Source organism: Clostridiales bacterium, from assembly GCA_017569285.1.
Taxonomy (GTDB): domain Bacteria; phylum Bacillota; class Clostridia; order Christensenellales; family Aristaeellaceae; genus Aristaeella.
In genome coordinates, this window is sequence record CP069419.1 from 402,468 (window position 1) to 633,153 (window position 230,686).

At 56.0% G+C, this 230,686-nt stretch carries 192 protein-coding genes, 2 tRNA genes, 3 rRNA genes and 1 pseudogene (2 of these 198 only partly in view); 58 read left to right on the plus strand and 140 right to left on the minus strand.

Annotation, left to right across the window (positions count from 1 at the left end; all coding sequences use genetic code 11):
- From dnaJ to JNO48_01890, 10 genes are all read right to left on the minus strand, one after another.
- Nucleotides 1–401, minus strand: partial view of a molecular chaperone DnaJ gene (dnaJ, locus tag JNO48_01845; GenBank protein QTE68678.1) — the 5' end (the start) only. Its footprint begins 718 nt before the window's first position; only the first 401 of its 1,119 coding nucleotides appear in the window; the start codon lies at nucleotides 399–401; its stop codon lies off the left edge, out of view.
- A gap of 78 nt (nucleotides 402–479) precedes the next feature.
- A complete protein-coding gene (dnaK, locus tag JNO48_01850; protein ID QTE68679.1) occupies nucleotides 480–2,309 on the minus strand; it encodes a molecular chaperone DnaK in 1,830 nt (609 codons plus the stop codon).
- A gap of 42 nt (nucleotides 2,310–2,351) precedes the next feature.
- Nucleotides 2,352–2,927, minus strand: a complete 576-nt coding sequence (gene grpE / locus JNO48_01855) for a nucleotide exchange factor GrpE (protein ID QTE68680.1) — start codon at nucleotides 2,925–2,927, stop codon at nucleotides 2,352–2,354.
- Between the two features lie 17 nt (nucleotides 2,928–2,944).
- Nucleotides 2,945–3,979: a heat-inducible transcription repressor HrcA gene (gene hrcA, locus JNO48_01860; protein ID QTE68681.1), complete on the minus strand. Its 1,035-nt coding sequence runs from the start codon at nucleotides 3,977–3,979 to the stop codon at nucleotides 2,945–2,947.
- 219 nt (nucleotides 3,980–4,198) lie between these two features.
- Entirely contained in the window at nucleotides 4,199–4,804 is a 606-nt protein-coding gene (locus JNO48_01865; GenBank protein QTE68682.1) for a hypothetical protein, read from the minus strand.
- The gene (locus tag JNO48_01870) at nucleotides 4,801–6,834 is read right to left on the minus strand and encodes a hypothetical protein (protein QTE68683.1); all 2,034 of its coding nucleotides are present in this window, start codon (nucleotides 6,832–6,834) and stop codon (nucleotides 4,801–4,803) included. The genes JNO48_01865 and JNO48_01870 overlap by 4 nt, the downstream gene beginning before the upstream one ends.
- 20 nt (nucleotides 6,835–6,854) lie before the next feature.
- A complete protein-coding gene (locus JNO48_01875; protein ID QTE68684.1) occupies nucleotides 6,855–7,826 on the minus strand; it encodes a prolipoprotein diacylglyceryl transferase in 972 nt (323 codons plus the stop codon).
- A gap of 16 nt (nucleotides 7,827–7,842) precedes the next feature.
- Nucleotides 7,843–8,988 carry a phosphodiester glycosidase family protein gene (locus JNO48_01880; protein QTE68685.1) on the minus strand — a complete coding sequence of 382 codons (1,146 nt, stop codon included), beginning with the start codon at nucleotides 8,986–8,988 and terminating at the stop codon, nucleotides 7,843–7,845.
- A 3-nt stretch (nucleotides 8,989–8,991) separates the two neighbouring features.
- Nucleotides 8,992–9,312 (minus strand): DUF1292 domain-containing protein, encoded by a 321-nt coding sequence (locus tag JNO48_01885; GenBank protein ID QTE68686.1) that lies wholly within the window; start codon nucleotides 9,310–9,312, stop codon nucleotides 8,992–8,994.
- Nucleotides 9,313–9,401: 89 nt separating this feature from the next.
- Entirely contained in the window at nucleotides 9,402–9,620 is a 219-nt protein-coding gene (locus JNO48_01890) for a DUF896 domain-containing protein (GenBank protein ID QTE68687.1), read from the minus strand.
- Nucleotides 9,621–9,662: 42 nt separating this feature from the next.
- Here JNO48_01890 and JNO48_01895 point away from each other — a divergent pair, with 42 nt between their 5' ends.
- Entirely contained in the window at nucleotides 9,663–10,109 is a 447-nt protein-coding gene (locus tag JNO48_01895; protein ID QTE68688.1) for a GNAT family N-acetyltransferase, read from the plus strand.
- Between the two features lies 1 nt (nucleotide 10,110).
- On the opposite strand, the gene JNO48_01900 is transcribed toward JNO48_01895, so the two are convergent.
- From JNO48_01900 to JNO48_01965, 14 genes are all read right to left on the minus strand, one after another.
- Nucleotides 10,111–10,821 carry a hypothetical protein gene (locus JNO48_01900; protein QTE68689.1) on the minus strand — a complete coding sequence of 237 codons (711 nt, stop codon included), beginning with the start codon at nucleotides 10,819–10,821 and terminating at the stop codon, nucleotides 10,111–10,113.
- A 1-nt stretch (nucleotide 10,822) separates the two neighbouring features.
- Nucleotides 10,823–11,920, minus strand: coding sequence for a bifunctional glycosyltransferase family 2/GtrA family protein (locus tag JNO48_01905; GenBank protein ID QTE68690.1), 1,098 nt, complete (start codon nucleotides 11,918–11,920; stop codon nucleotides 10,823–10,825).
- A 19-nt stretch (nucleotides 11,921–11,939) separates the two neighbouring features.
- Nucleotides 11,940–12,677 (minus strand): hypothetical protein, encoded by a 738-nt coding sequence (locus JNO48_01910; GenBank protein QTE68691.1) that lies wholly within the window; start codon nucleotides 12,675–12,677, stop codon nucleotides 11,940–11,942.
- Nucleotides 12,674–13,330, minus strand: a complete 657-nt coding sequence (locus JNO48_01915; protein ID QTE68692.1) for a DUF1643 domain-containing protein — start codon at nucleotides 13,328–13,330, stop codon at nucleotides 12,674–12,676. Before JNO48_01915 ends, JNO48_01910 begins: the two co-directional genes overlap by 4 nt.
- Nucleotides 13,331–13,334: 4 nt before the next feature.
- Nucleotides 13,335–14,081, minus strand: a complete 747-nt coding sequence (locus JNO48_01920; protein ID QTE68693.1) for a F420-0--gamma-glutamyl ligase — start codon at nucleotides 14,079–14,081, stop codon at nucleotides 13,335–13,337.
- Nucleotides 14,082–14,229: 148 nt separating this feature from the next.
- The gene (locus JNO48_01925) at nucleotides 14,230–14,889 is read right to left on the minus strand and encodes a hemolysin III family protein (protein ID QTE68694.2); all 660 of its coding nucleotides are present in this window, start codon (nucleotides 14,887–14,889) and stop codon (nucleotides 14,230–14,232) included.
- Complete coding sequence (lysS, locus tag JNO48_01930) at nucleotides 14,876–16,399, minus strand: lysine--tRNA ligase (protein QTE68695.1); 1,524 nt, start codon at nucleotides 16,397–16,399, stop codon at nucleotides 14,876–14,878. Before lysS ends, JNO48_01925 begins: the two co-directional genes overlap by 14 nt.
- Nucleotides 16,400–16,418: 19 nt before the next feature.
- Complete coding sequence (greA, locus tag JNO48_01935; GenBank protein QTE68696.1) at nucleotides 16,419–16,901, minus strand: transcription elongation factor GreA; 483 nt, start codon at nucleotides 16,899–16,901, stop codon at nucleotides 16,419–16,421.
- Between the two features lie 135 nt (nucleotides 16,902–17,036).
- The gene (locus tag JNO48_01940; GenBank protein ID QTE68697.1) at nucleotides 17,037–17,195 is read right to left on the minus strand and encodes a hypothetical protein; all 159 of its coding nucleotides are present in this window, start codon (nucleotides 17,193–17,195) and stop codon (nucleotides 17,037–17,039) included.
- A complete protein-coding gene (locus JNO48_01945) occupies nucleotides 17,192–17,923 on the minus strand; it encodes a metallophosphoesterase (protein QTE68698.1) in 732 nt (243 codons plus the stop codon). The genes JNO48_01940 and JNO48_01945 overlap by 4 nt, the downstream gene beginning before the upstream one ends.
- Nucleotides 17,874–18,818, minus strand: a complete 945-nt coding sequence (locus JNO48_01950) for a hypothetical protein (protein QTE68699.1) — start codon at nucleotides 18,816–18,818, stop codon at nucleotides 17,874–17,876. The genes JNO48_01945 and JNO48_01950 overlap by 50 nt, the downstream gene beginning before the upstream one ends.
- On the minus strand, nucleotides 18,815–18,976 hold the full coding sequence (locus JNO48_01955; GenBank protein ID QTE68700.1) for a hypothetical protein: 162 nt from the start codon (nucleotides 18,974–18,976) through the stop codon (nucleotides 18,815–18,817). Before JNO48_01955 ends, JNO48_01950 begins: the two co-directional genes overlap by 4 nt.
- Nucleotides 18,966–20,987 carry an excinuclease ABC subunit UvrB gene (gene uvrB, locus JNO48_01960; protein ID QTE68701.1) on the minus strand — a complete coding sequence of 674 codons (2,022 nt, stop codon included), beginning with the start codon at nucleotides 20,985–20,987 and terminating at the stop codon, nucleotides 18,966–18,968. The genes JNO48_01955 and uvrB overlap by 11 nt, the downstream gene beginning before the upstream one ends.
- Nucleotides 20,969–21,910: a ribonuclease Z gene (locus JNO48_01965; protein ID QTE68702.1), complete on the minus strand. Its 942-nt coding sequence runs from the start codon at nucleotides 21,908–21,910 to the stop codon at nucleotides 20,969–20,971. Before JNO48_01965 ends, uvrB begins: the two co-directional genes overlap by 19 nt.
- Before the next feature lie 257 nt (nucleotides 21,911–22,167).
- Here JNO48_01965 and JNO48_01970 point away from each other — a divergent pair, with 257 nt between their 5' ends.
- From JNO48_01970 to carB, 8 genes are all read left to right on the plus strand, one after another.
- The gene (locus JNO48_01970; protein ID QTE68703.1) at nucleotides 22,168–23,394 is read left to right on the plus strand and encodes an argininosuccinate synthase; all 1,227 of its coding nucleotides are present in this window, start codon (nucleotides 22,168–22,170) and stop codon (nucleotides 23,392–23,394) included.
- A gap of 87 nt (nucleotides 23,395–23,481) precedes the next feature.
- A complete protein-coding gene (argC, locus tag JNO48_01975) occupies nucleotides 23,482–24,405 on the plus strand; it encodes an N-acetyl-gamma-glutamyl-phosphate reductase (protein ID QTE68704.1) in 924 nt (307 codons plus the stop codon).
- Between the two features lie 3 nt (nucleotides 24,406–24,408).
- Nucleotides 24,409–24,876 carry a GNAT family N-acetyltransferase gene (locus tag JNO48_01980; GenBank protein ID QTE68705.1) on the plus strand — a complete coding sequence of 156 codons (468 nt, stop codon included), beginning with the start codon at nucleotides 24,409–24,411 and terminating at the stop codon, nucleotides 24,874–24,876.
- Nucleotides 24,873–26,117, plus strand: coding sequence for a bifunctional glutamate N-acetyltransferase/amino-acid acetyltransferase ArgJ (gene argJ, locus JNO48_01985; protein ID QTE68706.1), 1,245 nt, complete (start codon nucleotides 24,873–24,875; stop codon nucleotides 26,115–26,117). Before JNO48_01980 ends, argJ begins: the two co-directional genes overlap by 4 nt.
- Before the next feature lie 11 nt (nucleotides 26,118–26,128).
- Entirely contained in the window at nucleotides 26,129–27,028 is a 900-nt protein-coding gene (gene argB, locus JNO48_01990) for an acetylglutamate kinase (GenBank protein ID QTE68707.1), read from the plus strand.
- Nucleotides 27,029–27,070: 42 nt separating this feature from the next.
- Nucleotides 27,071–28,231, plus strand: a complete 1,161-nt coding sequence (locus tag JNO48_01995; GenBank protein ID QTE68708.1) for an acetylornithine/succinylornithine family transaminase — start codon at nucleotides 27,071–27,073, stop codon at nucleotides 28,229–28,231.
- Nucleotides 28,232–28,310: 79 nt separating this feature from the next.
- Complete coding sequence (locus tag JNO48_02000) at nucleotides 28,311–29,369, plus strand: carbamoyl phosphate synthase small subunit (protein ID QTE68709.1); 1,059 nt, start codon at nucleotides 28,311–28,313, stop codon at nucleotides 29,367–29,369.
- Entirely contained in the window at nucleotides 29,362–32,553 is a 3,192-nt protein-coding gene (carB, locus tag JNO48_02005; GenBank protein QTE68710.1) for a carbamoyl-phosphate synthase large subunit, read from the plus strand. Before JNO48_02000 ends, carB begins: the two co-directional genes overlap by 8 nt.
- Before the next feature lie 73 nt (nucleotides 32,554–32,626).
- Here carB and JNO48_02010 read toward each other — a convergent pair whose 3' ends face one another.
- Nucleotides 32,627–33,784, minus strand: coding sequence for an FprA family A-type flavoprotein (locus JNO48_02010; GenBank protein QTE68711.1), 1,158 nt, complete (start codon nucleotides 33,782–33,784; stop codon nucleotides 32,627–32,629).
- A gap of 156 nt (nucleotides 33,785–33,940) precedes the next feature.
- Here JNO48_02010 and JNO48_02015 point away from each other — a divergent pair, with 156 nt between their 5' ends.
- Both JNO48_02015 and JNO48_02020 read left to right on the plus strand, forming a co-directional pair.
- Nucleotides 33,941–34,888: a hydroxyacid dehydrogenase gene (locus tag JNO48_02015; protein ID QTE68712.1), complete on the plus strand. Its 948-nt coding sequence runs from the start codon at nucleotides 33,941–33,943 to the stop codon at nucleotides 34,886–34,888.
- Between the two features lie 41 nt (nucleotides 34,889–34,929).
- The gene (locus JNO48_02020; GenBank protein QTE68713.1) at nucleotides 34,930–36,147 is read left to right on the plus strand and encodes an MFS transporter; all 1,218 of its coding nucleotides are present in this window, start codon (nucleotides 34,930–34,932) and stop codon (nucleotides 36,145–36,147) included.
- A 47-nt stretch (nucleotides 36,148–36,194) separates the two neighbouring features.
- Here JNO48_02020 and JNO48_02025 read toward each other — a convergent pair whose 3' ends face one another.
- The 14 genes and pseudogenes from JNO48_02025 to dnaA form a co-directional block, all read right to left on the minus strand.
- On the minus strand, nucleotides 36,195–37,502 hold the full coding sequence (locus JNO48_02025; GenBank protein ID QTE68714.1) for a cation:proton antiporter: 1,308 nt from the start codon (nucleotides 37,500–37,502) through the stop codon (nucleotides 36,195–36,197).
- A 353-nt stretch (nucleotides 37,503–37,855) separates the two neighbouring features.
- Nucleotides 37,856–38,242 (minus strand): annotated as a pseudogene (tnpA, locus tag JNO48_02030) (IS200/IS605 family transposase).
- A gap of 197 nt (nucleotides 38,243–38,439) precedes the next feature.
- Nucleotides 38,440–39,915, minus strand: a complete 1,476-nt coding sequence (locus JNO48_02035) for a hypothetical protein (protein ID QTE68715.1) — start codon at nucleotides 39,913–39,915, stop codon at nucleotides 38,440–38,442.
- Nucleotides 39,916–40,087: 172 nt separating this feature from the next.
- The gene (locus tag JNO48_02040) at nucleotides 40,088–41,098 is read right to left on the minus strand and encodes a carbohydrate ABC transporter permease (protein ID QTE68716.1); all 1,011 of its coding nucleotides are present in this window, start codon (nucleotides 41,096–41,098) and stop codon (nucleotides 40,088–40,090) included.
- Complete coding sequence (locus tag JNO48_02045) at nucleotides 41,091–42,014, minus strand: sugar ABC transporter permease (protein ID QTE69656.1); 924 nt, start codon at nucleotides 42,012–42,014, stop codon at nucleotides 41,091–41,093. The genes JNO48_02040 and JNO48_02045 overlap by 8 nt, the downstream gene beginning before the upstream one ends.
- A 59-nt stretch (nucleotides 42,015–42,073) precedes the next feature.
- Entirely contained in the window at nucleotides 42,074–44,656 is a 2,583-nt protein-coding gene (locus JNO48_02050) for a hypothetical protein (GenBank protein ID QTE68717.1), read from the minus strand.
- Between the two features lie 15 nt (nucleotides 44,657–44,671).
- On the minus strand, nucleotides 44,672–45,367 hold the full coding sequence (locus JNO48_02055) for a YIP1 family protein (GenBank protein ID QTE68718.1): 696 nt from the start codon (nucleotides 45,365–45,367) through the stop codon (nucleotides 44,672–44,674).
- Nucleotides 45,342–46,880 carry an NHL repeat-containing protein gene (locus JNO48_02060; GenBank protein QTE68719.1) on the minus strand — a complete coding sequence of 513 codons (1,539 nt, stop codon included), beginning with the start codon at nucleotides 46,878–46,880 and terminating at the stop codon, nucleotides 45,342–45,344. The genes JNO48_02055 and JNO48_02060 overlap by 26 nt, the downstream gene beginning before the upstream one ends.
- Nucleotides 46,881–46,929: 49 nt before the next feature.
- A complete protein-coding gene (locus tag JNO48_02065) occupies nucleotides 46,930–47,859 on the minus strand; it encodes a carbohydrate ABC transporter permease (protein QTE69657.1) in 930 nt (309 codons plus the stop codon).
- Between the two features lie 298 nt (nucleotides 47,860–48,157).
- Nucleotides 48,158–49,105, minus strand: a complete 948-nt coding sequence (locus tag JNO48_02070) for a sugar ABC transporter permease (GenBank protein ID QTE68720.1) — start codon at nucleotides 49,103–49,105, stop codon at nucleotides 48,158–48,160.
- A gap of 24 nt (nucleotides 49,106–49,129) precedes the next feature.
- The gene (locus JNO48_02075) at nucleotides 49,130–52,015 is read right to left on the minus strand and encodes an extracellular solute-binding protein (protein QTE68721.1); all 2,886 of its coding nucleotides are present in this window, start codon (nucleotides 52,013–52,015) and stop codon (nucleotides 49,130–49,132) included.
- Between the two features lie 269 nt (nucleotides 52,016–52,284).
- The gene (locus tag JNO48_02080) at nucleotides 52,285–54,693 is read right to left on the minus strand and encodes a phenylalanine--tRNA ligase subunit beta (GenBank protein QTE68722.1); all 2,409 of its coding nucleotides are present in this window, start codon (nucleotides 54,691–54,693) and stop codon (nucleotides 52,285–52,287) included.
- A gap of 18 nt (nucleotides 54,694–54,711) precedes the next feature.
- Nucleotides 54,712–55,734, minus strand: a complete 1,023-nt coding sequence (gene pheS, locus JNO48_02085) for a phenylalanine--tRNA ligase subunit alpha (GenBank protein ID QTE68723.1) — start codon at nucleotides 55,732–55,734, stop codon at nucleotides 54,712–54,714.
- 114 nt (nucleotides 55,735–55,848) lie between these two features.
- The gene (dnaA, locus tag JNO48_02090; GenBank protein QTE68724.1) at nucleotides 55,849–57,174 is read right to left on the minus strand and encodes a chromosomal replication initiator protein DnaA; all 1,326 of its coding nucleotides are present in this window, start codon (nucleotides 57,172–57,174) and stop codon (nucleotides 55,849–55,851) included.
- A 407-nt stretch (nucleotides 57,175–57,581) separates the two neighbouring features.
- Between dnaA and JNO48_02095 the strand changes: the two genes are divergently transcribed.
- From JNO48_02095 to JNO48_02120, 6 genes are read left to right on the plus strand one after another with little or no spacing between them, the layout of a single operon-like run.
- Nucleotides 57,582–58,070, plus strand: a complete 489-nt coding sequence (locus tag JNO48_02095) for a hypothetical protein (protein QTE68725.1) — start codon at nucleotides 57,582–57,584, stop codon at nucleotides 58,068–58,070.
- Nucleotides 58,071–58,098: 28 nt separating this feature from the next.
- On the plus strand, nucleotides 58,099–58,830 hold the full coding sequence (locus tag JNO48_02100; GenBank protein ID QTE68726.1) for a hypothetical protein: 732 nt from the start codon (nucleotides 58,099–58,101) through the stop codon (nucleotides 58,828–58,830).
- Nucleotides 58,827–59,981, plus strand: coding sequence for an FtsW/RodA/SpoVE family cell cycle protein (locus JNO48_02105; protein QTE68727.1), 1,155 nt, complete (start codon nucleotides 58,827–58,829; stop codon nucleotides 59,979–59,981). The genes JNO48_02100 and JNO48_02105 overlap by 4 nt, the downstream gene beginning before the upstream one ends.
- Nucleotides 59,978–60,259 carry a hypothetical protein gene (locus tag JNO48_02110; protein ID QTE68728.1) on the plus strand — a complete coding sequence of 94 codons (282 nt, stop codon included), beginning with the start codon at nucleotides 59,978–59,980 and terminating at the stop codon, nucleotides 60,257–60,259. The genes JNO48_02105 and JNO48_02110 overlap by 4 nt, the downstream gene beginning before the upstream one ends.
- A gap of 26 nt (nucleotides 60,260–60,285) precedes the next feature.
- Nucleotides 60,286–61,146 carry a CHAP domain-containing protein gene (locus JNO48_02115; GenBank protein QTE68729.1) on the plus strand — a complete coding sequence of 287 codons (861 nt, stop codon included), beginning with the start codon at nucleotides 60,286–60,288 and terminating at the stop codon, nucleotides 61,144–61,146.
- Nucleotides 61,147–61,163: 17 nt separating this feature from the next.
- On the plus strand, nucleotides 61,164–61,799 hold the full coding sequence (locus tag JNO48_02120) for a lysoplasmalogenase (protein QTE68730.1): 636 nt from the start codon (nucleotides 61,164–61,166) through the stop codon (nucleotides 61,797–61,799).
- A gap of 733 nt (nucleotides 61,800–62,532) precedes the next feature.
- Here JNO48_02120 and rrf read toward each other — a convergent pair.
- From rrf to JNO48_02150, 6 genes are all read right to left on the minus strand, one after another.
- Nucleotides 62,533–62,649 (minus strand): 5S ribosomal RNA (rrf, locus tag JNO48_02125).
- A 90-nt stretch (nucleotides 62,650–62,739) separates the two neighbouring features.
- Nucleotides 62,740–65,635, minus strand: a 23S ribosomal RNA gene (locus tag JNO48_02130).
- Nucleotides 65,636–66,000: 365 nt separating this feature from the next.
- Nucleotides 66,001–67,545: ribosomal RNA gene (locus tag JNO48_02135) — 16S ribosomal RNA — on the minus strand.
- Together the 16S, 23S and 5S rRNA genes form the textbook arrangement of a ribosomal RNA operon.
- A gap of 274 nt (nucleotides 67,546–67,819) precedes the next feature.
- Entirely contained in the window at nucleotides 67,820–68,317 is a 498-nt protein-coding gene (locus JNO48_02140; protein ID QTE68731.1) for a DUF308 domain-containing protein, read from the minus strand.
- 145 nt (nucleotides 68,318–68,462) lie between these two features.
- Entirely contained in the window at nucleotides 68,463–68,993 is a 531-nt protein-coding gene (locus JNO48_02145; protein QTE68732.1) for a hypothetical protein, read from the minus strand.
- 16 nt (nucleotides 68,994–69,009) lie between these two features.
- Nucleotides 69,010–70,005, minus strand: a complete 996-nt coding sequence (locus JNO48_02150) for an NYN domain-containing protein (protein QTE68733.1) — start codon at nucleotides 70,003–70,005, stop codon at nucleotides 69,010–69,012.
- A gap of 211 nt (nucleotides 70,006–70,216) precedes the next feature.
- Here JNO48_02150 and JNO48_02155 point away from each other — a divergent pair, with 211 nt between their 5' ends.
- The 3 genes from JNO48_02155 to rpmB all read left to right on the plus strand — a co-directional run bounded on the left by JNO48_02155 (nucleotide 70,217) and on the right by rpmB (nucleotide 72,226).
- Nucleotides 70,217–70,987, plus strand: a complete 771-nt coding sequence (locus JNO48_02155) for a glycosyltransferase family 2 protein (protein ID QTE68734.1) — start codon at nucleotides 70,217–70,219, stop codon at nucleotides 70,985–70,987.
- On the plus strand, nucleotides 70,984–71,916 hold the full coding sequence (locus JNO48_02160) for a glycosyltransferase (protein ID QTE68735.1): 933 nt from the start codon (nucleotides 70,984–70,986) through the stop codon (nucleotides 71,914–71,916). Before JNO48_02155 ends, JNO48_02160 begins: the two co-directional genes overlap by 4 nt.
- Nucleotides 71,917–72,013: 97 nt before the next feature.
- Nucleotides 72,014–72,226: a 50S ribosomal protein L28 gene (rpmB, locus tag JNO48_02165; protein QTE68736.1), complete on the plus strand. Its 213-nt coding sequence runs from the start codon at nucleotides 72,014–72,016 to the stop codon at nucleotides 72,224–72,226.
- A gap of 74 nt (nucleotides 72,227–72,300) precedes the next feature.
- Here the strand turns inward: rpmB and JNO48_02170 are convergent, their stop codons facing one another.
- From JNO48_02170 to JNO48_02180, 3 genes are read right to left on the minus strand one after another with little or no spacing between them, the layout of a single operon-like run.
- Nucleotides 72,301–73,344, minus strand: coding sequence for a polysaccharide pyruvyl transferase family protein (locus JNO48_02170; protein QTE68737.1), 1,044 nt, complete (start codon nucleotides 73,342–73,344; stop codon nucleotides 72,301–72,303).
- Nucleotides 73,345–73,361: 17 nt separating this feature from the next.
- Nucleotides 73,362–74,486: a UDP-N-acetylglucosamine 2-epimerase (non-hydrolyzing) gene (gene wecB / locus JNO48_02175; GenBank protein ID QTE68738.1), complete on the minus strand. Its 1,125-nt coding sequence runs from the start codon at nucleotides 74,484–74,486 to the stop codon at nucleotides 73,362–73,364.
- Between the two features lie 16 nt (nucleotides 74,487–74,502).
- Entirely contained in the window at nucleotides 74,503–76,674 is a 2,172-nt protein-coding gene (locus tag JNO48_02180) for a DNA topoisomerase 3 (protein QTE68739.1), read from the minus strand.
- Nucleotides 76,675–76,851: 177 nt separating this feature from the next.
- Here JNO48_02180 and JNO48_02185 point away from each other — a divergent pair, with 177 nt between their 5' ends.
- The 15 genes from JNO48_02185 (at nucleotide 76,852) to JNO48_02255 (ending at nucleotide 89,325) form a co-directional block, all read left to right on the plus strand.
- Complete coding sequence (locus JNO48_02185; protein ID QTE68740.1) at nucleotides 76,852–78,075, plus strand: peptidoglycan-binding protein; 1,224 nt, start codon at nucleotides 76,852–76,854, stop codon at nucleotides 78,073–78,075.
- Between the two features lie 87 nt (nucleotides 78,076–78,162).
- Nucleotides 78,163–78,522 carry a DNA-binding protein gene (locus tag JNO48_02190; GenBank protein ID QTE68741.1) on the plus strand — a complete coding sequence of 120 codons (360 nt, stop codon included), beginning with the start codon at nucleotides 78,163–78,165 and terminating at the stop codon, nucleotides 78,520–78,522.
- Entirely contained in the window at nucleotides 78,512–79,834 is a 1,323-nt protein-coding gene (gene ffh / locus JNO48_02195; protein QTE68742.1) for a signal recognition particle protein, read from the plus strand. The genes JNO48_02190 and ffh overlap by 11 nt, the downstream gene beginning before the upstream one ends.
- An 86-nt stretch (nucleotides 79,835–79,920) precedes the next feature.
- Nucleotides 79,921–80,172, plus strand: coding sequence for a 30S ribosomal protein S16 (gene rpsP, locus JNO48_02200; protein ID QTE68743.1), 252 nt, complete (start codon nucleotides 79,921–79,923; stop codon nucleotides 80,170–80,172).
- A gap of 77 nt (nucleotides 80,173–80,249) precedes the next feature.
- Nucleotides 80,250–80,477, plus strand: a complete 228-nt coding sequence (locus JNO48_02205; protein QTE68744.1) for a KH domain-containing protein — start codon at nucleotides 80,250–80,252, stop codon at nucleotides 80,475–80,477.
- 63 nt (nucleotides 80,478–80,540) lie between these two features.
- Nucleotides 80,541–81,062, plus strand: coding sequence for a 16S rRNA processing protein RimM (gene rimM / locus JNO48_02210; protein ID QTE68745.1), 522 nt, complete (start codon nucleotides 80,541–80,543; stop codon nucleotides 81,060–81,062).
- Nucleotides 81,052–81,795: a tRNA (guanosine(37)-N1)-methyltransferase TrmD gene (trmD, locus tag JNO48_02215; GenBank protein QTE68746.1), complete on the plus strand. Its 744-nt coding sequence runs from the start codon at nucleotides 81,052–81,054 to the stop codon at nucleotides 81,793–81,795. The genes rimM and trmD overlap by 11 nt, the downstream gene beginning before the upstream one ends.
- A complete protein-coding gene (locus JNO48_02220; protein ID QTE68747.1) occupies nucleotides 81,777–82,169 on the plus strand; it encodes a hypothetical protein in 393 nt (130 codons plus the stop codon). Before trmD ends, JNO48_02220 begins: the two co-directional genes overlap by 19 nt.
- 20 nt (nucleotides 82,170–82,189) lie before the next feature.
- Entirely contained in the window at nucleotides 82,190–82,438 is a 249-nt protein-coding gene (locus tag JNO48_02225; GenBank protein QTE68748.1) for a barstar family protein, read from the plus strand.
- 4 nt (nucleotides 82,439–82,442) lie between these two features.
- Complete coding sequence (locus JNO48_02230; GenBank protein ID QTE68749.1) at nucleotides 82,443–83,174, plus strand: MBL fold metallo-hydrolase; 732 nt, start codon at nucleotides 82,443–82,445, stop codon at nucleotides 83,172–83,174.
- Complete coding sequence (locus JNO48_02235; GenBank protein QTE68750.1) at nucleotides 83,171–85,471, plus strand: DNA internalization-related competence protein ComEC/Rec2; 2,301 nt, start codon at nucleotides 83,171–83,173, stop codon at nucleotides 85,469–85,471. Before JNO48_02230 ends, JNO48_02235 begins: the two co-directional genes overlap by 4 nt.
- A gap of 21 nt (nucleotides 85,472–85,492) precedes the next feature.
- Nucleotides 85,493–86,503 (plus strand): DNA polymerase III subunit delta, encoded by a 1,011-nt coding sequence (holA, locus tag JNO48_02240; GenBank protein QTE68751.1) that lies wholly within the window; start codon nucleotides 85,493–85,495, stop codon nucleotides 86,501–86,503.
- A 284-nt stretch (nucleotides 86,504–86,787) separates the two neighbouring features.
- Nucleotides 86,788–87,861 (plus strand): hypothetical protein, encoded by a 1,074-nt coding sequence (locus JNO48_02245; protein QTE68752.1) that lies wholly within the window; start codon nucleotides 86,788–86,790, stop codon nucleotides 87,859–87,861.
- A gap of 34 nt (nucleotides 87,862–87,895) precedes the next feature.
- On the plus strand, nucleotides 87,896–88,429 hold the full coding sequence (locus tag JNO48_02250) for a helix-turn-helix domain-containing protein (protein QTE68753.1): 534 nt from the start codon (nucleotides 87,896–87,898) through the stop codon (nucleotides 88,427–88,429).
- Entirely contained in the window at nucleotides 88,426–89,325 is a 900-nt protein-coding gene (locus JNO48_02255) for an IS3 family transposase (GenBank protein QTE68754.1), read from the plus strand. The genes JNO48_02250 and JNO48_02255 overlap by 4 nt, the downstream gene beginning before the upstream one ends.
- Before the next feature lie 87 nt (nucleotides 89,326–89,412).
- Here the strand turns inward: JNO48_02255 and JNO48_02260 are convergent, their stop codons facing one another.
- From JNO48_02260 to JNO48_02280, 5 genes are all read right to left on the minus strand, one after another.
- The gene (locus JNO48_02260; protein ID QTE68755.1) at nucleotides 89,413–89,661 is read right to left on the minus strand and encodes a hypothetical protein; all 249 of its coding nucleotides are present in this window, start codon (nucleotides 89,659–89,661) and stop codon (nucleotides 89,413–89,415) included.
- A 27-nt stretch (nucleotides 89,662–89,688) separates the two neighbouring features.
- The gene (locus tag JNO48_02265; GenBank protein ID QTE68756.1) at nucleotides 89,689–90,438 is read right to left on the minus strand and encodes a LexA family transcriptional regulator; all 750 of its coding nucleotides are present in this window, start codon (nucleotides 90,436–90,438) and stop codon (nucleotides 89,689–89,691) included.
- A gap of 157 nt (nucleotides 90,439–90,595) precedes the next feature.
- A complete protein-coding gene (locus JNO48_02270) occupies nucleotides 90,596–91,792 on the minus strand; it encodes a BMP family ABC transporter substrate-binding protein (GenBank protein QTE68757.1) in 1,197 nt (398 codons plus the stop codon).
- A gap of 4 nt (nucleotides 91,793–91,796) precedes the next feature.
- A complete protein-coding gene (locus JNO48_02275) occupies nucleotides 91,797–95,423 on the minus strand; it encodes an HD domain-containing protein (protein ID QTE68758.1) in 3,627 nt (1,208 codons plus the stop codon).
- A 15-nt stretch (nucleotides 95,424–95,438) separates the two neighbouring features.
- Entirely contained in the window at nucleotides 95,439–96,365 is a 927-nt protein-coding gene (locus JNO48_02280; protein ID QTE68759.1) for an amino acid ABC transporter substrate-binding protein, read from the minus strand.
- Nucleotides 96,366–96,687: 322 nt separating this feature from the next.
- Here JNO48_02280 and JNO48_02285 point away from each other — a divergent pair, with 322 nt between their 5' ends.
- The gene (locus JNO48_02285; GenBank protein ID QTE68760.1) at nucleotides 96,688–97,134 is read left to right on the plus strand and encodes a hypothetical protein; all 447 of its coding nucleotides are present in this window, start codon (nucleotides 96,688–96,690) and stop codon (nucleotides 97,132–97,134) included.
- Nucleotides 97,135–97,185: 51 nt separating this feature from the next.
- Here JNO48_02285 and JNO48_02290 read toward each other — a convergent pair whose 3' ends face one another.
- Entirely contained in the window at nucleotides 97,186–97,713 is a 528-nt protein-coding gene (locus JNO48_02290) for an adenine phosphoribosyltransferase (GenBank protein QTE68761.1), read from the minus strand.
- Nucleotides 97,714–97,898: 185 nt separating this feature from the next.
- Between JNO48_02290 and JNO48_02295 the strand changes: the two genes are divergently transcribed.
- Nucleotides 97,899–98,459, plus strand: a complete 561-nt coding sequence (locus JNO48_02295; GenBank protein ID QTE68762.1) for a thymidine kinase — start codon at nucleotides 97,899–97,901, stop codon at nucleotides 98,457–98,459.
- Nucleotides 98,460–98,538: 79 nt separating this feature from the next.
- Here JNO48_02295 and JNO48_02300 read toward each other — a convergent pair whose 3' ends face one another.
- The 4 genes from JNO48_02300 to JNO48_02315 form a co-directional block, all read right to left on the minus strand.
- The gene (locus JNO48_02300) at nucleotides 98,539–100,539 is read right to left on the minus strand and encodes a glycoside hydrolase family 31 protein (GenBank protein QTE68763.1); all 2,001 of its coding nucleotides are present in this window, start codon (nucleotides 100,537–100,539) and stop codon (nucleotides 98,539–98,541) included.
- Between the two features lie 3 nt (nucleotides 100,540–100,542).
- On the minus strand, nucleotides 100,543–102,570 hold the full coding sequence (locus JNO48_02305; GenBank protein QTE68764.1) for an alpha amylase C-terminal domain-containing protein: 2,028 nt from the start codon (nucleotides 102,568–102,570) through the stop codon (nucleotides 100,543–100,545).
- A 17-nt stretch (nucleotides 102,571–102,587) separates the two neighbouring features.
- Nucleotides 102,588–103,787, minus strand: coding sequence for a hypothetical protein (locus JNO48_02310; protein QTE68765.1), 1,200 nt, complete (start codon nucleotides 103,785–103,787; stop codon nucleotides 102,588–102,590).
- A gap of 80 nt (nucleotides 103,788–103,867) precedes the next feature.
- Nucleotides 103,868–106,258, minus strand: a complete 2,391-nt coding sequence (locus JNO48_02315) for an HAD-IC family P-type ATPase (protein QTE68766.1) — start codon at nucleotides 106,256–106,258, stop codon at nucleotides 103,868–103,870.
- A 150-nt stretch (nucleotides 106,259–106,408) separates the two neighbouring features.
- Here JNO48_02315 and JNO48_02320 point away from each other — a divergent pair.
- Nucleotides 106,409–106,484 (plus strand) — tRNA-Thr (locus JNO48_02320).
- A 141-nt stretch (nucleotides 106,485–106,625) separates the two neighbouring features.
- Here JNO48_02320 and JNO48_02325 read toward each other — a convergent pair.
- The 33 genes from JNO48_02325 to JNO48_02485 form a co-directional block, all read right to left on the minus strand.
- On the minus strand, nucleotides 106,626–111,701 hold the full coding sequence (locus JNO48_02325; GenBank protein QTE68767.1) for a hypothetical protein: 5,076 nt from the start codon (nucleotides 111,699–111,701) through the stop codon (nucleotides 106,626–106,628).
- Between the two features lie 44 nt (nucleotides 111,702–111,745).
- Nucleotides 111,746–112,351 carry a response regulator transcription factor gene (locus tag JNO48_02330; GenBank protein QTE69658.1) on the minus strand — a complete coding sequence of 202 codons (606 nt, stop codon included), beginning with the start codon at nucleotides 112,349–112,351 and terminating at the stop codon, nucleotides 111,746–111,748.
- Between the two features lie 236 nt (nucleotides 112,352–112,587).
- Nucleotides 112,588–113,871 carry a hypothetical protein gene (locus JNO48_02335; protein ID QTE68768.1) on the minus strand — a complete coding sequence of 428 codons (1,284 nt, stop codon included), beginning with the start codon at nucleotides 113,869–113,871 and terminating at the stop codon, nucleotides 112,588–112,590.
- The gene (locus JNO48_02340) at nucleotides 113,868–115,457 is read right to left on the minus strand and encodes a hypothetical protein (protein ID QTE68769.2); all 1,590 of its coding nucleotides are present in this window, start codon (nucleotides 115,455–115,457) and stop codon (nucleotides 113,868–113,870) included. Before JNO48_02340 ends, JNO48_02335 begins: the two co-directional genes overlap by 4 nt.
- Nucleotides 115,458–115,548: 91 nt before the next feature.
- Nucleotides 115,549–115,821, minus strand: a complete 273-nt coding sequence (locus JNO48_02345; protein ID QTE69659.1) for an acylphosphatase — start codon at nucleotides 115,819–115,821, stop codon at nucleotides 115,549–115,551.
- Between the two features lie 50 nt (nucleotides 115,822–115,871).
- Nucleotides 115,872–117,671, minus strand: coding sequence for an Ig domain-containing protein (locus JNO48_02350; GenBank protein QTE68770.1), 1,800 nt, complete (start codon nucleotides 117,669–117,671; stop codon nucleotides 115,872–115,874).
- Between the two features lie 20 nt (nucleotides 117,672–117,691).
- A complete protein-coding gene (locus tag JNO48_02355) occupies nucleotides 117,692–118,207 on the minus strand; it encodes a hypothetical protein (GenBank protein ID QTE68771.1) in 516 nt (171 codons plus the stop codon).
- 20 nt (nucleotides 118,208–118,227) lie between these two features.
- Nucleotides 118,228–118,458 (minus strand): hypothetical protein, encoded by a 231-nt coding sequence (locus JNO48_02360; protein ID QTE68772.1) that lies wholly within the window; start codon nucleotides 118,456–118,458, stop codon nucleotides 118,228–118,230.
- Nucleotides 118,459–118,712: 254 nt separating this feature from the next.
- Entirely contained in the window at nucleotides 118,713–120,209 is a 1,497-nt protein-coding gene (locus tag JNO48_02365) for an oligosaccharide flippase family protein (protein ID QTE68773.1), read from the minus strand.
- Nucleotides 120,210–120,213: 4 nt separating this feature from the next.
- On the minus strand, nucleotides 120,214–121,512 hold the full coding sequence (locus JNO48_02370; GenBank protein QTE68774.1) for a glycosyltransferase family 4 protein: 1,299 nt from the start codon (nucleotides 121,510–121,512) through the stop codon (nucleotides 120,214–120,216).
- 21 nt (nucleotides 121,513–121,533) lie between these two features.
- Nucleotides 121,534–122,517: an acyltransferase gene (locus JNO48_02375; GenBank protein QTE68775.1), complete on the minus strand. Its 984-nt coding sequence runs from the start codon at nucleotides 122,515–122,517 to the stop codon at nucleotides 121,534–121,536.
- A 23-nt stretch (nucleotides 122,518–122,540) separates the two neighbouring features.
- Complete coding sequence (locus JNO48_02380; GenBank protein QTE68776.1) at nucleotides 122,541–123,725, minus strand: O-antigen ligase family protein; 1,185 nt, start codon at nucleotides 123,723–123,725, stop codon at nucleotides 122,541–122,543.
- Nucleotides 123,726–123,729: 4 nt separating this feature from the next.
- The gene (locus JNO48_02385; protein QTE68777.1) at nucleotides 123,730–124,620 is read right to left on the minus strand and encodes a glycosyltransferase family 2 protein; all 891 of its coding nucleotides are present in this window, start codon (nucleotides 124,618–124,620) and stop codon (nucleotides 123,730–123,732) included.
- Nucleotides 124,621–124,625: 5 nt separating this feature from the next.
- Nucleotides 124,626–125,192 carry a serine acetyltransferase gene (locus tag JNO48_02390; GenBank protein QTE68778.1) on the minus strand — a complete coding sequence of 189 codons (567 nt, stop codon included), beginning with the start codon at nucleotides 125,190–125,192 and terminating at the stop codon, nucleotides 124,626–124,628.
- A gap of 1 nt (nucleotide 125,193) precedes the next feature.
- Nucleotides 125,194–126,315 (minus strand): glycosyltransferase family 1 protein, encoded by a 1,122-nt coding sequence (locus JNO48_02395; protein ID QTE68779.1) that lies wholly within the window; start codon nucleotides 126,313–126,315, stop codon nucleotides 125,194–125,196.
- 367 nt (nucleotides 126,316–126,682) lie between these two features.
- Nucleotides 126,683–127,768, minus strand: a complete 1,086-nt coding sequence (locus JNO48_02400; GenBank protein QTE68780.1) for a glycosyltransferase family 4 protein — start codon at nucleotides 127,766–127,768, stop codon at nucleotides 126,683–126,685.
- An 18-nt stretch (nucleotides 127,769–127,786) separates the two neighbouring features.
- On the minus strand, nucleotides 127,787–128,326 hold the full coding sequence (locus tag JNO48_02405; protein ID QTE68781.1) for a GNAT family N-acetyltransferase: 540 nt from the start codon (nucleotides 128,324–128,326) through the stop codon (nucleotides 127,787–127,789).
- Nucleotides 128,327–128,331: 5 nt separating this feature from the next.
- The gene (locus JNO48_02410) at nucleotides 128,332–129,297 is read right to left on the minus strand and encodes an ATP-grasp domain-containing protein (GenBank protein ID QTE68782.1); all 966 of its coding nucleotides are present in this window, start codon (nucleotides 129,295–129,297) and stop codon (nucleotides 128,332–128,334) included.
- Nucleotides 129,294–130,034 carry a sugar transferase gene (locus JNO48_02415; protein ID QTE68783.1) on the minus strand — a complete coding sequence of 247 codons (741 nt, stop codon included), beginning with the start codon at nucleotides 130,032–130,034 and terminating at the stop codon, nucleotides 129,294–129,296. The genes JNO48_02410 and JNO48_02415 overlap by 4 nt, the downstream gene beginning before the upstream one ends.
- On the minus strand, nucleotides 130,031–130,417 hold the full coding sequence (locus JNO48_02420; GenBank protein ID QTE68784.1) for a VanZ family protein: 387 nt from the start codon (nucleotides 130,415–130,417) through the stop codon (nucleotides 130,031–130,033). Before JNO48_02420 ends, JNO48_02415 begins: the two co-directional genes overlap by 4 nt.
- Nucleotides 130,418–130,822: 405 nt before the next feature.
- Complete coding sequence (locus JNO48_02425) at nucleotides 130,823–132,118, minus strand: DegT/DnrJ/EryC1/StrS family aminotransferase (protein ID QTE68785.1); 1,296 nt, start codon at nucleotides 132,116–132,118, stop codon at nucleotides 130,823–130,825.
- Between the two features lie 100 nt (nucleotides 132,119–132,218).
- Nucleotides 132,219–132,944 (minus strand): nucleotidyltransferase family protein, encoded by a 726-nt coding sequence (locus JNO48_02430; protein ID QTE68786.1) that lies wholly within the window; start codon nucleotides 132,942–132,944, stop codon nucleotides 132,219–132,221.
- The gene (locus JNO48_02435; GenBank protein QTE68787.1) at nucleotides 132,941–134,116 is read right to left on the minus strand and encodes a GHMP kinase; all 1,176 of its coding nucleotides are present in this window, start codon (nucleotides 134,114–134,116) and stop codon (nucleotides 132,941–132,943) included. Before JNO48_02435 ends, JNO48_02430 begins: the two co-directional genes overlap by 4 nt.
- Nucleotides 134,117–134,184: 68 nt before the next feature.
- On the minus strand, nucleotides 134,185–135,213 hold the full coding sequence (locus JNO48_02440; GenBank protein QTE68788.1) for a hypothetical protein: 1,029 nt from the start codon (nucleotides 135,211–135,213) through the stop codon (nucleotides 134,185–134,187).
- A gap of 53 nt (nucleotides 135,214–135,266) precedes the next feature.
- Nucleotides 135,267–135,851, minus strand: coding sequence for a VanZ family protein (locus JNO48_02445; protein QTE68789.1), 585 nt, complete (start codon nucleotides 135,849–135,851; stop codon nucleotides 135,267–135,269).
- Entirely contained in the window at nucleotides 135,851–137,983 is a 2,133-nt protein-coding gene (locus JNO48_02450) for a polysaccharide biosynthesis protein (protein ID QTE69660.1), read from the minus strand. The genes JNO48_02445 and JNO48_02450 overlap by 1 nt, the downstream gene beginning before the upstream one ends.
- Before the next feature lie 21 nt (nucleotides 137,984–138,004).
- A complete protein-coding gene (locus JNO48_02455; protein ID QTE68790.1) occupies nucleotides 138,005–139,645 on the minus strand; it encodes a hypothetical protein in 1,641 nt (546 codons plus the stop codon).
- 135 nt (nucleotides 139,646–139,780) lie between these two features.
- A complete protein-coding gene (locus JNO48_02460; protein QTE68791.1) occupies nucleotides 139,781–140,302 on the minus strand; it encodes a hypothetical protein in 522 nt (173 codons plus the stop codon).
- A 122-nt stretch (nucleotides 140,303–140,424) separates the two neighbouring features.
- Complete coding sequence (locus JNO48_02465; protein ID QTE68792.1) at nucleotides 140,425–141,132, minus strand: hypothetical protein; 708 nt, start codon at nucleotides 141,130–141,132, stop codon at nucleotides 140,425–140,427.
- Nucleotides 141,133–141,161: 29 nt separating this feature from the next.
- On the minus strand, nucleotides 141,162–142,163 hold the full coding sequence (locus tag JNO48_02470; GenBank protein ID QTE68793.1) for an LCP family protein: 1,002 nt from the start codon (nucleotides 142,161–142,163) through the stop codon (nucleotides 141,162–141,164).
- Nucleotides 142,164–142,211: 48 nt separating this feature from the next.
- Nucleotides 142,212–142,973 (minus strand): CpsD/CapB family tyrosine-protein kinase, encoded by a 762-nt coding sequence (locus JNO48_02475; protein ID QTE68794.1) that lies wholly within the window; start codon nucleotides 142,971–142,973, stop codon nucleotides 142,212–142,214.
- Between the two features lie 3 nt (nucleotides 142,974–142,976).
- Nucleotides 142,977–143,795, minus strand: coding sequence for a chain-length determining protein (locus JNO48_02480; protein ID QTE68795.1), 819 nt, complete (start codon nucleotides 143,793–143,795; stop codon nucleotides 142,977–142,979).
- A complete protein-coding gene (locus JNO48_02485; protein QTE68796.1) occupies nucleotides 143,768–144,331 on the minus strand; it encodes a hypothetical protein in 564 nt (187 codons plus the stop codon). Before JNO48_02485 ends, JNO48_02480 begins: the two co-directional genes overlap by 28 nt.
- Before the next feature lie 467 nt (nucleotides 144,332–144,798).
- On the opposite strand from JNO48_02485, the gene JNO48_02490 reads away from it, so the two are divergent.
- Complete coding sequence (locus JNO48_02490; protein ID QTE68797.1) at nucleotides 144,799–145,767, plus strand: Gfo/Idh/MocA family oxidoreductase; 969 nt, start codon at nucleotides 144,799–144,801, stop codon at nucleotides 145,765–145,767.
- Between the two features lie 62 nt (nucleotides 145,768–145,829).
- On the opposite strand, the gene JNO48_02495 is transcribed toward JNO48_02490, so the two are convergent.
- The 7 genes from JNO48_02495 to JNO48_02525 all read right to left on the minus strand — a co-directional run bounded on the left by JNO48_02495 (nucleotide 145,830) and on the right by JNO48_02525 (nucleotide 157,557).
- A complete protein-coding gene (locus JNO48_02495) occupies nucleotides 145,830–146,498 on the minus strand; it encodes a hypothetical protein (protein QTE68798.1) in 669 nt (222 codons plus the stop codon).
- Entirely contained in the window at nucleotides 146,498–148,384 is a 1,887-nt protein-coding gene (locus JNO48_02500) for an AAA family ATPase (protein ID QTE68799.1), read from the minus strand. Before JNO48_02500 ends, JNO48_02495 begins: the two co-directional genes overlap by 1 nt.
- Before the next feature lie 16 nt (nucleotides 148,385–148,400).
- On the minus strand, nucleotides 148,401–149,582 hold the full coding sequence (locus JNO48_02505; GenBank protein QTE68800.1) for a CapA family protein: 1,182 nt from the start codon (nucleotides 149,580–149,582) through the stop codon (nucleotides 148,401–148,403).
- 21 nt (nucleotides 149,583–149,603) lie between these two features.
- Entirely contained in the window at nucleotides 149,604–150,317 is a 714-nt protein-coding gene (locus tag JNO48_02510) for a polyphosphate polymerase domain-containing protein (GenBank protein QTE68801.1), read from the minus strand.
- Between the two features lie 51 nt (nucleotides 150,318–150,368).
- The gene (locus JNO48_02515; protein ID QTE68802.1) at nucleotides 150,369–151,076 is read right to left on the minus strand and encodes a DUF4956 domain-containing protein; all 708 of its coding nucleotides are present in this window, start codon (nucleotides 151,074–151,076) and stop codon (nucleotides 150,369–150,371) included.
- A gap of 51 nt (nucleotides 151,077–151,127) precedes the next feature.
- Entirely contained in the window at nucleotides 151,128–154,325 is a 3,198-nt protein-coding gene (locus JNO48_02520) for a lamin tail domain-containing protein (GenBank protein ID QTE68803.1), read from the minus strand.
- A gap of 88 nt (nucleotides 154,326–154,413) precedes the next feature.
- Nucleotides 154,414–157,557: a DEAD/DEAH box helicase gene (locus JNO48_02525; protein QTE68804.1), complete on the minus strand. Its 3,144-nt coding sequence runs from the start codon at nucleotides 157,555–157,557 to the stop codon at nucleotides 154,414–154,416.
- Between the two features lie 363 nt (nucleotides 157,558–157,920).
- On the opposite strand from JNO48_02525, the gene JNO48_02530 reads away from it, so the two are divergent.
- The 4 genes from JNO48_02530 (at nucleotide 157,921) to JNO48_02545 (ending at nucleotide 162,393) form a co-directional block, all read left to right on the plus strand.
- Nucleotides 157,921–158,682 (plus strand): transporter substrate-binding domain-containing protein, encoded by a 762-nt coding sequence (locus tag JNO48_02530; GenBank protein ID QTE68805.1) that lies wholly within the window; start codon nucleotides 157,921–157,923, stop codon nucleotides 158,680–158,682.
- 173 nt (nucleotides 158,683–158,855) lie between these two features.
- Nucleotides 158,856–159,560 (plus strand): amino acid ABC transporter permease, encoded by a 705-nt coding sequence (locus JNO48_02535; GenBank protein QTE69662.1) that lies wholly within the window; start codon nucleotides 158,856–158,858, stop codon nucleotides 159,558–159,560.
- A gap of 10 nt (nucleotides 159,561–159,570) precedes the next feature.
- The gene (locus JNO48_02540; GenBank protein QTE69661.1) at nucleotides 159,571–160,299 is read left to right on the plus strand and encodes an amino acid ABC transporter ATP-binding protein; all 729 of its coding nucleotides are present in this window, start codon (nucleotides 159,571–159,573) and stop codon (nucleotides 160,297–160,299) included.
- Between the two features lie 159 nt (nucleotides 160,300–160,458).
- Complete coding sequence (locus JNO48_02545) at nucleotides 160,459–162,393, plus strand: GGDEF domain-containing protein (GenBank protein ID QTE68806.1); 1,935 nt, start codon at nucleotides 160,459–160,461, stop codon at nucleotides 162,391–162,393.
- A 63-nt stretch (nucleotides 162,394–162,456) separates the two neighbouring features.
- Here JNO48_02545 and rplA read toward each other — a convergent pair whose 3' ends face one another.
- From rplA to JNO48_02600, 11 genes are all read right to left on the minus strand, one after another.
- Complete coding sequence (gene rplA, locus JNO48_02550) at nucleotides 162,457–163,146, minus strand: 50S ribosomal protein L1 (protein QTE68807.1); 690 nt, start codon at nucleotides 163,144–163,146, stop codon at nucleotides 162,457–162,459.
- Nucleotides 163,147–163,220: 74 nt separating this feature from the next.
- A complete protein-coding gene (rplK, locus tag JNO48_02555; protein ID QTE68808.1) occupies nucleotides 163,221–163,646 on the minus strand; it encodes a 50S ribosomal protein L11 in 426 nt (141 codons plus the stop codon).
- A 129-nt stretch (nucleotides 163,647–163,775) separates the two neighbouring features.
- Complete coding sequence (nusG, locus tag JNO48_02560) at nucleotides 163,776–164,312, minus strand: transcription termination/antitermination factor NusG (GenBank protein QTE68809.1); 537 nt, start codon at nucleotides 164,310–164,312, stop codon at nucleotides 163,776–163,778.
- An 18-nt stretch (nucleotides 164,313–164,330) separates the two neighbouring features.
- Nucleotides 164,331–164,600 (minus strand): preprotein translocase subunit SecE, encoded by a 270-nt coding sequence (secE, locus tag JNO48_02565; GenBank protein QTE69663.1) that lies wholly within the window; start codon nucleotides 164,598–164,600, stop codon nucleotides 164,331–164,333.
- 78 nt (nucleotides 164,601–164,678) lie between these two features.
- Complete coding sequence (gene rpmG / locus JNO48_02570; GenBank protein QTE68810.1) at nucleotides 164,679–164,840, minus strand: 50S ribosomal protein L33; 162 nt, start codon at nucleotides 164,838–164,840, stop codon at nucleotides 164,679–164,681.
- A gap of 24 nt (nucleotides 164,841–164,864) precedes the next feature.
- Nucleotides 164,865–166,079, minus strand: coding sequence for an elongation factor Tu (gene tuf / locus JNO48_02575; GenBank protein ID QTE68811.1), 1,215 nt, complete (start codon nucleotides 166,077–166,079; stop codon nucleotides 164,865–164,867).
- A gap of 26 nt (nucleotides 166,080–166,105) precedes the next feature.
- On the minus strand, nucleotides 166,106–168,217 hold the full coding sequence (gene fusA / locus JNO48_02580; GenBank protein QTE68812.1) for an elongation factor G: 2,112 nt from the start codon (nucleotides 168,215–168,217) through the stop codon (nucleotides 166,106–166,108).
- A 57-nt stretch (nucleotides 168,218–168,274) separates the two neighbouring features.
- The gene (rpsG, locus tag JNO48_02585) at nucleotides 168,275–168,745 is read right to left on the minus strand and encodes a 30S ribosomal protein S7 (GenBank protein QTE68813.1); all 471 of its coding nucleotides are present in this window, start codon (nucleotides 168,743–168,745) and stop codon (nucleotides 168,275–168,277) included.
- A 208-nt stretch (nucleotides 168,746–168,953) separates the two neighbouring features.
- Nucleotides 168,954–169,328 carry a 30S ribosomal protein S12 gene (gene rpsL, locus JNO48_02590; protein QTE68814.1) on the minus strand — a complete coding sequence of 125 codons (375 nt, stop codon included), beginning with the start codon at nucleotides 169,326–169,328 and terminating at the stop codon, nucleotides 168,954–168,956.
- A 101-nt stretch (nucleotides 169,329–169,429) separates the two neighbouring features.
- Nucleotides 169,430–169,672 (minus strand): ribosomal L7Ae/L30e/S12e/Gadd45 family protein, encoded by a 243-nt coding sequence (locus JNO48_02595; protein ID QTE68815.1) that lies wholly within the window; start codon nucleotides 169,670–169,672, stop codon nucleotides 169,430–169,432.
- Between the two features lie 183 nt (nucleotides 169,673–169,855).
- A complete protein-coding gene (locus JNO48_02600) occupies nucleotides 169,856–170,842 on the minus strand; it encodes an MBL fold metallo-hydrolase (protein QTE68816.1) in 987 nt (328 codons plus the stop codon).
- Between the two features lie 279 nt (nucleotides 170,843–171,121).
- Here JNO48_02600 and rpoB point away from each other — a divergent pair, with 279 nt between their 5' ends.
- On the plus strand, nucleotides 171,122–175,006 hold the full coding sequence (gene rpoB, locus JNO48_02605) for a DNA-directed RNA polymerase subunit beta (GenBank protein ID QTE68817.1): 3,885 nt from the start codon (nucleotides 171,122–171,124) through the stop codon (nucleotides 175,004–175,006).
- A 28-nt stretch (nucleotides 175,007–175,034) separates the two neighbouring features.
- The gene (gene rpoC / locus JNO48_02610; GenBank protein QTE68818.1) at nucleotides 175,035–178,604 is read left to right on the plus strand and encodes a DNA-directed RNA polymerase subunit beta'; all 3,570 of its coding nucleotides are present in this window, start codon (nucleotides 175,035–175,037) and stop codon (nucleotides 178,602–178,604) included.
- Nucleotides 178,605–178,716: 112 nt separating this feature from the next.
- Here the strand turns inward: rpoC and JNO48_02615 are convergent, their stop codons facing one another.
- The 4 genes from JNO48_02615 to JNO48_02630 all read right to left on the minus strand — a co-directional run bounded on the left by JNO48_02615 (nucleotide 178,717) and on the right by JNO48_02630 (nucleotide 184,165).
- Nucleotides 178,717–179,889, minus strand: a complete 1,173-nt coding sequence (locus tag JNO48_02615) for a 3-phosphoglycerate dehydrogenase (protein ID QTE68819.1) — start codon at nucleotides 179,887–179,889, stop codon at nucleotides 178,717–178,719.
- Entirely contained in the window at nucleotides 179,889–180,965 is a 1,077-nt protein-coding gene (serC, locus tag JNO48_02620) for a 3-phosphoserine/phosphohydroxythreonine transaminase (protein QTE68820.1), read from the minus strand. The genes JNO48_02615 and serC overlap by 1 nt, the downstream gene beginning before the upstream one ends.
- Nucleotides 180,966–181,102: 137 nt before the next feature.
- Complete coding sequence (tsaA, locus tag JNO48_02625) at nucleotides 181,103–181,771, minus strand: tRNA (N6-threonylcarbamoyladenosine(37)-N6)-methyltransferase TrmO (GenBank protein QTE68821.1); 669 nt, start codon at nucleotides 181,769–181,771, stop codon at nucleotides 181,103–181,105.
- A 6-nt stretch (nucleotides 181,772–181,777) separates the two neighbouring features.
- Nucleotides 181,778–184,165, minus strand: a complete 2,388-nt coding sequence (locus tag JNO48_02630) for a N,N'-diacetylchitobiose phosphorylase (GenBank protein QTE68822.1) — start codon at nucleotides 184,163–184,165, stop codon at nucleotides 181,778–181,780.
- Between the two features lie 183 nt (nucleotides 184,166–184,348).
- On the opposite strand from JNO48_02630, the gene JNO48_02635 reads away from it, so the two are divergent.
- Nucleotides 184,349–185,299: a glycoside hydrolase family 5 protein gene (locus JNO48_02635; protein QTE68823.1), complete on the plus strand. Its 951-nt coding sequence runs from the start codon at nucleotides 184,349–184,351 to the stop codon at nucleotides 185,297–185,299.
- 62 nt (nucleotides 185,300–185,361) lie between these two features.
- The gene (locus JNO48_02640; protein ID QTE69664.1) at nucleotides 185,362–186,687 is read left to right on the plus strand and encodes an MATE family efflux transporter; all 1,326 of its coding nucleotides are present in this window, start codon (nucleotides 185,362–185,364) and stop codon (nucleotides 186,685–186,687) included.
- Between the two features lie 8 nt (nucleotides 186,688–186,695).
- Here the strand turns inward: JNO48_02640 and JNO48_02645 are convergent, their stop codons facing one another.
- Together JNO48_02645 and JNO48_02650 are read right to left on the minus strand one after the other, a co-directional pair.
- A complete protein-coding gene (locus JNO48_02645) occupies nucleotides 186,696–187,367 on the minus strand; it encodes a metallophosphoesterase family protein (protein ID QTE68824.1) in 672 nt (223 codons plus the stop codon).
- 37 nt (nucleotides 187,368–187,404) lie between these two features.
- Nucleotides 187,405–188,331: a mechanosensitive ion channel family protein gene (locus JNO48_02650; GenBank protein QTE68825.1), complete on the minus strand. Its 927-nt coding sequence runs from the start codon at nucleotides 188,329–188,331 to the stop codon at nucleotides 187,405–187,407.
- A 339-nt stretch (nucleotides 188,332–188,670) separates the two neighbouring features.
- On the opposite strand from JNO48_02650, the gene JNO48_02655 reads away from it, so the two are divergent.
- The 3 genes from JNO48_02655 to JNO48_02665 all read left to right on the plus strand — a co-directional run bounded on the left by JNO48_02655 (nucleotide 188,671) and on the right by JNO48_02665 (nucleotide 191,660).
- A complete protein-coding gene (locus JNO48_02655) occupies nucleotides 188,671–190,227 on the plus strand; it encodes a hypothetical protein (GenBank protein ID QTE68826.1) in 1,557 nt (518 codons plus the stop codon).
- A 134-nt stretch (nucleotides 190,228–190,361) separates the two neighbouring features.
- Nucleotides 190,362–191,114 carry a class I SAM-dependent methyltransferase gene (locus tag JNO48_02660; protein QTE68827.1) on the plus strand — a complete coding sequence of 251 codons (753 nt, stop codon included), beginning with the start codon at nucleotides 190,362–190,364 and terminating at the stop codon, nucleotides 191,112–191,114.
- A gap of 18 nt (nucleotides 191,115–191,132) precedes the next feature.
- A complete protein-coding gene (locus JNO48_02665) occupies nucleotides 191,133–191,660 on the plus strand; it encodes an NUDIX domain-containing protein (GenBank protein QTE68828.1) in 528 nt (175 codons plus the stop codon).
- Nucleotides 191,661–192,037: 377 nt separating this feature from the next.
- Here the strand turns inward: JNO48_02665 and JNO48_02670 are convergent.
- Together JNO48_02670 and JNO48_02675 are read right to left on the minus strand one after the other, a co-directional pair.
- Nucleotides 192,038–192,114: transfer RNA gene (locus JNO48_02670), tRNA-Val, on the minus strand.
- A gap of 67 nt (nucleotides 192,115–192,181) precedes the next feature.
- Nucleotides 192,182–193,135: a helix-turn-helix domain-containing protein gene (locus JNO48_02675; GenBank protein QTE68829.1), complete on the minus strand. Its 954-nt coding sequence runs from the start codon at nucleotides 193,133–193,135 to the stop codon at nucleotides 192,182–192,184.
- 394 nt (nucleotides 193,136–193,529) lie between these two features.
- Here JNO48_02675 and JNO48_02680 point away from each other — a divergent pair, with 394 nt between their 5' ends.
- The 6 genes from JNO48_02680 (at nucleotide 193,530) to JNO48_02705 (ending at nucleotide 199,565) form a co-directional block, all read left to right on the plus strand.
- The gene (locus JNO48_02680; GenBank protein QTE68830.1) at nucleotides 193,530–194,063 is read left to right on the plus strand and encodes a helix-turn-helix transcriptional regulator; all 534 of its coding nucleotides are present in this window, start codon (nucleotides 193,530–193,532) and stop codon (nucleotides 194,061–194,063) included.
- An 18-nt stretch (nucleotides 194,064–194,081) separates the two neighbouring features.
- A complete protein-coding gene (locus JNO48_02685; protein ID QTE68831.1) occupies nucleotides 194,082–195,662 on the plus strand; it encodes an ABC transporter ATP-binding protein in 1,581 nt (526 codons plus the stop codon).
- Nucleotides 195,659–196,441 (plus strand): ABC transporter permease, encoded by a 783-nt coding sequence (locus tag JNO48_02690; GenBank protein ID QTE68832.1) that lies wholly within the window; start codon nucleotides 195,659–195,661, stop codon nucleotides 196,439–196,441. Before JNO48_02685 ends, JNO48_02690 begins: the two co-directional genes overlap by 4 nt.
- Before the next feature lie 4 nt (nucleotides 196,442–196,445).
- The gene (locus tag JNO48_02695; GenBank protein ID QTE68833.1) at nucleotides 196,446–197,246 is read left to right on the plus strand and encodes an ABC transporter permease; all 801 of its coding nucleotides are present in this window, start codon (nucleotides 196,446–196,448) and stop codon (nucleotides 197,244–197,246) included.
- 2 nt (nucleotides 197,247–197,248) lie between these two features.
- Nucleotides 197,249–198,391, plus strand: a complete 1,143-nt coding sequence (locus tag JNO48_02700) for an ABC transporter substrate-binding protein (protein QTE68834.1) — start codon at nucleotides 197,249–197,251, stop codon at nucleotides 198,389–198,391.
- A gap of 166 nt (nucleotides 198,392–198,557) precedes the next feature.
- Nucleotides 198,558–199,565: a sel1 repeat family protein gene (locus JNO48_02705; protein ID QTE68835.1), complete on the plus strand. Its 1,008-nt coding sequence runs from the start codon at nucleotides 198,558–198,560 to the stop codon at nucleotides 199,563–199,565.
- A gap of 62 nt (nucleotides 199,566–199,627) precedes the next feature.
- Here the strand turns inward: JNO48_02705 and JNO48_02710 are convergent, their stop codons facing one another.
- The 12 genes from JNO48_02710 to JNO48_02765 form a co-directional block, all read right to left on the minus strand.
- Entirely contained in the window at nucleotides 199,628–201,415 is a 1,788-nt protein-coding gene (locus tag JNO48_02710) for a peptidoglycan-binding protein (protein ID QTE68836.1), read from the minus strand.
- 24 nt (nucleotides 201,416–201,439) lie between these two features.
- On the minus strand, nucleotides 201,440–205,171 hold the full coding sequence (locus JNO48_02715; protein ID QTE68837.1) for a hypothetical protein: 3,732 nt from the start codon (nucleotides 205,169–205,171) through the stop codon (nucleotides 201,440–201,442).
- Between the two features lie 89 nt (nucleotides 205,172–205,260).
- Complete coding sequence (locus JNO48_02720; protein ID QTE68838.1) at nucleotides 205,261–206,085, minus strand: hypothetical protein; 825 nt, start codon at nucleotides 206,083–206,085, stop codon at nucleotides 205,261–205,263.
- A 22-nt stretch (nucleotides 206,086–206,107) separates the two neighbouring features.
- Nucleotides 206,108–207,067, minus strand: coding sequence for a CMP-binding protein (locus JNO48_02725; protein ID QTE68839.1), 960 nt, complete (start codon nucleotides 207,065–207,067; stop codon nucleotides 206,108–206,110).
- A gap of 22 nt (nucleotides 207,068–207,089) precedes the next feature.
- Nucleotides 207,090–208,457, minus strand: a complete 1,368-nt coding sequence (gene dnaB / locus JNO48_02730; GenBank protein ID QTE68840.1) for a replicative DNA helicase — start codon at nucleotides 208,455–208,457, stop codon at nucleotides 207,090–207,092.
- Between the two features lie 27 nt (nucleotides 208,458–208,484).
- Complete coding sequence (rplI, locus tag JNO48_02735; GenBank protein QTE68841.1) at nucleotides 208,485–208,937, minus strand: 50S ribosomal protein L9; 453 nt, start codon at nucleotides 208,935–208,937, stop codon at nucleotides 208,485–208,487.
- A complete protein-coding gene (locus JNO48_02740) occupies nucleotides 208,934–209,965 on the minus strand; it encodes a DUF2232 domain-containing protein (GenBank protein QTE68842.1) in 1,032 nt (343 codons plus the stop codon). The genes rplI and JNO48_02740 overlap by 4 nt, the downstream gene beginning before the upstream one ends.
- A 155-nt stretch (nucleotides 209,966–210,120) precedes the next feature.
- Nucleotides 210,121–210,852, minus strand: a complete 732-nt coding sequence (locus JNO48_02745; protein ID QTE68843.1) for a hypothetical protein — start codon at nucleotides 210,850–210,852, stop codon at nucleotides 210,121–210,123.
- A gap of 70 nt (nucleotides 210,853–210,922) precedes the next feature.
- Complete coding sequence (locus JNO48_02750) at nucleotides 210,923–212,575, minus strand: extracellular solute-binding protein (GenBank protein ID QTE68844.1); 1,653 nt, start codon at nucleotides 212,573–212,575, stop codon at nucleotides 210,923–210,925.
- Between the two features lie 51 nt (nucleotides 212,576–212,626).
- Entirely contained in the window at nucleotides 212,627–213,478 is an 852-nt protein-coding gene (locus JNO48_02755) for a carbohydrate ABC transporter permease (protein QTE68845.1), read from the minus strand.
- Between the two features lie 18 nt (nucleotides 213,479–213,496).
- On the minus strand, nucleotides 213,497–214,381 hold the full coding sequence (locus JNO48_02760; GenBank protein ID QTE68846.1) for a sugar ABC transporter permease: 885 nt from the start codon (nucleotides 214,379–214,381) through the stop codon (nucleotides 213,497–213,499).
- A complete protein-coding gene (locus JNO48_02765) occupies nucleotides 214,378–215,463 on the minus strand; it encodes an ABC transporter ATP-binding protein (protein ID QTE68847.1) in 1,086 nt (361 codons plus the stop codon). Before JNO48_02765 ends, JNO48_02760 begins: the two co-directional genes overlap by 4 nt.
- A 103-nt stretch (nucleotides 215,464–215,566) precedes the next feature.
- Between JNO48_02765 and JNO48_02770 the strand changes: the two genes are divergently transcribed.
- Nucleotides 215,567–216,856 carry an O-antigen ligase family protein gene (locus JNO48_02770; GenBank protein ID QTE68848.1) on the plus strand — a complete coding sequence of 430 codons (1,290 nt, stop codon included), beginning with the start codon at nucleotides 215,567–215,569 and terminating at the stop codon, nucleotides 216,854–216,856.
- Between the two features lie 9 nt (nucleotides 216,857–216,865).
- Here JNO48_02770 and JNO48_02775 read toward each other — a convergent pair whose 3' ends face one another.
- From JNO48_02775 to JNO48_02805, 7 genes are all read right to left on the minus strand, one after another.
- On the minus strand, nucleotides 216,866–217,288 hold the full coding sequence (locus JNO48_02775) for a peptidoglycan-binding protein (protein QTE68849.1): 423 nt from the start codon (nucleotides 217,286–217,288) through the stop codon (nucleotides 216,866–216,868).
- A 2-nt stretch (nucleotides 217,289–217,290) separates the two neighbouring features.
- Nucleotides 217,291–218,139, minus strand: a complete 849-nt coding sequence (locus JNO48_02780) for a DegV family protein (GenBank protein ID QTE68850.1) — start codon at nucleotides 218,137–218,139, stop codon at nucleotides 217,291–217,293.
- A gap of 286 nt (nucleotides 218,140–218,425) precedes the next feature.
- Nucleotides 218,426–219,379: an ABC transporter permease gene (locus JNO48_02785; GenBank protein ID QTE68851.1), complete on the minus strand. Its 954-nt coding sequence runs from the start codon at nucleotides 219,377–219,379 to the stop codon at nucleotides 218,426–218,428.
- On the minus strand, nucleotides 219,376–220,506 hold the full coding sequence (locus tag JNO48_02790; GenBank protein QTE68852.1) for an ABC transporter permease: 1,131 nt from the start codon (nucleotides 220,504–220,506) through the stop codon (nucleotides 219,376–219,378). The genes JNO48_02785 and JNO48_02790 overlap by 4 nt, the downstream gene beginning before the upstream one ends.
- The gene (locus JNO48_02795) at nucleotides 220,503–222,182 is read right to left on the minus strand and encodes an ABC transporter ATP-binding protein (GenBank protein QTE69665.1); all 1,680 of its coding nucleotides are present in this window, start codon (nucleotides 222,180–222,182) and stop codon (nucleotides 220,503–220,505) included. Before JNO48_02795 ends, JNO48_02790 begins: the two co-directional genes overlap by 4 nt.
- Before the next feature lie 134 nt (nucleotides 222,183–222,316).
- Nucleotides 222,317–223,522 carry a BMP family ABC transporter substrate-binding protein gene (locus JNO48_02800; protein QTE68853.1) on the minus strand — a complete coding sequence of 402 codons (1,206 nt, stop codon included), beginning with the start codon at nucleotides 223,520–223,522 and terminating at the stop codon, nucleotides 222,317–222,319.
- 47 nt (nucleotides 223,523–223,569) lie between these two features.
- On the minus strand, nucleotides 223,570–224,154 hold the full coding sequence (locus tag JNO48_02805) for a xanthine phosphoribosyltransferase (protein QTE68854.1): 585 nt from the start codon (nucleotides 224,152–224,154) through the stop codon (nucleotides 223,570–223,572).
- A 191-nt stretch (nucleotides 224,155–224,345) separates the two neighbouring features.
- Between JNO48_02805 and JNO48_02810 the strand changes: the two genes are divergently transcribed.
- Entirely contained in the window at nucleotides 224,346–225,230 is an 885-nt protein-coding gene (locus tag JNO48_02810; protein QTE68855.1) for a YegS/Rv2252/BmrU family lipid kinase, read from the plus strand.
- 69 nt (nucleotides 225,231–225,299) lie between these two features.
- Here JNO48_02810 and JNO48_02815 read toward each other — a convergent pair whose 3' ends face one another.
- The 4 genes from JNO48_02815 to iorA all read right to left on the minus strand — a co-directional run.
- Nucleotides 225,300–226,823, minus strand: a complete 1,524-nt coding sequence (locus JNO48_02815) for a carboxylesterase family protein (protein ID QTE68856.1) — start codon at nucleotides 226,821–226,823, stop codon at nucleotides 225,300–225,302.
- Nucleotides 226,824–226,849: 26 nt separating this feature from the next.
- The gene (locus tag JNO48_02820) at nucleotides 226,850–228,805 is read right to left on the minus strand and encodes a right-handed parallel beta-helix repeat-containing protein (protein QTE68857.1); all 1,956 of its coding nucleotides are present in this window, start codon (nucleotides 228,803–228,805) and stop codon (nucleotides 226,850–226,852) included.
- Nucleotides 228,806–228,899: 94 nt separating this feature from the next.
- Complete coding sequence (locus tag JNO48_02825; protein QTE68858.1) at nucleotides 228,900–229,472, minus strand: indolepyruvate oxidoreductase subunit beta; 573 nt, start codon at nucleotides 229,470–229,472, stop codon at nucleotides 228,900–228,902.
- A gap of 3 nt (nucleotides 229,473–229,475) precedes the next feature.
- Nucleotides 229,476–230,686, minus strand: partial view of an indolepyruvate ferredoxin oxidoreductase subunit alpha gene (gene iorA / locus JNO48_02830; protein ID QTE68859.1) — the 3' portion only. Its footprint extends 541 nt past the window's final position; 1,211 of the gene's 1,752 nt are visible here — the last part of the coding sequence; its start codon lies off the right edge, out of view — the gene reads right to left on this strand; it ends in the stop codon at nucleotides 229,476–229,478.

Sequence of the window (230,686 nt, forward strand, 5' to 3'; positions counted from 1 at the left end):
TTTGCGGCTTCCTCAAATGTAATCCGCAGCTCATACCGCAGGTCATTTCCCTGGACAGGTCCCTGCCTGCGTGTTCCCCGGCCGCCCATTCCGCCGTTGAACAGCTGGTCGAATATATCGCCCACACCGCCGAAATCAAAGCCGCTGAACGGGTTTCCGCCGCCCATGCCGGCCGGCGGATCCTCAAAGCCGAACTGGTCATATCTGGCCCGGCGGTCCGGATCAGAAAGGACTTCATTCGCCTCGTTCAGTTCCTTGAAGCGCTCCACCGCTTCCTTGTCGTCCGGGTGCAGGTCCGGGTGGCATTCCTTGGCTTTCTTCCGGTATGCCCGTTTGATCTCCTCATCTGTCGCATTTTTGCCGACACCGAGCACCTCGTAGTAATCCCGTTTTTCCGCCACCTTATCTCACCTCGTTTCCCGAAATCAGGCCCACCTCCGTCGGGGCGGGCCTGTTTCGTTCATTCTTCCTGTGTTTCCTTATTCGACACTGCCGTCGGCGTTCACGCTGCCGTCGTCATTGGTTGTGCCGGGTTCAGGTCCTCCCTGCCCGCCCATGGGGTTTCCGTCCGCGCCGGCCTGCTGCTGGTACAGCTTGCCGAATACTGCGTATACCTTCTGGGTGAAGCCTTCCATCGCGTTCTTGATCTCTTCCGCGTTGTTGCCTTCGCGAACCTTCTTGAACGCATCGATCTCCGCCTGCACGCTGTTCTTGTCCTCATCGGACAGCTTGTCGCCGTTGTCGCGCAGCGTCTTTTCCGTTTCGTAGATCAGGCTGTCCGCACGGTTCAGCGTTTCCACTTCTTCACGGCGTTTCTTGTCCTGCTCCGCGAACTGTTCAGCTTCCTTGACGCGCTGGTTGATTTCTTCCTCGCTCAGGTTCGTGCTGGCCGTGATCGTAATCTGCTGTTCATGGCCGGTCGCCTTGTCCTTGGCGGACACGTTCACGATGCCGTTGTTGTCGATGCTGAAGGTAACTTCAATCTGCGGCACACCGCGCGGAGCGGGAGCAATTCCCGTCAGCTGGAAGCGGCCAAGCGTCTTGTTGTCATAGGCCATCTGGCGTTCACCCTGCAGCACATGGATTTCAACGGTGGTCTGCCCGTCCGCCGCGGTGGAGAATACCTGGCTCTTGCTGGTCGGGATGGTGGTATTCCGGTCGATCAGCTTGGTGAAGATATGGCCTTCTGTTTCAAGGCCCAGGCTCAGCGGGGTAACATCCAGCAGCAGAACGTCCTTGACTTCTCCGCCCAGGACGCCGCCCTGGATCGCCGCGCCGATGGCAACGCACTCGTCGGGGTTGATGCCCTTGAAAGGCTCCTTGCCGGTAACCTTCTTGACCGCATCCTGTACAGCGGGAATCCGGGTGCTTCCGCCGACCAGGATCACCTTATTGATCTGGTCCACGGTCAGGCCGGCATCCTTCAGGGCTTTCCGCATCGGTTCCACGGTGGCGTCCACCAGGTCAGCGGTCAGCTCGTCAAACTTCGCACGGGTCAGCGTGATGTCCAGGTGCTTCGGGCCGGTGGCATCTGCGGTGATGAACGGCAGGTTGATGTTGGCGGTGGTCGTTCCGCTCAGCTCAATCTTGGCCTTCTCGGCAGCTTCCTTCAGCCGCTGCGCGGCAATCTTGTCCTGCTTGAGGTCGATTCCATTCTCTTTCTTGAACTGCTCCGCGACATAATCAATGATCCGCTGGTCAAAGTCATCGCCGCCCAGGCGGGTATTGCCGTTTGTGCTCAGCACTTCAAACACGCCGTCACCGATATCCAGGATACTGACATCGAATGTGCCGCCGCCCAGGTCGTACACCAGGATCTTCTGGTTTTCTTCCTTGTCCAGGCCGTAAGCCAGGGACGCAGCAGTCGGCTCGTTGATGATCCGCAGTACCTCCAGTCCGGCGATCCGGCCGGCATCCTTGGTGGCCTGGCGCTGGCTGTCATTGAAGTAGGCAGGAACTGTGATAACCGCCTGGGTCACTTTCTCACCCAGATAGCTTTCAGCGGTTTCCTTCATCTTGCTGAGAACCATTGCGCTGATATCCTGGGGGGTATACTGTTTCCCGTCAATGCTGACCTTGTAGGAGGTGCCCATCTCACGCTTGATGGAAATCACCGTCCGATCGGGGTTGGTAACCGCCTGGCGCTTTGCAACCTGGCCGATCAGGCGCTCACCGTCCTTGGTAAATGCCACCACCGAAGGGGTGGTGCGGCTGCCTTCGGCATTCGCGATCACGACCGGCTGTCCGCCTTCCATTACCGCAACGCAGCTGTTTGTAGTTCCCAGGTCAATACCGATAATCTTGCTCATAATCTTGTCCTCCTGTTCTGTATCCGTTTCGTTATACGCTTTTTATTCCGCGACGACTTTCACCATCGCATGCCGCAGTACCCGGTCGCCCATCCGGTAGCCCTTCTGCAGGACCTGGCAAACCGTTCCCGGTTCACCTTCCTCGGCGGTTCCCTGGAGCACCGCGTTCTCCAGATTCGGATCAAACCGTTCGCCCTTCCGGTCAATCGGTGTGACATCCATCTTCTGGTAGATATCCGTCATTTGCTTGAGTACCAGCTCCATGCCGTTCTTCAGCGCTTCATCAACGCTGTCCGCCGCGGCACCCACAGCCCGTTCCAGGTTGTCCAGCACCGGCAGCATGGCGGCTGCCACTTCCCGCCGTCCGTCAGCAAATGCATCTGCGCGGACGGTTTCATTCCGTTTCCGGTAGTTTTCGAAATCCGCCTGGACACGCTGGGCCATCGCCAGGTATTCAGCCGTTTTTGCGTTGGCCTCTTCCAGTTCCTTTTTCAGGGCGTCTCCGTCCTGTCCGGAAGTTTCCTCCGCAGTTTCCGTTTCATTTTCGGAAGGTTCCTCCGGAACCTCCGTCATGAGCTCTTCCTCCGGGATCTGCTTCTCCTTGTCCTTCCTGCTCATCTCATTCTGCCTTTCTTCTATTTGTTCTCATCCTCTCCGCCCAGCAGGTCGGTCAGCTGGCGCCCCATCATGTTCAGGATGGAAAGTACGCTGGAATACCGCATCCGGGTCGGCCCGATCACGCCGATCGTCCCCTGCTGCCCGCCCCGGCCGGAGTAGGTTGCCGTAACGATCGAACAGTCCACCATTTCGGGAACGCCGGTCTCCGGACCAATCCGTACGGTGAAGGACATCTCATTGTTCCCGCGGATGATATCGGCCAGCTTGTCCCGGGTCTCCATCAGGCTCAGGAAATTCCGGGCTTTATCCACATCGCTGTATTCAGGATAGGCCAGGATATTGCTGGTTCCTCCGACTGCCATATGCGCACGCTGGTTGTTCTGCTGCCCTTCGTTCAGGAACCCGTACAGTTCCCGAAGCACCTCATCATTCCCGTACATCCGGTTGATCAGTGCCGGCATCCGTTCACAGGCTTCCTGGAGGGTCATCCCCCGAAGCTCGTTCGTCAGCGTTCTTGAGATGGCATACAGGGTATCACTGTCCATCTGGTTGCCGATCCGGATCACACTGTCGCGGATCACACCCATATCGGTCACAATGACCACCAGTGCGGTTTCACTGGATACCGGAACCAGCTGCACAGTCTGCAGCCGGGGCTGGGCTCCCTTTGGCGAAAGCACCACGGCAGTGTATCTCGTCAGTGTGGACAGCACCTGCGCCGCGTGGTCGATCACGTCCTCCATCTGGTGGATCCGTCCGGAAAAATGGCGCCGGATGGTTTCCTCATTGTCATCCCGGATTTTCCCCGTCTGCAGCAGGGTATCCACATACAGGCGGTAGGCCTTGGCGGAAGGAATCCGCCCGGCGGAAACATGCGGCTGGTCCAGGAACCCCAGTTCTTCCAGGTCACTCATCTCATTCCGGATGGTGGCGGAGGAAAGGCCCATGTCGTATTTCCGGCTGATCGTCCTGGAACCGACCGGAACACCGGTCAGCACATAGTCATCGATGATTGCCTGCAGGATCCGCATTTTGCGGTCATCCATCTCCATGCACCCGCCTCCTTTCCTGGTTGTTAGCACTCGATGCCTGTGAGTGCTAACCACATGCATACTCTACCACCGCGGTAGTGCTTTGTCAAGTATTTCCGCTTGGTTTTTCATGGGATTCACGGTGAATTTTATGTGAACGGCGGATGAAGGATTACAGTGTGAAAACCGCAAAAAACGGGCAGCACTTTCATGCTGTCCGTCCGGAATACGGATATTCTGTTACAGCCCGTTTACGTCATACCCGCCGCCCGGCGCACTCAGCTCCGGTGATGCGTACAGGATTGCAAACCGGTCCGTATCGAAATAGTACAGGTAAATGCCGGTTCCGTCCTTGTCCGTCCAGGCATGTACCTGCTGAATCCGCTCTGTCTGGTAATGGTTGGGGTCAATCCGGTCCATCAGGTTTTTCACGATCTGCGGTTCCGCATCCTGGCTCTTCCCGTATTTGAATTCCAGGGCCCCGATCAGATAATAGAAGCTGATGACAGAATCGTTATTGTGATTGAATTCATACGTGATCATGCGCAGCTGGTTCTGCCGGAAAATGAATACCAGGTCCGCGGTAAAACGGCTGACAGCCACTTTCTCCGCCGTCATCATCACCGACCACTCGCCGGATGTGCGCTCGTTCATGGGAGTAACCTCCAGGGAACGCACCTGCTCGGTACTCATATTCCAGCTGATTCCGTTCCGGAAGGTGAACGCGGAAATCTGCTCCGTCGCCTGTGGCACAGGTGTGCTCAGCAGTCCGAAACCCGCTGCATGCGCGCTGCCGGTGGCGGCTGCCATCATCAGCACCATAAACGCTGCCAGTACTCTTCTCATGTTTCCTGCGCCGCCTTCCCTTCGGTTCCTGTTCCCGCCATTTCCAGGATCTGCGCGGTCACTTCCTCCACCACGCGAACCTGTTCCTGCTGGAATCCGTTTTCCGGTTCATAGGTGACAATGGTTCCGAATGTGACCGTCCGGGCTTCCTTGTTTGCGTACAACGGCAGCATCCGCATCTTCTTGTGGGTCTTTTTCCAGTATGCTTCCGCCAGCATCAGGAACCCGGGAGAGATTTTCCCCACGCCGGTCCGTTCATAGATTCCGTCCTGGGATTCCGGAAAAATCAGCAGGTTATCCCCGGCTTCCAGTGCTTCAATGCTCATCCGAACCGTCTCCCGGAGTTTCATGGGGGATCCGCGGTATACGGGGATGGACTCGATCTGGTTCATTACGGTAACGCTCAGCCACCCGATAAACCGCGCCAGCGTTTTGCGGACAAAAAGCGGGAAACGGGTCAGCTTGCTGAAGGTGTTTTCATATACATACTCCGTAACCTGGGCTTTGTCATACATCATCCGGGAGATTGTCCAGGTCCGGATCGGTACGGGAATAAACAGATTGCAGACAATCGGGCCGTAGATTTCGCCGTGGTTGCACAGGAATACAACCGGATTACTGTCATCCAGTTCAATGTGATCGGCATTCACGGTTTTATGCCGGTAAAACGCGCGAAGGATCGCAATCAGGAAACGGGAGAGATATGGCTGGCGGTACGGTTCCGTAACCACATGCTCCAGCTGCCGCTTCAGTGCCGGGTTGTCTGCTCCGGCTTCCCGGATATCCAGGAATTTTTTCAGCTTTTCGATATAGCGGGAGCTCAGCGGAAAGCGGATTGCGCTGACCAGGGCACCGATCACCACCAGGATCAGCGGAACCATCATCACCGGCTGGAAACGGGAAGCAAGCTCTTCCGCACTTTGCGGAAGGTCCTTCCCGTTCACAAAGCAGAAGATAATCAGCGCGGTGAGCGCCAGGGTGTCACCCAACAGCCGCGCAAGCTCCCAGTTGGCGTTACGCAGCCGCCAGTAGCCGGGCTGGATCTGCTGTCCGGTCACGCTGACGGCGTCCGGCATAATTTCCTCTATGCGGCCAAGCCCGGTCAGGCTCAGGGTGCCGCCGATGGTGCATACCGACAGGTAAATATAAATCCGGATATACTCCAGCTGCCCGCTTCGAAGCATCATGCTGCACAGGACAATTCCTCCGAGCCACAGCACCAGGCCTGTAACCAACAGCCAGGTCGGATCCTTTTTCCCGCTCTTTTCGAGGCGCCGCAGCATCCATCTTCCGGCAGCTGAAGGAATCAGCGTGCATAGGATTGCCACAACAATTGCCGGGAACAGCCATTCCCGGTTGGTCGCCAGCAGTGCATACAGCACAGCGGTTGTCAGTTCAACCGCCATCACCAGCAGCAGGCTGATCCAGTCCATGGTATGGTAAGCTTTGACCTTGCGGATTTCCGGTGCCTGTTCGCCGTCATCTTCCTCCGCCAGGGCGGAAGCATGCCGCTGATGCCGTGCGTGCAGCGCGTTCCCGATTGTCATCAGTGCAAATCCGGCGGCCAGCGGCCATCCGTCACTCCAGCCAATATTGTGCATCAGTACCCAGGTCATCGCCGCAATGACAACCACCTGGATGATTCCGGCAGTTGCCAGGGTCCGGACAGACCGGCTGGCGGAGCGTCCGGCCAGGCGTGAAAGCCGGATCGTCATACCGTCAGCGCAAAGGCACAGGGCTGCTGCCGCAAACATCACCCAGACATTTCCGTTCCGGAGTGTTGCCGGATAGATGCCAGCCAGCAGAACACCGGCAATACTCAGCACGGCCAGCAATGCAATAGCCCAGATCCGGGAATAACCCGGCAGGTAGGTTCGGTTCCTTTTTCCGAAAACGGAAGCAAACACAATCACCGCGTGTCCGCACAGATAAAGGGCCCCGCCAAAAAGAGGCATGTCCACCAGCATGTTGGAAAGCAGCATGCAGTAGATATACCCCGGCAGTGTTCCCATAACCGAAATCATGGGCATTCCGTTTTCTGACTTCCCCGTCACGAATGATTCTGTCCTTCCGTGAGATTATTCCGGCGCAGCAGGATAAAGCCGAACACAACCGGAACGGCAACCGCCGCAGCCATAACCACATAGAGCAGTACGTGGCTGAGGCTGGTCCGGTCGAGTGCAAACTCAATTCCGATACAGATTCCGACTGCCAGCACCAGTACAGCCGTCACGCCGGAAACAAAGCCTTTTCCATGCCTGCCGCTCCTTCGGGCAGCGAGCACCAGGCCCCATACCAGCATCACAGCAGCAAGCACCTGCTGGAAGCGGACAAAACTGAATTCCAGGAATCCGTCATACCGCAGGCTCTCCAGCAGGATCCCGCCGGCACCGCCAAGGATCAGGAACTGAATCCATGTATCCCCGTCCTGTCTCCTGCCCCGCAGCATGCTGAAAGCAAGAACCAGAAACAGGACTGCCGCAAAAGCAGCGGCAATCCGGTAGGTTGCAAGATAGCTCAGGTCATAGGCGTCCTTTACAATGAAAAAGCCGCCGACCCGGGTGCCTTCCGGAAGCGACCGGCTGATGTTGAATCCGTCAATCCGGCCTTCCGCCAGCCGTTCCGCAACGATAAACAGGCACATTCCGACAGATGCGGCATCCAGGATCCGGGCTGGTTTTTCCCCTGTGATCCGGGCGCTCAGCCACGCTCCGAGCAAGACACCGCCGATTGCCCCGAACAGGCTCCAGCCCCCACGGTCCGCAAGGAACCAGGCACTGAAGGGGATCATGCTGCCGAATTCCTGGTCCAGCAGGCAGAACGCCAGTCGGCTGCACACAATTCCCAGGACCAGGCAGAGCAGGCATGCGAGTGAAGCCGTTCCCGGCCGAGTCTTCCGCACACGGCAGACCACTCCGGCGGCCGCCAGCGCACATGCGGCACCGATGGCACAGCACAGGCCGTACGGATACATTTCCATCCCGAGCAGGCTGATGCGGACAGCATCTTCCCTTAACATCATCAGTCTTTCCAGTCCTTTACCATTCAGATTCGGGGACAGCGGTGGCGAAGTAGATAATATCCTTCTGCTGCCGGTCGCCCGCAACCTGGTCTCCTTCAAAATAGAGCCGGGTCGTCAGCTTTCCGTATTCATCCGCGGGGCCGCAGAAAATCATTTCGGAGGTATTTCCGCCGTCCAGGTTGTAAGCCTGCACGCAGCCAAGGTCATACATGATCTGCGCCAGTCCCTGCTGGCTGATTCCGGCTTTGTCATTGCCGCTGGTACGGCCTTCCACCAGCACCATTACATAACTCAGCGGGCCTGTCTGGCCGATCGCGGACCGGGGTTCGCGTCCATGGGGGTTGTAGCCGTAATGTTCATCAACCGTCAGCAGTTCCCCATCCTTGACCAGGGCCGGTCCGAATGTAAAGGCGTTCACTACCTGGCGCCCTTCCTCCTTCATAACATTCACAAAGTATGGCTGATCATCCTTGTGAAGGCCCTGGGACTTAATAAACAGGTGGAAGTCTCCCAGGTCGTCAATGATCAGGATGTCCTTCAGGTTGTTGGTCTTGCTCCGGATTTTTTCCGTCATCCGATACTCAAAAGTCGTCTTCTTCGCGTCGCTCGTATACCGGTCGCCGTTGATGGCAACCAGTGCATGCGTATCCCGCGCAAGAGCCTTGAAAAGCACCGTCTTGTTGTTCTGTGCGGTCCCAGCTACGGCTGTGCGGAGCTGGCTGGCATCCGCAATCCGCACAAATGCGATATGCACGGTAATACCGTTGATATCCCGTGTCTCCACGGAAACACGGATGCTCTGATCCTCGTAGCCGTCCTCGGTATACTTGTCCGGGTTCGGCAGCGGTGGAACGGTAAAGTCCAGGGGAAGCTTCCACTCCGGATTGATATGCAGTTCACCCTCAACATACGTCTCCACGATCACTTCTTCGCTCGTTTCCGGGCTGTCCTCGCCGCCTTCCGCATAAGCCGACGGGAAAAGCAGGCGGCCGAAGTCGATTTCCTCGCTGTCTCCGTCCTCCGCCTCGTCCTCTTCCGCATCGTCCTGCATCAGCCTGGCCTTTTCGTTGTCCAGGATCTGGGGAGATGAAAGCACGAACGGCATAAACAGGATAATCGCCGCACACAGCAGCGCTGTCAGGATCCGGATTGGCAGTTTCATGTCTTATTCTTCCTCTTCTTCATCTTCCGCCATGTGCGTATTGGCGATATCAATCAGTTTCTGGGCAAGCTCTTCATCTTCCACCAGTTCGAATTCTTCGTCTTCCGCACCGTCTTCCCCGGTTACGGGAACCACCTTGCAGACGATGCATTCGCCTTCCTGTTCGGTGCCTTCCGTGCCGTTTTCAGTCAGCAGGGCATATTCCTCCCCGTTATAGAAGAAATAGTCCACAACACTGAATTCATATTCCTGGCCGTCCTCGTCCTCAAAGACGATCACGTCTTCTTCCATACCTTCCATTCCGTTCATTTCATTTTCATTCATAATCCGACACTCCTTTCATATCGTGTACGCCGAAATTATACCGTTATCCAGATTCTTTGGCAAGTTGACTTTCCGGTTCCGACCACGTATTATTGAGTCGGCGGGACGCTTTTTTTCTGCAGCGGATGCCGGGTCCCGTCCTTTTCTTCCACGACAATGCTGTCCAGCATGGCCTTCAGGTTCTGCCGGTATCCGTCCAGGTATTCCCTGCGCAGTTCCGCCTGTTCGGCCAGCTCGGCTTCAGTCAGCCCGGTCTCTTTCTTTTTCCGGGCAAGCTCATTGATTCGTTCAATCTTTTTCGGATCCATTTATGTACCCTTTCCGATGCTGTTTAATCAAAGGAGACGCCTATGGTTCAGGGAAAATGGTTTGCCCCCGGGGAAGATATCTCCCCGCTCATTCCTGTCCGGGAATCTGTTTTTTCCCGCGCCGCGGATGATCTCGATCCGCTCAGCTGGAACGCACTCATTTACGAGGATGGAATTCCGTGTGCCTCCGGCCGGATCTGGTACCGGGACGGAGTTTACTGGCTTGGAGACATCGGGGTACTCGAAAGCCGCCGCGGCAGGAAGCTGGGCGACCTGACACTCCGCCTGCTCCTGTATAAGGCGCAGTCCCATGCGGCCTCAGAGGTCCGCCTCCGCTGTCCTGCTGGTACCGAGGGATTCTTCACCCGTCTTGGATTCCGTGGCTGCGCTTCTGCTTCGGACGGAACCGAAATGACGATATCCGGGGACCGGATTGATCTGGACACCTGTAAAGGCTGTCCGAAAACCAACTGTCCTGGCCGGAAGTAAATCAGTTTTCCCGGCTGTCCCTTCCTGCGCTCAGGATCAGGGCTGCCGCCAGCAGGGCGCACCCCGCGGAAGCGGAAAAGTCTGCAATCTCACTTCCCATGGACAGAATCCCGGCTTCCTGGAGCAGGATCAATGCTCCGCAGCCTGCCACAGCAATCCATTCCAGCGCGGTCATCACCGTGCTTTTTTGTTTCTGCCCCCGGCGGACTGTCCAGACAGCCAGGCAGATCAGTTCCACAGCCGCCGAAAGCAGGATCACCAGGCTGAACGGCCCGGTCCGCGGCGGCTCTGCCCGCAGCCCTTCTGTCACACTTCGTACCGCTGCCCACAAACAAAGAACGGTGATCAGCACGTCTCCATTCCCGGGAATGTCTTTTTTCCGGATAATCAGCCAGATGATCATTCCCGCCAGCAGAAGCACTGCAGTGCAGAACTCGATGCGCCCCGGAACAAACCGCCCGTCTGCCGTGATCCACGGGATATCCCGGATTGGCTGAAACAGCAGTTTTCCGTTCCCCGTGCTTCCCGCAAAGGCGTCAAACGCTTTCCAGACAGTAATGCCCGGAAGCAGTCCAAAACCGGCGGCATTGGTCCAGTGGCCTGCCGTCAGCCTCCCCATGGTTCTTTTGCGGACATCCAGTACCCACAGCACGGAAAACAGGAGAATCATAAACAGGGCCGCGCCAAGTCCCGCAAGTACGATGGTCCTCATGTCATGCTGCCTCCCGGAATACCCACGCCTGCTGCAGCCGGTAACTGAGGAAATACAGCACGGTATCCATGAGCAGCTTGGCCAGCCATCCTGCCATCCCGATCCTGCCCAGCAGCCATACACCGAGGTTGGAGATACAGATCACAATCACGCAGACCAGGGCATATCTCAGGGCGGTATTCCGGCCGTTTCCCTTCTGCCTGAAAACCAGGTTTTTATTCAGCGTGTAATTGACGACGGAACTGATCAGCCGCGCTCCCCATCCGCTGATATTCACATTCCACAGGGAACCGGCCGGGACTCCCCAGCCGGGCAGCAGCCATTCCCGCAGGATAAACGCCGCCACCTGGTCAATCAGTACGCAGAACAGGGAAGATCCCATAAAGCGGAAAAAGCTGCCCAGGATGACCTTGTAAATCCGCCAGGAATCCCGTACGGGATGAAAATGGGTCCCCTCATTCCCGTTCTCGTAAATGGTTTCGATTGTAACGGGAATCATGGGAATTCCGGCCCGGGCACAGGCAATCAGCACCTTCATTTCATACTCATACCGTTCGCCCTCAACCTCTGCCATGAAGGGCAGTTCCTCCCGGCGGAAGGCACGCAGTCCGGTCTGTGTATCCGGCAGCCATTGCCCGTACAGCAGCTTGAACACGGTGGATGTAATCCGGTTTCCCGTCCGGGACTTCGGCGGTATATCCGGCAGGTTGAAATCCCGGCTCCCCAGGTACAGGGCCTTCTGTCCGTCCGCCACCTTCTCCGCCAGGCGGATGCAGTCCCGGACTGTATGCTGCCCGTCTGAATCAGCGGTAATCACCGTCCGGTATGTTTCCGCAAGTCCCATAATATGGCGGTAGCCGGTTTTCAGTGCGACGCCTTTCCCGCGGTTCACCTCATGCCGGAGAACCGTCGTACGCGGAATCTCCGCAACCTCCCGGAATACCGGCTGATAGTTTTCCCCGCTGCCGTCGTCCACCACAACAATGAGCCCGAATCCGCTTTGCTCCAGTTCGTGGATATACGCAGGCAGCCGCTCATCAGGTTCAAGCGACGGAATCAGGATCACGGCATTCCGGACCGCCGGATTGGTTTCATTCATACGCGTTTCCCTCTCCATCTTATGATTGTCTCGCCCGCAGGCTTCCGCCGATATCAAAAGCAATTGCGTCATTCACATATCCCGTCAGGCGGAACTGTTCGTCCTTCATCACCCGGCGCAGTGTCACCTGCTGGCCCGGCAGGATTTCATGGCTGTAGTTCAGGATCACGGCTTCCGGTTCGGAGCGCATCATGATTTCCGTACCGAGGATGTTGCACAGCCAGTCCGCATACCGCGTGTTGTTGACATGGCCGTTCACATCCAGGTCGGTATAGACTGGGGTATGCATGGAAACAAACTCTTCACCCTGCAGCTGGCCGACGGTGGCCGGCAGGTTCATCGGAACCGTCAGGTCGCGGTTGTCGGGAATCAGGCGGGCTACGTCACCCGGAGGCAGCATACGCCGCGTTTCGGTATCCATCAGCAGCCAGAGGGACCCGGCTTTGCCGATCATTTCCCCGTCCTTGTCCAGGAGCAGGTAATACCGGGGAAAGAAACAGATCCGGGTCGGCATGGGAAAGGTCGACAGGGTCACCGTCTCCCCGATTCGCGGATACCGGCTCATCCGGAGCTCAATCCGGGACAGGACCCACACCATATTTCTCTTCAGCAGCTCATCCCTTCCGCAGCCCAGCAGGCAGCTGTGCGCTCCTGCAGCTTCCTGCATAGCTTCCAGGATAGCGCTGATCCGCCACTGGCCGTTCACGTCACAGTCCCGGGTCAGGATCCGGATTTGCTCTTCATAAGTCTTCATCATATGCGTTTACTCCTGTGGTTTCTTTGTTGCTCCTGCCCGATCGTCTGCAGGTATTCAGTAAGATCCGGAAACGGGTCCAGCCGGCTGTCGCTCTTCAGGTACAGGGGGTGGTGGGGATGTCCGGCCTTGCTCCGCGGTCCGGCTGTAAACCACGCGGCGCCGTACCGGTTGCCGATTTCCGCCATATCAAGCACGCATCGGCTCAAGTAATCCCGCTTTTCGATCACTGCACCCCAGGCTGCCCACAGGTCCGGTTTCCCGGACCGGGAAATATATTCCATAATCCAGGTAAATGCTTTCATATTCTCCGCGTGCAGGTACGGATTCATGTTTTTTTCCATGTCATCCGGATCCGTCGCCCTTTGGGCATACACGTTGAACATGATAAAGGAATCATACCCGTTGAACAGCGCGATCCGCTGGGCGCTTTTCAGCGTGTTGTCCAGCCGGTCCGGTACCGCAGTGGATGGATTGATTCCGATACACACCAGCGGATGGTTTCCCCGGGTTCCGAGGATATACCGGTATTCACTGTAATGGTCCGGTACGTAAATCCAGCGCTCCCGGTCATAGTCGGAAGCGCCGGGAATCAGCGCCTCCTCAAAGGAGAGTACGCCGGCATGGAATGTATCACCAGATGGAATGTGCCGCATGGTTTCAGCTGAGCGGCCGGATCAGGATCAGGGGCGTCAGTTCCCCACCCTGTCCGGACGGATTGTCGGCCATGGCATCCTGGATTTCCTCGTCAGTCAGCGGGAAATCGCCGCATTTGCCAAGCTGGTTCTGGTCAATATCATTGGCATCCATCAGTACCACCGGAATTCCGGTTTTCTGTTCCAGTTCATCGCACAGCTCCTGTGCGTTTTCATTGTTGACCAGTGCAAGATCCTTATACCGTTCAAAAGAGGAGCGGTAGTAGAATCCGTCAATGCCGGCCACGCCTTTCCCAACAATTTTGTAAAACAGGCCTTTGACGCCGAACGGTTTGGTAATTGCCGAAACCACGGACGCGAATACCACCCGCGGCGCCCCGACCATATTGATCGCCAGCTGCAGCTTATAGGGATCATGCATTCCGATTCCCGCCACGGTTTCGCTGGCATGCGGGGACAGCAGCTTCGCCCAGAATCCTGGCCGGACCTGTTCCTTGGTAAACACATTCCGGGTGCACATGGCCATCACCTTGGCCCCGAAGGAAAGGACATCCCCTTCTCGGGAAATCGGCAGGACGTAACGTTTCACCAGTTCTGCCTGGTCCTCACCGACTTCCACAAAATGGGTCTGGATTGCGAATCGGTCATATTTCCGCCCGTTTTTTCCGGTAACGGTTCCCCGGTCAAAATAGGTAACTCCGTTCAGCTCCCGACGCTGTTTCTCCAGATTTTTAGACGGTGTGTTCCCCATAAGGCACCTCCGGTTAGTCGTGTTCAAAATATTATATCGTCATATCTGTTGTATGTCAACGTTCGCATAAACCGCACATGTTGTGTCCCACTCCGCTTTCCTGGGGCAAAAAAAGTCCCTCCGTACAGGAGGGAACTTTCATGGTTTTTCAATACAGGCAGAGATAGATACCCAGCCAGTGGGCTGCCGCGCCGAACAGCACAAAGAAGTGCCAGATAAAGTGTGCGCCCCGGCGTTTCAGTGCAAACGGGATAATTCCGAGCGTGTACAGGATTCCGCCGCCCAGGGTAAAAATCAGGAGCGGAACATTGTCATGGAACATCCGCGGCAGGAAAGCCAGTCCGCACCACCCCATCACGATATACAGTGCGACATGGGCGGAATGGGCTCTCTCCGGCCCGAACACTCCGATCATCGTAATTCCCGTCACAACCACCGCCCACTGGACGGCGCACAGCGCAGTTCCCCATCCGCCTCCCCAGTACAGGAGCCACAGCGGGGTAAATGTTCCGCCGATCAGCAGGTAAATCCCGATGTAGTCAAATCGCCGCCACAGCCGCTTCACACCGGATCCCCACCGAAATGAATGGTACAGGCAGCTCATCAGGAACATCAGAATCAGGCATGTTCCGTAGATTACGGAGGAGATTGCCTTGGTTCCCGTATCGGATTTCACAAGCAGCAGCACAAGTCCGGCAATTCCGGCCAGCGCGCCGATTCCGTGGGTAACCGCGTTCCCCACTTCTTCCAGTACGGACCGGCGCGGCGGTTCCCTGCGGGTCTGCACCGTTTTTTCAGCTTTCGGCATTCTGGGCAGCATCCCCGTTGCCCGCGTCAAGCGGCTTCATCGTGGGAAACAGCAGCACGTCGCGGATCGTGGCAGAATCTGTCAGCAGCATAATCAGCCGGTCCAGGCCAAAGCCCAGTCCGCCGGTCGGGGGCATTCCGTATTCCAGGGCATTCACAAAGTCTTCATCCACTTCCGCGTGGATTCCTTGGGAAGCCCGCAGCGCAACCTGCTCCTCAAAGCGCCGGCGCTGGTCCACGGGATCGTTCAGTTCGCTGAACGCATTTCCCATCTCATGACCGGTGATAAAGAACTCAAAGCGTTCGGTCAGTTCGGGATTATCCGGTTTCCGCTTGGCCAGCGGGGAAATCTCCACGGGATAATCCATAACGAAAGTCGGCTGGACCAGTGAGGCTTCAACATATTCGTCAAACAGTGCAGCCAGGCAGTCGCCTTTCCGGGCATCCTTTTCCACATGGACTCCCCGCTTGTCGCAGATTGCGCGCGCTTCTTCATCGCTCTGCCATGCGGAATAATCCTCTCCGCAGGCTTCACGGACCGCGTCCGCCATGGTAATCCGCTTCCAGGGGGCTTTCAGGTGGATCACCTGGCCCTGGTAATTCACATCCGTCGTACCGAGGGCCTTGATGGCAACAAACTCGTAGAGCTGCTCCACCATTTCCATAATTTCCTTATAGTCCGCATAAGCCTGGTAGGTTTCCACGGAGGTGAATTCCGGATTATGGGTTGCATCCATTCCCTCGTTCCGGAAAATCCGGCCGACTTCATACACGCGCTCAAAACCGCCGACAATCAGCCGCTTCAGGTACAGTTCCGTTTCGATCCGCAGGAACATATCCAGGTTCAGCGCATTGTGATGCGTCCGGAACGGCCGGGCACTGGCGCCGATTTCCAGCGTATGCAGCACAGGCGTATCCACTTCAATATACCCGTGGCTGTCGAGGAATTCCCGCACCGCAGCAATAATCCGGCTCCGCTTCCGGAATGTATCCCGAACTTCCGGATTCACGATCATGTCCACATACCGCTGCCGGTAACGCAGATCCGTATCCGTCAGTCCGTGGTATTTCTCCGGCAGTACCTTCAGGCTCTTGCACAGGAGCGTGACGGAAGTGGCATGCACGGAAATTTCCCCGGTCTGTGTGCGGAACACGGTTCCCTTCACACCCAGGATATCCCCGATATCATCCTGCTTGAAAGCCGCGTAGGACTCTTCTCCCACATCGTCACGCCGGACATAGATCTGGATGTCCCCTTCTCCGTCCAGCAGGTGCGCGAAGGAGGCCTTGCCCATTACGCGGCGGCTGGTCATGCGTCCGGCGATGGATACTTCCCTGCCTTCCAGTTCTTCAAACCCGGCGAGAATCGCCGCGCTGCGGTGTGTCACATCAAACCGTGTGATTTCATAGGGGTTTTCACCTGCATCAATCAGCTTCTGCAGCTTCTGGCGGCGGATGATCTCCTGCTCGGTCAGCGGCGGGGTCAGGGGGGTTACGGGATAATCTGCCATATACTCTTCCAACCTTTACTTACATCTTCTTGATCGACAGGACCTTATACCGGAGCGTGCCCGCCGGAATGGTGATGGTCACGGTCTGGTTCCGCTTGGCACCCAGCAGACCGGCACCGACAGGGCTCTCATTGGAGATCCTGTCCGCCGTGGGATCGGCTTCATTCGCGCCGACAATCGCGTATTCATAGGTCTCGCCTTCGTCCAGGTCCTTGACCTTGACGATTGTGCCGATGGAAACCCGTTCTGTGGTGATCTCGTCATCCGCCACAACGGTCGCGGTGCGGATCGTGGCCTGCAGGCGGGTGATCTCAGCTTCCACCTTGGCCTGCTCCTTCTTCGCTTCATCGTACTCGGCATTTTCACTCAGGTCGCCGAATCCGCGGGCAACGGCAATCTGTTCGCTGATCTCGTTCCGGCGAACGGAAATCAGGTAATCCAGCTGTTCCTCCAGCTTTTTCAGGCCGCTTTCTGTCAGAATCGTTCCTTTTTCGTCTGCCATGCTCCTCAGGGCTCCTTTCACACATATAAGAAACACCCCGGCGCCGTCAACGGGGCGATAGAGTGTTTCCGTATCTTCTAAGGGCAAACGGATTATACCCGTTTTATGTATCCTTGTCAATCAACCTGTTGGTTTTTACCGTTTCAGAAGGTCCAGTGCAGTCTGCAGCAGGTCGCCGACCGTCTCAGCCTTCCGGACAGCCAGTTTGATACCTTCCTTTTCGATGAAGTTCAGCTTGTGGTCTTTGTTTTCCTCAAACCAGTCCATCAGCAGCTTCAGGTCTTCCGGATTCATGCTTGCTCCTCCTCTTCCGTGGTTTCGGTCCCTGGTTCCAGTTCCAGGATAATCAGTTCGCAGGGATTGTTGATTCTCGGAATCCGGGGTTTGGCTGCATTCGTCATACCCCGGGAAATCATCATTTTCCCGCCGTCATGGATCCCGTGGGTCAGGCGGGGAAACAGGCCCTGGCCCGGTGCATACAGACCCCGGCCGAACAGCTGGATCTGGCCGCCGTGGGCATGCCCGCATACGGTAAAATCAATGTCCCTTCCCCGCACATAATCCCGGTACATTTCCGGGTGATGGCACATCAGCAGTTTAAATGAAGCCTCCGCTTCAAAACGGTTCAGGAACGTCCGGTCCGGTATTCTGGACCGGGTACTGCTGATTCCGCCGATCAGGATCCCCCGGAATTCCGTATAGCGGTCTTCCAGCAGTTCCGCCTTGCTTTCCCGGGCCGTTTCCAGGTACCGTTCCGCGTCCCGGAACTTCCGTTCATGGTTTCCGATGGAATAGAACACGGGCACAATTCCCGGAACGGTCTCCAGGAACCGGTAGGCATTCCGGTTGTCCCGGCGGTGCCGGTCCACCAGATCCCCGGGAATCAGTACGGCATCGCAGGCGGCAAAATCCTCCAGCACGTCATCGAACGGTGCGCTGTGGATGTCCGGTGCCACGGCCAGTCGCAGCGATTCACGGATTTTCGGTGACCGGATCCGGTGTACTGTTCGGTTCCTCTGCATACTTTCCTCCCCGGTGGTTCCCATCCTTTGCCGGACGGGTATACATGATCAGGCAGAATATCCCGGCAGCCAGGAGAAGCAGGATATACAGGCCGGCTTCCAGCACCATTCCCCGGACAGCCAGGCCGGTCTGGCGGCTCAGTCCCTCGGATGCCCGGCTGATCATTTCCTGGATTCCGGCCGTCCCGGCAAGAATCATGCAGAACGCGGCTGAAATCCCTGCGCCGCCGAATGCGGCGCCGTAATACTTAAGGGAAGTGCGGACCTTCCCTGCAGTCAGCAGGGCAATCAGTCCGGCCAGCAGCAGGCATACCGCCCCGCCAAGCAGGGGAAGCCCGGATGCGGTGCGGACTGCGCCAGGCAGGTCAATCCGGCGGTTCAGGTAGCGTACGCCAAAGGAAATCACCGATGTCCGCACCGGCATTGCCGCCTCCCGGACCGTTTTCTCAATTTCCCCGGCGGCTTCTGCCGCTTTCTCATACGGATCACCGGGTGCTTTCCCCGGATCCATGGTTTCCATGATCACCGGAATCAGGGAATCCGCAGGCCAGGAAGGAACGTCTTCCATGATCCCTTCTGTCGCAATCCGGGTCCACCATCCGGCCATCTGCGTGTTCAGTTCCGTAATCTCTTCCCTGGAGACAGCATCAATGACCGGCTCTGCGGAAAACCCGTATTCCTCCGCCAGGTCCCGGATAACACCGGCAATCTTTTCCATCTGTCCGGCAATCACCTGCCGGTCTGTGGAAATCCGGACGTGGCTTTCCTCAGATGAAAGCATTCGTGCAGCTGTCATTCCCAGCAGTGTGCACGCCAGGACGATGGTCAGGAGTACAGCACATGCCCACGCGGCAATTCGTGCGGGTATGCATGGATATTTCTTCCCCGTGCTCATGCCTTCACCACCATTTTGATCAGAATCCCCAGCAATTTTCGGATCACCGGTCCGTACCGGAATGCCAGGAACAGCGCTCCGGCGATCATCGGGATGGATGTCAGTACCGGAAGCCAGAATATCCGCAGCCTCCTGCGGGGACGGGTTTCAGTGCTCACTTTTCCGGGTCCGCTCCCTTCTCCTGTGTCGTTTCTGCTGCTGGTCATCCTTCATCGGGGTGTCTCCGCGCAGTGCCAGCAGCCGGTCCCGCAGCTGGGCTGCCCGTTCAAACTCGAGCTCCTTCGCCGCGCTGATCATTTCCTCTTCAATCTGCCGCATCAAGGCTTCGCGTTCTTCATCATTCAGCACTGCGGCAGATGTTTCTTCAACCTTACGGGTGATTTCCAGCACGGAACGGATCGCGTTCCGTACGGTTTCCGGTGTGATCCCGTGCGCTTCGTTGTAAGCCTGCTGCAGCGCCCTGCGCCGGTTGGTTTCGGACATGGCTTTTGCCATGCTTTCCGTCAGCGAGTCGCCATACAGGATCACCCGTCCGTCCACGTTGCGGGCGGCCCGCCCGATCGTCTGTACAAGCGACGTCTCGCTGCGGAGGAATCCTTCCTTGTCAGCATCCAGGATCGCGACCAGCGCCACCTCCGGAAGGTCCAGTCCTTCCCGGAGCAGGTTGATGCCAACCAGGACATCAAATTCGCCGAGGCGCAGGTCCCGGATCAGTTCCATCCGCTCCATGGTCTGGATATCGCTGTGGAGGTACCGCACCTTGATATCCAGTTCCTTCAGGTAGTCCGTCAGGCTTTCTGCCATCCGCTTGGTCAGTGTGGTTACGAGTACCCGTTCTCCGCGCTCCGTAACCTTCCGGATTTCACCCACCAGGTCGTCCACCTGGCCGGTGGCCTTCCGAAGGATCACCTGGGGATCCAGCAGGCCGGTGGGACGGATGATCTGTTCCACGACCTGGTCAGCCCGTTCCCGTTCATACGGGCCGGGTGTGGCAGAAACGAAAATGGTCTGGCCGATGCGGCTTTCGAATTCCGAAAACAGCAGCGGCCGGTTGTCAAACGCGGACGGAAGCCGGAATCCGTAGGAAACCAGCGTCTCCTTCCGTGCGCGGTCGCCGTTGTACATCGCCCGGATCTGGGGCACAGTTACATGGCTCTCATCAATCATAACCAGGAAATCGCCCGTAAAGTAATCCAGCAAGGTATACGGTGCGTCACCGGGCTTCCTGCCGTCAAAATACCGGGAGTAGTTCTCAATTCCCTGGCAGTATCCGATTTCCCGCATCATCTCAATATCATAGCGGGTCCGCTGGGCAATGCGCTGTGCTTCCAGCAGCATTCCCTTCTGTTCAAATTCAGCAATCCGCTCTGCCAGGTCCTTTTCAATGTCGCCGATATGCTCTTCCATGTGAGCCGGGTCGGTGGCATAGTGCGTCGCCGGAAACAGCGCAGCATGTTCCAGCGTGGCGAGCACATGGCCGCTCACCGCCTCAATCTGGGAGATCCGCTCAATCTCATTCCCGAACAGTTCCACACGGATGGCTTTCTCGTGTTCCCCGGCCGGTATGATCTCGATGACGTCCCCGCGGACGCGGAATGTGCCCCGGTCAAATTCGGTATCGTTCCGGTCATACTGGATATCCACCAGGTCCCGGATCAGTTTCTGCCGGCTGTATTCCATTCCGGGCCGGAGGGAAATCATCTGCCCTTCGTATTCGCTCGGATCACCCATGGAATAGATACAGCTCACGGATGCGACGATAATCACATCCTTCCGCTCCCGCAGTGCAGCAGTTGCGGAATGCCGCAGCCGGTCGATTTCATCGTTGATGGATGCATCCTTTTCGATATAGGTGTCCGATGAGGCAATATATGCTTCCGGCTGGTAATAATCATAATAGGAAACGAAATACTCCACCCGGCTGTCCGGGAAGAAAGCCCGCAGTTCACTGCACAGCTGTGCTGCCAGGGTTTTGTTGTGTGCAATCACCAGCGTGGGCTTCTGGACCTTTTCGATCACGGATGCCATGGTGAACGTTTTCCCGCTGCCGGTCACGCCCAGCAGAACCTGGTTTTTCATGCCGGCCCGGATTCCCGCTGCAAGGGCTTCAATCGCCTGCGGCTGGTCTCCCGATGCGGAATAGGGTGCCTTTAAAACAAACTGATCCATGCCGGTTCCTCGTCTTTGGGATAGCGCATTGTAACAATTTCCCCGTCCCGTGCGGCCCATGTCCGGGCAAAAACCTTCCGGGTTTCTTCCAGGTAGGCTTCCGGGTCCTCAATGCTCGTGCTGAAATGGGTCAGCAGCAATGCGGACGGTGCAGCCTCCCGGGCAATTCCTGCCGCTTCGGAAAAAAGCATATGGTGGTTTTTAAGCGCCTGGGGGCGCCTGTCTTCTGTTCCGTACATACCTTCCAGAATCAGCAGGTCCGCATCCCGGGTATATTTTTCCAGTGTTTCGCACGGCCTTGTATCGGTGGAAAACACCAGTGTGATTCCTTTGCGTTCCTTCCCCGCAACATCCTGCAGGGTATAGGTTTCTCCGCCGGCCCGTACGGTTTCCCCCTCCTGGAGCCGTTTCCACTCCTGCATGGGAATACCCAGGGCTCTTGCCTTTTCAGGGTCGAATTCAGCACTTCGCGGAAGGTGGATCCGGAAACCGAAGCACGGGATTCCGCCATGGTCAACCGGAAATGCCCGGATCTTCAGTCCGATTGCTTCCAGTTCCCCGCCGTTGGCCGGAATCTCATGCAGCATCACCGGATAACTCAGCGGAGGCACAATCACGCACAGTCCTTCCACCACGCGCTTCAGTCCCTTCGGTCCCCAGATATGGAACGTCTCATCCCGGCCGGCCTTTTCCAGGCTCAGCAGCAGTCCGGCCAGCCCGGTACAGTGGTCTCCGTGGTAATGGGTCAGCAGCAGCCCGTCCATACACCGGAATCCCCATCCAAGCCGGCGGATGCCCACCTGGGTCCCCTCGCCGCAGTCAATCAGGAGTCCGCGGCCGTTCACCCGCAGATAGACGGATGACAGAGCCCGGTCAGGAATCGGAAGCGTACCGCCCGTACCCAGCATACAGAATTCCAGCATCCGCTTCCCCTCCTTCCGGATCTGCATACAATTTCAATGATATCATACCTTTTTTTATGGAAATCCGCAACTGTTCCGGGATCTGTCGGCATACATGAATTATACATTATATGCATAAATTTCCCTAAAATATGCATTCCCCGTGAATATTTCCGCTTTCCGATTGTTTTCTAATTGTTTATTTGAAAAACATATTGACAATCCCTCCGGCCGGGTGTATATTTCCGTGCATAAACATGCATTAAGGAGGGGTTTTCATGAATAAGGCGGATATCAAGAAGGTTGTTCTCGCCTATTCGGGCGGTCTGGATACGTCCATCATCATTCCCTGGCTGAAGGAGAATTACAACAATCCGGAGATCATTGCCGTTTCCGGTGACGTGGGCCAGGGCACCGAACTCGACGGTCTGGAGGAAAAGGCCCTGAAGACCGGTGCGTCCAAGCTGTACGTGCTGGATCTGAAAGATGAATACGTGGACGATTATATCATCCCCACGATGAAAGCCGGCGCTGTGTATGAGGATTATCTCCTTGGTACCAGCCATGCGCGTCCCTGCATTGCGAAAGGGCTCGTGGAAATTGCGCTGAAAGAGGGCGCAGACGCGATCTGCCACGGCTGCACCGGTAAGGGAAATGACCAGGTCCGGTTCGAGCTGGCCGTCAAGCACTTTGCGCCGGATATGCCGATTATCGCGCCCTGGCGGGAGTGGGATATCCAGTCCCGGGACGAAGAAATCGATTATGCCGAAGCGCATAACATCCCGCTGAAGATCACGCGGGAAACGAACTACTCCAAGGACAAGAACCTCTGGCATCTCAGCCACGAAGGCCTGGACCTGGAAGACACCGGCAACGAGCCGCTGTATGAAAAGCCCGGTTTCCTGGAAATGGGTGTCTCCCCGATCGATGCGCCCGATGTTCCGACCTATGTGACCCTGGAATTCGAGAAGGGCATTCCCGTTGCGATTGACGGGGAAAAGATGTCCGCCAAGGATATTATCCTGAAGCTCAACGACCTCGGCGGCAAGAACGGCATCGGCCTGATTGATATCGTGGAAAACCGGCTGGTCGGCATGAAGTGCCGCGGCGTTTATGAAACCCCAGGCGGAACCATCCTCTACAAGGCGCACGAAGCCCTCGAGTCCGTCTGCCTGGACAAGCTGACCATGCATGAAAAGCAGAAGCTCTCCATCACCTTCGCTGAGCTGGTTTACAACGGCCTGTGGTTCTCCCCGCTCCGGGAAGCGCTCTCCGCCTTCGTCGACAAAACGCAGGAGAAGGTCACCGGCAAGGTCAAACTCAAGCTGTATAAAGGCAACATCATCAAGGCCGGTGTCTGGAGCGATTATTCCCTCTATTCCGAAGATATCGCCACCTTCGGTGCCAGCGATTACAACCAGAAGGACTCTGCGGGTTTCATTACCCTCTTCGGCCTTCCCACCAAGGTACAGGCCCTTGTGGACGCGGCAAACGCGAAAAAGTAATCCTGCCCTGCGGACCAATCCCGCCCCGTTCTTCGCGGCGGGATTGGTCTTATTCCGAATCTGTTTTATACCGGAAAGGATTTGCGCATGACAAAGGTTTTTATTGACGGCAGCGCCGGAACAACCGGTCTGCGGATCCGGGAGCGGCTTTCTGTCCGGCCGGATCTTTCGCTGATTACGCTTCCGGAAGAACTCCGCAAGGATCCCGCCGCCCGGGCAGATGCGCTCAACACCGCGGATGTCGCTTTTCTGTGCCTGCCGGATGCTGCGGCCGTGGAATCCGTATCGCTGGTCACGTCTTCCTCAACCGTCATCATCGATACTTCGACCGCTCACCGGACTGCAGGCGGATGGACCTACGGGTTCCCGGAGCTGGCCGGCCAGCGGGATAAAATCGCCGGTTCAAAGCGCATTGCCAACCCCGGTTGCCATGCCAGCGGCTTTATTGCCCTGGCCGCGCCGCTGGCTGCCGCCGGCATTCTGGATGCCGGTGTCCGCCTTTCCTGCTTCTCGATCACCGGGTACTCCGGTGGCGGCAAGAAAATGATCGCTGATTATACGGCAGCCGGGCGGGATCCGCTTCTCGACGCTCCCCGCCAGTACGGACTGTCCCAGACGCATAAGCATCTGCCGGAAATGGCCGCGGTCTGCGGCCTGCAGTATCCACCCGTCTTCTGCCCGATTGTCGCACCCTATTACGCCGGTATGGAAGTAACCGTTCCCCTGACTCCGGCGGACACAGGGGCTTCCATGGAACAGATCCGGGAAATCTACCGGGATTATTACCGCACCGGTCTGGTTTCTTTCCGCGATGCCCCGGACGAATCCGGCTTCCTTTCCGCCGGTTCCATGGCTGGCCGCGATGATATGGAAATCTCCGTGTTCGGCCAGGAAGACCGGATCCTGCTGGTTTCCCGCTTCGACAATCTGGGCAAGGGAGCCTCCGGCGCCGCAATCCAGAACATGAACCTGGCGCTCGGCCTGGATGAGGCGGAAGGGCTTGTGAGGTAACGGATGGATAAATACAGTATTATGCCCATGACAGAGGACGATTATGACGATGTCCGGGCCCTCTGGATGACAATCCGCGGCTTCGGGATCCGTGCGCTGGATGACTCCCGCGAGGATGTGCAGCGTTTCATCCGCCGCAATCCCACCACCAGCGTAGTGGCCCGGATGGACGGCCGGATCGTCGGTTCCATCCTCTGCGGATCCGACGGCCGCCAGGGTGCGCTGTATCACGTATGCGTCGCGCGGGAATACCGCCGCCGGGGAATCGGCACGCACATGGTCGGGTACTGCATGCATCAGCTGCGCCTGATGGGAATCAACAAGGTATCCCTCATCGCGTTCGCCTCCAATGACGCCGGAAATGCCTTCTGGAAGCAGATCGGATGGACGCGCAAGTCGGATGTGAATTACTACGAATTTGTGCTCAATGAGCAAAACATCACACGCTTTATAGGAGAAGAAGGACAATGATATCTGAAATCACAGGCGGTGTAACCGCTGCCAAAGGCTTCCGCGCGGCCAGCTGCGCAGCCGGTATCAAGTATCAGGGCAGGACGGATATGGCCATGATCGCCTGCAGCGTTCCGTGTGCGGTTGCCGGAACCTTTACCTCCAACCAGGTCAAGGCTGCGCCCGTCCTGTGGGATATGGACGTTGTCTTCCGGAAAAAGCAGGCACAGGCCGTGGTTGTCAATGCCGGAATCGCCAATGCGGCCACCGGTGAAACCGGTCTGGCCCTCTGCCGGGAAACCGCAGAATACACCGGAAACCGGCTGGGCATCCCGGCCGATTCGGTCCTGATCGGCTCCACCGGTGTCATTGGCCCGAACATCCCGGTTGACCGGATTTCCGCCGGCGTGGATATGATGGTTCCCGCCCTGGCGGATACGGCGGAAGCCGGTACCGCCGCGAGCCGGGCGATCATGACCACGGACACCGTCAACAAGGAGCGGGCCGTTCAGTTCACGCTGCCCGGCATTGACGGAAATGATGTAACCGTCACGCTTGGCGGAATGAGCAAAGGCTCCGGCATGATCCATCCGAACATGTGCACCATGCTCGCCTACCTCACCACCGACTGTGCTGTGGACCAGGCCCTGCTGCAGCAGGCGGTGCGGGAAGTCGTGAAGGATACCTTCAATATGATTTCCGTGGACGGCGATACCAGCACCAATGATACTCTGCTGGTCCTGGCCAGCGGCCTGGCCGGCAACAAGCCCGTCACCTCCGCGGATGATCCGGGATATGGAGTGCTGAAGGATGCGCTCTTTACCGTCTGCCGGAGCCTGGCGGTCCTCATGGCGGGTGACGGCGAAGGAGCAACACATCTCATCGAGATGACGGTAACCGGAGCCGATACAAAGGAAAACGCCCGGACACTGGCACGTTCCGTTGTATCCTCCAGCCTGGTCAAGGCAATGATCTACGGGAAGGACGCCAACTGCGGCCGGATTCTCTGTGCATTGGGTTACGCGGGGCCCGCGTTCAACCCGGATCGGGTGGATTTGTACCTGCTGGGGAGCTCCGGAGACGTCTGCTTCTGCCTGAACGGCCGTGTGCAGGAATTTGATGAAGACAAGGCGCTGGAGATTCTCTCCGGGCATGACGTCCGCTTCACGGCGGATATGCATATGGGCAGCGAATCCGCCGTCGCCTGGGGCTGCGACCTGACTTATGACTATGTCAAAATCAACGGGGACTACCGGAGCTGAGGAGAAGAACAATGCAGAATGAATTTACCAACATGGAGCGCGCGGAAGTCCTGACCGCTGCCCTTCCCTATATCCGGAAATACACCGGTAAAGTAGTCGTCGTCAAATACGGCGGCAATGCCATGATCAACGAAACGCTGAAGCAGCAGGTCATGGAGGATATCGTCCTCCTCTGGCTGATCGGTGTGCGCATCGTACTGGTTCATGGCGGCGGTCCGGAAATCAACGACCTGATGGATCGTCTGGGAAAGAAACCGGAGTTTGTCAACGGCCTGCGCGTCACCGACAAGGAAACCATGGATATCGTCCAGATGGTGCTTGCCGGCAAGATCAACAAAACGCTGGTCAACCTGCTGGAGATGAAGGGCGGCAAGGCAGTCGGCCTTTCCGGTATGGACGGACGTCTTCTGCAGTGCGCCGTCAAGGATGAACGTCTCGGATTTGTCGGTGAAATCCAGAAGGTCCATATCAATCCGGTCACGGACCTGCTGGATAACGGCTACATTCCGGTCGTTTCCACCGTGGGATGCGACAAATCCGGCAACGCCTACAATATTAACGGCGATACGGCTGCGGCCTATATTGCCGGGGCCCTGAACGCCGAAAACCTGATCATGATGACGGATATCGCCGGTGTCCTGCAGGACAAGGATGATCCATCCACCCTGATCCAGGAGATTTCCCAGGATGACCTTCCCGCCCTTTATGAAAGCGGAGTCATCTCCGGCGGCATGATTCCGAAGGTGGAATGCTGCGCCACGGCGCTGAAGCGCGGGGTGAAGAATGTGGTCATCATGGACGGCCGTGTTCCCCACTCCATCCTTATGGAACTGCTGACCGACGAAGGCGCAGGTACGCGTTTCTCCCGTTCCGAGCCGAAATACGATGACCGCAAGGAAGGCTGGGAATAACTGCCGGGACTTCCAATACAACAGGAAAAGAGTGTGAGTGACATGTCCGTTATGAATCTGGACCGGGAATATGTTGCCAATACCTATAAACGGTTCCCGCTGGAGATCGTCTCCGGCAGCGGATCCGTTGTCCGGGATGCCGATGGCCGGGAATATATCGATATGGGATCCGGAATCGCCGTGACTTCCTTCGGAATTGCGGATCCGGAATGGATTGCAGCCGTGGAAAAGCAGATCCACGCGGTGCAGCATATGTCCAACCTGTATTACACCGAACCGTGCGCGCTGCTGGCGAAAGCCCTGTGTGAAAAAACCGGTATGAAGAAGGTTTTCTTCTGCAATTCCGGGGCGGAAGCCAATGAATGTGCCATCAAAGTGGCCCGGAAATGGGCGGCGGAGCATAAAGGACCGTCCTGTTCCACCATCGTAACGCTGAAAAACAGCTTCCACGGCCGCACCCTGACCACGCTTTCCGCCACCGGCCAGGATCACTACCATGAGCTGTTCCAGCCCCTGACGCCCGGCTTCGCGCATATTGATGCCGGTGACATGGACGCCCTTGCTGCCCTGTGCAAAACCGGGACGGTCGCTGCCGTACTGATTGAATGTGTCCAGGGGGAAGGCGGCGTCATTCCGCTGGATCCGGAGTTTGCTTCCGCGCTCGACCGGTTTGTCCGTGAACAGGATATCCTCCTTATGGTGGATGAAGTCCAGACCGGCAACGGCCGTTCCGGACACATGTATGCCTATATGAATTACGGGCTCCATCCGGATGTGGTTTCCACGGCCAAGGGCCTGGCCGGCGGTTTGCCGATGGGCGCCGCCCTGCTCTCGGAAAAGGTGCAGGATGTCCTTTCCTATGGCGACCACGGTTCCACCTTCGGGGGAAACCCGGTTGCCGCCGCGGCTGCGCTGTCCGTGGTAAACCGGCTGACGGATGATTTCCTGCAGGAAGTCCGGGCTAAGGGCGATCTGCTCCGGAGCCTGCTCGAAGCATGCCCGGGGATCAAGTCCGTATCCGGCCTGGGCCTGATGCTCGGCCTGGAAACCGTCAGGCCTGCAGGTGAAGTGGTCGCCGCCTGTATGGAGCGCGGCGTGCTCTGCCTGACTGCCAAAAACAAGGTCCGGCTCCTCCCTGCCCTGAATATCCCGGAAGAGCTCCTTCGCAAGGCTGCCGCAGTTATCTGCGAAGTCTGCGGTTAAGTCCGTCTTCCTTTCGGCTCCCATATCCCGGTATTCCCTGCGCAGTCCGCAGAATTTATAAAAATCCGGAGGACGCTGTATGTCATATCTTGTTCTGGCCAATGGCACTGTCTTTGAAGGCCGCCGCATCGGCGCGCATATTGACCGGATTGGTGAACTGGTGTTCACCACCGGTATGGAAGGCTACCTGGAAACGCTGACCGACCCCAGTTACTTCGGCCAGATCGTCACCCAGACCTTCCCGCTGATCGGTAATTACGGTGTCATCGAGGAGGACTTCGAAGGAAACAGCACGCTTTTCGGCTATATCGTCCGGGAACTGTGCGATACGCCTTCCAACTTCCGTTCCGCCTATCCGCTGAATGAGTACCTGGTGGCCAAAGGCATCCCCGGCCTGTGCGGGGTGGATACCCGGGAGATCGTCCGCATCACCCGGGAAGAAGGCGTAATGAACGCGATGATCTGTGATGAAATCCCCGCGGATCTGGCTGAAATCCGTTCCTTCTCCGTCCGGAACGCCGTGGTTTCCGTTTCCTCCAATATAAAGGAGTTCTTCCCGTCCGACGGGACGGAAAAGTGCAGGGTGGCCCTGATCGATTACGGCGCAAAGCACAATATCATCCGCAGCCTGCAGAAGCGGGGCTGTTCCGTCACGGTATGGCCGGCAGCCACCACGGCGGAAACCATCCTGGCTTCCGGCGCAGACGGAATCATGCTGTCCAACGGCCCCGGGGATCCCAAGGAAAATACCGCTTGTATCGCCGAGCTGAAAAAGCTGATCGGGAAAAAGCCGGTCTTCGGCATCTGCCTCGGCCATCAGCTGGCCGCCCTCGCGCTCGGCGGGGATACGGTCAAGCTGAAATACGGCCACCGCGGCGGCAACCAGCCGGTCCGCGACCTGGCCGCCGGCCGGACCTATATCACCTCCCAGAACCACGGATATGCCGTTGTGGCGGATTCCCTGAAGGGAATCGGAACGGAATCCTTCCGGAATGCCAATGACGGCAGCTGTGAGGGAATGGATTACCCGGACCTGAACTGTTTCACTGTCCAGTTCCACCCCGAGGCCGCGTCCGGTCCAAGGGATACTGCGGTCCTGTTCGATCGTTTTGTGGAAAGGATGATGAAGAATGCCTAAGGATGCATCCATCAAAAAAGTCCTGGTGATCGGCTCCGGCCCGATCGTGATCGGCCAGGCTGCCGAATTCGACTATGCCGGTGCCCAGGCCTGCCGCGTGCTGAAAGCGGAAGGTATCAACGTGGTGCTGGTCAACTCCAACCCCGCCACCATCATGACGGACCAGCACCTGGCGGATGAAATCTACCTGGAGCCGCTGAATGCCGCCACCGTCCGCCGTGTCATTGAAAAGGAACGCCCGGACGGGCTGATCGCCGGCCTCGGCGGACAGACCGGCCTGACGCTGGCCATGCAGCTGAGCCGCAACGGCACGCTGGATGAATTCGGAGTCCGCCTGCTCGGTTCTCCCATTGAAGCCATCGAGCGGGCGGAAGACCGCGAAAAGTTCCGGGAAACCATGTTGAACGCCGGCCAGCCCTGTGTCCCCTCTGAAATTGCGGAAACACTGGAAGACGCCCTCAGGGCAGCCTCGGACATCGGTTACCCGGTCATTGTGCGTCCCGCCTACACGCTGGGCGGCAGCGGCGGCGGTATCGCCGCGGATGAATCGGAAATGCGCCAGATCGCCCGTACCGGCCTGGATGCGTCTCCCATCACGCAGATCCTGGTGGAAAAATGTATCTCCGGCTGGAAGGAAATCGAGTTTGAAGCCATGCGGGATGCGCAGGGCAATGTGATTGCCGTCTGCTCCATGGAAAATGTGGACCCGGTCGGCATCCATACCGGCGACAGCGTGGTCGTTGCTCCGGCGCTGACCCTTTCCGACAAGGAATACCAGATGCTCCGCACCGCCTCGCTGGATATCATCAGCGCCATCGGAATCGTCGGCGGATGCAACTGCCAGTTTGCGCTGAATCCGGATTCCTTTGAGTACGCGGTCATTGAAGTCAATCCCCGCGTCAGCCGTTCCTCCGCCCTGGCCAGCAAGGCCACCGGCTATCCGATCGCAAAGATCACCACCCGCCTCGCCCTGGGCTACACCCTGGATGAAATCACCAATGACATCACCGGAAAAACCTGTGCCTGCTTCGAGCCGACCGTGGACTATGTGGTCGTCAAATTCCCGAAGTGGCCCTTTGATAAGTTCTACGGTTCCTCCCGCCGCCTGGGCACCCAGATGAAAGCAACCGGCGAAGTCATGGCCATCGGCCAGCGCTTTGAGGAGGCCCTGATGAAAGCGGTCCGCGGCGCGGAGATTTCCCTCGATACGCTTAATGCTCCGCCGCTCACGGATGAACCGGTCCGCGACCGCCTGGCCCGTCAGGACGACCGCCGGCTCTTCACGGTCTTCGAAGCCCTGAAGCAGGGCATGACCGTTGATGAGATCTTTGAGATCACGAAAATCGACCGTTTCTTCCTGTACCGTCTCCGCGCCATGGCGGAGCTGGAACAGCGGAAGCAGGGCAAAGGCCTGCAGCCCGGGGATTATGAGTGCTTCAAGCGCATGGGCTATCCGGACAATGCCATCAAGCGCATTACCGGCGCAGAATCAGTCCCCGGCTGGAAAATGAGCTACAAAATGGTGGATACCTGCGGCGCGGAATTTGCCGCGGAGACTCCCTACTTCTACTCCTGCACGGACAAGGCCTGCGAATCCCGCAGCCTCAAACGTTCCGGCCGTCCGGTGGTCATCGTGCTGGGTTCCGGTCCCATCCGGATCGGCCAGGGCATCGAGTTCGACTATTCCTCGGTGCACTGCGTCTGGACGCTACGCCGCATCGGCTATGATGTGGTCATCATCAACAACAACCCGGAAACTGTCTCCACCGACTATGACACCGCGGACCGGCTCTACTTTGAGCCTCTTACCCCGGAAGATGTCATGAACGTCATCGAAGTGGAAAAGCCCGTGGGCGTCGTGGTTGCCTTTGGCGGCCAGACTGCCATCAAGCTCACCCAGTTTCTGAATTCACAGGGCATCCGGATCCTGGGCACCAGCGCCGAATCCATCGATATTGCGGAAGACCGGGAGCGCTTCGACGCGCTGCTGGAGCAGTTCGGCATCCGCCGTCCCCGCGGCATGGGCGTCCGCACGATGGAGGAAGCGGTTGCTGCGGCGGAAGAGCTCGGTTATCCGGTCCTGCTCCGCCCCTCTTACGTCATCGGCGGCCAGAACATGACCATTTCCCGCAGCCGGGCACATACGGAGGATTATATGCGCCGCATCCTGGCCGGCGGGATCGAGAATCCGGTTCTCGTGGATCAGTATCTCCCCGGAATCGAGCTGGAGGTCGATGTCATCTCCGACGGCCGTGATGTCCTGATTCCCGGTATCATGGAACATATTGAACGGGCCGGTGTCCACAGCGGCGACTCCATCGCCGTCTATCCGCCCTTCAACCTTACAGAAAAGTTTCAGGAAAAGATCTGCGATATCTCCACCAAGCTGGCCCTGGCGCTGGGTACCAAAGGCCTGGTCAATATCCAGTACCTGATCTTCGATAATGAGCTGTATGTCATCGAGGTGAATCCCCGGGCATCCCGCACTGTGCCGTATATTTCCAAGGTCACGGGTGTCCCGATGGTGGACCTGGCTTCCCGCGTCATGCTGGATGAGCCGCTGAAGGACCTGGGCTTCGGTACGGGACTGTACAAGGCCCCGCCGTACTGCGCCATCAAGGTTCCGGTCTTCTCCTTTGAGAAGCTGAACGATGCTGACTCCATCCTCGGTCCGGAAATGAAGTCCACCGGTGAAGTCCTCGGCATCGGCATCACCAAGGCGGAAGCGCTGTTCAAAGGGCTGTCCGCCGCCGGTTTCCACCTGCCCACTGCCCGGGAGAAGGACAAAACCGGTGTCCTGCTGTCTGTGGAAGATGAGGATTTCCCGGATGCGATTGCCGTCGCCAAACGCTGCTATGACCAGGGAATCAGTGTTTATGCCACCAAGGACACCGCACGCGCGATCTCGGCCGTCGGCATCCATGTCACCCCGGTCGCGGATCCGAAAATCAGCGATGAGATTTTCGGGCTCATGGAAAACGGTTCTGTAAACTACATCATCTACACCGGCGCTGTCAAGGATGATACCGTGGGCGATTATACCGCGCTCCACCGCCGGGCCATGGTGCTCGGGATTCCCTGCATGACGTCCCTGGATACCGCCAATGCGCTGATGGATATCCTGGGTTCCCGCTTTACCCTGGAAAACACGGAACTGGTGGATATCAACTGCATGCGCCGCTGAAAACATCCATCAAAAAAGCCGGTCCGGCAGGACATCCGTCCTCCGGTCCGGCTTTTCTGGTATTTCCGTTGCTTTACAGCATCTCTTCCGCCAGTTTTTCAATCTGGGCTTTGTTTTCCTCGTTCATTGCGGACATGATCCGCACAGTGGTCTCGGCAAATGTGGTGTCTTTGCACCCTTCCAGCATGCCGCGCATCACCTTGGCCGCCATCGGCGCCCAGCTGCCGTTCTCAATCAGGCCGATCTTCCGGCCCCGGAAGCCGCGCTCCGTCAGGTGGTCAATGAATTGCTTCATAAAGGGGAAAATCTCCGCGTTGTAGGTGGTGGTTGCCAGGACCAGCTTCCCGTAGCGGAACGCATCCTCAACGGCTTCGGGCATATCGCACCGCGCCAGGTCATTCACCGCCACCTTCGGGCATCCCTTCTCCTTCAGCTTCTCCGCAAGCAGCTCCACAGCCTTTTCCGTGTTGCCGTATACGGAAGTATAGCAGATCACGACGCCTTCGCTTTCCACGCCGTAGGAGGACCAGGTCTGGTACAGGTTCAGGTACGTGCTCAGGTCTTCATCCAGCACCGGTCCATGCAGCGGGCAGATCGTATTGATTTCCAGTGCCGCCGCCTTTTTCAGCAGGGCTTGCACCTGAGCGCCGTACTTTCCGACGATGCCGAAATAATACCGCCTGGCTTCGCAGGCCCAGCCTTCCGGATCCTCCGCGTCCAGCGCGCCGAACTTGCCGAACGCGTCCGCGGAAAACAGCACCTTGTCCGTGCAGTCATAAGTCATGATGACTTCCGGCCAGTGAACCATCGGAGCTGTGATGAACTTCAGGGTATGGGTCCCCAGATCCAGCGTATCCCCCTCGCCGGCCACAATCCGCCTTTCGGCGAAGTCATCCCCGTAGAAGTTCTTCATCATCGTGAACGCCTTGGCAGAAGCGACGATTTTCGCCTGCGGGTATTTTTCCGCAAAGGCGCGGATATTGGCGGAATGGTCCGGTTCCATGTGTTGGACAACCAGGTAATCCGGCTGCCGGTCTTCCAGTGCTTCTGCAAGGTTGTTCAGCCATTCCGTGCCGAAATGCCGGTCCACGCTGTCCATCACGGCAACCTGCCGGTCCAGGATAACGTAGGAATTATATGCCATGCCTTCAGGAACAATATACTGTCCCTCAAACAGGTCGATCTGGTGGTCGTTGACGCCGATATAGCGGATATCCTTTGTGATGTTCATTGCCGGTTCCTCTCCTGTTTTTTCTGTTTTTGGATTATTGTTATTATACATGTACTTCTTTCCGCGTGCAACCGGTTCATATTGCCCGATATCTTCTCTTTCCATCCGATCTATGGTATGATGGCTTATCAGAAATCATTCCCGGAGGCTGGTCCAATGCGTATTGTTGTGCTCGATGCTGCCACGCTCGGCAGTGATCTTTCCCTTGCTCCCCTGGATGAAGTCGGGGATGTCACGGTCTGGCAGACCACGGCGCCGGATGAAGTGGCTGCACGTGTCCGGGAAGCCGATGCCATCATCATCAATAAAATCCGCCTGAACGAATCCAACCTTTCCGGCAGCCGGGTCCGGCTGATCTGTGTGGCCGCCACCGGATATGACAATATTGATACTGCCTGGTGCCGAGAAAACGGAATCACGGTTTCCAATGTGGTCGGGTATTCCACGGACAGCGTCGCCCAGCTCACGGCAGCCATGGCGCTGTACCTCACCAACCGCCTTCCGGAGTATACCCGTGCCGTCCGGACAGGTGATTATACCCGGAGCGGAATCGCCAACAAACTGTCGCCTGCCTTCCATGAGCTTGCCGGGAAAACCTGGGGAATCGCCGGTTACGGCAATATCGGCCGGAAAGTCGCGGCCATCGCCCGCGCGCTGGGCTGCCGGGTCATTGCCTATAAACGGACGCCCGCGCCGGATGTGGAATGCGTGGATCTCCCGTCCCTTTGCCGGCAATCCGACATCATCAGCGTGCACCTTCCGCTCAGCAGCGAAACGCGCGGACTTTTCTCCCGGGAAATGATCTCCCTGATGAAGCCAGATGCGCTGTTTATCAATGTGGCACGCGGTGCGGTCGCCGATGAGCAGGCCCTGGCGGACGCAGTCCTGGAAAACCGGCTCGGCGGCCTGGGAATCGATGTTTACACACAGGAACCGTTCCCGGAAGATCATCCGTTTTACGCCATCCGGTCGGATGACCGGGTGTGCCTGACCCCGCACATGGCCTGGGGTGCCCTGGAAGCCCGGCAGCGCTGCCTGCAGGAGATGATCCTGAATATCCGGGCGTTTGACAGCGGAACGCCGAGAAATTGCGTCAACAGCTGATTCTGAACCATTCCCCATCCCATACATGAAAGGTCGTTTTTATGAAAAAGCGGATCTCACCGGTCACATTCCACTATATGATCATCACAGCCGGCTTCTGGAGCTCCTTCTGCGTCTTTGTCCAGTATGCGGCAGTATTCCTTCAGGGAGCCGGCTACACCAATATGGAACTGGGGCTGATTATGGCAGTCGGCAATATTGTCGGAGCGGTCCTGGGCCCGGCCCTCGGTGCCTGGATTGACCGCAACCGGAATATCCGCCATGCGCATGTCATCACTGTGCTGTTGGCCCTCCAGGCAGCCCTGCTCGTCCTGCTCCGGATCAGCCCGGTCAAGGGGATTATCTGCTCCGTCTGTTTCACGCTTTATATCGCTATTGCATTGCCGGTCAACGCGGTCAACCTGGACCTGTGCGTCCGCCTGGAGCACGCGAAAACCGATTTCAACTTTGGTTTTGCCCGTTCCATGGGAAGCTTTTCCTTTGTCATTCTTTCCACCATCCTGGGATTTCTGACAGAAAAGCTCGGCTACCGGATGCTGCCCTTCGCCGGCCTGGCGGTCACAGCTCTCCAGCTTTTTGGCAACCGGCTGGTGGACCGGGATCTCCGGCAGGCGGAAGCCCTCCTGCCCGCAGACAGCGCCGCGGTTTCCGCCAGGTCCACTTCGCTGGTCGGCTTCTTCCGGGAGAACAAAGCTTTCGGGCTCATGCTGTTCGGTACGATATTCATTTATATCGCGCATAATATCGATGGCAATTTCCTCATCAATGTGGTCCGGAATGTCGGCGGAGGAGAAGCCATCATGGGTTATCTTGCCGCGTACACCGCCATTGTGGAAGTCCCGGTTATGATGTTCGCGTCCCGCCTTCCGAAGCGCTGGACCACGGTTCAGTATATCCGGGCATCCTTCATCTTTTTCGTGATCAAACTGCTGGCATACGCACTGGCGCCGAATGTCCCGCTGCTCTTTGCCGCCCGTACACTGCAGGCTCCCAGCTATGCGCTCTACACGGTCCTCATCGTCAGCTATGCGGATCAGGTCGTGGACCGGAAAGATTCTGCCAAGGCCCAGAGTCTGGCCTTCAGTATGACCAATATCGGTTCGGTATTGTCCAGCCTGATCGGCGGCCGGATGTTCGATACCGTCGGTGTCCGTCCGACCATGCTGACTGCGGTTGCAATATGCGCAGTCGGTGCGGCTGTCGCAATTGCCGCCACCTTCATCCGCCGTTCCGGAACGGAAAGGCAGTCACTTCGTTAACCGTTTCCGCACATGAAAAAAGACCGGATTTCCGGTCTTTTTTCAATTTACTTGTCAAACTGGGGGGGAACCGGCTTGGTGACCGCTTCCAGCTGCTTCTTGCGGCGCGCTTTCACTTCCTGCGGAATCGCCTGGATATCGCCGGCCTTGGTCAGGGCCATCTTCGTCAGGCTCGGGCCGATCAGCTCGTAGACCAGCACAGAGAACAGGACAATATTCCGGATCAGTGTCCCGGGGCCGCCGCCCAGCAGCCGGTATGCGGTTGTGCACATTCCCAGTGCGACGCCGGCCTGCGGCAGCAGCGTGATTCCCAGATATTTCCGTACGGTTTCGGGACTATGCGCCAGGTCGGAGGACAGCCGCGCGCCCAGGTATTTGCCGATGGAACGGGCAACGATATAGATCAGGCCGATCAGAACCACGGTAATATCGGAGAACACGTCAAACTGCAGGGCCGATCCGCTCAGCACAAAGAAAAGGGTCAGCGCCGGGCCGGACCAGCGGTCCGCCTGCAGCATCAGGTCCTCGCTCAGCGGGCAGTAATTGCAGAACACCGTACCCAGCATCATGCACACCAGCAGCGAGGAAAAACCGAAAGTGAAGCTTCCGACCGGGATCTTCAGCTGGCTCACCGCCACGGTCAGCATTACGCTGCCGACTATCAGTGCGTTACGGTTCCGGTGGGAATGGAAGTACCGCTCCAGGAATGTCAGCAGGAATCCGACGATTCCGCCGAAGCCCAGGGACAGTACCACTTCCATCAGCGGTTCAATAATCAGGGCGGCAACATTGGCGGTCCCGTTTTCCATCGACTGTGCAATACCGAAAGAAACGGCAAACACGACCAGGCCGACCGCGTCATCCAGCGCGACGACCGGCAGCAGGACGTCAGTTACCGGACCTTTGGCCTTGTACTGGCGCACGACCATCAGGGTGGCTGCCGGTGCGGTAGCGGCAGCGATCGCGCCCAGGGTGATCGCCACCGGCAGGCTGATTATTTCGGGATTGATAAAATGGAGTCCAATCAGCACTGCGTCCACAACGATCGTGGTGATCACCGCCTGCAGGATACCGATGATCGTTGCCTGCTTCCCGGTATGCTTCAGTTCGGACAGGCGGAATTCATGACCGATCGCAAACGCGATAAAGCCCAGTGCCACATCGCTGATCACGGCCAGTGAGTCTACCTGCGCAGACGTAGTGAATCCGATCCCTGTCCGGCCCAGCACACACGGTCCGATCAGCACGCCGGCTACCAGGTATGCCGTCACGTCCGGCAGCTTTAATTTCACAAACAGCCGGGTCATCAGGAGCCCGGCAAACAGTGCCATTGAGATTAATAAAAGTTCCTGCATTTTCTCCTTAACGCTTCCCTTTCATACTCCGGAATTCGCCGGCAGAAATGCGTTTCCGCTTCTGCCGGACGGCATTGTATCACTGTTTCCGGAAATATACAAGGAGAATTATTTGATTATCTGCAGGCCCTTTGGGGCTCTTTTTTTCATTGTCCCCGCAGGGCATGAAGTAAAACCGGCGTAGCCGGTGGCTTTTCTTATGCGGCCATAGGCCTAGAATACTAGCCCGCGCCCTCGCAGGCGCAATTACGGTCTGCCAACCGCGTAGACAGTTACTGGCCACCCGTAAACGGGTTATCGTTGGCCTTTCCCAGCATTGTTAACTGTTCTCCCATCTTGTCCTCTTCCAACTAATGCCGGATATACTCTGCGATTGCCTTAGTATTCTTTCCTACCGTATCTACGTAATACCCCCGGCACCAAAATTCACGGTTCCTGTACTTGTACTTTAGTTCCCCAAACTTTTCGTAGATTAACACACTGCTTTTTCCTTTCAGGTAACCCATGAAACTTGATACCGCTACCTTGGGTGGTATGCTCACCAACATGTGGATATGATCCGGGCATACCTCTGCTTCATGGATTTCTACACCTTTCCATTCACATAACTGTCGGATGATCTTTCCGATCTCCGTTTTCTTTTCCCCGTAAAACACCATCCTTCGATACTTCGGCGCAAACACTATGTGATATTTGCAGTTCCATCTCGTGTGTGCTAAACTCTGTAAGTCGTTAGCCATCTAATGACCTCCTTTTGCTCCTTTGCAGTTGGCAGACCGCATTGGCATTATAGCAAAAGGAGTTTCTCTTTCATTCGCATAGCTATAAGCTCTCCCGAACCCCACGCCTAGCGTGGGGTTTTATGAATACAAAAAGGCCGCCGCACATCTTGTGCGGCGGCCCGGAAACTCAGACAATGAATCTGAATTCAGCTGAATTATTCAGCAGCGGGAGCCTCTTCAGCAGCTTCTGCAGCGGCAGCAGCGGCAGCAGCTTCTTCAGCAGCGTTCTCAGCGTCAACTTCTTCCTGAGTCTTGACGCCATTGAACACGTCCATCAGATCCTGCCAGAATCCCTTGGATTCTTCAACAGCCTGGGCCGGTCCCTTGCTGTTGATCGGTCCCCACAGCAGCGCGCTGCCCAGCACGTCGTTGGTGGAGCCCAGGTTGAAGGTGTAGTTCGGAGCGCTGTGCTCGGGCTCACGCATCATGGCGTAGGTCTCGTCAACAGCACGCTCGTCGGTCTTGTTGTACTTGTTGCCGATCCAGTTGTCTTCGGAATCGGTGCCAGGCACATCGTCGGTGTACAGGTCATAGATCATCTGGATCTTCTCGGAAACTTCGGGGCTGTAGACGTTCGGGATGCCGTAGATGTTGTCGCAAGCCATGGCCTTGTAGGTCTCAGCATTGGGTCCCTTCGGAACCATCACAGCGCCCCACTCGTCCTGCATGTCATCCATTTCAGCACCGTCGTTGAAGCCCTGCCAGGTCTGGCCGGCGTAGAACGCGGAGGTGCCTTCTTCCCAATAGGTCTTGAACCAGTCCCAGTTGGCGCCTTCGGGCGTCGGGCAGGCGTACTTGTCCCAAACCTTGACGCGCTCATCCAGAGCGTCCAGGGCAGCCTGGCTGTCAACGGCCAGGGTGATCTTGCCGTTTTCGTCCTTGTCGAAGAAGGAAGCGCCATTGGCGAACACCAGGGCAACCGCCATGTCATCACCGGAACCGGTCAGGCCGTAGATGTCGATGATGCCGTCGTTGTCGGTGTCACGCTGTACCTGGTCCATGATGTTTTCCCATGCTTCCCAGGTCCAGGTGCCGTCCGCCTGCATGTCATAGATGGTGTTCCAGTCGATACCGGCCTCTTCCAGCACGCGCTTGTTGAAGAACAGGCAGCTGCGGGGCTCGGTCTTGCCAACGTGCACGCCCAGGACCTTGCCGTCCTTGGTCATGAAGTTGGTGGTAACAGGATTCCACTTTTCAGCGGACAGGTCGATGGTCCAGGGCATATACAGGTCATTCTTCAGGGTCGCGGGAGCAAAGTCAGCCGCGATCGCGATGATGCACCAGTCGCCTTCATCGCCCTTGCCGTTCAGACCGCCATTCATGTTGATGTTGGTCAGTTCAGCGGGGTTGCCGGACCAGTCGCTCAGAGCGGTCTCAACGATCTTGACGTTGTAGGTCGCTTCGAGCCAGTCACGGTAGTCATACAGGGCCTGGGTTTCAGCATCGGGTTCAGCCTGACGGGTGCTGTGTTCAGCATCGTCATTTCCCCACCAGTCATAGATGTAGACCGTGCGGCCGCCAAAGTCAAGGCCTTCGATCACTTCGGGATAACCTTCGGGAGCTTCGGCCATCGCGCTGCACATACCCAGCAGCATCATAGCGGCCAGAACCAGAGCCAGGATTTTCTTCATACGAGAAAACCTCCTTTTTTATTTCCTTACGGACCTCTCACAAAGCCCGTATAGGTGCGTTATTATGCGATCTTTTTCCTCGCAGGCAGATTATATACCACATCCGACAAAGATTCAAGTATTGTTGCGGTTTTTTTCGCCATTTTCGTGTCAGTTGTCTGTACTTTTCCGGTTACTCCTTGGAGCCCGTCATGGCCAGGCTTTCCACGAACGTCCGCTGCGTGAAGCAGTACAGGATGATCAGCGGAATGCAGCAGAACAGCACCGCGATGGAAATCAGCTGCAGCTGGCGTCCGTTCGGTACGATGACCGACTGGGTGGCGTCGCTGGAGAAATAGCGGCCCATCCGGCTGACCATCGTGCTCATCTGCACGGCGAATGTCCGGTAGCTGGTCAGGAAGTTCCGGGAGTAGAACAGGTCGGTCCACTGCCATACAAAGCTGAACAGGAAACAGCTGGCAATTGTCGGAACGGCGTCCGGCAGCATGATTTTCACAAACGTATGCATCGTGCCGCAGCCGTCCACATAAGCTGCCTCTTCCAGGCTCATCGGAACGTTCTTGAAGTACTGCCGCATCATGTAGATGAACAGTCCGTTCTTCAGGCCCATGCAGGTCAGGCTCATGATGACGTAGGGTGCCATTGAGGACCGCAGGTTCACCGTATCGCCCGTAAGCGCCTTGATGATTCCGAACAGGTCAAACTGGGCGAATGTGATATACAGGGAGGTCTGGATCGTCTGCGGCGGAATGATGATCAGCAGCACCACGCAGGCGAACCAGAATTTCTTCAGCGGGAATTCGTACCGGGCAAACCCGTAAGCCACCAGGGTCGCCGCAACAACCTGGCAGATCGAGATCACAATGGAAATCCACAGCGTGTTGATCATGGATTCCGGGAAGCTCGTCAGGTCCGCCACAATCCGGTAGTTGTCCAGCGTCACATGGCGCGGAAGCAGGATGATGGTGGAGTCATACAGGTCTTTCTCCTCCATCAGGCTCATGGAGAAACGGGTCAGCATGGGCTGGATGATCATAAAGCACAGGCCGAACATCAGCAGTGCGCGGACAACGGAAACCACAATTTCCTTGACCCTGCGCTTCAGCAGGTATCCTTCACTGCGGCGGTTCCGGGTCCAGAAGTCCTGGCTTTTCCCGATGAATACCGTGTTGTCCTTACTCATAAGACTTCACCGCCCTTGTGATGATAAATGTGCTGATTCCGATGAACAGCAGGGCAACGCCGAAGTAGATCCAGCTCATGGCGGAAGCCACGCCGAAGTCCATCCGGACGCCGTACATAACGTCATTGATCTTCTCAATGACCCGGTTGTCGTTCTTCATGAAGAAGTCGATAATCGTGTAGATGCAGTTCACCAGCAGCAGCGGGCTGACCATCGGGAAGGTGATCTTCCAGAAGGATTCCCATGCGGAGCAGCCTTCCACATCCGCCGCTTCATACAGTGACGGGGAGATGGACTGCAGGCCGCTCAGGAATACGATGATCTGGATGCCGCTGGCCATAACAATGTCGTAAATCGCGTTGATCATCTGGAAGACAACGTCGAATACTTCGCCGGCCACACCGGAAACCTGCAGCAGTTCCTGCAGCGATGCCGCAATATCCACGCCGGATGAGTTCTGCACCGAGTTGCCGATATCCGTCATCATGTTGTAGAACTCATTGGAGCTTTCGATGCCGGGCAGCACGCCGGAGGACAGGATAACCGGCAGGAAGAAGATGATCCGGCACAGGATCCGTCCCTTGAACTTCTGGTTCAGGATTACGGCGATTACGAAGCTCAGCACCAGGGTGGCGATCGTGTTGATCACCATCCGGCTGATCTCATCCACCAGGTACTGGTTATAGTTCGGGTCGGTCTGCAGCGCGTAATGATAGTTGTAGAAATCATTCCACGTCATGGTGAAACCGCCGCCGCGGATCAGGTTCACCTCATTCAGGCTCATCTGCAGCGACATCACCAGCGGGCGGACCATAAAGAAGATAAACCCGATGATGAACGGAAGGATAAACAGGGTCCCGGTCCGGGCGCGCCTGGCCGGCATGGTATGGTACAGCTTATTTCCGGGAATATACATCTGAATGGCTTCCGTAATGCCGCTGTACCAGTGTTCCCGGCGTTTCCGCGTTTTCTTGCTCACTGCCCGTTCCCCCTTTCAACCTTATAGTCTCTGGCGGGAATCACGGTTCCGCCGTCCTTGTAATCCCGGTTGCTGTAGTTGACATATACCTTGGTGCCATCTGCGTATTCCGTAACGGAAACTTCCTTGGACAGCTGTTCATGGCCGGTGATATTCTGCCGGTTCAGTCCGGCCATCTCCGCCTGGTAGCGCAGGATCACCGGCGTCAGGATCTCTTTCCACCGGTCATAGGATGCGGAACGGTAGCAGGAATACTTGGAGTCCTGCAGCACCGGCGTATCTTCCTTCATGAAGGTGAAATTCAGTCCGGCGCCGTATTCCGCACATTCCAGCAGGGCTGTCTGGTAGTCGCCCGCCAGGTTGATTGATTCTCCGGTGTAATCTTTCATTCCGTGGATTGCGATCTGGTAAAAGGGAATCCGCTGATCGATAATCGCATAGGTGTTGCCGGTCAGGTTCATGTCGGTAATCATATCCGCATACGGAATGGCGTAATTGTTGCCTTCCTTGATGCTGATCTTCAGCCCCTTGGCCACCGCGTCCCGGAGGGTGTTGATATTCATTTCCTTCACCTGTTCCCGGGTTATGGTGTTCTGGGCGTAATAGTCCGCGCTCAGCAGGTTGCCGATATCGCGGAATGCGACGCCGGCTGCGCTGCGGTCCTTCAGCGCGTTGATCAGGTTATCCGCGCATTTCTGGGCGTATTCCGGCCGTACCAGGTAATATGGATCCATCCCCGACCAGTCAGCCTGCTGGTAGGTAACAATATCATAGTTGTAAATAATCGCCTGTTCACGGGTGGTAAACCGGGCTGCATTTGAGAACGGAAGGAAACCATCGAGCAGTCCGCTGTCATAGGCAAAGCAGGAAATACCGTCAAAGAACAGGTTCACGCCCTGTTCAGAAGCATGGGCGATCAGTTTCTTCATGCCGCTGTCGCCGCCCAGCTCATTCAGGGTATGCACCCCGGTCAGTACCTTCTGCCAGACGCCGCCGTTGGCCCACCCGGTCATCCGGACGTTCAGGTCCCTGATGCCGCTGTCCTTCAGCTCGTCGATGATGCTTCCCGCCTGGTCAAATGTAGTCAGTGCCACAACCGATTTGACCGGCATGCCCAGCTTCGGTACTTTCTTGTCAATCGCGCCGACCAGTTCCACATTCACCGGAATATCCGCGCTGGCCGTTTCGTTCCGCAGTTCCGGATCGCGGCGGAGATACTGGCTGTAGATATTGGCAAGCTCCACATAGCTGTCGTTGTCCGTAAAGAAGTACCGCTGGACCGCCGTGTCGTTCGGGATGGCCTGCTCGTACATATACAGCAGGGACGCGGTCCGGTTGGAAACGTTGAATTTGTCATAATGGATGACGTTGTACTTGGGATAGATAAAGTTGTAATTGTTGAACCGTCCGGCGATATCCGCGTTGATTCCGGCATAGGAGCTGGCGCCTTCAATGACGCATACAAACGATCCGTCCGGCTGTCCCATGCCGAATACCGGGAACGCGTTCCGCGTTTCGCTGATGACTTCCTTTCTTTCCGTGGCGTAGTCCCATCCGTACAGGTTGGCGTAATACGCGCTCTGGGAAAGCTTTCCGTTGTTGTATCTGATCAGGGCGCCGCCGCCTTCCGGAAGCAGCATATATCCTTCCTGATCCGTTCCGGCAGCGCCGAAATACGGCAGCACGCTGACGAACGACATCGGATAGTCACCCTCGCACCGGAGGCTGTCATAGGGCACTTCCACAACCAGTTCGTCCCCGTCCAGGCGGTAAACCACAGACGCGTTGAAAACCGGTCCGTTGTTGCTCTTCGCTTCAGCCACCAGCTCCATATCAACCGCAAACTCTTCCTCGTTGTATCCGGCATCCCGGAACAGGGCTTCCAGTTTTCCCTTGTTGGTGGAGGATGTGTCGGATTTCAGGATATAGAGTGCCTGGTCAACCACGGATGGATACCGGGCAATAATCTCTTCCTTGTTCTCCTTCTTGTCCAGCTTGGAGGGTTCGTACAGGGAATAGTTGCTCGAAACCTGCTTCTTGTTCTTCTTGCTCATATTCCCGGTGAACTGCTCGTATCTTTCCTCGGTCATCGCAATCGGCAGGACGAATTTCTTCTCGATTTTGCCGATGGCGTAATTCACCCGGATGGAGCCGTCCTCGCCGGGAACGATCTCAAAGTTCTGGTTCTGGATGGAATAGCTGAAGTTGTTCAGCTCGACTTCACCGCCGCTGGTGGTATAGGTCACGTTCAGCGTGGAGGACAGGGCTTCCTTGTTGACGCCCCGGGCCACCGGATCCTTGTCCCTGTCCGCCGGGTTGGAGTTCCATACCTTCCCCGTCTTCTTGTCGGTCAGGGCGAACTGGGTGGTCGCAGGATCCATTTCAAACAGGAGGCGGTCTGTTTCCATTTTCAGCGGGTCGTTCTTTCCTTCGTATTCATAAACGACCGGATCAGCCCCGAAGCTTGTTTCCTGCTGGGAATAAATCGGAACGAATACGAAGATAATCAGTGCCGCAATCGCTGCCAGGATAATCAGCCACGGTAGAAGCCGCAGGATGAGGGATCTCTTCTTTTTCATAATCTGTCTCCCTCCTTAATACAGGCGATACACAATTTCGCGGTACAGGCTCACGAAATATGCAATCGCGTCGCTCAGCAGGCTGAAGAATGTCAGCACCAGGAAGATGATGACCATGGCGCCGACCACGGTTACGACCAGGAAAATCAGGGTTTTTCCGGGACCGTAGTCATGCACCTGCATCAGGCCGATGAATACCAGGAAGCAGCACCAGATCACGCTGACGGACAGCATGATGCTGAAGATGCTGCCCTCTTCGAAGGTCAGCCCGTTGCTGATAATCACCATCGGCAGCTGGATCAGGATATACGGTACCAGGGCATAGCACATTGCCATGTAGATATCCCGGAACCGGCCCTTGCCTTCAAACAGGGTGGTCATCGCCCAGTTGGCGACGCACAGCACCAGGAACGGCAGTGCCAGGGAACCCGCTTCCTCAAAAATATTGATATGCTGGATCGGAGCGTTGATGAACTGGAAGCTGGTCAGGATCAGCTTCATCACCCGCACCACCAGGAACAGGATCAGGAAGGTATGGGCCGCTGCCAGGGTCCCCTTCTTCTCATGGATCAGATCCCAGAATCCGTCAAAAGGATGGGTGATCACATGCAGGGAGTACCGCAGCGAATCAAGGTACCGGGACCATGACTCTTTCCGCTTTTCAGCCCTGAGTGCCTTCACGGAATCACTGGCGGACTTTGCTCTGCTCATGCATGATCACCTCCCACTTTGCTCTCTTTACTCTCCCGATCACCAGCGGAACGATCAGGATCACTGCCAGGATCAGGACAATCCACAGGATGTTCTTCTCGATCCATTGTTTCCGGTACAGCTTGAATGCCCGTCCGTAACTTTCCTGGTCATGGGCCATTTCAAAGTACCGCATCGCGCCTTCAAAATCGTCCTGCCGCAGGATCGCCCGTCCGATGCCCCGGAATGCCAGCGGATAGTTGGCATTCATCCGCATGACGTCCCGCCAGATATCGGCACTCCGGTCATATTCACCGTTCAGGTACGTCTCGTTGGCATCGTAGATCATCTGGCCGTATTCGGTCGGGGTGAAAACCGTGATGCTGTTTTCCACCTGGTCCAGAACGAACAGGTCATATCCCATATGCTCAACGCTGATTGCGCTGGTGAAAGCGCCTTCCACATTGCCGCGGGTGCCGAATGCCCACAGCAGCACGCCCTGGTTGTCATAGCCGAAGAGGCGCCCGCGCGTCCGGTCCAGCGCCACGTACAGATCGTTTTTCAGCACCGTAATGTCGGTGAACCGGGTCGGCCCCAGGTACTGGGTTCCCTCCTCAATCCACCAGATATCGCCGATCGGGGGATACCGGTCGTTCTTGATCAGGATGTCGCCGCCCAGGCTGTTCAGCCGGCGGATCGGCTTCGCCTTGTCCCACTTCAGGTCGTATTCACTGAAGATGGTGTTCGTCGCGTAGATGAAGCCTTCATCATCAATGTACAGGTTTTCATATTCCGTTGGCGCGAAGCTCTGGGAGGCCGCCCGCTGCTCCTTCGTCTGGAAATACCGCTTCCAGATGTACTGGGCCATATTGACGGAAACCTGGTTCGCACCGATATAGCCGGTGAACGTCGTATCCGCTTCATATTTGATGAAGCCCTTGTTGATGTTCGCACCAAGCACGTACACCCGGCCGGCAACGTCCACAGCAATCTTCTTCGGGAGGAAATCCAGTCCCTGGTCATAGGTGGAGTCTGTGGGCTTGGTAAACTCCTTGATGAAGTTCAGGTCCTTGTCCATCATCACAACCCGGTAATTGAAGTAGTCGGCAACGTAGATGTTTTCATCCGCATCCACCGCAATGTCGTACGGGTTGTTGAAGGTGGCCGGTTCCACTCCCTTGACCTCGCTGATCACCCGGACCAGTTCGAATTCCACACCGTCGTAACGCAGCTGCAGGATCCGGTTGTTGAAGGTATCCGCAACATACAGATCCTTTTCGTGGACAAACAGGCTCTGCGGCCGGCTCATCCGTTTTCCGTCCAGTTTGTCCAGGCCGATCGTAATGCTGTCGATCACCGTGGAAACCCGGTACGGGTTCGGTGCTTCCTGCACGTCGCCCCAGTAGTCATAAATATAGGAATAGGAAGTGCTGAATCCGTCCTGCTTCATGCTGTAGCTGTCGTCCGCAAGCACAGTGACCGGCAGCAGGGCAAGCAGGCACAGAATCGCAATAGCCCTGATCATTCCTTTCACGGGATATCCCCTCCTGTTGTTTATTCGGTCGTTCATCATCCGGATCACCTTAATCCTTGATACCGGAGGAGGCCATTGTCTCCAGGATCCGGCTCTGGCTCAGGATGAAGATGAGGATGGGGACGGAGATAATCACGACCTGCGCCGCGGCGCTTGCGCCGGTACGGGCAACGCCGCCGGCCAGCAGCTGGTTCAGGGCGTATACCAGGGGCTTCTTGGCTTCGGAATAAATCACTGTGGTCGCTGTGGAGTTCCACAGGCCCTGAACGCTGAAGATGATCATGGTCAGCCACGCCGGCTTCACGTTCGGCATCACGATGTTCCAGAAGATTCCGAATGTGCTCGCACCGTCGATGGTGGCCGCTTCAATCAGGGCAGTCGGCAGGCCCTCCATGAACTGCTTCATCAGGAACATGCCGATCGGCGCCGCGAAGGCCGGAAGGATCAGAGCCCAGTAGGTGTCAATCATGCCCAGGCGGCTCATGATCAGGTAGTTCGGAACGCCGGTCACATAGCCGGAGAACATCAGGCACGTGGTAACCACGGCGAAGAATGTCCTTCCGCCCGGGAACTGGTATTTCGCCAGCACGAACGCCGCCATGCTCGCGATCACCAGGTGTCCGAACGTACCGACAAAGGTAATCAGAACGGTATTGATCAGGTACCGGCTGAAGGGAACCCAGCTCTGCCCCATCAGGACAAACAGGTCGGAGAAGTTGTCGGTTGTGGGCTGGGAAGGCCACACGGGCGGTGGGAACCGGAAGAATTCATTCAGCGGCTTCAGGCTGTTGCCGATCAGGAACACCAGCGGGAATACCATCAGGATGGCAAAGATCACCAGGATCAGGTAAACCCCGATGTCGCCGCCGATGGACCGGTTGGGATGGCGCCGGGTAATCAGGTGCTTTTTGGGCACCTCGATCTTCTCACCGCGCAGCTCCGCCAGGCGGTGGAGTTCATCACCCCGGGTCCTGGGCATCACCGGTTTGTCAACCCAGTGTTTGTCCATATGGTCGTAGAGTTTCAGGCCGTAGTCCAGGTCAAAGATATACCGGCTGTCGTCCTTCAGGATTACGGTAATCTCGCCGGAAGTGCCGCCCCGGCGGATCCGGTCCATCCGGTGCATCCGCGCGTAGGTCCACTGCACAATGGGTTCGGTCTTTCCCTTCGGGTAGAAGGCCGCGCCGGTCTCATCCGCCTGGAGGTATCCGCGGTATTTCTTGCCGTCAATCAGCTTCAGGGTGCCGTTTGATTTGACTGTGTTGATCTCACTCATATCAGGTTCCCACCCTTCCCAGCAATCCGGTGATTGCTTTCTTGCACAGAATCATGACCAGGAACAGGATGGTCGCGATGGCGCTTGCATAGCCCATCTCGAACCGGCTGAAACCATAGTCGAACAGGTGGGTAACCACCGTGCGCGCTGCGTAGTCCGTGGAGGGGAATCCGCACAGCATCCGCGGAACGTCGCTGACGTTGAACGCGTTGGTAATGCTCATCACCGCGCCGAACAACAGCATGGGCTTCATGCTTGGCAGGGTGATGTGGTACAGTTCCTGCCAGCGGTTGCGGACGCCGTCCACATACCCGGCTTCGTACATGCTCCGGTCAATTCCCTGGAAGCCGGCAACAAAACTCAGGAAGCCGGTGCCCATGCTCATCCACAGGATAACGACGATCAGGATCGGCATCATGGTGTCCGGGGTAATCAGCCAGAGCTTCGGCGCTTCGATAATGCCGAACTCCATCAGGATCGCGTTGAACCAGCCGTAAGCATCACCGCGGAACAGGACGGAGAAGATCGTGAACGCGGAGGATGCGATGGACGGGGCGTAGAAGATCACCACCGCCACAGAGCGGATCCATTTCGGCAGTTCATTGATAAACCACGCGAACAGGAAGGAAAGGATATATCCGACCGGTCCGGTAATCACCGCAATCACGAACGTGTTCTTGATAGCGATCAGGAATACCTCATCCTGGAGGATCAGGTTAATGTAGTTCTGCAGGCCGATAAACCGGGCCGGTTCCAGGATGTTGTAATACGTGAACCCGTAAAAGATCGACGTACAGATCGGCAGGATGAAGAAGGTAAAGAACAGGATAGCGTACGGAGCCAGGAACAGGTAGCATACCTTGTTATGCTTTGCCTGTACCAGTCCGTGCTGGAACTGTTCACGCTTCATTTTGATGAAGCGGGATGTAAAAGACTGTGTCTGCTGCATGCTTGATTCCTCCCTTCCTGTTCCTTAATCCAGCGGCAGGTTGAATTCCCGCCGTTTGATCCGGATTTCTTCATTGATGGTCCGCGCATAGTTCATCAGCGTCTCCCGCTTGTCTTCCTTCGCGGTGATCACGCGGCGGATGGCATTGGTCATATGACGCGTGGTGGAATAGCCGCCGGCGATTTCCGGGAAGCCGTGTGTCTGGGACATCTGGGCTTCCAGGACCCGCAGCTGCTTCGCGTTCCAGCCCAGCTGGGGCAGGGCCTCCCGGTTGGCCGTCATATACCGGCCGCTGGTGCCCAGCACGCTTTCCATCTCGCGGCCGAAGCGGACCTGTGCGTCCGCGCCGACCCACCACTTCATGAATTCCCAGGCATTGTTGCGGACCTTTTCATCGTCCGTTTTGATCATCAGGCAGCACAGCCCGCCCGTATGCGCGGTACGGTTGATCGTTCCGTCCGCCTGCCGTGTGCCTGGAATCAGGGTGAAGTCCCACAGTCCGCGGATTTCCGGTGCGGAAATCGACAGGGTATTGTAGGTGGAACTCATCGCGATGCCCATCGGCATTTCCCCGCTGCGGAAGCGGCTGGGGAATTCGTAAATGGACGGAAGTCCGTAATCGTTGTAAAGGCTCGTATACAGTTCGAATGCGGCAACACCGGCTTCGCTGTCGATCAGCGTTCGCTTGGCGTCCTTGTCGTAAATCTCCCCGCCGTTCTGGTAGATCAGGCTGTTGAACACGCCGGTATCCACGTTGTTGACGTCCGGGAACGGAACGCCGACGCTCAGGCTGTCGCCCTGAAGGGTCGGAAGTTCTGCGATCAGCTCGTCCCATGTCTGCGGAATCGGCAGTCCCAGTTCTTCCATGATATCCTTGCGGTAGAACAGCAGGAGGGTTTCCTGGGTCTCCGGCATTCCGTAGATGCCGGTATGCTCCCCGTTGTTGTACTTCAGCGGATCCAGGATGCTCGGATGGAACGCCTTCACAGCCTCATCAAAATCAGCAAACTGTGTCAGGTCCTCCACCGCGTTCCTCATTGCGTAGTTCACGGCGAACCAGCCGCTCACGCTCAGCACCAGGTCCGGCCCGTTGCCGGCAACCACCGCGGTCAGGATGGCGTCTGCCTGCACCAGCTTGATATTTACCTTGATGCCGGATTTTACGGTGAACGTATCATCCACAATGCTCTTCAGCACCGTGCTCTGGTCACGGCCGGTGGTAATCCAGATATCCAGCACGTTGTCGTCGTTTGCGTCATACTTGTCGCCCAGCGTGTTGTAATCCACAAAGAAGGAACTCGCGCAGCTGCGGATCTCGTGCAGGGCGCTGGTCAGGAAGCTCTCGCGCACCGGCGGAATCTTCGCATTTTCACCGGTTATCATGATCAGATCCACGTCCAGCTTGCTTTCGGACATGTTCTGCATGGCGGAGCCCAGCGACGTGATGTTGTCCTTGAAGTTACCGAAGGATTCCGTAATCCGTTCGTTGGTTTCCACAAACTGTTCCAGCTGGACTGCCAGGGTCTGCGCGGCGGCGATCCGGTCGCTCTTCTCGCCGGTGGTTGCCACCACGTCGTCCACGATCTTGTACAGGCGCTTGCTTTCCAGCTCCATTGCCTCGATCGCTTCAGGATAAACTTCGTTCAGCTTGTAATCCCGGAACCGGTCCGGTGTCGCGCCGGTCAGCACCAGCAGCTTCCGGTAAATCTGGTTCAGGCGGAAAACGCTGTCTTCCACGTCCTGCAGCACGGGGCCCATTTCGCCCAGTGTTACTTCCATACGGATCGTATGGGCGCCCTTTTTCAGGAAGAAGCGGAAGGGGTTTCCGTCCTTGTCGCCCAGCGTCCGCATTTCCCATGCGGTGTTGTAGCCGAAGGTTACGGCTTCCAGATCCCGGAACGGAACCTCTCCGTCAATGTAAACAGTCCGCGCGGACAGTGCGCCGCGCTGGTACATCTGGCGGGCCTTGATGGAAATATAGTAGTAGCCGTCCTCCGGCACTTCAAACGGCCATTCGATCCAGTCTCCCGGATAGGTCCACGGGTCGCCGCCGATATAGTTCAGTACCGTGGTATTCACGGAATACGGAACGGTCTGGGAGGAACTCCGGTCATACCGGGCATACAGGCTGGGGGCGCTGCGCAGCGTAGCGCTCTCGCCCTGGACAGTCTGGGAATAGTTCTTTCCCTCATCGGTCATGGCGGTTTCCGGCTGGGCGGCGGCGTAATCCGCATACTCCGGTGCCTTCTTGATCGGCACCAGCGTCATTCCGCAGATCACAACCGGTTCATTCACTGCCCGCAGGGTAATGGTATTTTCGCCTTCATCGAAATGGAAAGCATAGGGCTCCGTCTGGTAGCCCATATCATCCTTGCAGTATGCGGTTTGCCGTTCGAAAATCTCCTTCTGGCTGGGGCGGATGTCATTGCCCTGGTTGTCCTGCCGGACCTCACCCGCGTCTGTCCACAGGCGGCTGAAGGTCAGCGCGGAGGCACCGGCAAACGGCACTTCCCCGTTGATCAGGAGTTCGCGCTCGATGTCGACGCCGCGGCTCTGGGTCGTCAGGTAATCGAGGCGGACGTTGTACAGTCCGGCCTGGGGAACGTTTACCTTCCAGGAAGCTTCTGTTTCTTCCGGTGTGAATACACCCTCTGCCCGGGCTTCGCCCTCTCCCTCAAAGGAGAAAACGTCTACCGGAATTTCTTCCTTTACGGCTGCTTCACCGGCATGGGACGCCAGATAAGCGCTGTACGTATTGCTGCGTCCAACGCCTGAAACATCCGTGGAAAGATCCGTACCCTCATACTTGGCCCGGTAGTTGTCGGTCCCCTGGCTGAGCAGCCAGAGCACCACGCCCAGAAGCGCGACTACCAGGACTCCGATGATCACGTTCCGCCATTTCCTTGTCATGAGTCCATCTCCCACTGTTCCCGCACAAAACGCATGATCCGACACCCGGATCAGGCGTTCAGAACGGATATTCTTTTCTGGAAACCAACCAAAAACAACATGGGTTGTATGCACAAATATTATAATGACGGGGGGATGTATTGTCAATTGAAAAACATCACGGAATGATCACTTTTCCGTCACATTCGCTTAACGAAAAAAGCCCGGCAAAGTGCCGGGCCGTTTGGTTTTCTTCTGTTTTTCCGGGATGGATGCAAACGTTTTCCTTTTCAGCGGATTTCCGCTCCGAGTTTGAACTTCAGGTTGCCCAGGATTTTTTTCACAAAACGTTCGATGTCCTCGGGGGTGAGTGCCTTGTCATCCGGCTCGAAGCGGATCTTGAAGGCCATGCTCTTCTTGCCCTCCCCGATCTGCTCGCCGCGGTAGATATCGAACAGTTCCACATCGCTCACGCGCGGGCAGGCCCGGGCGATCTCGTTCATCAGGTCCCCGCACGCAGTTTCCTCGGAAACGGTCAGGGCCAGGTCCCGGATCACCGGCGGGAATACGGAAATCGGGCGGTACCGGAAAGACGCGGCTGCGTGGGCCATCATCTTTTCATAGTCAATTTCACCCAGGAAGATCTTGTGGCTGGCGCGGTTGTCCTTATGCAGCTTCAGTTCCGCCGTCACTTCATTGGCCAGCCGGCCGAACACGCCGATCCGCTCCCCTTCGCACAGCAGGTATGCAGCAATTCCGGGATGCAGCCAGGAAACGTCCTGCGCCCGTTCCACGGTGAAGCTGAGGCCGAACGCGTTTCCGAGCGCCTCCATGCTGCCCTTCACCGTGAAGAAATCCTCGCTGTCGCCGAATGCGGCAAAGCCGATATGGAGCCGTTCCGCCGGCCGTTCACCGGCCTCGCCGGGCATGTAGACATTGCTCAGCTCAAAGATCCGGCCTTCGTTGTTGCCCTTCTTCAGGTTTTCCGTCACGATATTCAGCATGCTGGGCGCCAGCAGCGGCCGCATGATGGACAGGTTCGCGGAGATCGGGTTTTTGATCCGCAGCACATTGCGTTCCGGAGCATCCGCCGGAATCTTCAGCGCGTCCAGGTCAGCGTCCGCATAGAAGGACAGTGTCATGATCTCGCTGTAGCCCTCCGCGCACATGATGCGCTTCAGTTTGTCCTGGCGCAGCTGGGCCGGATTCTTTCCGCCGCTGGTCACCATGGCAGCCTTCAGGAATGTGGGGGTAACATGGTCATAGCCGTATTCCCGGATCACTTCCTCCGCCAGGTCCGGCTCGCCCACCTCGATATCCTCGCGGTAGCGGGGAGCCTGCACATTCAGCGTATCTCCGTCCCGGGTTACGTCAAAGCTCAGGTTTTTCAGGATCCGGAGCACTTCCTCCGCCGGCACCTCAATGCCGAGGATCGCATTGATCCGGCTGAGGCTGGCGGTGAAGCGCTTCCCTTCCCGGGATGCGCCGGCGCTGCAGTCAAACGCGCTGGAGGTGATCTCGCCGCAGCCCAGCTCTTCAATCAGGTGCAGGGCCCGGGCCATGCCCAGCTCGGTGGTGTATTCGCTGATACCCTTTTCAAACCGGGCGGACGAGTCGCTGCTCTGTCCCAGGGCGCGGGAGGTTTTCCGTACGTTGTCCCGGGCAAACTTGGCCGCTTCAAACAGCAGCTGCGTGGTATTTTCGGTAATTTCGCTGTTCAGCCCTCCCATGATGCCGGCCAGCGCCACCGGGCGGTTGCCGTCGCAGATCACCAGGTTCTCCGGGGTCAGGCTGAATTCCTTTTCATCCAGTGTCTGGATCTTCTCGCCGGGCTTCGCGCGGCGGACAATGATCTTCCGCTCCTGCAGCTGGTCCATATCAAATGCATGCATCGGCTGGCCGATCTCCAGCAGCACATAGTTGGTGATATCCACCACGTTGGAAATGCTCCGCAGGCCGCACAGGGCCAGGTTGCGGCGCATCCACCGCGGGCTCTCCCCGACTGTGATGTTCCGCACGCCGTGTCCCAGGTAACGGGGGCACAGGTCGGGTGCTTCCACCTTCACGTCCAGGTCCGGGAACACGTAATCCGTCGTTTTGTAGTCCGTCGCGGGCATTTTCAGTTCCTTGCCCAGCGCGGCGGCCACTTCCCGGGCGATTCCCAGGATGCTCTGGCAGTCCGGCCGGTTCGCCGTGATGGACACATCCAGGATATAGTCGTCCAGGCCGACCACGGTCCGGATATCCGTTCCGGGAACCGTATCCTTCGGCAGGTCCATCAGTCCGTAGACATCCGCGCCGGGATACAGGTCGTCGTTCAGGCCCAGCTCCTCCCCGGAGCACAGCATGCCGTTCGACTCGATTCCCTTCATGGGCTTCGCGTTGATTTTGATTCCGCCGGGCAGCGTGGAGCCGTCCAGAGCAGCGGGTGTATGCATTCCCGCATAAACGTTCGGGGCACCGGTCACAATCTGGATCGGATTGCCGTATTCGCCGCAGTTGACCTGGCATGTGAACAGGTGGGTACCCTCCACCGGCTCGCAGCTCAGCACTTCGCCAACCACAACGCGGCTGATCTCCGCGCCCAGGTCCAGCAACTCCTCCACCTCAAATCCGCAATCAAAAAGCTTGTCGGTCAGCTCCTGCGCAGTGATATCCAGGTCCACGTATTCCTTCAGCCAGCTGTATGGTACTTTCATCGTCGTTTCCTCCTCGTGTCAATCCTTGAACTGCTTCAGGAACCGCAGGTCGTTCTCAAACAGGAGACCGATGTTGTTGATGCCGTACTTCAGCATCGTGATGCGCTCGATTCCGATTCCGAACGCAATACCGGAATACACGCTGGAGTCAATTCCGCAGTTTTCCAGGACTTTGGGATGCACGACACCGCCGCCGAGCACTTCGATCCATCCGGTATGCTTGCACAGCGGGCATCCCTTTCCGCCGCACTCAAAGCAGCTCACGTCCACTTCCACGCTGGGTTCGGTAAACGGGAAATAGCTCGGCCGCAGCCGTGTCTTGACGTCTGCGTCAAAAATCTGCTGCACGAATTTGTCCAGCATTCCCTGCAGGTCGCACAGGGTAATCCCCTTGTCCACCACCAGACCTTCCATCTGATGGAACATGGGGCTGTGGGTCGCGTCGCTGTCGGAACGGAACACACGTCCGGGAACCAGCACCTTGATCGGCGGCTTTTCCATATCCATGATGCGGATCTGCCCGCCGCTGGTCTGCGTCCGGAGCAGGTACTCGTCGTCCAGGTAGAAGGTGTCCTGCGTATCGCGGGACGGATGGTCCTTCGGCACGTTCAGCCGGGTGAAGTTGTGGTCGTCGTCCTCGATTTCCGGGCCTTCGTACACTTCAAAACCCATGCCGGCAAACACGCCGATCATCTCGTTCTTGACGATCGTCAGCGGATGCAGGCCCCCCAGGGAACGTTTCGTTCCGGGCAGGGTGATATCCACCTGCTCCTTCCGGTTCCGGGCTGCCAGCTCCAGCTGTTCGATTTTGTCGCTCAGGGTGCGGTACTGTTCTTCTACCTGTACCTTGAATTCGTTGATGACCTTACCCACGGAAGGCCGGTCTTCCTTCGCCACGGCTCCCAGGCCTTTCATCAGCTCGGCGATGCTGCCCTTCTTGCCCAGGAAATCCTGCCAGAACGCGGCCAGCTTTTCCTTGGTGTCCACTCCGGCGATTGCCTGTTCCATCGCTTCCCGCAGGGCCTTGATTTTCTCTTCCATGCCTTCCACTCCTTCAGTAATACAAAAAGCACGGCTTCGCAGGGACGAAGCCGCGCTTCCTCATTCGCGATTTCATGCGGTACTATATCATGCGGAGCCTTGATTTGTCAATCATTACTGCGCATTTTTCACCAGCCGCTTAACGTCGTTCACCACCATGCTCAGGTTGGACTCCCCGTCCATTCCGGCTTCCACGGTTTTGCAGCTGTGCATGACCGTTGTATGGTCCCGTCCGCCGAACACGCTGCCGATCTGCGGAAGGCTCATTCCGGTCAGTTCCCGTGTCAGGTACATGGCAATCTGCCGCGGAACGGTGATCTCCCGTTTCCGGGTCGGTCCGATCAGGTCATTCAGCGTAAGCCCGTAGTAATCGCTCACGGTCTGCATAATCAGTTCAGCGGTAATCTGCTTGTGCCGGCGCTGGTCGAAGATTTCCTTCAGCGCCTGCTCGCACAGTTCCATGGTAATCGGTTCCTTCACCAGGTTGGAATATGCCACCAGCCGGGTCAGGCAGCCTTCCAGTTCCCGGATATTGCTGTCGATCTTGCCGGCAATCAACTGCAGCACGTCGTCCGGCACGCTGATGTTGTCCTGCAGCGTCTTTTCGCGCAGGATCGCCACGCGCGTGTCGATGTCCGGCCGCTGGATGTCCGCCACCAGGCCCCACTCAAACCGGGAGCACAGCCGCTCCTCCAGCCGCTGGATATCCTTCGGCGGCTTGTCGCTGGTCAGCACGATCTGCTTGTTGTCGTTATGCAGCTCGTTGAATGTGTTGAAGAATTCCTGCTGGGTACTCTCCCGGCCGGCAATAAACTGGATATCGTCCACCATCAGCACGTCCACCTTCCGGATCTTCTCCCGGAACTCAAACGTCTTTTTCTGCTGGATGGCACTGATCAGTTCATTGGTGAAGCTTTCGCTGGTCATGTACAGGATTTTCTTGCTGGGATCATTCTGGTGGATGAAGTGGCCGATCGCCTGCATCAGGTGGGTTTTCCCCAGTCCCACACCGCCGTAGATAAACAGCGGGTTATAGGCTTCCGCCGGGCTTTCCGCCACGGCCAGGGCAGCCGCATGCGCAAACCGGTTGGCGTTTCCGACCACGAAGTTCTCAAATGTGTACTTGGGATTCAGGTGGGGATCATTCTCGTCATTTTCCGTACTGGCAGCAGGGGTGATCATCTGTTCTGCTGCGTTCTTGCTCAGCAGGGTCACCCGCAGCGGCCGTCCGGCCGTTTCACTCAGGCACTTTTCAATCAGCTTCAGGTACTTTTTCTGGATCAGGGGAATCATCCCCTCCATCTTTACGCCGATGATGACCTCATCCTCATGGATGGCAGACGGAACCATGTTCCCGTCCACCCATGTGCTGTAGGAAACATAGTTCATATCTTTGGCCAGCAGTGCGCATGTCTGTTCCCAGAGTACCTCTAAATTCATCCGGACGATTCCTCTCAATCCGTAATTATCGTGTAAAAAATGGCGCACGAAACGATGTCGTGAGCTGTGGATAACCAGCTGTGGAAAACTTTTTATTCCAAAACCAGCGCGACAATAATAACAGAAACACCGCGAAATTTCAAGGCTTCCTGCCTGTGGATTGTTTTGTCAGAATTTTAAGAAATTCACAGTTATCCATGTCAAGGTTTTGTGCTTTGTTCCCCTTTACTTCCACAAGATTTATGATTTTCCCGGATTTGGAATCCGGTTTTTTTTATGTTCCCGCCTGCGCTTAACCGTTTGTTCAAAAGAGTTAATACATAATTCACATTTTGTGGGGAATCCCGTGTCCTTTCTATGATTTTTATGTTATGATAGGAACAGTTGATATCAACGGGGGGATTTCCATGATTGAAACCTGGCGTGTCCGGGAAGCACTTCGTCCCCGCTTTGGTTCTGTCCTGATGGATGAGCCCGGCGTTCCGGACCGTGCAGCCGCGCTGCTTTGCTCATACGCCGCCTACAAGGATACATTTTCCGATATGGCAGCCCGTCTGGAGGATGTCCTTTTCAACACCCTGTATGAGCATCTCGGCCCCTCCATGGCCGTCCGGATGGATGACGGCACCTCCCGCCGTGTCCGCACGTCAGAGCTGAAGGACGCGGCAGACGATGTCCTGGGCGTCCTGTTCGAAAGCCTGAAGGTATATTCCGTCAATTATGATGCCCTCCATGCGTACTGCATGGAAACCGGCTCCTATGCCGCCATGCGCGTGCTGTATACCCGGTACCAGGAATTTCTCCCCGCCGAGGAGCGGAAAATCATCGCCCGGATCATCCGCGATTCACGCCCCCGCGCCGAATGGGAATCCTGGCTCAATCCCGCGGATCTCTGATCCGCCGCCCGAAAGAAGGTTATTGCATTTGTACAGCGTGTCACCGGAAATCTGGAATGTGCTTTTCCTGCTGTCACGCTGGCTTTTTGTTATCCTGGCCCTTGTCATTCTGGTTTCTGCGCTGGGATGGCTGGCATCGGACCGGCGTACCCGGAAGGAGCGCCTCCGTGCCCTGCCCGGCGCAGGAACCGTCGGTGAACTGGTAGTTCTGTCCGGCAGTGACCGCCTGCCCGCCCAGACCTGGTTCCCGGTTCCCCGTGAAGGCGTGCTCGGTTCGGTCCGCTCCTGCGACCTGGTGGTTCCGGGTCCCGGAATCCGTTCCTGCCACCTGGATTTCCGCTGGCAGGACGGCGTCGGCCTGCTCCTGTATCCCCGCAGCGGCTGTGAGGTCTGGGTGGACGGCGTCATGCTGGATTGCCATTCAGATGCTTCTGCCCGGCCCATGACGCACGGAATGTGCCTGCAGGTTGGCCCGATGGTCCTCCGGCTTCAGCTTTTTGCCGCGATGGACCATATGGTTCATCCGCTGCAGCAGGCTGTCCTGACGGAGATGGAAATGCCGCCCGCCGGAATGCCATGGGCTGCGCCGGACCCGGCCTTCCCGCCGGCTCCGGGGGCTATGCCTTATCCTCCTGCTGCCGATCCTGTACCGTACCCACCCGCCGTTAGCGCACCTGAAGGTATTCCCGTTGATCCGGTCGGTACCCCGGTACAGTCCCCGTCCCCTGAAAAGCAGTGGAAGGAGGACTGGAGCGAATGAAAAAGCATTCCGTTTCCGCTCGCCGGGTTTGCTTCTGGGCGGTCATCCTGTTTTTCCTGGCCGGTTTCCTGCTTCCCGCCGTACGGGAAGGAGATAACCGTCTCTGGACGCTGGCCGTCGCGGTCCCGGCTGTCATCCTGCTCTGCGGTGCATTATTTGCCCGCCTGCTTTCCATGGACCGGTTGCTGACCGTATTGTCCGTTTCCCTCTGTGCGCTTGGCATTCTCCTGATGGCCGGTCAGCCGGACCTGGCCGTCACCCGCGCGCTGCAAAGTGCCGGCGCGCTGGTTTTCCTGTTCCTTGGGATAACCGTAGTTCATATATACCGTTTCTCGGCGGCTGCCGCCATCGTACCGGCGTTCATTGGCCTGGCCCTGCCGGTGCTTCCGCTGGCCGGTGTTGATGCCGGATTCCGGGTGGAACTGCCCGCCTGCGCATTCCTGATGATTGCCTTTTCCGCGCTGCTGTCCATGCGCCGCCAGCTGTACGCTCTGCTGCTCGGCCTGGCCGGAGCAGCGCTGCTGCTCGCCCAGCCGGCTCCCGCTGCTGCGATTGTGTGGAGCATCGTTTTCCTGCTTCTTTTCTGGGCGTATGGCGGTCATCCGGCGTATCTGCTGGCGGGGATCTCCGCTGTCCTCCTGCTGAGTCTCGGTGCTTCCGCGCTGAACCCAGGTCTGTTTTCAGTCCGTTCAGAAGCTCCGGCATCCCCGCTGCAGGCGGCTGCACCGCTTTCCTTCTTTGGCCCGGAAATGCCGGAAGCCGATCCCGCCTTGGCGGATCCTGATGCCATATCTTTGCTGCCGGCCGCTTCCATGCGGTACGGCCTGGTATTCACCGCCTGCGTGGCATTGCTTTATCCGGTATTGCTGATCCGTGGCGGTTCCCTGGCGGTTCTGGCACGCAGCCGCTTCCATGGGCTCACTGCCATGGGAGCCGTCCTGCTGCTGGGCCTGGGGGCCGTCAGTGCGCTGCTGGGAGACTTCGGTCTTTCCCCCGTGGAAGCGCTTCCGCTTCCCCTGCTCTCTTCCGACTTTTCTGCCCTTTCGGTCTCCCTTTTCCTGGCCGGCCTCCTCTGCGGCGTTTCTGCCCGCAACAAGGCGGACTTGGAGGAAGACGCAAGGCTTTCCATGCTTGCAGGAGGTGCCCGATGAAGCTGCAGCGCTCCCGTTTCCGGCTGATCCTCCTGCTTCTGGTCTGTACATTCCTGGCGGTGCTTTTCTTCGGAAGCCGGCAGGCTGGGCTCCTGCCCGAACTTCCGTCCCTTCCGGAGGTCACGGAAACCGCCGTTCCGGAAGTCCCCGGTTCTCCGTCTCCGGGCAGTACGCCGGGCCTTGCTCCGGGTATCACACACACTCCGGGCACAGAGCTTTCCGCTTCCCCGGCGGAAACCACTCCCGCCCCGGAAACATTCGATCTTTACGGTTTATGAAAGGCAGGTTTTAACGGATGTCCCTGATGAAGCGCGCTTCGGTGCTGGTTTTCACATTTATGCTCCTTTTTTCTTCCACGGCCTTTGCCGCCAAGAAAGGCAAAGCAACCCCGACCCCCGCGCCGCCGCAGGTTCCGGAGGAAGTCCTGTCTGAACTTCCACAGACCATCATCGACCTGCTGGACCTGGCCCGCAGCGAGCTGGAGGAAGTCAGCGGCAAAGAGCTGAAGAAAAAGAACAAATATACCAAGTGGCGCAACAACTATGAATATGGCTGGTGCGGCGGCTTTGTTACCTGGTGTATGCTGGAGCTGGGAATTCCGCAGCAGGAGAAGAACAAGACAGAAAAGAAAGAGGTTTCCGGTCTCGTCCACGTAAAGGAAGCCGGAGTCGGCAAGCTGTACGACGGATATCTGCGTATGAACCGGGTCACATCCGTTCCCCAGAAAGGGTTCATCGCAGTATTCGGCAATGCCAACAAGAAATATGTTAAGGCGGGTGCTACCCCCTATTACCATGTCGGCTTGGTCTATGACCTGCAGCTCCTGGAAAACGGCAAATACCGCATGACCACCATTGAGGGAAATGTTTCCCTGAACTTTACCGATGCGGAAGGCAAGCGGACAAAATCCCCACATACCGTCCGGATGTATACCCGGGACTTTGATCCGAATGCGGAAAATCCGAAGGCCAATATCTCCCTGGTTCCGGAAGAGGATCGTGACCGGGAGGAAAGCCTCACCTTCTCCTGGGATTACACCTATAGCAATCCGTCCATGTATGTAACCTGCTTCCTGATGCCCTGGGTTCCCGGAGATCCCACTCTGGATCTGCGGCCTGTACAGACCCCGGTGCCCACACCAGCCCCTGAGGCTGATCCTGTCTGACCGACGGAGGTGAATTCATGATCTGGATCATCGCGTCCCCGCTTCTCTGCCTGGGCGTATGCCTGCCGATGTTCATGTTTTATAAATCCACCGCAAAATACTCCCTGGCTGCTATGTACAAGTCAGCTGGTACGCTCTGTGCACTGATTCCGGCGCTGGTCGCCGCCATCCGGCTGGATCCCCACTGCTGGATCTGCGCAGCCGGTATCCTGCTCTGTGCGGTCGGTGACTACCTGCTGGAGTTCAGCACCCTGCTGGGCGGCGGTTTCTTCCTTGCCGGCCATATCTGCTATATTGCTTTCCTCATCCATCTCTTTCCCGTTTCAGCCGTGCATATAATCTGCCTGGCTGTTTTCCTGGGAATCATGATCTACACATTTTACAAAAACAAAAATCTGATCGGTAAGCAACTTCCGGTATTCGCCGTCTATGGCATCGTTCTTTCTTTCATGTCCGCCTTTGCGGTCGGTGCGCTGGCCTCCGGTACCCTTTATGGTATCCTGATTGCCTGCGGCGGTGCGCTGTTCTTTGTCAGCGACTATATCCTGCTTCACCGGAATCTTTATACTGCCGGAAAAGCCGTCAGCTGGATCATTATGATCTCCTACTACGCTGCCCAGCTTCTCTTCGGCATCTCCTGTCTTTATATTTAATCGATATTCAGCATTAAACCATATCAGCCGCTTGCGTTATGCAAGCGGCCTCCTCTTTTGGGGAAATATTCATTTAGGGGAAGCGACGATTGAGGTTGCGGGGAGTGAGGGGAGCGTCAGCCCAGTGGGCTGTCCACCGTAGGTGGAAGCGACCCGAGCGAGTCAACCGAAAGGGAGAGCAAAGCGCGCTCCAAGCGCTTTGAACGACCTTTGAGGTTGCGTAAAGCGCCGGCTAATGACAAAAAAACTGCCGCATTATTGCGGCAGTTTTATTTGGAATCCGGGCGAAGCTCTGACGACCCGCAGTGCGGGGAGTTTCGTCAGAGCTGAGGTCATTCGAAAAGGAGCAATCTCTCCAGTGGAGAGTTGCGACTATTAAGAATGCGGGGAGCGAGGGAAGCGGTGCCCCAGTGGGGCATTTGACGAAGTCAAAAGCGACCCGAACGAGTCAACCGAAGCAAGCAATGCGACCGCTCCAAGGGAGCAGTGCGCCGACTGAGGTTGCGGAAAGCGCCGGTTAATGACAAAAAAACTGCCGCATTTTGCGGCAGTTTTATTTGGAATCCGGGCGAAGCTCTGACGACCCGCAGTGCGGGGAGTTTCGTCAGAGCTGAGGTCATTCGAAAAGGAGCAAGCTCTCCAGTGGAGAGTTGCGACTATTGAGAATGCGGAGGCGCGCCGCCGAGATTCCATAAGAAAACCGCTTGCAGAAATGCAAGCGGTTTTATGTGGAATCCGGCGGCGACCTACTCTCCCGGACCGTTACCAGTCAAGTACCATCGGCACTGAAGGGCTTAACTTCTGTGTTCGGTATGGGAACAGGTGGAACCCCTTCGTCATTGCCACCGGAAATGGTGAGCTATTTTTATCCGCACCCTGACAACTGCACAGCTTCCAGATTCAGTCTTTGCCTTTACCAATTTGTCTCAAGATCACGCGTAAAATCAAGCCCTCGACCTATTAGTATCATCAAGCTCCATGCGTTACCGCACTTCCACCGATGACCTATCTACCCGGTCGTCTTCCGGGGGTCTTACTTGCTTGCGCAATGGGAGTCTTATTCTTGAGGTGGGCTTCACGCTTAGATGCCTTCAGCGTTTATCCCATCCGCATTTCGCTTCCCTGCTGTGCCGTTGGCACGACAACAGTTGCACCAGTGATGCGTCCATTCCGGTCCTCTCGTACTAGGAACAGCTCCTCTCATGACTCCTACGCCCACGATGGATAGGGACCGAACTGTCTCACGACGTTCTGAACCCAGCTCGCGTGCCGCTTTAATTGGCGAACAGCCAAACCCTTGGGACCTGCTTCAGCCCCAGGATGCGACGAGCCGACATCGAGGTGCCAAACCTCCCCGTCGATGTGGACTCTTGGGGGAGATCAGCCTGTTATCCCCGAGGTAGCTTTTATCCGTTAAGCGACGGCTTTTCCACTCAATACCGCCGGATCACTAAGCCCGACTTTCGTCTCTGCTCGAATTGTCACTCTCGCAGTCAGGCACCCTTCTGCCTTTGCACTCTTCGAATGATTTCCATCCATTCTGAGGGTACCTTTGGGCGCCTCCGTTACTCTTTCGGAGGCGACCGCCCCAGTCAAACTGTCCACCTGACACTGTCCATTACCCGGTTTACGGGTCCATGTTAGAATTCCAGTAACAGAAGAGTGGTATCCCAACGCCGGCTCCTCCAAAACCGAAGTCCTGGGCTCTCAGCCTCCCACCTATCCTGTGCATCCGTTACCGAAATCCAATATCAGGCTACAGTAAAGCTCTACGGGGTCTTTCCGTCCAGTCGCGGGTAATGGGCATCTTCACCCATACTTCAATTTCACCGGGCCCCCTGTTGAGACAGCGCTCAAATCGTTACACCATTCGTGCGGGTCGGAACTTACCCGACAAGGAATTTCGCTACCTTAGGACCGTTATAGTTACGGCCGCCGTTTACTGGGGCTTCGGTTCGATGCTTCGATTGCTCTAACATGTTCCCTTAACCTTCCAGCACCGGGCAGGTGTCAGCACCTATACGTCAGATCTCTCTTTCGCAGATACCTGTGTTTTTGCTAAACAGTCGCTTGAGCCTATTCTCTGCGGCCACTCTCGTGGCACCCCTTATCCCGAAGTTACGGGGTCATTTTGCCGAGTTCCTTAACAAGGGTTCTCCCGTTCGTCTCAGGATTCTCTCCTCGCCCACCTGCGTCGGTTTCCGGTACGGGTACCTTCAGATGTACTAGCAGCTTTTCTCGCCAGCGTGAACTCACCTGCTTCCCTACTTAATTTCGGTCCGCATCACATCTCAGCTTAGAGGGACGCGTACTTCACTACGCCCCAACCTAGATGCTTGCACGGAGTTGACCATCACCCCGCTCAGGCTATCCTTCTGTGTCACTGCTTCATTCTTCGGTAGTGCAGGAATATACACCTGCTGTCCATCGCCTACGACCGCTGTCCTCGGCTTAGGTCCCGACTTACCCTGGGTGGATGAACCTTCCCCAGGAAACCTTGGGCTTTCGACGGCGAAGTTTCTCGCTTCGCTCTCGCTACTTATACCGGCATTCTCTCTTGTATGCGGTCCACCGTGCCTTTCGATACGGCTTCAGCCTGCATACAATGCTCCTCTACCACGCGCTTGCGCGCATCCATCGCTTCGGTGTCACGTTTTAGCCCCGGACATTTTCGGCGCACAACCACTCGACCAGTGAGCTATTACGCACTCTTTAAATGTGTGGCTGCTTCTGAGCCAACATCCTGGTTGTCTGTGCAATTCCACATCCTTCTCCACTTAACGTGTACTTTGGGACCTTAGCGGTTGATCTGGGGTGTTCCCCTTTTGCCCGCGGAACTTATCTCTCGCGGACTGACTCCCATGGTCTGCATTATATGGTATTCGCAGTTTGATAGAGTTTGGTAGGATTTGAGTCCCCCGCGCCCATTCAGTGCTCTACCCCCATTAATTACTCCATGAGGCTAGCCCTAAAGCTATTTCGAGGAGAACCAGCTATCTCCGGGTTCGATTGGAATTTCTCCCCTATCCACAGCTCATCCCCGCCTTTTTCAACAGACGTCTGGTTCGGTCCTCCATGGGATTTTACTCCCACTTCAACCTGGCCATGGATAGGTCACCCGGTTTCGGGTCTACGTCATGCAACTATCGCCCTATTCAAACTCGCTTTCGCTTCGGCTCCGAACCTTCAGTTCTTAACCTCGCTGCATAACGTAACTCGCCGGTCCGTTCTACAAAAAGTACGAGATCGTACATCGCGTGTACTTTCTCTGCTTGTAAACACAGGGTTTCAGGTTCTCTTTCACTCCCCTCCCGGGGTTCTTTTCACCTTTCCCTCACGGTACTATGCGCTATCGGTCACCATATCGTATTTAGGCTTGGATGGTGGTCCACCCTGCTTCCCGCCGGATTCCTCGTGCCCTGCGGTACTCTGGTTTCAGCTGGCCGTCTGATCTTTTCGCGTACGGGGCTGTTACCCCCTTTGGCTGAGCTTTCCATCTCTCTTCCGCTAAGATCTCGCGTGCGTTTCGCTGACCCACAACCCCGGGGAGCATGCTCCCCGGTTTGGCCTCTTTCCCGTTCGCTCGCCGCTACTTAGGAAATCATTATTTATTTTCTCTTCCTGCGGGTACTTAGATGTTTCAGTTCCCCGCGTGCCCTCCGGTAAGACTATGGATTCATCTTACGGTGACAGCCTCTTCGACTGCCGGGTTTCCCCATTCGGATGTCTACGGATCAATGCCTGCTTGCGGCTCCCCGTAGCTTATCGCAGCTTGCCACGTCCTTCTTCGGCGTATGGTGCCAGGGCATCCACCCTGTGCTCTTTGTAGCTTGATTTTTTCATCGCTGATCCTGAGACCAATTGTTTTGTGAAAATTTACATTTTCCTTACCTCAGCAGGTCTCCCTGCTGATGCAACTGGCCTTTCCTGAATCTTTCTTTGCTGTGCAGTTGTCAAGGTGCGCTCTCGCGTGCGGTGCGCGAGAACTGCGACTGCAGTTCCGCGGTGCGCGTGCGATTCCTTATCCGCGAACCCTGAAAACGATACAGAGATTCAATTTGCAAACATTCAACAGCTGTTTCCTTTTTCGAACGTTCGTTGACGTTCCGTTTTGCTTCTTTGAAGCTTTTAGATGAAAGATTTCTCTTTCATATCGACCTCGGTTTCGGCGTCTGCCTTTCGGCTTCCGCTTTCTCCCTAGAAAGGAGGTGATCCAGCCGCACCTTCCGATACGGCTACCTTGTTACGACTTCACCCCAGTCATTGGTCTTGCCTTAGGCGGCTGGCTCCTTGCGGTTACCTCACCGACTTTGGGCACTCCCAACTCCCATGGTGTGACGGGCGGTGTGTACAAGGCCCGGGAACGTATTCACCGCGGCATGCTGATCCGCGATTACTAGCAACTCCGACTTCATGTGGGCGGGTTGCAGCCCACAATCCGAACTGGGACCACTTTTTTGAGATCCGCTCCCCCTCGCAGGTTCGCTCCTCTCTGTGGTGGCCATTGTAGCACGTGTGTAGCCCAGGTCATAAGGGGCATGATGATTTGACGTCGTCCCCACCTTCCTCCGAGTTGTCCCCGGCAGTCTCTTCAGAGTCCTCGTCTTTACACGTTAGTAACTGAAAATAAGGGTTGCGCTCGTTGCGGGACTTAACCCAACATCTCACGACACGAGCTGACGACAACCATGCACCACCTGTCTCAGTATGAGCAAGCTCACCTTGTATCTCTACAAGTTTTACTGGATGTCAAGACCTGGTAAGGTTCTTCGCGTTGCGTCGAATTAAACCACATGCTCCGCTGCTTGTGCGGGCCCCCGTCAATTCCTTTGAGTTTCAACCTTGCGGCCGTACTCCCCAGGCGGAATGCTTATTGTGTTAACTGCGGCACAGAAGGGGTCGATACCCCCTACACCTAGCATTCATCGTTTACAGTGTGGACTACCAGGGTATCTAATCCTGTTTGCTCCCCACACTTTCGCGCCTCAGCGTCAGTTACAGTCCAGTAAGTCGCCTTCGCCACTGGTGTTCCTCCCAATCTCTACGCATTTCACCGCTACACTGGGAATTCCACTTACCTCTCCTGCACTCAAGCCCGACAGTATCCAAAGCAATTCCCATCTTAAAAACAGGACTTTCACTCCAGACTTACCGGGCCGCCTACGCGCCCTTTACGCCCAATCATTCCGGACAACGCTCGCCCCCTACGTATTACCGCGGCTGCTGGCACGTAGTTAGCCGGGGCTTCCTCCTTGGCTACCGTCTCTTACTCTTCACCAAGGACAGAGGTTTACGATCCGAAAACCTTCTTCCCTCACGCGGCGTTGCTGGGTCAGGGTTTCCCCCATTGCCCAATATTCCCCACTGCTGCCTCCCGTAGGAGTTTGGGCCGTGTCTCAGTCCCAATGTGGCCGATCACCCTCTCAGGTCGGCTACCGATCGTCGACTTGGTGGGCCGTTACCTCACCAACTATCTAATCGGACGCGAGCCCACCCTTCACCGGATTGCTCCTTTGACCCCTTCGGGATGTCCCGTTGTGGTCTTATGCGGTATTAGTACAACTTTCGCTGTGTTATCCCCCTGTGAAGGACAGGTTGCTCACGCGTTACTCACCCGTCCGCCGCTAGAACATACATCTTCAGTTCCATCCGAAAACTTCACATCCGTCGCATGTCCCCGCTCGACTTGCATGTGTTAGGCACGCCGCCAGCGTTCGTCCTGAGCCAGGATCAAACTCTTCCGTTTAATCCTTAACATCTCTCGATGCTAAACTCTTTGGAATCTTCGCTGTCTTCATCTGTGCATCTCTGCACAGTTCCTTTTGTTTGCGCGTTTCTTTCTCTGTATCGTTTTCAAGGTTCGCTTCGCTCTTCCGGGGATTATCTCCCGCAGGCGAGCTTGACTAATATACCAAACCCTCCCCCCTTTGTCAAGCACTTTTTTTCGCTTTTTTGCTTTTTCTGGCAAAAGAACACGCCGTCCCGGTTTCGGAACGGCGCGAAGCTTTGCGCGATATGGGTTACCAGAATCTGCGGATGATGTCCAGGTCCGCCAGTCCGTTGAGTACCAGCGCGGCGCCCATAATGAATACGAGGGCGTCCCAGATACGGAAGGGGCGGAAGATCAGCAACGCGCCGATAATAATGATCACAATCGCGACGATCCTGGAGTAACTCGGCGCTCCCTCTCCCTGGCTGGCCTGGATCAGGTTGCTGATGCCGTTGACCACCAGGACCGCTCCAGCCAGAATCGGAAATATGTTCAGCACGGAGTACGGACGCAGGATCAGCACCAGGCCCGCGACGGCCGCCACGGCGGCATAACCCAGGCGGACGCCTTCCCGGTTCTTTCCGATAAAATAAAAGATCAGGTAGGCTGCGCCGGCAGCGAGCAGCAGGTACCCGACAATTTTCAGCAGGTCTGCCACCATGGAGCCGCGCCGGATCATCATGAAAACGCCGATCACAATGCTGGCGATGGCCAGGATGGTCTTGTTCCGCGTCAGTTTCTGAATCATTTCCCGTCATTCCTTTCCTTTGTCAGTCCGTGCCGGAAAAACGCTTCGGTACCGTTTTCCGACCCTTACCTATTATATCACACTTCCGGAATTCCAAACATAAAAAAAGCGCAAAATAAGCTTCCTTATTCTGCACTGTTCAGCATCATTGCACCGGTGTCAGGTTCCGGATTTTCCACTGTCCGTTTTCACGGACCAGCAAAGCCCGGTAGGTCATTTCCGGCCAGTCCGGAGGATAGATGGCATCCTGTCCCTGCTGGGCAATCACCTCATCCGCTTTCAGACCCTTGACCCGGCCGTCGATCCGGGGAATCCTTTCCGTGATATTCACACGGACGGCGTTTTCCCACGGCCACACCCACAGGAAACCCATATCCAGCCGGTGGTCAATACCGCGGATATTGTAATTAGCATACGGCGATTTTTCCTGCGGCACCGCTGCGATTTCCGAATCCGAATCCAGGTAGCTGTTCTGGAAATATTTGGTCAGCAAATTCCGGTCGGTTGAAATCCCCATGATATACTTGGCACGTCCCGCCATTCCGTCCTTCACGATAATCTGGATGTTGGTCAGGTTCATGGCATAGTAAAATACGGTAATGATCAGCCCGAATACCAGGCAGATCACCAGCAGCCGGCTGGCCAGGTACCATATCCCTCTGCGTAAATACTTCACGGTTTTTGTCTCCCGGTTATAACAGTTTAATCAGCATGGTCTTCTGCTCATCCATCTCCACAACGACCAGGCCGTCCTTTTCCAGCTGCTTCATCACATCGGAGAAACGCTTGAAGCCGATCGCCCGTTCATTGAAATCCGGATAAGCGGTGATGATATCAGCCTTCAGGATGGAAGGATTGACCCGGTCAAATCCGCCTTCCTTATAGGCCTTGATCTGCGCGGCAAACGCCTCGCGCCAGTTGTCCCGCGTCAGCTGAGGAACGGCTTCTGGAGATTCGCTGGTATTGCTCAGCCCAACCATGACGTCGAAATTGTCATTGTGGACGCGCAGGTCGCCGAACTTGTTGGCCAGCTTCATCAGCAGCTTGTAGAACGTGGCGCAGCCGTATGCTTTCTCGTTGAAATCGGGGCGGAGCCGCATCAGGGTACCCTTCAGTTCGCTGGCATAGATCTCGTCCCGGTCCTGTTCCTCCAGCACCGTCGTCAGCAGCTTGTTCAGCTCGCTCTCGTCCGCGGTTTCCTCATTGCTGCTCGCGGCGCGCTGTTTGCGGGGTTTCTCCACATTGCGCTTGCCGACGCTTTCCAGGAACTGGAATTCGTTGCATGCGTTGATGAAGATGTTGCTGGCTGCCTCACTCCGGCTGATGCCCAGCACGAATTTCCCCATGCTCTTCAGCCGGCCGACCAGGGGCGTATAGTCGCTGTCGCCGGAAACGATGCAGAAGCTGTCGATCAGTTCATTCTTGTAGGCGACCTCCAGTGCGTCAATCACCAGCTGGATGTCCGCATTGTTCTTCTGGCTGATGCCGTAGCGCAGGCTCGGAACCACCGTAAAGGTGTTGCTCAGCAGGATTTCCTTCAGGTCGCCGAACTTGTCGGTGTATCCGTATACCTTCCCCAGCAGGATATCTCCGCGGATCTTTACTTTTTCCAGGATGCTGTTCAGTGTCGCGACTTTTGCGCCGCAGTTTTCCAGATCCACGAATACTGCAAATTTACTCAGAGTCAAAACCCTCTTCCAATCTTATAATGCCGGCAGCACCTGCTGCCTCATTATACAGTATACCATTCCGGCCGGCTTTTTTCCACCTCTTCTTTTCCCGCTGCCTGTTTCCGGCATTTGTCCCTTCCCTTAAACAACGAATCCGGCTGGACAAACCTTCCGCTTCTTTGTACAATAGCAGTCAGGAAATAAAAACTGGTTGGGAGGAGATCCGAATATGCCGGCGATTCTTTCCGCGTGCATGGTCCTGTACCACAGCGGGGACGAAGCCTTCCAGGCGCTTCAGTGTATTCAGAACGCAGACCTGGAAGTGGCGGTCTATCTGAGTGACAACTCTCCCGAAGAAATGACCGCGGAGCGCCTGAAGTGGGCCTTCCACGGAATTACCCTGATCCCGCAGGAAAAGAACATCGGTTTCGGCCGTGCCCACAATGCGGTGCTCCCCTATCTGAAAAGCAAATACCACCTGATCATGAACCCGGATGTTTCCTTCGATCCGTCCCTGCTCCGCAGGATGGTTATGTATATGGAAGAGCATCCGAATATTGCCATCCTGACTCCCCGGGTCCTCAATGAAGACGGTACGGAGCAGTTCCTTCCCAAGAAACGGATCTCGATCCATTACCTGCTGGGCGGCCTCCTGGAAAACTATGGAAAGCTGTTCCGCCGCTGGCGGGAAGATTTTACCATGGCGGATATGGAAATCACCCACCCCGTGGCCGTCGAATTCGCCACCGGCTGCTTCCTGCTGATCCGCACGGAAATCTTTTTGCGCCTGAAGGGCTTTGATCCGCGTTTCTTCCTGTATCAGGAGGATTCCGATCTCAGCCGCCGCGTGCTGGAGGAAAAACTCGGCAGCATCGTATACCATCCCGATATGGTCGTCACCCACCGCTGGGCCCGGGAAAACACCCGGACCTTCAAAGGACGTCTGCGCCAGATGCGCTCCGCGGCCAAGTATTTCATGAAATGGGGGATCACGTGGTGAAATCGCTGGTCCTCCTGGCCGCGTACAACGGGGAAAAACATCTTCCGGAGCTGCTGGACTCACTCTGCGCCCAGACGGATCCGGATTTTTCCGTTCTCGTCCAGGATGACGGCTCCTCAGACAGCACGCCGGAAATCCTGGCGGATATCATCCACAGGGATTCCCGCTTTTCTGCTGGAAATGAATCCGGCTGCCATCTCGGTGCCGCCGGAAATTTCCTTTCCCTGATCCGCCAGGCAGATGCGGATCTGGTTTTCCTCTGCGACCAGGATGATATCTGGATGCCGGAAAAAATCGCTGTCCTGAAGCAGGCCATCCGGGAGGAAATATCCCGTTTCGGTGCCGACACCCCGCTCCTGGTCCATTCAGACTGCTCGCTGGTCAATGAATCCGGAAGCCCCGTGGACGGCAGCTTTTTCCGCCACCAGGGCTGGGATCCCTCCGCCGTCACGTTCCCGCGCCTGCTGGTGCAGAACAACGTCACCGGCTGCACGCTGGTCATGAACCGTCCGTTGCTCCGTCTGGTTGCGGAGCATGGCCGGGCGAAGGACCTGTTTATGCATGACTGGTTCATTGCCCTGACCGCCGCGGCCTTCGGCCATATCCGCTTTGTCCCGCAGCAGCTCACCGCATACCGCCAGCACGCGGAAAACACGATCGGTGCCAGCCGTGCCGGTCTCCTGGCCCGGGGTGTCCGGGCGCTCGGTGCCCGCAAGGATGCCCGCCGCCGGATCCTGCTGACCTATACCCACACGCAGGTCTTCCTGCTGATGTACGGGGATGGCCTTCCCGGTTCCGCGCGGAAAACTGCGGAGGATTACCTGGCTACCCGCGGTATGAAAAAGATTCCCCGGATTCGGGCGGTCCGCCGTCTCGGCTGCACCATGCAGAGCCGGATCACCCGGATCGGCCAGATGGTTTTCGGATGATGAAAATTTCTGAAAAAACCGCTTGCATTTTTATATGGCTTGTGATATCTTAGATGGGCTTGATGTGCAGCAGTCTCCAATGGGGAGGAGGATTTCCATGGGTAAGTATTGTCAGATTTGCGAAAAGGGTACGCTGAACGGGAATAACGTCAGCCATTCCAATCGTAAGAGCCATCGCATCTGGGCGCCCAATGTGCAGAGTGTCCGGGTCATGGTGAATGGTGCCGCCCGTCGCATGAACGTGTGCACCCGTTGCCTCCGCAGCGGCAATGTGCAGCGCGCTCTGCCCAAGATTCACGAAGAGGCCTGAGCCCCTGAGCGAAAAATAACAACAATCCCGCCTGTTGTGCAGCAGGCGGGTTTTGTTGTATTCCGGTTGATTGGTTATTCGCTGAGTACATCCCGCAGCCAGGCGGTTCCCTCTTCCCGGATCTGTTCCATCCCCTTTTCATTCACCAGCCGCAGGAAGTGATCCACGCGGCTGTTTTTGCTTTCCGGGTCATCCTCCCGGTAGCGGCGGATCAGTTCGGTCCGCACGCCAAAGATCGTGGCGAACGCGAGCCCGTGGAAGCTGTCCGTGCAGAGCACCGCGGCATTCCGGACCGCTCCGAGGAATTCCCGCGGACCGATTCCGTCCAGCAGTTCCCGGCCGCTCCGGTAGCTGGCCGCATTCACCGGGATATCCAGCACCCGCAGGCCGGTCTCCGCCTGCAGCTGCTTGACATGGGCTGCGTATTCCTCATTTTCCCCGATAAAATAGCACAGGATATACGGTTCTCCCCCCGGTCCCGGTGCCGCCGTTTCTTCCCATGCGGCCCGGTCCAGCAGGCATACCGGGTCGGGCATCACATCCGCCCGGATCCCTGTCATCTGCTCCAGCAGCTCTGCGCCTTCTTCCTCCCGCACCGAAACCGCCCGGAACCCCCGGGTCCATTTCCGGATCTTCCGCACCTTTCCGGCCGCGGGCACGGTCCGGATGCCCAGGCTCGCTGCATACGCGATCTTCGGCGTCTCTTCCGGCGCGAAGGTCAGGAAATAGGCGGGATTCAGCCATACCGGATTCCAGATCTGGTCGCTTCCGCATAGCAGAATGTCATACTTCCCGGCTTGTTCCGCCAGTTCCCGCCGGTTTCTGCAAACCGGGCTCAGCTGCATGTATTCCCGGTAAAACGCCGGAATTGCATCGCTCTTTTTCCGGGCGCCTTCCTGCCCGGCCTTGACGGAACGTTTCCGCAGGCCGTCAATAATCAGTTTCGGATGGTTCCCGCTTCCGATGAGGTTCCGAATCTTCTCCGCCCGGTCCGGAAGGTAGTCGATATGCTCGCATTCGTATCCCAGGGTACGGATCACCCGCTGCAGCGCGTATGCCTGCAGAGATGAACCGTAGTTGTCATTGTGCAGGAATGTCATGATCCCGATGCGTGCCATCGCCGTTCCTCCGTCTGTCATCCTTCCCGGGTCAGGATATCCGCGATCCGTTCGCACGCGTGGCCGTCCCCATAGGGGTTCTCCGCGTGCGCCATGGCTTCGTATGCGCTCTTGTCATCCAGCAGCCGGGTAAACTCGCGGTAGATTTTCTCCTCGGATGTCCCCACCAGCTTCAGTGTGCCGGCAGCGATGCCCTCCGGCCGTTCCGTCACGTCACGCATCACCAGCACCGGTTTGCCGAGGCTGGGGGCTTCCTCCTGGATGCCGCCGCTGTCCGTCAGGATCAGGTAGCTGCGGGCCATCAGGTTATGGCAGTCAATCACTTCCAGCGGCTCAATCAGCCGGATCCGGTCGCAGCCTGCCAGTTCTGCTGCGGCAGCTTCCCGGACCACGGGATTCATATGGATCGGATACAGGGCTTTGACGTCCGGATGTTCCTCCACCACCCGGCGGATTGCACGGAACATGTTGTGCATCGGCTCACCAAGGTTTTCCCGCCGGTGCGCGGTCAGCAGGATCAGGCGGCTGCCGGAAGCCCATTCCAGCTCCGGATGCGTATAGTCCTTGCGGACGGTGGTCTGCAGCGCATCAATGACTGTGTTGCCGGTCACGTACACGGTTTCCGGCTTTTTCCCTTCCCGGATCAGGTTTTCCCGGCTCAGGGGCGTCGGAGAGAAATGGTAACGGGTCACAATACCCGTCGCCTGCCGGTTGAATTCCTCGGGATACGGGGAGAACGCGTCATAGGTGCGGAGCCCCGCTTCCACATGGCCGACAGGGATCTGCATATAGTAGCAGGTCAGCGCGGTGGCAAATGTCGTGCTCGTATCCCCGTGCACCAGCACCACGTCGGGCTTTTCCTTCTCCAGAATTTCCCGCATGCCGTTCATCACGTTGATGGTGATGTCAAACAGCGTCTGCCGGTCCTTCATGATGGCCAGGTCATACTCCGGCACCACCTGGAACGCGTCCAGCACCTGCTGCAGCATGCTCCGGTGCTGTCCGGTCACGCAGACGACCGTCTGGATTCCGTCCCGTTTCCGGAGTTCCTTCACCAGCGGACACATCTTGATCGCTTCCGGCCGGGTTCCGAACACCAGCATTATCTTTTTGTTCCCGTTGTTATTCCCTACGTTTGCCATATTGCTGCTTTCTCCGTTATTTCTGATAGATCATGCTGCGGTTGACGCTGGGGGCTTCATTCCCTTGCGGGTAAAACAGGATGTTCCCCTCCCGGATCATCACGGTTCCGGTGGATCCCGCCAGCTGCTTCTTTTCCAGCAGCAGCCGGATCAGCTTCTCCGTCAGCACCGGTCCACCGCCCCGGGTGAGGCAGTCCTTCCACAGGGTGCAGCGGCAGGACGCTTCCGTACAGCTGAATGCCCGCGGGCTTTCCTGCATTTTCCCCTTCCCGCATACCGGGCAGGTGGTTCCTTCCAGAACCGCGGCGGAAAAACCGCCCTGCCGCCCTTTTCCGCCGGTTCGTTTCCGTCTTTCATCTTCCGGGAATACCACCGCGGATGAAGCGTTCCGGGCATAATCCACCAGGAAGCTGCTCATCCTCCGGATTCCGTCCATAAACCGGCCGGCATCCTGTTTCCCGTCGGTGATATCATGCAGTGCCAGTTCCCAGCGGCCGGTCATCTCCGGGCTGGCAATCTCCGCCGGCATGATATCGATCAGCAGGACACCCTTGTCGGTCGCCTGCAGCGTTTTGCCCTTCCGGGCCGCGTAGCCGACCTTCAGCAGGCGCTCAATAATCGCTGCCCGGGTGGCCGGCGTACCGATGCCGCTGCCCTTCATCTGCTTTGCGAGCTCTTCATCGTCCAGTTCCTTGCCGGCCGTTTCCATCGCGGCCAGCAGGCTTGCGTCCGTATGCGGGGCCGGCGGCTTGGTTTTATCTTCCTTGACCGCCGCGTCCCGGACAATGCGGGTATCTCCCTCGTTCAGGGGCGGAAGCGGTCCTTCCTCTTCCTCTTCACCCTTCGCCTTTTTGCGGGCCTTCGGCGGGTTTTCGAGCGGCGGGATATCATGCCATCCGTTCACCACGATCACCTTGCCGTTGGTGCGGAAGCGGTGCTCTCCCACCTCCGTGATGATCTTTGTGGCGTCATAGTCACAGGCCGGGTAGAACGCTGCCAGCAGGCGTCTGGCCACCATATCGTACAGTTTCCGTTCATCCTCGCTGAATTTCGACATGTCCGGTTTCTTTGCCGTCGGGATAATGGCATGGTGGTCGGTCACCTTGGAAGCGTCAATGGTGCGTTTTGATACCGGAAGTTTTCCGTCCCGAAGGGCGCCCGGTACAAACTTCTGGTAGCCCTCCGGCAGCATCTTCATCGTCTGCACCACCCGGGGAATCATATCCGGCGGCAGGTATCGGCTGTCCGTCCGGGGATAAGTCAGTGCCTTGTGGGTTTCATACAGGCTCTGGGCAGTCTTCAGCGTTTTGTCCGCAGTAAATCCCAGCATGCGGTTGGCATCCCGCTGCAGGCTGGTCAGGTCATACAGCTGGGGCGGCAGTTCATGTTTCCGCACCGTTTCCGCCTGGACAACCCGGCCTTCCTTTCCTTTCACCGCACCGGCAATCGCGTCCGCCTCCGCCTTCGTTTTCAGGTGGGTATCCGGATCCAGTTCTTCCGAGAACCAGATCCCCCTGTAATCGCCGAAGTCGGCGGTCACCGTGCAGAACCCTTCCGGTTTGAAGTTCTCAATTTCCTTCCGCCGCTTAACCAGGATGGCCAGCGTCGGCGTCTGTACCCGCCCCACGCTCAGCAGTGCTTTATATCTCAGCGTAAACGCCCGGCTGGCGTTCATGCCGACCAGCCAGTCGGCCTTGCTCCGGCAGCGGGCGCTCTCGTACAGGCCGTCATAGTCGCTTCCGGGCCGGATCTGCCGGAATCCTTCGCGGATCGCCTCATCCGTCATGGAGGAAATCCACAGGCGGTCGAACGGCTTTTTGCATCCGGATTTTTCATATATATAGCGGAAGATCAGTTCACCCTCCCGCCCGGCATCCGTCGCGCAGATCAGGGAGTCTGTTTCCTTGTCGCAGATCAGCTTCTTCACCTTGCTGTACTGGCTCTTTGTGGCGCTGATCACCTTCAGCGGGATTTCCTCCGGAAGGATCGGCAGCGTATCAAAAGTCCACTTTTTCAGGTGCTCGTCCATCTCGTCCGGCTCCATCAGGGTCACCAGATGGCCGACAGCCCAGGTCACAATATACTGGTCGCCGATCAGGCATCCGTCCCCGGATGTCCTGCAGCCGATCACCCGGGCAATATCCCGGCCGACGCTTGGCTTTTCGGCAACCACGACAATCTTTCCCACGCTTCGTTTCCTCCGTTCTGGTTTTTTATTATATCATATTTTTCAGCCTTTTCGTTTCTCCCGGGCTGAATCCCGGATTGTTAACACCTTCGTAACATTTTCTTTACATTTTTGCATCAATATGCTATACTCATCTCAGCAAAAATGACCAATTCATCCCGGAAGGAGGAATTCATCGTGCGTCGCAACCGGATCCTCTGCCTGCTGATCGTGATTATAATGGCCGTCCTGGCCTGTGCCCCGGCGTACGCCCTGAAGGCCTCCACACTGTGCCGGGGATCAAAAGGAGAAAATGTCCGCCTGCTCCAGCAGGCGCTGATCAATCTCGGTTATCTTTCCGGAAAAGCTGATGGCAAATTCGGGCCGATGACCGAAGAAGCAGTCATCAGTTTCCAGAAGGCCAACAGCCTCACGGCGGACGGGCTGGCCGGGACCAAAACTCTTGCCCTCCTGCTGGGCGGGCAGTCCACGCAGGTCGTCCAGCCTGCTGTCACGGCTCCTGCTGCGCAGGCATCCGCTCCGGTTCAGGCCCCAGCGTCTTCCGCGTCTTCCCAGGTTTCTGCACCGGCTGTGTCATCTTCCTCTTCCGGCGGGCTGTTCGGCGGCGATTACTCCACCATCAGTATCGGGGACCGCGGTTCCCGGGTCAAAGCCATGCAGCAGGCGCTGATTACCCTGAAATACCTGTCCGGCAAAGCGGACGGTATTTTCGGACAGCAGACGCTCAAAGCCGTATACACCTTCCAGAGCCGGAGCGGCCTCAAACAGGACGGACTGGCCGGGAAGAAAACCCTCACCGCCCTGGAATCTGCCGTCATCAGCGGCAGTACGGCTCCCCAGGCATCCGAATCATCTTCCCAGGCATCTGCTTCATCGCAGGCAGCCCAGACGTCTTCTTCCTCCGCTTCGAAACCGGATGCTTCTTCCGCGGTCACAACGGCGTCCGTTTCCGCCCCGGGAGTCAGCAGCATCAAGCTTCTGCACTGGTTCAACGATATCAAGCCTTCCCTGAAGAACGGGGACCATCTGCTGATCTATGATCCGTCCTCCGGGCTGAGCTGGACCCTCAACGTCCTGTCCCGCGGCCGCCACTGCGACTGTGAACCGCTCACGAAGGCGGATACGGACACCATGGTGCAGTCATTCGGCGGAAAGAATACCTGGAACCAGCACGGCGTTTATGTCAAACTGCCCAGTGGCACCTGGACAGTCGGCTCCACCCACGATATGCCCCACCTGTCCGGCAGCATCAAGGACAACGGCTTTGACGGCCACCTGTGCGTCCACTTCCTGCGGAATATGGATGAAGCCGAAACCAACGATCCGAACTACGGCGTCTCCAACCAGAAAACCATCCGTGAGCTCTGGAAGCGGATTTCCGGCCAGGAAATAAATTACTGATCTGTCAATCAAAAACCCTTGACAATCGAACAATTTACGGTATAATGCCTCCTGTCAGGGATTGTCCCTTGACAGGAGGCATTCTCAATGGCGAAGGAAGAGCTTCAGAAAAAGGTGGATCTTGCCTTTCTCTCCGCTTTCTACGGCGGCCTGCTGACGGATAAGCAGCGGCAGGTTCTCTCCCTGCATTGTGAAGAGGATCTCTCCCTCGGCGAAATTGCCGAAGAGGTCGGAATCTCCCGCCAGGCCGTGCATGAAACGATTACCCGTGCGGCCTCGCGGCTCAACGAGATGGAAGCTTCACTGGGAATGGCCGCCCGCTTCCGCCGGATGGAATCCGGCCTGGAAGAGGCGCTCTCCGCCCTGAAACAGCAGGATTATCACCGGGCGGAAGACCTGTTGACCGGTCTTCTGGCTCTGGATCAGGAGGATACCGATGGCCTTTGAGGGCTTAAGCGAAAAACTGCAGGGTGCGCTGCGGAAGATGACCGGGCGTGGCCGGCTGAGCGAGCAGGATGTAAAGGCAGGCATGCGCGAGGTTCGCATGGCGCTGCTGGAGGCGGACGTCAACTACGCGGTCGCCAAGGATTTCATCCGCAAGGTAACTGACCGCTGCGTCGGCGCGGATGTCCTTTCCTCCCTCACGCCGGGACAGCAGGTAATCAAGATCGTCAACGAGGAAATGACCGAGCTGATGGGCAGCACCAACGCGCGGCTCAACTGGTCCTCCTCTGTTCCGACCATCTTTATGCTCTGCGGTCTGCAGGGCGCCGGTAAAACCACCATGTGCGCCAAGCTGGCCGGATACCTGGTCAAACAGGGCAAGCGGCCGATGCTCGCCGCGTGCGATATCTACCGTCCCGCCGCCATCAAACAGCTGCAGGTGGTCGGCCAGCAGGTCAATGTTCCCGTCTTTGAAAAGGGAACGCAGGATCCGGTGAAGACCGCGAAGGAAGCGATCGAGTACGCCCGGTATTATCAGCGGGATGTGCTGATTATCGATACCGCCGGCCGCCTGCACATCGATGAGGAACTGATGGATGAACTGCTCCGGATCCGGGACACCGTTCATCCCTCCGAAATCCTGCTGACGGTTGACTCCATGACCGGTCAGGATGCGGTAACCGTGGCCAAGGCCTTCGATGAGAAGCTGGATGTCACCGGCGTCATCCTCACCAAGCTGGACGGCGATACCCGCGGTGGTGCGGCGCTGTCCATCAAAGCGGTCACCGGAAAGCCCATCAAGTTCAGCGGTATCGGCGAAAAGCTCACCGATATCGAACCCTTCCATCCGGACCGGATGGCTTCCCGCATCCTGGGAATGGGCGACGTGCTGACCCTGATCGATAAGGCAGCGGAAGCCTTCGACGAGAAGGACGCCGAGAAGTTCGCCCGCAAGGGCCTCAGCAACAAGCTGACCCTGGAGGACTTCCTCGATCAGATGCAGAGCATGAAGAAAATGGGCGGCCTCAAGAGCATGCTGAAGATGCTGCCGGGCATGGGCAATCAGGACCTCGACGTGGACGACGATGCCATGAAGAAGCCCGAAGCCATCATCCGTTCCATGACGCCGAAGGAGCGCCGCGATCCTTCCATCCTCAATGCTTCCCGCCGCAAGCGCATTGCCGCCGGTTCCGGCACCACCGTCCAGGACGTCAACGCCCTGATCCGCCAGTTTGAGCAGGCCCAGCAGATGATGAAGCAGATGATGGGCGCCAAAGGCAAAAACCGCATGCGGATGCGTTTCCCCGGGATGTAATATCCCCTCCCCGTTTTGATTGGACTCATATACCGGGTATATGATTTCCGATAGATCATTATTTTATTTTACAGGAGGAATCCCAAATGTCCGTTAAAATTCGTCTGAAGAGAATGGGTATGAAGAAAAAGCCTTTCTATCGCGTTGTGGTCGCTGATATTCACAGCCCCCGTGACGGCCGGTTTATCGAGGAGATCGGTTACTACGATCCCATGACCAAGCCCGCCGAAATCAAAGTGGATAACGACCGCGCGAAGTACTGGCTCGGTGTCGGCGCCCAGCCCACCGATACCGTGCGCATCCTGCTGAAGAAGTCCGGCGCCATCGAGGAGAAATAATCTGACCTGCGCCCGCAGCACCGGTGCGGCGGCATTCTGCCTGTCTGTTCCGGTACCCGGGAAGAAAGGATATACCCATGCAAGAACTTCTTACCTATGTGGCGCAGTCACTGGTGGAACATCCCGAGCAGGTGAGCGTCACTGTGACCGAGGGCCCTGAGGCTGTCATCCTGGAGCTGCATGTTGCCGAGGATGATATGGGCAAGGTCATCGGGAAACAGGGCCGCATTGCCAAGGCCATCCGCGCCGTGGTAAAGGCGGCTACGGCTAAAAACAGCAAGCCTGTTTTTGTCGAAATCCAGTAATATATAAAGAGCGCGGGGTCCGGATCTGTTTCGGATCCCGCGCTTTTTCAGGGAGCTGTCTGAATGCAGGATTATCTGATGATCGGCGTTGTCCTGAAGCCGCAGGGCATCCGGGGCGAAATCAAGATCAAGCCGTACGCGGCGGATGTTTCGCTCTTCGGGGAATGGAAAACGCTTTATGTGAAGGAAAATGATGCCTTCTCCCCGGTTTCGTGTGCCGTCAGCCGGATCCACGACGGATTCGTCTATGCGGTGCTGGCCGGCTGCAAAACCGCGGATGACGCGGAAAAGCTGCGGGGAAAGGAATTATATATCGACCGGGCGCATGCTGCGCAACCGGAGGACGGCGCGGTGTATATCGCCGACCTGGTCGGCTGTACCGCCGTGGATGAAACCGGCCGCACCGTCGGTGTGCTGACGGATGTGCTGCAGTATGGCTCCGTGGACACCTGGGTATTCCGCACGGAAACCGGTACGCTGATGGCGCCGGCCCTGCTGTCTGTTTTCCCGGAGGTTGATCCGGAAAACCGCCGGATCTCCGTTGTTTCCGAAAAGCTCCGGGAGGTGGCGGTCATTGACGATTAATATCCTGACCATCTTCCCGGAAATGTTCGAAAGCGTCTTCGGTGCCAGCATCCTCGGCCGTGCCCGGGAGCAGGGCCTGCTCGATATCCGCCTCACGGACATCCGCCCCTATTCCGCCAGCAAGCATAAGAATACCGATGATTATCCCTTCGGCGGAGGCGCCGGCATGGTCATGATGGCCCAGCCGATCATGGACGCGATGGCCGAGGCTTCCGCGGCTGCGCCTGGTGCCCGGCGGATCTACCTGGGGCCGCGCGGCCGTAAACTGACCACCGGGGTTGCCCGGGAACTGGCCCGCGAATCTTCCCTGATCCTGCTCTGCGGCCATTATGAAGGCGTGGACCAGCGGGCGCTGGATGCCTGTATTGACGAGGAAATCAGCATCGGGGACTATATCCTCACCGGCGGCGAACTGGCCGCCATGGTGCTTACGGACTGTGTGGCCCGCTTTATTCCCGGTGTGCTGGGCAGTGCGGACAGCCCGGAGGAGGAATCCTTCTCGGACGGACTGCTGGAATATCCCCAGTATACCCGTCCCCGCGACCTGGACGGCCGCTGCGTGCCGGAAGTCCTTCTGTCCGGTGACCATGCGAAAATCCGGGCCTGGCGCCGCCGGGAAAGCCTGGCCGCCACCGCCCGCCTCCGTCCCGATCTTCTCGCTTCCGCGAAGCTGGATGATCAGGACCTGAAAATACTGAAGGAGCTGGAAGAATCATGTTTCTCAGAAAGCTGACGGTGATCCTGGTTCCGCTTTCCATGCTGGTCCTGCTCTGCGTGCTGATGTCTGTCCTGTTTTCGTTCAGCTGGTACTTCGGCGGGCTGCTGATCGGCCTGCTGTTGGGCGCCTCCCTCGGCCTGCTGCTGCCGCTTGCCGGGGCAACACGCCTGCGGGAGCCGTTTGCCTGGCTGCTCTTTATTCCGGCCGCGTTCATCCTGCTGGTACTTCTGTATCAGTACCTGGCCTCTGTCGGTGTCGGGCACATGGTTCCGGTCCTGCGGCTGCTGATCGTTCCTTCGGATTATCACGGTTCTCTTTACGTCACCGTGGAAAGCGCTTTTGCCGCTTACATGCTGGCCTTCTCAATCCGTACCGGCCGGGGAATCTGACCGGTGAAATGAGGTGCATTATGCAAACCATCTATCTGGATGCTTCTTCCTATTCCACACCCCGTGACCTGCATTCCGCACTGAAGTCCATGCTTTCCCTGCCGGATTATTACGGCATGAATGCCGATGCGCTGAACGACTGCCTGTCGGAGCGCCGGGAACCGGTCCGCCTGTGGATCGCGTCCCGCGGTGAGGGAGATGTTGCCCGCGCGCTGGAACTGATCTGCGCAGTGGTTGAGGATAACAACGGCTCGGTAAAGGAGTTGTAAGTATATGAAACTGCATCTGCTGGGGGTCAACGGCCCGTTTCCGGAAAGCAATGGTGCCACCTCCGGATACCTGCTGCAGGCGGACAGTGCGCTGATCCAGCTGGACATGGGCAGCGGCGTGCTGGCCCGCCTGACTGCGCTCACCGCGCCGGAATCGATCGATGCGCTCTTCCTGTCCCACTGGCATTTTGACCATGCTGCGGATCTTCCGGTGCTGATGTATCGGCTGCAGGCGATGGGCTTCGGAGAAGGCGGACCGCAGCTGGCGGTCTACGCGCCTGTTGATGAATCTTCCGCCCTGCGGAAGATCGTGGCGTCCGTTCCCTGTTTCCGCCTCACCGATATTGCCCCCGGCGATACGGTCACCGTTGGCTCCTGTGAGATCCGGGTCGGCGAAGCCCGTCATCCGGTTCCCGCTGTATCCTTCCGGATTGAGGAAAGCGGAAAAGCTTTCGGCTATACCGGCGATACCAATACCCTGCCGTCCCTTGCCGGCTTCTTCCGGAATGTGGACCTGCTCCTGGCGGACGGGTTGTTTCCCGCCGCTGACTGGGCGGAGGGCAAACCACACCTTTCTGCGGAACTGGCCGCTTCCCTGGCGGCGGAAGCCGAGGCCGGGGCGCTCGTGATCACGCATCTTAATCCCGTATATCCGCCGGAAATCCTGCTGCGGGAAGCCCGGCAGAAATACCCCCGTGTCCTGCTGGCTTCCGCGGGTCAGGTTCTCCCCGTATGACTCCCCGTCAGCGGTCCTGGCTGCTCCCGCCGGCTGTGCTGGCATTGATTGCCGGCATCCTCATTGGCCGCGGAACACCGTCCCCGGCATTTGCGCTGGTCGCATGTCTGCCGGTCCTGGCCGCGATGCTGCTCGGAAAAGGTTTGCTTCGCTTTATCGCATGCCTGGTCCTGTCGCTGGCCGTTGGAACAGCGGCCGGCAGCCTGGCCTGGCATCCGTCCCTGCCGCCCGAAGCGGATTATGATGTACAGGGCGTCATTATCGATGAAATCCGTTCCGGCCATTTTGGCCAGGTCCGCGTCAAGCTCACCCATGTTACGCTCAACGGTCGGGAACATTCCGGCGGCGCGTACTGGACTTTCTACCTTTCGGAAGATGAGGAGCTTCCGGCCGGACTGGAACCGGGAAAAATGGTTTCCTTCCGGTCCGGGCTGTACCATCCGTCCGGTTCTGTCAATCCCGATGGATATGATTTCCGGGAGGAACTGCTCCGGGACGGCATCAATGTCGGGCTTTACGGAAAGGAAAACCTGGCGGTATCCGATCCGCCCTTCTTTTCCTTTCCGGGTACCGCCGCTTCCGTCCGTCATCGGCTGACCGCAATGCTGGTTGACCGGATGGGGGAAGAAACCGGCGGATATACCGCGGCGCTGCTTTTCGGCCAGCGCTCCCTGGTTCCCTCGGAAGACCGGGATGCTTTTTCCCGGCTGGGAATCGCGCACCTGCTGTCCGTCAGCGGATTCCATGTGGGAATCCTGGTCGGGCTGCTTGCCCTTCTTTTCCGCTTGTTTCATCCCCGGCCGGTCCTGCGGTTGGTGCTTTATGCCGTCATCCTGGCTGCCTACTGTGCGCTGTGCGGAATGAACCCGCCGGTTGTCCGGGCGTCCCTGCTGATGCTGGTTTCCCTGTATGGAAAAATCCTCAATCGCCCCCGCAGCGGCCTCCATTGCCTGTGTGCAGTCCTGTATATCATGCTGCTTTGGTCTCCGGTCCAGCTGACGGGCGTCTCCTTCCTGCTCACTTTCTCTGCGGTACTCGGCCTGACCCTTGTCACACCGGGGATCACGCAGCACAATCCTTTCCGCCGCAGGCTGCCCCGTTGGCTGTGGGATTCCGCGGCAGTCGTGCTCGGCGCCCAGCTGGGAGTTCTGCTCCCGGAGCTCTGGTTCTTCCAGAAGCTGCCGCTGCTCGGATTCCTGGTCAGCATTCCCGCAACCGCCTATGCTTCCGCGCTGATCGCGCTGGATTGGGCTGTGCTGCTGTTGCTGCCCGTACCGGTGATATCCGTTTTCCTGGCTTCCCTGGCTTCCGCCGCCACGTCGCTGTTGACCGGCCTGGTCCGGAGCCTGGCTGCGGTACCCGGCATTTCGCTGTGGGTCCATTCCCCTTCCGTGTTCACGGTCTTCGGGGTCCTGCTGCTGGCTGCAGCCCTCTGTGCGATGCTCCGCCTGTCCCGGAAAGCCCGGGCCTGCCTGCTGGCAGCCGGGGTTGCGCTCACCGGGATTTCCCTGCTTCCCGTTCCGCATGCCGCCACGGAATATATCCAGTTCAGCGTCGGCAATGCGGATGCTGCTGTATTGTGGGATCAGGACCGGGTGGTGGTCATGGATACCGGTACGGATGACGGAGTACTCAGCTCTTTTCTCCGCCGTCGCCGGCTGAACCCCGACGCGGTAGTCCTGACCCATCTGCACACGGACCATGCCGGCGGCCTGCGCTCCATGCTGGATGATGAAATCCCGGTTCCGCTCCTGCTGCTTCCGGCCGGTGCGGAAGACCAGCTCATCCACGAGGATATGATTGCGCTCCTTGCAGAGCTTCATGCTTCCGGAACCGAAATCCGGTATCTCGGTAAAGGGGATGAGCTTCCCCTTCCCTCCGGAAATCTGTCGGTTCTCTGGCCCGAAAGCGGAAAAACGCGTTCCGCTCAGGATGCAAACAACTATTCACTGGTTTCCCTGCTGACCCTGGACGGAGTGACAATGCTCCAGGCCGGTGATATTTCCGGGGCGTATGAAATGTATTCCGCGGTTCCCGCGGACCTGCTCAAGGCCGCGCACCATGGTTCATCCTCTTCCTCCTCCGAAGCATACCTGGCCGCTGTTGCCCCGCAGGCTGTCCTGCTGAGCTGCAAAAGCGTATCCCGGCATGATGCCTGGGCTGAGCGCGTCAGTCCGGATACAGCGCTGTGGTCCACTGCCCGCAGCGGGGCGCTCACCCTTCGTTTTGAGGATGGGCACGTCACCGTGATCCCATACCTTTCACCGGAAATGCCGATTCCTGAATCTGACCGATAATAAACCCGGAGGTGATCCGTTTTGGACCGGAAAGAATTTCTGCAGGCGCTGTCCCGGAATCAGGTCCCTTCTGTTCTCCTGTTTGAGGGGGATGAGGAGTACCTGAAACAGTCAGCGCTTGCTGCCCTGCGGGAAGCCGTTCTTCCGGAAGGCATGGCGGATATGAATGAAACCATCCTCGAAGCCCCGGAAACCGACCAGCTGATTGCAGCCTCCGAAACGCTCCCCTTCCTGGCGGACCGCCGCCTCGTCATTGTCCGTGACCATCCAGCCCTTACCGGCCGGGCAGAGGGGGATGACCGGCTGGTAACCTACCTGGCTTCTGTACCCTCCTCCACGGTCCTGCTGTTTTACTGCACCAAAAAACCGGATGGACGGAAAAAGCTGTACGGTGCTGTCAAAAAGCGAAACGGAATCGTCACCTTTTCCCAGCTGCGGGACCGGGAACTGACCCTGTTCGTCACTTCCGCTTTCCGGGACCTGGGCAAGGAATGTGATGAACATACCGCGGATTTCCTGATCTTTACCTGCGGTTCAGACACGTCGAAGCTGCTTACGGAAATCTCCAAGATTGCCGCCCACGCCGGGGAAAACGTCACGATTCAGCCGGATGAAGTCCGGCAGCTGGCAACTCCTTCCACGGAGTGCACGGTTTTCCAGATGGTGGATGCGGTCGTGGCCGGCCAGAACGACCGGGCATTTCGGCTCATGCGAAACCAGCTGCTGGCCGGTGCGGACCGGCTGTATATGCTCTCCATGCTGCTGCGCCAGTTCCGGCTCCTACAGCATATCCGGATCATGCAGTATGAAAAATGCAGCCGGGATACCATCCGCACCAACCTGGGCGTCCCGCCTTTTGCCGTGGATCAGTACCTGCGCCAGGCATCCATGTACACCAATGCGCAGATCAAAAAAGCGGTAAAAATCTGTTTCGATACGGAATATGCCGTAAAGTCCGGGCGCCTCAACCAGGAAGGTTCCCTGGAAGCGGTCATGCTCAAGCTGCTTGCCCTGCGCTCCGCAGAAAATTGAATTTCGATTATTCATGCCTCAGCCGGGATGTGACCGAAGGGTCTCAGGGCCAAACATTCGATGACTGCCGGTGGCAGGAATCTCATCGAATGTTTGGTCAGCCGAAAGGGCGTTGTCTCCGCGGTGCGGAGCAACAACCATTGAGGCTGCGGAACGATCGGAAAGCCCCTGAATTAATCTGATGATTTGTCTTTTTTCCCCGCCTGGTGTATAATATTACAGATTTGTATCAGAAATAAGTTCGTGCATTTCTGCACGAAACCCGCAAAGGGAGGAATACCGCTATGAAGAAGATTGTCGCGCTGCTGCTCATCTGCTGCCTGACGCTGGGACTTGCAACCGCCTATGCTGCCGGGCCGAAGATCACCAAACAGCCTGAATTCGGCAAATCCAAAACGGAAACCACCGTGGTCATCGAAATCAAGGCCAAGAGCTATAAAGGTCTCACCTGGCGCTTTGTCAATCCCGATACCGGTGAGGAACTCACCGCCAAGGAGCTTGCCAAAGCCTTCGATGGCATAAAGGTCAAAAACCCCAACAAGTCAAAGATCACCCTGGAAAAAGTGCCGGCGGAACTGAATGGCTGGGAAGTCTACTGCCATCTGTCCGGAAACGGCTACCAGGTCGATTCGGAACGCCTGACCATTGATTTGGGCACCGCCACTGAGCCGGCCGCGGAGGCGACTGCCGCACCGGCCCCGGAAGCAGTCCCCGAGGCCAGTGAGCCTGCAGAGGAACCGGCTGAAGTATCTGCCCCGGCGGAGTCGGCCGTGGAATCCGCTCCGGCGGAAGTGGTTGCGGAACCCGCCGCGGAACCGGTTCCTGCGGAAGATGGGGAAGAAGGGTTTGCGGAGCCGGACACAATTACCGTCACCGGTGAAAACGTCACCCTGATTTCCCTGGATAGCTTTGGCCGTCCGAATGAGGAAAACAGCGGCTCTTCCCTCACCTTTACGGAATTTGGCAGTGTGGAAGCCCGGGCGGACGGCGAAGTGGAATACTGGATCATCAACGGAATCCGGGTCACTCCGGATACGGACGTCTCCTCCTTCAAGCTGCAGAACATCACGTCCGATATGACCATTGCCGCAGTTGCGCCGGATCCGGAGGATGTTCAGCTCAACAGTGGTGACCGGGTCCAGGTTGTCTGCTCCGGCTGCCGTTTCACCTACATGGCGGACAATCTCGTTTCTGTCACTGCCGGCAGCGTTCCGCGCGGTGCGGACATTATCGTCATGGCGGACAGCACCACTGCTGCGGCCGGCGGATACAGCATCAACGGCGGTGAATTCGCCCGTGAGGGAAAAATTTCCTTCCGTCTCACCGTTACGGAGGATACGGAGATCAAAACAAAGTAATCCCGGAATAACAAAAGAGGAGCATCGTCCTGATATGTACCCTCTTTACTGGACACCCAGTAAGGAGGGTATTTTTATGCGTTACAGTTATGAGTACAAGATGAAATGTATTGAGATGTACAGAGAAGGAAGGTGGCCTGAGACCCCTACAGGTATTAAAGAAGCGCGATACTTTCATAATATGATCCTGCGATGGTTTCATGTAGTAGAAGCAAATGGGCCAGATATTCTCAAACCCCGGGAAACTAATAAGGATTGGACCCCAGAAGAGAGATATGAGCTGGTTGCAAAAGTCCTAGGTGGTTCATCAATCCAGTTTGTAGCTAATGAGGCGGGTATAAATAGCGGATTACTTACTTGCTGGGTTCGCAAATATAAGAACGAGGGGTATAATGGCCTTATAAACAAGAGAAAAGGTCGACCACCAAAGGAGCCCCATATGAAGAAAATCAATTACAACAACCCTAGGAAACTTAATGAGTCCGAGTATGAAGAACTCGTAAGGCTAAGGGCTGAAAACGAGTATATCAAAGCGGAAATCGAAGTCATAAAAAAGAGATCGCCTTGAGAGAAGAAAGAAAAGGAAGTGCGCGTCTCAAGGCGAAAAAGCAAACGATCATCAAAGAACTCAGAGAAGAAGGATACCAACTGAAGTATCTTCTTAAAGCGATGTGCCTTTCCAGATCAACGTACTATTACGAAGTTTCAAAAGAAGATGTGGTAGCCAAAAGGAGCGAAGCAGTCGCAAGTGTGATCAGGGAAATCTTTGAACATAATAAAGGTCGATACGGTGTCCGGAGAGTACACCACGAACTGATCAACAGAGGCTATAAGGTAAACCACAAAAAGGTCCAGCGATTAATGCACTGCATGGACCTTAAAGGCAAACGCCCGAAAGAAAAATACCATTCTTATCAGGGAGAAGTTGGAAAGGTGGCAGATAACCTCATTAACCGAGACTTCAGTACAACAAAGCCTTTGCAAAAATGGACAACAGATGTTTCTCAATTCAATTTATCTTGGGGAAAATGCTATCTTTCTCCAATTCTGGATATGCACACAAATGAGGTCATCTCATACGATCTCTCGTTAAGTCCAAACATGGAACAGATCCGACGGATGCTGGATAAGGGGCTGAGCAGGTTTTCCTCACTTAATGGTCTGATCTTTCATTCTGACCAGGGTTGGCAGTACCAACATGCTTATTTCAGAAATACGATTGAGAAACGTGGCATTATTCAGTCCATGTCCCGAAAAGGAAACTGTTATGACAACAGTATTATGGAGACATTCTTCGGACGACTAAAGAACGAGATGTTTTATGGATACGAGAAAGACTACAAATCATATGAGGAATTCTCCAAAGCTATGGCCAAGTATATTGACTACTACAACAATGAGCGCATCCAGGCAAAAACAAAATGGATGCCACCCGTAAAATACAGGTTGGCATCCATGGGTTGAGCCTCGAGCATAAATCAATGTGTCCAGGAAACTGGGTACATATCATCCGATGCTCCTCTTTTCATGTCTGCCATGCAGTTCGCAGGGTTATACCGCCGCGGCGTAGGAGACCTCGCGAAGGCGGTTGTTGTATTCACGGTCCAGGCACATCCAGATCTGGGCATCATCAACGGTCTCGAATTCGGGTGTCCGCGCGGGAACCGGCATCCCGACCCGTGTGTATTCCATCTGTACATACTGCCACGGACGGACTTCCGGACGCTCGTACGGTTCTTTGGAATTGAAGAGTAGGGCCTGGTTGATGGCCTTGATGGTTGCCGCATTCATCATTTTCATATATCTTTCCTCCATTTGTTCAGCGTCTCATTTATCCAGCATCCGCAGCTGGCTTTTCGTGGGGATCTGGCTGTCCTTCAGCTTGCCGATTACCCGGCCGATGCAGCGTACCGTCTGGTCTTCCCGGAAGGTCATCGTCCGGTATGCGGGATTGTGGGAATGCAGTCCGTCTTCCCGGTATTCCTTGATGTAACCTTCGTTGTCCACCAGGAAGATGCCGACTTCACCATAGCGAAGATGCCCGGTATGCTCCACCAGTACCCGGTCCCCGTCCATATAGGTGGGTTCCATACTGTTGCCGCAAACGGTGATCACTTCGTCCGCCCGTTCCGTTTCCGGATCGGCCAGCAGGGTAATCCGCTCTCCCTGGGCTTCTCCCAGTGCGGCTCCGAATCCGGCCGCGGCGCCCAGGTCGTTCATGAACAGGGAAACCACCTTGGGCGGGACTGCCTCTTCGGCTGCCCGCTGGGCGGCCCGCCGATCCCGGAGGGCTTCCATCTGCCAGAGGATTACCTGGCGGTCTCCGCTTTCCAGTGAGGCGAACAGGGAAAGGATTTTCTGCTCCGCTTCTGTCCTTTTGGACTCCCGGCCGAAAAAGCGGTTGATCGAAATCCGCAGTGCATCGCACAGCTTTGGGATCGTATCCGGATCCGGCCGGGAATGACCGGTCTCCCATCCGGCAACAGTGTTCCGGCTGACGCCTGTCTTCTCCGCCAGCTCCGCCTGGCTCATCCCCAGGGCGGTTCGCCGGTTCCGGATAATCTCTGCGAAATTCATGCCATTCACCTCTTATAGTCTGGATTCTACCATGAATTGTTTCTATTGTCAACACTTTATACTAAAATTTGTTTCATTTTGTAACATTCTGAGTCGGAAAAAGGTATCCGGCTGATCCGGATACCGCTTTACCGTTCTGTCATGCAGGCATCAGGTTTCAGTTTTCCTCCGTCACGCATTCCTGCAGGATATACCGGAAGGACGGCGCAGAAGAGAACTCGTTTTCCCGGTATCCCGTCTTCAGGTCGATTGTGTCTGTCGGATCTTCCGGGTTCACCCCCGTATAGTTTCCGCGGAACACTTCTGTCTTTCCCTTCTTCAGGGAATCAGTCACTCGGTTCAGGTATTCTTCTGTGCCGGGAGCGGCAAGCTGATTGTTCAGTTCCAGCAGCTGCACCCAGTTCTGGTCAAACCCGGCGCTGATGTCCCGGCCATGAACATGCCCGGGGACTGCACTCTCAATCGGTTTCCCGTTCAGTACTGCTTCCGTAGCGCTGAGGATGTAGGGGGTCCAGTTGGTTCGCAGGCTGATCAGTGCAGTCGAAGGGGCAACGTCCATCATGCTCTGGTGATATCCGACATGGTATACCCGGTTCCCCTTCGCAGCCGCTTCCTCACACGCAATCGCCGGTGCCATGGTGTTGGTATGCTGGGATATCACAACACAGCCTTCTTCAATCAGTTCCCGTGCGACGTTCTTTTCCACGCTGTAGTTGCTCCAGCTTCCGGTATAACGCACCCGCATCACCGCTTCCGGCGCTTCCGCCCGGATCCCCAGGATAAACGCCGTATACCCCGACACAACCTCCGCGCTGTTGTTGGCCGCCACATATCCGACCTTGGCGTCTTCCGGCCGGAGTTCCCCCGCATCGATCATGGCGCGCAGCTTCATCCCGGCTGCGACGCCGGCAGCATATCGGGCCTGGTAGATTTCCCCGTTGAACGTATGGTAGTTGTCCGGCAGTTCCTTCGGGTCGATTCCGGGCAGGGATACCTGGCAGAACTGGACGTCCGGATACTCCTTGCACAGCTGTGCGGCAGCTTCCGTGTCGGCATTGATAAATACCAGCCGGCATCCCTTCCGGACCAGGTCGCGGATCGGTTCTTCCGCTTCCTTGCCATGGACGTTGCTCTGCACCAGGATTTTGACGCGGCTGCCGTAATGCTCTGCCAGCGCCCGCTGGCCCTGGGTGAAATTGTATGTGTAGGGGGTACTTTCATCTTCCGAATAGATAAATCCGACCGTCAGTGTTCCTTCCACGCTGCTCCGCGTGAAAAATCCGGATGACAGGGCAAACGCCAGCAACATCAGGATACAGATGACAACCGTTGCGGCACAATACCTCTTTTCCATGGTCTCATGCCTCCTTTCCCTGCGGAGCATCGGCCGCCCCTGCGGCCTTTTCCGCAGGTTCTGCCTGCGTGCTTTCCTCCGCCGGAATCCCGTACATCTTGTTGATATCAATTTCACCGGTATGGATCAGGTTCAGCAGGATATCCACATATTTCGAGTCAAACTGGGTCCCCCGGCCTTTTTCCAGTTCACCGAGTACGTAGCTGAAATCCATCTGCTTCCGGTAAACGCGGGTGGCGGTCATCGCGTCAAACGCATCAGCCACGCCGATAATCCGGGCATATAAGGGAATTTCATCTCCCTTCAGCCCCTTCGGGTATCCTTTTCCGTCCGGCCGTTCATGGTGGAACTCCGCGCCCTCCGTCACATGCTTGAGCAGCGTGAAATCCTTCAGGATTTCCGCGCCTTCCAGCGTATGGGATTTCATGCGGGCATACTCCTCATCCGTGAGCCGGCCGTCCTTGTTCAGGATGGCGTCCGGAATTGCGATTTTGCCGATGTCATGCAGCCTTGCCGCCCATTCAATTTCCTGGCACTCATCCTTGTTCATCCCGCAGGCTTTGGCAATCAGCCGGGAATACTCCGCAACGCGCTGGCTGTGGCCTCCGGTGCGTTCATCCTTCGCGTCCACCGCCTTTGCGATGGCGGCCACCGTCTGTTTGCCCATCTCAACCCGGCGGTTGGCTTCGGCCAGTTCCCGTTCAACGCGCTGGTTCCGGCGTTTAAAGTACAGCCAGATCAGCCAGCCCACCGAGAACAGGGGAATCGTCAGCAGGTAAATAACGAATCCCGGCCGGTCATGCAGTTCCATATCCTTGATGATTTCGTAGGAACGCTCTGCCAGGATATTCTCCTGGTTGTTGTCAAATACTGCCAGCCGGAAACTGTACTCTCCTTCCGGCAGGTTGGTATAGGTAATCGTCCCGAGGCTGTTCTGCGGAACAATGGTCCATCCCCGGTCAAAGCCTTCCAGCTTGTATCCCACGTTCGGATCCTGGATGGTGTAGTTCACCACTTCCGGATACAGCTCCAGCTTGTGCACGCCCCGGCCGATTGTCAGCGGCATTCCCCGCTCCATCCGGTGCATAACGCCATCCATCCGGACCGATGGAACACTCATGCGGTATGTCTGGCTGTCTGAAGAGTAACGGGCAGTGTTGATCACAAATGCTCCTGTGTCGCACGCGAGGAACAGTTCGTCAGTTTCTTTATTGAAAAACGTCCAGGAATTCGCGGTCAGCGAACTGTTCAGTCCGCGCCGGGAGTCCAGCAGTTCATAGCTGATCTCCGCCTTGCCGCTCAGCAGTTCGTTCCGGTTCACCACATAGATTCCGGCGCTGGACATCACAAACAGGGTGTCCGGTTCCCGGATCCAGATGTCGTAATTGTTGAAATACGGGAAATTGTCCAGCTTCCGGATGGACGCATCCGTGTCCATGTAGCACAGCCCGTTGCTGGTAACGATAAATACCCCGTCGCCCCCGGGATCCCGGATCGTCCGCAGGACGACTTCAGAACCCAGTCCGTCCGCACGGGTCAGCATGCGCTCCGCTTTTCCGTCCCGCAGCACCGCGATCCCGTTTCCGTCCGTTCCGGCCAGTACGATTCCGTTGTCCAGTTCCGTCAGGGTCAGGATCATCGAATGGATCATCCCGCTGGAATACAGGATCCGGTTGACGATCTTGTGATCCCGGATGTAGATGATTCCGGTGTCCCCTGCCGCCAGGATGGTTCCGTCCGACAGCTGGGTCACCACCCGCGCGCGGTTTCCGAATCCGGCGCTGATCCCGCTGTACTGATGCTGGGTACCGTCCGGTTCCACTTCAAACAGTCCGTTGTTGTAGGTGCAAATCCACAGGTGGTCATCCGAATCCGTGATCATGCAGCGGATCCGGGATTCTTTCATCTGTTCCGTCAGTTCGTTTGTGACCCGGTTCCGGCAAGCGGCATCCACCGCGTCCAGTCCCTTGTCCGTTCCGAAATAATAGGTGCCCTGCCAAAGGGCCGTTGTATTCACCACCCGGTTGTCCATGCCAACTGTGGTATATATATCCCGAAAATCGGACGGAGCCAGCCGCAGCAGGCCCAGCCGGGAGGACGTAAACCACAGGTTGCCCTGGTAATCCTCCATCACTTTGTCAATGGAATTGTTGAATTTGTTGGTATTGACCCGGTCAAACGTACCGTCCTGCCGGATCACTCCGACGCCGTTGTCCGCGGTGATCAGCAGCTCCCCGGTGTCCATCCGGTCGATATCCTTGATGCTTTCCAGCGTTCCGGTGGAAAGCACGCCGATTTCGTCAAACCAGCCCCGGCTGATGTCAAATTCATAAATCTCATGTCCGGTTGTTGCGGCCATCAGGTGTCCGTTTGTGTCAAACTCGCAGCTCTTGAACACGGTCTTCCCATCCGTCATCTGGCGGGAGGAAAGCACCGTCCCGCCCTGCAGCAGGTACAGCGTGCCGCCGGATGTCACCGTGGCGACATGGCCTTCCCGGTCCGCGTCCATGTCGTCAGCATAGTAGATCTCCGCCAGCGTGTTCACCTGTCGCAGGCCGTAATTCATGGTCAGCACCTGCATGCTGCTCGTTGTACCGATATAGTAGTATCCGTCCGAACTGCAGACTATATCCCGCACGGAATTGCTCGGAAGCCCGCTGGCCTGGTCAATCACATTCACAATCTGCTCGTTGATCGCGATGGACAGCCCGTTGTCATTGGTCCCGATCCACAGCCGGCCTTCCTCATCCACATACAGGGTATTCACATTTCGAACCGACTCATAGTCCATCCAGCGGAATTCCCGCCCGTTGTAGCGGTACAGTCCGGCATAGGTACCGATCCACAGGATGCCGTCATTGGTCTGCGCGATATCGTTCGCTTCTCCGCAGGGCAGTCCGTTTGTGCTGGAATAGATGGTCTGTACGTAATCGTTGAAATCGGTCTTTTCCGTCTCTGCCCGGACCGGCGCGGGAACCGCTGCCGCACAGATCCCGGCTGCCAGCAGCAGGGCAAGCGTTTTCGCGGCTTGGGTTGTATTACCGTCCGTCTTCCGCCGGATCACCTTGATCTCCCGGAGCATCCGGCGGATTCTCGGGATTTTGGAAATGCACACCGCAATATACAGCAGCAGCATAATCAGCAGCTTGTCCAGCATTTCCACATACAGCTGCCCGGTAGACAGGCATAGTACATACGGCAGCGAGAGCTCCTGCATGTATCCGATCACTGCATCGCCCCAGATGTTGCCGGTACTGCCGTTATTCATAAAATAGTTCAGCGGGACGCAGGCAGCCGTACACGCAAGCGCCATGATACCGCCCACCGTCATGATGCCGAACAGGTCGTCCATCTTTTTCCGGTGGGCTGCAATGCCGACGATCACAGCGATCAGGATGCTGATGATTCCGTAAATCCAGTTGTGTCCGAATGTTACATAGTATATTAGGTTGGATGTCAGGCCGAGCACCGCGCCGCACAGCGGGCCGGCAACATAGGCGTACAGCACGGTTCCGATGGCGTCCAGCCATACCGGAAGGGCCAGGTGGGTGGAAAGCATCCGCCCGCCGTAATTCATCAGCAGGCAGAGCACAACCCATACACAGAACAGGGGAAATTTATATTTTTTCATGCCTGTTCCCTCCGCTTACATTCCAAGTTCGCGTACACGTTCCCGGGCTTCCGCGATCCACTCATCATACAGCTGGTTTTTCAGCACTTCGTCAATCACGCCGTTTACGAAGGCGATCAGCTCATATTCCCCGTTCCGGGCCGCAATCCGGTCACCCAGGTATTCCCGCTGGAGATAGAACTCAACCCCGGGGAGAATCATCAGTCCCTCCTGCGGATTGTTCGCCAGGTATTCAATCGCGGTTTCCGCATCCGCGGCGCCTGCGTCCGCGGTTCCCCGCGCAACGGCGCTGTATACTTCCTGAACCTGGGACAGGCGGCGGAATTCTTTGTAAACATATACATTCGCGGCCATCATTGCTTCCTGCAGCGATCCCTGCTGGGCGGCCAGCGTTTTGCCGGCCAGGTCCGCCACCGATGTGATTTCCGCAGCGTCCTCCGCCCGGATGATAATCACGGTCTTGGGAATATCGGAAAAATAGTACCCTTTGGACATTGTATGGCTGGAGGCCCGCCCCGGGGTAAAGGAAAGCGCGGAAACGGCAAGGTCACACTGATCGTTGGCAACCGCCGGCAGGACCTCGGTAAATTCCATTTCTTCAATATGAAGTTCAACGCCCATCCGTTCGGCAATCAGGCGGGCCAGTTCCATGTCCGCGCCCCGGTATTTGTCCTGTCCGTCGAAGCCCGGGTCAATAAACTCCTGGGGCGGATAATACGGTTCCGTCGCCACCCGCAGGACGCCCCGCTCGCGGATCCGGGCCAGTACACCAGAAGCATCCTCCGGAATCCCGCCGCTCACATCCATGGAGCTGTCCACAAAGTTCCATTCATTCACGGTATAGATATTTTCACATGTTCCGGAAACAATACCGCCGCAAAAGCACAAAACAGCTGCCGCGAGCAGGATTGCGGATACTTGTTTTATTCTCGTCTTCTTCATGGATGAATCACCCCAAAGAATTCAATTGTTACATGGCGAAAGTGAAATGGTGACATGAGCATGATATCATATTCAATATAGACTGTCTATGGATGCAAACGTTTCCGCTTTGAAAAATTATTAATATTTAGCTTTTATCTGCAGCATCTGCGGCGGATTCGCCCTCTGCTTTCCGGACCGAAGTCTGTTTTATTGTCCGGTTTGCCCGGTGCATTCTGATCTCTGTATAGGCAGGTAAATAGTTTTTATTGATTCCGGAATGATTTTCGGTTATGATACGTTATATGGTTGAACGCAACACCCCCCAAGGGAGGCTTTCCGGATGAAGAAATGGTTTGCTCTGCTGCTCACGGTCCTGCTGGCCGCGGTGACTGTTCTTGCCAGTGCCGATACAGTATCCTGTTCGGCCGGCGGTTTCTCGCTGACCCTGCCGGACAGTTTTTCAAAGGTATCCAGGTCATCCGCGGATGATCCGGACCTTGAGCTTCATTATTCCGACGGTTCGGTCGATATGGCAGTCTATGTCTCCTATGCCGGGTCCGACAATTCGTTCCAGGTGCTTACCGGATCTGAAGAAGAATCCGGCCGTGTCAAAATCAACGGAGTCCGCATGAACTATGCCCGCGGTTCGGACAGCCAGGGCCCCTGGATGGTATACTCCTGGGTTGCCTCCGGAAATGCGGTCAATATCTATTTCATCTGGTATGGGGATGACGCCGCTGCCCTGGAACTCATCGATTCCATTATGAATTCCATTTCCTTCAGCTGATATACACAGAAAAGGGTGGAGGCGCTGCCTCCACCCTTTTGTTATGCCTGTTTATTTGCCCGGATATACAATCAGGGACTGCACGTCGTATCCGGCCAGCTTTTTCCGGCCTTCCAGCCCGGCCAGTTCCATCACGAAAACCATGCGCACAATCTGTCCGCCCAGCTTTTCCACCAGCTTGGCCGCCGCTTCCGCGGATCCGCCGGTGGCGATCAGGTCATCCACAATAACCACCTTCTGGCCCGGCTGGATGGCATCCTTGTGCATTTCCACTTCGGCCTGTCCGTATTCCAGGTCATATTTCTGGCTCACGGTTTCGCGGGGCAGCTTTCCCTTTTTGCGGACCGGCACAAAGCCCTTTCCGCGCAGGTACGCAACCGGTACGCCGAAGATGAATCCGCGGGATTCCGGCCCGATCACCAGGTCAAAATCCACGTCCTCCAGCAGGCCGGCCAGCCCGTCCACCGCCAGCTTCAGTCCATCCGGATCCTGAATCACCGAAGTAATATCCCGGAACATAATTCCCGGTTCCGGGAAATCCGGTATTGTCACCACATAATCTTCCAGTTTTTTGCTCATGGTATGTCCCTCCGTCCTTGTGGGAAAGCGCCTTCCGGCCGCCTTGTTCTGTGCAGATCATACCATTGAAATCCCTTTTCCGTCAAGCTGTTCCGTCCGGTTTTCGAAAGGCATGTCCCCTTGAAAACAGGTCCCGCTTCATATATAATTTCAGCAGGAAAATATCCGGATAAAGGGGCAGGAATATGGCTAAGCTTTTCTTTCGTTATGGCGCAATGGGGTCATCCAAAACCGCCAACGCCATCATGGTCCAGTATAATTACCAGGAGCGCGGCCAGAAGGCGCTCATGGTCAAGCCGAAAATCGATACGCGGGACGGGGCGCGCGTGGTAGCCTCCCGTTCCGGCCTGACCACGCCGTGCATCTTCATGGAAGAGCTCACGGATGAAGTGGCGAAGGAATACGACTGCATCCTCGTGGACGAAGCCCAGTTCCTCACCAAAGCCCAGGTGGAGCTCCTGGTGTATATTGTCGATGTACTGCACATTCCCGTCATCGCCTACGGTCTCCGGGCGGACTTCCGCGGCAACCTGTTTGAAGGTTCCCAGTGGCTGCTGGCCTGGGCGGACAGTATTGAGGAAATCAAAACCGTCTGCTGGTGCGGGAAAAAGGCCACCTTCAACGCCCGGGTGCAAAACGGAAAAGTCATCAAGGCCGGCGATCAGATCATGCTCGGCGGCAACGAAAGCTATACCGCCCTGTGCCGGAAGCACTGGGCGGAAGGAAAGCTCGGGCCGGATGCCTGATCTCATGCAACCGGACCGCAAAACGAAAGCAGGCGCCTGAACAGCGCCTGCTTCCTTTTTTATTCGAAACTCCTGCGGCTTATTTCTTTCTGAAAACCGGAATCTCATCGATCGGCGCGTTCACGTGGATTGTGCATCCGCCCTGCACCGTCTCCCCGGTATTGACGTTCTCCCATGTGCCCTCCGGCAGGTAAACGTCCCGTTCAAACGCGTTCAGATACAGGATGGGCGCCACCAGGTAATCCGGTCCGAACATATACTGGTCCTGGATCTCCCAGCACTTCGCATCCTCCGGGAATTCGTAGAACATCGTGCGGATCAGGGGAGATCCGTTTTCATGCGCTTCCCGGTACAGCGCCTTGATGTAGTCATGCATCGCGATGCGGATATCGTAGTACTTCCGCATGATCCGGTAGTTTTCTTCCCCGTAGCTCCACAGCTCGTTGGGCTGGCCGGTATGCAGGTATCCGCCGCCCCAGTCGCGGTCATCCAGCGGCGGAATGTCGTACGGGCCGCGGTCGCCGTGCATCCGCAGCACCGCGGAGTATACGGCAAACTGGTACCAGCGGATCAGCAGCTGGCGGAAATCCGGATCATTCACGTCATCCGTCATGAATCCGCCGATATCCGTTGTCCACCACGGAATGCCCGCCAGGCCCATGTTCAGTCCGGCCTGCAGCTGTTCGCGGAAGCTTTCGAAGGTGCTCGGTACGTCGCCGCTCCAGATCACATTGCCGTATTTCTGGCTGCCGGCCCAGCCGCAGCGCAGCAGGTTCACCGGCGTTCCGGCTTTTTCTTCCTTCATCGACTCAAAGAACGCCCGGGAGAACATCTGCGGATACATGTTGCTGCAGCTCAGCGCAGGTCCGGCGCAGTAGCGGTAGTTCTCAAAGTCATATACCCCGTAGTCCGGTTCGGAGTTGTCCAGCCAGAACCCGTCGATTCCGAAGTCGTAATAGTTCTTTCTGCATACTTCCCAGATATACTTCCGGGTTTCCGGGTTGAACGGGTCAATCTCCACGCAGTCGCCCTGGTAATCGTATGTCTGGGCTGCGCCGCGCTCCGTGCGGATCAGCAGTCCCTGCTCCATCATCGGGCCGAAATTCTCGCTCTTCCGGTCCACACTGGGCCATACGGAAACGATCACCCGGATTCCCATGCTGTGCAGCTCATCCACCATGGCTTTGGGATCCGGCCAGTAGGTCTTGTCAAACTTCCAGTCACCCTGCAGCGTCCAGTGGAAGAAGTCGATCACAATCTGGTCGATATGGATGCCTTCCTTCTGGTACTGCCGTGCTACCGTCAGCACTTCCTCCTGGGTGCGGTAACGCAGTTTGCACTGCCACAGGCCCATCAGGTTTTCCGGGAATTCAGGCGCCCGTCCGGTCACGCCGGTATAGTTCCGGAGGATCTCCTTCGGACTGTCCGCGCAGGTAATCCAGTAATCCATCTGGCGGGTGCTCCGGGCAATCCATTCCGTGCGGTTGTTGGCAAATGTCACGCTGCCAACGGCTGGATTGTTCCACAGCAGGCCGTAGCCCAGGCTGCTGACCATGAACGGTACGGAAATCTGGCTGTTCCGCTGGGCCAGCTCAATCAGGCTGCCCTTCAGGTTCATCTCCGGCTGCTGGTACTGGCCCATGCCGAAGATCTTCTCCCCGTCATTGGCGTCAAACCGGACGGTCAGCTGGTATTCGCTGCCGCCGATGCATCCCTTCCATTCTCGGTTCACGATTTTCAGGCACCGGCTCCCGCGGGAAATCGTTCCACCGTAGGAGCGGTAGTATTCACGCAGGATCAGCGCGCCGTCCCGGAAAAAGCTGATCACTCCCGCAAAATTCACGGTGGCTGTCAGCCGTCCGTTCCGGATCTGCGCGCACGGGGTGCCGTCAGTATCCTTGCCGGTCTGCACCTCGCAGGTCGTTTCTTCCAGTGTTTCCGTCAGGGCCCAGTCATTCCCGGTCCATCCGTCGTACATCACCGCGCGCACCCGCAGGCTGTCACGGCCCCATCCTTCAATCCGCAGGGTTTCACCCGCCCGCCGCGCAATCAGCGCGTTCTTTTCCGTAATAAACTGCATCCCTTAATCCTCCGTCTTTTCAAGCACCATGGCCGTCCGGCAGGGGCTGTAAACGTCAAAGCCCAGTCCGCGCCCTTCCGTATACCCGGTGTGGTAGATATAATCGTGGTCAATGATTCCGGGACCGCCGAAGCGTTTCTCATCGCTGCTCAGGATCACCCGGTAGCTTCCTTCACCCACGGTATGCGCGTGCAGGAAGAAATGCGTTTCGGAATAGGAATTGTGGAAGTTGAATACAAACAGCAGTTTTCCGCGGCTGAAGGTGATGATCTTCCGTTCCGGGTCAATCCAAAGGCTCACGGCGTTCGGATCATCCAGCAGGTTGTGTTCCCGGGCCATGTGGATCATGGCGGCATCAAATTCATTCAGCCACTCGTATTTCAGGTTCGGGTTGTCCACCAGTGACCACTGCCGCCGGCAGTACTTGTAGCTCCATCCGTTCCCTTCCCGCGGGAAATCGATCCATTCCGGATGGCCGAACTCATTGCCCATAAAGTTCAGGTATCCGTTTCCGCCCAGGCTCATCGTATACAGCCGGATGATCTTGTGCAGCTCGATGGCCCGGTCCATGGTCAGGGTATGGTAATCCTTGTTCATGCCGGTATACATCTCGGCATCCGCCATCCGGAAGATGATCGTCTTGTCCCCGACCAGTGCCTGGTCATGGCTTTCGCAGTAGCCGATCACCTTTTCCTGGGGCCGCCGCGTGGTCATCTCATGCCACAGGGCGTTCATGTTCCAGTCTTCATCCCGGGTATCCTTCAGCAGCTTGATCCAGTAGTCCGGCTCTCCCATCGCCAGGCGGTAATCAAACCCGATTCCGCCCTCCGCAATCGGCAGGCACATGCCGGGCATTCCGCTCATGTCCTCCGCCACCGTCAGGGCGTTCGGGTTCACCTCATGAATCAGTTCATTGGCCAGCTGCAGGTAGTTCAGCGCCTGGATATCCGTGTTCATGTTGAAATACATGTCGTAATTCGTAAACGCGGATCCCAGCCCGTGATCCCGGTAAATCATGCTGGTTACGCCGTCAAACCGGAAACCGTCAAAGTGGTATTCCGTCTGCCAGAATTTCAGGTTGCTCAGCAGGAAATGGAGCACCTCAGGGCGGCCGTAATTGAACAGCCTCGTTCCCCATGCGGGATGCCAGCCCTCGCCGCCGCTCAGGAAATACTGTTCGTCCGTACCGTCCTGCAGCTGCAGCCCTTCCCCGACGTTCGGGCAGGCGTGGCTGTGCACCACGTCCAGCAGCACCCGGATTCCGGCCGCATGCGCCTTGTTGATCAGGTATTTCAGGTCGTCCGGTTCTCCGTACCAGTGGGACGCAGCAAAGAAGTTCGTCACCTGGTATCCGAAGGAACCGTAGTACGGATGCTCCTGTACTGCCATCAGCTGGATGGTGTTGTAGCCCAGGTGCAGGATGCGCGGTATCACATTGTCTGCGAATTCCCGGTAGGTACCGATCCCCTCCCGGTCCTGCGCCATGCCGATATGCGCCTCGTAGATCAGCGGGGCGTCCGGTTTCCGGCGCATAAAGTCCGCGTCCGTCCACGGGTATTCCTCTCCGGGATCCCATACCCGGGTGCACAGCGTATGGCTCTTTTCGTCCATGCTCACCCGGGTGCTGTATGCCGGCAGGCGTTCAAATCCGTCCTGTCCTTTCCGGATCCACAGCTTGACGTACTGGCCGTTTTCCAGGCCGTCCTTCCCGTCCAGCGTGATTTCCCACACGCCGTTCTCCCCGCGCGTCAGCGGATGGCTTTCCCGGTTCCATTCGTTGAAATCGCCGGTTAAGTACACCTCATCTGCGCCGGGCAGCCATTCGCGGAATACCCAGCCGTCCCCGGTCCGATGAAATCCAAAAAACAGGTGGCCGTTTGCAAATCCGGCGAGCGTTTCCGCGTCCGGCGCGATCTGCTGCCGTTTTTCCTTAAAACGGTCCATCCGGAGCCCAATATCCCCCGCGTAGGGTTCCAGCCAGGGGTCAATCCGGATAATCTCATAGGGAGCGTTCAGTTTCCGGATATCCATCTTCCGCCTCCTCGCTCTTACGGTACAACGTTTCCGTTCAGGTCGTATCTCCGCGTTCCGGTCAGTTCCTTTATTGAATTGTAATTATATCGTTCCTCGGCATAGCCGCCGGGGATTTCCATTGCTTTTCCGTCCGTTCCCAGGTATACACGGCCGGATACTGCACCGTCTGCGTCCCGCGTCTCGCGGTATCCTGCGTATCCCAGGCTGCACAGCACATTCACTCCGGCTGCGTTCAGATACCGCACCGTCTCAATCCGGCCGTCCGGATCATATTCATATGCAACAGTGCAGACGCCCAGCGGGCCGTCGGTCAGTCCGCCATCGGCGCTCAGGTAGCTTTCCGCAACAATCCGGTCATTCTTTTCCCGGTACCGGATGGTCACCGCGTCTCCGGCAATCGGTACCGCCTGGCCGTCCATTCCGTACCGGGTCACCAGCTCGTCGTTTCCGTCATACCGGATTTCCTCCCAGGCATATCCGGCGCCGCGGTCGGTCAGCTTTCCGCCTTCGTCATAGTATTTCACTGCGGTCACGCGGCCCTTCTTGTCCCGTTCCCGCTCGCATACGCTCCATCCGTCGGGGCCGGTAGCCGGTTTTCCGTCCGCATGTTCATACCAGGTGCGCACCGGCTGGTAGTTCTTGTTCAGCTTCTGCTTCATGGAAGCATAGCCCCGAATCTCCACAGGCTGGCTGTTCTCATCGTTCCACGTCCGGGAGGTCACTGCTTTTCCGGTATATACCGTCGCAATCTCCGCGTATCCCAGGGAAGGGACCGTCACCTTCTTCTTTCCCGTTCCGAAGTACCGCAGGAAGGTCATTCCCCCGAAGGAGGTGTACAGCATGGTCACCCGGGCATACCCATCGCTGTTCAGCATCAGTTCGCCGTTTGCATCCTGGTAGGCAATTTCGGTCACACGGTTTTTGCCGTCCCGGGTAATCATTTTCCGGTAATAACCGCCGCGGGCAGTGACCGGTGCCCCGTTTTCATCAAAATACTGCTCCGTCACGGTGCCCCGGCCGTATTTGTAGCGGATTTCCGCATAGCCGTCCGGACCGGTCACGGTATTCCCGGCACCGTCCTGCCATATGGCTTTCACCACGCGGCCGTTTTCAGTTGTCTCAACGCGCGTTGTCTCCGCACCGGCTGCGGGAATCAAAAAAGCCGTGCAGAAAATAACTGCCGCCAGTACCGTCACAGTCAGTCGTTTCAGCATGTTCAAATTCATTCACCAGTCCTGTGTCATTTTGATATATTATACCAAATCAATCCGTCAAATACAACATGCCCGGCGGCTCAGCGGGATGCTTTCCGGTACCTCTGCAGCAGGATTCCGGATATCACCACGATGGCGCATCCGGCCGCCGCCAGCAGCAGGAATACCGTCATGGCCTTCCCGTCCAGCGGCACCAGCTTGAATATGGATCCGGCAATCATCACCGCCAGCGTAAACGCCCCGGCCACAGCCGCCAGCAGCGCGGTCCGGCGTCCGTTCAGCGGCAGGCAGGTGCGCAGCAGCACCACAAAGCCCACCACCCCGGCGCTCAGCGTGGCCAGCGTGGATCCAACCTCCCGGCTCCATCCGTATCTGCCGGTCAGCAGGATCGCCAGCGTGGCGCACAGGGCCACGGCGATCCCGCCCGGCAGTGCCCGGAACAGCACCGTCCGCAGGAAACTGCCCTTTACGCGTTCCGTACTGGGTTCCAGCGCCAGGAAGAATCCGGGAAGCCCCACCGTCAGCGAGGAAATCAGCGTCAGCTGGATCGGTTCAAAGGGATACAGTCCCGGAAGGAACATCATCAGGATGCTCAGGAAAAAGCTGAACAGCGTCTTGGTCAGGAAAAGGCTTGCCGCCCGGGTGATGTTGTTGATCACCCGCCGTCCTTCCAGCACGATTTCCGGCATCACGCTGAAATCCGATTCCATCAGCGTCAGCTGGGCGGCATGGCGGGCGGCTTCCGCCCCGCCGGCCATGGCGATGGAGCAGTCTGCGCTCTTCAGGGCCGGAATATCGTTTACACCGTCCCCGGTCATCGCCACGCTGTGTCCCTTTTCCTTCAGGGCATTCACCAGCTGTTTTTTCTGTTCCGGACTCACCCGTCCAAATACGGTATACTGCTCGCAGGCCGCTGCAATGGCCTCCGGGGTGTCCAGTTCCCGGGCATCCACCTGTCGGTCCCATCCGGTCAGGCCGGCCTGACGGGCAATCCGGGATACGGTCTGCGGATTATCGCCCGAGATCACCTTGATTTCCACGCCCTGTTCCCGGAAATAACGCAGCGTTTCCTCCGCCCCGGGCCGGATCTGGTCGGTCAGTGCAATGATTGCGCAGATGGACTGCACCTCCGGCATTTCCTCTGCCGTCACAATTCCCCGGCCTTCCGCGAGGACAATTACCCGTTTTCCTTCCGCCGTCAGGCCGCTGATCCGCTCCTGCAGTCCATCGGGAATCCGGTCCAGTACATATTCCGGCGCACCGAGGATCAGCGCGGTTCCGTCGCGGAATGAAGCCGCGGATTTCTTTCTTTCGGATGAAAAAGGCACAACTGCCTTCGGAACCTCTTTACCCGGCTCCACCGCTTTCCGCAGGGCATCCAGCGTCGGGCTCTTTTCATCAAACGCGCCCAGCAACCGTGCCAGGGCATGCTCCGCTTCCGTGCCGGAAACGTCCACGCCCTCAATCAGGCTCACTTCCATCTCGCCGGTGGTGATGGTCCCCGTCTTGTCCAGGCAGAGCACGTCCGCCCGGGCCAGGGTCTCGATACCGGCCAGTTCCTGCACCAGCGTCTGCCGCCTGGCCAGTTTGATCACCCCAACGGCCATCGCGATGCTGGTCAGCAGGATCAGTCCTTCCGGAATCATCCCGATCATCGCCGCCACCGACGCGGGCACCGCTTCCCGGGCCACCTCGGCAAACGGAAGCGGATTTCCGCCCGTTCCGTTCAATATCAGCTGTTTCACAAACAGCAGGATGCCCAGCGGAACCAGGATATAGCTGTCAATCCGGATCAGCCGGTTCAGTTCCTCCATCAGCCGGGATCCTGCCCGGGTATTCTTCCGGGCCTCCCCGGTCAGCCGGCCCACATAGCTTTCATCCGCCACATAAACCAGCTGGGCGGTCAGTTTCCCCTCCGTGATATAGCTGCCGGAATACAGCCAGTTGTTCACCTTTTTCGGCACCGCGTCGCTCTCCCCGGTCAGCAGGGATTCCATCGCCAGTCCGCTGCCGGATACGACGATTGCGTCGGCGATCACCTGGTCGCCCGCGCGGAATACCGCCAGGTCGCCCTTCACTGCTTCACCCGGCTGAACCGCCTTCTCCTTGCCTTCCCGGATCACGTTCACCCGCGGGGCGTTCAGCAGCCGCATCCGCCGGATGGTCTGCTGCGCCCGGTACTCCTGGATTGTCCCGATCAGGATATTCGCCGCCACAATCAGGATAAACAGCATATTCCGGTAACTGCCTACCAGCAGCAGGCAGATAGCCAGCGCAAAGTTCAGCATATTGAATAGGGTGAACAGATTATCTCGCAGGATCTTCCGGAATGGCTTCACGTCCGCTTCCGGCAGGGCGCTTCCGAGTCCCTGGGCAGCCAGCTCCGCAGCCCGCCCGTCTGTCAGTCCCTGTTCGTCCGTATATTCAAAATCCTCCGGCCATTTGTCCGGCAGGGAAAGTCTCGTTTCCATCAGGCATCCTCCATGGTAAAGGTAATACACGTCCATACTATCTTTTCGTTCTGCCGATGTCAACGCCGGAAAAAGAAAGATTCTTTGAAAAAAACCCTTGCAAAACCGGCGCCGTTGTGGTATTATTCGTTCGTTGTCGCAAGACAGCACGCTGATATAGCTCAGTCGGTAGAGCGCATCCTTGGTAAGGATGAGGTCGCCAGTTCGAATCTGGCTATCAGCTCCATCGCCTGGAGCACGTTGTATCAATGGGTTCCGGGTTTTTTTGTGCCCAAAATGACAAACTTGCTCAAACGGGAAAAAAGTATCAGATACCGCAAAAAGCGGGGCTTGCCGGTTGGCAAGCCCCTTGTTCGTTTATCCTGTCTTACTTGATTTTCGCCGTGTCAAACACCCTGTCCCTGTACAGGTTCATCAGTTCTTCCTGCGCCGCCGTATTATTATCCGGATACAGCATCTCCATCAGCGTCGTCTCCGCTGTGTACAGTGTGTCCAGTGCCGTGCGCCAGGTAATGATGAGCCTGCGGGTCTCTTTGTCCGCCGCCTTGTACACTGAGTTCACGGTATTGTCCAGGGCGATCTGCCAGTTCCGCTGTCCGCGGGCAAATACTTCATCGAAGTTGTAGTTCTTCGCCGCGTCCAGCATATTCCGGATATCGGTCAGTATCCGCGCCGCTGCCCCGGCATACTGCTCGCTCACTTCGCTGTCGCTGCCGTTCAGGGCGCCGATCTCGCGCAGCGTCGCTTCATATGCTTTTCCGTCATGGAATTCGATCGCTCCGATGATGCTGTTTGGCAGTTCCTCCGGCAGCGTATGGATGATGCAGCACATCTGTGCCGTCTTCAGCCGCAGCAGCTCCGCCGCGGCTTCATCGCCGGCCAGTGCCTGCCAGGCGTCCGCGTAGGCAAGGAATGCCGCGCGTTCCTGCACCAGGGCAGCCTTGCCTTCGTCATCCGCCGCCTCCAGGAAGAGCTCATACATCTTTTCCGTCTCTTCGCGCCATATCGCTGCCGCGCCGGCCCAGTCGCCGGCCTGTCCGGCCGATTCCGCGTTCACCGCCGCTCCGGTATGCTCACTGCAGGCATGCAGGGTGTACCGCGCTTCATTCTCGCCCAGGCATTCCAGCTTCAGTTCACAGTTGAAGGGTCCGATACTCCAGCCCAGGAAGATGACAAATCCGTTTTCATCCAGGATCGGATTGCCATTTGCATCCGTAAGGATCGCCCTGCCGTCCGAGCAGATGACGCAGTATGTACCGTCCGGCAGTTTCAGTACGGGTGTGCCGGCCGGGATGGATACGGGCGCACCGTCGGGCCCTGTGAACATGCCGCCCGGCGCGGTCACGGGTTTGCCGTCGGGACCGATCACCGGCACGGTGCCGGGAGGCGCGATGATGGGCGTTCCGTCCGGCGTCGTCAGGGGCGTGCCGTCCGGCAGTGTCACGGGCTCCAGGGGATCTCCGGCAGGTGTGGTCGGCGGGATGGGCGTAAAGTGTCCTCCTCCGCCGCCCGTAATAAGCCCATTGCCCTCCCCGGCCTTAACCTTTGCGAGGTTGCTCTGGACCGGTGAACCAGGCTTGCCGCCGTCAAATGTATAAGTGACCGTCGCGCTGTTGGTCACCCATCCGGCGTCAATATCCGGCTGGGTCACCTGATGGGTGAACGTGAAGGAAGCTTCCGCTCCGGGAGCGATGCTCGCCGCGGTGCCGATAGGCGCGAAGCCGTTCAGGCTGTCTGTCACCAGCACATTCTCCAGCGGCACTTCACCGGTGTTCTTCACCGTAATGGTGAAACGGATTTCCTCGTCCAGCTCATAATAGCTGCCGTTCAGCGGACCGCCGTCTTCTTCCTTGTGCACGGTCGCGCCCACCTTCAGACCGTAGATCAGCCCCATGGGATCACCCGGGTCTTCTTTGGGCTCGGTTTCCTTTCCGTTTTCCGGAGGAAGCGGACTGCCGAAATCATTGGTGGGAGCCGTTGCCGTGTTGCTGTTCCAGGTATGTACCGTACCACGCAGGTCTTCGCCCGTGGCGGTGGCATAATTGCCCACGTTGCCGACATAGGCATCGTATTCCGTAACGACATACGGCGGAACATTGCAGGTCACCGTTTCGCCTGCGGCGATCTCCGGGAAGGTTCCCACCGTGACGCCCTGGTCAGTTACAGTAACGTTCCGCACAGGCTCCCTGCTGTTGTTTGTGACGGTCAGTGTCCATGGGATCGTTTCACCTTCCCGGTAGTACGAACCGTTCTCCGGTCCGTTGCCTATGTCTTTCCTGAGCAGCAGGCCGGTCCTGTTGTTCACATTCAACGTCAGGGAATTGGTATAGACCGTCCTGGGATTGCCGCTGTCCGGATCAGTCCAGGTAAGTTGGACAGGCGGGTAATAAATATATCCGTTCTTTACGTCCTCTTCGGTGATCACGTGAATCCAGGCAAAGGCGATGCCAGATTCGCCCGGCTTGAAATCAGAAGAAAACACGCTGAATGTCTGCCCGTTATTCGGATCGTTGAAAGTAATTCCATCAGCAGGAATCGTCACCTTGCCCGTATTTTGAATTTTGAGCCCGACGACACTTATTTCTCCCAGCCCATAGCCGGCGAAAGAAGAGGATGCGCCGTTGGTTAATTCCCCGTAAATCTCGCTTTCCTCGGGGATCGGCCAGGGGGTAACCCCAGGTTTGCCCACCTTCCAGGTGCGGGTGACAGTTTCGGAGCGGCAGAGCTCTTCCCCGGTATCCGGGTCATAGCCCGTGACGTAAGTATGAATGGTCACGGTGCCCAGCAAGTCTTCGGTTTCCGTACCGGGGGTAATGCCGTATTTCAATTTCCATGGACCACGACCGTCGATGGTGGATTTACCAGGATCAAAGATCCAATCGCGTACTGTGTCATATTCCCATACACCGTCAGTGTAATGTATAACCGGTTTCAGCGGAACGTTGCCAGTGTTTACCAGCAAAGAAGCTGCATACACTATATCTTCCGGGTCGTACACGTCCTTGACCTTATTGTCATATAGGTAGGTCAGCGTCAGTCCGGCCTTCTTATCCTCCGGCCCTTCCCCGTCGGGATAAGTCAGGTCGACTTCCAGATTGTTGCTGTTATACCAAACTTTATCGATATTTCCGTCTTCATTGTAATAATATCCATAGCCAGCGGAAGCAGTCCTGATATAACCCTTGTCTGCCTCGGACTCTGTTACATCCCAGTCATATATTCTGGAATAGGTTTCTCCGGGGTTCAGCAGCGTCACACCGTCACCGGAATAGCCCATGCCGGCCACCTCGGTTCGGCCATTGGGAGAGGAATCATCATGATAATGTGGATTTAAATCCGACCACCAGGGCATGTACACCGGGCAATTGCCGGTGTTGGTGATCGAGCTGTACATGCGCACAATCGCGCCTTTATACCGCTTGCCTGCACCTGCGTCTGGGTCGACCCGTTCATATGCGCTGAGGCTTGGGGAGAGATGGATACCGTCCGTCTCGTCCACCACCGTCATGGAGACAGGATCTGTACCTTCAACTCTGAATGTAATACTGTCAGCTGTTTTGTAACCTTCCGGGGCTTCAACTTCGAACAGTGTGTAAACCTCATTCATTACCAGGTTTTCGACCGTGTGCGGTTCCGTGGTGGAGATCCATTCGTCCACAGTGTCCGGGCCATCAAGCCTGAAATGCGCGCCGGCCAGGGGTTGATTCGTATCCCCTGCAGTCTTGGTAACGATCAGCGTACCGGTGGCTTCCGGTTCACCCGTGGCCGGGATTTCCCGTTCCTCCCGGTGGCTAGCATCAATCTTGCAGATTCGCTCCTCCGTACCGGATTCGGTGGCGGCAGGCTCCTTGGATACATGCCATTCTCCCCAGTCATGTTCACCGTAACTGCCATACCGGTATTCCGATTCACCGCAGCCGCTGCAGGTGCGGTACTGCATTTCCCGCTGGATACAGCTGGGATGTACGCTCTTGTCGGTCATCCATTCGCTCCAGCTGTGCTCATGGGCTGCCGGCTGTTCGGGCGACGGCGCCAGTTTCGGGATGGCTTCCGTTTTGGTATGGCCGGAGTTGCGCTTGCAGGTGAAGGTTCTCACACCTTCCTCCGTTGTCGTGGCGGCCTTCGTCACCACACCGTCATCCCAGTCATGGCCCAGTGCAGCGGTGCTCTGCTGAGCGGTCAGCACCGTTCCGCACACGGAACATTTGCTGCCCTCCGTGAGTCCTCCTTCCGTGCACGTAGCTGCCGTCCCCGGGATCACCTGGGGGATGTGGCCCGTGGCGGGAAGAGTTTCCGTCCGGGTAGTCCCGCAGCGGGTGCATGTGTAGGTTTTCACACCGGTTGCTGTGCAGGTGGCCGCCTGGGTCACCGTTCCGCCGTCCCAGGCATGGCCCAGGGCAGCAACGCTCTGTTGGGCTGTAAGCACCGTTCCGCAAACGGAGCATTTGCTGCCCTCTGTGAGTCCCGCTTCCGTACAGGTGGCCACCTTCCCCGGAATCGCCTGGGGGCTGTGGCCCGTGGCGGGAAGAGTTTCCGTCCGGGTAGTCCCGCAGCGGGTGCATGTGTAGGTTTTCACACCAGTCGCTGTGCAGGTGGCCGCCTGGGTCACCGTGCCGCCGTCCCAGGCATGGCCCAGGGCAGCAACGCTCTGCTGGGCTGTAAGCACCGTTCCGCACACGGAGCATTTGCTGCCTTCCGTGAGCCCTGCTTCCGTACAGGTAGCCGCCTTCCCCGGAATTGTCTGGGGGCTGTGGCCCGTGGCGGGGATCGTTTCCTGCGCTTTCAGTGTCGTGCCGCAGCGGTCACACACGCTGCCTTCCGTCAGTCCGTTCTCCGTACAGGTCGCTGCCTTTCCGGCATCAGCCTTCGGGCTGTGTCCCAGCGCCGCAACCGTTTTCTCATTGCGGACATCACCGCACCGGCTGCACTTTTCCCGGGTATACCCTGCTTCGGTACAGGTCGCTGCTTTATTGTCGGACACGAAATCATGGCCCTTCATGGGATCGGTACCGTAGTCAATCGCGCCGCAGCGGGAGCAGACGTTTTCGACTACACCGTCATGATCACAGGTGCCGGGTTCAGTGACCGTTCCCACCCAGTCATGGCCCGGCGGGGGAATCTGTTCATTTTCGGATATGCCGCAGCGGCTGCAGGTGCGTTGTCTTTGACCGCCCCCCAGGCAGGTGACTGGTTCCACTACAACCCATTCTCCCCAGTTATGGCCCAGTGCGGGAACATAATCGTCGTATTTGGGTTCCGGATAAAAGATGTTCGTATATACAGAATACCCCTGTTCTGTACAGGTGGGTTCTACGACTCTGTCCAGAAACCATGATTCATCCATGTTTGCCAGTGCGCCGGCTGGTATCAGCAGTGCGGCCAGCAGAAAGATGCACAGTATCCGGATGCTGTTTCTTCTCCGCGATTCCTTTGTCCGTTCCATCTCCGTTTTCTCCCTCCGATTATTTATCCTTTTATCCCGCGCTGTCATTCAGCGGGCATTTTTCGGTTCTTCCCTGTCCGCTCTTCTTCATGGACCACCAGCCCCAGGGCTTTTGCGTTCATCGCCAGATCCAGCCGGCTTTCAAAACCGGTCTTCTCCATGATGTTCTGGATATGCCGTTTCACGGTGTTCGGGGAAATATTCAGCCGGTCGGCAATCTCCTCGTTTGTCAGGCTTCCGGTCAGTTCCCGCAGGATATCCAGTTCCCGGTCCGTCAGGTCCGCCCGGGTCGCTGTACCGAAGGGTACTTTCGGGACATCATCCGGATACACGGATTCCCCCGCCATGGTCCGGTCCATAATGTCGATCAGGCTGTGTTCGTCATACTCCTTGTACCAGAAACTTTCGATACCTGCCTTCCTGGCCTTCTCCTCCCAGCTGGTTTCCGATGCCGAGGTGGTCAGGATGATCTTTACTTCAGGATGTTTCTTTTTGATTTCTGCTGCCGCCGTCAGCCCGTCGACCCCTTCCTGCATCATCACGTCCAGGATCAGCAGATCCGTTTTGTTTTCATCAATATAAACAACGGCATCCCTTGCCGTCCGCAGCCCGGCCAGCAGTTCATATCGAATTGCCGCACGGACATACATTTCAAAAAAACCGCGGGATATATTCTGGTCATCTGCCACAACTACCCTGATTCTGTCGTTCAAATTCTTCACCGCCCTTCGCAGCGTTGTATCATTCGATTGTCATATGATTGTCAGATCCATCCGTCTATATTGTATCGGAATCATCCGGATGTGTATATCACCCATTTGTACCATTTTGATAAAAAAAGCCTGCGTCGGATACTTCCGCGCAGGCGTCTGAATACCATATGCTCTTATACAGTCGGGATCCGAAAAACCAGTTCAAAGACAGGCGTGCTCCGGACTGTCATGCTGCCTCCCGCCGATTCCACATTTCTGCGCAGGGACAGCAGTCCTCCGCTTTCCGCGATGGGTCCCTTTGGCGGACAGCCGCTGTTTGTAATCCGCACTGTCCATTCTTTTCCTGTCTCTTCCGGGAAAAGATCAATCCGGTCTCCCTCCGCGTGCTTGACTGTGTTGGCCGCACATTCCTGAACTGCCTGGGCCAGCAAGGCACGGTATGCCGGATGTTCCGGAACCATGCCGTGAATCTCTGCCTGTACCCCGATACTTTGGGCAAGGGCAACAGCCTGCCGCAGCCGATCTGTTCGGCCGCTGAAAGGTGCCTCTGCATCTCCCAGCAGGAAACGGTTCATTTCCCTTGTCGCCATGCCGACCATGTCCGCATCAGTGCTCTCCGGATGTTCCAGATAATGGCGGTCCATCAGCAGCACCTGCCCCAGCTGGTTGTGCAGGGCCGACCGGGCATTGGCTTCTTCCTGTCCGATAAACATATCCCCGGAAAGGTCGCTGACCGCCTTCATGCGCTTCTGGAGATCCTGCAGGTGCTCGTTATTGTTCCGCAGTTCCTCCGTCACCCGGTACTGTTCCGTAATATCTGCTGCGGTGAGTCGGTCATACACTTTCCCGCTCTCTGTGATCCGGTTCCGGTTTACCCGCCATACCTTTCCGTCCGGTGCATGAATCAGGACTTCGCCATTCTGCTCCTCACCCGTTTCCTCCAGGTATTTCCGGAACCGTACACCGTCAGACAGACTCCCGCCCGTCAGCATCCGGCACAGATTGTTCATCTGGAGGTTGGAAAGCAGCACTGTTCCGTTCTGGGCGCTGATGCAGATGCCTTCCGGCAGCAGGTTCACCGTCTCCCGGATTGTGTCCGGCGTCAGGTGATTCCGGCGGTATCGGATATCATCCCTTACCAGCAGTCCGAGAGCGATGCTCAGGATCATCTCCAATCCCATGTACAGGATCCAGGGCAGGCCGAACAGGGTCAGCTGGAACGGCTGGTACCGCAGATCAGGTTCCGAAAGGTAGGCAAAACGGGCGCAGTCCATGAGAATCAGGAAAAGAATGAATGCGGCGGACAGATGGATTCCCGCGCACAGCAGGATCCGCCGGCTGCGGCGCGCCAGGATACAGCGGATCAGTATCGCCAGCCAGCCGATCACCAGGATGAGCGCCGGAAGCATGATCACATACCACAAGGGGGAATACCGGGTTATCCAGATTGCGTTCATGCAGCCGTACCTCCCTTCCGGCAGCGGACAGTCAGGAAAACGGTGTCCTCGCTGCTGCGCTGTTCCACCGGCAGGACCGTATCCGAAAGTTCCGGCACATGGTCCGTTTCCATGGCAATACGGATACCGTCCTCCGCCAGGGAAACAGTCATCCGGCGCATATCCGGCAGGCAGGCTTCAATGATTGCTTCGAATGTGTCATACAGGTCATGAATGCACGAAAGAGGAAAGTCTGCTGTTTCTTCCCCGACAGCGGCAGCTTCGATACCGCAGCATCGCAGGAACCGTGCAGATTCCTGCAGGGCCAGGAACAATTCCCGGTTTTCCTTTGTCAGTGTCTTCTCATCCAGCAGGAGCAGGTTGCTCTTCCGTTTGCACCAGGCATTCAGCACACAACACTCACCCAGTGTCCTGCGGAATGCCTCCGTTCCGGGTTCCGTTTTTTCCAGCAGTGCTTCAATCTGTTTCTGCCGGGGATATAATGCGGCGGCAATCCGGTCGTATACCCGGTTCCGGGCATCAAGGTGTGCCTTTTTCTCCTTCAGTTCATTTTCCACCTCAATCAGATGGTTTTCCTCACTGAGGATCTCGTTGGCTTCTTCCAGGCGGCGGTTCTCCCTGTGCAGTTCTGTTTCATCTTCTGTCCAGAAAGCGTACCCGGCGTGGATCGGCATGCCGGACAGGCGGGTATCCTCCTGCGGATAAACAGGTCTCTTCAGGGATTCCCGCAGCTCTGCTTCCGAGGCAGTAATCTCCCGGTCAGTCCGGTAAACCGGCGTTAAGCCCGGGTCGGTAATCATCATGGGCAGGCCAAGCTGTGCAAAAAAGCCGGTATGGTTTTCATTGCTGGGAATCAGCCGGTTGCGGATGCAGACCTCAAGGACACCCAGCATACCGAAAATGTTGATCTCCTGTGTGCTGTATGGCTGGTGAACGTGCAGCCAGTCCCATACCAGCATGTTCATCATCAGCATGAAAAACCAGGCAAAGGTTGCTCCGGCGAGCAGTGCGATCCCCATTGCGGAGCGGCGGCCCGTTTCCCGGAACAAAAGAACCAGCCCGGCTGCAATGGTCAGTATTATCCACGCATACAGCAGGTAGAAACACGCACCCTGGGAGTATCTTCCGGTAATGATCATGAGTTCCGGGTAATCTGCTTTGGGACGGTACACCAGATGATGAAGGTCGTTCGTCATCACCATAGCGGACAGGAATATCGCAGGAATCATCACCGGCCATTCGTCCCATTTTTGTTTTTTCTGTCCACCCCGGCAGATCCTTATGCATGCCATGAGGAAAAGGGCCGGATTGACCGTCTGTGGAATCCAGTATACATATTTACTGTAGCGATTCAGTTTCAGGGCGATGGCAGCATCCCCCACGATCCTGTTATTGAATACCTGCACAGCCAGCAGGCAGATCATCATAATTCCTGCGGCAATCATATAGGTTCTTACACGCGTGGGCAGCAAACGGGAGCGCACGGATTGGATCCAGAAAAGGATCAGGCCGGTAAAGATGGTAAATCTGCCGCTGAACAGAAAAGAGTTCAGGAAAAGGTTCTCTGTCGGGTCAAAATAATGCATGATCCCGCCCAGCAGCAGAAAACCAATAAACAACCATATATTATTATGTTTCCGGGCCTGTTGCTCCATTCTGTCCGTCCCTTTCATTCGTTTATTCCGCCCCGAAACCGTATTCTCCGGTTTCTTCCGGGATCATCTCTTCCCGGATCTCTTCAATCCGGATAAATCTTCCCTCCCGGATAGCACTAAGCACCCGGTCAACATCCGGCTCCCTGCCCTGGATTTCCATCGTAACAGATCCGTCCCATTCATTCCGGACCCATCCGGTGCAGTCATACAGGGCAGCCGCCTGCCTCGCCCGCCAGCGAAACCCGACTCCCTGGACGCTGCCGGTAAAGGTATACCGCTTCCGCACAGCCAACAGCCGCCCTTCCTGACGAAAAGAGCCGCCGGCAAAAGCCGGCGGCTCCTATCTCATTCAATCACAATCTTTTCGGCATTCAGCCCAGGCACCATCGTTTCCGCCTGCAGCACTTCGCTGTACGCGTGGTCCAGGTGGAACAGGCCGTAAACCGTCACCGTGTCCCCGCTGGCCAGCTGTCCCGGCATCATCCCGGCTTCGCACTGCACCCGGATTACCTGGTCGGTATACTTTTCCCCGGCGGTTCCCACCATAAAGGAGTTTGTTCCGTCGGATTCCCAGGTAATGTGCAGCACCTTGCCGTAAATGCTCACCTGCGCGCCTTCATACAGGTCCGGCACCCGCACCAGCTCCATGTATGGAATGGCCGGGTAGGATGTCTGGTTGAACACCGCGCTGTTTTCAATCGTGATCTGGATCTGTACGGTGTCTTCCGGCGCATCCGGGTTGCTCAGGGTGATGGTCCCCGTCCCGGCTGTAATCGGGTCGATCCGGATCGTTTCCCCGTCCAGGATCGCCGCGAAGCACGGGCTGTCGTTCAGCACCTCAATCTCGCATCCCCGCAGGTTCCGCTTGATGGGGATCGTCAGCCCCTGCTTTTCCGTCACGGTATACGCGGTTTCTTCGATGCTAAACACCGGCACGTGCACCTTCACGCTGGCGGAGATATTGCTTCCGTCCGTCGTGGTGCAGGTAATCACGCAGTCTCCCTGCCCCACCGCTTCCACTTTCCCGCCGGCCGCCCGGGCCACAAATACGTTCGTGGATGTCCAGATCAGGCCCTTGTCCGTGGCGTCTTCCGGCTCAATCAGCACTTCCACATCGGCCGTTCCGCCGATCGGCAGTGTAATCTGCTTCTCCGGAATGGTCACTTTGGCAACCTGCTTTGTCACGCGGACATGAACGCTCGCGGATGCGCCGTATCCGTCCGCCGCCTCGCACAGGATATCGCATTCTCCGCAGGCCAGGGCATGTACATTTCCGTTCTTTTCCACCGTGGCAATTTCCGGATCGCTGCTGGTATAAACAATCGTCCGGTCGCTGGCATTTTCCGGCAGCACGGTCACCGCCATCGCGGTTCTCTCTCCGGCGTTCAGGTTCATCACCTGGGGAGCCTCCAGCCCGGTAACGGCCTGGCGGATCGTCACGTCGTACGATGCCTGGGCAATTCTCCGGCCGGTGGTCTGCGGCTCGGTGGAAACGGCCGTCACGGTCACTTTCCCGGGCGCAATTCCCGTCACCACGCCGTCTTCATCCACGGTAGCAATGCTTTCATTGGATACAGTCCAGGTCACCTGCTGGTAATAGGCATCCTCCGGTTCCACGCTGAAACCCATGCGGAATCCGGCATCCTCGTCCCGGGTTCCCAGCACCAGCGCCTCTTCCGGTCCCCATACCGTAATCTTCTCCACCGGCAGTGCCGCATGGACAATATAGGAGGCCGTCAGGTATTCATTGTCCGCCGCGGCAGCGGTGATCACCGCATCCCCGCGGCCGGTCGGTGTTACCGTTCCGTTTCTCGATACACTGGCGATTTCCGGTGCGGAAGAACTCCATATGAACTGAGTCTTGGCCGGTGCGCCGTCTTTCAGGATCGTCACCACCGGCATAACCGAAATTGTCCTCCCGGGAAACAGCACCTGTTCCGGCTGCTCAAACACAATCTCCCGGTCCGCGTTGGCCAGTGCGTATTCCCGTTCCAGTTCAGCCATCCGCGCTTCCACCTGCTGCCGGATCTCGGCCAGCTCGTCATAGCTGTACTGTCCCGCGTCAAACTCGGCGCAGGCGTTGCTTGTCATCATAACAGCCAGCAGCAAAACCACGGCCAGCCGGAAAAACTTTCTGCTCTTCATCTGCCTGCCGCCTTTCTGCTTTATTCTGCTGCCTTTTCAAAGTACTGGGCCAGCAGATTGGCATTCAGGTTCGCCATCGCCATATTCAGGGTCGTTCCGCCGGCTTTTTCCGGAGCCTTCTCGTCATCGATCTCCCCGGAGAACGTGTCCGCCTTCTGGTCCACATGCAGCAGCCCTTCGGGTGTGATGTATACGATCAGCGGCTCTTCCTTGTCGTTCACAAACGACAGCACACCGTCCGCAAAGGTGGTATCGTAGGTCTTCTGGACGCCCAGCACGTCCGTAATCTCAATCTTCCCCGGGGTTACCACCACCGTAGCCTTCAGCCCCAGCGTCACCGTCGGCACCTGGTATCCCTCCATCACCATGCTCACCAGGTTCCATGTCCCGATGAAGTCCTCCTCGGTCACATCGGTCCGGTAGAGCGGGGCCTCTTCTGTCTCCGCTCCCTCAGCCATCACAGCGGGAACCAGCAGGCATACCATCAGTACAACCAGGATTCCCTTCAGGAAAAAGTTTCGGGCACTGCGTTTCATGGTCTTCTCCTCCTTCTCCATTAACCATCAAATAACAAATAATTTTGGATCAATTCATCTGCAAGTAGTGCACCGACACTTCCCGCACCGATGATTGCGATCTTAATCCTGTTCCGCTCCGGTTTTTCATCTGCAAATGTTGTACCTGTTAAGCCTCGCAATAAAGCCAACGCCGTCTTCTCAGCCCAGTTATCGCTTGTCCTCTTCTGATAAACCAGCTGATAGATAAGCCGAATAGCAATGCTGGCCATCAAGTTCATCATTATGAGAGAAACAGCACGTACAAATGTAATCCGGTGGGGGAAAAAGTTCCGAGCAACTATAAAAACGATACAGGTAATCGCATCAGACAACAGCAGTCGAATATACTCTATCCGTTGCTTTGCAGGTATCTTCATTCTTGATCATAATCATGTCTCTTTAAGCACAAAAAGAAATATACATAAATTAATGCACATATGATATAGAATAAATCAGCTTTAGCATTTACTTTAAATAATCGATTTTACTTTATGATCTTTTGCGGTTTAACTATGGTCACTAAGAAAGCACAATAAACTAACATGAAGCATATAATCATTAATAAAAACCTTCCCCAGTCGGTTACACATAATATTTTTGTTTTAATTATATATGTACAAATCATAGCTGGTAACAAACAAAGTAATGTTTTCCACATGATACTTCCATAAATGCGTATCGGATTGAATCTATACTGTTTGTAATAATAGATATTCATTAAGACAAGGCTGCCAATGGTAACGCTCATAGCTGTTCCAAAACAAGCAGCAAAATAGCCATATATTCTAACACCCAAAACAGTAATCAGAAGATTTATAAATGCTCCAATACCTAGTGCCTTTAGTCTTACAGATATTTTATTTTCAGCCCTTAATATTGATAATGAAACATTCTGCGATAGTTCAAAGATAGTCGGAGTCATCAAAACAAGAGTTATACCATATACATCTTCAAAGCCACTACCTAGCCAAAGGTTGATAAACTCTTTACCTAATACCATAAATCCAGTTAATGCTGCGCCTATAATAATGAATTGTATTTTCCCAACTCGAATAACTAAGCTTTCAAGCTCTGAATATGAGGCTTTGTTCTCTATTCTTTTTGCGACAGTTGGAAGCATAACCCCTGAGATGGCAACAGACAATTGAGTAAACATAGCATATATGGACAAACCAAAGGAGTAGACAGTAACGTATTTTGCTCCCATTTCAGCGCCAATTACAACATTGTCAAGATTATTATCGATTTGTGCAATAAGCGATTGTAAAAAAACAATTATGGTGTATATTAGACTCTCCTTAAATAGTAATCCTTCCCACTTATGTAATTTTGGGCGAATACCATATTTTCTTTTTAGATACATGCTCTCTATAGTAATAAGTATTACCTCTATTGCGCACATTATTATTGCTATAACAAGAGCATTTGCAAAAATAGGAAGTAAAATCAATATTGCAACAATTCTAACAATCAGTGAAATTATACGCGATGAATGTACAAACACAAAATCGTTATGTCCTGAAATTGCTCCTTGAAATACATTTTCAAAGGTATGCAGGATAAGATTAAGAACAAGCGCAAAAAGCAACCATTTTGCTTGAAGAATTTGAGATTCAGAAAAAGTCACGTATAAAGATGGTAGAATACAGATTACGATTCCACCGACCAATAATATTATAACAGCAATAATTGATGATTGTATTGCTGCCATTCCAACATAATTTTCTATTTTATCTGTTCTCTCTTTTTTGGCGACAAATACTGCAACATACCTTTGAACAGTACTACTAACACCGACATCCAAAACAGCGATAGTTGCAGATAATGAAGCAATGCTTTGATATACTCCATAGTTATCTTCGCCAAGCACTCTAAGAATAAACGGTGCAATTGCCAATCCATAAACTGCATTCAAGACGATGGATATATACGAAAGTGTTGCTCCAAATCCAATTTGTTTTCTTGCATTATCGACGTGCATAAAATCACCTCTTTAATACTGCAATTACTTTTCTTGCGCCTTTCCGGATTAAGTAATCGCACTTAAGTAAAGACGGAAATCCAGAAAATGCATGAACTCCCTTTATTCCTTTATTAATAATCCTGCATATCTTAAATTGATTTAGCAGATAATTAAATTTTTTATATTCATCCGTTTTATAGTGCTCTGCATCTAATAACAAATCATGCCATTCTTTCAAAGCTACTTCGAAACCAAACTTTTTTCGACTATATATAGCAGCGTAATTTCCTAATTCACGATTGTACTCATCGTCGTTTAGCAATTTAATTATAGCTCTTACCAAGCCCATATCCGTATTAGCCAAAAGTCCTGTTCTCTTGTTTTCTACTGTATCAAGTAGTCCACCATATTTAGCAGATACTACCGGGACTCCTAAAGCCTCAAATTCTACTGCTACGATACAGAAAGTTTCGCCAATACCTGTCGGATTAGCAATTCCTACCTTTGACTTAGACATCAAATCATTTTTTTCTTTGCCACCTTTATTACCATAAAAATGTATACTTGGTAATATTTCTCCTTTTTCATCACAAATGTATTTTGCGATTCTTTTCTCATATTTTAAATCTGCTAGTCCCAATGGGCCAAGTGTATTTTTACTTCCTAATGAACCAGATCCAATAACATGTAATTCAGCTTTCTTATCAATTTTAGCTATCCATTTCCAGATTCTTGCTAATCTATGGAAACCTTTTGAACTATCTAACATTCCTACATAAGTAACGTTGTGAGCTCTTGCTGATACATCATACGAAGAAGAGTACTCATCAAATTGTAGTGCATTATAGATATATAGAGATTTTTCGAACACTTTATGATCGCAAAGTCTTTCTAGCTGCTGTCGTCCGACACATACATTTCTTATTATCTGTGGTGTTTTTGAAATCATTTCTGCCAGATAATAATCTTCAAAGTTATGGCTCCAAGTAATGCATTGTATATCTAAATCCACAATCGTTTTAAATACTCTTTCGGGGGTAGATATTGATACTCGCAATACAATTATATCAACTCCTATAGCTTTTCCCTTCTTTAAAGCATCTTCTTCTCCACTTGCACTTATGCAATAGATATCTGCTGGCATACTGTCAATAATATCAGCAAATAGTACAATATTAAGATCATTATAAGTCCTTGCCAAATTGCACGCGACAGCCCATATCATGTATTGCGTCCCTCTTACACCCGGGTTTCCTTTTTCGGGACTAGAAAAATCTATGTTTTCATAATTCGAATTGTTTAAGTAAAAACCAACTCTCATTATTATTTCCTCATTCTATTTTTATAATTTCGTAACTTTATGAATAACTTTTTCAATGCTATACAAAAAACTGCTCATTGAAAGAGTAAAAGCAATTAAAATAACAATTGCAAAGGTGGAGTTTGTAATTTCAAATACATTGCAGATTAATACTCCTAAAAACCAGGTGTGCGTTAGATATACATATATAGAAATCTTATCCAGCCAGGTTACTAACGGAAACATACCTATTAATTCTATTGTTTTGCTATAATGTATACCTAAATATTGAAAGAACAAAAAAATAGATGCTGCAAGCATTGTGTGTGTAAAAGAACTCAAAACATTATCATAAAACACCGTATCGTCAAAGAGCATTTTCCCAACTAGTCGTAAGGCAATTGATACAGTTCCAAATATAATTATGATCCAGATTTTATTCGCTATTTTCGATACTTCTTCTTTATTATTGTAAATGAAACAGCCTAGGTAAAATGTAAAGATACCTCCAAAGTTTATGCCACAAAACTGAAGCACTACTACGATGCCAAATAAACTGAGCAAGGTGCGAAAAGAATACTTATCTTTATGGTTTACTATTTTGCTTGTATCAAGTACTAGATAGAAAATATAGCAAAGTTCAATAACTGTAAAGAACCAAGGCCCTACACCCAGCGGAATTCTATTGCATATATGATTCAATCCCTGCATGTTCAGCAATAGCATTATTACTTGCCAAAGAGAAATATCGTAATTGCCTTTTAGCAATTTCACAATTGTATAGACCACAAGCCATAGAAGTAATGGGATGTAAAGGCGGACCATCTTTTTTTGTGCCCAACTTCTTTTGTCAGCTATCTTCTTTGACGCTGTTAAGTATCCTGAAATTACAAAAAATATAGGAACTCCAACGTCAAAAAAACTTGCCAAAGCCACATGCCCTAGTAAAGACGAGCAGTGACAAATAACAATAAATATCATGGCCGTAATTCTGGTTAATGAAACAGCGTAATTATATTTTTGCAAAATCCACACCTCAAGTAGGTTAATTATTGCCTATTAGTAGCTATATTGGATAAGTAATACCCGATCATAAGCCATAATTGCCTATTCAACCACAATTCACTTGACAGCATAAGCATTGGCACGCTCGATGCGTATAAAACCATTAATAGAGATAAATCTTTTTTCGCATTATTATTAAATACCATCGTTTTCAAAGGAGAAATTATATAAAATATAATAGGAAGTCCAAATACTAGTCCGAGTTCATATAGTATTTGTAGAATCATATTATGTATATACGCGTATCCATAAACACTATAATTATCCGAAAAGGCACCTACTCCATTCCCTACAATAGGAGACCTTATAAACCCATTCCAAGCTAATTCATACAATTTTGTTCTTCCGTTTGATAAATCACCGTTTGTAATTAACAATAGCGATTTATCTAAGAATCGTACATCAACGCCAAGAGTACTGAGAAAATTAGATATGGCTACAAGAACATACTCATAGTTGATCAATACTAACGATATTACAATAATAAGTAAAAAGCTAAATAATACTTTGCTTGTTGATGCGCTGTTACCATAATTTGTTTTATTTAGATAGATAAAATAAAGCAAGACTACTAAGCACACCCAAATACCCCTGGTACCCTTATATAATAGAAGTGCAAGCAGAACCAATGCAATTATATAGGAAATATTATTTAATAACGTTGCTTTTTTGCGATAGAAAGAAAAATGTGTGATTACAGCAAATACAAGCGGCATCATTCCATAAGTCAGGCCCATATTAATATCATTGGAATACTTATTTGTTGCTCCGGTTTGGATAAGAATAAAACACGGTATAGATAAAACCAGAAGTATATGGATACATTTATCCAATGTATCTTTTGAATTAACTTGAACTGCCCCTGCTAATAAGCCAAGTAAACCATACTCAACAAACTGTAAGAATAGTTCATCGCCATGCCCATCAAACATTAATGATGAGACAAACAGTACCAATAACAAATAACCGATAAACAGTGCTACATTTTTCCGAATATATAGCTTATATTTTTTAATATGTCGAAGCAAAAGAACATATATGCACGCTATTACAGCAATCCCCGAAAAGTTTATATTAAAGATGCTTGATAAAAAAGAAGCAACGATTGGAGATGATATTATAAAGCTTGCAATTAAAGAAGCACTTTGCTCTTGCCGTGAAAGTTCCATATTATCACCTTGATTTCATGAAATATACATATGCTGCTTTAATGTATATATAAACCGCCTTAATAAAGGATCCACTCTTAAGCGCTAATTTTAAGGCTTTTATAATCTTCTTGTGTTTTAAATAGTTTTTTCCTACATCTGTATAGTGAGCAAAATATACTTGCTTGATTTGCTTCTTATCTAATGACATGATAATCGGCTTCATTTTGGCAAGAAAGAACTCTCTTTGTTCTTCAAATAATTCTGGTTTCTTTGCATTATTTCTCCATGTTACTATCCGATCTACTGTAATATCAGAGATTGAACACGCTTTGTATTTCGACAAAATTCTTGTAACGTACTCCCAGTCCTGATGTCGTCTAAACTCTTCATCCCATAGCCCTATATCGTTAATTACGCTTCTTCGTACCATTAAGACGCTTGATGGACTATGAATTTTTTCCGAAAGATAATCGAATAAAATATTCCCATCAAATGAGTAAATGCACTCAAAGTCCTTTTTCCCATCAATATATTGAGCAAATGATGAAAAAACCACTCCATACTCAGCATTATGTCTATTTAAGCATTCATATCTTGCTCGGATACTATTACTGTGCAGAATATCATCGTCATCTAAGAAAGCTATAAACGATCCTGACGCTTCTCGAATCCCAGTATTTCTTGCAGCTGATCCGTTTATATTCTTTTTGTGGGTAATATACTTAAAATTTGAATAATGGAAAAATGGCTCAAGAATTTTACTCGTTTTAACTTGTGACTCAGTTCCTTCACCATTATCATCAACTACTATAACTTCATACTGAGGATAATCTTGTGCCATTGCAGAAGCAACACAATCATATATCCCATCCTCGCCTTTGAAAGTCGAAATAACAATCGATAATAAATCCATAAATATTACTCCACTATATTACAAATATACTTTTCGGTAGCAAATGCATTAGTTTTGATGACCGCAGGATTTCCTATAACAACACTGTTATCCGGGATGTCAAAATTTACATATGTATTTGGAGCTATCAGAACATTGCTTCCTATTTTAATATTTCCAACAATCACCGATCCTGCTCCTACCCAAACTCTGTCTCCTAGTTTAGGACTACCTTCCCTTACTCCCCTATTTTCTCTTCCAATTATTACATTTGGATTAAGATTAACATTATTACCTAATTCGACTTCATTTCCTACGATAATTGTTCCAAAATGACCAAGATATAATCCGTGACCAATTTTGGCCTGCGGAGATATTTGGAAACCGTATTTTAACGATTTTCTATATAGAAAATACCCATACAATAAATATAGAAAACGGTTCTTCTTATAATAATGATTAGCTTTTCTTAGGATTTTCAGATACTGCCATCCGTAAAGCCTTAACCTTGATATGTATCCCACCGAGGTATTGCCTATATATCTAAATAGATCTTCTTTTATCCTTAAAACAAAATCATTACTCTGTTTCATTTCATTCTTCGCTTTCATACTTTGAAAGATAATAGTTCTCTAGGAATTTCGCATTTTTTGTGATATCATAACCAGCTTCTATTATGGCAGATTGGTACTGATTTCTATCGACTATACAACTTTTCATAATCTCATCTGCCCATCGTTCAATCGATAGTTTTAAAGAAAGTTGTGTAACTAGATTAGTAAGCACACAATCATAAGGTACTTTATCCGAAATGAAGCATCTCAACCCAGTCGATTGGGCTTCGACTATTGACATCGGCATTCCTTCATATTTTGATGGTAACAAGAAGATATCCATGGCCTGCATTAATTCAGGAACATCACTTCTCAGTCCTAAAAAAATAATATCTTCATTCACTTTCAAGCCTAATTGTTCAGCTTTATTAATGGTCTCGCGCATTAATATACCATCACCAACAAACACCATTTTGTAATTCTCATTATTTCCATGTATCAGTTTAAAAAGATCAATCATGAAGGAATGGTTTTTAACTTTACTAAATCTGCCAACATGACCAATTACTATATCACTCTTATTAAAGCCAAGATTTGTTCTTACGGAATTTCTAATACCTTCCGAATAGACAAATAATCCTGTATCTATAGCATTTGGCAAAATGGTAAACTTACTACTTTTGCCGAACATCCATTCACCTGATTTTTTTCCACATGACATTAAATCCGTCGCATAAGTAGCAATAAACCGTTTATAATATAATTTGATAGGGTATTTTATGTTTATATCCTGATTGCTACTATGGCAATGTGCAATTCTTGTTTTTACTCCACATTCTTTTGCTACTTTTAAAATAACACTACTCAGACAGTCTTGATGAACGTGTATCACTCTATACTCTGGATGCTCCTCAAAAAAGGTCTTTAGGCTTGCTCTGTAACGAAGTGAAAATGGATTCAATTCCTGAATATGATATATTTTCCCTCCAAGGGATTTTATCTCTTCATCATAATCCTTTTTTTCTGATTCTGGCCTATGAGTAAGAAAATCAAACTGCACTCTTGATCTATCTATTTTTCTATAATAATTCATTACCATTGTTTCTAGGCCACCACGATTCATATGTGTAACTACTTGTAATATACGTATAGGCTCATCCATAATGAATTATTCCTCCGATTGTATGTGTAGTCTATTTAGTTTCACCTGTCAAAATGCAATTTTTCAGGCAAGTGCGAATCCTTAGCTTCCAGCCAGATTTGAATCGTCATTCGGAGCCAACTGAAAAAAAGCACAAAAGAAGCCGGAGCCTTTTCCGTAGGTTCATGTAGATCACAATGGAATGGATCTTGCTTCGCTGGTTTCCTTCAGCTTGGAAACGATACAATCCAGTGAGTAGCGGTGTTTTCTTACCCCAAAGTGCCTCTTGATTTCTCCCCGTTCTCCAGATTCCAGCCATTTCAGTTTCATGTGTTTCTTGACTTCTGCCGTATCTGTAAAGGACTAAATCTTCCGAATACGTTTTGACTTATGGAAATAAATGATCAATCGTCATTCTTACTACTTTTTTCTTGTCAAACACATCCTCCATGTGCTTGCGGCCTTTTAATCCCATTTGTTTTCTTTCTTCGAAGCTCAAACTATACATTGCTTTCATAGCTGCGTATAAGCTATCAACGTTCTTCGGCTCACATAGTAGACCACTTCCCTCTACTACAGCCTCTCTGCACCCAGGGATATTTGATGTAATGATCGGACGGCCAGAAGAGGCACATTCCAAATTTGTGTTCGCCATCCCTTCATGATAGGAAGGAAGGACAAAGCAATGCGCCTTTGCTATGAATGGCCTAACATCTGATTGAAAACCATAGTACTCAAGCCATCCATCGTCAACATATTGCTTTATCTGCTGTTCATATCCCTCTTCATATCTTCCCAACACCATCAATTTACAGTTGCATCCATCATCCCGCATTTTTTTCATCGCTGAAAAAAGTTCGTTGACGCCTTTTTCTCTCATGATTCTACCGACGAACAGAAACTTAAAACTTGCTTCATCACAAGGATATTCCGATAACGTAAAATGGTCTATGTTCACTCCCGCGCCATTAAGAACCTTTGATTTAGAACTATCAATGATTTTTTCCCGTACAAAAGTATCTCTATTATCAGAATTCTCAAAGAATATAACTTTAGCTTTCTTAAGAGCAGCTTTGTACATTGCAATAACAATTTTCTTCAAGAATCCATCTTTTTCAAATGCGGTGCCTAATCCAGTAATATTTACAGCATATGGAGCCTTAAGAAGTCTGCAAGCAAATCCTCCATATATATTGGGTTTTATAGTGTAAGTAATTATATAGTCAGGCTTTTCCCTTTTTACCAGTCTTCTGTACTTAGCAAAAAGCAAGAAGTCCTTTATTGGGTTTATTCCTCTTCTATCAAAGTTGGTTTCAATTATTTCACAGCCAATTTCTTTAAGTTCGGGTTCTCTCCCAGCACTAGGAGAAGATACTATAATATTGTTTCCGCGTTCAATTAGCTCCCGAATCAGCTCTTTTCGAAATTCGTAAACTCCGCTGCTGCTGTTTGCTAAGATCAATATTTTACTCATGTTAGTATCTCCCGCAGCTTATAGTTTATTTTTGTCATATCTATAAGCATTCCACATACCATCACTGACAAGTTTATATTTTTTTAGCAATCCAACTTCATTCGCATGTCCAATCAAGTGGAAACCGGTATTCATAAAACTCTTTTTTGATGGCTCGTTTGTAGGTAAAACAAAGCTATAAGCGCTTTTGAAGCTACATTTCTCCAGAACATATTTCAACAGATTGGTGGCACAATGCTTGCCTCTTGAATCCGGCGCAGTCCAAATTGGCCCAATTATAATATCGTTCTTATCGCCGCTTTCAATAATACGTTTGCCTGAATGTGTGACCACGACATGGCCTCGAACAGATTCATCCTCAACTGCATAATAGACCGTGTAATCATATAATAATCTAGTGATAAGCATCCTGCATTTGTGGACTATTCCATTCCAGTAATCTGGTCTATTCTCTTTGGTATACCCTTCCCAATAATGATAGATAAGGGTTGGAGAAAACTCATATATATCAATTGACCCGAGAGCATGAACCTTCTTCAATCTTTTATCGGCTTTCATTATTGTCATCCCATCTTCACGATTTTTAACTCGTTATACTTCATCATATAGATGTCTTCATCGTAGGCACCGATATTTTTCTTGTTTACAATACCCTGCAGATTATTCAGAATCAGTTTCATATGATCAACGCCGGACTCATATGCATGGGGATACCCACCGCCGAAACGAGGATTCACTTCACTGATATAATAGGTTCCATTGATCTCAAAGATATCGATGTCAATCTGCCCACGATAGCCAGCTTCATTCACGAACTTCTCAATCAGCGCAAAGAGCTCTGGATCCTTAAAGCTGACAGCCTTATCTGTCTCACCAGCACGCATCTTGATCTTCTTCTTTGTGAAGATAGAAACCACTTCACCACTGATTAAGTCGATGTAAACATCCGCGCCTATTTCCTGACCATCCAGGAATTCCTGAATCATGAGATCGTCTTCATGAGCAAAGAGAAGGTCAACCGTTTCTTTGTCGTAGACCTTTGAGATACTGATGGAGGCCGATCCTCTATAGGGCTTCACAAAGACAGGATAAGAAACCTCGCCGGCATCCACAGCCTTATAGAACTCTTCCTTATCCATCCAGGAACGAGCGCAGTTATAACCGTGAGCCTTTAACCACTCATACATCTGCATCTTGTCTAAAGCCATCTCACAGAGGTCGTAGGATGAGCCGACAAATATTACCCCAAGAGCTTTAAACTTCTCTTCATTAGCTGCAAGTAAACTCAGTTCTGGATCGATGAGACTAATGACTCCATTGATCTTTTCTTTTTTGCAGATGTCAAAGATGATATCAATATAGCCCGGCTCCGTAATCGGCGGCACAATATAATACTTATCGGCATCGTAAATGGCAGGACCAAGAGCATTTGCATCTGTGGCCACAACGGTACCAACCCCATCAAATGTTTTCTTGAAATACTGCACGATTTTATTCCGCGTGCCAGCGGCAAGAATCAGAAAGTTCATTTGTTACCTCTTTGAGCTTGCTCAGCTTGTTCTCTTCTTTGTTCAGCAAAATTTGGTTCCACAGCTCTTGTGTTTTCTACTACGTCTTCGTGAACTAATACTTTTTTAATCGTTAGGAAGAATATTTTAAGATCAAATAAGAATGAAATATGATCAACGTAAAATACGTCTGTTTCAAATCGATGATCCCAATCGAGATTATTTCTGCCGTTCACCTGTGCCCAACCTGTAAGCCCAGGCCTTACGTCATGACGTCTGTGTTCCTTATCTGTATACCAAGGTAAATACTCAATAAGCAGGGGTCTTGGCCCAATTATACTCATGTGTCCGACAAGGATATTGAAAAGCTCAGGAAGCTCATCTAACGATGTTGAACGGAGGAACCTGCCGTACTTATTTAATCGTACCTCATCAGGCAACAAGTTCCCTTCTTTATCCTTCTCATTGCTCATTGTTCTAAACTTAATGAGTTTAAATATCTTCTCATGCCAGCCTGGACGCGCCTGTGTGAAGAAGGGATTACCTTTCATCTTATAAGCACCAACAGCCGTCAAGATAAGAAAAAGGGGAGAAAGAATAATTATCGCCCCTGTTGACAGGAAGGAATCTAGAAAACGCTTGATACAACGCGCATAAATGCCATTCAATTTATTCTTAGCAATATCTAGCACTGCGGCTATCGCACCGACTACCGCTGCAATAGCCACAATCCAGAATATAATCTTTAGTATTATCATTTGATTTCCTCAACTCTTGAAATCTTCTTGTCCAGCATCACAATTCCAATACCAATCAGAGCGCCAATACAGTTATGAATCCCATCATCAATCTCACATAGGCCCCGCGCTGTCAAAAGTTGCAAGAATTCAATAATGATGCTCAATCCAACTGCAACCCACAGCCCTCGCCATTTCCATATCCATCCAGCCAAAACACCAACCGGCACAAACATGATCACATTTGTGAGGATCTGGTTTTGCTGGACGCTCCATACCCTCCACGACCAGAAGAGTTCGAGCTTTATGTGTTCACCTTCAAACGGTTTCCGAATCAAGACTGTCTCAGAAAGGATGAGAAATGCATATCCTATCAACAACCCCAGGCTCAGCTTCTTCCACACTCGCCAGCCAGCTACGCCGAGGAAAGCCGCTATCGCGTAATACCACCAGGGGATGTCCAGTAATCCAAATACATAATCGATAGCTTTTTCCTCCGCCCTTCAATCTATGTGATCGGTTTCTTACGGTGAATATCTCTTGCGATCAAAACTGCACCCAATGTGGCTACCTCATGCATGCGGAGTAGATGCATCTATGACTACCTAAAGCATATGCAGCAGACGGAGTTTTTCGTGTCTGCGCACCTGATTGAAGCCCAGCAAACGCATGTCTACGAAACTAATTCAGGTCCAATCGACATGACTTTTTCCTATTTATATACCTAATTGCGGTCCAACCAATATGGCTTCAAGCCGGTATCTTTCTATCTACGCCCCTCAGCCATGTCCAGCCTACACGGCCTGACATCACCGAAAACACCGATAAATGATCTCAATAATCCGATCCTGCTGCTCTTCCGTCATCTTGTTATCGCTGGGAAGACACAACCCTCTACGGAAAATATCGGCTCCTACGTCCACTCCAGAGCCCTTTATGTAGGCATTTGTGCGTCCTCTGCCGTTCCCCTCGACTGTGACGAAGGGGTTCGTCCGGTATATCGGCTGCATATGCATGGGCTTCCAGATAGGGCGTCCTTCAGCATTGAAAGCCGCAATGGCTGCCAGGATCTCCCCGGGGCTGCTTTTACTTGGTTCGCTCTTCCAGAGTTCATCCTGCTCCCCGCGAATATGGGGTGCCATGGCCTCCTCATCAATCAGCATGCAGGAAAGCCAGTAGTTTGGGACGGAGTTCTGCTCATCGAATGGATTCATGGTAACCGGAAGGTCTTTCAGACCCTCCTTATAGCGGTAATAGATATTTCGTTTCTGTTCAATGTGTTCATCCAGATATGGGATCTGACCCCTGACGATACCGGCAATGATGTTGCTCATCCGGTAGTTGTAGCCCAGTTCTTCGTGCTGGTACCAGGCGGCAGCCTCCCGGCTCTGGGTGCTCCATTTCCGGGCTTTGTCAGCGTCTTCCTTGCTTTTTGTGAGCAGCATGCCGCCACTGGAGCCGGTGATTATCTTGTTGCCGTTGAAACTGATAACTCCGATATCACCGAAAGTGCCGGTCTGGATGCCCTTGTAGGTGGCACCCAGGCTTTCCGCAGCGTCTTCCACGATCAGGGCGCCGTGGGCGTCTGCGATATGGCGGATCTCGTCCACCTTTCCGGGCGTTCCGTACAGGTGGGCAACTACAATCAGGCGGACTTCCGGATAGAGTTTGAATGCTTTCTCCAGCGCTTCCGGATCCATGTTCCAGGTGTCGCGTTCGGTATCGATGAAGACGGCTTCACCGCCTTCATAGGCAACCGGATTGACGGTCGCGTCGAATGTCATATCCGAGCAGAAAACTTTTTTTCCTTCCAGGGTGCCGTGGCCGACCTTCGGCTGGCCGTAGAGTTTTTCGCCAGTTAGTTTGATTGCCAAGTGCAGTGCAGCTGTGCCGGCAGATAGTGCAACAGCATGAGGGATGCCAATATAGGAAGCGATTTCCTTCTCCACTTCGTTGATATTTGCACCGACCGTGGAAACCCAGTTGGTCTGGATGGCTTCATCTACCCAGCGCTGTTCATCCCCATGCATGGTAGGGCTGGAAAGCCATACTTTCCGGTCAAACTTTTCGATACCGGCAAATCTCGGATCTGATAAAAAGTCCATATCAGCACCTCGGTTGTATTATTCCTGGTGTTTGGTTGTTGGATGAATATTTGATGATTGCTTTTTGTTGGCTGTTTGCCTTTGTGTTCTGCTTTTTGCTTTACTTTGTGGGGCCGGTATAGCTGTCCTTGACATTCTGGTAGGATGCCATGTCACCGATATCAAAGCGTCTTCCCGGCATGACCATGGAGTGCATCGGGCTGTGCTGGCACATCCAGGCAACCAGGCTTCCGGGTGCATCCGTTGCACACCCGTCTTCGATAGCATCCTGAATCTTCTGTACATCTTTGGAAGAATAGAAATAGAAAGGTGGTGTACACCAGTGGCTCTTGGGTTCCTTCGGCTTTTCCTCAAAGCTGATGAGTTTCTCGCCGTCTATTTCCGAAACGCCAGCCCGGTGAAGTTTGTTTTCGTCTTCTTCCCAATAGCGCATAACACAGGAAGTTCCAGCTTGCTTTGCATACTCAACAAAGCTTTTCAGGCTGAACTCCAGAACGTTGTCCCCGGCAATGACGAGGAGATCGTCCTTCAGATTCAGCTGATCAATAGCAAACTGGATGTCCTTCACGGCTCCCAGGCGGGTTTCATTGGTTTCGGTGCCGTCATCCAGAATGGTGACGGTGGGTTTGTCCTTAGCCCAGTTCCTGAAATGTTCTGCATACTTATGGTTGGTGATCACAATGAATTGCTCGATAGCCGGGGAAAGATCATCCACAAGCCAGTCCAGGATTGGCTTCCCGCCAACCTCAAGGAGTGGCTTAGGGAAGTTCTCGGTAAGCGGATACATCCGGGTCGCATAGCCTGCGGCAAGAATTACACACTTCATAGATTTGCTCCGATTCCGTCAGCGGATTTGCATAGGTGGAAACTATATTTCCCTTCCATTTCCGGATAAGATGTCAGGTATTTCCGTTCCACTTCTTCCCGGATACTGTCTGTTTTCCGGGGATCAATCAATGCCATACAACAACCCTTGAATCCGGCACCGGAGAAGCGGCCTCCATAGATCCCATCTGTCTCCCGCATGATTTCGTACAGCCGGATCTGTTCAGGAGCCCCGGATTCCCAGTTGTGAATGCTGCTCCAGCCAGATTCAAAGGAAAGACGGCCATATTCTTCAATGTCTCCCTTTCTCCATGCTTCCGCACCGGTTTCGACTCGCTGAAATTCGGTATACCAGTGTTCACAGCGCTTTGCCCAAGGTTCCGGAAGTTTGTTTTTGTAAGCCTGGTAAACGGAAAAAGCAACGTCCCGTGCGTTGGCTTGATTGAATTTACCGTAATCATACCCGCTGAAAGCCTGCAGTGCATATACGCCAGCCCGCAGCTCATCCACCCGCATATTGTACTTGGAACCTGCAAGGGAGTGCTCCAGTCCGCTGAAGAAAACTGCAATAGCATAGGGTTTCATGTTGGGAGATTCCGGAATCAATTCGTAATGATTATCCTTGCAATCCAAGTAGAGCAGGTGGTTTTTCCGGGAAAGGACTTCGCAGGATTGGTCCAGGGTGCCGACATTGACGCCTACATAGTTTTTCTCCGCATCGAAAGCGATGTTGATCAGTTCCTGGTCTCCCAGCCGAATGTGGTTCACTTTGGCTAAAGCATCCAGGAAAGCAAGAATGACCGCAGCACTGCTGCTCAGTCCGCCGATCGGCAGGGATCCTTCGATTACCCCGCACAACCCGACTGAAAGACTGTGGTCTTTGGCCAGAGCCCAGGTCGCACCCCGAAGGTAATCCGCCCAGTCCCCAGTTTTGTCGCCGATCTCCCGGATATGCCATTGGGCACGCTTGGGGAACTGCAGGGAAGACATTTCGACAACCCCGTTATGCTTAGGACTGAAGGCGATATGAATTCCCTGGTCAATTGCCAAGCCGGTGATCTTTCCCAGGTTGTGGTCGCTGTGCGCACCGATCGGGCAGATCCGGTATGGGGAGAAAGAAACCCCATCGGCTTCCCGACCATATATCTGCTCAAATTTCTCTTCGCATTTCATGGATACTGCTCCCTGTAGTGCTTTGCTGCTATTCCCGTCTTGTCTCTCTTTTACCTGAGTGATTTGAATCAGAAGAAACTGATATCCTCACCGGTTTCTTCCTTGTACTGTTGTGCCCATGCTTCATAGCCGATATATGCAGAAGTATTGGGGCGGGTTAAGATGATTTTGGTTGCTTCAATGCTCTTGACCTCAAAACGGTCTTTCAGGTGCTCCAGGGCTTCATGACCGGAAGCGTATTGAAGGGATTTACCATCAATCTCCAGCTCTACAGGACCGGGTATCACTTCCAGCAGGCTGGTGACCGGAACCTTTCCTCCCAGATTGCTGAGATAGCCGGTATAATCTTGTAATTCCAGTCCGCGTTCTTCACAAGCTGCCTTAATGGATTTCCTTTTCTCGCTGTCCAGGCTTGGTTCAGCGATGAACACAGCGCGAACTTTGGAAAAGCCCTGTTCCGCATCTGATATAATCGGAATGCCGTCCAGCGACTTTCCGGCACTCTTTTCATCAACAGCCAATATTGCACGGAATGGGGTATCCTCCAGGTGGTGAATCGCCTTGCGGGCAGTTTCCCCAGCACCGATAATCATGGTGGGGACAGTGGGTGCTTTCCGGGCAGTTACCTTTTTCTTTTCCACCAACAGGATTCGATATCCGAAACGGATCAAGGAGATGAAAAGGAACTGGATTACCGCACCCATGATGTAGTAGGTAATTGGCATACGGCGGATAAAGATGGCAGTACCGATGATATGAATCACTGCCGTAACCGCAGAAGCACCGATGATCCGGTTCATATCATTGATGCCTGCATACCGCCACATTCCGCCGTAGAGCCGGAATAACGCGAACACCAGAATGCAGAGAATTGTATAGAACGGTGCGAATTTCAGAAAATCTGTCTGGTAATAGCTCACCGTTGGCCGGAATTCCCCGTTTACAAAGAAACGGAGCATAAGCGCCAGGAAATATGCCAGATTGACAGCAAGAATATCCAGGATAACAATCCATAAGTCCTTTGCCAGGGCTTTAATAATTTTCTGAAGGATATTCCTTGTTGTTTCTTTGTTTTCAGGTGTTTGCTTGTTTTGCATTTTCAGGTTCCTTCCCATTCATTTTCAGAAGTGTCTGGAAGAAATTGCTTTGATTATTCGGATTTTATGGCTTTTCGATGTCTGTAGATCCGGTTCGTTGTCCATGTGCCAATCTGGAACAGGAAAACACCCAGCAGGCAACCCAGAGTATTATCCAGAATATCATCCAGTTCGCAAAGGCCAAGATGGGTGAAGTACTGCAGAGTCTCGGTCAGGATAGAAAGTACAAAGCCTGTAAGTATGGTTAGCAGATATGGATGTCTACAGCGGTGGTATACCATGGGCAGCAGGAGCCCAATGGGAATCATCACCAGAATGTTCAGGAGGATCTGACGGGCCAGGCTGAGTCGTCGAATTTTGAAAAAACTTTCATCGAATCGGAATGCCTCCCGATAGCTCCAGAGCAGATTCAGGTTTATCTGTGGCCGATTAGATGGTCTTCTGTATAGCAGTATCAAGTAAGAATACAGGATCAGGTAAATGGCAAGCATCCCACCGAGGATTACCTTATCAGCAATAGAAAAACCAGCAGGTCGAGATTGCCGTCGCCGGAGAATCATCGCCGTAATGAAGATAATCAGTAAGACAGGCAGAACAATGTACAGCGAGGAAACCTGAGACAGCGTTCTATAGCTCATTACTGATCCGCCTCATGAACCAGCCGTTGGTAGGTGCCGTCCATTGTCTGCCGGGGGGTAATGTCCTCCGGACGATAGGTGGAAACAATGCCGGCAATTTGCTCCCGGATGGTGCTTTCTTTGTTGCTGTAGGCTGCATCCATCAGGAGAGCAAGCTGGTTCAGGAATTTCTCCTCATCAAAGGGAATCGGACATCCGATATGGATGAGTTCATTGTCCGTCTTCTTCAAGCCTTCTTCGGCCATCAGCTTCTCCTCATAAAGCTTCTCGCCGGGACGCAGGCCGGTATATTCGATTTTGATGTCCACATCCGGACGGTATCCGGAAAGCTTGATCATATTCCGGGCCAGGGAGTCGATTTTAACCGGAGAGCCCATGTCCAGGACGAAGATTTCCCCGCCGTGGGCATAGGTCCCAGCCAGCATAACCAGGCTGACAGCTTCGGGTATTGTCATGAAGTACCGGATAATATCCGGATGGGTCACAGTGATCGGGCCGCCGCGCTCAATCTGTTCGCGGAACAGCGGGATCACGGAGCCATTCGAACCAAGGACGTTACCAAAGCGGACAGCCACAAATTCGGTTTTGATATCCTGGAAAACGTGGCCATTCCCTTCCCGGTCCGCGTTCTCGTAGCCGGCGTGCGTGAAAAGCTGGGGGATTTCCGCGGCTTTTCCTTGCTTGATCATATGGTCAAAGCTCTGGATGATCATCTCGCAAATCCGCTTCGATGCGCCCATCACGTTGGTGGGGTTCACTGCCTTGTCGGTGGAGATCAGTACAAAACGTTCGCAGTGATTAACCATGGCAGCATAGGCGGTTTTGTAGGTGCCCAGTGCGTTGTTTTTGATTGCCTCACATGGACTGTCCTCCATAAGGGGAACATGCTTATGAGCGGCTGCATGGTAGACGATCTGGGGTTGATACTTCCGGAACACCTGGAAAATCCGCCGGCTGTCACGTACGCTGCCGATCAGGGTAACCAGGTTCAGTTCAGGGTACTTCCGCTGAAGTTCCAGCTGGATGCTGTAGGCATTGTTCTCATAGACATCGAAGATAATCAGCTGTTTCGGGGTATGCGCCGCAATCTGGCGGCACAGTTCAGAACCAATACTTCCGCCACCTCCGGTGACTAGAACCACTTTGCCAGAAACGAAGGCATATACTTCCGCCATATCCGTTCGAATTGGCTCGCGGCCCAGCAGGTCCTCCACGCTGACCTTCTTCATCTGGGTGATGCTGACCCGATCCAGCATAAACTGGTAGATACCGGGAAGTTGTTTCAGCTCGCAACCAGTTTCATTGCAGATCATGAGGATATCTCGCTTCTGCTGGGCAGTTGCGCTGGGAATCGCAAAGTATATTTTTTCTACGCTATATTTTTTGACAGCATAAAGGATATCGTCCCGGCCGCCGACGACCGGAATGCCTTCCATAAACCGGTTCCACTTATTGGGATTGTCGTCAATGATGCATACTACACGCTCGGTAATTTCCCTGGCCTGTAGAAGTTCTCGCAGAATCATCTGTCCAGCGGAACCCGCGCCAATCAGCATCACCCGTTTTGTGCCATCTGAATTTCTACTGGAAACCCGTTTCAGGATTGCATTCATAAACCGGTATGCAAAGCGCGGAAGCAACAGGAAGATAAACTGGAGGATTGCACCAACAATATAGTAGGAAATCGGCATCCGCATCACAAATACTGTAATCCCGACAGTGTGCAGAATCACCGTAGTCATGGATGCAAAAACAATCCGTGCTGATTCAGCGAGGCTGGCATACCGCCACATACTCCGATACATGCGGAACAGATAGAAGATCACGATACATACGGCTGCGAACGGAAAGCACCAGGTGGAATAAGCATCCAAATACCGTTTCGGAATGGCGCTGAATACCCCATCGAACCGGGACCAAAGTGCAATAAAATAGGATCCTGTAATCGCGACATAATCATAGATTGCCAACAGAATGGAGATAATCTGCCAGTGTTCAAACCGGAATGGGCCGATCTTAACCTGCTTTCCTTTGGGGCGGCGGCCAGTGTCGGTACTATGTGTTATCTTTTCAGTTTCCAATGAGACAACATCCTTTCGCAAATAGAATTTGCTGGGGGATTTCTGCTCCATCATGGAGATAATACTTATTTGTTAAGGAGTCTGGATTTCATGGTCGAAATAATCGTAGGCGGTACGCTGGATCATATTGCCATCATCATCATAGGCGTACCGGTAGGATACGACACCTTCGATCGTCATAATGGCGAAGCCGTCGGTGTCATAGAACTTTTCATAAACCACCCGGTTGTAGGCGTCAAATTCACGGTAGACGATCGCATAGCCAGCCAGGCAGCGAATGGAGTTGCCTTCCGCATCGTAGTATTTTTCGCGGTTGATATTCCCGGCCTTGTCATATGTATAGTCCACCCGGCAGTAGGTTTCCCCGCCGGGGGACATGGGATTTCCAAGTTCATCATACCAGCTCTCGGAGATCACCTTGTCCTTGCTCATCTGCCGAATTCGCGTGACAAATCCGTCCTCACCCATCACCGGGTTTCCGAGGTAATCAAACCAGGTTTCGGTGATCAGGTTTCGTGACTCTCCTTCCCCGCTTTCGGGTTCCACTTTCCGCAGTACAGGCGCCGGAGTTGGAGTTGGCGTAGGTGTGGGAGTGGGGATCGGTGTAGGAGTTGGAGTTGGAGTCGGTGTAGGCGTAGGCGTGGGGGTCGGTGTTGGCGATGGCGAGGGTGTGGGTGTTGGTGTAGGGGTAGGGGTAGGGGTAGGGGTAGGTGTAGGTGTAGGCGTGGGGGTCGGTGTTGGCGATGGCGAGGGTGTGGGTGTTGGTGTAGGGGTAGGTGTTGGTGTTGGGGTTGCAGTTGGTGTGGGAGTTGGCGAAGGAGTTGCAGTCGGAGTCGCAGTGGGTTCCGGCGTATGAGTCGGCTCCGCAGTGGGTTCGATTGTCGGTTCAGCTGCAGGAGTCGGTGCAGCTGTCGGCTCTGTTGTGGGTTCGGCAGTAGGCTCAGCCGTCGGCTCTGCAGTCGGTTCCGTGGTCGGGGTAGCGGTCGGCACTGGTGTTACGGTAGGCGTCGGAATCGGGGTTGGAGTAGGTGTGGGTGTCGGAATGGGGGTTGGTGTCGGAGTGGGTTCAGGTGTTGGAGTGGGGACCGGGGTAGGTGTTGGGGTGGCGGTGGGTGTGGGAGTAGGTTCCGGGGTTTCTGTGGGGGCCGGCGTCGGGTTCCAGTCCATCAGCAGCAGGGGCTCGTCAAACGGCAGGCGGGGGCTTCCGTCCTCATCCAGCCAGGAGGAAATGCTCCCGAGCATGGTGCCGTCCGGGTCCTTCAGCTTCTCATTCTTCTTGTTGTAGAACAGGGCATTGGAGATTTCGCCGTCATCGTAACGGATGTATACATGAGCATATCCATGCGCAGTGTTGGTGATTTTTCCGTCGGTTCCGTAGAAAGTCGCTTCCGTCAGGTGCCACTTTGCGTCATAGTTCAGTTTGACAACGGCATACTGAGCCGGGTTATTCACCCGTTTATCCTTAGCGTCCAGGTAACGGATCTTGAAGGGATACTTCCGGTTTCCCTCATACTGGCATTCAATAACAGCATACCCGTTTGGTCCCGGGCAGGGAGTTCCCTCTGCATCGGTATACACATAACGGACGGTATGCTTCTGCCGGTCGGCCTGGGCTGAAAGAGTCAGGCCGGTGTCTTCTGCTGCGCAGAAGACGGGCAGCAGCATGGAAAGAACCGTCAGGAAACAGATGAGGACAGCCGGCAGTCTCTTCATGGGAATACGAACCCTCCCGGGATTGTTCTGGGAAAACCGGAGAAAAACTATTTTCCAGACAAACGTTTCCCCCGGATCACTGGATCCGGGGGAAACGGGTTTTGTATTTCTACAGGGGTATTTTGCTTTCTTGGATTATTCGCTGATCACGCCGATCAGGAAGGGGTTGGTCTGAACCTTTTCGAAGACAGCCTTCGGAACGGTCACATCGACGCTACCATCGGCCTTGCCGACGCCGTCAAAGGCCTGCCATTCGATTTCTTCTTCCGCGTTCTCAGGCAGGATACCGATCAGGACGATCACCTTCTGGCCGTCGCTATAGGGGGTTTCGAACATGACGTTCATGACCACTTCGTCCGGCAGATTGTCGATCTCGCCATCGAGCTTGGCGGTCACCATTTCACTGATGGTGGCGAAACCTTCGGGAATCTTGGCCTTCACATCGTCCGGCAGGGGGGCCAGGACGTCGCCGGCTTCCTTCGCGTCCGCGAAAGCCTTGATGGCAGCGGCGCTCTCTTCGGTGTCAGCAATAAACTCCATGGGGACTCCAGAAACATCTCCGCCGATGGTGGGTTCTTCTTTGGAACCTTCAGCAATCGCGAAGGCTGCAGTCAGCAGCATTGCAAGGGCAAGTACCAGGGAAAACAGTTTCTTCATAATCTCATACCTCCTGCTATTTACAATGATACACTTTCCAGTATCACTGCATATCATACCATTCCGGGGTAACCCTTGTCAACAATTCTTGCAAATCTTTCTGCTGCCTGCTGCCGGGGATGTCAGTTGAAGAAAAATTTGTCCGGGTTGTTCCGGATTTTTCGTTCCGCGTCCGCGCCGTATTTTTTCGCCAGGGCTTCCATTCCCGGCGTCATGCAGGTTTCCCGCCCGGCAAAGGCGTGGGTATCGGTGGCGATGAAATCGACCAGGCCTTCTTTGAAAAGGCTGTCGAAGAATCCGCGCCGCAGCAGGGGCTGCTTGCGGATGAGGCTCCGGGCGTTGATCTGGACCAGGGCGTGGAATCGGCTTTTCATTTCTTCTACCTGGCGGATTTTGCCGATGGCCGGGTAGCGCTCCATGTGGGCAATCACCGGGATGAATCCGGCGCCCGCCACCTTCTGCAGGGCATCCGTGATACGGTCCAAGGTGTCGGTGGGGCTGAACTCGATCATCGCGCAGTTCGTGTCCGCCAGGGTCGGCACCCGCTTTTCCCGCAGGAGGCGCGGGGTGTTGTCCGTATAGAGGATCTCCGCGCCGCGGTACAGCTGGATCGGCAGGTTCTCCTGCGCGATGTACTCCTCCGCGGCGGCAAAGTGCCGGTCGAAGGTTTCCTCCGGGAATTCGTATACGCCCGGGGTGACGTGCGGGGTGCAGATGATTCGGGTGATGCGGTCCGCGGCGGCTTCCCGCAGCATGCGGAACGTCTCTTCCCGCTCCTCCGCGCCGTCGTCCACGCCCCAGATGACGTGGCTGTGTATATCCGTGTACAAGGCTGGCCGTTTCCTTCTTTCCCGCGGGGTTATTCCGGGAGCGAATACAGGTGCTCCAGGATCCAGTCGATGCCCGCGTCTTTCTGCATGTGGAATTCCACATACCCGTCATCGCCGATGGTGTACTCCCCCGCCGGATGGTCGATCGGGAGGATTTCGTAGTTGTAGGCCTGGTTCAGTTCCTCCGCCAGCCGCTTGGTGGTCATGTTGGTGGTGGCAATCGTTTCCAGGGATTTCAGCAGCGATTCGCCGAAGGCTGGATCGCTGCTGATCCTTTTGTTCATCTGTTTGATGGCTTTTTGCATGTATTCGCCCTGGCGGACCATACGTTCCTGGTTGGTGCCGGAGCCGACGGTCATACGGGCGCGGACGAACTGTTCCGCTTCCTGCCCGTGCAGGGTCACCGTGCTGCCTTTTGTCCAGGCGGGGTTGACCGGGGTCATGTCAAAGTCCATATGGACCTGGACGCCGCCCAGGGCATCGTTCAGGGTGGGGATTGCGCCATAGTCAACCATGTACCAGCCGTCGATTTCCAGTCCGTCCAGCAGGGTCTGCAAGGAACGGATGGTGGATTTTGCGTTGGCTTCAGGCGTGTCGCCGTAGTAATGGGATAGGCAGATCTGCATCACCCGGGAGCCTACCTCGTTGCCGAAAACGCCCAGGACGAACACGTCCGCCATGGTGTCACGGTCAATCTGCAGCTGGTGGATCTGTTTGCCGGTGTGGTCGATGGCCAGCAGCAGCAGGAAGTCCGCCGGGGAGCCGCGCCGGTAGGTTTGGGAGCCGGTGGCTTCCGGGTCGCCGTGCTGGTCGATACCGGCGATCAGGAGAGTGGTAACTGCCGGCTTTTCCCGGTAGGTGCGGCCGTTCCATTCGATGGTCTTCAGCTGGCCGAATCCCTCGGTCATGCTGCCGCGGGATTCCGTATACTGGCTGTCATCCGTATTGCGGAGGAACAGGAGAATACCGGCCAGCACGATAGCCGCAAGGATGATCAGTACCGCGGCTTTGATGATAATTCGTTTGTTCACTTTCGTCCCGCTCCTTTACGTCAGCGGTGGTTGATGGTGAATGGGCAGTTATTTCTTTTTCTTTCCGTCCTCGCCCTCCCGGCGGTAATAGGCGTTGCCGTACTTGCCGTAATGGCCGTACTTGCTGTATCCGTATTTGCCGCCGTAGCTGTAATACTTCTTGGTGCTCAGGCGGTCCATGGCAACCTTGTTCAGCACGCATCCCAGGATCGGGGTGCCGGTGCGTTCCATCTGCTGCTTGGCTTCCTGCAGGGCGCGGCGGTGGGTCTTGCTGTATTCAAGCACCAGGATGCTGCCGTCGCAGCTCTTGGCGATTTCCGCCGCGTCGATGACCAGGCCCACCGGCGGGGCGTCGATGACCACCAGGTCAAACGTCTCGCTCAGCGTTTCCACCAGGTGGTCAAAGTCCGGCGTGGCAATCAGGGAAAGAGGCGCCTGCACGTCCGTGCCGATTGGGATGAAGAAGACGTTCGGCAGGTCGGTTTCGTATACAACCTCATCGATGGAGCACTGGCCGCTGAGGAGGTGGGCCAGGCCCATCCCGCTCCCCTGCAGCTGGATGCCGTAGTGGGCGTTCATGACGGAGAGCCGGAGGTCCGCGTCCATCAGGACCACCTTCTGGCCGCGGCGGGCCATATTCTGCACGATCTGGAAGGCAACAAAGCTTTTGCCGTCATTCGGCTCACAGCTGGTAACGACAATCTTTTTGATGTTTCTGCCGGAGAAGGTCAGGTTGGAACAGATGGTGTTCATGGCTTCGGAACCGGCGTAGTCCAGCGCGGCGTTGGCGCTGATCACGGCTTTCAGCATCTGTTATTCCCCCTTTCCGGTTTTCCGGCTGCTCCGCTGCCCGTAGGCCGACGGAGGCGGGCCGTTTTTCGCGTTGTGTTCAAAATCCTGCAGCGGGATCATGCCGAGCGTGGTCAGTCCGCCCACCTTGGCGATATCCTCCGTGGTGAGGATCCGATCATCGCTGAAGTGCTTGATGGCGATGATCGCCATGGCTAGCAGGGCACCAAGCAGGAAACCGATGATCACGGTCCGGGGTTTCTGCGGGCTCACCGGCTTGTCGGGCAGGCGGGCTTCCTCAAACATGTTCGGCTCGCGCATGTCCATCTTGGCCGCGATGAATTCCCGGGCCACCTGGGCGTAGGTATCGGCAAGCAGCTTGGCTTCCCGCGGATCCGGGGATTTGATCTGCACATACAGCACGTGGGTATTGCTCGGGTTGGATACGCTCAGCATGCTGGACAGTTTTGAATATGAGTAATTCAGGTTCAGGCGCTTGTCCACCAGTTCATGCACATGCCAGTTCTTGAACACTTCCTGGTAGTCGGCCGCCAGGTTTGTGCCGATCTGCAGGTCGCTCAGGGAGATGGCGGTATCGGAGCCAACGATATAGATCTTGGCCGTCGCCTGGTAGATTGGGGTCACCGCGTATTGCACGTAACCAAACGCGATAGCCGCACCCAGGATGGCGGTCAGGAGGATCCAGTGGATTTTTTCGAGGAAGTGCAGCGCCAGCTCCGCCAGGTCGATCTCAAATACATCATCATTTTCCTTGGCGGGAGCGGCCGCCTGGGCGGCCGGCGCCTGTACTTTTTTCACTTCGTTGGTCTCGTTTCTTGCCATCCGGCATCTCCTTCCGTTCTTCGGGGGAAAACAGCCGCCGGTTCATCCGGCGACACAATTTCATATTCCACCCATGTTTTCACCAGCATTTTGGCAAAGGGAACCTCAATCTGCATTCGGCGTGCCCGGTGGTCCACCTTGCGGATGACAGCGTCCAGGCCGGAGAAGGCTCCTTCCGTCAGCCGGATCCGTTGGTCCTTCTCGTAGACCGGCGTTTTGCCGATCACGCCGTTCATCTGCAGGATCATCAGGGCAAATGTTTCGTCGCTTCCCGTGAGCATGTAGTCCTGTTCCGATGTCTTCAGGCACCGGAGCACGCCCGGGATGTAGCGGCACTGGGATATGTCCGTGGGTTCTTCGCAGTAAAGGAACAGGTACCCGGGAAGCAGGTCCCGGGGGCGGTCCACCATCTTTCCGTTCTGCCAGGTGTGCTGGATCTGCCGCGGCGAAATCACCAGGCATCCCAGCCGTTGTGTTACCTCGTGTGCCACATAGCGGCATTTGGCCGTTTCGCAGAAGAGGCAGTATGTGTACATCTCCGTTCCTCCTGAAAAGCATAGCTCCGCTGCGGGCGGCGGATTTCCCCGTCGTCCTTCCTGAAAACACACGTAAACGGAACGGCTGTCCGGCAAGTGTCATCGGTCCAGCTTCACCGTCCGTGGATACCCCGGCGCTGGCGGAAAGCTTCCCTGCCTTTCCTGTTTTCTGATCACTCGGATTTCCGTGCTTGTAACCCAATCCATATCAATATGTAATTATATCCGAAACCTTTGTGGAAAGCAATTCATTTCTTATATTATGGTCAATCAAATTGGGCCATAAAATCCATACTTTTCAACATGTACATAACTTGATTGATCCCGGTGCATGAAAAATACAATAATCCGGCCAGGTTTGCACCGTTTCAGCAGGAATCCGGTGAAAAAGATTTGACTTGGAGTATACTCGAACGTGTACGATACAGGAAAGCGGATAAACGAATATGGGCAGGAGGAATACAGGAATGGAAAAAGTCAGGTGGGGTGTCCTCGGTACGGCGGATATCGCCCGGGGGGCGACGATTCCCGGGATGCTGCAGGCGGAGAATTGTGAGCTTTGGGCGGTCGCCGGGCGGAGCCCGGAAAAGGCACAGGCTTTCCGGGATCAGTTTGGATTCCGGAAGGCTTACGGAAGCTATGAGGAACTGCTGGCTGATCCGGAAGTGGAGGCGGTCTATATTCCCCTGCCCAACGACCTGCACTGTGAATGGTCCGTCCGGGCGCTGCAGGCCGGGAAGCACGTCCTGTGCGAGAAACCCCTGGCGGTTTCCGAAGAGCAGGTCAAATGGATGTTCGATGCGGCGGAAAAAAGCGGCGTATACCTGATGGAAGCCTTCGCGTACCTCCACAGCCCGTTTGTGCAGGCGGTGAAAGCGGAGCTGGATTCGGGAGTCATCGGGGATATCCGGTACATGGAATCTGCGTTTATCACCGGCCGCCGGCCGGATACCGATATCCGCCTGCGGAAGGAAACCTGCGGCGGGGCGATGTATGACCTGGGCTGCTACGCGGTCAGCATGGCCATGTGGATGATTGGGAAAGAGCCGGATGACGTCCGGGCATCTGCCCAGTTCTCCCCGAAGGGAATCGACCTGTTTACCTCCGCCCTGCTGCTGTACAATGACGAATCCGTCGCGGCGCTGGACTGCGGCATGCTGCTGCCCCACGGGCGGCTGGACCGGTTCCGCATCTTTGGGGCGAAAGGAACGATTGTCTCCCCCGTGGAGTTCAACCAGAGCGGGGAAATCCCATATACCGTCATCCGGGACGGGGTTTCGGAAACGAAGACCGTTTCCGTGCGGGATAACTATACCCTGGAAGTAGAGCAGCTCGGCCGCTGCGTCCGTGGGCTGGAAAAGCCCCATGTATCCCGGGAGTTCTCCCTGCTGGTGGCCCGGGTCACCGACCGGATCCTGGCGGAAATCGGATACTGATCTTAGTAAAGCAAGTGCGGGTGCCCTTTCGGGCACCCGCATTGTTGTTTTGGGTCTGTTGTTCAGTTGAATACCGCGCCGCATTCCTCGGTCAGTTTCACCGGATCCAGGAAACTGAAGTTTTTGTGCAGCAGCTGCTCCCGGCGGTACACGGCGTCCATCACGGTTTCGCCTTTCCAGGAGGCAGTGACGCGGACCTCGCTCACTGGCAGGCAGGCCAGCAGGTCCCGGGCGATGCGGACGCCCATGGCGGAGAGGTACTGCTTCGCGTTCTTCTCCATGTGCTCGTCCTTGCCGGTAAACATCGCCTCCAGGCGGTCCGGATCCGGCGCGCGCATGCTGATGCCGTGGGCGTACTCCATCAGTTCACCCAACGGGTTTGCCTTCCGCAGGACTTCCGTATAGGCGGTCAGGTCGCCGTTCAGCACCGCTTCCGCATGCTGATGGTAAAACTCCCACAGGTGCTGGGGGGTCAGTCCGTCCGTCGGCCATTCATGGGCCAGGGCATCGGTCCATTCAATCGTTTCATCCGCGGTCATCCACAGATTTTCGATGCCGATCTTCGGCTTTTTGACAACCACCTTGGCCGGTTTCGCTTCCTGCTTCTTCGGTTCGGGAACCACATCCTCCGGCGGTTCCCGCCACAAGTCAGACGCGATGGCCTTCATGCGCCGCAGCAGTTCGCTGGCGTCGGCGGGGGACATGTTGTTTCCCTTGTTTTCGTCTGCCATTACGCGTCCTCTCCTTCCCTGCGGCAGCGTACACTCGGCGGATTGGCCGCCGTGTCGAATCCCTCGATGACAATCTTCGCGTCGCCGGTAATCTCATTGTCAAACAGCCAGCGGCTGAGGGGGTTGATCAGCAGGCTTTCCACCTGGTTACCGATACCCCGGCCGCCGTTGGACAGGTCGAAGGTGGCCGCTTCCTCCAGGCTCTTGTAAGCGAAGTCCTCGATGCGGATGGAGATGTTCTTCTGTTCCCGCAGGTTCCGGGTAATCTTGTTCACCTGGGCCTGGAGGATCAGGTCGGCTGCTTCCTTGCGGATATAGTCGAACACCACGATGTTTTCGCCAATCCGGTTCAGGATCTCCGGCCGTCCCAGTTCCAGCTTGAAGTAGTCCTCAATCGCGCTGCGCACGCGGGCCTGCACTTCGGAATACGGCATATCCATGGTCACATTGGGCTCACGGTTGCCGAAGGCATCCTTGACGTAGATGCCCAGGTTGCTGGTGAAGATGATGATCGTTTCGGAGAAATACACCGTATTCCCCTGCCCGTCCGTCATGCGGCCGTCTTCCAGGATCTGCAGGAATTTATCCAGGATCGTGGAATGGGCTTTTTCAATTTCATCAAACAGCAGGATACAGAAGGGGTTCTTCTTCACCGCGTTGGTCAGCTGGCCGCCCGCTTCATACCCGACGTATCCGGGAGGTGCGCCCATCAGCTTCTGGTCGGAATGGCTCTGGCCGTATTCGCTCATGTCGAACCGGATACAGGTGCTCTCGTCACCGAACAGTTTCTCTGCCAGCGCTTTGGCCGTCTCGGTCTTTCCGGTACCGGTCGGGCCGGCAAAGAACAGCACGCCCTTCGGCTTTCCGGTGGAGGAGGAGTTCAGTCCGTTCATGCCGGTCACTGCGCGCTTGACCACGTCCAGCGTGCGTTCCAGCGCGGTGTCCTGCCCCTTGATCCGCTTTTCAAAGTCCGCCTTGGCGGTCTTCAGGCTCCTGACGCTCAGTGTGCTCCAGGGGTTTTCCTTGATGCCGTATTTGTACAGGTCCACAATGGAACAGAGGTCGCGGATTGGCGTTTCTTCCTTTTTGCACAGCATCCGCATTTCGTCCAGTTCCGTGAAGGTCATGCCCTCGGTCAAGCCGACAAACCGTTCCTTGATCCGCTCCAGGTCCTCCGGATATTCCGTGTAGTACGGCATATCCCGCCGGTAGACGGTGCCGGAGAAGAAGGACGCGAAGTTCGTCCCGGTCATCATGCGCTTCCGTTCCTCGCGGTCCGGCGCTTCCAGCTGCAGGATCTTGCACACCGGGTTGTTCAGGTAGAACCACGCCGGCAGGTCGTTCAGCTTGTTCACCAGCAGGATCAGCAGGTTCTGCTTCTTCCCGTGGGCAGTGCGGACCCAGGAGGCGCTCAGCGCGCTCTGCATCAGGATGTTGAAGCTGTTCACGTCCGCCTGGTCCATCCGTTCCGGGGTGGTGATGTAGTGGCTGGCCATCTCCATGATGGTCACCGTGGCCGCCTTCTGCTGGGACATGGCCCGGCGGATGACGTTCGGCGCGGTGTTGGCGCCGTTTCCCTTGAACTCCGCCTGGACCGCGCCGGACCTGACCTCCGTGTCCGTCAGGTTGGCAAACCGTTCCAGCATGGAGGGGTCATAGGGGCTCATAAAGCCCAGCAGGTTGCTGTAGAACAGCACCTGGTCATATCCCTGGTCGGAAAAATAGGCATGCAGGTAGCGGCTCAGCGGGATGATCTCGTCCTGCCGGACGGATCCGTCCACCGGATACCGGTACTGGTCGGTGATGTTCCCTTCCAGGATCAGCAGGGGTTTGATCGCGCTGAACAGTTCCAGCTCCCTGTGCCATTTCGGAATCAATGCTTCCACACCTGGTCCTCTCCTTTTATCTGTTGTTTCTGTCCGGGTACGCCTTCGGCGCCTCCGGCGAACCGTCCGTGTTCCGTTTCACGGCTTTCCCCGTGCCGGAAGGAAGATACGGCATCACCAGCCGGGCATATCCGGTTTCATCGTCACCGACGACCGACATGATCGTATCCGGGGTGTCATACGCCATGGCGTCCAGGACGGCCTCCGCCTGTTCCGCCGGTATCCGCAGCGGCTGGTAGTTGTTCACCGGCGCTTCGGAGCTGGTATACCCGGGATACAGGATCATCTGCTGCCCGGTATAATTGCCGTCATCGTCAAAATAAAGCTTGGCCTGCACCACCAGGCAGTACAGGGAGGTCGGTTCCCGGCCCCCGTCCCGCGGATAGAGCACGGATTTGATTTCCCGGTTCCCGCCAAAGACAAAGTTTCCCAGTGAGTAGAAAATCGACCGGTTGTCCAGGATCCGCATGCCCTGCACCACATGGGAGTGGTGCATCACCACCACGTCCGCGCCGGCTTCCACAAACGCTTTTCCCCGGCTTTCCTGCACGGAATTGTGTTTCGGGTCGTATTCGTTGCCGTTGTGGAACAGGACGACGGTTGCGTTCACCTCGCCCGCCGTTTCCATGTCCGCCATTTTCTTCCGCATCCGGTCTCCGATGGTGTTCGACAGCGCATAGTCCATCGAGAAAACAGCGATCCGGATCCCGTCCTTTTCCAGGATATGGTAATCCATTCCCCGGGCCCAGCCGATCCCGGCATCTTCCAGGGCTTTTTGGGTGCTTTCCATTCCCCGGGCACCGAAGTCGGAGGTGTGGTTATTGGCCAGCCCGGCCACCTCCACCGACCCGGCCTTCAGGATGCCGGTGAAATCCACCGGCCCGCGGAAGCGGTACCGCTTGGAGGTCTTTTCCCCGTTCGCGCTGTCCGAAAAAACGCCCTCCAGGTTGATGATCGTGGCATCGTCCGCCTCAAACATTTCCCGGAAGTTGGCAAAAAAATAGTCATACCCGTATTTTTCGGCATACGCGTGCAGGGAGTCCTCCTGCGTCCGCCGCGCTTCCTCGCTGCCGATCGTGCAGTCCCCCGTGAATGTCAGGGTGATCACGCGGTCTGCATATGCGCTGCCGGATGCCAGGCACACCGCTGCGAAAACGGCGGCCGCCAGGCGCCGGATGGTCTTGCTTCCAGGTTTCATCTGCGATCCTCTCTCCGGTCCTTATTCTTCCCCGAACCCTTCAAAGCGCCTGCACCAGGTATATTTGCTGATGGCGCTGGGGCATGCGCCCTGGCAGTAGGTTCCCAGGATATCCCGGATGTAGGACGGCAGGCTGTGGTTGTATTTCACTTCCAGGATGATCTCGTTGTTGTTGAACGGGGGGATCGTCGGCACATAGGGGTCGAACAGTTCCTTGCTGTACAGCCCGGTGCGCAGCTGTTTGTCAAATGTGATCCGGACCTCTTCCGCGGGATGCAGGTATGCTTCCCGCACATAGTCCACCAGCACCACCGGCCGCAGCAGGTTCACCGTCATTTCCCGGTACATGTCGTTCAGCAGTCCGCTCCGGGTCGTCTCCAGCCCGGTCGGATCGCCGGCCATCAGCTGCTCGCACAGCAGCCGCGGGATGCTGATGCTCCGCTTGGAAATCAGGGTTCCGACCTTGGTTTTGCACTCCAGCTTGATCACCTTGTCGCTGAAGTTGTAAATCCGGATCCGGTACTTGTCGCGGTTCTGCACGCCGTTCAGCTTGTCGAACAGCGCGTTGTTGAACGCCGTGTCAAAGTACAGGGAGCGGATATGGTATTCGTTGTATTCGTCGCCGTTTGGATCGCGGGAAAGAATCGAATCCAGTACGCCGGACAGCACGAAATACTGCCGTTCATTGATGAAATACTTCAGTTCATGCCGGAGCGGCAGTGAATTCATGGCCATGGTTCTTCCCCCTTTCCCTGGTTTTCTTCCTGGATTTCAGCTTCGGGATGGTCAGGCGCCGGCTTCGGTCTGGCAGGCGACCAGCGTCGCGTCATGGACGCCTTCAATGTTCAGCACCGCGCTCACCAGGTCCTGCTTGCTGTCCAGCCGGACTTCGACGGTCATCTCCGCGCCCGCGCGGGTGACAGTCTTGCTGCGCAGGCGGCGCTGCTTCACGGTCCGCCGCAGCAGCTGGGTGATCTCGGTTTCGGCGTAGTCGTCATAGTGGACCACCAGCAGGTAGCTGTTGGGGTTCCGGAAGCGTACGAAGGTCATCACAAACAGGATGATGCTGATGCCCAGCACCACCACCAGCGCGTGGATGTACAGCTCCGCGCCCAGCAGGATGCCCATCGTCAGCGCCCAGAACATGTAGGCCGTATCCATCGGATCCTTCACGGCCGTCCGGAAACGAACAATACTCAGCGCGCCAACCATGCCCATGCTCAGCGCGATATCGCTCTTGATGCACATGACCACCGGGGTGGTAATCAGCGTCAGCATCATCAGCGTCAGCGCGAAGGTCGGGCTGTAGAGCACGCCCCGGTAGCACCGCTTGTAGACAAAGGCGATCACCAGGCCGACAATGCATCCCATGATCAGGCCGATGATGATCTTCCACGGCGTCAGGTTTTCAAACTGGCTCAGGAAGTAATCGCTCAGGCTTGCGTCATTCTTGACGATGGAACTGGCACTCGCAAAGGCTGTGGAAATGAACATGGCTTGTCTCCTCCTGTATGATGTTCCGGGTATCCGGTATGGTTCGGGAAATCAGATTGCGTCCGGCGGCATCTCCGGTCTCGGTCCGAAGTATTTTACCATTTCCGCGTCCGTCAGGTTGAAAGCGTCCTGGGCAAACCCCCACAGTTTGTTCGGCCGTTTCCGGCAGACATTCCGCAGGCGCTCCACGCGCTTCTCCCAGTACCGGTAGGCGCCGTCCGAGGTGACCGGCACGTCGCTGATGACCATCTTGTCGTTTTCCTCGCCCCAGCGGGCCCAGTGGTTCTTCATTTCCGGTTCGATGATCTTGACCGTGTCGTCCAGGATTTCCAGCATCTTCCGGGTGGTCAGTTTCTGGAAGATCTCCCCGAATTTGGTCAGGTAGCGTTCCTTGTATTCCGGTACGCTCAGCAGCTTCATGAAAATGGTGTTGTCGATATATTTCTGGCCCATGCCCTTGGCCTTGGTGTAGCTCCACGGGCTGTTGAAGTCCGAGGTGTACAGGCCGTAATCCACGTCGTACAGGATCCAGCGCCATTTGCTTCCCTCCGTTTTCAGCCGGTAGAAGCGGGTGTTGCCGATATCGCTGTTGCCGAAGAACATCTCGAACGCCATGTATTCGAACAGGTTGTCCACGTCCACATTGTCCAGGATGTACTGCAGGTCTTCCGGGTTCTTGGCGGGATTCCCGGCCTTCATCTTCTTGATCATGGCCTTGAATTCCTTGTTGGACCCGTACTTCACGCTGCCGCTGCCCTGGAGCAGGTCCATCTGGTCCGCGTCTTCCAGGGAGAGGCCTTCAAACTGGGCAATCATGAACCGGTCGGTCCGTTCACGCAGGTTCATGTGCCCCCAGTAAATCCCGTTCAGGTAGACCGCGTACGGTTCCCAGGCCTGGTGGGCAATCGTGGCCCCGCAGAAGTCCATCAGCTTGCCCTGGAATCCGTCCTGCATGCGGGTGAACATGCTGTCGTTCCCGCTGTTCCGCAGGACGAAGCCCTTGTATTCCGTATAGAGCCGGTCTTCAAACAGCTTGGCCTGGAACGTCTTCGCGCCGTAAACGCTCCGGGCGCGGAATTTGAAGCTTTTCTGCGGCATATCCAGGGAATAGTCGCCCATCAGGCCGATCTCGGCCCCCTGGCTCAGCAGGGTGTTGCCGCTCCGGTCGAACAGTTCCACATGGCAGTCATATTTGATGCCCTTGTCCTTCACCTTCCGGTATACGGTGTTCGGGAAAGGCAGCTTGCCGGGTTCCTTAATGGCATCCTTCCCGATCGTCAGCATGCCCCATTCCTCATCCCAGAGGTTGTTCGGGTCGGTCACCACGGACGCCACCGGCAGGGCATGGTAGACGTTGACAAACCAGGTGCCGGTCAGGATCTCGCTGGGCTGCGTAAGCCCCGTGGAAAAAGCCCGTGCGCGCAGGACGTTCGCATACTGGTTCAGCTCCAGCCGCGTTCCCGCCGTGTACGGGGTGGACGCCTGCGTCGGGACGGATCCGTCCGTCGTGTAGAACACCTGGGTGCCTTCCGGAACCAGGATCTCCACATACTGGGTGGTGTAATACAGCCCCGGTTCCACACTGAAGGAGGGGGTGGAGGCAAAGCCGCTGAAGCCGGTTCCGTTTGCCCGGAACGGAGTCGGCGTCTCATAATAAAAAAGCCCTGCGATCCCCAGGGTCCGGCCGTATGAAATATCCGTCTTCATCTCCGGCAGTACAATCTTGTCCAGTACATTCCCGGCCGGGTCCGCCAGGGTGATGATCTCGCCGGCATTCCGGCCGATCCGGAAAGAGGTATGCGGCTCGGCGGCCGACGCCTTCGCGGTATTCCCGTCGCAGAGGATCACCTTGTATTCCCCGGGGGCAATCAGGGTGCCGGCCGGAAACTGCCATTTCCGTCCGCGTCCCAGGTTGTCGCTCAGTCCCCACCCGGAGATATCCACCGCCGTGTCGGAGGAATTGTAGATTTCCACCCAGTCCTTGTTCTCCGTGCCCGCGTAGGTGGACACCTGGTTGTTGCTGGCCAGCACTTCGCTGATCCAGACCCCGGTCCGGTTCATCGCCCGCAGGTTCAGGTCCATCTGGTTGAAGCCGGCTTCGTTGTCCGGCAGGGTGGGCGTCGGCATCTGGAACACCTGCATCTGGTTCTGCTCATTCCGTCCCCAGCTGCAGTCCTGCGGCAGGTTGTCAATCATCACCCGGTCCACAACCCGGCCCTGGCTGTCCGCCAGGATGATCGTTTCCTTCTCCGCGCTGATCCGGAAGTTCGAGTGCGGAACACGTTCCATTTTGGTATCCATCCGGTCCTTGCCGGTGCACAGCACCAGGTAGTATCCGTGTGCCTCGATCCTCGCGCCGTCCGGGAAGCGCCACTTCAGCGGTTTCCCTTCATTGTCGCTCAGTGCGAACTTGTCCAGGCTGATCGCGTTTCCGGTGGTATTGTACAGCTCAATCCAGTCGCACAGTTCACCGTCGTCATCGCGGATGCCGGTCAGCGGGTCCGCCATCACTTCGTTGATGAGCACGGAGCCGTCCGCCGCGGTAACGCTCTCGCGGTAAGCCAGGTGGCCGGCTTCGGTATTTTCAAAGCCGGGGCTGAACCAGGCGGTGGACGTATACTCCCCGCCGGTCAGGGCCCAGCTTTCGTCACTGCCGATAATTTTATATGTGACGCTGTCAATCAGGTAGGCATTCGGGTCGAACAGGTAAACGGTCTCACCGACGCTGCTCAGCTGGAATTTCGCGTGGAAAGGCCGGTCCGGGCTCGCCTGGTTGGTATTGTCGCAGAATACCGTCACCCGGCCGTCCTGCTCCAGGCTGATGGCGGGGAACAGGAAACGGATCCGGTCTCCCTTGTCGCTCAGGCCGACGCCCTCCAGGTTAATCCGGTGGTCGGTGCTGTTCCATACTTCCAGCCAGTCCGGGAATTTTCCATTCTCGTCTGTAACGGCTGTCGCGTTCGCAGGCATCACTTCGCTGATGACCAGCCCGGCATATTCGCCGACGCGCTCGTCGCCCGTGCTTTCCACCAGGCCGGATTCCGTTCCGGCGGAATAGGTCGCCCGGCGGAGCGGCTCAAAGAGATAGCTGCCGGTCATCCATTTCGGGACTTCAAAAATCAGCAGCAGCAGGGCAGCCACCGCACCCGCGAGCAGGAGGAAATTCATGCGCTGTTTCCTCCGGCGGAGTTTGGTTGCCCGGGAAGCCGTACGGCGTCCCTGTTCCGGGTTTCCGGTCCTGTTTTCCATCGGCTTCCCTCCTTCCTGCATTGTATGCTAACTTTGAAATTATACCATACTTCTCCCGGATGTGCAAACCCGGCCTGCTTTTTGCATTTTACTCAAACAACCGCCGGATATCCTGTTCGCTCAGCGCGCCCAGGGCGGATTCTCCCGGGGTGATCAGCCGGTCAAACAGCGCTTTCTTGCGCGTCCCGAGCTCCACCACCTGCTCCTCAATGCTCTCGCCGGTCACCAGGCGGATCACCTGGACCTTGTGCTTCTGGCCGATGCGGTGGGCCCGGTCGGTAGCCTGGTCCTCGGTGGCCGGGTTCCACCACGGGTCATAGTGGATCACCAGGTCCGCGCCGGTCAGGTTCAGGCCGGACCCGCCGGCCCGCAGGCTGATCAGGAACACCTGTCCCTCCCCGGCGTTGAACCGTTCCGTCAGGCTCAGCCGGTCCCCGGCCGGGGTTTCCCCGTCCAGGTACATGGTGGAAAAGCCCTGCTCCTCCAGCCGGCGGCGCAGGATCTTCAGCATGCTCGTAAACTGGCTGAACAGCAGGATCCGCCGCCCGCTCCCGATCATGCCGGGAAGCACCTCCAGCAGCAGTTCCTCTTTGCCGCTTCCGCCCCGGTATTCATTCATGATCAGGGACGGATGGCAGCAGATCTGCCGCAGCTCCGTGATGGCGCTCAGCACCTCCATGCGGCCCTGCTGGATGCCCTTGGCTTCAATAATATTGTTCACCTTCGGCCGCAGCCGCTCCAGGGCCGCCCGGTAAATCCGGTTCTGCTCCGGCGTCATCTGCGCGGTCAGGGTGATTTCCATCTTCTCCGGCAGTTCTTCCAACACGTCCTGCTTCAGCCGCCGGGTCAGGAACGGCCGGATCCGCCGCAGCAGGTCCTCCGCGTTCTCCCCGTCCTGGTATTTCCGCAGGAAGGTGTTGTAGCCGGGCAGGTAGCCGGGCAGCACAAAATCAAACAGGCTCCACAGCTCCCCGATTCCGTTCTCCATGGGAGTACCGGTGAGGGCAAACCGGGTGTCGCCGCGCAGCTGTTTGGCTGCCTGGGCCGCCACGCTGCCCGCGTTCTTGATATTCTGGGCTTCATCCAGGATCAGGTACCGGAACGGGATATCCTTCAGCAGGTCGATATCCCGGCGGATCAGCGGATAGCTGGTGATGGCGATATCCACGTCCCCGTGCTCGGCAATGTGCCGGATCATCCCGGCGCGCTGCGCACCGGTGCCGTTCAGGATCACCGCGCTCATCTCCGGCGCGAAACGGCGGATCTCGCTCAGCCAGTTGTAGGTCAGCGACGTCGGGGCGACCACCAGGCTGGTGCGGCCGGTTTCCCGGGTAGCCTGCAGCAGGGCGATTACCTGGACTGTTTTTCCCAGTCCCATATCGTCCGCCAGGATCCCACCCATGTGCATGCGGTCCAGGGCATACATCCACTCATACCCGCGCATCTGGTAATCCCGCAGCGTCAGCCCGGGCGCCAGGGCAGGCGCCTGGATTCCCTGTTCCCCGTTCATCAGGGTCTCCGACATACGGCGGACGCTCTCGTCCGTTTCAATCGGGATTCCGCTGTTCTCCAGCATGCTGGCCAGGTAAGCCGCCCGATAGGCCCGCAGGGTGATCACGTCCCGCTCGGGTTCGCTCCCGTCGCGCACCGCCGCCTCATAGATCCCGGCGGCGGCTTCCTCCCAGTCCCCGAGGCTGCTCAGGTCCAGGAACTCCCCGCTCTTCAGCCGGAAATAGCGCCGCCTCCGGCTCAGCGCTTCGATGAGGTCCAGCAGTTCCTCCACCGGTTCGCCGTCCTTCAGCAGCATCAGCTCCAGCTTTTCCCCGTTCATTCGGATACTGCCGCTCAGCACCGGCCTCCGGGGCATAATGCGCCGGAAATCCCGGCTGAGGAATACCTCGCTGACCTCCTGCAGTTTTTTGACGCCCTCGCTGACAAAGCCAAACACTTCGTCGTTCCCGCTCAGGCGGATATTGTCCTTCCGGACGCGGAATCCCGCGTTCGCCAGGATCTCCAGCACCAGGTGCTCTCCCTCGGCATCCCGCAGCAGCAGCTTTTCGCCCTTGTCCAGGGCGATTTTCTTCTCCACCGGGGCAAACGGGTTCAGCACCACGTCGCCGTAATGGAACTGGATGGAAGCCGTAACGCTCTTCCCGTCCCGGTCCAGGTAAACTTCCGTCCGCAGCGGCATCCGGATCAGCCGCTGCCGCAGGTCCCCGCTGATTTCCACGGCGCCACGCAGTTTGAGGTACGGCAGCACCTCCCCGATCACCCGGTCGGTTTCCTCCAGCGGATAATCGAACAGGCACCTTCCTTCATACTGGTTTTTCCAGATCAGCAGGATCAGCTCCCGCTGGTTCTCCTCGGTCCGGATCAGGTTGCCGCCGGTCACCACCCAGGCGCAGTCTTCAGTTACCGGCAGCAGGTCTGCCGGCATCCGGGCCGCGGTCCGCAGCCCCCTCGGCCCGAGACTCATCTCAAACTGCAGGGCGATCGGTGCCCGCCGGATCTGGCGGCAGCGGATCACCTTTCCGTTGCTGTCCATAATCCGCAGCGCCGTTTCCCCGATACGCTCCAGGATTTCCCGGGTAAACGGATCGGGCAGGTGCACCAGCCGGGCGCCCGAGCCGGTCCGCTCCCCTTCCCGGCCGGCAAACAGCTTCCGCAGCACGTCCAGCACTCGCATATCATCCCGGGAAAAGCGCATCCATTCCGGCTGCCAGGTAAATTCCTTGCCGAACGCCAGCGTTTCCCCGGCATCGACAGCATTCAGGAACGCCCGGATATCCCGCACGACGTAAAGCTTGTTTTCGCCGGCGCGGAGTCCGATCCGTACCTCCTGCCCCGGCTTCTGGGGCAGCACCAGCGTCACTTCCAGCCGGACGTTCGGCTCGGAAGGCATCTGGCGCAGGATCAGGTCGGTCAGCCCGGCCGCGTTCCGGGGCGCGTTCTTCTTCAGCATGGCTTCCGGAATCCCCGCCCGTTCGGCAGCCAGCCATGCCGCCACCGCGTGCCGGCAGCACCCCCGCTGGGTAAACAGTTCGCAGTCGCAGTGCAGTACGAGGCTCCGTCCCAGCGTCACGGTCCGGGGCGGTTTCCCGGCAACGGTATACCGCACCATGGCGCTGTCCTGATCGCTGACGCGGACGCTGCCTGCCTCCTCCAGTTCCTTTCCGGCGGCGAATTCCTCGGCGCCGGCCAGCCGTTCCATCTGCATCGGATTCAGTCTCATCGCGGGTTCTCCTGTTCTCATCGTGCAAACTGCTAACCTATATAAATTCTCCCCTTTTCCGCTTTTTTCCTTTTACATTTTCAGAAAACGCACGGCTTTTTTCCGTTCTTTCCGCCCCGGAATCTCCCGGAAATATCCAGCGTATGCATATTCTTCCGGATTTAGTTGCATATTTATGCATCTGTATTGAATTGTCCGCCTGCTTTTTCGCAATTATACAGTAATGAATGCTATGTACAGACGAAAAACATTCAAAACATGAATAAAAATGCATTTTGCCGTTGACAGGGGAAAAACCCGGTGATATACTTGCACTGTTTTCAATCCCAGGAATTGTGAATCACGAAAGAGAGGCTGAAATCAATGAAAAAGAATCTGCTCGGAATCATCGCCCTGCTGCTGGCTATGCTGATGATCGGTACTGCCGCGGCTGAAACTGTGACCGTCGCATTCAACCCGGAATATCCCCCCTTCGAGTCTGTGGATGGTGAAAACTACGTCGGCTACGATGTGGACATGATCAATGCGATCGCTGAAAAAGCCGGTTTTGATGTCGAATTCGAAGCCATGGACTTCGACGCTGTCATCGCCGCGGTCATGACCAACAAAGACACCATTGGCGTTTCCGGCATCAGCATTACCGATGAGCGCAAGCTCAACGTCAATTTCTCCCAGGGCTATATCAACGCCGGCCTGATCGTTGTCATCAAAAAGGACAGCGGCTATGCTACCACGGAAGACCTGAAGGGCAAGGTCATCGGCGTCCAGCAGGGCACCACGAGCGATTTTGCCGCGGAAGAGATCACCGGTATGGAAAACGTCGCCCAGTACAAGACTTTCCTCAATGCCATCATGGACCTCCAGGGCAACAAGATCGACGCGGTCATCGTGGACAAGCCGGTCGGCATGGCCATTCTGGCTTCCCTGAATGACGCCACCCTGGAAATCGTGGATATGGGCCTGCAGGCTGACTGGTACGGCATCGAAGTCAACAAGGACAATGCTGAGCTCCTGGAGAAGATCGACAAGGCCATCGATGAACTGAAGGCCGAAGGCTTCTTCGAAGCGCTGGAAGAAAAGCACCTGACCAAGACCGAGTTCGACGCGGAGGAAGCGGCCGAATAAGCGTTCTGCCGGGTGGTACAAAGCCGTAGAGAAAATTTCTCTACGGCTTTGATCGATATAACAGTAAGGAGAATCCCATGACCATTTTTGAACAATGGTGGCAGCCGATTGAAGCCCTCGTCAAATCCGGGCAGCCGCTGAATTTCTTCCAGTCCCTTTACAAGGAAATCTATATGAACGCCATCTTCGGCGACCGCTGGCTCCAGTACCTGAACGGCCTGCTGGTCACCCTGGAGGTCAGCCTCCTGGCGATCATTTTCGGTACTTTATTGGGTACGATCCTCGCCGTCCTCCGGCTTCCCGAAGTAACGGAATACCGTTACCGCGGCACGGATCCCTTCAAAAAGCTGGGCAACTGGATCCTTCGCTTCCTGTGCGGCTTTGCGAAGTTCTATATTGACCTGATCCGCGGAACGCCGCTGCTGCTCCAGGTGCTGATTATCAACTTCGGAATCTTCGGCTCCATCCGCATCGAAAAGGTGATCGTTGGCGTCATCGCCTGCGGCATCAACAGCGCCGCGTATGTGGCTGAGATTGTCCGCGGCGGCATCATGTCCGTGGACAAGGGGCAAACCGAAGCAGGCCGTTCCCTGGGCTTCTCCGGAACCAAGACCATGTTCTGGATTATCCTCCCCCAGGCGGCCAAATCCGCCCTCCCCAGCCTGTGCAACGAGTTCATCGCCCTGATCAAGGAAACGTCCATCCTGTCCTATATCGCGCTGACGGAGCTCACCAAGGCCGGTGACTATATCCGGTCCAGGACGTATTCCGCCTTTACCCCGTATATTATCTCCGGTCTCCTTTACCTGCTCGTTACGATTGTACTGACCAAACTGATCGGGAAACTGGAAAGGAGGCTGCGTCAAAGTGACCACTGAGAATTCTGTTATCATCTCCGTCCGCAACCTGGCCAAGCATTTCAACGGCGGGGAGCTGCAGGCGCTCCGCGGTGTGGATGTGGATATCCATAAAGGCGAAGTGGTGGTAATCATCGGGCCTTCCGGCAGCGGCAAAAGCACTTTCCTGCGCTGCCTCAACCTGCTGGAACTGCCCACCGCCGGCGTCATTACCTTCGAGGGTACGGATATCACCGATCCCAAGGTCAATATCAATATCCACCGCCAGAAGATGGGCATGGTCTTCCAGCATTTCAACCTGTTCCCCCACATGACAGTCCTGGGAAACATGACACTGGCCCCGATCAAACTGCTGAAGAAATCCAAGGCTGAAGCTGAAAAAACCGCCATGTCCCTGCTGGAACGCGTCAACCTCGCCGACCGGGCAAACGCCTATCCCAGCCAGCTGTCCGGCGGCCAGAAGCAGCGCGTCGCGATTGTCCGTGCCCTTTGCATGGAGCCCCAGGTGATGCTCTTTGATGAGCCCACTTCCGCCCTGGATCCGGAGATGGTCGGCGAAGTGCTCGACGTAATGAAGGAACTGGCGCAGAGCGGGATGACCATGGTTTGTGTTACACATGAAATGGGATTTGCCCGTGAAGTAGCTGACCGCGTTCTCTTTTTTGACGAAGGGAAGCTCGTGGAGGAAGGGACCCCGGCCGAAATCTTTACTGCTGCCAAAGAGCAGCGTACCCGGGATTTCCTGAAGAAGGTCCTGTAATCTTCCGTTTCGGACCACTCTTCTATAAAACGAATAGAAAAAAGTATATTCCGGATGAAGGAATTACATATTGAGACGTAGAATATGTCTGTAAAGTAACTTTCAGTGCGTTATTCTCGTCTCATATTTCTTTGTTTCCGAAAAGGGAGTGGACATTCTGTGATTGCCGGAAAGCGGAAGACGATCGGCGTCTTCCTCTGCAAAGCCTATTCTGTCTTCGACAATGCGGTTTACGGGGTGCTGGAAGAGCTGTCCCGCAAGCTGGACTATGACGTGGTGGTTTTCTCCACGGTTGGTTACTTCGCCAGCCAGAATGAATACGACGCACAGGAGCGCCGCATGTTCTCCTTTGCGCCGATTGAGAAGCTGGACGGAATCCTGATGGCCCCGGACACCTATGAAATCGAAGGGTTCCGGGATGCCCTGCTGAACGAAATCCGCCGCCGGGCCGCCTGCCCGGTGGTGGCTGTCCGCCATTTCAGCGATGAGTTTGACTGCACCTACACGGATGAGGATATCACCATCCGTCCCCTCATCCGCCACCTGCTGGATGACCACGATCTGACGCAGATTGCGTTCCTCGCCGGGTATCCCGGCCATCCGGACAGCGAATTCCGCCTGGCAGCCTTCCGCCGGGAAATGGCCGACCATGGAATTGAAATTGATGATCAGCGGGACGTCTTCTATGGGAACATGTGGTATACCTGCAGTGAAGACGCTTACAGGCATTTCTTTGTGGATAATGAAGCCCCGCAGGCCGTGGTCTGCGCCAACGACTTCATGGCCGTCGGCCTGGAGCGGGAACTGGCCGGGCACGGCATCAAAGTGCCGGACGACGTGATCGTCACCGGCTATGACAACATACCGGATATTACGCTGGACTGTTCCACGCTGACCACGGTGGAGCAGGATTTCGAAGCCATGGTTCGCATGGGGTTTGAGGAGCTGGACCGCCAGATCCGTACCGGGGATTCCCCGGACCGGCATCATGATGTTCGCCGGATTCCGGTGCCCGGAAAGCTGATCTTTGGCGAAAGCTGCGGCTGCAGCGAGCGTCCGCAGGACCAGTACCGGGAGCTGAGCATCCTGCGTTCCGCCGAGGCGGACCGCCTGGGCGGCCGGGAAGTCAACATGACCTATTTCACCATTGAAACCAGCGCGGCGGATACCATCGAAGAGCTCCATGCCGCCCTGGACAAAAAGAAGGCAGACACCCCCATGATCCGGGATTTCTACCTCTGCCTGTTTGAGGAAAGCCGGAAAGCGGACGGGGAACGGATCTTTGCCGAGCAGATGACCGATACGGCCTGCCTGGTGCATTCCATGCGGGACAAGCAGGATAACGGAATGCCGATGATTTCCTTCAGCCGCCGGGACCTGCTTCCCCAGATGGCGGAGCGCGCAGATGAACCGCAGGTATTTTACCTGACGCTGCTGCACCAGCGGGAATTCAATTACGGCTATGCGGTATTCCATTATGACAGCGGCGAGCTCCCGACCGCCTTTTTCCAGCACTGGAGCGTAACGCTCTCCGGTGCGCTGCGGAACATCCACAACCGGGATGAACTGCGCCGCCTCTACGAAGAAAGGCGCCTCAGCAGCATCACGGACGTGCTCACGCGCCTGGATAACCGCCGCGGGATCATGGAAAAGGTAGAACCGCAGTGGAATACCCTCTGCTTGGAGCATGCAACCGTCGGCTTCATCTCCTTTGACCTGGACAACCTCAAGGGCGTCAACGACACCTACGGCCACCAGGCCGGGGATTTCGCCATCCGGCTGATCGCCGAGGCCATCCGTGGTTCCCTGCCGAAAAACGGCATCGGTGCACGGATGGGCGGTGATGAATTCCTCGTCTTCCTCCCCCGCACCAGTGAAATGGATACGAAGCGGTTTGTCCTTTCCTTTGAGCAGAAGCTCAGGGAACTCAACCTCCGGGAAGACCGTTCCTTTGAGGTCAGTGCCAGCTGCGGTGCCTATGTGACGTCACTGGAAAACGGCATGACATTTGAAGACTGCCTCCACCACAGCGACAAGATGATGTATCAGGTGAAGGAAAAGCACCGGGCAGCCAGGAAACTTCAATGCCGGTAAAGAAGTGAAAAGCATAGGAAAACGGGAAGCAGTTAACTGCTTCCCGTTCTTTTTCGGTTCTGATCAGAACTTCAGCGGATTGACACGCACGGAGGGACCCATGGTGCTGGAGAGATAAACACTCTTCATATAGGTTCCCTTCGCGGCAGCAGGCTTCGCCTTGTTGATCGCTTCCATCAGGACGTTCAGGTTCTCCTGCAGCTTTTCCTTGCCGAAGGAAACCTTGCCGATCGGGCAGTGGATAATCGCGGTCTTGTCGAGGCGGTACTCCACCTTACCGGCTTTGATATCCTTCACGGCCCGGGTGATGTCCATGGTCACGGTGCCGGACTTCGGGTTGGGCATCAGGCCCTTCGGGCCCAGCACACGACCGATGCGGCCGACCATACCCATCATATCAGGGGTGGCCACGCAGACGTCGAATTCGAACCAGTTCTCCTGCTGGATCTTCTGGATCATTTCTTCAGCGCCTACATAATCGGCACCGGCTTCTTCCGCTTCCTTGGCCTTGTCGCCCTTGGCGATGACCAGCACGCGGATGGTGCGGCCGGTTCCATGGGGCAGGACCACGGCGCCGCGGACCTGCTGGTCAGCATGGCGGGGGTCGACGCCCAGACGGACGGAGATTTCCACGGTCTCGTCGAACTTGGCCTTGCCGGTCTGTACAACCAGGTCAACGGCCTCTTCGGGATCGTACTGCTTCAGGTGGTCGATCAGCTTCAGGCTGTCGCTGTATTTCTTACCATGTTTCATTTGTTTCATTCCTCCCATGTGGTATTAGCGGCACATTGTCCTCCCACATTGATCAGGGGCTGCGCCCCGATTTGTTACTCTTCGACGGTCACGCCCATGCTGCGGGCGGTTCCGGCCACCATGCTCATGGCGGCTTCGATGCTGCCGGCGTTCAGGTCGGGCATCTTAATGGTAGCAATCTTACGGCACTGCTCCTTGGTCAGCTGGCCAACTTTTTCCTTGTTGGGACGGCCGCTGGCCTTCTGCAGGTTCAGTTCCTTCTTGATCAGCACGGGCGCCGGAGGCGTCTTGGTGATGAAGGTGAACGTACGGTCGGTGTAAACCGTGATCACCACGGGGATGATCATGCCGGCTTCCTTGGCCGTGCGGTCATTGAATTCCTTGCAGAATCCGGGAATGTTCACGCCGTGCTGGCCCAGCGCGGGACCGATCGGCGGAGCGGGTGTTGCCTTACCGGCAGGAACCTGCAGCTTGATATAAGCCTGTACTTTCTTTGCCATTTGAGTGGCACCTCCATAAATAAATGTGGTAGAGCGGAAGCCTCTGGCTTCCTCCCACGATCATGCAGGGGAGAGCCCCTTCCGGCGGCTCTTCCCCGTTGCATCGATTCGTTGCACAGGAGCGGGGAATCAGTTGTCTTTCTCGACCTGGTCGATATCCACTTCCACGGGCATTTCCCGGCCAAGGAACATCTGCACCTTGACGGTCAGCTTGCCGCGGACCGTGTCCACGTCTTCCACCACGCCGCTGAAATTTTCCAGAGGACCGGACAGAATCCGGACGTTTTCGCCGATCGCGAATCCGAAGTCGACGCTGGACTGCTCGGTATTGAGCATCATGTCCACTTCTTCCTGGGTCAGCGGAACAGGTTTGGAATCAGGACCCACAAAGCCCGTCACGCCGCGGGTATTCCGCACGACGTACCAGCTTTCGCTGGTCTCGATCATGTGCACCAGCACATAACCGGGATAAACCTTCCGGGTGCTTTTGACGCGCTTTCCGTTCCGGATCTCCATGACTTCTTCCATGGGAACGCGGACGTCCAGGATCAGGTCCTGCATTCCGTTGTTTTCAACGGACTTTTCCAGCGTGTCCTTCACCTTGTTCTCATAGCCGGAATAGGTGTGGATGACATACCAGCAGGCCTCTTTCTTGTTTTCAGCCATGACTGTCTCTCCTATGAATTACATGAGCAGATTGATAAGGGTGGTAGCGCCGGCGTCCAGCAGGCCGATGACGATGCCCATGAACAGCATGAACAGGAGAACGATCACGGAATAGTTGATCAGCTTCTTCTTGCTGGGCCAGGTGACCTTCTTCAGTTCATAGAACATGTTCTTGAAGGGCTTGCTGATCCGCTGGGGCAGTGCTTTGAACCAGTTCAGGATCTTGCTCAGTTTTCCTTCGCCGGCTTTTTTCACAGCCTTTTCAGCCTGTGCTTCGGCCTTCTTCACAGTTGTTTCCGCCTGTGCAGCCGCCTTCTTTACTTCAGACATCTTGTTCACATCCTCACAGCATCTGTTGATGTTGGATCACTTGGTCTCGCGATGAGTCGTGTGCTTCTTGCAGAAGGGGCAGTACTTCATGAGCTCAATGCGATCCGGGGTGTTCTTCTTGTTCTTCATGTTGTTGTAGTTGCGCTGCTTGCACTCGGTGCAGGCAAGGCAAACCTTGTTACGAGCGGCGTTTGCCATTTGGAATCCCTCCTGATAGATTGATTACTCGATGACCTTCGCCACAACGCCGGATCCCACAGTACGGCCGCCTTCACGGATAGCGAAGCGCAGTCCCTGTTCCATAGCGATGGGGGTGATCAGGGTGATTTCCATGTCGATGTTGTCGCCGGGCATCACCATTTCAACGCCTTCGGGCAGCTTGATGTTGCCGGTAACGTCCGTCGTCCGGAAATAGAACTGCGGACGATAGCCGTTGAAGAACGGGGTGTGACGGCCGCCTTCTTCCTTGGTCAGCACGTACACCTGGCCGATGCAGTGGGTGTGCGGATGGATGCTGCCGGGCTTCGCCAGAACCTGGCCGCGCTCGACTTCGTTCCGCTGAATACCACGCAGCAGCGCGCCGATGTTGTCGCCGGCTTCCGCCTGGTCCAGCAGCTTGTGGAACATTTCAACACCGGTAACAACCGTGCTGCGGGGCTTTTCCATCAGACCGACGATTTCAACCGCGTCAGATACCTTCACGGTACCGCGCTCAACACGGCCGGTAGCCACGGTGCCGCGGCCGGAAATGCTGAACACGTCTTCAACAGGCATCAGGAAGGGCTGGTCCGTCGCACGGGCGGGTTCCGGGATGTAGTTGTCAACAGCATCCATCAGTTCCCAGATGCACTTGCACTCGGGAGCGTTGTCCACGTCGGTGCCGCCGTTCTGGATGTACTCCAGGGCCTTCAGGGCGCTGCCCTTGATGATCGGGATGTCATCGCCCGGGAAGTCATAGCTGCTCAGCAGTTCGCGGATTTCCATCTCGACCAGCTCCAGCAGCTCTTCGTCGTCCATCATGTCCGTCTTGTTCATGAACACAACGATGTAGGGCACGCCAACCTGACGGGCCAGCAGGATGTGCTCACGGGTCTGGGGCATCGGGCCGTCGGGAGCGGAAACAACCAGGATCGCGCCGTCCATCTGCGCGGCACCGGTGATCATGTTCTTAACATAGTCAGCGTGGCCGGGGCAGTCCACGTGAGCATAGTGACGCTTCTTGGTCTCGTACTCAACGTGAGCGGTGTTGATGGTGATTCCACGTGCTTTTTCTTCGGGCGCCTTGTCGATTTCGTCGTAACGCATCGCCTGCGCTTCGCCCTTCAGGCTCAGCGTCATGGTGATCGCAGCGGTCAGGGTCGTCTTGCCGTGGTCAACGTGTCCGATCGTCCCGATGTTTACATGGGGCTTTGTCCGTTCATAATGTCCTTTCGCCATTGGGGTTTCCCTCCTTAAAATCCTTGTCAGGCATTAACTTTCTTGCCGATGATCTTTTCAGCGACGCTCTTCGGTACTTCCTCGTAGTGGTCAAACTGCATGGTGAACATGCCGCGGCCCTGGGTACGGGAACGAAGATCTGTCGTGTAGCCGAACATTTCGCTCAGCGGAACAAAGGCGTGAATAATCTGGTCTTGTGCACGCATTTCGGTGCCTTCCACCCGGCCGCGGCGGCTGGACACATTGCCCATCACGTCGCCCAGGTACTGGTCCGGAACGATGATCTCGACCTTCATCATGGGCTCCATCAGGCACGGATCCGCCTTACGCACAGCTTCCTTGAAAGCCATGCTGGCCGCGATCTTATACGCCATTTCGGAGGAGTCCACGTCGTGGTAGGAACCGTCGGTAACCGCCGCCTTGAAGTTGACCACTTCGTAGCCGGCAATCGCGCCGCTCTTGGCCGCTTCCTGGATTCCCTGGTCGATGGGGCTGATGAATTCCTTCGGAATCACGCCGCCGACGATCCGGCTCTCGAACTCGTATCCCTTGCCGGGCTCCTGGGGTTCGATCTCAATCCAGCAGTGACCGTACTGGCCGTGGCCGCCGGTCTGGCGCACGTAGCGTCCTTCGGCTTTCGCGGGTTTCCGGATGGTTTCCTTGTAGGTAACCTGGGGCTTGCCCACGGTTGCCTCAACCTTGAATTCGCGCAGCAGGCGGTCCACAATGATTTCAAGATGCAGCTCACCCATGCCGGCGATGATCGTCTGTCCGGTCTCCTGGTTGGTGTAGGTCTTGAAGGTCGGATCCTCTTCAGCCAGCCGCTGAAGCGCGTACGTCATCTTCTCCTGACCGGCTTTGGTCTTGGGCTCGATGGCAACTTCGATCACGGGATCCGGGAAGACCATGCTTTCCAGGATGATCTGGTGGTTTTCATCGCACAGGGTATCGCCCGTGGTCGTGTCCTTCAGGCCGACCGCGCCGGCGATTTCACCGGTATAGATGGTATCCACCTCTTCCCGGTGATTGGCGTGCATCAGCATAATGCGGCTCATGCGTTCCCGCTTCTGCTTGGTGGAATTCATCACGTAATTGCCGGCAGCGAGTGTGCCGGAATATACGCGGAAGAATGCGAGTTTCCCGACAAAGGGGTCAACCATGATTTTGAACGCAAGCGCGGAGAAGGGTTCGTCATCGGAGGGATGCCGTTCCATCTTCTTCTCGGGATCGTCCGGGTCCACGCCGTCGATGGCGGGAATGTCCAGCGGGCTGGGCATGTAGTCGATCACCGCGTCCAGCAGCGGCTGAACGCCCTTGTTGCGGTAGCTGGTACCGCACAGCACGGGGTTCATCGTGCAGGCGATGGTGCACTTGCGGATGGCCGTCCGGATCTCTTCTTCGGTCAGTTCGCCGCCCTCCAGGTATTTCTCCATCAGGGCGTCGTCTGTTTCCGCGACCTTTTCGATCAGGTTCGCACGGTACTCTTCGGCCAGTTCCTGCATATCCGCGGGAATGTCCTCGTCCCGGACGTCCTGTCCCAGGTCGTCATAGTAGACCTCTGCGCGCATCCGGACCAGGTCGATGATCCCGCGGAAGGTGTTCTCCTTGCCGATGGGAAGCTGGATCGGTACCGCATTCGCGCCGAGACGGTCCTGCATCATGCTCACAACGCGGTAGAAATCAGCGCCGGTGATGTCCATCTTGTTGACGTACGCCATGCGGGGAACATGATAGGTCTCCGCCTGCTTCCACACGGTCTCGCTCTGGGGTTCCACACCGCCCTTGGCGCAGAAGACGCTTACAGCGCCGTCCAGCACGCGCAGGCTGCGTTCCACCTCGACGGTAAAGTCCACATGACCGGGGGTGTCAATGATGTTGATCCGATACTGTTTCTTGGCGTTGGTCGGGTCATGGGGATCATGCCAGAAGCAGGTGGTGGCAGCCGAAGTGATCGTGATGCCGCGTTCCTGTTCCTGGACCATCCAGTCCATGGTGGCCGTTCCTTCGTGGGTTTCACCGATGCGGTAATTCTTGCCCGTATAGAACAGGATCCGCTCGGTGGTAGTGGTTTTTCCGGCATCGATATGAGCCATGATACCGATGTTCCGGACTCTTTCAAGTGGGTGGCTTCTGGGCATACTTGGCTTTTGCTCCTTTCGTCCTGCGGCCGGTTCATGCCGCGGAACACAGATTGATTACCAGCGATAGTGAGCGAATGCCTTGTTGGCCTCGGCCATACGGTGCATTTCCTCTTTACGCTTGACGGCAGCGCCGGTGTTGTTCGCGGCGTCCATCAGCTCTCCGGCAAGACGCTCAGCCATGGTCTTCTCACCGCGCTTCCGGGCGAAATCCACGATCCAGCGCAGGGCCAGGGTCTGGCGGCGTTCCGGACGGATCTCGATCGGGACCTGGTAAGTGGCACCGCCCACGCGGCGGGCCTTGACTTCCAGCTGGGGCGCGACGTTGTTCAGGGCTTCCTGGAAAACGTCGGTCGCCGGCTTGCCGGTCTTTTCGGCAACGGTCTCAAAAGCCTGGTAGCAGACGTTCTGCGCAACTCCGCGCTTCCCGTCCAGCATAATCTGATTGATCAATTTGGTAACAACTGTCGTCCCGTGTACGGGATCCGGCAGTACTTCACGTTTCGGTACAAAACCGCGACGGGGCATAGGTTTCCCTCCTCAATTCTTTTCCTGATGTAAGTGCTTTGGCTTCCTCTTCCTCCGACCCTGTGTCAGCATCACGGGGTCCCGGCCGCGAATAGGCCGGATGCGGCTGCCGCTCCTGTTCTCCCGTCCGGAATTCCTGTTCCGAAGAACTCCGGCAGGATCACCTGCGGCTCAGCCCGCCTTTCGGACTGCGTCGGCAGCTGGTGACTTACTTCTTCGGGCGCTTCGCGCCATACAGGGAACGCGCCTGCATCCGCTTGGCCACACCGGCGGTATCCAGAGCACCGCGGATGATGTGATAACGAACGCCGGGCAGGTCCCGAACACGGCCGCCGCGGATCAGCACAACGCTATGCTCCTGCAGGTTGTGGCCGATACCGGGGATGTAGCAGGTACCTTCGATGGAGTTCGTCAGGCGGATTCTCGCGATTTTCCGCAGGGCGGAGTTCGGCTTTTTCGGCGTCTGTGTCTTGACGCTCAGGCACACACCGCGCTTCTGGGGGCAACCCTGCAGAATCGGAGCGGTGGGCTTTTTGGCAGCCCGTTCACGTCCCTTACGGACAAGCTGATTAATTGTGGGCATTACAGCACCTCCTGAATGATATCCTCAAGATCCCGCAACCCTCAGGATCTGGAAGGCATAGTGGGCGGATTCCTTCATCTTATAATATGAAGCGGGGCATCTCACCGGAGCAGGCCGGCCGCGGCCGTGGGTACGTCCACACCGCAGACCATTCCGAGCTCTTTCATCGACGCCACCCGTACGCAGGGAACCCCGGCGCTTTCCGCGCCCCGGACCACCTGCTGGTAGATGAACGTGTCCGCATCGCTGCCGACATACACCCGGGAGACGGTTCCGGCCTTCAGCGCACGGAGCACCTGCTTCATTCCGACAACCTTGCGGCCGCCCGCTTTCAGCATTTCCATCCGTCGAAGACCTCCTTCCCGTTCCGGAAAAGGGCGCCTCAAAAAGAGCGCACTTCACCCGGGGCATGATGCAACTCGACTATCATATCATTGAATCGCATCGTTGTCAACGCCTTTGTCGCTTTCCACAGGCAAAAAAATATGCCGGACAGTTCCCGCCGCCCGGCATATGCGTCTGTATTTTTACCGGATCTTCCCGACCCGGTCCTGCGGGACCTGTTCCACAATCCAGTGCTCCCCGTCGGTGACCAGGTGGAGATATACCCCGGTCTGGTTCGTATAGATATACGGGATGCCTTTTGCAGCCAGGTAGCGGACCCCGCCCCAGTCCGGAACCGTCTTGTTGGTGATGATGGCCGCCTCCGGACTTACCGCCCGCAGGAAATCATCCTCCAGGGGGGTCTTTCCGTGATGGGGATACTTCAGCAGGTCCGCCTTCAGGGCGGATGCCGGTACCCGGCTGAGGAGGTTTGCCTGTCCGCTCCGCTCCATATCCGCGGTGAACAGGATCGTCCGTTCCCCGTACCGGACCAGGGTCTGTGCACTCTGGTTGTTCATATCCAGGGACGGATCCGTGTTGCACCAGAACTTCAGGGTCACCGATCCGTCGCCCATCGCGAATTCACTGCCGTCCCGGAATTCCGCCACGCGGATTCCGTTTTCCTCCGCGTAGGTCAGCGCGCGGATCATATGCTCTGTGGAGGCGCCGCCGAAGCAGATCCGCAGTTCCTCCACCTTCGCGGTTTCATCGGTAATCCGGAGTCCGTTCAGATGGTCATGATGCGGGTGGGTATTGAAAAGTTTCCGGATCCGGTCGATTCCGAGCCAGCTGATCAGTTCAGCCCCCCGGGCGCCGTTTTTTTCATCCCCGCAGTCAATCAGCCAGGTCTCCCCCTGGAAGATGAGGATGGCTTCATCCGCGTTCATGATATTCGGAAACCAGATGTGGAGAAGATCCGCATCCATCGGGAAATGAAAACCGGCGTCCGCCCCCGGATCCGCCACACAGTTGATCACTGCGGGCATTACGGGGGTGGGCTCCGGTTCCGGCCGGGCGATCCGGACCGGCGCGGGCGCTTCCGGTCCGGGAGATGCGGGGATTCCTTCCCCGAACGCCGTTCCTCCCAGAAACAGTCCCACGGCAGTCAGCAGTCCCAGCAGTCTTCTCAAAACGGTTCTCTCCAGTTCGCAGCCGGCATCCTCTTTCCGGATCCGGCTGAAAGAATCTTTTCCTTATTAATATTAAAAAAAGAGCATATTATCCGACATTTTTCCGTTGACAATTCCCTCTTGCCATGATAAACTTTACAATTGCATCAGTATCGTCTTGGTGGTTTTTGGAGGGTTTCGGATGGGGTTATTTTACACAGGTTCTGTGTGAATTGCAAGTCCGATTTTCAAGTCCCGAAGGCGGTCCTGTGCGGACAGAATAAGGGGTGATTTCATAACATGGTACACGAGGTCCACATGGGGAAGCTCCGTCAGCGTATGAGCTTCTCGCGCATTGATGAAGTTCTCGAAATGCCCAACCTGATCGAAGTGCAGAAGAACTCCTATCAACGCTTTCTCGATACCGATCTCCGCGAAGTTCTGAACGACGTATCCCCCATTACCGACTATAATGGGAATCTCGTCCTGGAATTCGTGGACTACTCTCTCGACGAACCGAAAAACTCTGTCGCCCGCTGCCGGGAACGGGACATGACTTACGCCGCCCCGCTCAAGGTCTTTGTTCGCCTGAAGAACAAGGAAACCGGCGAGATCAAGGAATCTGACGTCTTCATGGGTGACTTCCCCCTGATGACCGAGCACGGAACCTTCATCATCAATGGTGCGGAGCGCGTCATTGTCAGCCAGCTGGTCCGTTCCCCGGGCGTCTATTTCGACGTAGCCCTGGACAAGGCCGGCAAGCCGCTGTATTCCTCCCAGATTATCCCGAACCGCGGTGCCTGGCTGGAATATGAGACAGACTCCAACGACGTTCTCTGGGTCCGGATCGACCGCGCCCGGAAACTCCCGATCACCGTGATCCTCCGTGCGCTGGGCTATGGCACTGACGCCGAAATCATCGACCTGATGGGCGAGGATGAGCGGCTGATGTCCACCCTCCAGAAGGGTGACAACGCGAAGTCCCGCGAAGAGGGCCTGATCGAGATCTACAAGCGCCAGAAGCCGGGCGAGCCCGCCAGCATTGAAAGCGCCACCAATCTGTTCAATTCCCTGTTCTTTGACCCCAAGCGCTACGACCTGATGCGCGTGGGCCGCTATAAGTATAATAAGAAGCTTTCCATCGCCACCCGGATCCACAACCACGTGGCGGCTGAGGATATCATCAATCCCCAGACCGGCGAGGTCATGATCAAAAAAGGCGATACCATCCCGCTGAGTGTTGCGCGTGAAATCCAGAACGCCGGTGTCAACTCTGTGCTGCTGGACTGCGACGGCAATATCCGCAAGGTGGTCGGCAACAACTTTGTGGACGCTTCCGTTTACCTGCCCTTCGACCCGAAGGAAGCGGGCATCCTGGAAATGGTCCACTACCCCACCCTGATGGAAATCAAGAATTCCGTCAGCGAGGATCAGCTGTTTGAAGCGGTGAAGGAGAATGTCGCGGCTCTGGTGCCGAAGCACATCATCCCGGATGACATCGTTTCTTCCATCAACTATATGCTGGGCCTGCCCTTCGGCATCGGCACCACCGATGATATCGACCACCTGGGCAACCGCCGCCTGCGCAGCGTCGGCGAGCTCCTGCAGAACCAGATCCGGATCGGCCTGAGCCGCCTGGAGCGCGTGGTTCGCGAGCGGATGTCCATCCAGGACAGCGGCGACATCAAGCCCGGCGACCTGATCAACATCCGTCCGGTCAGCGCCGCCATCAAGGAATTCTTCGGTTCCTCCCAGCTGTCCCAGTTCATGGACCAGCCGAACCCCCTGGCCGAGCTGACCCACAAGCGCCGCCTGAGCGCCCTGGGCCCCGGCGGCCTGAACCGTGACCGTGCTTCCTTCGAAGTCCGCGACGTGCACTACAGCCATTACGCGCGGATCTGCCCGATCGAGACGCCTGAAGGTCCGAACATCGGTCTGATCGGTTCCCTGGCCACCTATGCCCGGATCAATGAATACGGCTTCATCGAAGCGCCCTACCGCCGTGTGGACAAGGAAAACGGCCGTGTGCTGGATGAAATCGACTACATGACCGCCGATGAGGAAGACCTGTTCAAGGTCGCCACGGCCAACGAACCCCTGAATGAAGACGGCACCTTTGTCCACGACCGGATCACGGTCCGTGACAAGGCCGAAATCGTCGAGGTTCCCGTTTCCCAGGTGGACTTCATCGACGTCAGCCCCCGCCAGGTCGTGTCCGTGGCCACCGCCATGGTTCCCTTCCTGGAAAACGACGACGCGACCCGCGCCCTGATGGGCTCCAACATGCAGCGCCAGGCGGTGCCGCTGCTGGTGCCTGAAGCGCCCCTCGTCGCCACCGGTATGGAATACCGTGCCGCCCACGACTCCGGCGTGGTCCTCCTCGCGAAGGAAGACGGCGTCGTGGAAACCGTGGATGCCGACCATATCGTGATCCGCGACAACTTCGGCGAGCGCCATACCTACCTGCTCACCAAGTTTGCCCGTTCCAACCAGTCCACCTGCATCAACCAGCGCCCGGTGGTTTCCGCCGGCCAGAAGATTGAAAAGGGTGACCTCCTGGCGGACGGTCCTTCCACCGAGAAGGGTGAAATCGGCCTGGGCCGCAATGCCCTCATCGGTTTCATGACCTGGGAAGGCTACAACTACGAGGACGCGGTCCTGCTTTCCGAAAAGCTGGTCAAGGAGGATATCTACACCTCCATCCATATTGAAGAGTTCGAGTCCGAAGCCCGCGAAACCAAGCTGGGGCCGGAAGAAATCACCCGGGACATCCCGAACATTTCCGACGACGCCATTAAGGACCTGGATGAAGGCGGTATCGTCCGCATCGGTGCGGAAGTTCATGCCGGCGACATCCTGGTCGGTAAGGTAACCCCCAAGGGCGAAACCGAGCTGACCGCTGAAGAGCGCCTGCTGCGCGCCATCTTCGGCGAGAAAGCCCGCGAAGTCCGGGATACCTCCCTGCGCGTGCCCCACGGTGAGGGCGGCATCGTCGTCGATGTCAAAGTCTTCACCCGGGAAAACAAGGACGAGCTCTCCCCCGGCGTCAACGAAATGGTGCGCATCTACATCGCCCAGAAGCGGAAGATCTCCGTCGGCGACAAGATGGCAGGCCGCCATGGCAACAAGGGCGTTGTTTCCCGGATTCTCCGCGAAGAGGATATGCCCTTCCTGCCGGACGGCACTCCCCTGCAGATCGTGCTGAACCCGCTGGGCGTTCCCTCCCGTATGAACCTCGGACAGGTGCTGGAAGTGCACCTGGGCCTGGCCTGCCGCGCACTGGGCTGGCACATTGCCACCCCCGTCTTCGACGGCGCAACCTACGAGGAAATCCTGGAGCATCTCGAAAAGGCGGAAGCCAAGATGGCCGCTCCCGAAGACCTGAACGATCCGCATGTGACGGAGTATCACTTCCACAACGGCAAGCCTCTCCGCCTGGACCTGGATGAGGAAGGCAAAGCGCTCTTCCGCCAGGGCAAGATCCGCGTGCGGGACGGCCGGACCGGCGACTATTTCGAAAACCCCGTCACCGTCGGTATCATGTACTTCCTGAAGCTGCATCACCTGGTGGACGACAAGATGCACGCCCGTTCCACCGGTCCCTACAGCCTCGTGACCCAGCAGCCCCTGGGCGGTAAAGCCCAGTTCGGCGGACAGCGCTTCGGTGAAATGGAAGTCTGGGCGCTGGAAGCCTACGGCGCCGCGAACACCCTGCAGGAGATCCTGACCGTCAAGTCCGACGATACCGTCGGCCGTGTCAAGACCTACGAAGCGATCATCAAGGGCCAGAACATTCCGACCCCCGGTGTTCCCGAGAGCTTCAAGGTCCTGCTGAAGGAAATGCAGGCCCTGAGCCTGGATGTCCGCGTGCTGGATGCCCAGAAGAACGAGATCGAAATCCCCGAGCTGGATCCGGAAGACCTGCCCCAGCCCGAACCTTCCTTCCGTCCCGCCGCCGCGGCTCCTTCTGCGGAAGAGCTGCCTGAAGGCGCCGGTGAAGCGGAATCCGAAGAGGATATCGACCAGGCCGCCGATGAAGCCTTCAGCATGTCCGAAGATGATCTGGATCTGGGCGGCAGCGATGCTGATTCCGCTTTCGATCTGGAAGACGCTGACATGGAAGATCTGGAAGACTTCAGCGTGGAAGATCTTTCCGACCTGAACCTTGACGACGATGACATCTGATCTGTAATAAAGAAGGGAGATGCCCCTTTTGTTCGAACTTTCTAACCTCGATTCCATTCAGATCGGTATGGCTTCCCCGGAGCAGATTCTCGCCTGGTCCCACGGTGAAGTCACCAAGCCTGAAACCATCAACTACCGCACCCTGAAGCCCGAACGGGACGGTCTGTACTGCGAACGCATCTTCGGACCCACCAAGGACTGGGAATGCAACTGCGGTAAGTATAAGCGGATCAAGTTCAAGGATAAGGACAAGATCTGCGACAAGTGCGGCGTGCAGGTTACCCGCGCCAAGGTGCGCCGGGAGCGGATGGGCCACATTCAGCTGGCCGCCCCTGTCAGCCATATCTGGTATTTCAAGGGAATCCCCAGCCGGATGGGCATGCTGCTGGATATTTCTCCCCGTAACCTGGAGAAGGTCCTGTACTTTGCCAACTTCATCGTGCTGGATCCCGGCAACGCGGAAGAAACCGGCCTGAAGCGGCTGGAGCTGATCAATGACGCGCGCTACCGCGAAATCGAAGCCCGCTGCGGCAAGGGTTCCTTCGTCGCCAAAATGGGTGCCGAAGCGATCCGTGACCTGCTGCTGGAGCTGGACCTGGACAAGCTGTCTGCTGAACTGAAAGCGGAAGTGGCCCAGCTGACTGAAAAGGAACGCGACCGCGAAACCGAAGGCCAGAAGCGTGCCCGTGCGGTGAAGCGCCTGGAAGTGGTCGAATCCTTCCGTACCAGCCATAACAAGCCGGAATGGATGATCCTGACCGTCGTTCCCGTCATTCCCCCGGACCTGCGTCCCCTGATCCAACTCGACGGCGGCCGTTTTGCCACCTCCGACCTGAACGATCTGTACCGCCGGGTCATCAACCGGAACAACCGCCTGAAGCGGCTGCTGGAGCTGGGCGCTCCGGACATCATCGTCCGCAACGAAAAGCGCATGCTGCAGGAATCTGTGGACGCCCTGATTGACAACGGCCGCCGCGGCCGTCCCGTCACCGGTCCCGGAAACCGCGCCCTGAAGTCCCTGTCGGACCTGCTGCGCGGTAAACAGGGTCGTTTCCGCCAGAACCTGCTCGGTAAGCGTGTCGACTATTCCGGCCGCAGCGTTATCGTGGTCGGTCCTGAGCTGAAGCTGTACCAGTGCGGCCTGCCGAAGGAAATGGCGCTGGAGCTGTTCAAGCCCTTCGTCATGGAACGGCTGGTCACCCTGAAGTATTCCCACAATGTAAAGTCCGCCAAGCGAGCCGTGGACAAGGTGCGTCCGGAAGTCTGGGACATCCTGGAGGAAGTCATCCGCGACCATCCCGTCCTGCTGAACCGTGCGCCCACGCTGCACCGCCTGGGCATCCAGGCATTCGAGCCTGTGCTGGTTGAGGGCAAGGCCATCAAGCTGCATCCCCTCGCCTGTACCGCGTTCAACGCTGACTTCGACGGCGACCAGATGGCCGTCCACGTACCGCTTTCCATGGAAGCCCAGGCGGAAGCCCGCTTCCTGATGCTGGCCCATAACAACATCCTGAAGCCGCAGGACGGCCGCCCGGTCATCTCGCCCTCCCAGGACATGGTTATCGGCTGCTACTACCTCACGATTATCAACGAGAACGCCAAGGGAGCCGGCCGGATCTTCTCCTCCGAGGATGAAGCCATCATGGCCTACTCCATGGGTCAGATCACGCTCCAGTCCCCCATCAAGGTCCGCATCACGCGCACCTTCAAGGGTGAGACCGGCAGCCGCCTGATCGACACCACCCTCGGCCGCCTGATCTTCAACGACGCCCTGCCGCAGAACCTGGGCTTCCGGAAACGGGAATGCCTGGACGATATGTTCGCGCTGGAAGTGGACGAGCTGGTCGGCAAGAAGCAGCTGTCCAAGATCGTGGACCAGTGCTTCCATACGCAGGGTGAACACCGCACCGCGCAGGTGCTCGACGCCATCAAGGCGCTGGGCTTCAAGTATTCCACGGTCGGTGCCATCACCGTTTCCGTGTCGGACATCAAGGTGCCCGCCTGCAAGGAAACCATGCTGGCCGAGGCGGATGAAGCCGTCCGCAAGGTCAACAACCTGTATCGCCGCGGTCTTCTGTCCGAGGATGAACGCTACAACCGCGTCATCAACATCTGGACGGAATGCACCAACAACGTGAAAAACCAGATCCTGCCGAACCTGGATGAGTTCAACCCCATCCGCATGATGACCGACTCCGGCGCCCGCGGTTCTTCCGCGCAGGTATCCCAGCTGGCCGGCATGCGCGGCCTGATGGCCTCTCCTTCCGGTAAGACCATTGAGCTGCCGATTCGTGCAAACTTCCGTGAGGGCCTGACGGTGCTGGAATTCTTCCTCTCCTCCCACGGTTCCCGGAAATCCCTGGCTGATACCGCCCTCCGTACTGCGGACTCTGGTTACCTGACCCGCCGTCTGGTGGACGTTTCCCAGGAAGTCATCGTTCGCGAGGAAGACTGCTTCGCAGCCCGCGGAGAACGCGTACGCGGCATCCAGATCGGCGAACTCATGAGCGGCAAGCAGTCCATTGAATCTCTGGAAGACCGCCTGCGCAGCCGCACCGCCGCCGAGGATATCATTGATCCCGCCACCGGCGAAGTGCTGGTCCGCATGAATGAGCCAATCGATTACCGTATGGCGCATGAGATTGTGTCCCGCGGCATCAAGAAGGCCATGGTCCGTTCCGTCCTCACCTGCCGCACCGAAAACGGTGTCTGCGCCCGCTGCTACGGCGAGAATATGGCCCACGGCGGCAAGGTGGATGTCGGTGAAGCGGTCGGTATCATTGCAGCCCAGGCTATCGGTGAACCCGGTACCCAGCTGACCATGCGTACCTTCCATACCGGCGGTATCGCCGGCGCGGACGACATCACCCAGGGTCTTCCCCGCGTCGAGGAACTCTTCGAAGCCCGGAAGCCGAAGCGGGATGCCATCCTGGCGGAGATCGCCGGTACGGTTTCCATGCAGGAGACCAAGAAGCGCCGTGAACTGGTCATTACCTCTGATGAAGATCCCAAGGACACCAAGTCCTACCAGATCACCTACGGTTCCCGCCTGAAGGTTGCCGAAGGCGACCATGTGGAAGCCGGTGATGAACTGACCGAAGGCTCCATCAACCCGCACGACCTGCTGCGGATCCTGGGTGTCAAGGCCGTTCAGGAATACCTGCTCAAGGAAGTCCTCTCCGTCTACCGCCTGCAAGGCGTTGGCGTGAGCGATAAGCACATCGAAATCATCATCCGCCAGATGCTCCGGAAAGTCCGGGTGGAGGAAAGCGGAGATACCGATCTGCTGGCCGGCTCCCTGGTGGATATCTTCCGCTTTGAGGAAGCCAACCGCAAGGCCATCATGGAAGGCGGAAATCCCGCCGTGGCAAAGCGTATCCTGCTGGGCATCACCAAGGCTTCCCTGGCCACGGAAAGCTTCCTGTCCGCTGCGTCCTTCCAGGAGACCACGCGCGTCCTGACCGAAGCCGCCATCCGCGGCAAGGTCGATCCGCTGATCGGTCTGAAGGAGAACGTCATCCTGGGCAAGCTGATTCCGGCCGGTACCGGCATGAAGCGCTACAAGGATATCACCATCAAGGATTCCTACAACTTCTGATGAAGCCAAGGAGGCAGGATAACCTGCCTCCTTTCCTTCTGCCTTTTTTCGTTGCATGTGAAAAGCCCGAACCGGATCGGTTCGGGCTTCATTTCATTGTGGTTTCGACTGGTTATCTGGTGAACGTCCGGATCCGGATGATTCCGGGCAGTTCCGCCAGGGTGCCCAGCGCATGGGCGGAAGGCAGCTCGGCCATTTCCATCACGGTAACCGCCATGTCCTTCCGGCTCTTGTTGATCATATTCTCGATGTTGATTCCTTCCTTCGCCGCAGCCGCGGTGATGTTGGAAATCATATTCGGGATATTCTCATGCAGGACCAGGACGCGGACTGCTTCCGGCTCGCCCAGGATCACTTCGGGGTAGTTCACGCTGTTGTGGATGGTACCGTTCTCCAGGTAATCCCGGATTTCGGCCGCCGCCATGCTGGCGCAGTTTTCTTCGCTTTCCGGCGTGCTCGCACCCAGGTGCGGGATGCAGACCACATTGGCGACACCGATGATATCATCGTTCGGGAAGTCGGTCACATACCGGCCGATCTTGCCGTTTTCCAGCGCGGCCAGCATATCGGCGGTCTTCACCAGTTCACCGCGGGCAAAGTTCAGGATGCAGGCGCCGTCCTTCATCTTCGCAAATTTCTCCGCGTTGATGGATCCGCGGGTTTCATCATTCAGCGGTACATGGAAGGTAATGAAATCCGCCTGCGCAAGAACTTCGTCTTCGGAAGCGGCACGGTGAACCGAGGTGCTCAGGCTCCAGGCCCGCTCCACGGAGATGAAGGGGTCATAGCCGATGACGTTCATTCCAAGGCCGCGGCTGGCCGCGTTTGCCACGATGGAACCGATGGCTCCCAGGCCGATGACACCCAGCGTCTTGCCGCGGAGTTCCGCGCCGACGAACTGGCTCTTGCCCTTTTCCACCAGCTTGCCGACTTCAGCGCCCTGGCCCTTCAGGGTTTTCACCCAGTCGATTCCCTCGGCGATTTTCCGGCCGCACATCATCATGCCGGTAATCACCAGTTCCGCCACGGCGTTCGCGTTTGCGCCGGGTGTGTTGAAAACCACAATACCTTCCTTCGCGCACTTTTCCAGCGGAATGTTGTTCACACCCGCGCCTGCGCGGCCGATGGCCAGCAGTTCCTTGTTGAACTCCATGTCATGCATGGCAGCGCTGCGGACGAGGATCGCGTCCGGCACCGGCTCATCCTTGCTGACCGTGTACTTGTCCGCGCTCAGCTGGGTATGGATAATATCCGAAATCGCGTTCAGCGTCTGAATCTTATACATCAGAGGTTCTCCTTCTCAAACTTCTTCATGAATTCAACCAGCTTCTGCACGCCTTCAATGGGCATTGCGTTGTAGATGCTGGCACGCATGCCGCCGACACTGCGGTGGCCCTTCAGGTTGACCAGGCCTTCCGCCGCGGCCGCCTTGACGAAAGCGGCATCCTTGTCGGCGTCTCCGGTCACGAAGGTGACGTTCATCCGGCTGCGGTATTTCGGCTGCGCGGTCGCCTTGAACAGCTTGCTGTTGTCCAGGAAGTCATACAGCATGGCGGCCTTTTCGATGTTGACCTTTTCGATTGCCTTCACGCCGCCGATGCTCTTCAGCCACTCGAAGGTCAGTCCGGCCAGGTAGATGCCCCAGGTGTTCGGTGTGTTGTACATGCTGCCGGCCTTGGCCTGCACTTCCCAGTTCAGCAGCTTCGGGCAGATATCCATCGCCTTGCCGATCAGGTCCTTGCGGATGATCATCAGGCACAGGCCGCTCGGTCCGATGTTCTTCTGCGCGCCGGCATAGATCACGCCGTATTTGCTCACGTCCATTTCCTCGGAAAGGATCATGCTGCTCGCGTCGCAGACGATCGGCGCCTTGCACTTCGGCAGTTCCACAAAGCGGGTACCGTAAATCGTGTTGTTCTGGGTAATATGCAGGTAATCCGCATCGTCGTTGTACTGGATGGCGTTCACATCCGGAACGTAGGTGTATACGTCTTCCCGGCTGGAAGCCACCACGTTCACTTCGCCGTAGCGCTTCGCTTCTTCCGCTGCCAGGTGCGCGAAGTTGCCGCTGTCGATATAGTCGGCCTTTTTGTTCACCATCAGGTTCAGCGGAACCGCGGAGAACTGCTGGGTCGCGCCGCCCTGCAGGAACAGGACTTCATAATCGTCCCCGATGTTCATCAGTTCACGGATATCCGCAACGGTCTTATCATAAATATCGGTATACATCTTGCTGCGATGGCTCATCTCCATCACGGACATTCCCGTTTCGCCGTAGCAAACAAGATCCTTCTGCGCCTTTTCAAGCACAGGCAGCGCCAGCTGGGAAGGTCCCGGGGAGAAGTTGTATACGCGTTCCATATCAGTGTACCTCCTTGTACTGAACCGGGACGCTTTTGTCCCGGTGGGTTATTTTTTAACCGCTTGCCCTATTATGCCGGATTTGCCGGAAAATATCAAGCAAAATACAATATAAGAACATAGAAAAAAGCGGGGTGTTAATCCCGCTCAATTCCGATTACCGTCAGCACTCCGTCCCGCACCCGGAACCGGACCTGTTTCCCCGCAAACCCGAAGCCGTACACCCGTTCCGGATCATCCTGGTAGGCCGGCCGGGGATCCTCCTTCAGCACGGAGCGGAGGGCAGTTTCCTCTTCCGCCGCCAGTTTTTCCCGGACTCCCGGGGCAAAGGTGACATCCACCGTCCTTTTTTCAGTCCGGTCGGTAAATCCGCCCGTTGCCTCCAGCCTACAGTCCGCATATGGCAGGTAGGGCTTGATGTCATAAATCGGGGTGCCGTTCACCAGGTCGGCTCCGGCAACCTTCAGAACGGTCCCCTCCCGGGTCTTTTCCGTTCCGGCCAGCCGGACACAGCTCAAGCCGATCGCGTTCGGCCGGAATGGAGAACGGGTGGCAAAGACACCAACCCGTTCATTTCCGCCCAGCCGCGGCGGGCGGACCGTCGGGGACCAGGTTTCCCGCTCGGTCCGGTCAAACGCCCAGATCAGCCACAGGTGGGAAAACTCCTCAATCCCGCGGAGCGCCTCCTCCACCCGGTATTCCGGTTCGAATACGATTGTGGAGATCATTTCATCGGCAAGCCCGCTTTGCCGCGGAACGCCGAATTTCCCGTCAAAAGCGTTGTGAATTCGCGCGATAATCTTCATTTCCGTTTACATAACCACCGTGATGTAATTGTCTTCCTTCAGTTCGCCTTCCGGAATCACGCCGGGTTTGCGTTCCGTGCCGTTCACAATCACCTTTTCGGGCTTTCCTTCCTTATGGGCCAGGTTGTCCACGGTGATATGCAGTTTCTTTCCGCGGAATACCTTTTCCATGGTAAAGCCGTCCCATTCATCCGGAATGGCCGGGGAAATCTCAATTCCCTTCGGGGTGGGGCGCAGGCCAAGGATGCCTTCCACGCAGCCGACCATTACCGTACTGGCGGTACCCGTCAGCCAGTGCACGTGGCTCCGGCCGGCAAAGGGACTTTCATGTCCCTCGATGAACTGGCCGTGCACATACGGCTCAATCACGCGGCGGTCCGCATCATCATTGAACGAAGCGGGACTGCTCTCCCGGAAGTAATCGAACGCTCGGTTTCCATGGCCGCACAGCGCCTCCGCCAGGATTGCCCATCCCTGGGGCTGGCAGAAGATGCCGCCGTTTTCCTTGGTGCCGGGGTTGAACAGGCGCATCCGGGCGCCCTCAAAGTATTCGTAGCGGTAGCTCGGCTGCATCAGTTCCAGGCCGTACGGCGTGTTCAGCTTTGCGTTGGCGGTTTCCAGGATGGTCTCCGCCTGTTCCGGTGTGGCGGCGCGGCTGATGACCGCCCAGCTCTGGGGATTCAGCCACATGGCGGCTTCCTTGTCCTTCTTGCTGCCGATGATATCTCCGGTATCGCGGAAGCCGCGGATAAACCGGTCGCCCTCGAAGCACTTTTCATTCAGGATCTTCAGCAGGTTCTCCGCGGTTTCGTCCAGGTACTTGACGTATTCCGGCTCGTTCTCGCAGAATTCCTTCATGATCTCCAGTGCATAGTACAGCTGGAAGGCGACGAAAGTGCTTTCGCCCTGGTCTCCCAGGACCAGGCAGTCATTCCAGTCCGCGTGCAGGCCGGCGGGCATGCCGTGCGGTCCGAGATGCGTCATGCTGAAGTTGATGGCCCGCTTCAGGTGTTCGCGCACCGTGCCGGTATCCTTGTCGGCAAACGGAATCTCCTCATCCAGGTAAGCCGTATTGCCGGTTTCCGCCACATACTTGTATACCGTCGGGAAAAGCCACAGCGCATCATCCGCGCGGTAGCTCGGATGGCCGGTTTCCTTCACGTAGCTTTCCTGCTCCGGGGTATCTTCATGTCCCGCGTTGTGGGAATACTTGACCAGTGGAAGCCCGGCGCCGTGATGAACCTGCGCGCTCAGCATGAACGTCAGCTGTTTCCGGGCCAGTTCCGGATCCAGGTGCATGATGCCCTGGATATCCTGTACGGTATCCCGGTAGCCGTATCCGTTCCGCTCGCCGCAGTAAATCAGGCTCGCCGCCCGGCTCCACACAAACGTCGTAAAGCACTGGAATGCGTTCCAAGTATTCACCATCGCGTTGAATGCCGGATCCGGCGTGCTGATCTTCAGGTTCTCCAGCTCTCCGTGCCAGTAGCGGATCAGCTCTTCCAGCTCGCTGTTCACGGTCTCTTCCGTCTTCGCGTACCGGTCCATGATCTTCCGGGCTTCGAACACGTCCTTCTGACCGAGCAGGAACGCCGCGGTTCCCTTTCCGCCTGCCGCCAGGCTGAAGCTTACCTGCAGGGCGCCGCAGGGATTGCCGTTATAGTTGACGCTGTTGTCGCATTTTCCGTCCAGGACCGCCTGGGGCGCATCAAACCGGTTCCGTCCCAGGAACTGCTCCCGCCGTCCGGTATAGGAAACCACCGGTGCGCCGGCCACACCGAAAAACCGTTCCCGTCCGGTGGTGCCGTCCGGCCTCGGATAGTTGAACTCGTTGATCTGCTCCAGGATGAAATCATCATGGAACTCAGTCCGGGTAATAAACTGCGTATACTGCATGTTGACCAGGTCCTGGGTGTAGAAGCTTTCCGTGGTCAGCTCCGCATAGCCGAATACGCTGATCTTCCGTGGTTTGTCCGTCAGGTTTTCCAGCGTGATCCGCCATACCTCATGGGTAGCTCCCATCGGCACATAGTACAGCGCCTTGCTGCGGATCCCGTTGTATTCGCTCACAAATTCCGTATAGCTGGTGCCGTGGTGGCATTCCGTCCGGTACTGGTCCAGCGGCTTTTTTACCGGTTTCCAGCTGGCGCTCCAGAAATCACCGGTTTCCTCATCCCGCAGGTAAATATACCGGCCCGGTTCATCAAACTGGTTGAAGGTATACCGCAGGATCCGGCCGGCCGCGCCGCTCTTCACAAAGCTGTATCCGCCGGCATTCACCGTGATGATGGCGCCGTAATCCGGCGATCCGAGATAATTGGCCCAGGGAGCCGGTGTGTCGGGATTGGTAATCACATATTCCCGGGCTTTCTCATCAAAAAATCCGTACTGCATCCGCTGATCCTCCTCAGTCATTTTTCCTTTGGTTCCCTTGCGTTTCATGATCTGTGCCCTGTCTTTCATCTTATCATAGCAAACGTTTTCACGCAAGGATGAAAAAGACGGATTGGCTATGGTTTTTCAAGGCCGGATACGCTATAATATCGGTAAATCTGACGATAAAATGGAGGTTGTTCTATGAAGTTCAGCGACTTCGGCTTCCGCCGCGGCGTCAATCTGGGCGGCTGGTTCTCCCAGTGTGATTATTCTGAATACCGCCTGGAGCATTTCATCACTGAAAAAGACCTGGATACCATCGCCACCTGGGGGCTGGATCATGTCCGGATCCCGGTGGATTATAACGTAATGGAAAATGAAGACGGCACCTGGAATGACCGGGGATTCATGCGGATTGGCCGTGCTCTCGGCTGGTGCAAAGACCGCGGCCTGAAGGTTGTGCTGGATCTTCATAAAACGGCCGGCTTCTCCTTTGATCTTGGGGAAGCGGAAGTCGGCTTCTTCGGAAGCGAAAAGCTCCAGGACCGCTTCTACACCCTCTGGGAGGAAATGGCCCGCCGTTATTACGATCCGGAGAACGTGGCGTTCGAGCTGCTCAACGAAGTGACTGACCCCGGCTTCATCGATGCCTGGAACCGGATCTCCCTGGAATGCATCCACCGCATCCGCGTAATCGCGCCCGATGCGCTGATCCTGGTGGGCAGCTACTGGAACAACAGCGCCGATGCGGTAAAGGACCTGGCCGCCCCGGCGGACAGCCGGGTGATCTACAACTTCCACTGCTATTCCCCGCTGTCCTTCACGCACCAGGGCGCGCCCTGGGTTCCGGAACTGGATCAGGCCGCGCGGCCGTCTTTCGACGAATCCGGCATTCCGGACGATTTCTTCGACAAGGCGTTTGCCTCCGCCATCCGGGCTGCAGAGGAAAACAACACCTGCCTGTACTGCGGGGAATACGGCGTCATTGACCGGGCCACCCCGGAGGATACCGTCCAATGGTACCGGACCATTCACGCCACCTTTGAGAGATACGGGATCTCCCGCTGTGCGTGGAGCTACAAACAGATGGATTTCGGCCTGTCCGACAGCCGGCTGGACGGTGTGCGTGACCAGCTCATTTCCCTGCTGTAATTCCGGTGGAAAGCATGACAAATACCGCATCAAATCCGTCCGGTTCCCCGGACCGCGCGCTGATGTTCCGGCGCGCGTTTTCCACGGCATGGCCCGCGATGATGGAAAGCTTTTTTGTCACGCTGGCCGGCATGATCGACACCATGATGGTGGGCGATCTGGGCAGCTATGCCATATCTGCGGTGGGCCTGACCGCCCAGCCGAAGTTCATCGGCCTGACGCTGTTCTTCGGGATCAATGTGGCCGTTTCCGCACTGGTTGCCCGGCGAAAGGGCGAAGAACGCCGGGAGGATGCCCATGAAATCGTATGGACGTCCATCCTGCTGACCCTGATCCTCTGCGCGGTCATTACGCTGGTTTTCGTGCTGTTTGCGCCGCAGATGATGCAGCTGGCCGGCAGCAACGCGGATACGCACGAAGCAGCGGTGGAGTATTTCCGCATCATCATGGGCGGAATCTTCTTCAACGTCATCACCATGGTCATCAACGCCGCACAGCGCGGCAGCGGAAACACGCGGCTGTCCATGACCACCAACCTGACCAGCAGTATTGTCAACGTCATCTTCAATTACCTGCTGATCGGCGGTCACCTGGGCTTTCCCGCATGGGGAATCCGCGGCGCCGCGATCGCAACGGTCCTGGGTTCGGTTGTATCTGCTGTCATGGCGCTCCTGTCCCTGTTCCGCCGGAACAGCTATATCCGTTTTTCCGCCATGCGCCGCCTGGGCCTCCGGATGAAAAAGGAATGTGTCCGCTCGATCTGGCGCCTTGCCGGTACCACGTCGCTGGAGAACATTGCCATGCGGGTCGGCTTCCTGGCCACGGCCCTCGTCGCGGCCCGCCTGGGCACAGATGAATTTGCCGCCCACAATGTCGGTATGAATGTGCTGGGCCTCGGCTTCTCCTTTGCGGACGGTATGCAGGTAGCCGCAATCGCGCTTGCCGGGGAAGCGCTGGGCGCCGGAAAAAAAGAAGCCGCCAAAACCTATGGCAGCATCTGCCAGCGGATTGGCTTTGCCATCTCTGTCCTGCTGGCCCTGCTGCTCTTCTTTGGCGGCCGGTGGTTCAATTCCCTGTTCTTCCGGGAAGAGCATATTATTGAAATGGGGGTCACCATATCCCGCTGGATCATGGTGGTGGTACTGCTGCAGATTTCGCAGATTATCTACACCGGCTGCCTGCGGGCTGCCGGGGATGTCCGGTATACGCTTCGCGCCGCGCTCATCAGCGTGACGGGAATCCGCACCGTGGTGACGGCGGTCCTGGTCCTGGTGTTCCATATGGGGCTCACCGGCGTCTGGCTGGGCATCCTGTCGGACCAGCTGTCCCGCTTTATCCTCATGTCCACCCGTTTCCGGCAGGGAAAATGGGTGAACCTGAAGATCTGAGCCCGCCTTTACAGGCCCATTTTTGCCATGATTCCGTCCGCGGTGACACCCGGATGGGTCACATACAGCCGGACAATCTGCTCCGCAAGTTCAACATCGATTCCGGTTCTCACCGCAATCTCCGAAGGGCCTCTTCCCTTCCGGAATTCCCGGATCACGGTTTCAATCCGGGCCTTCATGTCCGTTCCGACCGCTTCTGCGGCCGGTTTTTTGTTCTCGGAAAGCTCAATCCGCCGGACATTCCATCCGGAGTCCTCCACATCCAGCATGGCCATGGTCACCGGAGAAAGAAAGCGCCGCGGGCCGCAGCTGCCCGGATTCAGCAGCAGCGACCGGCATCCGTCCTTTTCGATCCGGTCGGCAGCATACTGGTGGGTATGTCCGTACAGCATCACGTCATACCGGCCCAGGTCTCCGGGAAGATCCCGGCTCCGGTGCGCCATGGCGAACCGAAGCCCGAACAGTTCGAACTTCAGCGTGGTCTTCAGCCGTTCCGCCCAACCGAAATCGTTATTCCCCCGGACCGCCCAGATCGGCGCGATCCGGGCCAGTGTGTCCAGGATCTCCTCCCGGCAGATATCCCCGCAGTGGAATATCGCGTCACATCCCTGCAGGGCGGAGACCACCTCCGGCCGGAGCAGGTCATGGGTATCCGAAATAATGCCGATCTGTTTCTTCATTGCCGGTCATTCCATCCTGTCATATTGCGGATTCCGTTTACTTGCTTTCACTCTCCGGGATCACATAATGCGGCATCATAATCCCTTCTCGGTCAAACCGCGCCTTGATTCGCGAACGAATGTCGCGTTCCACGCGCCAGTGCTCACCGATCGGACAGATCACCGCCACCTGCGCCATCACGGCATGCTTGTCAAAGGCAACGATGCTCATCACGTCCGGCACGTCCTTCAGCCCTTCGATTTCCACCGCGGCCTTTTTCATTTCATCCCGCAGCATTTCCACAATCCGTTCCTGGTTTTCCTCATACGGGCACGGTACCTGGACAATTGCCCGCCGGAAACCCCGGCTCATATTGGTCACCGTCCGGATATCCCCGTTGGGAATGGTATACAGGTTGCCGTTGAAATTCCGCATCACCGTTGTCCGGATGGAGATGGATTCCACCGTACCCGTCAGGTCGTTGATGGACACCAGGTCCCCGACTGCCAGGTTCCCTTCTCCCCAGATGAAAAGGCCGGAAATAATGTCCTTTACCAGGGTCTGGGCACCGAAGCCGATCGCGATACCGACCACCCCGGCCGCGGCCAGGATGGATCCCAGGTCCACACCGAAAATAGCCAGCACAATCGCCGCAATCAGGAAGTACATCACATATCCGAACACGCTGCTCAGGATGGAGCGGACCGTGTCCGTCCGCTGGACAATCCCCTTCTTCCTGCTTCTGCGCCAGATCACCCGGGTAATAATAAACCGGCCGAGGCGCACAAGCAGAATCCCGAGCAGGATCACCGCCACCGCCATCGCCAGGTGAAATAGCAGGACCGGGAGCTGTTCCCGGAATGAAGACGCCATGTCCTTCGCCACGCTTACCGCATCCTTGACCTCAGAGACCACCTGGTTGCTCCCGCTGGGTACCGGTGTGGTTCGGGTCGCCGCGATGATTCTCATCTGACTGAAATCCATAAATTCCTCCTGTGCAGGGGCTTGTCCGGTTGCCCGGCAGTCCCTGATTTAATATTATACAACAAAACTTTCCCGCCGTCATTTTTCCTGTTTTTCACTTCACAGCTTTCCGTTTTTTCAGAATCCGCCTGGTATTTATTTATTCGTAAAAAAATATGTCCGCAGAAGGACCTCAGCAACAGATGTAGAAAAAGAATTAAGAGGTATTATGGAATTCACTTCACTTCATTTTAGCCAAAATCAGTTTTCCGGCTGCCTGCGCAGGAAGAAAACCGCCGGATACGGCGTTGTATGGTTGACAAGCTCCGACTTGAATTGGAATTAACGGGGGGAACAGTGATGATCAGCATCAGAAAATGGTCCTTGATCCTGGCAGCAGTGCTTCTGGCGGTCTGTATGTTTTCCGTTTCCGCCTTCGCGGATACCGAACTGACCAGCGGCAACGCAGGAGAATCCTTCTCCTTCTACGTGGAATCCTACGGGAATGCTTCCCTGGTATTCTCCCAGGTAGAGGGCAGCTGCAATTACCTGAATTACGCGCAGTCCGCCGCAGGCACCATGGGCGTGGCCGACGCATGGGGAATGTATCACATTGTCATTACAGCCCCCGGCGGAAGCCAGTACACCCAGAACTGGGAATCCCAGAATAATGGAAGTACTTTCACGCTCCAGCTGTACGGTGCCGGAACCTACCAGATCCAGATGGTTCCCTACAGTTCCAGTGAGATCAGTACCGCATGGGGAATCAACCGTTTCGTCCGGTGGAATACCTACCCGGTCTGGTGGGTGGACAATACCGTCAACTGCACTGTACGCACCGCCTCCTCCGCCATGATTACGGTTCAGCAGGTGGACGCCAACACCGGCGCAGTGCTGGCCACCCGGAATGAATCCGTGGTCTTCGGCAACAACACCGTCAATGCCCCCGACACTCCGTACGGATACCGCCTGGCATCCAGCGGATCCGTCAATGTATATGTGGATAATTACGGCCAGCCCAGCACCTACACGGTCACCTTCTACTATGCGAAGGAAGCCCAGCAGGTCCAGTCCCCCGGCGCCGTTTCGGTCAACTGCTACGACGAAAGCGGAAAGCTCCTCCGCTCCTATACGGAGACGGTGGTCAGCAGCCGGCCGGTCATTCCCAGGTATATTGAAGGCTACTATACAACCAGCAACAGCGTATTTGTGACTTACTCTTTCGGTTCCTGCTCGCCGTACTCCCTGAATTTCTTCTATAAGGCATACCCGAGTGGCGGGCAGCCGGCACCGGTTCCGGGTCCCACAGCTCCGCCTTCTCCCACCCAGAATCCGAATCCCAACCCGAACCCCAATCCGAATCCAAACCCCAACCCCAGTGATGATTCCGCCTACCGGTATACCAACACGCGGGCATCCACCGACCGGATTGCAGAACCTACGCAGTGGGGTACGCAGTTCAACCCGGTCACATCCAGTTCCAGGACTTACAACGACAAGCGTTACCGGAACCTCAGCGCCCTTTGTGATGACAATTACCGTACTTCCTTCAACTGGCTTTACTACCAGTCGGAATCTTCCGATTCCGTACCGGAAATGACCGCCTATTTCAACGGCGAAACCATCCGCTCCATCGGAATCCGGAACGGTTACCAGGCCAGCTCCTATGAATACGACCTGTATGCAAAAGCCCGGAATATGACGCTGGATATTTACGATTCCGCCGGAACACGGCATACCGTGGAAATCAGCATTCCGGAAGGATATTCGACGGATTATACCTTCATCTCCCTGGGCGGGACATTCCAGAATGTCGTCCGGATTGATTTCTGGGTCAGCAGTATCCGGGCAAACAGTTCGGCGGATATTGACCACAAATATGTGGTCCAGGTCTCGGACATTCAGTTCTACAAATAACAGCCTGCACCTGCAGGGCGCTTTCTCCCGGGAGAAAGCGCCTTTTTTCATGCAGGCCTTTCCCGGCCTTTCTGTGTTTTTTCCCGGCTTTTTATGATATAATTTTTCTATTCATCATCAGGAGGAGGCTGCATATGAACGAAACCGGAAAGCAGCACAAAGCGGCATGGGAATACGATGCCTACAATTTCTGGGTGGAGCATTCCGGAACCCCGAAGGAACGGGCGGCAGAGGACAAGGCCGATCCCGTCCGGATGCTGCGGAAATATGCGGCATACTTTGACCGGTATGAAGGGATCCGGATTGCCAACATCTGCGGTTCCTGCGGCAAGAAAGCAGTTCCTCTGGCCCTCCTGGGTGCGGACGTCACGGTCTTTGATATCTCCGAGGAAAACCGCCGGTATGCCATGGAAACTGCTGAAGCTGCCGGTGTCCATATGGACTATGTGGTCGGGGACGTTATGGAGACCGATCTGGAAAAGTACGGTGGTTATTTCGACGTCGTATTTATGGAAGGCGGAATCCTTCATTATTTCCATGACCTGGATGCGTTCATGCGCATGATGTACGCGCTGCTGAAGCCCGGCGGAAAGATGATCTGCAGCGACTTCCATCCGTTCATCAAAATCTCCGATATCCAGCATTTTGAAATGCCGACAATGAGTTACTTCTCAACGGAAATCTTCGAGGCTGAGATGGCCCACGCCCGCTTCTATGAAGAGCCGATGCGCAGCCGGATCCCCAAATGCCGCTACCGCCGGTACAATATCAGCGAAATCATCAATTCCATCATCGGCGCCGGCTTCTGCCTGAAGCGTTTTGATGAGCATCCTGCCTGGGATAATGACAAGCTTCCCGGGGAGTTTACCGCGATCGCACTGAAATAAGTATTGGAGGATTGTCGGATGCGCCTGCTTTTTGATATGGACCTGCACGATTACGACAGCTGTACCCGTTCTTTCGTCCGGAATTCCGCGCGGAGCATTATCATCCGGAACGGGAAGATTGCCATGATCCACAGCCTGAAATACGATTACTACAAATTCCCCGGCGGGGGAATCGAAGCAGGAGAAGACCCGGTGGAAGCCATGATCCGGGAAACCCGCGAGGAGGGCGGCCTGGTCGTTATCCCCGGTTCTGTCCGGGAATACGGATATGTCCACCGGATCCAGAAAAGTGACAGCAATCCCGATGAAGCGTTTATCCAGGATAATTACTATTTTCTCTGCGATGCGGAGGAGCAGGCTGTTTCCCAGGAACTCGACGGGTATGAATCAAAGGAAAACTATACTCTGGAATTTGTGGATCCCGGCACAGCAATCCGGAAAAACCGCGGTGTGGCAAACAGCCCGTATAACCGGATGATGTTTGAGCGGGAAGCCCGGGTCCTGGAAATGCTGATGGAGGAAGGGTATCTGCCTGGCGAAGAATAAACAATCAGGATATGCAAAAGCAGGAAAGGTTGATTTGCTTTCCTGCTTTCTCTTTCTCCATTATCGTCCGGACTCGAACCTATGGTCACAATTCGATATGGTCGCCTGCCTTCGCTGTACGCTCGGCCGTCTCCCTATCTCATTGGACCTCCGATTCGCCCCGCAACCTCAATCGGCGCGACTCCACACTGTGGAGATCGCTTGTTTCGGTTGACCTCACCTCTGACGATTTTCCGCCACTGGCGGTCGTCAGAGGTTCGCCCAACGGCAGCGCTCATCTCCGGTCTCCCCACGATCGTGGGGAGACCATAGGTACGAGCCTTGCGGTATCCCACCAACAGCAAGAGGGCCTTCCTTGCGGAAGGCCCTCTTGCTGTTGGTGGGATTAGTAGGACTCGAACCTATGACCCCCACGATGTCAACGTGGTGCTCTAACCAACTGAGCTATAATCCCAAGCGGTCAACATCGGGGATTATAGCATATCAGTCGGAAAAATGCAACCGTTAATTACGAGAGTTTATCAGAGATCGACCGAACCGGTCCCGTTCTCGTTTTTTACCCAGTATGCCTTGCCTTCATCGGTACGGACATAAATGGATTCCACTTCCCCGACTTCACCGGTAACCTTCTCCAGGATATCGGCAGCAGTCAGGGTCTTGCCGCCCGGCATCTGGATAAACAGGCTGGAATAGACAGCTTTCGTATCGTCAATCCGCTTTTTCGGTGTCCGGCCGCGCCGGGAAGTTCCGGGCTTCAGTGAAACTCCATAAAGCTCGTGGGCTTTCCGGATAATTTCACTGCTCGGGTGAATCCGTCCAGCCTCATACGCAGCGATCGTTCCGGGTTTTACACCCAGCACATTCGCGGCGGCCGCCTGGGTCAGGCCCATTGCAGCGCGCAGTTCCCGGATCGTGGTGACGCTGTTGATATCAGCCGGCTCCAGGGATGCCGCGCTGCCGGCCAGGTTCCGGCTTCTTGTGCCGGGTTTCTTGCGCCGTTTCTCCATTGGAGCGATGGTCACATTGTACAGTTTCCGGATCTGGGCGGCAATCACCGGCCCGGGATTGGCCTTTCCGCTTTCATAGGCCGCAACCGTAGGCTGCCGGATCCCGATGGCCCTCGCCAGATCGTTCTGGGACAGGTTCTTCATCCGGCGCATTTCACGCACGGTAATCGCAGGCTCCATTCGTCCGCTGTACTGGTCAATTCCACCGAGGTTGATCGCATTCTCATACCCTTTGGCCTTCAGCATTTCCTCCGCCTGATGGGACCAGGCACCGGTATAGCAGTACAGGAGGATTTTGGTATTGAATGTGGCAAGCCTGCGAATCTCATCCCGGATGTTTTCCAGGGTCATATGCAGTGCTCCGGGAATATGCCCCGCATCAAAGTCCGCCTCATCCCGCAGGTCAATCAGGAGACCTCCGTCATGGCTCTCGAATTCTGCGATTTCCTGTTCCATGAAGTTGTTCATTTACCCCTCGCCTTTCTGTCTGATGGTACACATTAACAACCGTAATTCCGGTCCGTAATATTACGCCGGAACAAATCCGTGTTGAATTGTGACAGTTAATTTGTCTGTTATTATTATACAACAAAAAATCATATAATCAAGTATCCGGATAGAAATTTATTGATATTTTTTTATCAGTATGGGTATCACAGCCCTGAATATCCTTTTCCAGCCTTTTTTTCGGGAACACAACCCAGCAACATTCCATTCTTTGGATTGGATGATTCTAAACTTTTTGTTAAATATTGATAAATCTATTGCATCGGCATATGTTTTATGTATAATGTCCCGTGGTTTAGTAATTTTTTATCGTTTGTTTAGTAATTCTAAATGACGAGAGGAGCGGACGCCCGGAATGAAAATCGGAAAAAGGATCCGGCAGCTGCGAATCCGCAACGGTCTCACGCAGGCGGAGCTCGCCAGCCGGTGTGAACTGACAAAGGGCTTTGTTTCCCAGCTGGAAAACGACCTGGCTACACCTTCCCTGCCCGCGCTGAACGACATTGTCGAAGCGCTCGGTACCAATATGTCGGCCTTCTTCTCAGAAGAGAAAGAACCCCGGCTGGTTTTCGGGAAGGATGATTTCTTTGAGGACGCGCGGGAGGATTACACAGTATCCTGGGTTGTGCCGGACGCCCAGAAAAACACCATGGAACCGATTATCCTGACACTCAATCCGCACGGTTCCTCCCAGGTGATGATGCCCCACGAGGGGGAGGAATTCGGCCTGGTCCTCAGCGGAAGCGTCTGCCTGGTCAACGGCGGCAAAAAACACCGGGTGAAAAAGGGAGAAACCTTCTACATCCGGGGAGATCAGGAACATTACCTGCAGAACGAAACAGCTTCGGCTGCCCGGGTCCTCTGGATCACGACCCCGCCGCTGTTTTAATGAAGGGAGAAGCAAAGGATGCGCAAATTAATCGAGTTCCGGAACATCGTCAAAAGCTTTGACGGCCAGGTCATCCTGAAAGGGGTCAACCTCAATATCTACGAAAACGAATTCGTCACGCTCCTCGGCCCCTCCGGCTGCGGCAAAACCACGCTTCTCCGGATCCTGGGCGGCTTCCTGGAGCAGGATGAAGGCACCGTGATCTTTGACGGCAAATGCATCGACAAGGTGCCGCCGTACAAGCGGGAGATCAACACCGTTTTCCAGAAGTACGCCCTGTTCCCCCATATGAATGTGTACGACAATATCGCTTTCGGCCTGCGGATCAAGAAAACCGGTGAAGATATCATCGCCCAGAAGGTCAATCGTATGCTCTCCCTGGTCAACCTGGAAGGCTTTGAAAAGCGCAATGTCACCAAGCTCTCCGGCGGCCAGCAGCAGCGGGTGGCCATCGCCCGCGCGCTGGTCAACGAACCGAACGTGCTGCTGCTGGATGAACCGCTCGGCGCCCTGGACCTGAAACTGCGCAAGGAAATGCAGCGCGAACTGAAGCGGATCCAGCAGGAGGTCGGCATTACCTTCATCTATGTCACCCATGACCAGGAAGAAGCCCTGACGATGAGCGACAAGATCGTGGTGATGAACGCCGGCGAAATCGAGCAGATCGGCACGCCGCTGGAAATCTACAATGAGCCGGAAAATGCCTACGTCGCCCGGTTCATCGGCGAGAGCAATATCGTGGATGGCATCATGCGGGAGGATTACCGCGTCCGCTTCGACGAGCGGGAATTCGAGTGCCGGGATTTCGGCTTCAAACAGAACGAGCCGGTGGACGTGCTGATCCGTCCGGAGGACATCTCCATCGTGGATCCCGCAAACGCCGTGATGCGCGGTGAAGTGAAAAGCGTTGTGTTCAAGGGTGTGCACTATGAACTCATGGTGGAAACCCGGACCGGTACCAGCAAGACCGTCCGGATGCACGTGGTCACCCAGCATGACCTGTACAACGAAGAAAACCAGGAAAAAATCAGCGCGAACGACTTCTATGTGGACTCCGAAGACCTGATCAACAACGAAATGACGGACCAGGACTTCGTCTCCATTGCAAACGCCCAGGCCTGGGATGAAGAAAACCGGGACATTTCCCTGACCCGGATCAGTCACAACATCGAGAACAAGCCAGGAATCTACAGCATCACCTTCGGAACGGACAAGCGGACCGAAGTGACCGTCAAGGTCTATGTGGTGCATCCCGAATACGTGGAGGATGCCCGGCACAACATCGGTATCAGCGCGCTGGACTTCTTCATCACGCCTGATGAAATCATGGAATCCATGGCCATCTCCACCGACCTGAAAACCTGGGCCAGTGCCGAAGCCTGGAACCTGCAGGATGACTCCCCCGTTGAGATCACGGATGTCAAATTCGACTTCGATCCGGCCGAAATCCAGGAAGGCGTCTATGATATTACCTTCTCTACCCGCGGCCGGGTTTACAAGGTGGAGACCACGTCCGCCCATGAGGAGGGCGATCGGGTCGGCCTGAACATCGGACCGGATGATATCCATGTCATGCATAAGGCGGTGGGTGAATCATGAAATCATTCTTCCGGATGACTTACCCCTACTGCCTGTGGATCGGCATTTTCGTTGTCGCGCCGATGATCATGATCCTGCTTTACGCGCTGACAAAAACGACCGACAACAGCGTCCTGACCTTCCAGTTCACGCTGGAGAATTTTGCCCGGTTCTTCAATGAGCCGTCCTTCCTGCGGGTGCTGCTGACGTCCCTGCGGATTGCGCTGGTGACAACCGTCCTTTGCCTGCTGGTGGGCTATCCGGCAGCGCTGTTTATCGCCAACCGGCCGGAACGGACCCAGACCTTCCTGATCCTGTTGCTGACCCTGCCCATGTGGATCAACATGCTGCTGAAGACCTATGCCTGGCGCGGTATCCTGGAAGATATGGGATTCGCCAGTGAAGTAAAGGTGCTCATCGGCATGGTGTACGATTTCCTGCCCTATATGATCATCCAGATCCACACGGCCATCAGCAAAATGAACCGGGACCTGCTGACCGCCAGCTATGACCTGGGAGCCAACCGGTGGCAGACCTTCCTGAAAGTCACGCTCCCCCTGAGCGTTCCCGGAATCATCTCCGGAATCACCCTGGTGTTCCTGCCGGCGGTTTCCAGTTTTGTGATTCCCAACATGCTGGGCGGCGGAGACTACTACCTCATCGGCAACCTGATCGAGAACTGCTTCGTTCACACCGGTCAGTGGAACTTCGGCAGCGCGATTTCCCTGATCATGGCCCTGATTATCATCACGTCCATGCGGCTGACCAAGAAGCTGGACCGTGAAGCGCAGGAGGCGTGAGAAAATGGAAAAGAAACGTTTTTCGCGCTTCCTCTCCGGCGGTTACCTGGCCTTGGTCCTCGTATTCGTCTATCTGCCGATCATCTATATGGTCATCTTCTCGTTCAACGACAGCAAATCCATGCTGAATTTCACCGGTTTCTCCCTGCGCTGGTATGAGAGTATTTCCAAGGACCGGTTCATGCTGGAAAGCATTTCCAACACCTTTATCGTTGCAATCATCTCAACGGCCGTTTCCACGGTGCTCGGCACCGTAACAGCCATCGGCCTGTCCAAGTCCCGGAGGCTGGTCCGCGAGGTGGTGCTGGAGATCAACAACCTGCCGATCATGAATCCGGATATCGTCACAGCCATCGGCCTGATGCTGCTGTTTACCTCCATCAAGATCACGACCGGGATGCCCACCCTGATCCTGGCGCACGTTTCCTTCTGTACTCCCTTCGTGATCCTTTCCATTATGCCGAAGCTGCGCCAGCTGGACGACAACGTTGCGGAAGCCGCCATGGACCTGGGCGCGACCCCGTTCCAGGCGCTGGTAAAGATCATCCTTCCGCAGATTTACCCGGCCATTCTGTCCGGTGCGCTGATCGCCTTCAGCATGTCCCTGGATGACTTCGTCGTTTCGTACTTCACCAAGGGAGAAGGTCTGAATACCATCTCCACGTATGTGTATACGATGAAGCGATACAACTACACGGTCAACGCGCTCTCCACCATTATTGTGGCGGTTGTCGCGGTGGTGCTGATCCTGGTGAACCTGATCCCCCGTCTTACGGAGAAAAAAGCCAACAAGGAGGAAGAATGAACATGAAGAAGTCCCTGAAAGTCCTTTCCCTGGTCCTGGCGGCTATCCTGTGCCTGCTGCTGACCGGCTGCCAGCAGCAGGAAGCCCAGCCGGCCGCCACCGCCACAGAAGCCCCCAAGGCAGAAGCCGAAACCAAGGTTGAAGCCGAAACGGCGTCCTTTGCCGGCCAGACGCTGAACGTCTACAACTGGGGCGAATACATCGACATGAACGTCATTTACAACTTTGAAAAAGAGTACGGCGTCAAGGTAAACTATGACCGGTATTCCTCCAACGAGGAGATGTATACCAAACTGGCCACCGGCGCCTCCTATGATATCCTGATCCCCAGTGATTACATGATCGAGCGGCTGATCCGGGAAAAGCAGCTGCAGCAGATTGACAAGTCCGTTGTCACCAACCTGAACCTCCTCTATGAAGGCGTGACCAAGCTGGATTTCGATCCGGACAACACCTGGTCCGTGCCCTACCTCTGGCAGAACGTGGGTATCGTGTACGACACCACGAAGATTGCCCGGGAAAAGATGGAAGAAAAGGGCTTCTCCATCTTCCTGGATCCGGAATATGACGGACATGCCTATATGTACGATTCCGAGCGCGATGCCTTCATGGTCGCCTTCAAGGCGCTGGGATATTCCGCCAACACGGAAAACGAGGAAGAAATCACCGCCGCCTTCAACTGGCTGCGTGAGATGGACAAAGCCATTCATCCCTCTTACGTCACGGACGAAGTCATCGACTCCATGGCCACCGGCAAAAAGTGGCTGGCGCTCGTGTACAGCGGCGATGCCGCGTTCGTCCTCTCCGAGAATGAAAACATGGGCTTCTGCGCGCCGAAGGAAGGCACCAATATCTGCGTGGACGCGATGGTCATTCCTGCCAACGCCAAGAATCCCGCGCTGGCGAATGTGTTCATCAATTACATCCTGGCGTATGAAAACAGCCTCATGATTTCCGAGGAAGTCGGCTATGCCTCTTCCAACGCCCAGGTCCTGGCAGAGCTGTCCGGTGAAGGCGGCAGCTATGCGGGCAATGAAGCCTACCTGCCCCGCACCGGTTATGAGAAGGATGAGTTCTTCCATGACAATGAAACCCTGAAGAAGAAGCTCGCCGAGCTCTGGATCAAGGTAAAGCTCCACGAGTAATTCCCCGTTTCGTCTCCCACAGCCGGACAACCGTCCGGCTGTTTTCTTTGCTTGTAAAACCGTTTTCCGGCAGGTATAATAAATAAACCATGATCCGGATCAGAATCCAGGATGGGGAATCCCCCGGACAGGACCGCTTCCGGAAGATATCTTTGGATGGTGAAGTATGAAGAGACTGCTTGCAATGCTCGGGGTAGCCTGCCTGCTGATATTCCCTGCCGGCCTTGCAGAGGAAAACGGCAGCGCGGATCATTGGATCTGCCTTGAATGCGGCAGCAAAACCGGCGGCGATTTCTGCGGGGTCTGCGGAAAACCGGCCGGTGCCTGGATCTGCAGTGCCTGCAAGGCGGAGAACCTGGGCAGCAGCTGCCATTCCTGCGGGATGACCCGGGAAGCCTCCCTGGATACGCAGGCCGCATCCGGCGATCTGCTGGCCGCCTGGCCGGCCGTCCGTTACCTGGCCGGGCAGAGCCGGCCGGATGCGCTGGTTGCACTGGCGCATTATTACGAACTGGGGCTGCTGATGCCGAAAGATTCCGCGATGGCGCTTTCCTGCCTGCACCTTGCTGCCGGCATGGACTATGCGCCTGCCTGGGTACAGCTGGGCCGCATGTATGACGAGGGAGAGCTGGTCACACGGGACTATTACCAGTCCATGGAATGCTACCAAAAAGCCGCCGATCTCGGTTCCGTGGAAGCCCTCTGGTACCTGGGTACCTTCTATGAAGACGGTTCCACAGTCCGCCGGAACTATGAAAAAGCGCTGGAGTATTACCGGCAGGCCGCTGAAAAAGGCGACGCGGACAGCCTGATGTCCATCGCATACTGCTACGCCAATGGCCGGGGAGTCGAACGCGATCCGGACCTGGCCCTGGAGTACTATGAAAAAGCCGCAGAAGCGGGCAGTGCACTCGCCTGCGACTATCTCGGCTATCTGTATCTGTCCGGGGAAAACGCCGTAAAAGACGTGGAAAAAGGCCTTTCCTGGTACCGGAAGGCCGCGGAGCTCGGGAACAGCCGCAGCATGGCTGCGCTTGGCTATATGTATCAATACGGGATCGATGTGGATCCGGACCCTGCTGAAGCCGCCCATTGGTATGAGCAGGCGGCGTTGGCCGGAAGGGAGGATGCGCTGGAAGCGCTCTCCTCCCTGGAATCCGGAAAAACGGAATAATCCGTCTTCGCTGAAACATGAAAACGCCCCTGCCGATGCAGGGGCGTTTGTTCATGGGCTTTTTATGGTTCATATGGGGTCGGTGTCGGCCGGGGCGTGGGTGTCGGTTCCTCAAACAGGGCGTCGATCACCTTCTGGTCCGCCGTACCGCTCACCGGCATTCCGTGGTCACGCTGGAATGCTTTCAGGGCAGCCACCGTCCGGTCCAGCATTTTGCCGGTACACTTCGTATCATAGTAGCCCAGCTCTTTCAGCCGGTGCTGCAGCCAGAAGACGTATTCGTTGTTGCTCTTCTGCTTCAGGACAAGCCCGTTCAGCTCCGGCCGGATATCACTGCGGTATACCGGTTCCGGTGTCGGTTCCGGCGTTTTGACGGGCACCATCTCTTCCTTGCTCAGCGGCGCCAGCTTCAGCGAATCCTTCAGCTCCGGATCGGATTTCGTTTCGTTCTGCGTGGTGATATGGACTACCGTTCCTTCCCCGCAGTTGTCATAGATCCACTTGGCATCTGCCACCGTCAGCCGGATGCATCCGTGGCTGGCCCGGCTTCCCAGGGCGCGGTAGCTGGAGGTTTTCATGTCCTTGGTGCTTACGGAGTGATAAATGACGGAATGGAACGCAATGGACGAATTGATGCGTGTCCAGTACCGGGCATATCCGCCCCATTTCGGGAAATAGCACCAGGTGGCTTTCCGGCCGTTCAGCACCCAGTCACCCGGATCGCTGTCCGTTCCCACCTTGCCGGTGGAGCAGAGCATCTGGCGGACCGGCACGGTATACTCGCCGTATTCATCCCGCGCATACACCGATACAATCTGGTTCCGCACGTCCACATAGATATAGAACGGAATCGGCGTCGGGGTCGGCGTCGGTTTCGGCGTCTGGTCCGGCAGCACCACATGGGAATTGTTGAAAATCACATTCCATGTTTCCTCATCCACCACGCCGTTGCTCTTCAGTCCGTTCTGGGCCTGGATGGCTTTAACCGCGCGATGGGTGTATTTCTGGAAATTGCCGCTGACCTTACTGGCATCCAGGTACCCCAGGTCATGCAGGCGCTGCTGCATCTGCTTCACCAGCGGGCCGCTGGTTCCGTTCTTCAGCTGTTTCGTGAACGGCACCGCTTCATCCGGAAGCGGCACACTGTTCTCATCCTCATCCACAAGGTAATTGTTCAGGTCCGGAATCGGGGTTGGGGTTGGGGTCGCGTCATCATAATACCCGACCGCCCGGCCGGAGAACAGCACTTCCTGCGTATCGGGATCCGCAATCCCGGTAACCTGCAGGTGGTTGTTCCGCTGGAAATGTTCCACCGCCTTCTGCGTGGATTCCAGGTAATTGCCCTTGATCTTCTCCTTGTAGTATCCGAGGGCGGTCAGCTGGGTCTGGAGTTCCTTCACGTCATCTCCCGACGCGCCGTACTTCAGCGGACGGTACATGGCGGTATACAGCACCATCTGGGTCTGGATATCCGCGACACCCGTCGCTTCCAGGCCAAAGTCGTCCTGGAACCGTGTCACGGCATCCCGTGTGGCATCACCGTAAGCGCCGCTGATATTCCCCCGGTAGTATTTCATATCGCTCAGCCGGGTTTGCAGGAAAACGACGTCATCTCCCTGATCCCCGTACTGCATCACACGGACCGGCTCCGATTCCGGTTCCCCTTCCGGCTGGATTTCCATATCCACCGGGATGATCACGGAATCGTCTTCATTTTCATCCTCTTCATCAGCGGCCGCTTCATCCACAGGGACGACCACAGAATCATCCTCGTCGTCCTCCGCAAATACCGTCATGCAGATCCCGGCCAGGATCGCAGCTACCAGGATCATGCATATCAAACGCTTCATTCCGTTCATTCCTCCGGGAAATCTTTATTTCTGCCAGTTCTGGGTTTTGCCCTGGCCGTATCCGGCCGGCAGCACCCCGTTGCGGCGGGTCACGAATCCCAGGTCCACATTGTAGTTGGCCCGGTCGCTCTCCACGGTAATCTCCCCGGTATAGCACACATCGCCGTCCGTTTCTTCCAGGGCGGACGCGATGATCCGGAGATCACTGCGCTTCCGGGTGGGCTTTACTTCCGCCGGAGCGGTCACGCGCAGTGTGTAAACCGCCGGATACAGGTCTGAAATCCGGTAGAATCCGTACTGATCCGTCACAGTTTCCGCCACGGCTGCACCGTCGCGCAGCGCTTCCACGCGGACGTTCGCGATGCCAAGCTCATCTCCGGCCTGCAGTCCGTCGCCGTTCAGGTCCAGCCAGCAGAAGTCTCCCAGGCTGCCCGGCAGCACACAGCCGATATCCAGGTCCGTCCGGTTCTGGTTCATCTTCAGGTCGATCTCGTCCGAGGAACCGTTCCGGTTGAGCGTGGTGGTCATTGCAGAACGGAGATCCCCCGCCAGGCGGTAGTCATCCGGTTCAATGATCACACAGCCTTCCGGCATCTCCGCTTCAACGCGGTATACGCCGGGCATCAGGTGTTCGAAACGGTAATCGCCGTTGTTTGTACTGGTTGCGGAAGCAACCGCCGTACCGTTTTCGTCTTTCAGGGTCATCACCGCACCGGAAAGCGCCTCAATGTTTCCGCCCCGGTCAATCCATACCCTGCCGCCGATCCGGGTATACCGGATGATGCCCAGCAGCAGGTTGTCCCGTGTTTCATTCTCCTGCAGGCGGATCCCGGTCAGTACCATCTGACCGGCTTCTGCCGTAAACTGGTTGTCGCCGGGTTTCGGTGCCAGCGTGTTGTCATCCAACGGGAAGGAAACCGAGAATTCCCCTGGAATCATCCCGGCTGCCGCGAAGGATCCGTTTTCGTCCGTTACCGGTGTGTCAAACACCTTTCCGGTGAAATTGTCCGTTACGGTCAGCGTCATTCCGGCAGGCGTCTGCTCGCCTTCATCGAACAGGCCGTTGTTGTTTTCATCCAGCCACATCCGGCCGCGGATCGCTGCCGGGATCGCTGCGCCGGTCATCTGTGCGGTCCAGGTAGCACCCATCGGCACCTCCAGCGTAGCTTCCTGCACCGCCTTGCCGGCCGTCAGCGGCAGGTCCAGGTGATCGGTCCGGCTCATCACAAAGCCTTCCGGGCAGGCGGCTTTGAGCGTATAGGTATCCGGCCGCAGCCCTTCCAGGATGAACGAGCCGTCCGCAGCCGTCGCCACAATGGACTCATCCAGTTCCGCACGTCCCGGAACCAGGGAAATCGTCATGCCGGCCAGCGGTTCTTCCCCGTCATCCCGGATTCCGTTTCCGTTATGGTCCTGATAGGCGGTACCTTCAATCCGGCCCAGCGTCAGCGCGCCGCATAGCGCGGCCTTCTTATATCCGCCGGTTGCGAAATCAAACGATTCCGTCCTGCCGGCTCCGTCTGCGGTTTCCTGAATGGTTCCCGCCATACTCCGGGCAAATACCGCGCCGTCCGGCAGGATATATTCCACGTAATACCGTCCGGGCATCACCGCGTCAAAGATGAAGTGCCCGTCTTCGCCGATTTCCGCCCGGAATGCCTCGCCTTCAGTCTCCTCAACCAGGCGCACGGTCACACCGGTCAGCCCGCGTTCCCCGCTGTCCTGAGCCCCGTTGTCGTTCCGGTCGGCATATACGTCGCCTTCCACGGTACCGGGTTTGATCATACCGATATCCATCCCGGTGATCTCCGCACCCAGTTCCACGGTGAAGGGCATGGAATAGCCTTCCCCGCCTGTACGGTTCAGGATGACGTTGCCCTCCCCGAGTTTGGTAAAGGCGTATCCCGCCACCGCGTTCACGCTCAGGCTGTATTCTCCCGGCGGTACGTCCGTCAGCTCATATACGCCGCGGGCTCCGGTCTTGTCATACACGACCGTATTGCCCTGCGCGTCCACCAGCTTCACGACAAAGGCACTGGATACCTTTTCCTTGCTGTCGCACGTGCCGGAGAAGTCGTTGTCATAGTATACGGTACCCTTGATGGTTGCAGGATAAATCGCGCCGATGGCGATTTCCCGTGTTTCCGCATAGCTGAGCTTGAAATCGCCCCAGAAGTTCTCCCGGCGTCCGTCCCGGCCTTTGAAATGGTTGCCCTGAGGTTCATCCCGGGTAACGGTATAGGTGCTGCCGTCATTCGGAAGAAGGGCGCGGAGCCGGTATGTATTGGGGCGCATACCGGGCATTTCAAACCGGCCGTCTGCCCCGGATGTGACGCTTGCAACTTCGCTTCCGTCCCATTCCTTGATCGCCGTGATTTTCACGCCCTGCAGCGGCTGTTCACCCTCATCATAGAATCCGTTGTAGTTCGCATCCAGGTAGCAGATGCCTTTGACGATGCTGGCCCGGGTAAAGCCGATATTCTGGCTTTCCCGGCTGGTCTTGTCATTCAGGTCCACGGCTTTACTTGCCTTGAAAACGCCGTCCCTGGAGATAACGGTACGGTATTTGCCGGAATTGGCCTGCCGGGTAAAGGTCAGCCCGTCCGGCGTATACACCGTCAGGGTATACAGGGCGGGACGCACCCGGTCAATGATCCAGGTGCCGTCCGCTTTGGAAATCGTCTCATAATGCAGGCCGTTTTTCTGCCCGTCCAGCGTAATCCGCACGTTGGGCATCATCGGCTCGCCGCTTTCATACACACCGTCCACATTGGTTTCCACCCAGCAGAAGCCGGCCACATGGTATGCGGTTTCCACTCCGATTCCCTGCTCGGTTTCCATCCCCGCGGAAACAGTGAACTCGCCGCTTGCCTGGCTGCCTTCCGTGGAAAACTGGTATGCATTCAGGTCGGTCTGCCCTTCCCCGCCGTAAGCAGCAAACGTCTTGCCTTCAGTCAGGTAGGTTTCCGTACGGTAAGTGCCGGCCGGCACATTTTCAAAAACCACCACGCCGTCCGCGCCGGTCACGCCGCCGGCAACAGCGCTTTCCCCGCTCAGCAGGTAAACGTGGATGCCGGAAATGCCGTCTTCATTCGGCGCTTTGTTCCCGTTCCCGTTCCGGTCCTGGAAAACCATCACCCGAACGCTGCCCGTATTGTTTCCGGGCTGCAGCGGGGAAAACACAGGTTCCGGAGTCGCAGCCGGCTGGGGCAGCGGTTCCGGGATTACATAGGGTTCCACCACCGCCGTATAGGGTATATCCGGCTCTTCCCCGTCCGGTTCTTCACCGGCTTCCCCGGATTTATCCGGATCTTCCCCATCCGGTTCCGAAGCCTGCTCAGCTGCAGGTTCCGGGGTGGCCGCCGGTGCCGGAACCGGCGTTTCGGCTGTTTCCGGAGCATCTGCCAGCCGGTGAAGGACCACCGGAACCGTTACACTGCGGCCGTTCTCAACGGTAATGTCCTGATAGGCGTCCCCCAGGTCCCATCCCGGCTCAAAGAAACCGGTCACGGGTTCAATATGGATCCGTGCGCCTTCCGGCAGGGTGATGGATTCGCCTGCCTGGATCTCTCCGATTTCCTCTCCGTTCTGCCATATACGGAACCGGCCGTCCAGTTTCACATATTCACCGGCTGTATCCGTCTCACCGCTCACATAAATGTTCAGCGTCACCGCTTCCGCCAGGGCTGTCTCCGCCGTCCCGGCCAGCAGCAGGATGCAAAGCAGGATGGAAAGAAATCGAGTCGCATTCTTCATGTTCCGTTTAGCCTCCGAAAAACAGATACTGCGCGCTTTTCCATGTTCCGGAAGAGCGCGCCGCATCATCATTGCAGAATATGGATTCCTCAGTTGGTCTTCTTCATTGTGCTGCGTACTTTGTTGTATACGCCCTCGGCAAAGTTGTCCGCCATACTCCGCGGATAGCTTACATGCAGGATATAGAGGACCTTATCCACGGTATTGACGATCACGCGTCCCGCAACTCCCCTGCCGTCGCTCAGCGTTCCCTTGTAGGCCATATATACGCCGTTTCCGTCAATGAAGGTACGGGTCGCGGTGCTGGAAGGATCAAAGCTGCTGAAGTCGCCTTCACCGCGGATGGTATCCAGCGCAGCTTTGACTTCCTTGGTCAGCTCATTCTTGTTGTAGTTTTTGTTCACCGGAACCACACGGACCATGACCTTCGGCTGGACATCCAGTTGATCAGCTTCATCCGTCAGGATATAGGTATCTGCCGCGGAGTTGTCCACCGTCCAGCCCACCGGAGCTTCGAAGGAAAGGTGCAGCGCTTCCGCTTCGTATTTGCTGTAGGTAAATTTCATCGTCGGAACCGGGGTCGGCGTGGGCTTGTCAATCGGATCGATGACTACCGGCGTGGCGCCCGCGTAGCTGTTGTTCACAGTCGGTACCGGGGTAGCCGGGTTGGCAATTGCGATGTATTCTTCATCGCCGCCTTCTTCGGACGCCGGATTGTAGGACCCGTCATCATAGTTCGGGAAAACATTCTGGGAGTTTCCCGTGTCCGGCTGTGCCGCAGGCGCCTCCTGGGCTGCAGGCTGCTGCGTTTCAGGCCTGTCCTGGGTGGGATAGATCACTTTTTCCTGCTGGCAGGCAGCAAGCAGGCACGCACAGAGCACCAGTACCAGGCACAGAATCCGTTTTTTCCACATGGTTCATCCCTCCGTCTGTTGTTTATTCAGCGTCTTCCGTATACATCGGGTGATATACGCGGCGGTCCAGGCTGTAGATCTTTTCGCTGAAAGCACCTTCAGGTGTCTTGTCCGCCGCGGTTTTCATGGTATTCATCCGGGCATCCATCATATCCAGCCAGTGCAGGGCTTCCGCCTCGGGGAACATCGGCGCCCGTGGGCTTCCGAATTCCGCCTCGCCGTGGTGGCTCAGGAGCATGTGCTCCAGCAGCACCACCGCCTCCCCGTGGATGTCCAGCCGGTCTGCCACCCGGTTCAGGTTGGTGATTCCCCGCACCAGGTGTCCCAGCAGCTGCCCGTCCCGGGTATAATCCGCCACATTCCCGGCCGGATCACTTTTCAGCTCATCGATCTTAGCCAGGTCGTGGATGATCACCCCGGCCAGCAGCAGGTCCCGGTTCAGCCAAGGATATACTTCCAGTGCAGCCTTCGCCATGCGAAGCATATCGGTTGTATGGTGGAGCAGGCCGCTCCGTTCCGCGTGGTGCATCCGCTGGGCCGCCGGGAACCACGCCAGGTCGCCGCCGGCATTTTCCAGCATTCCGTTCGTCAGCTTCCGCAGGGTTTCGTTGGTAAAGCTGTCCACTGTTCCGCGGATTTCCTGCAGCATATCGGCGGAGCTCCGCGGCGCGCTCGGAACGAGGCTGTTCATATCCAGGGGATCTGCTTCCGTTGCCTCGCGCCATTTTTCCACCCGCAGCTGCAGCCGGCCGTTGTATTCCTGCACCGTGCCGCGGACCTTGACCGGTTTTCCGGTCTCCGGCACCGGGGTGCCGGGGTCCCAGTTCCAGATCTTGCAGTTGATTTCGCCCGTCCGGTCGGTCAGGTTCATGTCCACATAATCATTGCCCTTGCTGTCCTTCCGCTTTTCCGCGGATCGGATCAGCAGGAAGCCTTCAAACCGCATATCACGCTGCAGCTGGCTTACCGAGTAGTTTTCCATTCACGATCCTCCTGCTGCCATCTCACCACGGGGCATCCCCGGAGGGGCCGTTGTCCCGTGCCAGATTGGCAAATGTGGTGTATTCGCTCAGCCATGCAAGCTTCACCGTTCCCAGGGGACCGCTGCGCTGCTTGGAGATGATCACTTCACCGATGTTCTTGTCTTCGGTGTCTTTGTTGTAGTATTCCTCCCGGTGGAGGAACATGACGACGTCCGCATCCTGTTCGATGGATCCGGAATCCCGCAGGTCGCTCAGCACCGGCCGCTTGTCGACCCGGTCCTTGTTCGCACGGCTCAGCTGTGCGCAGGCGATGATCGGGATCTTCATATCCAGGGCGATGGCCTTCAGCTGGCGGCTGATCTCACTGACCTCCAGCTGGCGGCTTTCCACCCGGCCGTCCGCCTTCATCAGTCCCAGGTAGTCCACCACAACCAGGTCCAGTCCTTTGTCCATCTTCAGCCGCCGGCATCGGGAACGCAGCTGGCTGGGCGTAATTCCGGCGGTATCGTCAATATACATCGGTGCGTCGGCCATAGACTGCACGGAATTAGCCAGGCTGCTCCAGTCCTTGTCCGTCAGTGTGCCTTTCCGCACCCGCTGCATATCCACCTGTGCGTCGGAGCAGAGCATTCTCATGGCAATCTGCTCCCGCGGCATTTCCAGGGTGAACACAGCCACGGATTTGCCGCGCTTCAGGCTCGCATAGGACGCGATATTCATTGCGAATGATGTTTTCCCCATGGACGGGCGGGCGCCGACCACTACCAGCTCGCCGGGATGCAGGCCGGTCAGCAGGTTATCCAGGTCGATGAATCCGGTCGGCACACCGCCGATGGCGCCATGCAGCCTGGACAGTTCATCAATCTGGTCATATGTCTTCACCAGCACTTCCCGCAGCGGGACCAGCGTCTCGCCATCGGTCTGGTTCATTACGATATCAAAAATCGCTTTTTCTGCGGATGACAGGATGTTCTCCAGCGGCGACTGCTGGGTAAAACACTCGCCGGATATCTTCTGGCAGGCCTGGATCAGCTTCCGCATCGTACTCTTTTCCTGCACGATGTCGATATACGCCTTGACGTTGGCGGAAGTCGGCACGCTGTTCAGAATCTTCATCAGGTAGGCGTTTCCGCCCACGCCTTCCAGGGATCCCCTGCGGGCCAGTTCCGTATGCAGTGTCACCAGGTCGATCGGACGCCGCTGCAGGTAAAGGTCCATCATCACGGAAAAGATTTCCTTATGCTCCGGCTGGTAGAAATCCTCCGGCCGCAGTTGTTCCGTCGCGCGGAGCACAGCGGCGCTGTCCTGCAGCATTGCGCCCAGAACACTGACCTCCGCCTCCACGCTGTTGGGCGGAACGGTTCCCCTGAACTCCTCCGGATTTGCCATCTGTCTTCTCCCGTCTTCCGGTTTTTGTTACTTCTGGATCGGTACGACGTTCAGTTTCATCGGGGTCGTCACACCGGAATACAGCCATACGGTGATTTCCCGTACGCCGGTTTCCCGGATCGGGTCCCCGATATCCAGCTTCCGCTTGTCGGCTTTGATTCCGTGCTGCTTTTCAAGTGCTTCGGCAACCTCCGCGCTGGTGACGCTGCCGTACAGGCGGCCTTTGTCACCGCATTTGACTTCCAGCGTAATCACTTTGTTCTTCAGCAGCATGGCCTTTGCTTCCGCCTCAGCCCGCATTTCCGCTTCGCGGGCTTCCTGCGCGGCCCGCTTCTTGGAAATCTCCTTCAGCATGCTTTCCGTGGCTTCCGCCGCAAGCTTCTGGGGAAACAGAAAGTTCCGTGCGTATCCGTCGCTCACGGTGATAATATCATCCCGCTTTCCGACGTTCCGAATATCCTTCAGCAGTACGACCTTCATTCCTGTTCAGCCTCCTTGTTCGGACGCAGGTGACGCGCGTCCTTTCGTTGATCAATCACACCCATGATAATCGGGACCACCGGCGCCAGCAGGGAGAGCGCCACCGCCCATACACCGCGCATGACATTCCGGATTCCCATGCGCTTTCCCATCCACAGCAGGAAGCACGCTCCCTGCAGCATAAACGCCACCCGGAATACGCCCATGCACAGCATGCCCAGGTATCCCGTCACTCCGTCATCCGACACCAGTGCAATCACCCAGCCAATCAGCAGGGCGAATACCGCCGTTCCCATCCGCCGCGGCATGTACCATTTCTCCATGGGGGGAAGCAGGCCTTCCTCCCCCTGGCGCCTGCGCCGCCAGTCCGGCAGCACCGTGCACAGGACCGTAGTGAGAACAGTATGGTAAATCATCGCGCTGCACAGGGCAGACGGCAGCAGTTCTTCCAGGCTCACCCGCAGGCTGAGCAGCATCTGCCGGCGGGATTCTTCCTCCAGGAAAAGATACCCGTATCCGGGAAGCCGCCGGGCTGACAGCAGTTCAATATCATCCAGCCGGGCCAGTCCCATGCTGTAGGCGTTGATCAGGATGTTGTTCCGTTCCGGGCTGGCGTCAATATAATCACATGCGCCTTTGGCCAGGCCGGCGATGATCTTTCCGTCCGTCACTGCGGAGAGGGCCAGCAGTCCGGCAAGCCATGTGACCAGGCAGACCGCCGCCCACAGGACCGGCCGGACCAGGGGCTTCCGCACCGGGATTGCCGCCGCAAGCAGGCTTCCGCCGCACCAGAAGATGATCACCGGCAGCATCTCCGCCGGAAGGGTAAACCCGCATGCCAGCCCGGCTGCCGCGCAGACAGCCGCAGCACCCGGCCATCCGGCGGAATACTGCAGCAGGGCTGCCGCAACCGGCAGCAGCATTGTCAGTTCGATCAGCAACGGGACACTCGCTTTGGCCGCAATTGCAAACAGCAATACCAGCGCTGCCGGCACTGCCACCGCGGCTGCGGTTTTATTCTGCGTCATCCCGTCACCTCCATCGTATATATTATCACTGTATTATATCCTATATCCGTGTAAAAAACAACCTCCGCGCTTACGGATATCAATATCGCCGTCCGGCCGGAGCCATGAAAAAACCGGCGGAATTTCTTCCGCCGGAATGAATTGCTTTTTGGGGATTACTGGGCGGCAGCCACCTTGATGATGTGGGGCTGTACGCCTTCGTACCAGTACAGGAAGCCTTCCGCGTCGATCACGTCACCGATCTTCAGGCCTTCAACCGCCTTGTACACTTCGGTGTCCGGTCCGCACAGGTAGGATTCCACCACGAACGTGTAGGTCGCGTCATTCAGCGTCACGTCGAAGTACAGGTCGTCACCCTGCTGTCCGGCGCCGTTCCACTTGTACAGGAACGCCGCGTCATTGCCTTCCGCGTCCTTCTTTGCCGCAACCGTCAGGCCCTTGAACGCCACCAGCGCGTTCTGCTTGTTGATCAGTTCTTCCGTGCCCAGCAGCGCGGTTACGTCTTCCGGCTCGGCCTTGAAGCCTTCGCCTTCCACGAATTCAAACGTCGCGTCGGTGATTTCCACTTCGCCGCTCCACGCGCTCTTGTAGCCCTTCACCTTGATCTTCGCGCCGGGAACCAGCTTCTCAGCATCTTCCTTGGAGCAGTTCATCTCGTAGATGAAGTAAGCGCCGTCTTCGCTCTGGCCATAAACCGTGATCTTGCCGACGCCGTCCTTTTCCCACCAGGCCTGCGTCGCCTGCACGGTCGTCTCGATCACCACTTCGGTGTCCAGCTCGGCCGCAGCATACGCCGCATAGTCCATCACAGCCGTTTCTTCCGCCACAGCGGAAACCACGGCCAGGGCCATCATCAGCACCAGGGCCAGTGCAATCAGTTTTCTCATGTTTTTGTAACCTCCTTCTGTTCTGCCTTTCCGGCAGCTGACCATATTGTACATCTTTGGCAGGATAATATCAATTTTTTCTCTTATTTTTCTTCTTTTCCCAAACGGTATACAGGCCGATCAGCACCCATACCGCCGGCAGGGCAATCAGCAGTGCTTTGCTGATATCCGGCAGTTCCTGCTCCGGAACCGGTTCCGCCTCCGCCGTTTCCGGCGTTTCTTCCGTTCCGGCGTCCTCACCGGCCGGAATGACCTCGATCTGGTCCAGGCGGTACAGGCTGTTGACCTCATTGTACAGCTGCGGAATGTTAAGTTCCTGCTTCCGCCGGGCGCTCTTGCAGGCGCTTTCGATCAGCTGCCCCGCGGCAGACCGCAGGCTGGTGCTGCCGTTGAAAACCGGAGTCACGAATGTATCCGCAGTGTGGTGCATCAGCAGCTCGCTGGCCAGGATTTTCACGGCATAATGCTCGTCATTATCCTCGCCCTTCCGGCTCAGGTAATCCTGGTATTCCGCACTTTGCTGGGCTTTCAGGGTCACCGGCAGGTATCCTTCCGTTTCGGAATAACCCAGCTGGACCGGATTGGTCAGCAGGTACTGGACAAACAGCCAGCTGGCCAGCACTTCCTGGGGATCATCCTTGTTGAAAACGCAGATGCTGGGGCCCTGGCTGATCATTTTCATGTTGTCCGGATCGAACTGCGGGATCGGCCGCACTTCGATATTGAACAGCTTCAGCTGGGATGCATGGATATCCTGCATCGGCGCCTCTCCGCCCATCCAGGTTGCGCCCGCGGTGGAATCCACGGCAAAAATGCACTGTCCGGCATTCAGGAAATTGCCGGGATAGCTGCTGATCGCGAACGTGGAGAAAGCGCGGCTTTTCGCGTGCAGGTAGATTTCCTCCAGCATGGCCTTTGTCGTATCGTTGAAGATCAGCACTTCCCCGTTGGCATTGGAATACGGCGCGCCCAGCTGCCGGAGCATGGAGATCATCATGTTGTCCGTGCTCTTGTAGATGAACGGGATCAGCACATTCTGGCCGTTAACCCGGAAGGTACCGTCCTCATCCTTTTCCATGGCCTTCTCGCTGACTTCCCACACGAAATCCCAGGTCAGCACATCCGGCACTTCATACCCCAGCTTCTCCACCAGGTCCCGGTTGATATACAGGGCTTCGGTGGAACGCATGTACGGCAGGGCGTAATAATGTCCGTCCAGGATGCATTCATCCAGGAATTCCGGAACCATCTCCGCCTCCGTCGGGGCGTCGAATTTCACTTCGCTCCCGCCCAGGCCGTAGCGGCTGTCCCGCATCCAGTCATCCAGCTGAAGAACCACATCGCTGCCGGTCTTGTAGGTGGCAATATGGTCCGGATAGGTAATGCATACATTCGGCGGTGTGTTTGTGGGGATGTTGGTAATCACGTCCGCGTAGATCCGGCTGTAGTCGGAATACAGGCGCAGGCTGATTTTCACATTCGGATACAGTTTTTCGAAGTCCGTGATTGCCTGGTTATAGACCGCGGTCTGGACCTTGTTGGTGTCATTCTTTGCCCAGAACACCAGCTCAATCGGTTTTGTCTCGTCAAACTGGGCCGGAACCGCGGTATCCCCCGTGCCGATGGACGCCTTTGTGGTCAGCGTTCCATGGCAGCCGGACAGCATGCACAGCGCCAGGAGCAGTACCATGCAGACCCCGGCTGCTTTATATTTCCTCAACATCGTCTTGATCCTCTCCCTCCGAAGCCTTGCCGGCTGCCGTTTCCTGCCGGATCATCCCTTGGTGCCTCCCCGGGAAACACCGGCCATGATCTTATCCCGGAACACCAGGAACAGGACGATCAGCGGAGCGCTGACCACCACGACCGCCGCCATCATCGCCGGAATATCCTGCCGGCCGAATCCGCTTTCCCGGATGGCCTGGATTCCGTTGGATACCAGGAAATAGCTGGATTCCCGCGTGATCAGCCGCGGCCAGACGTAGCTGTTCCAGCACTCGATCACCTTCAGAATTACAATCGTGACAATGGTTGGCTGGCTGATGGGCACCATTACCTTCAGCAGGTATTTCAGGTCGCTGGTTCCGTCCACTTTCGCCGCGTTGTACAGCTCATCGGGAATTGCCTCGAAGTTCTCCTTCAGCAGGTAAATGTAGAATACACTGGTTACGGACGGCAGGATCAGGCCGAGGAAAGTTCGGATACCCCGGTTCCATTCCAGGTTCACCACGGTCACATAGTTCGTGATGATCACCAGCTCCGTGGGAATCATCATCAGGCTCAGGAACAGTGCAAACAGCAGGTGTTTCCCGCGGAATTCCAGCCGTGCGAACGCAAATGCGGCCGGCACGGTCACCAGCATCATCAGCCCCGTAGTTGCAACGGTAAAGATCAGCGTATTTCCGAAATACCGGCCCAGGCTCACCTCGGTGAAAGCCTTCCCGTAATTCTCCAGCGTCGGGTCTTCCGCGATAATCTTCGGAACCGTCTCATTGTTGTATGTGCTGGTCTTCTTGACGCTCGTCAGCACCATCCAGTAAAAGGGAAACAGCACGACGACCGCCCATACTGCCAGCAGCAGCCATACCAGGACCTTTGAACCGGTCCCGCGTTTTCTCTCATTCATCGGCTCATCGTCCTTCCCTTACATGTACTGAACCTTGTTCCGGCTGAACTTCAGGTTGATATACGTAATCGTGAATACGATGGCAAACAGGATCAGCGCCGCAGCCGCCGCGTTCCCGTAGCGTCCGCCCGTATCGCTGTACAGCATGTCATACACGTATCCGACAATGGTATTCATTCCCGCTGCGTTCAGGTTGGTGCCGAAAAGGGCCACCTCATCGCTGTAAGCCTTGAACGCACCGATAAAGCCGGTAATAATCAGGTAGAACACCGTGGGGCTGATCATCGGCAGGGTAATCTTCCGGAAGATCCGTGCGCTCGATGCCCCGTCCACCTTGGCGGCTTTGTAGTATTCCGAATTGACGCTGGCCAGTGCGCTGGTCAGGATCAGGATCTTGAACGGCATCACGATCCACACCGTATACAGGCACGTCACCATCATCTTCATCCAGTATTCCCCGTCGATGAAGTCAATGTCCGTCCGGAGGAGCAGGTTCACCAGGCCTTTGGTGTATTCCGTTTTGTCAAACAGGATCATAAACACCAGTCCGACCGCCAGCGTGTTCGTGACGTAGGGCAGGAAATAGATTGTCTGGAACGCTTTTTTGAGGGCTTTGATGGAGCTCAGTCCCAGGGCAATCAGCAAAGACAGCCCGGTACTCACCGGCACCGTGATCGCCACCAGGATAAATGTATTCTTCAGTGCCTGGATGAACAGGCGGTCGCTCAGTACATCCCGGAAGTTTCCCAGGCCGATGCCCGTATACGTCCGGGCGATGGAAGCATAATTTTCCTCCACGGAATAGATGCATACGTCAATCAGCGGGTAGATCATGAACACACCCAGGAAGAGGATTGCCGGCAGCAGGTACAGCCAGGCTTTCAGGTTGTTTTTCTTTTTCATACCCGTTCCTCACTCTCCCGGTCGAACAGGAAGACCTTGTGCGGCTTCAGGCGGAAGCGCACCGTTTCCTGGTCCGGCGCGAAGCGGTTTTCCGAACTGACGATGGAGCGGATGCACTTGCCGGTCATCTGATCATGGGTGGAAACGACGCTCACATCGCGGCCCATGACCTCCACCCGGTCCATCCGGCAGGTCAGCGGTCCCTGCTCGTCCGGAATGAAGCCTTCCGGCCGGATGCCGACCCACACCTTCCGGTCTTCGCGTCCCTCAGCGTCCAGCACATCTTCTTCTCCGATCCGGACCATTCCATTCCGGATTTCACCCTCAAATACGTTGATCTGCGGCGTTCCCAGGAACTGGGCAACAAACAGGTTCACCGGCTCGTCGTACACCTCCTGCGGCTTGCCGATTTGGTGGACCTTCCCGTCCTTCATCACGATGATCAGGTCGCTGATGCTCATGGCCTCTTCCTGGTCATGGGTAACGAAGATGGTGGTGACCCCGGTTTCCCGCTGGATGCGGCGCAGTTCCTCGCGGGTTTGCAGGCGCAGCCGGGCATCCAGGTTGCTCAGCGGTTCGTCCAGCAGCAGGACCCGCGGAATTTTCACCAAAGCCCGCGCGATGGCGACGCGCTGCTGCTGTCCGCCGGAAAGCTCTTTCGGTTTCCGTTCCATCAGTCCGTCAATCTGGACCAGCTTCGCGGTCTCCAGCGCTTTCCGGTGCATTTCCTCTTTCGTCATTTTCCGGTCGCCCTTCAGGTTCTGCAGCGGGAAAATGATGTTCTCCTCCACCGTCAGGTGGGGGTACAGCGCGTAATTCTGGAATACGAGCCCGACTCCCCTGGCTTCCGGCGGCAGTCCGGTCACATCCTCATCGCCAAACCAAACCTTGCCGGATGTCGGTTCCTCCAGGCCGCTGATCAGGTTCAGCGTGGTGCTCTTTCCGCATCCGCTGGGCCCGAGCAGGCCGATCAGCTGGCCGTCCGGGATCTCAAAATTGAAGTTATTGACCGCAATAACATCCTCGCCTTTTTTGTTCCTGGAAGGAAACCGTTTGGTCAGATTTTCCAGCACAACCTTCATGGCTACCGCTCCCTTTATTCCGTATCCTTGACATATTTTTTTGTGCCCCATATAATACGTAATACTACCATGAAAACACTGTTGTTTCAAGGGGATTCACGCAATGATGACCGTCGCCGCGTGCCTGTGGACAGGCCTCTTCCCGCTGCTCCAGTTCGGCACCTATTCCCATATCACCGCTGACAAATGGATCATCATGCTCGCGCTGACCGCCTTCACCCTGATCGCGGCCGTCTGTGAGGTCCCCGGTCCGCTGCGGCCAGCCGGGTCTTTTTCCCGTGCCCGGAAAACCTTACTGGCGGTTTTTGCCCTTCTCACGCTATGGATGATGCTTTCCTGCCTGCTCAGCCCGCTGGGTTCGGACAGCTGGTGGATCGGTGCGTCCGCCCGCCGGGAAGGTCTTTTTACCCAGCTTTGCTACATGCTGCTGTTCCTGGTTTTTTCCTTTTCCCGCGTCCGGCAGGAGCCGGTCATTCTTTCCGCCGCGGCCGGTGTGCTGGTTTTCTGCGCGGTTGTGCTGCTTCAGCGGTCCGGTATCAATGTGTTCGGGCTCTATCCAGCCGGCCGGAGCTATGCCACCACGCCGGAATTCCAGGGAACGATCGGCAACGTGGATATGGACACCGGCTATCTGGTGCTCCTGTGCGGACTGTTCCTGCCCGCGCTGCAGCAGCCCCGCCGGCAGGAGGAAACCCCGCCCCCTGCCCGCCGGAACCTTTTCCGGATTTCGGTCCTTGCCGGCCTTGCCGCTGCTGTCTACCTGGTCATCTCAATGGATGTCCAGTTTGGCGCAATCACACTCGCTGTTCTGGCTGTTGCGGCTATCCTGCGCTTTATTCCCCGCAGGTGGCGTATTCCGTTCATCATCCTGCTGGTCATCCTGGCGCTCCTGTTTGTCTGGTTCTTCCCCGGAAGCTCCGGCGGTCTCTGGGAGCTGCATGAAATCATGCACGGCCGTCCGCAGCTGTCCTTTGGCAGCAACCGGGTGGCCGTGTGGGTTTACAGTGTCGGCCTGGCACAGGAAAACCTGCTGGCCGGAGGCGGTTCCGATACCTTTGAAATCCGCTTCAATCAGTATATAAATGAAAACGGCCTGGCCATTCCCACCCATCAGGGAGATCTGGCCCTGCCGCACTATTTCGATAATCCGCACAATGAATACATTGCGCACCTGGTCAATCACGGCCTTCCGGCCATGCTGCTGTTTGCCGCCCTGCTTCTGCTGCTGGTGTTCCTCCGCCCGCGTACCGCGGGGTTCCGTTCCGCTTCCCTGCTGACCCCGTGCGCTGCCGCCGTCCTGTGCTATGCGGTCCAGGCGTTCTTCGCCTTTTCCGTCTGCCTGGTGGCTCCGGTCTTCTGGGTGATCGCAGGAATATGTGCCGCAGAGAAATGATCCGCCCGCTCAGTTGCTGAAAGGCTTTGCGTTCACGGAAAACAGCAGTTCCCGGGTTTCTTCCCCGACGATGCCGTCCGCTTCCAGTCCGTTTGTTTTCTGGAAGGCTGTGACGGCTTCTTTCGTTCCCGGGCCGAATTCCCCATCGATTTCCCCGCTGTAAAAGCCCAGTGCGGACAGGCGGGTTTGCAGGTCTTTAACCTCCTGCCCTTTGGATCCGGTGCGCATCACCGGCGCCGCTGTCGGCAGCGATGGGTCCGGCGTCACAGCCATCACGCTGGCCGGTACGGGCGGAAGCGGAGTTGGAGTCAGGCTCATCTCCCGCTGCACTTCCTGTGCAACGGGAATCAGCTTGACCACCATGAACAGCAGTGCCGCAAGCAGCACTGCCATGCCCGCCAGACCTGCGATTGTTTTCGGATTCTTTTTCATCGTTATTCCTTATTCTTCCGCATGAACAGGATGCCCAGCGTATCCGGCCCGCAGTGGCAGCAGATGGTGCATCCGGCGGTTGTTTCCAGCACTTCCCGGAACAGGCCGTAGCTCTTGATCTTCTCGATCGCGTAGCTGACCATGCCTTCCTCGCTGGGGGAATGGGTTACAAATACCCGCTTGAAATCGATGCTGCTGTCATCGGCCAGCCGGTCTTCGATATAGTGCTTCAGGTAATGCTCCACCCGGCCGCGGTATTTTTCGCCGGGATGCATTTTGCCATCCGTCACAATAATGGAAGGCCGGATATGCAGCAGCTTCGCGCCCAGCGCTTCCATCCCGCTGCAGCGTCCGCCCCGGCGCAGGTAGTCCACCGTGCGTACGGTGAAGCTGGCATCCACCAGCTTGGTCCGTTCCCGCAGGATCCGGGCGATCTCCGCGCCGTCCATGCCCCGCTCAGCCATCTCGGCGCCTTCCAGCACCAGCAGTCCGCTGCCCGTCGAAAGGTTCCGGCTGTCCACAACAAACACGTTGTCCATATCCTTGGAGGCTTCGCACGCATCCGCGTAGCAGGTGGAGAACTCGCTGCTGATGCATACGTGCACCAGCTGGTCGGCCTTCTTCAGCTGCTCATTGAAGAATTCCTTGTATTCATAGGTGTTCACCGCGGCTGTCCGCACCGCTTTCCCGGCATCCGATGCCCGGAAAATGTCCCGGGGCGTCACGTCCACGCCATCGTGGAAAACCTGCCCGTCAATAATCACGCTCAGCGGTACAATTCCGACCTGGTACTTCCGGAGAAGATCCGGGCTCAGGTCACAGGTGCTGTCCGCAGTCATCCGTACTTTCATCGTTTTTTCCTCGTCTATTTTTCTTTTGAGAAACCGAAAGGGTCCAAAGTCCCCCGATCTTTTTCCTTACGGAAACCGAAGGGGTCTAGGGGGGCGCTGCCGCGCGCGGTGCGCGAGGCGGAAATCCGTCCGCGGTGCGCGTGCGCTTCCTTGCGGAAAGCCCCCCTTTTTTCATCTTTTCTTACGGAAACCGAAGGGGTCTAAGAGGGCGCTGCCGTGCGCGGTGCGCGAGGCGGGAATTCCGCCCGCGGTGCGCGTGCGTTTCCTTGCGGAAAGCCCCCTTAATTCATCTCTCCTCGCGGAAATAACTCAGGCCCAGGCTGGCCGGCGGCTGGTTCTCCTTCTTGTTCCGGATGCTGGTGACAATCAGCACCAGGATTGTTACCACATACGGCAGCATCTTCAGCAGCGGAATGGTCGCCATGGTCACCTTGATCCAGCTGCTGTTGGTGATAAAGCTTCCCAGCGAGAACAGGATGCCGAACACAGTCGATCCGATAATGGTCAGGTGCGGCCGCCACAGGGCAAAAATCACCAGCGCGATACTCAGCCATCCCCAGGCTTCCACGCTCAGGTAGGCTTCCTGGCTGGCCATATAGTCGATGATGTAGTAGAATCCGCCGAGCCCGGCGATTCCGCTGCCGATGCAGGTCGCGGCATACTTATACCTTGTGACATTGATGCCGACAGCATCCGCCGTGGCGGGATTCTCGCCGACCGCCCGCAGGTGGAGGCCGGTCCGGGTCCGGAAAAGAACCCAGCTGGCCGTCAGGGAGATGATAATCGCCAGGAAAAACAGGACTCCCCACAGCTGGAGGCTGTCCTGGCGCCCGGCGAACGGCCATCTGAAATAGTCCCGGGTGCTGACCAGGTAAACCACCGTATTCAGCTTGGTCATAATGACCTTGGACAGGCCGACGCCGAAAGTAGTCAGGGTCAGGCCGGTCACATTCTGGTTGGCCCGCAGGGTCACCGTCAGGAAAGAATAAATCAGCCCGGCCAGGACCGAGAACGCGATCGCTCCCAGGATTCCCAGGATGACAATCAGCACCGGGGGAAGCCCGCTCTTGCCAATCATGTTCAGCACGAGGCATCCGCCCGCGCCGCCCATGCACATGATGCCGGGGATTCCCAGGTTCAGGTGGCCGGCTTTTTCGGTCAGGATCTCACCGGTGGAACCATACATGAACACCGCGCCGAAGGCCAGTGAGTCAATCAGGAAATTCAGCCAGATATTCATTTCACGGTCCTCCTCTCCGCTTCCCTGCGTCCATGTCCGCGGAAATGGATCTCGTAGGAAATAAAGAACTCCGCACCGATAATAAAGAACAGCACAATGCCCACGATGACGTTCGGCAGCGCGTTGTTGACGCTGAAATCCTGGCTGATCTGTCCGGCGCCCTGGTTCAGCAGCTGGATCAGCGCGGCTGTCAGGATCATGATCAGCGGATTGAATTTACCGAGCCAGGCCACCAGGATTCCGGTGAATCCCTGTCCGCCTGCTGAATTGGTCGTCACCGTCTGGTCCGCGCCGGCCGCGATCAGGTATCCGGCCAGTCCGCAGAGCGCACCGCTCAGGATCATCGTACGGATAATGACCTTCCGCTCGTTGATGCCGACGTACTGCGCCGTCCGGACGCTCTCGCCCACCACGCTGATTTCATATCCGTGCTTGGTGTAGTTCAGGTAGATGTACAGCCCGATGGTCAGCGCCAGGATAATCAGCACGATCAGCAGGTGCTCGTTGTAAATCTGCGGCAGTTTTCCGTACTTCAGCTTGCCCAGGGAGGAGGATCCGCTGGGGACCCAGATCACCAGGAAATAACTGACCAGGAATGTCGCAACATAATTCATCATCAGGGTGAACAGCGTTTCGTTTGTCCCCCACCTGGCCTTGAATACCGCAGGAATCAGGCCCCACAGCATGCCGGATGCCAGCGCCGCAAACAGCATCAGGATCAGCAGCAGCCATTCCGGCACCTTGCCGCCGAGGTAAAACGCGACTGCAATCGAACCCAGCACGCCGGTCAGCGTCTGGCCTTCTCCGCCGATGTTCCAGAAGCGCATCCGGAACGCCGGGGTGAGCGCCAGGGAAATGCAAAGCAGGATCGCGGTGTTCTTCAGGAATTTCCAAAGCTTCCGGTTGGTGGAAAAGGAACCGCGGATGAATGTATAGTAGAAATCTCCGATTTTTCCAGGATTCTGCTGCAGTTTCTCAATCAGGAGGAAGGCGACAATCCCGCATACCAGCAGGCCCAGGAAAATGGCGATTGCCCGGATCGCCCACGCCCGGGCCGGAGAAGTGGAAGCGCGTTTGGTCAGGTGAACCAGCGGTTCCCGAACCTCATTCCGCTGCCTGGAACTCATGCTTCTTCCTCCTTCCGTTCCGCCGTCTTTGTCATCAGCAGGCCGATTTCTTCCTTGGTGGCAGTGCGTGCGTCCACAATGCCGGTCACCGCGCCGCTATTGATCACCATAATCCGGTCGCACAGTTCCAGCAGCACGTCCAGATCCTCACCGACATAGATCACGGCCACACCCTTCTCCTTCTGCCGGTTCAGCAGATGATAGATCGTGTAGCTGCTTCCGATGTCCAGTCCGCGGACCGGATAAGCTGCCATCAGTACCTTTGGGGCATAGGCAATTTCCCGGCCCACCAGCACCTTCTGTACGTTGCCGCCGGAAAGCCGCCGCACCGGCGTGCTGACGCCCGGTGTGGAAACTTCCAGTTCCCGGATGATCTCTTCCGCCTGTGCTTTGGGCTTTTTCCGGTTCAGAAAGCCGTAGCGTCCCTTCCGGTAGCTGCGCAGCATCATATTATCGGTAATGTCCATGTTGCCGACCAGGCCCATGCCCAGCCGGTCTTCCGGAACAAAGCTCAGGTGGATTCCCAGCTGGCGGATTTCCAGCGGAGTCTTGTCCCGCAGGTTCATCACCTCATCCTCCCGGAACAGCACGCCGCCGGATTCCACCCATTTCCGGATGGCTTTCCGGCTCATGCCGTGGAAGGAAACATCCTTCATATTCACATCATGGAAAGCGCCCTGCTCCGCCAGGTGTTTTACCTGCTTCAGGTTCTTGTGGAAGAAGCTGACCGGCCGGTCCTTTTTCGGATTGTTGAAGATCACGCTTCCGCTGGATACGGGCTGCAGTCCGGCAATGGATTCCAGCAGTTCCCGCTGTCCGCTGCCGGCAATGCCTGCGATGCCCAGGATTTCCCCGCCATTGGCAGTAAAGGTAATATCCTTCAGTACGTGGACGCCTTCGCTGTTGTACAGGTTCAGGTTCGTAACCTCCAGCCGGGGAATCGGATTGACCGGGCTGACGCGCTCGATGTTCAGGCTGATCTTCTTGCCGACCATCATCTCCGTCAGTTCCGCTTCATTCGTATCCTTCGTCTCCACGGTTGCGATATGCTCTCCGCGGCGAAGGATTGCCACCCGGTCGCTGACTTCCAGCACTTCATTCAGCTTGTGTGTGATGATGATAATGCTCTTTCCGTCTTCCTTCATCCGCTTCAGCACTTCAAACAGGCGGGTGATTTCCTGGGGTGTCAGAACCGCCGTCGGTTCATCCAGGATCAGGATTTCTGCACCGCGGTACAGGACCTTCACGATTTCAACCGTCTGTTTTTCGGAAACAGACATATCATAAATCTTCTTGGCCGGATCAATATGGAATCCGTACCGGTCCGCGATAGCCTGCACTTTTTCATTGACTGCCTTCAGGTTGTACCGGCCTTTTTCCGATATGCCCAGCACAATATTCTCTGCCGCGGTAAACAGGTCCACCAGTTTGAAATGCTGGTGAATCATGCCGATTCCGTGATCGAATGCATCCTTGGGGGAGCGGATCACAACCTCCTGGCCGTTGATCAGGATATGTCCTTCATCCGGGAAATAGATGCCCGCAATCATGTTCATCAGGGTCGTCTTTCCGCATCCGTTCTCACCGAGCACGGCCAGGATTTCCCCCCGGTACACGTCCAGGTTCACCCGGTTGTTTGCAACCACCGGGCCAAACCGCTTTGTGATTCCGCGCATTTCAAGCGCAAGCTGCTTTTCCACCGTTGTTCCTCCGCTTTCCCAGGCTTACTGTAGAATTTTACCATAAAAGTACACGGACTGCCACCCATAATCTGAGTGGCAGTCCGGTCGTGTTGCATCTAATGGCGAAATCAGAATGCGCTGTTCAGCAGCTCGATGCCGTCGATCGTCAGATCGAAGTAGGGAGCGCTGCGGAATTCGGATTCATGGAAGTAACCGTCCGCAACCGCTTCAGTATCCGGAGTAAAGGCAGCGTCGGTGTCCACGTCCGCCAGTTTGGAGGTCACGGGCTTGCCGTCCACGGTGATGAAGCCTTCGGTCGCGGTGTCGAACACCTTGCGGGTGCCGGCCAGCAGTTCCGCCTTGACTTCTTCAATCTTGGCCACGGTGCCTTCAGCGGCAGCCGCTTCATTCACGTCGGTCAGCACAACGGAACCGGTCTCGATGGTGCCGGTCCAGTCGGTCGCGATTTCTTCACCGGCGATAGTCTGGTTGACCAGGTATTCGAAGTAGGGAGCCCAGTCAATCTTGCTGGCCACGATGAAGGTGTTGGGGCAGGCATCCACGGTGGAGCCGTTGTAGGAGATGTTCGGGATGCCGGCGGATTCACAGGCAGTGGGGGCGCCCATGGAGTCCGCGTGCTGGGAGATCAGGTCGGCGCCGGCATTGATCAGCGCTTCAGCAGCAGCCTTCTCGCCGATTTCATCGTACCAGGAACCGGTGAACTGAACCTTCATGATCACGTCGGGGCAGACGCTCTTCGCGCCCAGGTAGAAGCTGGTGTAGCCGGAGATCACTTCCGCGTAGGTGAAAGCGCCGACGTAACCGATCATGGGAACTTCGCCCTTCAGGTTTCCGGCAGCCTTGATCTCATTCAGCTTCAGTCCGGCAGCAACACCGGCCAGGTAACGACCTTCGTAGATGGAGGCAAACGCATTGTGGAAGTTCGCCAGGTTTTCAGTATGGGCCTTGGTGCCGGTAGCATGGGCAAAGGTGACTTCCGGGAATTCCTTCGCGGCTTCGATCATGAAGTCTTCATGGCCGAAACTGTCGGCGAAAACGATGTTGCATCCTTCATCAACCAGGTCCAGCGCCTTCTGGCGGCATTCATCGGACTCCGGAATGCCGGAAACGATGATCACCTGTTCTTCAGCCAGTCCCAGGTTCGCAGCGGCCTTCTTGGCAGAGTCGATAAAGTTCTTGTCATACGTGGACTGTTCGTCATGCAGGGTGATAATACCGAGCTTGATGTCTTCCTTGGCGATTCCGTCCGCCAGGGAAGCTGCGGCGGTCAGGCACAGTACCAGGGCCAGAACCAGAGCAACGATTTTCTTCATGTGGTTTGTCCTCCTCTTATTTGTCCTTGGAGTGGGTATATATTGGATCAATCGTCATCCGGGCGGAGACGGATCACTCCGTTTTCAATCCCGTCCACGATTGCCAATGACTTAAGATGTACTCCGGCTTCCCGCAGCTGGTTTCCGCCGGGCTGGAAGCCTTTCTCCACAGCAATTCCGACGCCGACAACAGTCGCCTTCTGCTGCTCGCACAGGCTCATCAGCCCGTGAACCGCCTGTCCGTCCGCCAGGAAGTCGTCGATGATCAGTACGCGGCTGCCAGCCGGCAGGTACCGCCGCTCAATCCGGATGGTATTGTGCGTCTTATGGGTAAAGGAGTAAACCGGCGCCTGCACCGTCTCGTTGTTCAGCACCGCGGTCGCGCTCTTTTTCGCGAACACAACCGGAAGATCACCCAGCGCATGGGCTGCCGCCACAGCCATCGCGATGCCACTGGCTTCCACCGTCAGGACCAGGTCCGGCTTTTCATCGCGGAACTCCTTCGCCCATGCTTCCCCCATGGCAAACAGCAGCCCGGTATCAATCCGGTGGTTCAGGAACATATCCACTTTTACGATATCACTGCCGATTCCCTTGCCCTGACTGAGTATCATCTGGCGCAACGCTTCCATGTCCCGGCCTCCAAAACACGAACATTCCATCAAGGATGGGTAAAATTATACGATAAAAAACCGAATATTCAATAAAGAATATATTCCAAAAGTGTTAAATATAAGCCCTGTATCCGGACGTCCGTTCGCCTTTGTGGTTTGGGCATTTCTGTGGTAAAATACGGATACTGACGGGAAAGGAAATGACCGTGTTGAAGAAGCTGCTGCTGATTGTAAACCCAAATGCCGGCACCCGGCAGGCCCACCGCCTGCTGCCGGAGATGATTTCCGTGCTAACCGCGGGCGGATACCTGGTCACTGTCTGTGTGACGGATAAAAGCGGAGATGGAGTGGCTTTTGCCCGGGATCATGCCGGGGATGCGGACCTGGTTGTCGCCTGCGGCGGGGACGGAACACTCAACGAGGTGGTCTCCGGCCTGCTGTCCGGCAGCCATACAACACCTGTCGGCTATATTCCGGCCGGCAGTACCAATGACTTTGCTGCAACGCTCGGTCTTTCCCCGGACCTGCTGGCTGCCTGTGAAACGATATGCAGCGGCGCCCCCCGCATGCTCGACATGGGGCGTTTCGGGGCAGACCGGTATTTCTGCTACACCGCTTCTTTCGGCGCATTCACCAGCGTTTCCTGGTCCACACCGCAGAACATGAAAAACATCCTCGGCCACGCTGCCTATATCCTGCAGGGGATCCGTTCCCTGGCGGATATCCATCCGATCCATATGCGGATCACGGCGGACGGGACCGTCTATGAAGATGATTACCTCTTCGGGGCCGTCTGCAATTCCACCTCGCTCGGCGGGATCCTGAAGCTGGAGGACAATCAGGTCGATATGAATGACGGCCGTTTCGAAACACTGCTGATTCCCTTTCCGCCGAACCTGGGAGCCCTGGGCCAGGTCATCGGTGCGCTTACAGCCGGCAATTACGAAGATCCGTCCCTGATCTTCATCCGGGCTTCTTCCTTCACTTTCGAAGGGGCGCCGGAACTGGAGTGGACCCTGGACGGAGAAGAAGCCACAGCCATCAATCCGCTGACAATTCAGAACATACACAACGCGGTTCAGCTGATCTGCTGAACCGCGCCGTTATTTCCCCGGGTGCCTGACGGATGCCCGTTTTTTCTTTTTGGCGGATTTGCCGTGTTTTTATAACCCTTTCATGCGTTCCATAATCCGTTCCGTGATGAACTTCCCGAATGCGCTCTGGGCTTCATACTCCGCTTTTGCGCCGTCTCCGGTAAACCGCATTGTGCAGGGGCTTTCTGCAGACCATTTATCCCACTGCGGCAGGGTTTCCCCGTTCAGGTCCTTCCCGTTCGGATTCCCGTTGCGGATGAAATTGCAGAAATAGTCACACATCTGCCGGGCCAGGTCGTAATGGCGTCCGGTGAACGGCCGCCAGCACTTGGCCAGCGTTTCAAACCAGAACCACAGGTCCGAGGAGTGGAAGGTGCCCGGATTGTCCCATCCCGGAATATCCGGATCGAAGCAGTAGCAGTATCCGCCTTTCCCCTGCGCAGCCTTGTCACTGAGTACACCCTTCACGGTGCATTCGATGCCGCTGACCGGTGCGTATCCCTGTCCCGGGAGATTCTTCCGGCTTTCCGGCGTCTTCAGGAATTCTCCGGCCTTGTCGCCGAACAGGCGCTTTGCTTCAGCCTCCAGTTCCTTTTCATCCTTCGCGTCAATCGTATTCAGGAACTCTGTGCTGGTATTCCCTGCCATCATATTCACGTCCACGCACTTCCCCTGCCGGTACAGGGCAATCGGGTCGCCGACGCAGAAGAGGTCATCCTGCACTGTGAAGAAAGGCACGTGCGACTCCATATATTTCTCATAGCTGCGCTGCAGCGTTACCGCATCCATGGCCCGCGCTTCCTCCAGGTCCTTCACCCCAAGGTAGGCGAAAAAGTCTTCTCCCTTCTTCTCCGCGTCCCGCAGCAGTTCCGGCCGGCCGACTTCCCGGCGGAAGTAGGGATCAAAGATCATCGCGCTCATCACGACAGCGTTTTTGAACAGCCCGCTGTTGTCCGGGCATGCCACCTGGGACATGACGCTTCCGCCGCCGGCGGACTGGCCGGCAATGGTCACCTGTTCCGGGTCTCCGCCGAAGGCTGCGATGTTCCGCTGCACCCAGCGCAGTCCGGCCTGCTGGTCCAGGTTGCCGAAATTGGCCGGGGCATCCGGCTGCTGTGCGGTAATCTCCGGATGGGTCAGGAATCCCAGCGCACCGACCCGGTAGTTGACCGTCACAACAACGATCCCGCGCCGGGCAATCCGTTCCCCGTCAAACTCCATCTCCGCGGGATAGCCGCACTGCAGCCCGCCCCCGAAGAACCATACCAGCACCGGCTGTTTTTCATCCGCGCTCTTCGCATTTGTCCACACATTCAGGTACAGGCAGTCCTCGCCCATTGCAATTTCCGGATCCACATGCCATTCCCGGCAGTAGATATCGGTTCCGAGTCCCGGAATCCACTGCATCGAGATCGGCGCAAAACGGTAGCATTCCTTCACCCCGTCCCAGTTTTCGCATGGCAGCGGTGCGCGCCAGCGGTTCTTCCCCACCGGCGGTGCGGCAAAAGGAATTCCCTTGAATGCTGTAATCCTCGGATCTGCCGCTTCAATTCCGCGCACCCATCCGTTCTCTGTTTTCACCTGTCTCAGCATGACTGATCCCTCCTCGCTTTTTGCCCTCATATTTTTGCCCGGTATACACCGTCTCCGGTCTTTTCCCATACCGCATACGGTCCCGGAAGCGCTGCCGCGCCGCGTTCCGTGTCAAACCGGTCTTCCCGGCTGGCTGCATCCGCCGTTACCTCGCGGACATCCCCCGGATTCCGGATCAGTTTCAGCCTTTCCGCTTCCCCGCGGAATCCGAACGGACCTTCCCTGGTTTCCCGGAATGTCACGGTGCCGGCTTCCGCGTCCACGTCGATATCAAACCAGCCGTTCTGCCCCTCCCGGTCAAATCCGCAGAATTCCTGCCACGCCGGCAGGTTCAGGCAGACTTCCGGTTCCGGATACATCACCCGCAGGTATCCGCCCGTCATCCGGACATACAGGTTGCCTTCCACCTCGTTGTCCCGGGTGGGCAGGTCAACCGCCGCCTCCCCGCATTCATAGAAGATATTGTTGATGATCTTCGCGTCCCGTGAGGTTCCGCCGCGTTCCAGCCCGTGCATGCGGAACGGAACCGGCTTCAGGTAGTATCCGCTGTGCCGGCACCGGCCAATCAGGTTATGGGCAATATACAGCCGGTCGGTTCCTTCCCCGTAGACGCCGTAGCCGTTCACAACGTCATGCTCCCGCAGCTTGTACCATCCGGAAGATCCCGGCTCTGCCGGAACCTTGGCCGGGTCAAACCGGCCCTCCACATTCCAGATGATATTGTTGTCGATCAGGTTGACCCCTTCCCGGGTGCATTCAATAAAGATGGCTTCCCGCTGTTCGATTCCGTCCAGGAACAGGTTCCCGGTGATCCGGTTATTCTCGTTCCCGCAGTCCAGCCACAGGTGGTCTGCCCGGAAGGTATTCCGGAAAACATTGTGCCGGATCAGCCCGTTCACGCTGTTGTGCAGCTTGATTGCGCCGGCCTCCCAGCTCAGTTCCATCTTCTGCCAGCCAGTCCCCTCAATCACATTGTCCTCGATCAGCAAACGTTCCGAGAACATCCCGGCGATCCCGCATACGCCGGCATCCCGGATCCGGCAGCCGCGGATCACACTGTATCCGATCATTTCCCCCGGTGTATGGGTATGGTGCCAGCACTCATTTCCGACGTCGATTGCCACGCCATTGGACCAGTTAACCTCGCAGTCTTCAATGATCCAGTGGTGCCCGCGGTGGGCGGAAATGGCGCCGCGCTGCGGAACCGGTGCGCCCGTCGCCGCGTGCTCACAGATGAGCCCCTTCACTCGGATATAGTTCAGGAAGGGTTTTGCCGGCGCAAAGCACTGTTCGCGGACCGTCACCTCAATCCGGTGTTCCCGCGGATCGGCATCCCCGGCCAGGCGGAAATGCACCTTCATGCCGTTTGCTTCCACCCAGTAGGTATTGTCCTCCCGGCCCATCCCGTTATACAGCGGTACCTGCCGGAGCGGCTTTCCGTCGCAGAAAACACACCCCCGCCGGTTCAGGTAGGTGGTCATATCGGTTTTGTCATACTCAATGAACAGCCGGTCATGCAGGATGTTCACCGCACAGAACGGGTTGTATCCCCGGAACAGTTCCGGATCCAGGTCGTATTCCCAGATCCGGGGTTCTCCTTCCGGTACCGGACCGGGACCGCGGAACAGCATCCACCCTTCGCTCGGAATAAAATCCGTCACTTCCTCGGAAGCGCGCAGGATCACATCCCCGTCCCCGTATGCTTCATATGAAACCATATGCTCCGGATCTGTTCCGCCGTATACCGGCTGCACACACTCCCGGTAAATTCCGGCATGGATACGCACCCGGGTCCCCGGGCTGGCCTCCGCCGCAGCCCGGCTGATTGTGCGGAAGGGTTTGCCTTCGCTGCCGTCATTCTCATCCGAGGCATTCGGGTCGGTATTGCTCACAAACAGTTCCCGTTCCCATACCGGTTCCTTTTCCCAGAATTCATATCTCTGTCCGTCTGGCAGGATCGATGAGGGGTCTTTCCGCGTCATAGGCAAATCCTCCTTTTCATCAAAAAACGGGCACCCCGTGAGGAGTGCCCTTCGGGGTTCAGGCGAATGGTTTGAATCCCAGGGTTTCTGTCGGTTATTTTCCATATCCGGTTTCAAATGCTTTCACGTTCATTTCCATGAACTTCGGGTTGATCACCTTCTGCAGGGCAGCCATCCACTTCTCCTTCGGGATATCCGTGCAGGCGGCAAAATGGCCCATCAGCACGATATTGACCGCTTTGGCGCTGCCGGCTTCAAGTGCCGGTCCCAGGGCGTCAAAATCGTCAATGTCAAATCCCTTTGCCTTCAGCTGTTCCAGCACGTCCTCGGGATAAGCCGCAGCGCCGGTAATCACGGGCATGGGATCAATCTGCTGTGTATTGACGATAATCTTGCCGCCTTTCCGCAGGCATCCGGCATACCGGGCTGCTTCCAGCTTTTCAAAACTGATGATATAGTCGCATTCCCCTTCCGTTACGATCGGGGAATATACCTTGTCGCCGTAACGCACATAGGTCACCACGCTGCCGCCGCGCTGGCTCATGCCATGCACTTCGCTCAGCTTTACGTCATACCCTTCATCGGTCAGTACGGTTCCGAGCAGCCGGGAAGCCAGCAGGCTTCCCTGTCCGCCGACGCCGACAATCATGATACTGGTCGTCTTCATACCTTATTCCTCCCCGATGGCGCCAAATGCGCACAGCTGTCCGCAGACGCCGCAGCCGACACACAGTGTCTTGTCAATCCGGGCTTTGCCATCCCTGAAACTGATGGACGGGCAGCCCATCTTCATGCACTTCCGGCAGCCCCGGCACTTGTCCGGATCTACCGTCAGCGGCGCCTTGGGCTTCACGTACTTCAGCAGAACACAGGGCCGCCGGCTGATAATCACGGAAGGTTCCGCAACTGCCAGCTCTTCCAGCACCGCTTCCTCGCATGCCTTCAGGTCATACGGATCCACGACGCGTACCCGGTTGATGCCCAGCGCCCGGCACAGTGCTTCCAGGTCCACCTTGGCTGCCGGATCGCCTTTGATGTTGTATCCGGTGGTCGGGTTCTGCTGGTGGCCGGTCATACCGGTGATGGAATTGTCCAGGATGATCACGGTGGAGTTGGTGGCATTGTAGGCAATGTTCACCAGACCTGTCATACCGCTGTGCATGAACGTGCTGTCGCCGATCACCGCCACGGTCTTCTTCTCGGTTTCCTCCCCGCGGGCTGCGTTGAATCCGTGGATTCCGGAAACGCTCGCGCCCATGCACAGGGTGGAATCCAGCGCGTTCAGCGGAGCCACGGCGCCCAGTGTATAGCATCCGATATCACCGAGCACAGTAATATGGTTTTTGACCAGGGTGTAGTACATTCCCCGGTGCGGACAGCCGGAGCACATCATCGGGGGACGTCCCGGTACGGCCGGTGCTTCTCCCTGTGCTTCCGGAATGCCCGGAACCGCGATTCCTTCGGACAGGAACGCTTCCCGGATGGTTTTCTGGCTGAACTCGCCGATTCCGGAGAACAGGCCCTTGCCGGTTACCTCAATGCCCAGCGCCCGGATATGGTTTTCCAGGATCGGATCAAGCTCTTCAATTACATACAGTTTCTTTACCTGTGCGGCAAAATCACGGATCAGCTTTTCAGGCAGCGGGTTGGGCATGCCGATCTTCAGCACGCTCACATCATCCCCGAAAACTTCTTTCACATACAGGTAGCTGCAGCCGGAGGTAATAATACCGATTTCACGGTTTTCCGCCATTTCCACCCGGTTGTACATGCAGTTTTCGGCCAGCTCTTGCAGTTTTGCCGTCCGCTCCTCCACCACGGGATGGCGGAGCTTGGCATAGCCGGGCATCATAATGTACTTGGAGGGTTGCCGGACATATT

What these genes read in the sequence shown, in the direction of transcription:
- dnaK (QTE68679.1), bottom strand. Translation starts at nt 2,309, where the DNA reads ATGAGCAAGATTATCGGTATTGACCTGGGAACTACAAACAGCTGCGTT.
- grpE (QTE68680.1), bottom strand. Translation starts at nt 2,927, where the DNA reads ATGAGCAGGAAGGACAAGGAGAAGCAGATCCCGGAGGAAGAGCTCATG.
- hrcA (QTE68681.1), bottom strand. Translation starts at nt 3,979, where the DNA reads ATGGAGATGGATGACCGCAAAATGCGGATCCTGCAGGCAATCATCGAT.
- JNO48_01865 (QTE68682.1), bottom strand. Translation starts at nt 4,804, where the DNA reads ATGAGAAGAGTACTGGCAGCGTTTATGGTGCTGATGATGGCAGCCGCC.
- JNO48_01870 (QTE68683.1), bottom strand. Translation starts at nt 6,834, where the DNA reads ATGCCCATGATTTCGGTTATGGGAACACTGCCGGGGTATATCTACTGC.
- JNO48_01875 (QTE68684.1), bottom strand. Translation starts at nt 7,826, where the DNA reads ATGATGTTAAGGGAAGATGCTGTCCGCATCAGCCTGCTCGGGATGGAA.
- JNO48_01880 (QTE68685.1), bottom strand. Translation starts at nt 8,988, where the DNA reads ATGAAACTGCCAATCCGGATCCTGACAGCGCTGCTGTGTGCGGCGATT.
- JNO48_01885 (QTE68686.1), bottom strand. Translation starts at nt 9,312, where the DNA reads ATGAATGAAAATGAAATGAACGGAATGGAAGGTATGGAAGAAGACGTG.
- JNO48_01890 (QTE68687.1), bottom strand. Translation starts at nt 9,620, where the DNA reads ATGGATCCGAAAAAGATTGAACGAATCAATGAGCTTGCCCGGAAAAAG.
- JNO48_01895 (QTE68688.1), top strand. Translation starts at nt 9,663, where the DNA reads ATGGTTCAGGGAAAATGGTTTGCCCCCGGGGAAGATATCTCCCCGCTC.
- JNO48_01900 (QTE68689.1), bottom strand. Translation starts at nt 10,821, where the DNA reads ATGAGGACCATCGTACTTGCGGGACTTGGCGCGGCCCTGTTTATGATT.
- JNO48_01905 (QTE68690.1), bottom strand. Translation starts at nt 11,920, where the DNA reads ATGAATGAAACCAATCCGGCGGTCCGGAATGCCGTGATCCTGATTCCG.
- JNO48_01910 (QTE68691.1), bottom strand. Translation starts at nt 12,677, where the DNA reads ATGATGAAGACTTATGAAGAGCAAATCCGGATCCTGACCCGGGACTGT.
- JNO48_01915 (QTE68692.1), bottom strand. Translation starts at nt 13,330, where the DNA reads ATGCGGCACATTCCATCTGGTGATACATTCCATGCCGGCGTACTCTCC.
- JNO48_01920 (QTE68693.1), bottom strand. Translation starts at nt 14,081, where the DNA reads ATGGGGAACACACCGTCTAAAAATCTGGAGAAACAGCGTCGGGAGCTG.
- JNO48_01925 (QTE68694.2), bottom strand. Translation starts at nt 14,889, where the DNA reads ATGCCGAAAGCTGAAAAAACGGTGCAGACCCGCAGGGAACCGCCGCGC.
- lysS (QTE68695.1), bottom strand. Translation starts at nt 16,399, where the DNA reads ATGGCAGATTATCCCGTAACCCCCCTGACCCCGCCGCTGACCGAGCAG.
- greA (QTE68696.1), bottom strand. Translation starts at nt 16,901, where the DNA reads ATGGCAGACGAAAAAGGAACGATTCTGACAGAAAGCGGCCTGAAAAAG.
- JNO48_01940 (QTE68697.1), bottom strand. Translation starts at nt 17,195, where the DNA reads ATGAATCCGGAAGACCTGAAGCTGCTGATGGACTGGTTTGAGGAAAAC.
- JNO48_01945 (QTE68698.1), bottom strand. Translation starts at nt 17,923, where the DNA reads ATGCAGAGGAACCGAACAGTACACCGGATCCGGTCACCGAAAATCCGT.
- JNO48_01950 (QTE68699.1), bottom strand. Translation starts at nt 18,818, where the DNA reads ATGAGCACGGGGAAGAAATATCCATGCATACCCGCACGAATTGCCGCG.
- uvrB (QTE68701.1), bottom strand. Translation starts at nt 20,987, where the DNA reads ATGGATCAGTTTGTTTTAAAGGCACCCTATTCCGCATCGGGAGACCAG.
- JNO48_01965 (QTE68702.1), bottom strand. Translation starts at nt 21,910, where the DNA reads ATGCTGGAATTCTGTATGCTGGGTACGGGCGGTACGCTTCCGATTCCT.
- JNO48_01970 (QTE68703.1), top strand. Translation starts at nt 22,168, where the DNA reads ATGAATAAGGCGGATATCAAGAAGGTTGTTCTCGCCTATTCGGGCGGT.
- argC (QTE68704.1), top strand. Translation starts at nt 23,482, where the DNA reads ATGACAAAGGTTTTTATTGACGGCAGCGCCGGAACAACCGGTCTGCGG.
- JNO48_01980 (QTE68705.1), top strand. Translation starts at nt 24,409, where the DNA reads ATGGATAAATACAGTATTATGCCCATGACAGAGGACGATTATGACGAT.
- argJ (QTE68706.1), top strand. Translation starts at nt 24,873, where the DNA reads ATGATATCTGAAATCACAGGCGGTGTAACCGCTGCCAAAGGCTTCCGC.
- argB (QTE68707.1), top strand. Translation starts at nt 26,129, where the DNA reads ATGCAGAATGAATTTACCAACATGGAGCGCGCGGAAGTCCTGACCGCT.
- JNO48_01995 (QTE68708.1), top strand. Translation starts at nt 27,071, where the DNA reads ATGTCCGTTATGAATCTGGACCGGGAATATGTTGCCAATACCTATAAA.
- JNO48_02000 (QTE68709.1), top strand. Translation starts at nt 28,311, where the DNA reads ATGTCATATCTTGTTCTGGCCAATGGCACTGTCTTTGAAGGCCGCCGC.
- carB (QTE68710.1), top strand. Translation starts at nt 29,362, where the DNA reads ATGCCTAAGGATGCATCCATCAAAAAAGTCCTGGTGATCGGCTCCGGC.
- JNO48_02010 (QTE68711.1), bottom strand. Translation starts at nt 33,784, where the DNA reads ATGAACATCACAAAGGATATCCGCTATATCGGCGTCAACGACCACCAG.
- JNO48_02015 (QTE68712.1), top strand. Translation starts at nt 33,941, where the DNA reads ATGCGTATTGTTGTGCTCGATGCTGCCACGCTCGGCAGTGATCTTTCC.
- JNO48_02020 (QTE68713.1), top strand. Translation starts at nt 34,930, where the DNA reads ATGAAAAAGCGGATCTCACCGGTCACATTCCACTATATGATCATCACA.
- JNO48_02025 (QTE68714.1), bottom strand. Translation starts at nt 37,502, where the DNA reads ATGCAGGAACTTTTATTAATCTCAATGGCACTGTTTGCCGGGCTCCTG.
- JNO48_02035 (QTE68715.1), bottom strand. Translation starts at nt 39,915, where the DNA reads ATGAAGAAAATCCTGGCTCTGGTTCTGGCCGCTATGATGCTGCTGGGT.
- JNO48_02040 (QTE68716.1), bottom strand. Translation starts at nt 41,098, where the DNA reads ATGAGTAAGGACAACACGGTATTCATCGGGAAAAGCCAGGACTTCTGG.
- JNO48_02045 (QTE69656.1), bottom strand. Translation starts at nt 42,014, where the DNA reads ATGTATATTCCCGGAAATAAGCTGTACCATACCATGCCGGCCAGGCGC.
- JNO48_02050 (QTE68717.1), bottom strand. Translation starts at nt 44,656, where the DNA reads ATGAAAAAGAAGAGATCCCTCATCCTGCGGCTTCTACCGTGGCTGATT.
- JNO48_02055 (QTE68718.1), bottom strand. Translation starts at nt 45,367, where the DNA reads ATGAGCAGAGCAAAGTCCGCCAGTGATTCCGTGAAGGCACTCAGGGCT.
- JNO48_02065 (QTE69657.1), bottom strand. Translation starts at nt 47,859, where the DNA reads ATGCCCAGGACCCGGGGTGATGAACTCCACCGCCTGGCGGAGCTGCGC.
- JNO48_02070 (QTE68720.1), bottom strand. Translation starts at nt 49,105, where the DNA reads ATGCAGCAGACACAGTCTTTTACATCCCGCTTCATCAAAATGAAGCGT.
- JNO48_02075 (QTE68721.1), bottom strand. Translation starts at nt 52,015, where the DNA reads ATGACAAGGAAATGGCGGAACGTGATCATCGGAGTCCTGGTAGTCGCG.
- JNO48_02080 (QTE68722.1), bottom strand. Translation starts at nt 54,693, where the DNA reads ATGAAAGTACCATACAGCTGGCTGAAGGAATACGTGGACCTGGATATC.
- pheS (QTE68723.1), bottom strand. Translation starts at nt 55,734, where the DNA reads ATGGAAGAGAAAATCAAGGCCCTGCGGGAAGCGATGGAACAGGCAATC.
- dnaA (QTE68724.1), bottom strand. Translation starts at nt 57,174, where the DNA reads ATGAATTTAGAGGTACTCTGGGAACAGACATGCGCACTGCTGGCCAAA.
- JNO48_02095 (QTE68725.1), top strand. Translation starts at nt 57,582, where the DNA reads ATGATTGAAACCTGGCGTGTCCGGGAAGCACTTCGTCCCCGCTTTGGT.
- JNO48_02105 (QTE68727.1), top strand. Translation starts at nt 58,827, where the DNA reads ATGAAAAAGCATTCCGTTTCCGCTCGCCGGGTTTGCTTCTGGGCGGTC.
- JNO48_02110 (QTE68728.1), top strand. Translation starts at nt 59,978, where the DNA reads ATGAAGCTGCAGCGCTCCCGTTTCCGGCTGATCCTCCTGCTTCTGGTC.
- JNO48_02115 (QTE68729.1), top strand. Translation starts at nt 60,286, where the DNA reads ATGAAGCGCGCTTCGGTGCTGGTTTTCACATTTATGCTCCTTTTTTCT.
- JNO48_02120 (QTE68730.1), top strand. Translation starts at nt 61,164, where the DNA reads ATGATCTGGATCATCGCGTCCCCGCTTCTCTGCCTGGGCGTATGCCTG.
- JNO48_02140 (QTE68731.1), bottom strand. Translation starts at nt 68,317, where the DNA reads ATGATTCAGAAACTGACGCGGAACAAGACCATCCTGGCCATCGCCAGC.
- JNO48_02155 (QTE68734.1), top strand. Translation starts at nt 70,217, where the DNA reads ATGCCGGCGATTCTTTCCGCGTGCATGGTCCTGTACCACAGCGGGGAC.
- rpmB (QTE68736.1), top strand. Translation starts at nt 72,014, where the DNA reads ATGGGTAAGTATTGTCAGATTTGCGAAAAGGGTACGCTGAACGGGAAT.
- JNO48_02170 (QTE68737.1), bottom strand. Translation starts at nt 73,344, where the DNA reads ATGGCACGCATCGGGATCATGACATTCCTGCACAATGACAACTACGGT.
- wecB (QTE68738.1), bottom strand. Translation starts at nt 74,486, where the DNA reads ATGGCAAACGTAGGGAATAACAACGGGAACAAAAAGATAATGCTGGTG.
- JNO48_02190 (QTE68741.1), top strand. Translation starts at nt 78,163, where the DNA reads ATGGCGAAGGAAGAGCTTCAGAAAAAGGTGGATCTTGCCTTTCTCTCC.
- ffh (QTE68742.1), top strand. Translation starts at nt 78,512, where the DNA reads ATGGCCTTTGAGGGCTTAAGCGAAAAACTGCAGGGTGCGCTGCGGAAG.
- rpsP (QTE68743.1), top strand. Translation starts at nt 79,921, where the DNA reads ATGTCCGTTAAAATTCGTCTGAAGAGAATGGGTATGAAGAAAAAGCCT.
- JNO48_02205 (QTE68744.1), top strand. Translation starts at nt 80,250, where the DNA reads ATGCAAGAACTTCTTACCTATGTGGCGCAGTCACTGGTGGAACATCCC.
- rimM (QTE68745.1), top strand. Translation starts at nt 80,541, where the DNA reads ATGCAGGATTATCTGATGATCGGCGTTGTCCTGAAGCCGCAGGGCATC.
- JNO48_02220 (QTE68747.1), top strand. Translation starts at nt 81,777, where the DNA reads ATGTTTCTCAGAAAGCTGACGGTGATCCTGGTTCCGCTTTCCATGCTG.
- JNO48_02225 (QTE68748.1), top strand. Translation starts at nt 82,190, where the DNA reads ATGCAAACCATCTATCTGGATGCTTCTTCCTATTCCACACCCCGTGAC.
- JNO48_02230 (QTE68749.1), top strand. Translation starts at nt 82,443, where the DNA reads ATGAAACTGCATCTGCTGGGGGTCAACGGCCCGTTTCCGGAAAGCAAT.
- JNO48_02235 (QTE68750.1), top strand. Translation starts at nt 83,171, where the DNA reads ATGACTCCCCGTCAGCGGTCCTGGCTGCTCCCGCCGGCTGTGCTGGCA.
- JNO48_02245 (QTE68752.1), top strand. Translation starts at nt 86,788, where the DNA reads ATGAAGAAGATTGTCGCGCTGCTGCTCATCTGCTGCCTGACGCTGGGA.
- JNO48_02250 (QTE68753.1), top strand. Translation starts at nt 87,896, where the DNA reads ATGTACCCTCTTTACTGGACACCCAGTAAGGAGGGTATTTTTATGCGT.
- JNO48_02260 (QTE68755.1), bottom strand. Translation starts at nt 89,661, where the DNA reads ATGAAAATGATGAATGCGGCAACCATCAAGGCCATCAACCAGGCCCTA.
- JNO48_02265 (QTE68756.1), bottom strand. Translation starts at nt 90,438, where the DNA reads ATGAATTTCGCAGAGATTATCCGGAACCGGCGAACCGCCCTGGGGATG.
- JNO48_02270 (QTE68757.1), bottom strand. Translation starts at nt 91,792, where the DNA reads ATGGAAAAGAGGTATTGTGCCGCAACGGTTGTCATCTGTATCCTGATG.
- JNO48_02275 (QTE68758.1), bottom strand. Translation starts at nt 95,423, where the DNA reads ATGAAAAAATATAAATTTCCCCTGTTCTGTGTATGGGTTGTGCTCTGC.
- JNO48_02280 (QTE68759.1), bottom strand. Translation starts at nt 96,365, where the DNA reads ATGAAGAAGACGAGAATAAAACAAGTATCCGCAATCCTGCTCGCGGCA.
- JNO48_02285 (QTE68760.1), top strand. Translation starts at nt 96,688, where the DNA reads ATGAAGAAATGGTTTGCTCTGCTGCTCACGGTCCTGCTGGCCGCGGTG.
- JNO48_02290 (QTE68761.1), bottom strand. Translation starts at nt 97,713, where the DNA reads ATGAGCAAAAAACTGGAAGATTATGTGGTGACAATACCGGATTTCCCG.
- JNO48_02295 (QTE68762.1), top strand. Translation starts at nt 97,899, where the DNA reads ATGGCTAAGCTTTTCTTTCGTTATGGCGCAATGGGGTCATCCAAAACC.
- JNO48_02300 (QTE68763.1), bottom strand. Translation starts at nt 100,539, where the DNA reads ATGCAGTTTATTACGGAAAAGAACGCGCTGATTGCGCGGCGGGCGGGT.
- JNO48_02305 (QTE68764.1), bottom strand. Translation starts at nt 102,570, where the DNA reads ATGGATATCCGGAAACTGAACGCTCCCTATGAGATTATCCGGATTGAC.
- JNO48_02310 (QTE68765.1), bottom strand. Translation starts at nt 103,787, where the DNA reads ATGCTGAAACGACTGACTGTGACGGTACTGGCGGCAGTTATTTTCTGC.
- JNO48_02315 (QTE68766.1), bottom strand. Translation starts at nt 106,258, where the DNA reads ATGGAAACGAGACTTTCCCTGCCGGACAAATGGCCGGAGGATTTTGAA.
- JNO48_02325 (QTE68767.1), bottom strand. Translation starts at nt 111,701, where the DNA reads ATGGAACGGACAAAGGAATCGCGGAGAAGAAACAGCATCCGGATACTG.
- JNO48_02330 (QTE69658.1), bottom strand. Translation starts at nt 112,351, where the DNA reads ATGTATGTCCGTGCGGCAATTCGATATGAACTGCTGGCCGGGCTGCGG.
- JNO48_02335 (QTE68768.1), bottom strand. Translation starts at nt 113,871, where the DNA reads ATGAACGCAATCTGGATAACCCGGTATTCCCCCTTGTGGTATGTGATC.
- JNO48_02340 (QTE68769.2), bottom strand. Translation starts at nt 115,457, where the DNA reads ATGCATTATTTTGACCCGACAGAGAACCTTTTCCTGAACTCTTTTCTG.
- JNO48_02350 (QTE68770.1), bottom strand. Translation starts at nt 117,671, where the DNA reads ATGAAGAGCAGAAAGTTTTTCCGGCTGGCCGTGGTTTTGCTGCTGGCT.
- JNO48_02355 (QTE68771.1), bottom strand. Translation starts at nt 118,207, where the DNA reads ATGAAACGCAGTGCCCGAAACTTTTTCCTGAAGGGAATCCTGGTTGTA.
- JNO48_02360 (QTE68772.1), bottom strand. Translation starts at nt 118,458, where the DNA reads ATGGCCAGCATTGCTATTCGGCTTATCTATCAGCTGGTTTATCAGAAG.
- JNO48_02365 (QTE68773.1), bottom strand. Translation starts at nt 120,209, where the DNA reads ATGCACGTCGATAATGCAAGAAAACAAATTGGATTTGGAGCAACACTT.
- JNO48_02370 (QTE68774.1), bottom strand. Translation starts at nt 121,512, where the DNA reads ATGAGAGTTGGTTTTTACTTAAACAATTCGAATTATGAAAACATAGAT.
- JNO48_02380 (QTE68776.1), bottom strand. Translation starts at nt 123,725, where the DNA reads ATGGAACTTTCACGGCAAGAGCAAAGTGCTTCTTTAATTGCAAGCTTT.
- JNO48_02385 (QTE68777.1), bottom strand. Translation starts at nt 124,620, where the DNA reads ATGGATTTATTATCGATTGTTATTTCGACTTTCAAAGGCGAGGATGGG.
- JNO48_02390 (QTE68778.1), bottom strand. Translation starts at nt 125,192, where the DNA reads ATGAAACAGAGTAATGATTTTGTTTTAAGGATAAAAGAAGATCTATTT.
- JNO48_02395 (QTE68779.1), bottom strand. Translation starts at nt 126,315, where the DNA reads ATGGATGAGCCTATACGTATATTACAAGTAGTTACACATATGAATCGT.
- JNO48_02400 (QTE68780.1), bottom strand. Translation starts at nt 127,768, where the DNA reads ATGAGTAAAATATTGATCTTAGCAAACAGCAGCAGCGGAGTTTACGAA.
- JNO48_02405 (QTE68781.1), bottom strand. Translation starts at nt 128,326, where the DNA reads ATGAAAGCCGATAAAAGATTGAAGAAGGTTCATGCTCTCGGGTCAATT.
- JNO48_02410 (QTE68782.1), bottom strand. Translation starts at nt 129,297, where the DNA reads ATGAACTTTCTGATTCTTGCCGCTGGCACGCGGAATAAAATCGTGCAG.
- JNO48_02415 (QTE68783.1), bottom strand. Translation starts at nt 130,034, where the DNA reads ATGATAATACTAAAGATTATATTCTGGATTGTGGCTATTGCAGCGGTA.
- JNO48_02425 (QTE68785.1), bottom strand. Translation starts at nt 132,118, where the DNA reads ATGGACTTTTTATCAGATCCGAGATTTGCCGGTATCGAAAAGTTTGAC.
- JNO48_02430 (QTE68786.1), bottom strand. Translation starts at nt 132,944, where the DNA reads ATGAAGTGTGTAATTCTTGCCGCAGGCTATGCGACCCGGATGTATCCG.
- JNO48_02435 (QTE68787.1), bottom strand. Translation starts at nt 134,116, where the DNA reads ATGAAATGCGAAGAGAAATTTGAGCAGATATATGGTCGGGAAGCCGAT.
- JNO48_02440 (QTE68788.1), bottom strand. Translation starts at nt 135,213, where the DNA reads ATGCAAAACAAGCAAACACCTGAAAACAAAGAAACAACAAGGAATATC.
- JNO48_02445 (QTE68789.1), bottom strand. Translation starts at nt 135,851, where the DNA reads ATGAGCTATAGAACGCTGTCTCAGGTTTCCTCGCTGTACATTGTTCTG.
- JNO48_02450 (QTE69660.1), bottom strand. Translation starts at nt 137,983, where the DNA reads ATGGAGCAGAAATCCCCCAGCAAATTCTATTTGCGAAAGGATGTTGTC.
- JNO48_02455 (QTE68790.1), bottom strand. Translation starts at nt 139,645, where the DNA reads ATGAAGAGACTGCCGGCTGTCCTCATCTGTTTCCTGACGGTTCTTTCC.
- JNO48_02460 (QTE68791.1), bottom strand. Translation starts at nt 140,302, where the DNA reads ATGAAGAAACTGTTTTCCCTGGTACTTGCCCTTGCAATGCTGCTGACT.
- JNO48_02475 (QTE68794.1), bottom strand. Translation starts at nt 142,973, where the DNA reads ATGCTGAAAGCCGTGATCAGCGCCAACGCCGCGCTGGACTACGCCGGT.
- JNO48_02480 (QTE68795.1), bottom strand. Translation starts at nt 143,795, where the DNA reads ATGGCAAGAAACGAGACCAACGAAGTGAAAAAAGTACAGGCGCCGGCC.
- JNO48_02485 (QTE68796.1), bottom strand. Translation starts at nt 144,331, where the DNA reads ATGTACACATACTGCCTCTTCTGCGAAACGGCCAAATGCCGCTATGTG.
- JNO48_02490 (QTE68797.1), top strand. Translation starts at nt 144,799, where the DNA reads ATGGAAAAAGTCAGGTGGGGTGTCCTCGGTACGGCGGATATCGCCCGG.
- JNO48_02495 (QTE68798.1), bottom strand. Translation starts at nt 146,498, where the DNA reads ATGGCAGACGAAAACAAGGGAAACAACATGTCCCCCGCCGACGCCAGC.
- JNO48_02505 (QTE68800.1), bottom strand. Translation starts at nt 149,582, where the DNA reads ATGAAACCTGGAAGCAAGACCATCCGGCGCCTGGCGGCCGCCGTTTTC.
- JNO48_02510 (QTE68801.1), bottom strand. Translation starts at nt 150,317, where the DNA reads ATGGCCATGAATTCACTGCCGCTCCGGCATGAACTGAAGTATTTCATC.
- JNO48_02515 (QTE68802.1), bottom strand. Translation starts at nt 151,076, where the DNA reads ATGTTCATTTCCACAGCCTTTGCGAGTGCCAGTTCCATCGTCAAGAAT.
- JNO48_02520 (QTE68803.1), bottom strand. Translation starts at nt 154,325, where the DNA reads ATGGAAAACAGGACCGGAAACCCGGAACAGGGACGCCGTACGGCTTCC.
- JNO48_02525 (QTE68804.1), bottom strand. Translation starts at nt 157,557, where the DNA reads ATGAGACTGAATCCGATGCAGATGGAACGGCTGGCCGGCGCCGAGGAA.
- JNO48_02530 (QTE68805.1), top strand. Translation starts at nt 157,921, where the DNA reads ATGAAAAAGAATCTGCTCGGAATCATCGCCCTGCTGCTGGCTATGCTG.
- JNO48_02535 (QTE69662.1), top strand. Translation starts at nt 158,856, where the DNA reads ATGAACGCCATCTTCGGCGACCGCTGGCTCCAGTACCTGAACGGCCTG.
- rplA (QTE68807.1), bottom strand. Translation starts at nt 163,146, where the DNA reads ATGAAACATGGTAAGAAATACAGCGACAGCCTGAAGCTGATCGACCAC.
- rplK (QTE68808.1), bottom strand. Translation starts at nt 163,646, where the DNA reads ATGGCAAAGAAAGTACAGGCTTATATCAAGCTGCAGGTTCCTGCCGGT.
- nusG (QTE68809.1), bottom strand. Translation starts at nt 164,312, where the DNA reads ATGGCTGAAAACAAGAAAGAGGCCTGCTGGTATGTCATCCACACCTAT.
- rpmG (QTE68810.1), bottom strand. Translation starts at nt 164,840, where the DNA reads ATGGCAAACGCCGCTCGTAACAAGGTTTGCCTTGCCTGCACCGAGTGC.
- tuf (QTE68811.1), bottom strand. Translation starts at nt 166,079, where the DNA reads ATGGCGAAAGGACATTATGAACGGACAAAGCCCCATGTAAACATCGGG.
- fusA (QTE68812.1), bottom strand. Translation starts at nt 168,217, where the DNA reads ATGCCCAGAAGCCACCCACTTGAAAGAGTCCGGAACATCGGTATCATG.
- rpsG (QTE68813.1), bottom strand. Translation starts at nt 168,745, where the DNA reads ATGCCCCGTCGCGGTTTTGTACCGAAACGTGAAGTACTGCCGGATCCC.
- rpsL (QTE68814.1), bottom strand. Translation starts at nt 169,328, where the DNA reads ATGCCCACAATTAATCAGCTTGTCCGTAAGGGACGTGAACGGGCTGCC.
- JNO48_02595 (QTE68815.1), bottom strand. Translation starts at nt 169,672, where the DNA reads ATGGAAATGCTGAAAGCGGGCGGCCGCAAGGTTGTCGGAATGAAGCAG.
- rpoB (QTE68817.1), top strand. Translation starts at nt 171,122, where the DNA reads ATGGTACACGAGGTCCACATGGGGAAGCTCCGTCAGCGTATGAGCTTC.
- JNO48_02615 (QTE68819.1), bottom strand. Translation starts at nt 179,889, where the DNA reads ATGTATAAGATTCAGACGCTGAACGCGATTTCGGATATTATCCATACC.
- serC (QTE68820.1), bottom strand. Translation starts at nt 180,965, where the DNA reads ATGGAACGCGTATACAACTTCTCCCCGGGACCTTCCCAGCTGGCGCTG.
- tsaA (QTE68821.1), bottom strand. Translation starts at nt 181,771, where the DNA reads ATGAAGATTATCGCGCGAATTCACAACGCTTTTGACGGGAAATTCGGC.
- JNO48_02630 (QTE68822.1), bottom strand. Translation starts at nt 184,165, where the DNA reads ATGCAGTACGGATTTTTTGATGAGAAAGCCCGGGAATATGTGATTACC.
- JNO48_02635 (QTE68823.1), top strand. Translation starts at nt 184,349, where the DNA reads ATGAAGTTCAGCGACTTCGGCTTCCGCCGCGGCGTCAATCTGGGCGGC.
- JNO48_02640 (QTE69664.1), top strand. Translation starts at nt 185,362, where the DNA reads ATGTTCCGGCGCGCGTTTTCCACGGCATGGCCCGCGATGATGGAAAGC.
- JNO48_02645 (QTE68824.1), bottom strand. Translation starts at nt 187,367, where the DNA reads ATGAAGAAACAGATCGGCATTATTTCGGATACCCATGACCTGCTCCGG.
- JNO48_02650 (QTE68825.1), bottom strand. Translation starts at nt 188,331, where the DNA reads ATGGATTTCAGTCAGATGAGAATCATCGCGGCGACCCGAACCACACCG.
- JNO48_02655 (QTE68826.1), top strand. Translation starts at nt 188,671, where the DNA reads ATGATCAGCATCAGAAAATGGTCCTTGATCCTGGCAGCAGTGCTTCTG.
- JNO48_02660 (QTE68827.1), top strand. Translation starts at nt 190,362, where the DNA reads ATGAACGAAACCGGAAAGCAGCACAAAGCGGCATGGGAATACGATGCC.
- JNO48_02665 (QTE68828.1), top strand. Translation starts at nt 191,133, where the DNA reads ATGCGCCTGCTTTTTGATATGGACCTGCACGATTACGACAGCTGTACC.
- JNO48_02675 (QTE68829.1), bottom strand. Translation starts at nt 193,135, where the DNA reads ATGAACAACTTCATGGAACAGGAAATCGCAGAATTCGAGAGCCATGAC.
- JNO48_02680 (QTE68830.1), top strand. Translation starts at nt 193,530, where the DNA reads ATGAAAATCGGAAAAAGGATCCGGCAGCTGCGAATCCGCAACGGTCTC.
- JNO48_02685 (QTE68831.1), top strand. Translation starts at nt 194,082, where the DNA reads ATGCGCAAATTAATCGAGTTCCGGAACATCGTCAAAAGCTTTGACGGC.
- JNO48_02690 (QTE68832.1), top strand. Translation starts at nt 195,659, where the DNA reads ATGAAATCATTCTTCCGGATGACTTACCCCTACTGCCTGTGGATCGGC.
- JNO48_02695 (QTE68833.1), top strand. Translation starts at nt 196,446, where the DNA reads ATGGAAAAGAAACGTTTTTCGCGCTTCCTCTCCGGCGGTTACCTGGCC.
- JNO48_02700 (QTE68834.1), top strand. Translation starts at nt 197,249, where the DNA reads ATGAAGAAGTCCCTGAAAGTCCTTTCCCTGGTCCTGGCGGCTATCCTG.
- JNO48_02705 (QTE68835.1), top strand. Translation starts at nt 198,558, where the DNA reads ATGAAGAGACTGCTTGCAATGCTCGGGGTAGCCTGCCTGCTGATATTC.
- JNO48_02710 (QTE68836.1), bottom strand. Translation starts at nt 201,415, where the DNA reads ATGAAGCGTTTGATATGCATGATCCTGGTAGCTGCGATCCTGGCCGGG.
- JNO48_02715 (QTE68837.1), bottom strand. Translation starts at nt 205,171, where the DNA reads ATGAAGAATGCGACTCGATTTCTTTCCATCCTGCTTTGCATCCTGCTG.
- JNO48_02720 (QTE68838.1), bottom strand. Translation starts at nt 206,085, where the DNA reads ATGTGGAAAAAACGGATTCTGTGCCTGGTACTGGTGCTCTGTGCGTGC.
- JNO48_02725 (QTE68839.1), bottom strand. Translation starts at nt 207,067, where the DNA reads ATGGAAAACTACTCGGTAAGCCAGCTGCAGCGTGATATGCGGTTTGAA.
- dnaB (QTE68840.1), bottom strand. Translation starts at nt 208,457, where the DNA reads ATGGCAAATCCGGAGGAGTTCAGGGGAACCGTTCCGCCCAACAGCGTG.
- rplI (QTE68841.1), bottom strand. Translation starts at nt 208,937, where the DNA reads ATGAAGGTCGTACTGCTGAAGGATATTCGGAACGTCGGAAAGCGGGAT.
- JNO48_02740 (QTE68842.1), bottom strand. Translation starts at nt 209,965, where the DNA reads ATGACGCAGAATAAAACCGCAGCCGCGGTGGCAGTGCCGGCAGCGCTG.
- JNO48_02745 (QTE68843.1), bottom strand. Translation starts at nt 210,852, where the DNA reads ATGAGAAAACTGATTGCACTGGCCCTGGTGCTGATGATGGCCCTGGCC.
- JNO48_02750 (QTE68844.1), bottom strand. Translation starts at nt 212,575, where the DNA reads ATGTTGAGGAAATATAAAGCAGCCGGGGTCTGCATGGTACTGCTCCTG.
- JNO48_02755 (QTE68845.1), bottom strand. Translation starts at nt 213,478, where the DNA reads ATGAATGAGAGAAAACGCGGGACCGGTTCAAAGGTCCTGGTATGGCTG.
- JNO48_02760 (QTE68846.1), bottom strand. Translation starts at nt 214,381, where the DNA reads ATGAAAAAGAAAAACAACCTGAAAGCCTGGCTGTACCTGCTGCCGGCA.
- JNO48_02765 (QTE68847.1), bottom strand. Translation starts at nt 215,463, where the DNA reads ATGAAGGTTGTGCTGGAAAATCTGACCAAACGGTTTCCTTCCAGGAAC.
- JNO48_02770 (QTE68848.1), top strand. Translation starts at nt 215,567, where the DNA reads ATGATGACCGTCGCCGCGTGCCTGTGGACAGGCCTCTTCCCGCTGCTC.
- JNO48_02775 (QTE68849.1), bottom strand. Translation starts at nt 217,288, where the DNA reads ATGAAAAAGAATCCGAAAACAATCGCAGGTCTGGCGGGCATGGCAGTG.
- JNO48_02780 (QTE68850.1), bottom strand. Translation starts at nt 218,139, where the DNA reads ATGAAAGTACGGATGACTGCGGACAGCACCTGTGACCTGAGCCCGGAT.
- JNO48_02785 (QTE68851.1), bottom strand. Translation starts at nt 219,379, where the DNA reads ATGAATATCTGGCTGAATTTCCTGATTGACTCACTGGCCTTCGGCGCG.
- JNO48_02790 (QTE68852.1), bottom strand. Translation starts at nt 220,506, where the DNA reads ATGAGTTCCAGGCAGCGGAATGAGGTTCGGGAACCGCTGGTTCACCTG.
- JNO48_02795 (QTE69665.1), bottom strand. Translation starts at nt 222,182, where the DNA reads ATGCGCGGAATCACAAAGCGGTTTGGCCCGGTGGTTGCAAACAACCGG.
- JNO48_02800 (QTE68853.1), bottom strand. Translation starts at nt 223,522, where the DNA reads ATGAAGAAAATCGTTGCTCTGGTTCTGGCCCTGGTACTGTGCCTGACC.
- JNO48_02805 (QTE68854.1), bottom strand. Translation starts at nt 224,154, where the DNA reads ATGGAAGCGTTGCGCCAGATGATACTCAGTCAGGGCAAGGGAATCGGC.
- JNO48_02815 (QTE68856.1), bottom strand. Translation starts at nt 226,823, where the DNA reads ATGCTGAGACAGGTGAAAACAGAGAACGGATGGGTGCGCGGAATTGAA.
- JNO48_02820 (QTE68857.1), bottom strand. Translation starts at nt 228,805, where the DNA reads ATGACGCGGAAAGACCCCTCATCGATCCTGCCAGACGGACAGAGATAT.
- JNO48_02825 (QTE68858.1), bottom strand. Translation starts at nt 229,472, where the DNA reads ATGAAGACGACCAGTATCATGATTGTCGGCGTCGGCGGACAGGGAAGC.